Origin of the sequence: Anaeromyxobacter diazotrophicus (genome assembly GCF_013340205.1) — a bacterium.
Lineage (GTDB): Bacteria > Myxococcota > Myxococcia > Myxococcales > Anaeromyxobacteraceae > Anaeromyxobacter_A > Anaeromyxobacter_A diazotrophicus.
Genome location: NZ_BJTG01000004.1, coordinates 282,944 through 507,129 on the forward strand (window position 1 = coordinate 282,944; position 224,186 = coordinate 507,129).

The following is a 224,186-nucleotide window of genomic DNA, read 5'->3' on the forward strand; positions in this document are numbered from 1 at the left end:
CCGGAGGCTCTCGGCGGTGAGGGCGTCCACCTGGCTGAAGGGCTCGTCCATGAAGAGCAGCTCGGGGTCGAGCGAGAAGGCGCGCGCCATGCCCACCCGCTGCTTCATGCCGCCCGACAGCTCGCGGGGGAACGCCTCCTCGAAGCCCGAGAGGCCCACCATGCGGATGGCGCGCGCGGCGCGCTCCTTGACCGCCTCGCGCGGCAGGCGCTTGGCGACGAGGACCGCCTCCACGTTCTCGCTCACCGTCATCCACGGGTAGAGCGCGAAGCTCTGGAAGACGAAGCCCACCCCGGGGTTGAGGCCGCGGAGCGGCTCGCCGTGGTAGAGCGCGGTGCCGCGGGTGGGGGCGGTGAGGCCGGCCAGCACGCGCAGGATGGTGGACTTCCCGCAACCCGACGGCCCGAGCAGCGCCACCACCTCGCGCGGGCGGATCTGGAGGGAGATGTCCTGCAGCACCCGCAGCGCGGGCCCGTTCGCCTGCGGGAACTCCTTGTCCACGTGGCGGAGCTCGCACAGCACCTGCGGGTCGGGGGTCGGGTCGCTCATGGCTTCTTCTAGCGGGCGAGGGAGTAGCGCTCCTCGGCCAGGCGGTGGAGGCGGCGCCAGACGAGGCGGTTGAAGAGGACCACCACGAGCGCCATGACGGTGGAGGCCGCGGCGAGCGTGGAGAAGTCGCCGGCGGCGGCCGCCACGCTGATGCGTGCGCCGAGCCCGTGGGCGGTGAGCACGCTGCCCCGGAACGCCACGTACTCCGAGACGATGCTGGCGTTCCAGGCGCCCCCGGCGGCGGTGACCCAGCCCGTGACGAGGTAGGGGAAGACCGCGGGCAGGTAGAGCGCGCGGAAGCGCTGCCAGCGCGGCAGGCGGTAGAGGAGCGCCGCCTCCCGCAGGTCGGCCGGGATGGCGGTCGCGCCCGCCACCACGTTGAACAGGATGTACCACTGGGTCCCGAGCAGCATGAGCACGACGCTCCCGGTCCCGAGGCCGACCCCGGCCGCCGCCAGCGCCGCCACCACCGCCGGGAAGAGCATGGGGGCGGGGAACGAGGCCGCCACCTGCACCACCGGCTGGAGCACGCGCGAGAGCCGCGGCGAGAGCCCGATCGCGAGCCCGGCGGGGACGGCCCAGGCGGTGCCGAGCGCGGTCGCGACCAGCACGCGCGTGAGGGTGAAGAGCGCCGCCGTGGCGATGGAGAGCCAGGCCGCGGCCGTCACCGGGCGCAGGAGCCGCAGGAGCCCGAGCGCGCCGAGGAGGAGGAGCACCACCAGCGCGGCGAAGAGGGCGGCCGACACGCGCCCCGCCGCGCGCCCGCGCGGCCGGGCCGGGCGCGCCTCGGCCGCGAGCGCGCGCCGGCGCAGCCAGTCGCCCGGGGCCTCCCCGAGCGCGCGGGCGCGCGCCCCGAGCCAGGGCAGGATCCGCGAGCGGCGCAGCACGTCGAGGAACCACGACGCCATCGCCTCGGTCTGCCCGCTCTCCTCGACCCGGAACTTCTGCGCCCAGACCACCACCGGCCGCCAGAGGAGCTGGTCGAGCGCCACGATCATGAGCGTCATGGTCGCGACCGCCGCCGCCATGGCGCGGCCGTCGCCGCGCGCCACCGCGACGCTCATGTACGAGCCGAGCCCGGGCAGCCGGAAGTCCTGCTCGCCCAGCACGAACGCCTCGCTCACCATGAGGAAGAACCACCCGCCCGCCATGCTCATCATGCTGTTCCAGACGAGCCCGATGGCGCTGAACGGCAGCTCGACGCGGGTGAAGCGCTGCCACCAGCCGAAGCGGTTGAGCGTCGCCACCTCCGTGAGGTCGCGCGGGATGGAGCGCAGCGCGTGGTAGAAGCTGAAGGTCATGTTCCACGCCTGCCCGGTGAAGATCATGAGCACCGAGGCGAGCTCGAGGCCGGCGTTGGAGCGCGGGAAGAGCCCCACCAGCCCGAGGACGAGGCCGGGCATGAAGCTCAGGACCGGGATGCTCTGCAGGATGTCGAGCGCCGGGATGAGCACGCGCTCCGCCACGCGGTCCCTGGCCGCCCAGTAGCCGTAGACGAGCGTGAAGCCGAGCGAGAGCGCGTAGGCGGCGAGGCCGCGCGAGAGCGACAGCGCCGCGTAGCCGGGCAGCGCGCGGAGCGCGAGGTCGATCTCCACGCTCGGCCGCAGGGCGCCGGTCCACTGCTGCGCCAGCCGGACCATGCCGAAGATCGCGGCCGGGACCGCCGCGGCGAGGGCGAGGTCGGTGGCGCGGAAGCGCCGGGAGCGGGCGAGCGCCGCCTGGGCCGCCCCGAAGATCGGTGTCGACGCGCGCGCCATCGCGGCCGCGAGCCTAGCAGGCGCCCGGCGGCGCGGCGGAACTTCCGCCGCGCGCGCCCGGAATAGCGCGCCGGCTCCGGCGGGTTCCCTCCGGCGTGCCCATGCCCCGACTCCTCGCGCGGCCTGCCCGCGCCGCAGCCCTCACCCTGGCGCTCGTCGCGGCCGCGCCGCGGGTGGGCGTCGCGGCGGCCGCCAACCCCCGCGCGGCCACCGTCCAGAAGGTGTTCCCGAGCGCGGTCCGCATCCAGCTCTCGTCCGGCGGGGAGGTGGTGCGGAGCGCCTCCGGCGTGGCCTTCGCCCGCGAGGGCGACGAGACCTACGTGCTCACCAACGCGCACGTGGTCGAGCCCAGCGCGGCCTGGAAGCAGCCGGCCGAGATCCGGATCCTGGTCACCGGCGTGCGCGCCCCGCTGGCGGCCCGGGTGGTGGCGAGCGGCCACGTCCCCGAGCTCGACGTGGCGGTGATCGCGGTCCGGGGGGCGGCCATGCCGGTCACGCCCATCGCCGCCGCGGACGCGCTCGAGCTGGGCGACGACCTGGTGGTGATCGGCGCCCCGTTCGGCAAGGGGCTGTCCGTCGCCGCCGGCATCGTCTCGCAGGTGGAGTACGAGCTGGCCGAGACGGCGGCGGCGCCGCGGCGCCCCGCGGCGCTCAAGACCGACGCCGCCATCGGCTATGGCAGCTCCGGCGCCGGCGTGTTCGACGTGCCGGACGGGCGCCTGGTGGGGCTGGTCGAGGGCTACCGGACCGCCCGCGTGGCGTTCGGCAAGGACGAGGGCTACGCGCTCGACGTGCCGATGCCGGGCGAGACCTTCGTGGCCCCGGCGGCCAAGATCCGCCGCTTCCTCGCCGACCACGGCCTCTCGCGCCTCGCGCCGGGGGGTGCGGCCGCCGCGACCGCCGCGACGGCGCCGGCCCGCGCCGAGTCTGCGGCGAGCCGGATGTAGCGCCGGGCCGCGGCCCCTACCGCGGCGCCGCCGGCGGGAGCGGGCTCGGCCCGGCGGGCGCGGGCGGCGGCGGGCTCGCGCGGCTGCCGGGGTTGGGCTCCGGCTGGCCGGGGCCGGCGGGGACCTCGCCTCCTCCGGGCGGCGCCCCGCCGCCGGGCGCGGCCGCGGAGGAGGCCGCCGCGCCGGGCGGCGGCAGCACGAGGGGCGGCGCTGGCGCGGGGGCCGCCGCGGCCGGCGGCGCGGCCTCCTCGGCGCCGTGGACCTCCACCCAGTAGGCGCGCCCGTCCCCGCCGTGGGCGACGCGGATCACCTGGCCCGGGGCGAGGTCGCGCGGCGTGCCCATGCGGTGGGGCAGGTACACGGCGGTGTTGCGGTCGAAGCTGAGGGCCGCGGGCCCTTGCTCGGTGGCCACCGTGAAGCGGCGCTCCCCGTAGGAGAGCGCGGCGAGGGTGCCGGACACCGTGGTGAGCGCGGTGCGCGGGCCGGCGTCGGGCTTCGCGCTCGGGGCCTCCTCGGCGGCGAGGGCCGCCAGGGCGAGCGCGAGGGGGAGGGCGAGCGTCATGCGCCCTCTCTTACCGCGTCGCACCGGGCGGGGCACCCTTCGGCTAGACTCCTCCCGCATGGACCACCGAGCGAGCTGGGACGAGTACTTCATGAACATCGCGCGGGTGGTGGCGACCCGCGCCACCTGCGACCGCAAGCACGTCGGGGCGGTGCTGGTGCGCGACCGCACCATCCTGTCGACCGGCTACAACGGCTCCATCCGCGGCCTGCCCCACTGCAGCGAGGTGGGGCACATGATGGAGGACGGGCACTGCGTCGCGACGGTGCACGCCGAGGCCAACGCCATCATCCAGGCGGCGAAGAACGGGGTCGCCATCGACGGCGCGACCATCTACACCACCGCCTCCCCCTGCTGGCCGTGCTTCAAGCTCATCGGCAACTCGGGCTGTAAGCGCATCGTCTTCGGCGAGTTCTACCGGGACGCGCGCATCTTCGAGTTCGCCCAGCGGCTCGAGATCGAGCTCACCGAGCTCGAGGTGCCGGCCAGGCCCGACCTCGGCGCCGGCGACCTGGGGCCGCCCCGGCAGGTGGTGGGCGCGAAGGAGCCCTGAGAGGCCTCAGGGGGCCGGCGCCCGCGGGGGCGCCTCGCCCTCGAGGTCCTCGCCCACCACCGCCGCGATGGCGGCGCGCCTGGCGCGGTACAGCTCCTCGCGCTGCCGCAGCTTCACGTAGCGGGCCTGCTCGGCGGGCGGGACCGGGTCGGGGAGGGCGGCCAGCTCGCGCTGCACCGCCGCCAGCGCCCGGTCCACCGAGACCACCTGGATGGAGGGCCGGGCCCGGCGGGCGCGGCGCTCCGGGTCGTCGGTGTCGTTCTCGGTCCAGAGCGGGAGCCAGTCGGCGCCGCCGAGCTCGACCTGCGTCACCCCCCGCCCGTAGTCGCGGCGCACCAGCTCGACGCGCAGGAGCAGTCCGTCGCGGGTGGCGCCGACCGCGGGCGGGGTGACGCCGTGCACGTAGTGGCGCGACTGGTTGGAGACGAAGTTGCCGAGCGAGTAGGCGATGAGGGCCGTCCGCCCGTCGGCGCGCCGGTACAGCTCGAGCGGCTGCAGGACGTGGGGGTGGTGACCGAGCACCACCAGCGCGCCGGCCTCGGCCAGCCGGTGCGCGAGCTCCACCTCCGGCTCGCGCGGCTGGCCGGCGTACTCGACGCCCCAGTGGACGGAGACCACCACCGCGTCGGCCTGCCGGGCGGCGGCGGCGACGTCCGCGACCGCGCGGTCCGGATCGAGCAGCGAGGCCTTGAGGCAGGGCGGCGCGGGGCGCGCCGGGCAGGCGTTGCCCCCCTGGTTGAAGCCGTAGGCGTAGCCGAGGAAGGCCAGCCGGAGGCCGTTCAGCTCGACCGTGCGCGGGCCCGCCTCGTGGCCGGCGGCCCCCGCGCCGAGGTACGGGAGCCCGAGCGCGTCCAGCTCCTGGAGCGTCTCCTCGAAGCCGGGCCGACCCTGGTCGAAGAGGTGGTTGTTCGCGACGCTGACGAGGTCGACGCCGGCGCGCTTCAGGGCGCGCGCCGCCGACGGAGGGGCGTTGAAGACGAAGCTCCGCGAGCCCTGCCCGGCGCGCGGGGCGATGGGGGTCTCGAGGTTCGCGAAGGTGAGGTCGGCGCCGGCCAGCAGGTCGGCGACGGGCGCCCACAGGAACCCGTACCCGTCGTCGTTGTCGGCGGCTCGGTGGTCGGCGGCCGCGTCCTTCACGGCGCCGTGCATGAGGACGTCCCCCACCGCCGCCAGCGAGGCGCGGCCGAGCGTGCGGACGCCGGGGTCCGCCGCCGCGAGGGGCCGGATGGGCGGCAGCCGCGGGGAGCCCGCCGCCGGCTCCGGGCTCGCGGCCGGGGACGAGGCCGGCGTCGCAGCGGCTGCCGCGGCCGCCGTCGAATCGTGCGGCGCGGTCCCGGGAGGGGGGCTCGCCGCCGTCGAGCTCGCGCCGGGGGCCGGGGTCTCGGACCCTGGCCGTACCGTCGACGCGCACGCGAGCAGGAGGACGAGGGCCGCCGCGACGCTGGAACCGATGACAGTGCGGCCGAACCGCGCACCCAAGATTGCAGTGTGCCGAGGCATGGGCTGGAAGAAATGAGGGTCCATCGTCACCTCGGCGGTGGTTCCCGCTGTAAAAAAGTAACCGGCTGGTTCAACGTACTCCCATGATTGCCGACGGCTCGGCGTTCCTCGATCCCTCTGGGCGGGTCCTCGCGGCCGACCCGGCCTTCCTCGCGCTCCTGCGGCTCCCGCCCGGCAGCGCCACCGAGGCGCTGCGGGAGCGGGCCCTCTCGAGCTCCGAGCTGGCGGCCTTCCTGTCCGGCGCCGGCCCCGACGCGGTCCGGCTCGCGGCCGCGGACGGGGAGGACGGGCCGGGCTGCGAGCTCTCCCGCCTCGAGGGCGAGGCCGGCCTGCTCCTGCGCGCCCAGCCGCTCGAGAGGGGGCTGGGCGCGCCCGCCGCCGAGTATGCCATGCAAGCGGTCCTCCTCGCCCGCCTGGCCGGCAGCCTGGCGCACGAGGTCAAGAACCCGCTCAACGCGATGGCGCTGCAGCTGGCGCTGCTCGGCGACAAGATCGGCTCGGAGAGCGAGCCCCTCGCCGCGGCCTGCGCCGGGAACCTCGCCTCGCTGAAGAACCAGATCGGGCGCGTGAACGAGGTGGTGCGGCGCTACCTCGACGTGGCCGACCCGCCCGCCGCCGGGGGCTTCGACGCCGGCGGCCTCCTCTGCGACGTCACGCAGCTGCTCGCCCACGAGGCGCGGCGGCGCCGGGTGGCGCTCGCGTGCGAGGCCCAGCCGGGCGCGGCGCGGGCGGCCGGCGATCCGGCGCGCGCGGCGCGGCTCCTGCTCGGCCTCGTCTGGCGCGCGCTCACCGGGACGCCCGAGGGCGGCCGCTTGCTCACGCAGGCGGCGGCCAGCGGCGCCGAGGTGACGCTCGCGGTGGAGCACGGGCGCGGGCCCAACGAGCCCTCGCAGGCGTGGATGGACGAGGTCGGGGCGGCCGGGGCCAAGGAGATGGGGGGCCGGCTGGAGGTGACGTCGGACGAGGACTCGGTCCGGGTGGCGCTGAGGCTGCCCAAGGAGCGCCCGCTGTGAAGTACCGCCTGCTCATCGTCGACGACGAGACCGACAGCCGCGACGCGCTGGCCGAGCTGGCCGGCCGCTGGGGCTACGAGGTGCAGACCGCCGCGGACGGCACCGAGGCGCTCCGGCGCGCCATCGAGTGGCACCCCGACGTCATCCTCACCGACCTCGTCATGCCCAACATGGACGGGCTCTGGCTCCTGCGGGCGCTCCGGGCCGAGCTGCCGGACTGCCCGGTCGTGCTCCTCACCGGCCGCGGCACCGTCCAGACCGCGGTGCAGGCCATCAAGGAGGGGGCCTACGACTTCATCGAGAAGCCGCTCGAGATCTCGCGCCTGCGCGTGGTGCTCGACCGCGCGCTCGAGAAGAAGGAGACCATGCGCGAGGTGCAGCTGCTGCGGCGCCGGCTGGCCGCGCTCGCGCCCGGCACCGACATGATCGGCTCCGGCCCCGCCATGCAGCGGGTGTTCGAGCTGGTGAAGAAGGTGGCGCCCGCCAACGCGAGCGTGGTGCTCACCGGAGAGAGCGGCACCGGCAAGGAGGTGGTGGCGCGCGCCGTCCACTCGCTCTCCTTGCGCAAGGACAAGGCGTTCGTGGCCCTCAACTGCGGGGCCATCCCGGCCACCCTCATCGAGTCCGAGCTGTTCGGCTACGAGCGCGGCGCCTTCACCGGGGCCGACCAGCGCCGGCTCGGCAACTTCGAGCTGGCCCACGGCGGCACGCTCTTCCTGGACGAGATCGGGGAGCTGCCCATCGAGATGCAGGGGAAGTTCCTGCGGGTGCTGGAGGAGCGCAAGGTCCGGCGGCTGGGCGGCAAGAGCGAGGTCGAGGTGGACGTGCGCGTGCTGTGCGCCACGAACCGCGACCTCAAGGAGGAGATCAAGCGCGGGCGCTTCCGGGAGGACCTGTACTTCCGGCTGCACGTCTTCACCATCCACCTGCCGCCGCTCAAGGAGCGGCGCGAGGACGTGCCGCTGCTCGTGCAGCACTTCATCGAGAAGTTCAACGGCGAGACGGGCAAGCACGTCCAGGGGGTGACGCCCGGGGCCATGAACGTGCTCCAGGGGTACGCCTGGCCGGGCAACATCCGCGAGCTCCGCAACACCGTCGAGCGCGCCATGATCCTCACCGACGGCGACGTCATCGACGAGGAGCACCTGCCGCCCGACATGCGGCCCTCGCGGCCCGAGGCGGCCATGCTGCGCGTGCCGCTCGGGATCCAGCTCCGCGAGGTGGAGAAGGAGTACATCCTCTCCTCGCTGCAGAGGAACGGCGGCAACAAGGCGCGCACCGCCGAGCTCCTCGGCATCAGCGAGAAGACGCTCTACAACAAGCTCAACCGCTACGCCGCCATCGCCCGCGACCGCGTGGGGGAGGGGACGCCCGTCGCGGATGAGCCGCCCGCCGCCCCCGCCGGCGCCGTGGCCAAGAGCTGAGCCGGCGCCGGCCCGCCCGCGCGGTCAGGGCGCCGCGGCGTCGCCGTCGGGGTCGCCGGGGACGTGCGCCACCACCTGGCCGCGGCCGGCGCGCTTCGCGGCGTAGAGCGCCGTGTCGGCGCGCCGCACCAGCGCGTCGGCCGCCTGATCGAGCGGGCCTTCGTCGAGCGCGGCCACGCCGAAGGAGGCGGCCACCTTCACCAGGCTGCCCCGCACCTCCGGCGCCGCCTCGGTCAGCCGATCGCGCACCCGCTCGGTCAGCACGCGCGCCTCGGCCGCGCTGGTGTGGGGGAGCAGGACCACGAACTCGTCCCCGCCGTAGCGCGCGGCGAAGTCGGTCTCGCGCAGCTCGCGCCGGATGACCTCCCCCACCGCGCGGATGGCGGCGTCGCCGGCCGCGTGCCCGAGCTGGTCGTTGATGGGCTTCAGGTTGTCCATGTCGACCATGACGCAGGCGAGCGGCGTCCGGTAGCGGCGGGCGCGCTTCACCTCGTCGTGGAGCCGCGCGCGGAAGGCGCGCACGTTGGGGAGCCCGGTGAGCGCGTCGGTGCGCGCCAGCTCCTGCAGCAGCGTCTCGCGCCGGGTGAGGCGGAGGGTGCGCTCGATGCGCGCCTTGAGCTCGCGCCCGGAGAAGGGCTTCGAGAGGAAGTCGAGCGCGCCGAGGTCGAGGCTGCGCGAGCGCGTGAGGTCGTCCCCGCGCGCCGAGATGAGGATGACCGGCACGTCGGCGGTGGCCGGGTCGGCGCGGAGCGCCTCCAGCGCCGCCAGCCCGTCCATGCGCGGCATGTAGAGGTCCATGAGCACGAGGTCGGGGCGCGTCGCCTGCGCCGCCTCGAGCGCCTCCAGCCCATCGGCGGCGAGCAGCACGTCGTACTCGTCGCCGAGCATCATGGCGAGCGCCTCGCGCGCGTCCTCGTCGTCGTCCACCACCAGCAGGCGCGCCCGGACGGTGACGGAGGAGGACGCCGCGGGCTCGAGGACCTCGGTCGCGGCCAGCGGCAGCCGCAGCTCGATGGCGCGCCGGTCGCCGTGGACCGTCACCTCCAGGCCGCCGCCGTGGAGCTCGGCCAGGCTCCGGCAGACCGCGAGCCCCATGCCGATCTCGGCCAGCCGGGCCGGGGCGCGGCGGCGCGGGCGCGGGGGGCGGGTGGAGGCGGGGCGGCGATCCTCCACCACCAGCCGTGCCCCGCCGGGCGAGGCCTGGAGCGTGAGCCGGATGCGGTCGCCGCTGCGGCTGCGCGACAGGGCGCCGTCGACGAGCGCGCCCACCACCTCCTCCAGCCGCTCGGCGTCGGCCGCGAGCGTGATCCGGTAGGGCGGCACCTCGCGCGCGAGCTCGACGCCCCGCGCGCGCGCGCGCTCGGCGCGGGTGGAGGCGACGCGCTCGACGAGCTCGTGCAGGTCGGCCGGCCGGCGGCGGCGCAGGGGCACGCTGCCGCCCTCGACGCTGCGCAGCGCGACCAGGCCGTCGGCGACGAGCGCCACCCGCCGGGCTTCGGCGAGGAGCGCGTCGAGCTCCGGCCCGGCGCCGCCCGTGCGCCGCAGCCGCCGCAGGCCTCGCAGGAGCGACGCCGCCGGGCTGCGCAGGTCCTCGGCCGCCAGCGCGAGCAGGTCGTCGTGGCGCTGCGCCGACTCGCGCAGCTTCCGGTTGGCCTCGAGGAGCTGGGCCGGGTCGGCGCGGGCGCGCTCGGGCGCGGCCGCGGCGGGCGGATCGTCCGCCGCCGAACCATCGCTCGTCCCTGGTCGCTCGCCGACCGCCATGACCCCCCAGCGGGGTCGGACTCGCCGCCCCGGTTACGTCGCCTCGCCTGCCCGTTCCCCAGGAAGGCTGAGGTGGATCATGCCCGTCGGCAAGGTGTACACGGCAGCGCCCAGGTGGAGCGGGCGCGCCGGGCACGTCGAGGGATTGCGCGACGCGAGCACCAGAAAGGGCTGCCGCGCTGGCCGGCCGTGCGGCATCATCGTCGCGAGGAGGCACGATGAGCGCCAAGCGCGTGAGCATCTACGGTAAGGACACCTGACCCTACACCAATGCCGCCCGTGTGGACTTCGGCAAACGTGGATTCGAGGTGCAGTACTTCAACGTGAAGCGGAACCCGGAGGCGCTCGACCGGTTCCTGGATCTCTCGGGAGGCGATCGGCGCGTCCCCCTCATCGACGAGGAGGGGCGGATCTCGATCGGATTCAACGGCAGTTGAAGCGTCTGACGGCCCCGGTCGGGGCCTCGAGTCAGGGCGCCGGCGGAGGAGGTGCTCCTCCGCGCGGCGCCAGCTTCAGCGGTAGGTCGCGCGCCGGCCCGGGCGAAAGCCGGGCGGCATCATCTGCGGAGGCGCCTCGACGCCGAAGTTGTACCACTCGAGGTAGAGCTTCCCGATCTTCACCTTCTTGCCGTTCTGCACCGCCTGGAGCGCGGACTTGAGCTTCTCGTCGCTCGCGTTCGCCTCGACCCCGCGCGCGAGCACCCGCACCGCCTCTTCGTGGCGGTTCTCCTTGTCGAGGAGCCAGGCGTAGGCGCACCAGAGGAGCCCCTGCTTCCGGTTGCCGCGCCCCTTGAGCGTGTCCTCGAAGACCTTCTGCATGCCGGCGAGGTCGCGCTTCCTCCAGCGGGCGATGGCCAGCATCAGCCGCGCCGGCCACTGGCTGTTCGCGGCGCGCTCGAGGTAGGGCAGCGCCCCGTCCTGCTCGCCCTTCCACCACATGAACTGTCCGATGAGCGCGGCGACGGCCGCCTCGGACCCGAAGAGCCAGCGGCTCAAGGCGAACGCGCCCTTCGCCTGCTGGATGGCGCGGTCGAAGCGGCGCGCCTGGGCGTCCGCGACCGCCGCCTCCACCACGGCGGAGAGCCGCTTCTGCGCGCGCAGGTTGAGCGCGACGTAGGCGATGGCCGCGGCGAGCACGCCGGGGACGATGACCGCCACCCAGCCGAAGCCCGCCAGGCGAATCGCGAGCGCGACGGCGAACCCTGCGGCGAGGCTGAGGAGGAGATTGTACATGCGCGCACCCGCCCGGCGCTGCCGGCCGGAGGCGGCCGGACAGCGGTCGGGCGGGACAGATACACGGCGCCGGAACGCCGCCGCAAGCGAAAACGCGCCTGGGCGCGCCGGCGCAATGCTCGGATGGCCCTCCCCGGATTCGAACCGGGACGGGGGGTTGCCCCACTCGATTTTGAGTCGAGCGCGTTTACCATTTCGCCAGAGGGCCGCTTCGGCACGGAACCTAGCAGAAAATTAGATTGTGTGCACCGCGCCCATTCGATAGTAGGAGGGACAAAACGAGGCGCCGGATACCAATCCGAAATCAATCGCGCCGAGGAGGAACACATGGCCAGGCCCGCCGGGAACGGCTCCATCGACGACATCCTTCGGCGCGCGATGGGCCCCGTGCTGCGGCGCGCGAGCGCCAGCATCGCGAAGGCCATCGCCGAGATGGCGGCGGAGCGGCTCGACAGCGAGCTCCAGAGCGGCGTCGGCCGCGCCCGCGGCCGCCGCTCGGCGCGCGCCGCCGGGGGGCGCCCGGCGCGCAGGCGCGGCGAGATGACGCGGTGGGTGGCCGACCGCCGCGCGCGCCGCGTCCCCAAGTTCGTCATCGAGATGACCAACGGGCTCGACACCAAGAAGAAGATCGTGGCGCGCTTCGGCGCCGACGCGGCCTTCGAGAAGGGCAAGCCGCTGCCGAAGGCGAAGTAGACGTTCAGCGCGCGGGGGGCTTCCGCGGCGCGGGCCGGCCGGGACGAGGCCCGCCGCGCCCGGGCCGCCCCGGAGACCGGGCGCCCGAAGCGCGAGCCCCGACGCGGCCGGGCCGCCCGCCGCCGGCGGAGGGCCGGGCCGCCGGCGACCGCGAGCCGGACGGGCGCGGAGCGGCGGCCGAGCGCGGAGTCGCGCTCCAGGATCGCGGACTCCCGCCCCCGGAGCGCGAGGCGCCGGTGCCGGACCGTACGCCGGCGCGCCCCGGCCGCCCGGAGCCCGGACGCGGCGGCGGCGCGGGCCGGGCGCTCGCCGGACCCGAGCCGGCCAGGGTCTCCAGCGCCAGGCCGAGCCGAGCGGCGAGGCGCTCCGGATCGCTGGGCCCGAGGCCGAGGCTCTCCGCCAGCGCCGCCGCCAGCGGGCCGGCGCGCGAGGCGCGCAGCGCGCGGGCGTGCTCCGGCAGGCGCGCGCGCAGGTCCGCCTCGAACTCGGCCAGCAGGCCCAGGTCGACGAGGCGCACCTCCTCCGTCAACAGGAGGTGCGCGCGATCGGAGAGCAGCTCGCGCCGGCGCAGCTCCTCGCGGTGCGAGGCGCGGATCGACTCGGCGGCGGCGGCGGCGCCCAGGCGCTGCAGCGCCGCCTCGAGCTCCTCGGCGGTCAGGCCGACCGCGGCCGCGGCGGCGCGGCGCACGCCCCCGGCGGCGCGCAGCGCGTGCAGCAGCTCGTCGCGCTCCCGCCGCTCGAACCCGCGGGTGAGGCCGTGGACGTCGAGCAGCCGCGCCAGGTCTTCCGCGTCGGGCGGGGTGCCGTCGCCGCGCCGCCAGGCCGCGGCCAGCGCCGCGACCAGGGGGGCCCGCCGGGCGCCGTGCTCGCGCACCAGCCGCTCCAGCACGGCGCGGCCCTCGCTCGCGTGGAGGTCGTCGAGGCGCGGCCAGACCGGCGCCGCGGGCGCCGCCGGCGCGGCGCGGTCGCGCGCGCGGTGCACCACCGGGCCGGCGGCCTTGCGACCACGCCGGGTGCCGCCGGACGCGCGGCGCGGCGCGGCCTCGGCCTCGGGCGCGGGCCGCGGGACGCCGCCCTCGCCGAAGTCGCCGGCCTGCTCGCGAGCGGCCGCCTCGGCGGGGGAGGCGCCTCGCGCCAGCTCCGACAGCGCCCGGGGACCGAGCGGGCGGGCGGGGGGCGGATCGGCGAGCAGCGCGCGCGCCGCCAGCAGCTCGTCCCAGGAGAGCGGCGCCAGGGCGTCGCGGACGGCCTGGGGCGAGGAGGGGCGGCCGGCGTCGGCGCACCAGCGGAGCGCGCGCGCGATGAGCTCCTCGTCGATCTCCGGCATGGGGGCGCAACCTGAAGGACCGACGACCCCAAGTCAAGCGTCGCCACAGTGGCGGGGGCCCGCCGGGCGTGCTTTAAGGAGCGCATGGCCGTGTCGCCGACCGAGGGGTGGGCTGCCGCGCCCCGGCTGCTGCGCAAGGCGCGCCTCGCCCTGTACGTGCTCCTGCTGGCCGCCGCGGCGGTGACGCTCTTCGGCGCGCCGGCGCTGGAGCAGGCGGTGCGCGAGGGCCGGGCGCCCCGCGCCGCGCTCATCCTGGCCCCGGCGCTGCTGGCCGCCTTCATCGCCCTGTTCGCCGCCTACCGCTTCACGCTGGTGCGCGCCGGCCGCTACCTGGCGGGCAAGGCCTTCGTCCAGGTGGGGCTGATGGTGCTGGTGCTCACGCTGGCGCTGCCCGGGTCGCTCGAGCGCTGGCGCTCGGCCGGCACGGTGCGCGAGGTGGACCTCTCGCGCCACCTGCGCGCGCCCGACGCCGAGGCGCGCGCGCTCGCCGCGGAGCTGGCGCGGCACCGGGATCCCCCGGACGCGCTCCGCTATGTGCCGCGGCTCATCGAGCTGCTCGAGGACGGCTCGCCCGAGGTGCGGCGGCAGGCGCGCGCCTCGCTGGTGGCGCTGGCCGGCCAGGACGCGGGCGGGGAGGGCGCCGAGGCGGTGCCGAAGTGGCGCGCCTTCTGGCGGGCGCACGGGGTCTCCGAGCTCCGCTGACGCCGGACCCCGCCGGGTGCGCAGCGGTTGCGCGCGCCCGCCCCGCGCGCGCTCGCCGGCGCAGGCCCTGCGCCCCGCGAGCGCGGCCGCTTTCACGCTTGCCGCGCCGCTCCGATTCTGATACTGATAATCGTTATCAAGATGAGAGCCGCCCCCGAGACCTCCGCGCTGCCGCGCCGCCCCGACGAGCGGCCCCGCCGCGATCCGCTCGCGGCGCTCGGCGCGTTCCTGCAGCAGAAGGGCCTCAAGCACTCGCGCCAGCGCCAGGCCATCGCGCAGATCTTCTTCGACATGGGCGGCCACGTGCCGGTCGACGCGCTGGTGGCGCGCGTGCGCGAGCAGGATCCGCGGGTGTCGGTCGCCACCGTGTACCGCACCATGAAGCTGCTCGCCGAGTGCGGGCTGGCGGTGCCGCGGCGCTTCGGGGAGGGGCAGACCCGCTACGAGCCCGCCGACCACCACCACGGCGACGCCCACGACCACCTCATCTGCACCGCCTGCGGCGCCATCGTCGAGTTCGAGAGCGAGCGCATCACCGCGCTGCAGCGGCGCCTGGCGCGCCGCCACGGCTTCGAGGTGGAGCGGCGGCGCGTCGAGCTGTACGGGCGCTGCGCCGGCTGCCGCGGCGCGGCCGCCAAGGAGCCTGCGTGACCCCCCCGTCTTCCGCCCCCGCCCGCAGCACGCCGTTCGACCGCAAGGAGGTCGCGGCCGCGCCCCGGTCGGTGATCCTGGTCGGCAACCCGAACGTCGGCAAGAGCGTCCTCTTCGGCGCGCTCACCGGCAAGTACGTCACGGTCTCGAACTACCCCGGCACCACCGTCGAGGTGACGCGCGGCTCGGCGGTGCTCGACGGCCAGCCCTGGCACGTGATGGACACGCCGGGGACGAACAACCTCACCCCCATGTCGGAGGACGAGCAGGTCACGCGCGACATCCTGATGAAGGAGCGCGACTACGCCTGCCTGCAGGTCTGCGACGCGAAGAACCTGCGCCGCGGCCTGCTCCTCACCGCCCAGCTGGCGGAGGCCGGCGTCCCCTTCGTGCTCGCCCTCAACATGGCGGACGAGGCGAAGAGCCGCGGCTTCCACGTCGACGCCGCGCCGCTGGCCGAGGCGCTGGGGGTGGACGTGGTGCCGACCGTGGCGGTCGAGCGCAAGGGGCTGCCGCAGCTGGTGACGGCCCTCGGCCGCGCCCGGCGCTCGCGCTTCGCCCCGCGCTACGACGAGGCGATCGAGGCGGCCCTGGCCGAGCTGGAGCCGCTCATGCCGTCGCGGGGCGGGCTTTCGCGGCGGGCGCTGGCGGTGATGGCGCTCGCCGGCGACGCCTCGCTCGGCGAGCACCTCGCGGCGGAGCTGCCCGAGGCCGACCTGCAGCGGCTGGAGGAGATCCGCCGCCGGCTGGCGGCCCGCTACCCGGAGTCGCTGCGGTTCGTCGTCTCGCGCCAGCGGCTGGCGGCGGTGGACCGGCTGCATGACGCGGTGGTGACGCGCGGCGCGCGCACGGTCGGGAGCAGCTTCTCCCGGCGGCTCGGCGGCTGGTCCACGCACCCGCTGCTCGGGCTGCCCATCCTGCTCGGCGTCCTGTTCGCCTGCTACGAGTTCGTGGGCGTGTTCGGCGCCAAGACCGCGGTCGACTTCCTCGAGAACACCGTCTTCTACGAGCACCTCGTGCCGTGGATGGACCGGCTGGTGCGCTGGGCGGTCCCGGCGAAGGGCCTGCAGGAGTTCCTGGTCGGCCCGCCCGGCGTGCCGTTCCGCGATCACGGCGGCTTCCTGGTCGGGCGCTACGGCGTGTTCTCGATGGGCCTCAGCTACGGCATGGCCATCGTGCTGCCCATCGTCACCACCTTCTTCATCGCCTTCAGCGTGCTGGAGGACTCGGGGTACCTGCCGCGCCTGGCGGTGATGGTGAACAAGGTCTTCAAGCGGATGGGCCTCAACGGCAAGGCCGTCCTGCCCATGGTGCTCGGGCTCGGCTGCGACACCATGGCCACCATGACCGCCCGGATCATGGAGACGCGCAAGGAGCGCGTCATCGTCACGCTCCTGCTGGCGCTCGGGGTCCCCTGCAGCGCGCAGCTCGCCGTCATCTTCGCCATGCTGGCCGGGGTGGGGCCGGTCGCGGCGGCCTGGTTCGCCGGCGCGGTGCTGGCGGTGCTGTTCCTCGTCGGCTGGCTCGCCGCCAAGGTCATCCCGGGCCGCGGCTCGGACTTCATCCTCGAGCTGCCGCCGCTGCGGGTGCCGCAGGCGGGCAACATCGCGGTGAAGACGCTCGCCCGGATCGAGTGGTACCTGCGCGAGGCGCTGCCGCTCTTCGTCCTCGGCACGCTCATCCTGTGGGGCCTCGACCGCGTGCACGGGCTCCAGGTGCTGGAGCGCGCCGCCGCCCCGGTGGTGGTGGGCGTGCTGCAGCTGCCCAAGGAGGCCGCCAGCGCCTTCATCCTCGGCTTCCTCCGCCGCGACTACGCCGCGGCCGGGCTCTTCATGCACTACGAGCCGTTCATGAAGGCCGGCACCATGACCCGGGCGATGGAGGTCGAGGTGGTGACCGCGCTCGTCACCATCACGCTCTTCATCCCCTGCATCGCCAACTTCTTCATGATCCTGAAGGAGCGGGGCTGGAAGACCGGCGTCGCCATCGCCGGCTTCATCCTGCCCTTCTCGGTGGGCGTGGGCGCGCTGCTCAACGTGCTCATGCGCCGCTTCTACCTGTGAGGACGCCGTGCCTGCCCTGGTGAAGAGGAGCGAGACCTGCCCGCTGTGCGGGACCACCTTCGACGCCCAGGGCCAGGGCTGCCGCCCGAGCTGCCCGCTGGCGGCGGGGTGCAAGGTCATGTGCTGCCCGTCCTGCGGCTACAGCTTCCCCCAGGAGACCGGACTGGCCGGCCGCCTGAAGGCCCTCCTCGATCGCCGTCGCGCCCACCCTTGAACCCCACCATGAACGACACCGCCCTGCACGCCCACCACGTCGAGGAGCTCCTGGAGACCGTCTTCACCGAGCGCGAGCAGGGGCGCGACGCCCTCGACGGCGTCCTCGCCCACGCGGCCGCCTCGCACGCCGGCGCGCTCGATCGCGGCGCGCTGGCGGGCCTGGAGGCGGCCGGGCTCCTCCGCCTGGACGGCGAGCGCGTCGCGCTCACCGAGGCGGGCGAGCAGCGGGCGCGGGCGGTCGTCCGGCGCCACCGCCTCACCGAGCGGCTCTTCCGCGATCTGCTCCAGCTCTCGGAGGACGCCACCGAGAGCCAGGCGTGCGAGCTCGAGCACATCCTCTCGCCCGAGGCGACCGACTCGGTCTGCACGCTGCTCGGCCACCCGCCCACCTGCCCGCACGGGAAGGCCATCCCGCCGGGCCGCTGCTGCGGCGCCGCGCAGAAGACGGTCCGCTCTCTGGTGACGGGGCTGCCCTCGTTCGAGCTCGGCACCCCGGCGCGGATCGTGTTCATCGCCCCGCGCTTCCACGACCGGATGGACCGGCTCGCCTCGCTCGGGGTCATCCCGGGCAGCGAGATCCGGCTCCACCAGCGCTCGCCCTCGTACGTGATCGAGGTGGGCGAGACCACGCTCGCGCTCGACCCCGAGATCGCGCAGGAGATCTACGTGAAGCGGGTCGAGGCCTGATCTTTTCCCCCGCGGCCCTCGAGGCCGCTCCTTCCGAGAGAGGCCTCGCGCCCACCGCCGTGCCGTGAACGAGAAGCTCACCGTCGCCGCCGTCCTCGCAGCCGCAGCCGTCCTGCTCGCCCCCGCCGCCGCCCGCGCCGATCGGCGCTACTACGGCGAGACCTACAACGCCGTGACCGCCCCGCCGGGCGGGCTCGACGTCGAGCTGTGGTCCACCCTGACGCAGCCGAAGGCCGGCAGCGGCGACCGCCAGTTCTGGCGGCACCAGGTGGAGCTCGAGACCGGGATCACCCCGCGCTGGGACGTCGCGCTCTACAACGTCTTCGACCGCGTGCAGGGCGAGACGCTGCAGTACCAGGCCACCAAGATCGAGACGCGCTACCGGCTCTCCGACTACGGGGAGTGGTTCGTGGACCCGGTCCTGTACCTCGAGGTGAAGAAGGAGTGGACCGCCGACAAGCCGCTCGGCTTCGAGGGCAAGCTCATCCTGGGCAAGGACGTCGGTCCGCTCAACGTCTCGGTGAACGCGCTCTACGAGCTCGAGCTCATCCCGGGCGGCGGCCGCGAGCACGAGCTGGGCTACGCCACCGGCCTCTCCTACGAGCTCGCCCCCTGGGTGCGCGCGGGCGGTGAGGTCTTCGGCGCCTGGCACAAGGCGGACGACGCGGGCGACTGGGCGAGCGAGCACTACGCCGGCCCGGCCGTCTCCTTCGCCTGGGGCCGCACCTGGTTGGTGCTGGCGGGCGGCTTCGGGCTGACCGACACGAGCCAGAAGAACCAGCTCCGCGCCATCTTCGCGCTGCAGCTCTAGCCGGAGCTCTGGAGGCCTCGCCATGAAGAACGGGCTCCTCGCCGCCGCGTCCGCCACGCTCGCCCTGGCCGCCGTGCTCACCGCCTGCGCCAGCGGCCCCGCCCCACGCCCCGCCGTGGGCGCCGAGGACGCGGCCGGCGAGAAGCTCTACCGCGAGCACTGCGGCGCCTGCCACCGCCTGCGCAACCCCGCCGAGCAGACCCGGGCGCGCTGGGCCTGGGCCGTCGACCACTACGGCCCGCGGGCGCACCTCCGCGACGAGGACCGCCCGCTCGTCCTGCGCTACCTGCAGGCGAGGGCCAAGGACGCCGCCCCCGACGGCGCGGAGGCGCGGTGATCGTCTGCTCCTGCCGGGCCGTCTCCGAGCAGGCCCTGCGCGAGGCGGCGTGCGCGGGCCTCTCCCCCGCCGAGGTCGAGGCCCAGACGGGGGCGGGCGGCGATTGTGGCTGCTGCCGCGAGGAGGTCGCCTACATCCTCTCGCGGGCGGCGGGCCCGTGCCGCGCCGGCGGCGCGTGCCCGGGCTGCCCGCGCCGCCAGGCGGCGTGAACCCGAGCGCGAAGGAGCCTTCATGAAGGTCAGCCAGAAGGTGATCGACCTCCTCAACGAGGTCCTCACGAACGAGCTCACCGCCATCAACCAGTACTTCCTCCACGCGCGCATGTGCCAGAACTGGGGGTACGAGCGGCTCTGGCACCGGGTCCGCGACGAGTCGATCGACGAGATGAAGCACGCCGACCGCGTCATCGCGCGCGTGCTCTACCTCGAGGGCTTCCCCAACGTGCAGCGGCTGGGGAAGGTGACCATCGGGCAGACGGTGGACGAGCAGCTCAAGCTCGACCGCGCGCTCGAGCAGCACGCCATCCCGGTGCTGAACCAGGGCATCGAGACCTGCCGCCAGGAGGGCGACAACGGGACCGCCGACCTGCTGGAGGACATCCTGGAGGACGAGGAGGAGCACCTCGACTGGCTCGAGGCGCAGCTGACGCTGGTCGACCAGGTCGGGCTCCAGAACTACCTGGCGGAGCAGATCAAGCAAGAGGGGAAGTAGGCAGGATCCGCCCGTCTCGAGGTGTCGCATCTCCCTCGCCCCGCGAAGCGGGGAGAGGGGCCGCTCGAGCACGCTCGACTTCCCGGAGGCGTGTGGCAGCTGCCTCCGAGCGGGTGCGGCGGGGTAGCCCTCCGGCGGTGCTCGGCCAACGACCTGCCGGGCAAGATACGGCGGCCGGCTCAGAAACGCTCCGGGCCGAGCAACGCATCGTGCCACGCCGGCGAGGTGCGCGAGGTCCTCGCGTCGGCGTGGCACCGGCGTTGCTGGCGGCAGTGGGTCGATCGGCGGTCGCCCGCAGGTCGGCCTGCGCTCCGGCGGAGGGCCACCCCGCCGCCCCCTGGCGAGCGCCGCTGATCGGCGAACGGTAGGGCCATCCGCGCTCCCCCCTGCGGCGGCAAGACCACGCCGCCCCCGCGCCCCGCTTGACGCCCGTATTCAGGCGTCTTATCCATGTCTCCAGAAAATGAATCCGCATTCAGCATCCGAAAAGCCCGTTCGGCTGCGCGAGCGCCTGCGGGAGGCCACCGGCGAGGCCATCCTCGACGCCGCCGAGCGGGCGTTCGCCGAGGAGGGCGCCAGGGCGCGCATGGAGTCCATCGCGACCCGCGCCGGGATCGCCGTCGGGACGCTCTACAACCACTTCGCGGACCGGGACGCGCTCTGGGAGGCGCTGCGCAGCTCGCGGCGCGCGGCGCTGCTGGCGCGGCTCGACGCCGCGCTCGACGCCTCGCGGGGCGGGCCGTTCCCGGACTCCCTGCGCGCCTTCCTGGGCGCGCTCGAGGCGCACTGGGCCGAGCACCGCGGCTACCTCTCCCTGCTCGTCCACGCCGAGCCCACGGTGGCGCGGGCGGGCGACCGCGCCCGGCGCGATCGCACGCTGGCGGAGGAGATGGTGGCGCGCGCCGCCCGGCTGGTGCGGCGCGGGGTGGCGGAGGGCGCGCTGCGCGAGGAGGGGCACGAGCTCTTCCCGGTGCTGCTGGTGGGGATGGTCCGCGCGCTCATGGTGCGGGAGATCGCGCGCGGCCAGCCCTGCTCCGGCGCGACGCTCGACCAGGCGGTGGAGTTCTTCCTGGCCGGGGCGGGGCGGCGGCCGTGAGCGTCGCCGCCGCGCTGCCGGGGGCCGCCGCGCCGGCCCGCCCGCGCACCAACAAGTGGCTCGTCACGGTGGCGGTGAGCTTCGGGACGCTCATGGGCGCGATCGACACGTCCATCGTCAACGTGGCGCTGCCCCAGATCCGCGGCGCGGTCGGCGCCACCGTGCAGGAGATCACCTGGATCACCACCGGGTTCGTCATCGCGACGGTGGTGGTGATGCCGCTCACCGCCTTCCTCGGCCGCTTCTTCGGCCAGAAGCGCGTCTACCTGGCGAGCCTGGTGCTGTTCTTGGTCGGCTCGGCCCTGTGCGGCACCGCCGGCAGCCTCGGGACGCTCGTCTTCTACCGGGCGCTGCAGGGCTTCGGCGCCGGCGCGCTGCAGCCGACCGAGCAGGCCATCCTGCGCCAGACCTTCCCGCCCAAGGAGCAGGGGATGGCCATGGCCGTCTTCGCCATGGCGGTGATGGTCGGCCCGGCCATCGGCCCGACGCTGGGCGGGTGGATCGTCGACAACTATCACTGGTCGTGGATCTTCTTCATCAACCTCCCCATCGGGATCCTGGGCCTGTTCATGGTCTGGCGCTTCGTGGAGGAGCCGGACGACATCCGCGCCGCCAACCGCGCCGCCGCCGCCGAGCAGCGCAAGTACCTCGACTGGCAGGGCATCGCGCTCCTGTCGGTGGGCCTCGCCTGCCTGCAGTACGTGCTGGAGGAGGGGCAGCGCGACGACTGGTTCCAGTCGCGCACCATCGCCGCCTGCGCGGCGGTGGCCGCGCTCGGGCTCCTCGGCTTCGTCTGGCGCGAGCTCACCGCCCGCGCGCCGGCCGTCAACGTCCGCCTCTTCAAGGACCCGGTCTTCAGCTCCGGCACGCTCATCGGCGCGGTCATGTTCGCCATGCTCATGGCGAGCATGTTCCTCCTGCCGGTCTTCATGCAGGAGCTGCTCGGCTTCACCGCCACCCAGTCCGGCCTGGTGCTGGTGCCGCGGGTGGGGGTGATGATGCTCGCGACGCCGCTCGTCGGCCGCATCTACAACCGCGTCTCGCCGCGCCTGCTGGTCGGCATCGGGGTGGTGCTGGTGTCCTGGGGGTCGGTGAACCTCTCGCACGTCACGCTCCAGAGCAGCTCGGCCGAGATCGTGCGGCAGATCCTGGTGCAGGGGGTGGGCTTCAGCTTCCTGTTCGTCCCCCTCACCACCACCGCGCTCTCCAACGTGGAGCGGACGAAGCTCACCGACGCCACCGGCCTCAACTCGCTCCTCCGCCAGATCGGCGGGTCGATGGGCCTGGCGGTGTTCGCGACCCTCCTGTCGCGCTACCAGACCCACGCCCGGCACGCGCTGGCGGCCCACGTCACCGCGGAGAACCCGCAGGTGGTGGAGCGGCTCGGACAGCTCCAGGCCGGGCTCGCCGCGCGCGGCGGGCTCGACCCGGTGAGCGCCAAGGCCGGCGCCCTGGCGGCGCTGAATGGCCAGGTGACGCAGCAGGCGGCGGTGCTCGCCTTCGAGAAGACCTTCCTCGTGACGGGGCTCGTCTTCCTGTGCGTGCTGCCGCTCCTCCTCTTCCTCAAGGTGAATCGCCACGGCGCCGCGGGTGCGGCGCACGCGGCGCTGGAGTGACACGGACATGACGCCCCCCATGCAGGCCGGCCACGACTCGAGCGCCCGCGCGCTCCCCGCCGCCGTCCCCGACCCCGCGCCGGAGGCGCGCCCCGGCGGCCGCAAGCGCCTGCTCGTCCGCGCCGCCGCCGCGGCGCTGGCGGCCCTGGCGCTCCTCTTCGGGCTCCACCTCTTCCTCACCCGCGGCGAGGAGACCACCGACGACGCGCAGGTCGAGGCGGACGTGGTGCCGATCGCGCCGCGCGTCGCCGGGGCGGTCCTGCGGGTGGCGGTCCACGACGACCAGCTGGTGAAGAAGGGCGACCTCCTCTTCGAGCTCGACCCCGCCGATCACGCCGCCCGGGCGCAGCAGGCCGAGGCCGAGCTCGCCACCGCGCAGGCCCAGGCGGCCGCGGCCGACGCGCAGGTCCAGGTGGTGGAGGCGAGCGCCCGGGGCGGGTTCGCCGGCGCCCGCGCGGCGGTCAGCTCCAGCTCGGCGGCGCTGCAGCAGGCGGACGCCCAGATCGCGGCCGCCCAGGCGGCCCAGCGCCGCGCCGAGGCGGAGGCGGTGAAGGCGCGCGCCGATCTCACCCGGGCGCGGCAGCTGCGCGCGGGCGACGCCATCGCCCAGGCGCAGCTCGACGCGGTCGAGGCCGCGGCCGAGTCGGCCGAGGCGGGCGTGGCCTCCGCGCGCGCCAACCTGGCCGCGGCCGAGGAGGCCAAGCAGACGGCGCGCGGCCGGGTGGGGGAGGCGGAGGGGCGCCTCGGGCAGAGCACGCCCGTGGCGGCGCAGATCGCCTCCGCCCACGCCGGGGCGGAGCTGGCGCACGCCCGGGTGAAGAGCGCGCAGGCGGCGCTCGACCTGGCGCGCCTGCAGCTCCGCTACACGCAGGTGGTGGCGCCCGCCGACGGGCAGGTCTCGAAGCTCACGGTGCGCGAGGGGCAGCTCGTGGCGGTGGCGCAGCCGGTGGCCCAGCTCGTCCCGAGCGCCACCTACCTCGTGGCGAACTTCAAGGAGACGCAAGTCGGGGCCATGCGCCCCGGGCAGCGCGTCGACGTGGAGGTGGACGCCTACGGCGGCAAGACGCTGCAGGGGAAGGTGGAGAGCCTCTCCGGCGGCACCGGCGCGCGCTTCTCGCTCCTGCCGCCGGACAACGCCTCCGGGAACTTCGTGAAGGTGGTGGAGCGGGTGCCGGTCCGCATCGCCTGGGTCGATCCGCCGAAGGACCTCGCGCTGCGCGCCGGCCTGTCCGCCACCGTGACCGTGCACACGCGCTGAGCGCGGTCGGCGGGGCGCGGGGGTAGGCGCCCCTCCCACCCGTAACCGGCCGAAATCTTGCGCCATCGGGGGTGGCTGCTAGCGTCCGGGGCGAGCTCGGAGGAGCTCCGATGAAGCGCCTCTTCCGCCACCGCACCGCCCTCTACCTGGCCGCCCTCACGGCGCTGCTGGCCCTCTCGGCGGCCGATCCCGGCGGCCTGCGCAAGGCGCTCCTCCAGGAGCGCCAGGTGGCGCGCCTGGCCGAGGAGAACGCCGCGCTGGAGCAGAGCGTGCTGCGGCTCCGGCGCGAGGTGAAGGCGCTCTCCGGGGACCCGGCCGCCCTCGAGCGCGCCGCGCGCGAGGAGCTCGGGTACGTGAAGCCGGGCGAGATCGTCTACCGCCTCGACGAAGGCGAGGCGCGGTGAGCCCGCCCGCGGCCGCGGCGCCCCCGCGCGCGCCGGTGGGGAGCGCGCGAGAGATGCGCTCCCGGCTCCCGGCAGCCCGCTCGCGGCCGCTGCTCGTCCTGGCCTGGGCGGCGCTCCTCGGCGACGACGGCCTCCTGGGCGAGCCGGCCCGCCGCCGCGCCGGCCGCGCCGCGCTGCGGGCGCTCCCCGCGCTGGCGGCGGTGATGACGGCCGCGCTGCTCGTGGCGCGCCCGCTGGCGGCGGCGCCGCTCGGGCGCGCGCACGCCGCGGCGGGGCTCCTGCTGGCCGGCGCGCTGGCGGGCGTGCTCGTCCGGCGCCTGCGCCGGGGCAGGGCGGGGCGGCGGCTCGACGCGCGCGAGGCGCTCGAGCTCGGCGCCCTGGTGCTGCTCGCGGCGGCGGCGCTGACCCGCGCCGCCGAGGCCGGCGGCCTCCCCCGCGACGCCGCGCTCCAGCCGCTCGTCTACCTGGCGGTGGCGGCGCTGTCCGCCTCCCTCCCGCGCGGGCCGGGGCTGGCGCTCGTGGCCGGCGCGCTCGCGCTCGAGGCCGGCGGCTGGTGGGGGCAGGGGGGCGTGGCGGCGGACCTGCCGCGGCTGGCCGCGCGCGGCGGGTTCATCGCGCTCTTCGCGCTCCTCTACCACGGGGTCCTGGGCGCGCGGATCGCCGCCGGGCGGCGCGCGGAGGCGGCCGCCATGGAGCGGCGCCGGCGCGAGCTGGACGAGCGGGCGCGCCAGCTCCGGCTGCTGGCCGTCTCGGGCGAGGCGGCCGAGGGCGGCCGGGCCGAGCGGGCGGAGCGGCTGGGCGAGGCGGCGGTGCTGGAGACCGACGGCGCCGCCCGCGGGCTGCTCGACGTCGCGGGCGCGGCCCTCCGGGCCACCGCCGCCGGCGCCTACCTGCTGAGCGACGACGACCGCGAGCTGCGGCTGTGGGAGGGGCGCGCGGGCTCCCGCCTGGCGCGGGTGCTGGCCGCCGGCGAGGGGCCGCTGGGCGGGGTGGTGAAGCGCCGCGCCGCGGTCCGGATGCACGGCGAGCTGCGGGGGCTGCGCCACCGCGAGGGCGGCCCAGCGCCGCGCGCGCTCCTGGCGGTGCCGCTCCTCTCGCGGGTGGGTGGTCACCTGCGCGGGGTGGTGCTGGCCGATCGCGACGAGGCCGTCCCGTTCGACGAGGCGGACGAGCGGCTGCTGGAGGCGGTGGCGGCGGAGCTGGCGCGGGCGGCGGCGGCGGAGCGGCTCATCCGCGACGGCCGCGCCCGGCGCGAGGAGCAGGAGCGCTTCTACGGCGCCATCGAGCGGCTCAACCGCGTCACCACCCCGCGGCAGGTGCTCGACGCCGTGCTGGCGGCGGCGGCCGACATGGTGACGGTGGACTTCGGCGCGGTCACGCTGCAGGACGACGGGACGGGGTCCATCCGGCACAAGGTCGCGCGCGCGGTCCTCGCCGGGGGCGCCACCGCCGCCGAGCTGGAGGGGAAGGAGTTCGCGGACAACGGGGGCCTCGTCGCCTGCGCGGTGCGGCTGGGCTCGTCCTTGCCCGGCAAGGCGCTGCGCCTCTCCGAGGCGATCGTGTTCGACGAGGAGACCCGGCTGCGCGGCCTCTCCTCCCTCAAGATCCTGCCGCTGCGGACCGGCGACGCGGTGCTGGGCACGCTGGTCGTGGGGGCGCACCGCCCGCTCGCGTACGACGGGGACGCGGTGCGGCAGCTCGAGATCCTGGGCCTCCAGGCCGGAGACGCGCTGCAGCGCGCCCGCCTGTTCGAGGCCACCGAGCGGCTCGCCACCACCGACGGCCTCACCGGGCTCGTGAACCACCGCACCTTCCAGGCCCGGCTCGACGAGCACCTCGCCGCCGCCCAGCGCTACGGGAAGAAGCTCTCGCTGCTCCTCACCGACATCGACCACTTCAAGTCGGTGAACGACACCTGGGGTCATCCGGTGGGCGACCTGGTGCTGAAGGGCGTCGCGCGCATCCTGCAGAAGGAGGCGCGGGTGACCGACGTCGCGGCGCGGTACGGCGGCGAGGAGTTCGCGCTCGTCATGCCCGAGACCGACCAGGCGGGCGCGCTGCGCACGGCCGAGCGCATCCGCGAGAAGGTGGCCGGGGCACGGTTCCGGACCGAGCAGGGTGAACTCTCGGTGACGATCTCCATCGGCGTCGCGACCTTCCCCGGCGACGGGCGGCAGAAGGCGGAGCTGGTGGAGCTGGCGGACGGCGGCCTGTACCACGCGAAGCGGCACGGCCGGAACCAGACCGTCGCGCTGGGCCAGCTGCGCGCGGCGCGCCGCGCCTGAGGGCCGGCGGGCGCTGGCCCTCTCCCTCCCCGCCGCGGCCGCCGCCCCGCCGGCTGACGGAGGCGCGCGATAGGGTGCTCCGGGAGGGCGGCGCCTGCTAAGATCGCGGCCGGCCGGACACCCGCGCGCCCAGGGAGCGGAGCGACCTTGAAGAAGAACTTCATCCTCGACACGAACGTCCTGCTCCACGATCCGCGTTCCATCTTCGGCTTCGGCGACAACAACGTCGTCGTCCCGATCCACGTCATCGAGGAGATCGACAACTTCAAGCGGGACCTGTCGTCGCTCGGCCGCAACGCGCGCCAGGTGAGCCGCTACCTCGACGAGTTCCGGGTGCAGGGGAGCCTGGGAGACGGCGTGTCGCTGGGCCCCGACAAGGGGACCATCCGCGTGCTCATCGGCACGCACAAGCTCCCGCCCGAGATCGGCGAGGGGCACTCCGTCGACAACCACATCCTGGCCACCGCGCTCGACGTCCGCGACCGGGAGACGCTCCCGGCGGTCTTCGTCACCAAGGACACGAACCTCCGCATCCGCGCGGACGCGGTCGGGCTCCACGCCGAGGACTACGACGTCGAGGAGGTGAACCTCGACACGCTCTGGACCGGAGTGGCCGAGGTCGACGTCGGGCCCGAGGCGGTGAACGCCTTCTACACCGACGGCTCGGTGGCGGTGGAGCCCGCGCTCGACCCGCCGCCGCCGAACGAGTTCGTGGTGCTGCGGGACAAGTCGAACCCGCAGCACAGCGCGGTGGGCAAGTACAGCGCGGCGAAGCAGGCCTACGTCCCGCTCATCAAGATCCCGAAGGAGGGCGTGTGGGGCATCCGGCCCCGCAACAAGGAGCAGTCCTTCGCGCTCGACCTCCTGCTCAACGACGAGATCCGCCTCGTCACCATCGTCGGCAAGGCCGGCACCGGCAAGACGCTGCTCGCCATCGCGGCCGGCCTGCAGAAGGCGATGGAGGAGAGCGTCTACGGCAAGCTGCTCGTCTCGCGGCCCATCTTCCCGCTCGGCCGCGACATCGGCTACCTGCCCGGCGACGTGGAGGAGAAGCTCAACCCCTGGATGCAGCCCATCTTCGACAACGTCGAGTACCTCATGAACCTGTCGCGCTCCGAGAAGAAGCAGGGGCGCGGCTACCACGAGCTCATCGACCTCGGGATCATGGAGATCGAGCCGCTCACCTACATCCGCGGCCGCTCCATCCCGAACCAGTACATCATCGTGGACGAGGCGCAGAACCTCACGCCGCACGAGGTGAAGACCATCATCACCCGCTGCGGCGACGGGACGAAGATCGTCCTCACCGGCGACCCCTACCAGATCGACAACCCGTACGTGGACGCCACCAACAACGGCCTCATCCACGTCGCCAACCGCTTCAAGAACGAGCGGCTGGCCGGGCACGTCACCATGTCGAAGGGCGAGCGCAGCCCGCTGGCCGAGCTGGCGGCGAACCTGCTGTAGGGGCGGGGGCCTGTCCCCCGCACCTGCTGTAGGGGCGGGGGCTCGCCCCCCGCCGCCCTCGGCGACGCCGTTATGTTGATCTCATGACCGACGACCCGGGAGCGGCGAGCGGCGTGAAGCTCGACTACCCGCTCGAGTACGAGTTCAAGATCATGGGCCTGGCCGGCGACGACTTCGCCGAGCACGCCCGCCGCCTGGTCGAGCGGGTGGCTGGCGCCGCGCCGCCGGAGCGCGTGAGGGTCCGCGCCAGCGCGGCCGGGAAGTACCACGCGGTGTCGGTGGTGACGGTGCTCGCGAGCGAGGAGCAGCGGCGCGCCGTGTACCTGGCGCTGCACGAGGATGCGCGGGTCGTGTACTACCTGTGAACGGCGGCGGGGCCTCGGGCCCCGCGCCATCAGTTCACGAGGGTGGGGCGGGGCGGGGTGGGGGTGAAGTCGATCATCTCCACGCCCGGGGGCGCCAGCGCGAACGTGATCTCCTCGCGCCACCCCTCGGCGTCGCCGCCGATCTGCAGCGGCATGGGCCGGTCGAACTGTACCTTCACCCGCTCGGCGTGGAAGTCGAGCAGGCCCGGGTTCGTCCACTCGCCCGACCAGATCCGCGGCAGGTTCCACAGCACCGAGGGGACCGAGAGCCGGGTTGCCACGCGGAGCTGCAGCATGCCCGGGCGCGCCTCCGCGAACGGGAAGGCGCGCATGCCGAAGCCGTAGAACGGCACGGTGCTGGCGGCTGCCATCATGCAAGGGCCGGCGTAGAGCGGCTCGCCTTGGCCGACCGGGGCGCCGACCTGCCGGCCCTGGCCGTCGAGGCGGTAGGCGGGGCCGCCCAGGTTGGTGATCTCGCAGTAGGCGGCGCCGCGCTCCGCGAGGTAGCGCGGCGCGGTGCGCAGCGCGGCCGAGAGCGCGTAGCCCGGTACGCCGACGGAGAGGCGACGGAGCGCCGTTCCGGAGAGCCGTTGCTTGATCCAGCCGTAGTCGTTGATGACGGCGGCGTCGACGCCCACGCCGGCGAAGGGCGTCCGCTTGCCGTCGCAGGCGAGGAGCTGCACGCGCCGCACGCGCTGCGCCGCGCCGGTGGCGAAGGCGGCCAGCTCCTCCACGTGGGCCGACGGGCGGGCGCCGACCACGCCCGCGACCGCGTTCCCGGTCCCGAGCGCCAGCACGCCGAAGCGCGGCGCCTGGACGCCGCGGCGCTCGGCCCCATCGAGGATGTGGTTCACCCAGCCGACGAAGGTGCCGTCGCCGCCGCCGGTGAATACCGTCTTGTAGCCGCGCGTCACGACCGCCTCGGCGATGTCGTGCGCCTCGGTGGCCGAGCGGGAGAAGAAGAGGTCGTCCTCGGGGACGATGCGCTGCAGGGACGCCCGCAGGGCGGTGTCCACCTGCCTCGCGTTCGCGTTGAGGAGCACGGCGAAGCCCGGCCGGGTGGCCGGGGTGCTCCTCATCCGAAGTGCGGAGTACGTCATCATCGAGGCGTCTCCTGTCCCGTGGTGCCGGTATGACGACCGCGCCACGGTCCTGAGCAAGCCGGGTGCCACGGCGCGTCATCCGGGCTATCCCCTCGACATTCCGATTGATGGCCGGCAAGAAAGGTGCTCCCTTGTGGGTGCGGCATTGCGTCGGGAGGGTGCCAACTGCGTAGCGCGCTACGCGGCTCGGCCGTCCGCCAGGCGGCGAGCCGAGCGCGTTTGACACCCCGATCCGCGGACTTAGGTTGCCCCCGTCAGGAGGATTTCCCACATGGCGAAGATCATCGGCATCGACCTGGGCACCACGAACTCCGTGGTGGCCGTGATGGAGGGCAAGGAGCCCGTCGTCATCACGAACGAGGAGGGCTCGCGCCTCACCCCGTCGGTCGTCGCCTACACGAAGGACAGCGAGCGGCTGGTCGGGCAGGTGGCCAAGCGGCAGGCCATCACCAACCCCGAGAAGACCATCTACTCCATCAAGCGGTTCATGGGCCGGCGCTACTCGGAGGTCGGCGAGGAGGTGAAGCGCGTCCCCTACCACGTGGTGGAGGGGCCGAACGGCGACGCCCGCATCGCGATCGACGGCAAGCAATACTCGCCGCCCGAGATCAGCGCGCAGGTGCTGCTCAAGCTGAAGCGCGCCGCCGAGACCTACCTGGGCGAGAAGGTGACCGACGCCGTGATCACGGTGCCGGCCTACTTCAACGACGCCCAGCGCCAGGCCACCAAGGACGCCGGCGAGATCGCCGGCCTCAACGTGCGCCGGATCGTGAACGAGCCCACCGCGGCCGCGCTCGCGTACGGGCTCGACAAGAAGAAGAACGAGAAGATCGCCGTCTACGACTTCGGCGGCGGCACCTTCGACATCTCGATCCTGGAGGTCGGCGAGAACGTGGTGGAGGTGCTCGCCACCAACGGCGACACGCACCTCGGCGGCGACAACATCGACCAGCTCGTCATCGACTGGCTCATCGCCGAGTTCAAGAAGGACACCGGCATCGACGTCTCCAAGGACAAGATGGTGCTGCAGCGCCTCAAGGAGGCGGCCGAGAAGGCGAAGATCGAGCTGTCGTCGATGATGGAGACGGAGATCAACCTCCCGTTCCTCACCGCCGACCAGACCGGCCCGAAGCACCTCGCCATCAAGCTCTCCCGCGCCAAGCTGGAGCAGCTGGTGGAGCCCCTCATCACCCGCTCGCTCGAGCCGACCCGGAAGTGCCTGGCCGACGCCAAGCTCGAGCCGGCGCAGATCGACGAGGTGGTGATGGTGGGCGGGCAGACGCGCATGCCGGCCATCCTCGCCGCGGTGAAGAAGTTCTTCGGCAAGGAGCCGAACCGCACCGTCAACCCGGACGAGGTGGTGGCCATCGGCGCCGCGGTCCAGGCGGGCGTGCTCTCGGGCGAGGTGAAGGACATCCTCCTCCTCGACGTGACCCCGCTCTCGCTGGGCGTGGAGACGCTGGGCGGCGTGATGACGAAGCTCATCGACCGCAACACCACCATCCCCTGCAAGCGGTCGGAGACGTTCTCCACCGCCTCGGACGGCCAGACCTCGGTCGAGATCCACGTCCTGCAGGGCGAGCGCGAGATGGCGCGCGACAACCGCACGCTGGGGCGCTTCCACCTGGAGGGCCTGCCGCCCGCGCCGCGCGGCCTGCCGCAGATCGAGGTGACGTTCGACATCGACGCGAACGGCATCCTCAACGTCTCGGCCAAGGACAAGGGCACCGGCAAGGAGACGAAGATCACCATCACCCACTCCTCGGGCCTGGCCAAGGACGAGGTGGAGAAGATGGTGGCCGACGCGAGCGCCCACGAGGCGGAGGACAAGAAGCGCCGCGAGGAGGTGGAGCAGAAGAACCGCGCCGAGAACCTCGCCTACCAGATGGAGAAGCTCGTCAAGGACAACAAGGAGAAGCTGGCCGCGGCGACGGTGAGCGAGATCGAGGAGGCGGTGAAGAAGGTCCACGAGGTGCGCGAGAAGGGCTCCGCCGAGGAGGTCAAGGCGGCGGTCGAGCGCCTCGAGAAGGCGAGCCACAAGGCGGCCGAGGAGCTCTACAAGACGGCGGGCGCCGCCGCTGGGGGCGCCGACGGCGGGCCGCAGCAGCCGCCGCCGCCGGAGGGTGGGGCCGGCAAGAAGGACGACGTCGTCGACGCCGAGTACAAGCAGGTCTGACGCCCCCGCGGCGCCGGAGCGCTGGGAACGCCCGCGGTCCACCCGGATCGCGGGCGTTCCTGCGTCTGGTGCGTCGCGCGCGACGCACCGGGTGGGGTGAGGTGCGACGTGCACCCACTGAGTCCCGTTGTCGCGTGGCCCCGCGCCCTCCTTCACGGTGAGGCAAACCCGTCTATCATCGCGTCCGGGGAGATCGGGACATGACGCTCGCAGACGACGCGGTGGGCCGGGCCGCCGATGGCTTCGAGGGGGGGGTGGCGGGCCTCGGCCTGTCCGATCTGCTCCAGCTCAACGCGCAGAACCGCTTCTCGGGCTGCTTCCGCATCGAGCACGAGGGCGCGCTGGGCGTCATCTTCTTCCGCGACGGCGAGATCGTGCACGCCGAGCGCGGCGAGCTGGTCGGGGAGGAGGCCTTCCGCGAGATCCTGGCCTGGCCGCGCGGCCGGTTCAGCGTCGAGCCGAACGTGGTCGCCGCCCGGCGCACCCTCCACAAGAGCTGCGAGCACCTCCTCATCGACGCGCTGCGCGTGGTGGACGAGCGGCGCTCCGGGCGCGCCCCCGCGGCCGCGCCGCCGCCCGCGGCCGCAGGCGGGGCGAGCGCCGCCGTCGAGGCGGCGCGCCGGGTGCCCGGGGTGGCGGAGGCGGTGCTGGTCACGCGGGACGGCAAGCGCGCCAGCGAGGGCGGCTACGAGGCGGAGGTCGTGGCGGGTCAGGCCTGCTACGTCGCGATGATGGCCGCCGAGCTGGGCGCGCTGTTCCAGGCGGGCGAGCTCCGCTCGGTCGCCGTCCAGGGCGCGCGCCGGCACCTGCTCCTGCTGGCGGGCAAGGCGCAGTCGCTGGCGGTGGTGGTCCGGGCCGATCACGAGCTGGGCTCCGTCGAGGCCGGCGTGCGCGCCGCCCTCGTCAAGGGCCGCTGAACGGGGAGGGGTGGCCATGCACGAGCTCCTGGCGCAGCTCAACGCGGTCCCCGGGGTGGTGGGGAGCCTCCTCTGCGACGGGGAGGGGCAGCTCCTCGCCCAGGCCTTCCCACCGGCGGTGGACCCGGCGCAGGCCGAGCGCGCGGCCGCGGTCCTGGCGGCGCGCGCCCCCGGCCTGGAGGCGGCGGTGGGCAAGGCGGCGCTGGCCGACTTCCGCTTCGCCGGCGCGCGGGTGGTGGTGAAGGGGCTCGAGGGCGGCGGTCAGCTCCTCTTCCTGTGCGCGCCCAGCATCAACCTGCCGTTCCTCACCATGTCGGCCTCGAGCGTGGTCAAGAAGCTCGAGCGCGCCGTGCGCGAGCGCCCCGGCCGCCCCGGCGCGGGGGCGCTCCACCGCGCGGTCCAGCGCGTGGACGAGCTCATCCTGCGGAGCGGCGGCGACCGCTTCAAGCTGCGCGGACAGATCGCCCTCAAGGCGGGCTTCGCGCTCGACCTCGTCGACCCCGACAGCCCCGACGACCCCGACAAGCTGAAGAAGCTCGAGGCGGCCGCGACCGCCGTGCTGGGCCAGCCCTTCCGTGCCGGAGATCCCACCCCATGAAGAGCCTCTCCATCCGCGTGAAGCTGGTCGTGTCCGTGGTCCTCATCTTGAGCGCCTCCGGGCTGGCCAGCGCCGGGCTCGTGCGCGCGCTCTACGCGCGGGCCGTCCGGAGCGCCTCCGAGGACGCGCTCCGCTCCGCCTCCACCGCCTACGAGGACCTCGAGCGCAACGACGTCGAGAAGCTCTCGACCGTGCTCGACACCCTCGTCCTCAACCCGGCCATCCGGGAGGCGTTCGCGGCCAAGGACCGCGAGCGGCTCGCCGCCGTGACCGCGCCCATCCACCACGCGCTCAAGGCGGAGCACGGCATCGGGCACTGGAACTTCGTCGAGCCCGAGACCCGCAAGATGTTCTTCCGCCCTCACCTCCCGGCCAAGTTCGGGGACGTGATCGAGCGGCAGGGCCTCCTCCGCGCCATGGCGCGGCAGGAGACCTCGGCCGGCAAGGAGCTCGGCAAGAGCGAGTTCGCCCTCCGCGTGGGGCGGCCGTTCGTCGTCGACGGCAAGCTCATCGGGTACATGGAGCTCGGGGAGGGCATCCAGCACTTCCTCGGCAAGATGAAGGCGCAGACCGGGAACGACTTCGCCATGTTCATCGCGAAGCGCTTCATCGACCAGGGCGAGTGGGCGCGCACCCGCGGCGCGGAGCGCAACGGCTGGGACGACTGGCCGGAGGTGGTGGTGGTGAACAGCACGACCGCCGACCCCATCGTCGACGCGTCGGCCATCGCAGGCGGCGGCGGCGCCAGCCAGATCCTCAGCGAGGAGGGCCGGGGCGGCGCCGCCTTCGTCCGCGGCGTGGTGCCGGTGCGCGACGCCTCGGGCACGGTGGTGGGCGGGCTGGTGGTGCGGCACGACATCAGCGCCCTCAACGCGGGGATGCGCGCCAGCCTGGTGCAGGCGCTCGCCTTCGTGGTGGCCCTCGCCCTCGTCGCCTGCGGCCTCATCTTCCTGCTGGTGGAGCGCCTCATCTTCGGCCGCCTGCGCCGCATGACCGGGACCATGGAGGACCTGTCGGTGCGGCTCGCCGGCGGCGACTACGGCGTCGGGGCGGCGGTGGTGGCGACGAACGACGACGAGATCGGCCGGTTCGAGCGGTTCTTCGGCGAGTTCCTGGCCCTGGTGGGGAACACGCTGCGCGCGCTGGCCGACCGCAAGCAGGCGGCGCGGCAGGTGGGCCGCCCCCCCGCCGCCTGACGGAGCGCCCCGGCGCGGGACCCGCGGCCCGCGCCGGCGCCGCGAGCGCGCGCTGGCGCCGCCGCCCCGGCGGCCCTACCATCCGGCGGTGCACCTCACCATCCTCAGCCGCTCCAGCGCCATCTACACCACCCGGCGGCTCGTCGAGGCGGCGCGCGCGCGCGGTCACCGCGCGCGCGTGCTCGACCCGGTGCAGGTCGAGATGGGGCTCGGCGGCACGGCTCCGGCGCTGTACCACCGACGCGCGCCCTTCCCGCGCACCGACGTGGTCATCCCCCGCATCGCGCTCTCCGTGAACCAGTACGGGCTGGCGGTGGTGAACCAGCTGCAGCTGCTCGGGGTGACCGTCCTCAACTCGGCGCAGGGCATCTCCGCCTCCCGCAACAAGATGCGCTGCCTGCAGCTCCTCGCCGGGCGCGGCATCGGCGTGCCGCTCACGGTCATGGCGAGCGACGCCTCCGGCCTGAAGGACATGGTGAAGCACGTCGGGGGCCTGCCGGTGCTGGTGAAGCTGGTCGCGCAGAGCGAGAAGACCGGGCTCATGATCTGCGAGTCGTTGCCCTCGCTCGAGGCCGCGCTGGAGGCGATCCTGGGCCTCGGGCAGAACATCGTGGTGCAGCAGTACGTGAAGGGGGCGCGCGGCCGCGACCTGCGCGCCTTCGTGGTGGGCGGCCGGGTGGTGGCGGCGCTGCGGCGCCGGCCGCGCGCGGGCCGCTTCGCGCGCACGCTGGCCCGGGGCGCGCGCATCGAGGCGTGCCGGCTGCCGCTGGAGGACGCGCGGGTGGCCGTCGAGACGGCGCGGGTGGTGGGCCTCGAGGTGTGCGCCGTCGACATGCTCGAGGTGAAGGGCGGCCCGCTCGTGTTCGAGGTGAACAGCTCGCCCGGGCTGCGCGAGGCGGAGGAGGCGTGCGGCGTGGACGTCGCGGCCGCGATCGTGGCGCGGGCCGAGGAGCTCCGCGCGGCCCGCCCGGCGCCGCTGGGGCTCGCCCGCGGCCGGCGCGGCGCGGCGCCCCGGCGGGCCCAGCTGCCGTGAATAGTTGGGGTCCCCGGGCCGTCTCTGCTATGGAAGCGCAGATGGAGGTCCTGCCCATGCGTTCGCTCCGCCCGCTCGCCCTGGCCGCGCTCTGCGCGCTCGCCGCGCCCGCGCTGGCCGCCGACCCGGGCGCCGAGGCCGCCCGCGCCTACGCGCTCGACACGTCCGCCTCGACCGCCGCGGTGCAGGCGGGCCAGCCCGGCAAGCTCGTGGTGGTGATCCGCCCCACCGCGCCCGGCTGGCACGTCCACCCGCAGGCGCCGCTCAAGATCCGGTTCGAGGCGCCGCCGGTGCTGAAGCTCGAGAAGAGCGAGCTGGGGCGGCGCGACGCCGTCGACGCCAAGGCCGACGCGCCGCGCTTCGAGGCGCCCTTCGTGGCCTCGGCGGCGGGGGTGCAGGAGGCGAAGGCCAACGTCGACTTCTTCATCTGCAGCGACCAGGCCTGCGTGAAGCAGACGCGCACCGTGCCCATCCCGGTCACCGTGAGGTGAGGACCCTCTACGGGGTGAACCCCGTCCGCGAGCTCCTGCGGGCGGGCGGCGACGTGCCGGCCGAGCTGTGGCTGACCAGCGGCGAGCGGAGCCGCGCCCTGTCCGAGCTGGCCGAGGCCGCCCGCGCGCGGGGGGCGAAGGTGCGCGAGGCGCCGCGCGACAAGCTCGACCGCCTGGCCGGGACGGACCGCCACCAGGGCGTGGTGGCGGTGGTCTCGGACTACCGCTACCGCGAGCTCGACGAGCTGCTCGAGGCCGCCCGGGCGGCCGGCGCGCCCCCGCTGCTGGTGGTGCTGGACGGCATCGAGGACCCGCAGAACCTGGGCGCGGTCATCCGCTCGGCGCACGCGCTCGGCGCGCACGGGGTGGTCATCCCCAAGGACCGCGCCGCCGGGGTGACGCCCGCCGCCGCCAAGGCGTCGGCCGGCGCCGTCGAGCACTGCCCGGTGGCCCGCGTCACGAACCTCGCCCAGGCGCTGGAGCGGCTCAAGGAGGCGGGGGTGTGGACGGTGGCCACCGACGCCGCCGCCGAGGAGTCCATCGCCGAGGTGGACCTCACCGTGCCGACCGCGCTCGTCATCGGCTCGGAAGGGGGCGGAGTGAGGCCGCTGGTGCGGCGCACCTGCGACCGCGTGGCGCGCATCCCGATGCAGGGAAAGGTGGGCAGCCTCAACGCCTCGGCCTCCGCCGCCATCGCGCTCTACGAGGTCCTGCGGCAGCGCGGCCGCGCGAAAAATCCTGCGGCACCTCGCGCTTGACAAGGGCGGGCAGGGGGGCTAGAAACCGCCGCTCTACGTGGGTCGTAGGGCGGCACGGATCTGTTCTCGGCGGTGGTGGCGGCCGCGCCGCGCGGGTGCCGGGTTCGGGCTGGCGTAGCTCAGCTGGTAGAGCAGCTGCCTTGTAAGCAGCAGGTCGCGGGTTCGAGTCCCACCGCCAGCTCCAGTTCACGGGTGGCGGAGGGCAGGGCGAGAGTGAGAAGGAGTCGGAGGGGTTCCCGAGCGGCCAAAGGGAGCAGACTGTAAATCTGCCGGCTTACGCCTTCGGTGGTTCGAATCCACCCCCCTCCACCAGTGTCACCTTGAAGGAGTCGAGAAGCACGCGGGAATAGCTCAGTTGGTAGAGCGTCAGCCTTCCAAGCTGAATGTCGCGGGTTCGAATCCCGTTTCCCGCTCCAGTGAGAACGCAGCACGAGAAAGGAACAGGCCCTCTTAGCTCAGTTGGTAGAGCGCGTCCTTGGTAAGGACGAGGTCTCCAGTTCAATCCTGGAAGAGGGCTCCAGTTTTCAGCGAGCAGCGCCGCACACCGGGGAGCGCACATGGCCAAGGAAAAGTTCGAGCGCAACAAGCCGCACGTGAACGTGGGGACGATCGGGCACGTCGACCACGGGAAGACGACGCTCACGGCCGCCATCACGAAGGTGCTGGCGGCGAAGGGCATGGCGAGCTTCATGGCGTACGACCAGATCGACAAGGCCCCCGAGGAGCGGGAGCGCGGCATCACGATCGCGACGGCGCACGTGGAGTACCAGACGGAGAAGCGGCACTACGCGCACGTCGACTGCCCGGGCCACGCGGACTACGTGAAGAACATGATCACCGGCGCGGCGCAGATGGACGGCGCCATCCTGGTGGTCTCGGCGGCGGACGGCCCGATGCCGCAGACGCGGGAGCACATCCTGCTCGCCCGGCAGGTGGGCGTGCCGTACATCGTGGTCTACCTGAACAAGTGCGACATGGTGGACGACAAGGAGCTGCTCGACCTGGTGGAGCTGGAGGTCCGCGAGCTCCTGACGAAGTACGAGTTCCCGGGGAACGAGATCCCGATCGTGAAGGGGTCGGCGCTGAAGGCGCTCGAGGGCGACAAGGGCGACCTGGGCGAGCCGTCGATCATGCGGCTGATGGACGCGGTCGACTCCTACGTGCCGACGCCGAAGCGCGCGACGGACAAGCCGTTCCTGATGCCGGTCGAGGACGTGTTCTCGATCTCGGGGCGCGGGACGGTGGCGACGGGGCGCGTGGAGCGCGGCGTCATCAAGGTGGGCGAGGAGGTCGAGATCGTCGGCATCAAGCCCACGGCGAAGACGGTGGTGACGGGCGTGGAGATGTTCCGCAAGCTGCTCGACGAGGGGCAGGCGGGCGACAACATCGGGGCGCTCTTGCGCGGCCTGAAGCGCGAGGAGGTGGAGCGCGGTCAGGTGCTGGCGAAGCCGGGGTCGATCACGCCGCACACGAAGTTCAAGGGCGAGGTGTACGTCCTGACGAAGGAGGAGGGCGGTCGTCACACGCCGTTCTTCAACGGGTACCGGCCGCAGTTCTACTTCCGGACGACGGACGTGACCGGGACGATGACGCTACCGAAGGGCGTGGAGATGGTGATGCCGGGGGACAACGTGTCGGTGGAGGTGGAGCTCATCACCCCCGTCGCCATGGAGAAGGAGCTCCGGTTCGCCATCCGTGAAGGCGGCCGTACGGTCGGCGCGGGCGTCGTCGCCGAGGTCATTCAGTAAGGGCGCGGGGCCGAGCGGCCCCGCCAACCGCTGGTAGGGCGGGGGCTCGTCCCCCGCCGTCGCGAAACGAGAGACTCACATGGCCGGCAACCGCAGCATCATCACCCTCGAGTGCACCGTCTGCAAAGAGCGGAACTACTCGACCACCAAGAACAAGAAGAAGACGCAGGAGAAGCTCGCGCTCTCCAAGTACTGCCCGCGGTGCCGCAAGCACCAGGGTCACAAGGAGACGAAGTAACGGCGGCGCCGGCCCCTGGGCCGGCGCACCCTTCACAGGCCAGTAGCTCGAACGGCTAGAGCAGCGGTCTCCAAAACCGCGGGTTGGGGGTTCGAATCCCTCCTGGCCTGCCAACTCACCGGCAGCAAACCCCACCCGAAGCACCGAAGCGAGGCACCATGGCGGCGGAAGGCAAGGCAGGCGTCGATCCGAGGAGGATGGTGGTCATCTTCTTCGTGCTGGCCGCGCTCGCCGTGGGCGTGTTCCTGGAGAAGATCCTGGGGCTCGCCTTCTCCTACGCGCGCTGGAACGACCCCGCCCTGTTCGGCGAGGACTGGACGCTCACCACCGTCCTCGGCTACGGCATCGCGGTGGCGGCAGCGGTGGTGGCCTGGCGCGCCACCCGCGTGCGGACGGTCTCGCTCGAGGTCGCCAGCGAGCTCAAGAAGGTCACCTGGCCCACGCTGCGCGAGACCCGCGCCGCCACGGTCGCGGTGGTGGTCGCCACCTTCGTGGCCGCCATCGTCCTCGGCGTCTTCGACTACGTCTGGGCCAAGCTGAGCTCGCTCGTCTACTAGACGGCGGCCGCGCCGGTCCGGGGGCCGGGGCGCAGCGCGGGATCGAGTGGCGGGGCGTCGGCCCCGCCGCGGCGTTTAGAGGGGCGGCAGGCTGGGGCGGCTGAGCGGAACGGAGATTCGGGACATGGCGAAGAAGTGGTACGTCGTCCACACCTACTCGGGCTTCGAGAACAAGGTCAAGAAGTCGATCGAGGAGTACGTCCGCCAGCACGGCGAGGACAAGATCGAGTTCGACGACCTCGAGGACGGCAAGGCCGTCCGCAGGGCGGCGCCGCTCGCCGAGTGCTTCGGGGAGGTGCTCATCCCCATGGAGCAGGTCGTGGAGATGGTGAAGGGGGAGAAGAAGACCTCCAAGCGCAAGTTCTTCCCCGGCTACGTGCTCGTCCACATGCAGATGGCGGACGGCACCTGGCACATGGTGAAGTCGACGCCCAAGGTGACCGGCTTCGTCGGCAACGCGAAGAACCCGCGCGAGGTGCCGGCGGTCCGCGACGAGGAGGTGGCGCGCCTCACCAGCCAGATCTCGGAGGGCACCCTCAAGCCGAAGCCCCGGGTGCAGTTCGAGGACGGCGACCAGGTCCGCGTCATCGACGGGCCGTTCTCGAACTTCAACGGCACGGTGGAGGAGGTCAAGCCCGACAAGGGCAAGCTCCGCGTGCTGGTCTCGATCTTCGGCCGGGCGACCCCGGTCGAGCTCGACTTCATGCAGGTGGAGAAGACGTAGTCCGCAGGCGTGGGAGGGCGCGTCAACGCCCGTCACACCACGAGAGGAGCAGCCATGAAGAAGGTCACAGGTCAGGTCAAGCTGCAGATCCCGGCCGGCAAGGCCAACCCGGCGCCGCCGGTCGGCCCCGCGCTCGGCCAGCACGGCGTCAACATCATGGAGTTCTGCAAGCAGTTCAACGCGGCGACCCAGCAGCAGGCGAAGGACGGTCTCATCATCCCGGTGATCATCACCGTGTACCAGGACCGCTCGTTCACCTTCCTGCTCAAGACGCCGCCCGCCGCCGTCCTCCTCAAGAAGGCGGCCGGCCTGCACACCGAGAAGAAGAAGGGCTCGGGGGCGCACAAGCCCGGCAAGGAGAAGGTCGGGCAGGTGACGAAGAAGCAGGTCGAGCAGATCGCCAAGATGAAGATGCAGGACATGACCGCCGGCACGCTGGAAGCCGCCATGCGGACCGTCGAGGGCACGGCGCTCTCGATGGGGATCGACGTCGTCGGCTAGGCCGCGGACCGGGAGACACACGACATGGCTCACATCGCGAAGAAGTACAAGGCGGTCGCGGCGAAGGTCGACCGCGAGCGGCGCTACAAGCTCGACGAGGCGATGACCCTCGTGAAGCAGACCGCCTCGAAGAAGTTCGACGAGTCGGTGGACGCGTCCATCAACCTCGGCGTCGACCCCAAGCACGCCGACCAGGTGGTGCGCGGCGCGGTCGTGCTGCCGCACGGGATGGGCAAGGCGGTGCGGCTGGCCGTCTTCGCCAAGGGCGACAAGGCCCGCGACGCGCAGGAGGCCGGCGCCGACATCGTCGGGGCCGAGGACCTGGCCGAGAAGATCCAGGGCGGCTTCATGGACTTCGACAAGGTGCTCGCCACCCCCGACATGATGGGCGTGGTCGGCCGCCTCGGTAAGGTGCTCGGGCCCCGCGGCCTGATGCCGAACCCGAAGGTCGGCACGGTGTCGATGGACATCGCCAAGGCCGTCAAGGAGCAGAAGGCCGGCAAGGTGGAGTTCCGCGTCGAGAAGGCGGGCATCGTGCACGTCCCCTTCGGCAAGGCCTCCTTCGAGCCGGAGAAGCTCAAGGCGAACTTCAACGCCATCATGGAGATCATCTTCAAGGCGAAGCCGCAGACCGCCAAGGGCGTCTACGTGAAGAACGTGACCGTGAGCTGCACGATGGGGCCGGGCATCAAGCTCGACACCGCCGAGCTCACCGCCGCCCACGCGTAAGGCTTCGCGGCCGGCGGGGCGCGCTCCCCGCCGGCGATCGCTTCTCCCGGCGGCATGGGGCCGCCGGGGTTTCCTGGTCCAAGACAGCGGGCCCGCTCTCCCCGGGTGCGAGAAGGCGTAGGGGAGGGCGGTCAAACGGGCGAAGGCGTCCGACCCGCCGAGACTCAGGGACGTTCAGCGTCCCCTGCTTGGCCAGGGGGTCAGCGTACCGGCCGTCCGGCCTGTCCGAAGACCCAGTGCACCGTCGCCGCCCCGAGGGGCGGGGCGGTCGGAAAGGTGGTGAGGACAGTTGAACCGGACGGAAAAAGAAGAGGTCATCAACCAGCTTCACGAGCTGATGGCCAAGGCGAAGGCGGCCATCCTCGCCGAGCCGAAGGGGCTCGACGTCGCGACGGTCACCGGTCTCCGCAAGAAGTTCCGTGACGCGAAGATCGACTACAAGATCGTCAAGAACACCCTCGCCCAGCGTGCCGCCAAGGGCACGCCGGTGGAGCCGCTGGTCGAGAAGTTCGTCGGGCCCACCGCGCTCATCATGTCGTACGACGACGTGGTGTCGCCGGCGAAGATCCTGGTGGACTTCGCCAAGGACCGCGAGAACTTCGCGATCCGCACGGCGGTGGTCGAAGGTCAGGTCATCGACGTGAACGGCGTGAAGGCCCTGGCGAAGATGCCGGGTCTCCAGGAGCTGCGCGGGACGATCGCGATGATGATCGCCCAGCCGGCCACCAAGCTCGCGCGGATGATCGGGACCCCGGGCCAGCAGCTCGCCCAGGTCCTGAACGCTCGCAAGGACCAGCTCGGCAAGGCGTAGGAACCGGTACCTGAACCGCCCGCGCGCCGGGAGGCGCCTGGGCACGCTACGAACGGGCGGGGCTCGTCCCCGCCGCCACAGGAAACGAGACAGACATGGCAGACCTGAACACGATCGTCGACCAGCTCAGCACGCTCTCCGTCATGGAGGCGGCCGAGCTCGTCAAGAAGCTCGAGGAGAAGTGGGGCGTCTCCGCCGCCGCCGCGCCGGTGATGATGGCGGCCGGCGGTGGGGCCGCGGCGGCCCCGGCCGAGGAGAAGACGGAGTTCACCGTCGTCCTCGCCGACGCCGGCGCGAACAAGATCAACGTGATCAAGGAGGTCCGCGCGATCACGGGCCTCGGCCTCAAGGAGGCGAAGGACCTCGTCGAGGGCGCCCCCAAGGAGGTCAAGGCCGGCATCGCCAAGGCCGAGGCCGACGAGCTCAAGAAGAAGCTCGAGGCGGCTGGCGCGAAGGTCGAGATCAAGTAGCTCGGGCTCGACCGCCCGCGGCGGGGCAGGCTCGCGCCTGCTCCGCCGCACCCCTTTTCTGGAATCTTTGACAGGTAGGTAGGTTCCCGTTACAACCCGGAACCCCCTGAAATACCGACGCACAGCGACCCCGGCCCGAGGCCGGGTCGAGGCGGCTCGCCGGCCGGAGAGCCGGCTCGAGCCATTTCCGGCGGACGAACGCAGCAGGGGATAAAGAGGACCGATCGCGTATGGCGCTGACCGTGCAGAATAACTTTCGCGTTCGACGGAATTTCGGAAAGATCAACAAGATCGCGGAGATCCCCAACCTCATCGCGATCCAGAAGTCGAGCTACGACAAGTTCCTGCAGGCCGACGTCCCCCCCGAGAAGCGCGACGACACCGGGCTGCAGGGGGTCTTCAAGTCGGTCTTCCCGATCAAGGACTTCAACGAGACGAGCTCGCTCGAGTTCGTGAGCTACCACCTCGAGAAGCCCAAGTACGACGTCGACGAGTGCCACCAGCGCGGCATGACGTTCTCCGCGCCGATCAAGGTGGTCGTGCGCCTGGTCGTCTGGGACAAGGACGAGGAGACCGGCGCGCAGTCCATCCGCGACGTCAAGGAGCAGGAGGTCTACTTCGGCGAGATCCCGCTCATGACGGACAACGGGACCTTCATCATCAACGGGACCGAGCGCGTCGTGGTGAGCCAGCTGCACCGCTCCCCGGGCGCCTTCTTCGACCACGACAAGGGCAAGAGCCACTCGTCGGGCAAGATCCTGTTCAACGCCCGCATCATCCCGTACCGCGGCTCGTGGATCGACTTCGAGTTCGACCACAAGGACATCCTCTACGTGCGCATCGACCGGCGCCGCAAGCTGCCCGCGACGGTGCTGCTGCGCGCGCTCGGCGCGGTGCCCGACACGGCCAAGAAGGACCCGGTCGACTTCCGCGGCACGGCCGAGGAGATCCTCAAGTACTACTACGACACCGAGATCATCCGGATCGAGGGGAAGGGGAAGTACGAGAAGGACCTCAACCCCGAGCTGCTCAAGGGCCAGCGCGCCACGCGCGACATCAAGGACCCGAAGACCGGCGAGGTGATCGTCAAGAAGAACCGGAAGTACACCGAGGGCGCGATCAAGAAGCTGGTCGCCGCCAAGCTGAAGTCGCTGCCCATCGAGGCGGAGGAGGTCCACACCAAGATCTCCGCCGAGGACGTGGTCGACGAGGCGACCGGCGAGGTGCTGCTCGAGGTGAACGAGGAGGTCACCGAGGAGAAGGTCGAGGAGCTGCGCAAGCGCGACATCAAGGAGCTGCGCGTCCTCTTCATCGACAACCTCAACGTCCTCCCGTCGCTCCGCGACACGCTCATGCAGGACAAGATCTCCACGCCCGAGGAGGCGATCATGGAGATCTACAAGCGCCTCCGCCCGGGTGATCCGCCGACCCCGGAGACGGCGACGAACCTGTTCGTCAACCTGTTCTTCAACGCCGAGCGGTACGACCTGTCGAAGGTCGGCCGGCTCAAGCTCAACTACAAGTTCGGGATCGACGAGCCGCTCGACAACCAGGTGCTGACGAAGCGCGACGTGCTCGAGGTGGTGCGCTTCCTCATCGACCTCAAGAACGGCAAGCCCAACAAGGACATCGACGACATCGACCACCTCGGCAACCGCCGCGTCCGCGCGGTGGGCGAGCTGCTCGAGAACCAGTACCGCATCGGTCTCGTCCGCATGGAGCGCGCGATCAAGGAGCGCATGAGCCTCCAGGAGATCGAGACGCTCATGCCGCACGATCTCATCAACGCGAAGCCGGTGACGGCCGTCATCAAGGAGTTCTTCGGCTCGTCGCAGCTCTCGCAGTTCATGGATCAGACGAACCCGCTCTCCGAGGTCACGCACAAGCGGCGCCTCTCCGCCCTCGGGCCGGGCGGCCTCACCCGCGAGCGCGCCGGCTTCGAGGTGCGCGACGTCCACTCCACGCACTACGGCCGCATCTGCCCCATCGAGACGCCGGAAGGCCCGAACATCGGCCTCATCGCGTCGCTCTCGACCTACGCGCGCGTCAACGAGTACGGCTTCGTCGAGACCCCCTACCGGAAGGTGGAGAAGGGCCGCGTCACCGACGAGGTGAAGTTCTACTCGGCGCTGGAGGAGGAGCAGCACATCATCGCGCAGGCCAACGCTCCGGTGGACAAGAAGGGCAACTTCACCGGCGCCCAGGTCTCCTGCCGCAAGCACGGTGAGTACGTGCAGGCGAAGCCGGAGGACGTGGACCTGATGGACGTGTCGCCGAACCAGCTCGTCTCGGTGGCCGCCTCGCTGGTGCCGTTCCTCGAGAACGACGACGCCAACCGCGCCCTCATGGGCTCGAACATGCAGCGCCAGGCGGTGCCGCTGCTCCGCACCGACGCGCCGCTGGTCGGCACCGGCATCGAGGCCATCGTCGCCCGCGACTCGGGCGTGACGGTGGTGGCGAAGCGCGACGGCGTGGTGCAGTCCGTCGACGCGGCCCGCATCGTGGTGAAGGCGGACGTGGCGACCTCGACCACCGACGTGGCCAACGAGGTCGACATCTACAACCTCATCAAGTACCAGCGCTCGAACCAGAACACCTGCATCAACCAGAAGCCCATCGTGAAGCCGGGCGAGCGGGTGAAGAAGGGCGACGTCATCGGCGACGGGCCGGCCACCGAGATGGGCGAGCTCGCGCTCGGCCAGAACGTGGTCGTCGCCTTCATGCCGTGGCAGGGCTACAACTTCGAGGACTCGATCCTGCTCTCGGAGCGCCTGCTCAAGGAGGACGTCTACACCTCGATCCACATCGAGGAGTTCGAGTGCATCGCGCGCGACACCAAGCTCGGCAAGGAGGAGATCACGCGCGACATCCCGAACGTCGGTGAGGAGGCCCTCAAGGACCTCGACGAGTCGGGCATCATCCGCATCGGCGCCGAGGTGAAGCCGGGCGACATCCTGGTCGGCAAGATCACGCCCAAGGGCGAGACCCAGCTCTCCCCCGAGGAGAAGCTGCTCCGCGCCATCTTCGGCGAGAAGGCCGGCGACGTCCGCGACAGCTCGCTGCGCGTGCCGCCGGGCGTCTCCGGCACCGTCATCAACGCCAAGGTCTTCAGCCGCAAGGGCGTCGACAAGGACGAGCGCGCCAAGGCCATCGAGGAGATGGAGGAGGCGAAGCTCCTCAAGGACCAGAACGACGAGATCCGCATCATCCAGGACTCGGCGTACGGCAAGATCCGCCGGCTGCTGGTGGGCAAGGAGGTCTCAGCCCGCCTGGTCGACGACCAGGGCAACCAGCTCCTCAAGAAGGGCGACGTCCTCTCGGACGAGCTGCTCGACGCCATCCCGCAGCGCTACTGGGGCGAGATCGCGGCGCCGTCCGAGGTGCAGGACAAGGTCCGCAAGGTGGTCCAGAACTTCGAGGAGCAGCGCGAGCTCATCAAGCTGCTGTTCGGGGAGAAGATCGGCCGCCTCAAGAAGGGCGACGAGCTGCCGCCGGGCGTCATCAAGATGGTGAAGGTGTACGTCGCCATCAAGCGCAAGCTGGCCGTCGGCGACAAGATGGCCGGCCGCCACGGCAACAAGGGCGTCGTCTCCCGCGTGCTGCCCGAGGAGGACCTGCCGTACCTCGAGGACGGCACCCCGGTCGACATCGTCCTCAACCCGCTGGGCGTGCCGTCGCGCATGAACGTGGGCCAGATCCTGGAGACGCACCTGGGCTGGGCCGCGCTCAACGTCGGCAAGCGCATCCAGGAGATGATCGAGAAGAAGTTCGGCCCCGAGCAGATCCGGAAGGGCCTGAAGAAGGTCTTCCCCGGCGACGACGTCCGCACCGAGAAGATCGCCCAGCTCATCGACGAGGTGCCGGACAAGGAGCTGCCGCGCCTGGCCGAGAAGTTCATGCGGGGCGCGCACGTGGCGACGCCGGTGTTCGACGGCGCCCAGGAGGACGAGATCACCGGGCTGCTCTCCACCGGCGGGTGCACCATGCAGTCGGTGCTCTTCGACGGGCGCACCGGCGAGCCGTTCGACGCCGACGTCACGGTGGGCGTCATGTACATGCTGAAGCTGCACCACCTCGTGGACGAGAAGATCCACGCCCGGAGCATCGGGCCGTACTCGCTCGTCACCCAGCAGCCGCTGGGCGGCAAGGCGCAGTTCGGCGGTCAGCGGCTCGGCGAGATGGAGGTGTGGGCCATGGAGGCGTACGGCGCCGCCTACTCGCTGCAGGAGTTCCTGACCGTGAAGTCCGACGACGTGGTCGGCCGCACCCGGATGTACGAGGCCATCGTCAAGGGCGAGAACACGCTGGAGTCGGGCCTGCCCGAGTCCTTCAACGTGCTCATCAAGGAGATGCAGAGCCTCGCGCTCGACGTGGAGCTGCTCGAGTCGCCCGAGGCGCAGCGCGAGCGCGAGCTCCAGGAGGCCTCCGCCACGGCGGGCGATCCGCTCGCCCCTCGGCCGGAGAAGAAGACGGCGTAAAGGTTCGGGAGGGGGCCCCGCGCAGCGGGGGAGGGGCGTAGCCCCTCGAGCCGGGGCGCCTGAGGGGGTGCGGCGGAGCCGCTCCCGAAGGCGCACGGGACCCGGCGGGCAGGAGTGGGGCCCCGGCGAGCTTGGCTCGACGGGGCGAGGGCGCAGCCCTCGAAAGGATCAACGTGAAGGACATCTTCAATTTCTTCGAGAAGCCGAAGGACCCGCTCTCGTTCTCGGCCATGCGCATCTCGCTGGCCAGCCCGGACAAGATCCGGCAGTGGTCGCACGGCGAGGTCAAGAAGCCGGAGACGATCAACTACCGCACGTTCAAGCCGGAGCGGGACGGCCTCTTCTGCGCGAAGATCTTCGGCCCCGTGAAGGACTACGAGTGCAACTGCGGCAAGTACAAGCGCATGAAGCACCGCGGGGTGGTGTGCGAGAAGTGCGGCGTCGAGGTGATCCAGTCCAAGGTGCGCCGCGAGCGCCTCGGGCACATCACGCTCGCCACGCCGGTGGCGCACATCTGGTTCCTGAAGAGCCTGCCGAGCCGCATCGGCAACCTGCTCGACATCACGCTCAAGGACCTGGAGAAGGTCCTGTACTGTGAGTCGTACATCGTCATCGACCCCAAGGAGTCCACGCTCCAGCGGGGCGAGCTCCTCTCCGAGGACCGCTACGGCAAGCTCCTCGACGAGCTGGGCGAGGACGCCTTCCTGGCCGGCATGGGCGGCGAGGCCGTCCTGCAGCTCCTGCGCGCCATCGAGGTGAACTCGCTCTCCGAGCTGCTCCGCAAGGAGATGCGCGAGGCCACCAGCGACGCCAAGCGGAAGAAGATCGCGAAGCGCCTCAAGGTGGTCGAGGCCTTCGTCGAGTCGGGCAACAAGCCCGACTGGATGATGCTCGAGGTCATCCCGGTCATCCCGCCCGACCTGCGCCCGCTGGTGCCGCTCGACGGCGGCCGCTTCGCGACCTCGGACCTCAACGACCTCTACCGGCGCGTCATCAACCGCAACAACCGCCTGAAGCGGCTCCAGGAGCTGAACGCCCCCGACATCATCATCCGCAACGAGAAGCGGATGCTGCAGGAGGCGGTGGACGCGCTCTTCGACAACGGGCGCCGCGGCAAGACCATCACCGGCCCGAACAAGCGCCCGCTCAAGTCGCTCTCCGACATGCTGAAGGGCAAGCAGGGCCGGTTCCGCCAGAACCTGCTCGGCAAGCGCGTCGACTACTCGGGCCGCTCCGTCATCGTGGTCGGCCCCGAGCTCAAGCTGCACCAGTGCGGCCTGCCGAAGATCATGGCGCTCGAGCTGTTCAAGCCGTTCATCTACAACAAGCTCGAGGAGAAGGGGTACGTCACCACCATCAAGAGCGCGAAGAAGATGGTGGAGAAGGAGCGCCCCGAGGTCTGGGACATCCTCGACGACGTGATCCGCGAGCACCCGGTGCTCCTGAACCGCGCCCCGACCCTGCACCGCCTCGGCATCCAGGCGTTCGAGCCGGTCCTCATCGAGGGCAAGGCGATCCAGCTCCACCCGCTCGTCTGCACCGCCTTCAACGCCGACTTCGACGGCGACCAGATGGCGGTCCACGTGCCGCTCTCCATCGAGGCTCAGATGGAGGCGCGCGTGCTCATGATGAGCACGAACAACATCCTCTCGCCCGCGCACGGCAAGCCCATCATCGTGCCGAGCCAGGACATCGTGCTCGGCATCTACTACATGACGCGCGAGCGTGCCTTCGCCAAGGGCGAGGGCAAGACCTTCGCGTCGCCGCAGGAGGTCCGCGCCGCCTACGACCAGGGCGAGATCGAGCTGCAGGCGAAGATCACCGTCCGCATGGACGGCAAGCGCGTCGACACCACGACCGGGCGCGTGCTGCTCTTCGACATCATCCCGAAGCGGCTGACCTTCGACGCCATCAACAAGGTGATGGACAAGAAGCAGCTCCAGAACCTCATCGACCTCACCTACCGCCTGTGCGGGGAGAAGGAGACCGTCCTCCTCGCCGACCGCGTGCGGTCCATGGGCTACGGCAACGCGACCAAGGCCGGCATCTCGATCGCGCTGTCGAACATGCACATCCCTCGGAAGAAGGGCGCCCTGCTCGACCGCGCCAGCGCCGAGGTGGCGGACATCGAGAACCAGTACACCGAGGGTCTCATCACCAAGGGCGAGCGGTACAACAAGGTCATCGACATCTGGGCGCAGGTCACCGAGGAGGTGGCCCAGGAGATGATGACCGAGATCGGGACCGAGACCGCCGTCGGGATCGGCAAGGACGGGAAGCGCGAGGAGCGCCGCCAGCCGTCCTTCAACCCGATCTACATCATGGCCGACTCGGGAGCCCGCGGCTCCGCCCAGCAGATCCGCCAGCTGGCCGGCATGCGCGGCCTCATGGCCAAGCCCTCGGGCGAGATCATCGAGACGCCGATCACCGCCAACTTCCGCGAGGGCCTCAACGTCCTCCAGTACTTCATCTCGACGCACGGCGCCCGCAAGGGCCTCGCCGACACGGCGCTCAAGACGGCCAACTCCGGCTACCTGACCCGCCGCCTGGTCGACGTGGCGCAGGACGCCATCATCACCGAGTACGACTGCGGCGCGATGGACGGCATCACCCTCGGCTCCCTGGTGGAGGGCGGCGAGATCATCGAGCCCATGGGCGAGCGCATCCTCGGCCGCGTGGCGCTGGAGGACATCGTCGACCCGTTCTCGAGCGCGGTGCTGGTGAAGGCGAACGAGGAGATCGACGAGGCCAAGGTCAAGGCGATCGAGAACGCCGGCATCGACAAGGTGCGCATCCGCTCGGTGCTGACCTGCCAGGCGCGGCGCGGCATCTGCGTCGAGTGCTACGGGCGAGACCTCGCCCGCGGGCGGAAGGTGAACATCGGCGAGGCGGTCGGCGTCATCGCCGCCCAGTCGATCGGCGAGCCGGGCACCCAGCTCACCATGCGCACCTTCCACATCGGCGGCGCGGCCTCCCGGCGCGCCGAGCAGTCCACGGTGGAGAACCGCAACCCCGGCGTCGTGAAGTTCTCGAACGTGAACGTGGCCAAGAAGAAGGATGGCACGCTCATCGTCATGAACCGCAACGGCGAGATCATCGTCGCCGACGACCAGGGCCGCGAGCGCGAGCGCTACGGCGTGGTCTACGGCGCCAAGGTGCTGGTCCGCGAGGGGCAGAAGATCGAGGGCAACACGCTGCTCGCCGAGTGGGATCCCTACTCGATGCCGATCATCACCGAGGTGGCCGGCCGCGTGAAGTACGGCGACCTCGTCGACGGCGTCACCTACACCGAGCAGCTCGACGAGGTGACCGGCCTCGCCCGCAAGGTGGTCATCGCCTCGAAGGACCCCGACGCGCGCCCGCGCGTGTCGATCAAGGACGACAAGGGCCAGACGCGCAACCTGCCCAACTCCGAGGCGCAGGCGCGCTACATGCTGCCCGAGGGCGCCAACATCGTGGTGAACGACGGCGACGAGGTCGACGCCGGCGAGATCATCGCCAAGATGCCGCGCGAGACCATGAAGACGAAGGACATCACCGGCGGTCTGCCGCGGGTGGCCGAGCTCTTCGAGGCCCGCAAGCCCAAGGAGCACGCCGTCATCTCCGAGATCGACGGCGTGGTGAGCTTCGGCAAGGACACCAAGGGCAAGCGCAAGGTCGTCATCACGCCCGAGGTGGACGGCAAGCTCCGCGGCGACCTGGGCAAGGAGTACCTGATCGGCAAGGGCAAGCACATCAGCGTGCACCAGGGCGACCGCGTCCGCGCCGGCGAGGCGCTCATGGACGGCGCCGCCAACCCGCACGACATCCTGAAGGTGCTCGGGGAGAAGGAGCTCGCGCACTACATGGTGGACGAGGTGCAGGAGGTCTACCGGCTCCAGGGCGTGAAGATCAACGACAAGCACATCGAGACCATCGTGCGGCAGATGCTGCGCCGCGTGCGGATCTCCGACGTGGGCGACACGAGCTTCCTCTCCGACGAGCAGGTCGAGAAGTTCGTGTTCGAGGAGGAGAACGACAAGGTGATGGCGGCCGGCGGGAAGCCGGCGCAGGGCGAGCCGCTGCTGCTCGGCATCACCAAGGCCTCGCTCTCCACCGAGTCGTTCATCTCGGCGTCCTCGTTCCAGGAGACGACCAAGGTGCTCACCGAGGCCGCCATCAGCGGCAAGGTGGACCACCTCCGCGGCCTCAAGGAGAACGTCATCATGGGCCGGCTCATCCCCGCCGGCACCGGGCTCGGCGCCTACAAGCACCTCGACATCGAGGTCGAGACGCCGGTCGACGCGGTGGAGCAGGCCGAGGAAGCGCTGGCGGTCGCCGGCGAGGACTAGCGGAAACTACCGCGGTCGGGTCGCACTCGAGGTCCGGTCCCTGATGGGGGCCGGACCTCGTGCTTTTCAGGTTGGCGTGTTGAGGGCAGGAGGCGAGGGCCTGGCAGGACGGCCTCTCGGGTGCTGTGCGATCGAGCACGCCCCATCGGAGACCGCCACCTTGATGACAAACAACTTTCGATGCTTACCCTTCTCGAACCTAGAGGCTCCGTCTGGGAGGCTAGCCAGAGGCTCGGCACGCTCCATATTCGCGCGACACCCTTCCGTTCTGGCTGGTGTGCGCTCCAGATGGCAACTGCCGATAATGCCCAGTCTCAGCGGGGCTGGACGAAGATTGACTCGACAGGTCCAGTATCTTAAACTGACGTTACGTAACCTACCCCCTCGGTCTTCCCAAGGTCTCGTCGCGTCGGAAAAGGTGAGGAAATGAGGACTGCCACCCCCCAGCGCAGCAGCAGAGAGTTCGAGGAGCTCGCCCCGTACCTCAAGGCCGTGCGCGACTACCCGCCGTTGACGCGCGAGGACGAGCACGCGCTCGCGCTGCGCGCTCGCCGCGGCGAGGGCTCCGCGAAGCAGAAGCTGGTCCGCCACAACCTCGCGTTCGTGGTCGCCATCGCCCGCAAGCAGCGCCGCGGGACGGTCCGGCTCGACGACCTCATCCAGGAGGGCAACGTCGGGCTCATGCGCGCGGTCGAGAAGTTCGATCCGCACGCCGGGACCCGCTTCTCGACCTACGCGGTGTGGTGGATCCGCGCCTACATCGGGAAGTACCTCAAGGAGGCGCGCTCCACCGTGCGGCCGCAGAGCGGCACGGTCGCGCAGCCGGACCTCTCGCTCGACAGCGCCATCGACGAGGAGGGGGACGTCACCCACCTCGAGCGCATCGAGGACGACGGCCCCGGGCCGGAGGACACCTACCTCTCGGCCGAGGGCGACCGCGAGGTGCGCGACGCGCTCGGCAAGGTGCGCAAGCGGATCGGCGAGCTGGGCTGGGACATCGTCCACAACCGGCTGCAGCAGGACTCGCCCAAGACGCTGGAGGAGATCGGCAAGCGCTGGGGCGTGTCGCGCGAGCGCGTCCGCCAGGTCGAGCTCAAGACGAAGCAGTTCCTGAACCGGTACCTCGAGCCGGTCGGGCACGACTCCGACCTGGAGAGCGCCGCCTAGCGGCGGCCCTCGGCTACTCGGTCCTTCCCGGGCCCGCCACCGCGCAGGTGGCGGGCCCGGTCTCGTCTCGGGCTCCGGCGCGGCGGTCCGCGCCTCGGTCGCGCCGGTCCGCGGCGCGGCGCCCCGCGCGCGCGGCCGCGTCCGGGGCCGCGACGATCCATGTCCCGGCGCCGGGCACGGGGGCTGCACCGTGCGTCCGGCATGGTCGAGCAAGAGGCGGCGCGGGGGGAGCGGCGACCGCCCGGCAGCCGCCGCATCCCGGCGCAGCTCTGGGACGCGGCGGCGGAGGCGCGCCGCCTGCGCGAGGAGGCGGCCGCCGAGGCCGGGCGCCTGCTCCAGGCGGCGCGTGAGGAGACGGAGAGGCTGCGGGCCGCGGCCGCAGAGGCTGGGAGGGAGGAGGGCCTCGCGCGCGCCACCGAGCTCGTCGCCCGCGCCGCGCTCGCGCGCGAGCGGCTCCTGGCGGGCGCGCGGGCGGAGCTGGCGGACCTCGCGCTCGAGCTGGCCCGCCGGATCGTGACGCGCGCCGCGGCGCTCGACCCCGAGGTGGTGATCGAGCTGGCGGGCCGCGCGCTCGAGGTCGCGCGCGGCCACTCCGCCCTGACCGTGCGCGCTCACCCGGAGGACCTCGCCGCCCTCCGCGCGGCCGAGCCGCGGCTCGCCGGCGGCGCGGGCGGGGGGCGCGCCCTCGCCTGGGCCGCTGATCCGGCGCTCGCGCGCGGCGAGGTGCGGGTCGAGACCGAGGCGGGCGCGGTGGACGCCCGCCTCGCGCCGCAGCTCGAGGCGCTCGGCCGCGCGCTGCGGGCCGAGGAGGACGGCTGGTGAGCCCGCTCGGCCTGCGCGCCCGCCTGGCGCGGGCGCCCGAGCGGGCGCCGCTCGCCTGGAGCGGGCGGGTGGTGGAGCTGACCGGCCTCGCGGTGCGCGCCGCCCTCGGCCCGGTCCGGCGGGGGGAGCTGTGCCTGGTCGCCCGCGGCTGCGCCCCGCCGCTGCCGGCGGAGGTGGTGGGCTTCCGCGGCGAGGAGGCGGTGCTCCTGCCGCTGGGCGAGACGCGCGGGCTGGCCCTCGGCGCGGCGGTCACGCCCACCGGGCGGCCGCTCTCCTTCGGCGCCGGGCGCGCGCTGCTGGGGCGGGTCCTCGACGGCCTCGGCCGGCCGATCGACGGGGGCCCCGCGCCGGTCGGGCTCGTCCCGTGGGCGGTGGAGCGCCCGGCGCCGCCCCCGCTCGCGCGCCGGCGGGTGTCGGCGCCGCTCGGGCTCGGCGTGCGCGCGCTCGACGCGCTCCTCACCGCCGGCGAGGGGCAGCGGCTCGGGCTGTTCGCCGGCGCCGGGGTCGGCAAGTCGACGCTGCTCGGGCAGATCGCGCGCGGCACGGCCGCGGAGGCGGTGGTGGTGGGGCTCGTCGGGGAGCGCGGCCGCGAGGTGCGGGACTTCGTGGAGGGGGCGCTCGGGCCGGAGGGGCTGGCGCGGAGCGTGGTGGTGGCGGCCACCAGCGACGCGCCGGCGCTGGTGCGCCTGCAGGCGGCGCACGTGGCCACCGCGCTGGCGGAGTGGTTCGCCGAGGTGGAGGGGCGGCGCGTGCTGCTGCTCCTCGACAGCCTCACCCGCTACGCGCGCGCGCAGCGGGAGGTCGGGCTGGCCGCGGGGGAGCCGCCGGCGCGCCAGGGCTACCCGCCGTCCGTGTTCGCGGCGCTGCCGCGGCTGCTCGAGCGCGCCGGGCAGCGCGCGCGGGGGACGGTGACGGCCGTCTACACGGTGCTGGTGGCGGGCGGGGATCTGGAGGAGCCCATCGCGGACGAGGTGCGCGGCATCCTCGACGGCCACGTGGTGCTCGATCGCGGCCTGGCCGCGCGCGGCCGGTTCCCGGCGGTGGACGTGCTGCAGAGCGTGTCGCGGGTCATGCCGCAGGTGGTGAGCGCGCGCCACGGGGCGCTGGCCGCGCGCGCGCGGCGGCTCCTCGCCGCGCTGGACCGGCAGCAGGATCTGCTCGCGCTCGGCGCCTACCGGGCCGGGAGCGATCCCGAGGCGGACGAGGCGCTCCTCCGCCGCGGGGCCCTGGAGCACCTCCTGGCGCAGGAGGCGGCGGAGGTGACGACGCTGGCGGAGGCGATCGCGGCGCTCGAGGAGGCGCTCGCGTGAGGACCGGCGGCGCGCTGGCGGCCCTGGTCGCGGTGCGGCGGCGCGAGGAGGAGCGGGCCGGGGCGGCGCTCGCGGAGGCGCTCGGGCGGGAGGAGCGCGCCCGCGCGGGTGCGCGGGCGGCCGCGGCGGCGCTGGCGGCCGGCCCGGCGCCGGGCCCGGCGGCGGCCGCGGCGCTGCTGGGGGAGAGCCGCTTCCGGGCCAGGCTGCGCCACGCGCTGGCGCTCGCCCAAGCGACCGCGGCCGCGGCGAGCGCGGAGGCGGCCCGGGCGCTCGCGGCGCACGCCGGGGCGCGGGCGGCGCGGGAGCTCGCCGAGCGCTTCCGCGAGCGCCGGGAGGCCGCGCGGCGGGCGAGCCGGGCGCGCGCCGCCGAGCGCGAGCTGGAAGATCGCCCTGCGCCGCGGGGCGGCGCCGGCTGGCCTTGAGCACCGCGCCGGGGTCAGCGCAGGTCGAAGCGGCCCGAGCCCTGGCGGCAGGAGATGCGGAGCGCGCGCGGACGGTGGTCCCGGGGAGGCGCCTCGTCGCCCTTTCGGAACGACGACACGGACAGCACGACCAGGTCCTGCGGCCGCAGGGTGGGCTGCGCGTACCGCCAGCCGTCGTCGAGCGTCAGCACCACGTCCTCCCAGTTGCGGTCCGAGTCGTTCCGGACGAGCAGCTGGGTGCCCATGATGGAGTCGCGGTTCACCTGCACGTCGGCGCCGAGCGCGTTGTGCTGGCCGGGCGTGGCGCAGGAGCCCCACAAGGTGAGGAGCGAGAGCACCGCCCATGCGGCGACGATGCCGGCCCGCATCTTGAAGAACCGGTCGGAGCGGCGGAAGCCGTCGGCCAGGTCGGCCGCGCGCGCGCGCCAGCCGCCGAGGACCTCGGCCGCGGCGGAGAGCCGGCCGTCCTGCGCCGGAGGTTCGGTGCGCGTCGCCATGCGGCCGATCGTAGCTCTGCGGGGCGGAGGGCGACAAGCGCTCGTCCAGCGCTCAGCTCGAGCCCTCGACGCCCGGCGCGGCCACCGCGTCGTCGACGTCGCCGCCCGCGCCGCCCAGCTCCCGGTGCAGCGCGATGATGCGGCTCCGCACCTCCCGCAGGAGGGCGGACTTGTCGGGGAAGTCGGCCGGGGTGAGCGGGGCACCCACCGCGACCCGCACCCGGCCCGGGCGCACCGAGAGCCGGCCCTTGGGGTTCAGGGCCGCCGCCCCGGCGATGGCGATGGGGACCACCGGCACCCCGGCCTCCATCGCCACCACGAACGGCCCCTTCTTGAACGGCTGCACGCGGCCGTCGGGGCTGCGCGTGCCCTCGGGGAAGACGATGAGCGAGGTCCCCTCGCGCACGATCCGGCCCGCCTGCTGCAGCGCGGCGACGGCGCGGGCACGGTGGCGCCGGTCGACCGCCACGAAGCGGGCCATCCGCAGGTACCACCCGAAGACCGGGATCCGGAACAGCTCCTGCTTGGCGATGAACCGGAGTCCGTTCCGCGGCACGGTGCGGAAGAGCAGCCAGATGTCGAGGGCGCTCTCGTGGTTGCTGGCGTAGATGGCGGGCCCGTCGGGGAACCCCCGCGGCGCGAGCACCTCGACCGTGACCCCGCACAGCCAGAGCGCCGAGGGGGCCCACATCCGGCGGGCCAGCCAGACCGAGAAGTCGGCCGAGCCGGTGAAGAGCATCGGCGGCAGCTGGACCAGGAAGAAGAAGGCCATGGAGACGGCGGCGTACGCCGCGACCGCCACCCCGCGGAGGCGCGCGCTCATCGAGCTACCGCCGGCCGCGAGGCCGGCTCCGGGAGTGGTTCATGGCGCGGCAGTCATAGCACGCGCGCGGCGCCGATCCCCCGCCGGCCGGCCGGCGCGCTACACTGGGGAGGTGCACGTGCCCCCGCGCCTGCAGCCGGTCCTGGTGGCCGACGCCCCCGCGCTGGCCGAGCTCCTGCGCGCGCTCGCGGCCGAGCCGGTCGTTGCCCTCGACACCGAGTCGAACAGCTTCCACGTCCTGCGCGAGCGCGTCTGCCTCATCCAGCTCTCGACGCGGGGCGGCGACTTCGTGGTGGACCCCTTCGCGGTCGACGTCCGGCCGCTCGGGCCGGTGCTGGCGTCCGCCCAGGCCATCGTGCTCCACGGCGCCGACTACGACGTGCGCTGCCTCAAGCGCGAGTACGGCTTCGGGCTCCCCGCGCTCTTCGACACCATGGCGGCCGCGCGGCGGCTCGGCCGGCCCGGCCTCGGGCTCTCGGCGCTGGTCGAGCAGCACTTCGGGGTGAAGCTGGCGAAGGACTTCCAGCGCTCGGATTGGGGCCGCCGCCCGCTCTCGGCCGAGCAGGTCCGCTACGCCGCGCTCGACACCCACTTCCTGCTGCCGCTGTTCGACCTGCTCGCGGGGGAGCTCCGGGAGCGCGGGCTGTGGGAGCCGGCCCGCGAGGAGTTCGCCCGCATCGCCGCCGTCGAGCCCCGCCCGCGGGTGTTCGACCCGGAGGGCTGGCGCAGGCTCAAGGGGTCGCGCGACCTCGACGCCCCCGGCCGCGCCGTGCTGCGCGCCCTGTGGCTCCTGCGCGAGGAGCGGGCGGGCGCGCTCGACCGGCCGCCGTTCAAGGTCATGCCGGAGCAGGCCATGCTGGAGGTGGCGCGTCGCCGGCCGCGGACGGAGGCGGAGCTCCTGCGCATCCCGGGGCTCACCACGGTGGTGCTGCGGCGGATGGGCGAGGGGCTGCTCGCGGCCGCGGCGCAGGGCGGTCGCTGAGCGCCCACTCCGCGCGGCGCCTCGCGCGCCGGCCCGGCGTCGGCCGGCGCTAGAACGCCACGCCTTCGCGCGGCGGCGGCACCGGGATCGCGCCGTCGATGGCGAGCGGTCCGCCGGCCCACAGCGCGCGGTAGACGGCGGCGTCCGCCGCCACGGCCTTCACGTAGCGGCGGGTCTCGCGGAAGGCGATGTCCTCCACCCAGACGTCGAGCGGCTCGCCGGCGGCGGCCCGCCCCCAGGCGGCGGCGGCGGCCGGGCCGGCGTTGTAGGCCGCGAGGGCGGCGCAGCGCTCCTGGAACCGGTCCACGAGGAGGCTGAGGTACGCCGCCCCGAGCGGCACGCTCACCTCCGGCCGCTCGAGCTCCGCCACGGCGCTCGGCGGGAGCTCGTGGGCCAGCGCCAGGCGCTCGGCGGTGGGGGGGATGAGCTGGACGAGGCCGACCGCGCCGGCCGCGCTGCGCGCGTCGGGGCGGAAGGCGGACTCGCGCCGCATGACCGCCAGGTACAGATCCGGGTCGAGCCCCGCCTGCGCCGCCGCGGCGGGCAGCAGGCCGGGGAAGGCGCGCGGGTAGAGCCAGCGCAGCGCGCGCCGCGTCGGCGCCAGGTGGTCGCGCGCCATGCGGAAGGGGAGCTCGGCGTCCCCGGCGGCCTCCGCCAGCTGGGCCACCGCGGCGGCGCGGTCCCGCGCCTCGCGCGTGGCGGCCAGCGCGCGCAGCTCGGCCACCGCCTGGGCGGGCAGCCCGGCCCCCAGGAGCCGCGCCGCCCGTGACAGCAGCTCGCCGCCGCGGCCATGGCCGGGCCCGTCGGGGAGGGCGCCCGGCGCCGGGGAGGCGAGCGCGGCCGGGCGCTCGCCCAGCGCCGCGAGCCGGCCCGCGGCGAGCAGCGCGTACCAGCTCCCGGGCGCGGCCTCGCGCAGCGCCGCGCGGTAGAGCGCCGGGGCGCGCGCCTTCGGGGCGAGGCGCGCCTGCCAGTAGAGCGCGCCGGCGGCGAGCGGACCGGGCGCGAGGCGCGAGAGCGCGCGGGCGGCGGCGTCGCGCCGGCCGAGGCGGTAGAGCGACCACGCCTCGAACCAGCGCGCGTCGTCGGCGCGGCGGGCCTTGGGGTGCTCGCGGGCGAAGGCGCGCAGGAGCCCGGCCGCCTTCGCGTAGGCGCCCGCGTCGTAGTAGAGCCAGGCCGAGAGGAAGGCCGCCTCGTCCGGCAGCTCGCGCGCCTGGGCCGCGGGCACGCCCGGGATGTCGCCGCGGACGCGGGCGAGGAGCCGGTAGCGGCGGGCGGCGTCGTCCACCTGCCCGGAGCGGGCGGCGGCGCGCGCCAGGACGAGCTCGGCGCCGGCGCGCGTCCCGGGCGCCGCGGCGGGGTCGCGCTGGAGCTCCTCCGCGAGCGCGCGCGCCTGCTCGCGGCGGCCGAGCTGCAGGAGCGCCAGCGCGCGCAGGAGGACCCCGCGGCTGCGCGGCTCGGGCGGCGGCGCGCTGGCGGCGAGGCGGTCGAGCGTCTCGACGGCGCGGCGCGGGAGCGAGAGCTCGAGGAAGCGGGCGGCGCGGGCGAGCCGCTCCTCGGCGGTGGGTGGGGGGACCGCGCCCCCCGCCGCGCGCCAGGCGAGCAGCGCGCGCCCGGCGTCCCGGCCGGCGGGGTCCGCCGGCTGCTCGACCCACAGCGCCCGGTAGACCGTCACCGCGCGCGCCGGCTCGCCGGCATCGCGCAGCGCGGCCGCGAGCGAGAGCCGGAGGCCGTACGCGGCGGGCCCCGCCGGCTCGGCCGAGAGGAGCGCCTCGTAGGCGCGGGCCGCGCGGGCCGCGCTGCCGGCGGCGAGCAGGGCGTCCGCCTCGCGCAGCCGCGCGCGGCGCGCCAGCGTCCCCTGGCCGAGCGCCGCCACCTCGGCGAAGCGCGCCGCCGCGGCGCCGGGGTGGCCGGCGTAGAAGAGCGCCTCGGCCGACTCCAGGCGCGCCACCGCGGCGAGGGCCGGATCCGCGAGGCGCGGCGCGGCGCGGTCGAGCGCCTGGAACGCCTCCCCGAACCGCGAGGCCTCGCGAAGCGCGAGCCCGAGCGCCAGCTCCGCGCGCGCGCCGGGCGCCCCGCCGGGCACCGCCGCGAGGGCGGTGCGCGCCGCGATCTCGGCGCCCGCCGCGTCCCCCTCCGCCAGGGCCTGTGCGCTGGTGCTCACCCCCTCCAGCCAGACGGCGAGCCGAGGGGTCGCGCTGGGCGTCGCGCCCCCGGCCGGGGTGGACGTGATCAGGATCAGGCCCGCCGCGATGACCCGGGTCACGCTAACCGCGCGCGAAGCAAGCGGTCGGTCCGGGGTGCCGAAAAGGCGCGTACCGCGCCAATGCCAGCGCGGGCGCGGGGGATTGACACCAGGTGATGCGAGGCAGCATATAGCCCGCACGCTCCAACACCGATGGGCGGGCCTGGGGCCCGTAGGTTGGTCGGTCATGGCGTCCCCACGTCGAGGCTGCACGAGGGGAGTCTCGGTGCGCACACCGGGCAGGAAGCGTCCTGCTCCTCGCCGCACCGGACACTTTTCGAGGAGGTCGACGTGCTGGCCAAACCTTGCCCGAGCGAGCTCACCGCGCCCATCAATCCGGATCGCGGCGTGGAAGGCCACCGCAACCTCTTCTGCAACTATTACGACGGCTGCCTCGACGAGGCAGTGAAAAAGGGCTGGAACAGCTGGTCGTGCACCCGCTGTGAGCTGTTTGCCCTCGAGGCCGAGGTCGGCGAGGGCCTCGAGAGCTACGCCACCCAGCGCCGCCTGGGCTGATCAGTCGGTGTAGACGACCGCGATGTAGAGCAGCCCGGCGCCGTACCGTCCGCGCTCGCCCATCGCGACGCCCACCCCCGCCCGCCCGAAGCGCCGGTCGCCCACGTTCTTCGAGCGCGCGGCGCCGTCCGCCCGCGCCCCCAGGAACGCGTCGACCGCCGCCACCTTGCGGCCGAGCGCCAGGGCGCGGTCCGCCAGGTCCCCGGGCGCCGGGTCGCCCCGGCGCGCCATCGCGCGTGCCCCCTCGCGGGCGAGCTCGTCGAGGCGCGGGTCGGACGCCAGCGCCCCCCCGCCCAGGCGGGCGCGCTCGCGCCAGAGCGCCTCGCGGACCCGCGCCTCCGGGGTCAGCCGATCGTCGGTGCCGTCCTCCACCGGCGCCAGGAAGATCTCGGTCAGGTAGACGACGCGCTCGCCCCCCGGGAGCTTGCCGCGGGCGATGCCGCAGCCCACCCGCGTCACCTCGCGCGACAGGATGTTCTGGCGGTGCGCCGGGCTCTCCTCCGCCGCGCGGTGGGCGGAGAGGGCGCTCGGGCCCATGGCGACGTTCTCGAGCGCCAGCGCGAACGCGATGCGCGCCCGGTGCAGGCGGTCCGCGGGCGTCCCGGAGCCCGGCAGCACGTGCGCGAGGACCCCGGCCGCGAGCATCGCCTCGCTGTGGCGGCGCGCCGCCGCGGTGAGCTCCGCGCTCGCCTCGAGCGGCGGCAGGCCGGCGCCGGCGCGGGTGGCGTTCACCGCGGCGACCACCCGCGCCTCCGCCGCCGCGCGATCGGCCGGATCGCTCTCGTCGCCCTCGCCGGGTCGCCCCAGGGGCGCGCCGCCGCACGAGACGGTGAGCAGCGCCGCCACCTGCGGCCCGCGCGGGCCGTCGCCGACCACCTCGACCAGCCAGCGCCCCCGCGCGTCGAAGCGGAGGGAGGCGCTGAACGACCGCCCGGCGCCGCTGGCCGGCACGGTGCGGCTCGCGCCGGAGGGCGCGGTGACGTGGACGGTCGGCCGCTCGAGCCCCTCGAGCTCGCCGCGCAGGACCGCGGTCGCCCCGAGCGCCACCTCGCGCGGGAAGGGCTCCAGCGCGACCGGGCGCCGCGACAGGAGCAGCACGAGGTACGCCCGGCGGCCGCGGATCACCGCCCCGGCCCCGGCGTGGGTGAAGGCCGGCCCCGCCTCGCGGAGCTCTCCGGCGAGGGCCTCCGCGGCGCTCGCCGGATCCGCCTCCACCAGGTGGACCACCGGGGCGGGGTCGTAGGAGAGGGCGCCCGCGAGCGCGAGCCGGACGCGCTCGCGCGAGAGCGGCTCGCGCGCGCCGTCGGCCGCGCCCGAGGCCAGCGCCCGCGCCGCCACCGCCAGCGCGGCGGAGGGGCGGGGGCGGGGCGCGAGCCGCGCCAGCGCGGCCTCGAGCGCGGCGCGCTCGAGCGCGCTCGGGGCGTCGGACGGCTCGGGACCGTAGCGGCCGCGCGCGGAGAGCGCCGGGGCGGCGGGGGAGGACGGGGGCGCGCCGGGCGGGGGCGCGCCGGGCGGGGGCGCCGGGGCCGGGGCGGGCGGGGCGTGGCCGCACGCCAGCGCCAGGGCGAGGAGCGCCAGCGCGCCCGGGCGGCGGCGGCCGGTCACCGCTCGACCGGTCCCACGCGCACGTCGAGCCCGCTCGCGACGGGCCGCCCGAGCCGGGCGTTCACCCGCGCGCAGAGGGCGGGCGCGAGCCGCTCGACCTCGTCGGCCCAGCCGCGGCTGGAGGCGACGGCGAGCAGCCGCCCGTCGCGGGCGACCGCTCGCACCGACACCTCCCGGGCGAGCGGCCAGCCGCACGCCTCGGAGAAGGCGGCCGCCACGGCGGTCAGGCGCGCCTCGCGCCGCCCGGCGAGCGCATCGGTGAGGACGGTGGCGATCGGTCGGCCGCGGCCGCGCATGGAGCGCGAAGCTAGGGCGAGCGGTGCGGCGGGGTCAAGGCGAGCGGGTGGGCCCCGCGCAGCCGTCCCTTGGGGCCGTGCGTCAACGTGCCGCGCGAGCGGCGGCCGCCCCGGGCCCCCCACAGGTGCGACATTCCTGCTAGATTCGCCGCCATGAGCACGCCGGCCGGGAGCCTGGAGGCCGCCGCCCCGAGCGCGGCGCGCGAGCCAGTCTGGCCGCACGTCCGGGGCGGGCAGCCGGACCGGATCAAGCTCTCCTGGCTCATCAAGCTGCACTGGGGCGGGATCGTCGGCCAGTCGCTCGCCATCGTCTCGGCCCGCTGGGTGGTCGGCATCGACGTCCCGCTCCTGGCGCTGTTCGGGATCCTCGGCTTCGAGGTGGTGGAGAACGTCGGCCTCGAGCTGTGGCTGCGGCGGGGAGGGCAGGTCGGCGAGCGCTTCATCGCCACGGCGATGTTCACCGACGCCTTCATCCTGACCGCGCTCCTGGCGCTCTCCGGCGGCTACTCGAACCCGTTCTCGACGATGTACCTCGTGAACGTGGCGCTCGCGACGGTGCTGCTCGACGCGGCCTGGGCCTGGGCCATGCTCGGCACCAGCCTGGCGCTGTTCGGCTCGCTCTTCGGGCTGCACCACCTCGGCGTGCTGCAGGTGCTCTCGTCCCTGGACCACGCCGAGATCATGTCGCTCCACATGCAGGGCATGTGGGTCTCCTTCGCGGTGGCGGCGGCCTTCATCGTGTACGTGGTGGCGCGGGTCCAGCTCGCCCTGACGCAGGTGGAGGAGGCGCTGGCGGCCGAGCGCAGCCTCTCGGCGCGGAAGGACAAGGTGGCGTCGCTCGCGACGCTCGCCGCGGGGGCGGCGCACGAGCTCTCCACGCCGCTCTCCACCATCGCGGTGGTGGTGAAGGAGCTCATGCGGTCCGCCGAGAAGAGCGGCGCGTCCTCCTCGTCGCTGGAGGACCTGGCGCTCATCCGCGAGCAGGTGAAGCGCTGCCGCGACATCCTCCACCACATGTCGGCCCAGGCGGGCGAGAACGCCGGCGAGCCCATCGTGGAGCTGCCGCTCGCGAGCTGGGTGGACGAGGCGATGGCGTTCCTGCCCGACCCGACGCGGGTCGAGCTGCGGACCGACGCCGACCTCGCGGCCCACGCCGTCGCCGGGCCGCCGCGCGGGCTGGCCCGGGCGCTGCGCAGCCTGCTCAAGAACGCGGTGCAGGCCTCCGCGCCGGGCAAGCGCGTGCTGCTGCGCGTCGAGGTCGAGGGCGGCGCCGTCCGGGCGCAGGTCATCGACCAGGGCTGCGGCATGCCGCAGGAGATCCTGTCGCGCGCCGGCGAGCCCTTCTTCACGACCAAGGTCCCCGGCGAAGGCATGGGCCTCGGCCTCTTCCTCACCCACACCCTCGCGGAGCAGCTCGGGGGGAACCTCGAGCTCAAGTCGATGCCCGGCTCGGGCACCACGGCCACTCTCAAGCTGCCGGTGACGTTCCGCGTTCCGGCCGCGCCACAACGCAGGAGCGAAGCCCCATGACCACCACGCCCCCTCCCCAGACCCCCGAGCCCTCCAAGGACGCCTCGCCCAGCATCCTCCTCGTCGACGACGACGTGACGCTGCGCGAGCGGCTCGCCCGCGCGCTGCGCGAGCGCGGCTTCGACGTCCGCACCGCCGGCAGCGCCGACGAGGCGATGGAGCAGGTGCGCGCCGACTCGCCCGAGATGGCGGTGATCGACCTCCGCATGCCCGGCCGCAGCGGCCTCGACCTGCTGCGCGACATGCGCGAGCACGACCCGGCCACCCGCGTCCTCGTCCTCACCGGGTACGGCAGCATCGCCACCGCGGTCGAGGCCACCAAGCTCGGTGCCGAGGGCTACCTGCCGAAGCCGGTGGACGCGGACGAGCTCCTGGCCGCCTTCGCCAAGAACGGGCCGCAGCCGGCGCCGGACCACTTCGCCACCCCGTCGCTGGCCCGGGCGGAGTGGGAGCACATCCAGCGCGTGCTGGTGGACTGCGGCGGCAACATCAGCGAGGCGGCCCGCCGCCTCGGCATCCACCGCCGCTCCCTGCAGCGCAAGCTGCAGAAGTACCCGCCCGCGCGGTAGGCGGCGCGCGAGCCGGGCGCGGGCGCGCGGCGAGCCTTAGGCTCTCCGCCATGGTCCTCGCCGCCGTCCGCGACCTGCTCTTCCGATCCAAGATCGACGCCGCCGCCCGCCGGCTCGGGGTGGAGGTCGCGTTCGCCCCGCGCGGCGTGCCGCTCGCGGCCGCCGCCCGGGAGCGCGCGCCGGCGCTGGTGCTCGCCGACCTGGGGGAGCCGGGCGCGCTGCAGGAGCTGCGCACCCTCCTGGCCGAGCGGCCCGGGGCGCGGGTGGTGGGCTTCCTCGGCCACCTCCGCACCGACCTGCGCGACGAGGCGCGCGGCGCCGGGGTGGAGGAGGTCCTCACCCGCGGGCAGCTGGCGTCGAGCCTCGACGAGGTGCTCTCCAGCGCCGCGCCCTGACGCATCGAACCCTTTGCGCGGCCGGCGCCTCTCACGGCCAGGGCGCGGCTCCGCGCGCCACGAGGAGGTCCCGCATGGGCGACAGCCCGGTCGTCGAGATCACCGAGCAGAACTTCAAGCCGACGGTGGACCGGGACGGCATCGTCCTCGTCGACTGGTGGGCGCCCTGGTGCGGGCCGTGCCGGGCGTTCGGGCCCATCTTCGAGCAGGTGGCGGCGCGGCACCCCGACCTCACCTTCGGCAAGGTGAACACCGAGGTGGAGCAGCAGCTGGCGGCCGCCTTCGAGATCCGCTCCATCCCGACGCTCATGATCCTGCGCGACCGCGTGCTGCTCTTCTCGCAGCCGGGCGCGCTGCCGGGGCAGGCGCTGGAGGAGCTCATCGGCAAGGTGCGCGCGCTCGACATGGAGCAGGTGAAGGCCGAGATCGCGGCGCAGCAGAAGAGCGCCGCCGCTCCCGAAGCCTGAACGGCGCGAGGCGGCGACCCGTGCCGGGTCCGCCGCCTCGGTGCCGCCGAATCGCGCTACGGGAAGCCGTCAGTAGCTCTTCCCGCCGGAGCTGCCGGTCGAGGTGTCGCCGGAGTTGCCGGACGGCGCGTTGCCGCCGGACGTCGAGCTGGACGAGCTGTCGCCCGAGTTGCCCGAGGGCGCGTTGGCCGCGCCGTGCGGGGAGTGGTGCATCTTCTTCGAGTGCTTCTTGGTGGTGGTGGTCGAGGAGCTGCTCTCGTCGCTCGAGCCCGTCGAGCCGGTCGACCCGGCGGTGTCGCTGCTGCCGGTGCCGGTGCCGGTCGCGGTGCCGGTGCCGGTCGAGGTCGTGTCGCTCGTGCTGCCGGTGCCGCTCGAGGACGACGATGAGCCGCGGTCGAGCGAGCCGGAGGAGCTGGACGAGCCGGAGCCGCCCATCGCGCCCGAGGACGTGATGTCGAGGCTCTTCACCTGCAGCGTGTCGCCGGACCCGGAGTAGCTGGCCCGGACCTGGTCGCCCTCCTTGATGTCGTCCATCGAGGCGCGGGAGCCGTCGCGCATCACCTTGGTGCTGGAGTCGAGCTTCAGCTTGCGATCGCTGCCGGAGAGCGTGAGCTCGTTGTTGCTGCGATCGAACCGTTGCACCTTGCCCGCGAGCGCGTCGAAGTGGCCGCTCGTGCTGGAGGTGGACGGGTCGGTGGACGCGCTCGCGCCCGAGGTGGTCGACCCGGAGCCGGTGCTCATCGAGCCCGCGCCGGTGCCCATCGAGCCCGTGCCCATCGAGCCCGCGCTGTTGTCGGTGGTGTTGCCGGGCGAAGCGGTGGAGCTGCCGCTGCCGGTGGTGCCCGTCGCGCTGCCGCTCGTGTCCGTGTTGCCGGTCGTGCCGGTGGAGCCGCTCTGGGCCTTCGCCTGACCCGAGAGGAGCGCCAGCGCGGCGGCGAGGCCGAAGCCCCAAGCCATCTTCTTCATGCGTTTCCCCCTTCGTGGTGGGTGCTGCGTCCTTTCACGGTAAGAACGGGAATCCCCAGGGGACAGAGGCGTTTGCGGTCCACGGCCGCCCCGGCGAGCGCCTGGCGAACGGGGGGCGCTGCTGTCAGACCGCCTTGCTACCTGAACATGCGAGCAGTTATCGTGCTGGAGGGTGACGGGCATGGCCGGGAACGCGCGCGACATCATCGAAGGGCTGCGCGAGCAGATCCGGCGCCTCGAGCGCCGGGCGCCGGCGCGGGCTGGCCACGCGCCGAGCGGCCGGGCGGAGGTGGACGCCCTCCTCCCGGGCGGCGGGTTTCCCCGCGGCGCGCTCTCCGAGCTCGCGGGCGGCCCCGCCAGCGGGAAGACGGCGGTCGCGCTCTCGGCGCTCGCCGCGGCGATGGGCGAGGGGGGGCTCGGCGCCTGGGTGGACGGGCGGGGCGAGCTCTACCCGCCCGCCGCCGCGGCGCTCGGGCTCGACCTCCAGCGGCTGCTCGTGGTGCGGCCGGCCGGCGCCACGGCCGATCCCTGGAGCGCGCTGTGGGCGGCCGAGGCGCTCCTGGGGAGCGGGGCCTTCGAGGCGGTGGTGCTCGACGTGCCGGCGGCTGGCCAGGCGCGCGCGCCGGGCGGGGCGGCGATCGAGGCGCTGCTGCAGCGGCTGCGCGCGGCGGCGGAGAAGGGCGGGGCGGTCGCGCTCTGGCTCGGGGTGCCCGGCGGCCCGCGCGTCCCGGCGGCGCTCCGGCTCGACCTCTCCGCCGGGCCTCGCGGGACGGAGGTGCGGCGCGCCTTCGCCCGCGGCGCGGCGGAGGGGCCGCCGCGCGCGGCGCCCCCCGGGGCGAGCCATGCAGCTTGAGCTCGGCGTGCTCGCCGCGCCGGCGCCGGCGGCGAGCGGCCCGCGCGTCCTCGCGCTGTGGGCGCCCGACCTCCCGCTGCAGCGGCTCCTCCGCGCCCGCGAGGCGGCGGGGTCCGGCCGGGGCGGGCCGCGCCCGCCGCTGGCGGTGGAGCGGGAGGGGCGGGTGGTCGCGTGCGAGGCCGAGGCGCGCGCCCGCGGGGTCCGGCCGGGCGACGCGCTGGTGCAGGCGCGGGCCGCCTGCGCCGGGCTGGAGGTGGTCCCCGCCGACGAGGCGGCCGACCGCGCCGCGCTGGAGGGGCTCGCCGAGGCGCTCCTCGCCCTCGCTCCGGCGGTCGAGGTGGCGCTCCCGGACGCCCTCCTCCTCGACGCCAGCGGCGCGCACCTACTCGGCGCCGGCGCGGCGGGCGAGCGGGCGCTCCTCGAGCGCGCGGTGGCCGTCGCCGACGAGCTCGGGCTGCGGGTGAGGGCGGCCCTCGCCCGGGGGCGCGGGCCGGCGCGCGCGCTCGCCCGCCACGGGCGCGGCGCGCCCATCGCGGCGGCGGGCGACGCCACGGGCGCGCTGGGGCCGCTCCCGCTGGCCGCGCTCGAGCTCCCGGCCGCCATGGCCGAGCGGCTGGCCGCGCTGGGCCTGCGGCAGGTGCAGGACCTGGCGCGCCTGCCGGTCGAGGCGCTGGCGCACCGCTTCGGCGCGGCCGGGCTCGCCGCCTGGCGCCTCGCGCACGGCGACGACCCGTCGCCGCTCGTGCCCCACGTCCCGGCGCGCCTCCCCGAGGAGCGGCTCGAGCTGGAGGCGCCGCTCGAGAGCGCGGAGCCGCTCCTGTTCGCGCTGAAGCGCCTCGCCGATCGGCTGGCAGCGCGGCTGGCGGGGCGCGGGCTGGGGGCGACGCGGCTCGCGCTCGCGCTCCGCCTCGATCCCGCCGGCGAGGAGCGGCTCGAGCTGGCGCTGGCGCTCCCCTCCGCCGCCGCCGCGCGGTGGCTCCTCGTGCTGCGCGAGCGGCTCGGCGCGCTGCGGCTGCCCGGCGCGGTGAGCGCCGTGACGCTGGCGGTGGCCGAGGCGGCGCCCGCCGCGCGCGAGCAGCTCGCCCTCGGCGATCGCCCCGAGCAGCTCGCGGCGCTCGAGACGGTGCTGACCCGGCTCGCGGCGCGGCTCGGCGACGAGGCGCTCTTCGCGGCCCGGCTGGCCGATCGCCACCGGCCGGAGGCCGCCTACGCGCCGGCCGCGTTCACCGGGAAGCCGCCCGCGGCGCGGGGCGGCCGGCCCCCGCCCCCGGCGGAGCCGGCCGAGGGCTGCGCGGCCCCGGCCGAGCGCCCGACCCGGCTCCTCGCCCACCCCGAGCCGCTCGTCGCGCTGGGCGAGGGCGGGCGGCTCGCGGCGGTGCGCGCCTTCGGCCGGACGCTGCGCGTGCTGGCGCTCTCCCCCGCCGAGCGCCTCGCCGGCGAGTGGTGGACGGAGCCGTTCGACCGCGACTACCACCGGGCGCGGCTGGAGGGGCTGGGGGACTGCTGGATCTTCCGCGACGCCGGCGACGGCCGGCTCTGGCTGCACGGCTTCTTCGACTGAGAGCGCCCCGATGGCCCCCCTGCGCTACGCCGAGCTGCGCTCCAAGTCCTGCTTCTCCTTCCTCCGCGGGGCGAGCCAGCCCGAGGAGCTCGTCGGCTGCGCCGCCGAGCTGGGCCTCTCCGCGCTCGGCCTCGCCGACGTGAACGGGCTCTACGGCGCCGTCCGGGCCCACGCCGAGGCCGCGCGCCGGGGGCTCCCGCTCGTGGTCGGGGCCGAGCTCTCCTGCCTGGGCCTCTCGCCCGGCCCGTTCCCGACGGCCCCGCTCGTGCTCCTGGCGATGGACCGCGAGGGCTACGCCGGGCTGTGCCGCCTCCTCTCCGAGGCGCACTGCGGCGCGCCGCCGGGCGGGGAGGGCGAGGCGCCGGCTCGGCGCCCGGCGGTCGATCTCCCGTTCGCGAAGGTGGCCGAGCGGGCGCGCGGCCTGTTCGCGCTCTACCCGGGGACGGACCCGGCCGCCGCAGAGCGGCTGCGCGACGCCTTCGGGCGCCGGCTGGCGCTCGCGGTGGAGCGGCACCACGTGGCGGGCGAGGAGGCGCGCATCGCGGCCGCGCGCAGCCTCGCGGCCCGGCTCGGCCTCGCGGTGGCGGTGACGAACGACGCGCACACCCACGACCGGGGCCGGCAGCCGCTCCAGGACGTCCTCACCTGCATCCGCCTCGGGACGACGCTCGACCGGGCTGGGCGGCGGCTCTTCCCGAACGCCGAGCGGACGCTCAAGGGGCCGGAGGAGATGGCGCAGCTGTGGCCCGACTTCCCCGAGGGGCTCGAGGCGGCCGCCGCCATCGCCGAGGCCTGCCGCTTCCGGCTCGACGAGATCCGGGGGGAGCACCCGTTGCCGCCGGTGCTGGCAAGCCCGGGGGAGGCTCGTAGGGCGGGGGCTTGCCCCCCGCCGGCGTGGCGGGCAAACCCGACCTCGACCTCGACCTCGACCACGACCGCGACCACGACCACGACCGCGACCACGACCGCGACCGCGACCACGACCACGACCTCGACCGCGACCGCGACCGCGACCGCGACGGGACTCCTCACCGGCATGCCGCTCCTCCGCGCCCTGGTCGAGGACGGCGCCCGCTGGCGCTGGAAGGGCGAGCCTCCCGAGGATGTCCGGCGGCAGATCGCGAAGGAGCTCGCGCTGGTCGAGCAGCTCGGGTACGCGAGCTACTTCCTCACGGTCTGGGACATCGTCCGGTTCGCGCGCGAGCGCGGCATCCTGTGCCAGGGCCGGGGCAGCGCCGCCAACTCGGTCCTCTGCTACTGCCTCGGGATCACCTCCATCGACCCGGTGCGGATGGGGCTCCTCTTCGAGCGCTTCATCTCGGTCGAGCGCGGCGAGCCGCCCGACATCGACGTCGACTTCGAGCACGAGCGGCGCGAGGAGGTGCTCCAGTACGTCTACCAGCGCTACGGCCGCGACCACGCCGGCATGGTCTGCGAGGTCATCGGCTACCGCGGCAAGTCGGCGCTGCGCGACGTGGGCAAGGCGCTCGGGCTCGCGCCCGGGCAGCTCGACCGGCTCGCCAAGCTCCTCGGATCCTACGAGGACCTCGCGCAGGTGACGCCGGAGCTGCTCGCCCAGGCGGGCCTCGACGCGAAGGGCTCGCCCGCGGTCCGGCAGACGCTGCGGCTCGCCGGCGAGCTGCAGGGGTTCCCGCGCCACCTCTCCATCCACGTGGGCGGCTTCGTCGTCACCCGCCGGCCGCTCTGCGAGACGGCGCCGCTCGAGCCGGCGGCGATGGCGGGGCGCACCATCCTGCAGTGGGACAAGGACGACATCGCCGAGCTCGGGCTGCTCAAGGTCGACCTGCTCGGCCTCGGCATGCTGACCGCGCTCTCGCGCTGCCTGAAGCTCCTCGCCGCCCACCGGCCCGCGCCCGCCCTGCCCACGGACACCCCGTGGCCGGAGACCCTGGCCGAGATCCCGGCCGAGGACCCCGCCGTCTACGAGATGGTCTCGCGCGCCGACACCGTCGGCGTGTTCCAGGTCGAGTCGCGGGCGCAGATGTCGCTCCTGCCGCGGCTCAAGCCGCGCTGCTTCTACGACCTCGTCATCTCGGTGGCCATCATCCGGCCGGGGCCGATCCAGGGCGGCATGGTCCACCCGTTCCTGCGCCGCCGCGACGGCCTCGAGCCGGTGCGGTACCCGTACCCGCCGCTCGAGCCGGTGCTGGCGCGGACGCTCGGGGTGCCGCTCTTCCAGGAGCAGGCGATGCGGCTGGCGGTGGTGGCGGCGGGGTTCACGCCGGGCGAGGCGGACGAGCTGCGGCGCGTGATGACCCACAAGCGCTCGCAGGAGCGGATGGAGGCCATGCGGGCGCGCCTGGTGGCCGGGATGGCCGAGCGGCACATCCCCCGCCCGGACGCCGAGGCCATCTACCAGCAGCTGCTCGGCTTCGCCGGCTACGGCTTCCCCGAGTCGCACGCCGCCTCGTTCGCGCTCCTCGTCTACGCCTCGGCCTGGCTGAAGCGGTACCACCCGGCCGCCTTCGCCTGCGCGCTGCTGGACAGCCAGCCGATGGGCTTCTACGCCCCGCACACGCTCGTCGAGGACGCCAAGCGCGCCGGGGTGGAGGTGCGCGGGGTGGACGTGGTCCGGTCCGGCTGGGAGTGCACGCTGGAGGGGGCCGAGGCGGGCGCCGCCGCGCGGGAGGGGGAGCGGCCGGCGCTGCGGCTCGGGCTCGCGACGGTCCAGGGGCTGCCCCGGGCGGTGGGCGAGGGCGTCCTCGCCGCGCGCCGCGCTCGCCCCTTCGGCTCCATGGCGGACCTCGCCCGCCGCGGCGGGCTCTCGCCGGCCTGGCTCGAGCGGCTCGCCCAGGCCGGCGCGCTGCGCGGCTTCGAGGTGCAGCGGCGCCGGGCGCTGTGGAGCGCGCTCGCGGTCGGCCCCGCGGCGCGCGAGGGCGATCTCCTCGCCGGCGCGCCGGTCGAGGAGCCCCCGGCCGGCCTCCCGCCCGCGAGCGCCTCCGAGGAGGTGGCGGCCGACTACGCCTCGCTCGGCCTCTCCGAGCGCGCGCACCCCATGGCGATGCTCCGGCCGCGCCTCGCCGCCCGGCGGGTGCGGACGGCCCGCGAGCTCCCCCGCCTCGCCGATCGCGCCGCCGTCGAGGTGGCCGGCCTCGTCATCGTGCGCCAGCGGCCGGCCACCGCCTCGGGCCTCGTCTTCGTGAGCCTGGAGGACGAGACGGGCATCGCCAACCTCGTCCTCATGCCCGACGTCTACGAGCGGTTCCGCGCGCTGGTGCGCGGCTCGGCCTTCCTGGTGGCGCAGGGCAGGGTGGAGCGCAACGGCCAGGTGGTGAACGTCCGCGTGCGCTCGGTGTCCCCGCTGCCGCTCGCCCCCGAGATCGCGCCCCAGGCGCGCGACTTCCACTAGCCCGTGAATGGCCCGCCCGCCTCGCGCGTCCGCTATGATCCCCACGCCCGGCAGGCTCGCCGGGCGTCCCTCCAGCCGCTGCACCCGGAGTCAACCATGCGCCCTCTCGCCCTCGCCGCCGCCGTCCTCCTCGCCGCCCCGGCCCTCGCCGCGGACACCGTGCAGATCCAGGTGACCGGCCGCGGGTTCGAGCCGCAGCAGGTGAAGGCGAAGAAGGGGCAGCCGACCACGCTCGTCTTCACCCGCACCTCCGACCGAACCTGCATCACGGCCGTGGACATCCCCGCCGAGAACGTGAAGCAGCTCGAGCTCCCGCTCGGCAAGCCGGTGAGCGTCACCATCACCCCCAAGCAGAAGGGCATCGAGAAGTTCCACTGCTCTGCCATGGGGATGGGGGGAGGGAAGATCGTCGTCGAGGACTGACGGACAGCCGCCGGCGCGCCCGCTCGGCCTGCTCGCCCGGCGACCCACCCGTGATATCGCTCGCAAGCCCGCGAAACTACAGCCCGTCGTGTGTGACCATACGGTGCGACACAATATGTTGTGGTGCATGGCTTGACGCTCCCGAACGGCCTGCGTAAGGTTGCCGTACTCAGGTCGGTGTGGTTGCGGAGCGGCGCCTCGGACGAGCGGGGCGCGGGTGGGCGGGTCGGGCGGGAAGGGGCGAGCGATGCGGGGCGCGGGGTCGGTCAGGGCGCAACCAGCCGAGATCACGGCAGACGGGGAAGGGCCTCGGCAGGTGGAGTCACGCCTGTCAGCCCTGCGTGGCAAGGTCGTGTCCACGGGCGACGAGCGCGTGCGGAGGAATCCCGGGGGCGCGCTGCCCCCGGGCACGAGTTCCTGAGCTTTCCGAGAGCTTTCGAGCAGCGATTCTCCGGCCTCTTCGCGAGGGCCGGCCGGGGACTTTTTTGGCCGAGGGGCGCCCAGAGGGCGCTCGCAGTTCATCCAAGCGGTGGGGCCGGGCAGACGTCCCGGCCGGAGGAAGAGCGAGATGATGGAGCGCGAGGTCGTCGGGCAGCGGCGGAACGGGAAGCGGCGCACCGCGAAGAAGGGCGTGGCCGTGCCGCGCTACTTCTCCACGCCCGGGGTGGATCCGGCCGAGGAGCTGGCGTGGGAGCTCCGGACCGCCGCCATCAGCGGCGAGGGCGGCCACGTCATCTTCGAGCAGAAGGACGTCGAGGTGCCGAAGAGCTGGTCGGCGCTCGCCACCCAGGTGGTGGCCTCGAAGTACTTCCGCGGCGCGCTGGGCTCGCCCGAGCGGGAGCGCTCGGTCCGGCAGCTGGTCGGCCGGGTCGTCAGCACCATCGGCCGCTGGGGCCGCCAGGACGGCTACTTCGCCTCCGAGGAGGACGCGGTCTCCTTCGAGGCCGAGCTGGGCCACCTCCTCTACCGGCAGAAGATGTCGTTCAACTCCCCGGTGTGGTTCAACGTCGGGGTGGAGGAGCACCCGCAGTGCAGCGCGTGCTTCATCAACGCCGTGTCCGACTCGATGGACTCGATCCTGAAGCTCGCCCACACCGAGGGCATGCTCTTCAAGTACGGGTCCGGCACCGGCTCGAACCTCTCCAAGATCCGCTCGGGCAAGGAGAAGCTCTCCGGCGGCGGCGAGGCCTCCGGCCCGGTCAGCTTCATGCGCGGGTTCGACGCCTTCGCCGGCGTCATCAAGTCGGGCGGGAAGACCCGGCGCGCGGCCAAGATGGTCATCCTGGACGCCGACCACCCGGACATCGAGGAGTTCGTCGAGTCGAAGGCGAGCGAGGAGCGGAAGGCCTGGGCGCTCATCGAGGCGGGCTACGACGGCGGCTTCAACGTGCGCGGCGGCGCCTACGACTCCGTCTTCTTCCAGAACGCCAACCACTCGGTGCGCGTCACCGACGCCTTCATGCGCGCGGTCCAGGCGGACGGCGCCTGGGCGCTCACCGCCCGCGTCGACGGCGGCGTGGTGGAGACCATCCAGGCGCGCCAGCTCATGAAGAAGATCACCGAGGCGGCCTGGCTCTGCGGCGACCCCGGCATCCAGTTCGACACCACCGTCAACGCCTGGCACACCTGCCCCAACACTGACCGCATCAACGCCTCGAACCCGTGCTCGGAGTACATGTTCCTCGATGACTCCGCGTGCAACCTGGCCTCGCTCAACCTGATGCACTTCAGGTCGATCGACGGCGGGTTCGACGCCGAGGGCTTCAAGCGCGCGGTCGACCTCACCATCCTGGCGCAGGAGATCCTGGTCTCGAACGCGCGCTACCCCACCGAGGGCATCGGCAAGAACAGCGAGGCGTACCGGCCGCTCGGCCTCGGCTACGCCAACCTGGGCGCGCTGCTCATGGCGAGCGGCCTCCCGTACGACTCCGACGCCGGCCGCGCCACCGCCGCCGCCATCACCGCGCTCATGACCGGCGAGGCCTACGCCATGAGCGCCCGCATCGCCGGCCACAAGGGGCCGTTCGCGGGCTTCGCCCAGAACCGCGAGCCGTGCCTGGCCGTCCTCGCCAAGCACGCCGCGGCGGTCGAGCGCATCGACGCGCGGCTCGCCCCGGCGGATCTGGTCGAGGCCGCCCGCGGCGCCTGGGCCGACGCGCGCCGGCTGGGCGCCGAGCACGGTGTGCGCAACGCCCAGGTGACGGTGCTCGCCCCCACCGGCACCATCGGCTTCATGATGGACTGCGACACGACCGGCATCGAGCCCGACATCGCGCTCGTGAAGTACAAGAAGCTGGTCGGCGGCGGCGTGCTCAAGATCGTGAACAACACGGTCCCGCTCGCGCTGCAGAAGCTCGGCTACGCCCCCGAGACCATCCACTCCATCCTCGCCTTCATCGACGAGGCCGAGACGATCGAGGGCGCCACCGGGCTCCGGGCCGAGCACCTGCCGGTGTTCGACTGCGCCTTCAAGCCCTCCCACGGCTCGCGGACCATCCACTACATGGGCCACATCCGGATGATGGGCGCGGTGCAGCCCTTCCTCTCCGGCGCCATCTCGAAGACGGTCAACATGCCCACCTCCGCCACCCCGGCGGACATCGAGCAGGCCTACGTCGAGTCGTGGCGGCTCGGGCTCAAGGCGGTCGCCATCTACCGCGACGGCTGCAAGCGCAGCCAGCCGCTCAACACCGCCAAGGACAAGAAGCAGGAGGAGGCGGTGGCGGCCCCGGTGGAGCGCCTCGCCCGCCGGCGGCTGCCCGACGAGCGCCGCGCCGTGACGCACAAGTTCTCCATCGGCGGCCACGAGGGCTACATGACCGTCGGCATGTACGACGACGGCGCGCCGGGCGAGCTCTTCGTCACCATGGCCAAGGAGGGCTCGGTGGTCTCGGGCCTCATGGACGGGTTCGCCACCTCCATCTCGATGGCGCTGCAGTACGGGGTGCCGCTGCAGGTGCTGTGCGACAAGTTCAGCCACATGCGGTTCGAGCCGTCGGGCTTCACCGGGAACCCGGACATCCCGATCGCGAAGTCCATCACCGACTACATCTTCCGGTGGCTGTCCCTGAAGTTCCTGCCGAGCGAGGACGCCCAGCAGGTCGAGGAGGCGAAGAAGGACCTCGCGCCCGGGGCGGCGCCCCAGGCGCCCCGGCTCGCGGCCGGCGCCTCGGTGGTGGCCTTGCCGCCGGTGGCCCGGCCGCCAGCTCCTGGCGAGAGCACGATGGTGCTCCAGCAGGACGCGCCGCCGTGCCCGACCTGCGGCAGCATCACCGTCCGCAACGGCGCCTGCTACAAGTGCATGAACTGCGGCACCACCACGGGCTGCAGCTAGCGCCGGGCTCCCCCCGGCGGCGGGGGACGAGCCCCCGCCCTACAGCTTCCCACCTGGCCGGCGGCGCTCGGACCCTCCTCCGCGCGCGCGCCGGCCGGGCGTGTTAAAAGCCCCTCCTCCGATGCCCGCCGAGAACCAGCACATCCGCAACTTCTCCATCATCGCGCACATCGATCACGGCAAGTCCACGCTCGCCGATCGGCTGCTGGAGAAGACCGGGACCGTCACCGCCCGCGAGGCGCAGGCGCAGTTCCTCGACAACATGGAGCTGGAGCGCGAGCGGGGCATCACCATCAAGGCCCAGACCATCCGGATGGCCTACCGGGCCCTGGACGGCAAGGACTACGAGCTCAACCTCATCGACACCCCCGGGCACGTCGACTTCGCCTACGAGGTCTCGCGCTCGCTGGCCGCGTGCGAGGGGGCGGTGCTGGTGGTCGACGCCAGCCAGGGCGTCGAGGCGCAGACGCTCGCCAACGTCTACCAGGCGCTCGACCACGACCTCGAGATCATCCCGGTCATCAACAAGATCGACCTCCCCAGCGCCGACGTCGAGGGCGTCCGGCGCGAGATCGAGGAGGTGATCGGCCTCGACGCGAAGGAGGCGGTGCCCACCTCGGCCAAGGAGGGCGTCGGGATCCAGGAGATCCTGGAGCAGATCGTGAAGAAGGTGCCGCCGCCGGACGGCGACCCGGCGGCCCCGCTCAAGGCCATCATCTTTGACTCGTGGTACGACTCGTACCGCGGCGTGGTCATGCTGGTGCGCGTGTTCGAGGGCACCCTCGCGCCGAAGCAGAAGATCCAGCTCTGGTCCAACAAGCGCGAGTTCGAGGTCCAGGAGCTGGGCGTCTTCGCCCCCTTCTCGCGCCCGGTGGCGCGCCTCATCGCCGGCGAGGTGGGCGTCGTCGTCGCGAACGTGAAGGACGTCCACGACGCCAAGGTGGGCGACACCATCACCGAGGTGGGCAAGCCCACCGCCGAGCCGTTCCCCGGCTTCAAGGTGATGAAGCCGATGGTCTTCTCGGGCGTCTTCCCCATCGACGCCGCCGACTACGACAACCTCCGGGACGCGCTCACGAAGCTGCGCCTCAACGACTCGGCCTTCACCTTCGAGCCGGAGACCTCCCAGGCGCTCGGGTTCGGCTTCCGCTGCGGGTACCTCGGCCTCCTCCACATGGAGATCGTCCAGGAGCGGCTCGAGCGCGAGTACGAGCTCGCCCTCATCACCACCGCCCCCTCGGTCGTCTACCGGGTCACCGACACGCAGGGCGAGGTGACCGAGATCGACAGCCCGGCCAAGCTGCCGCCGGTGCAGAAGATCGCGAAGCTCGAGGAGCCCATCCTCACCTGCCACATCCACGGCCGCACCGACGACGTGGGCGCCATCCTGAAGCTCTGCCAGGACCGGCGCGGCGTGCAGAAGGACCTGCGCTACATCGCGGCCACCCGCGTCCAGATCACCTACGACATCCCGCTCGCCGAGGTGGTGTTCGACTTCTTCGACAAGCTGAAGAGCGTCTCGCGCGGCTACGCCAGCCTCGACTACGAGCTCAAGGGCTACGAGGAGGCGGACCTCGTCAAGCTCGACTTCCTCCTCAACGGCGAGCCGGTCGACGCGCTCAGCGTCATCGTGCACCGGGAGAACTCCTACCAGCGCGGCCGCGAGCTGTGCGGCCGGCTCAAGGAGGTCATCCCGAAGCAGATGTACGAGGTGGCCATCCAGGCGGCCATCGGCGCCAAGATCATCGCCCGCGAGACGGTGAAGGCCTACCGGAAGAACGTCATCGCGAAGTGCTACGGGGGCGACATCAGCAGAAAGCGCAAGCTGCTCGAGAAGCAGAAGGAGGGCAAGAAGCGCATGAAGCAGGTGGGCTCGGTCGAGATCCCGCAGGAGGCCTTCCTGGCCGTGCTGAAGGTGGAGGATTGAGCCGCTCCGCGCCGGCGCCCGCGGCGGGGCCGGCCGTCGAGCGCGGCGAGGCGGAGCGCTTCGCCGTGGCCACCCGGCGCTTCCTGGAGCGGCGCGGCAAGCGGGTGCCGGAGCGCGCGCGGGCCGACGCGCTCGCCGCCGCCGACGCGCTGGAGGCCGCGGCCGCCTCCGGCGACCCCGAGCTGCTGGCCGAGGCGAGCGCCCGGCTCGACCTCGTCTGGCGCGACCAGCTCTCCCTGGCGGCGCGGAAGGGCGCGGTGCGCGAGCTCTTCGAGTCGGCGCTGCTGGCGCTGGTGGTGGCGCTCTGCGCCCGGACCTTCGTGGTGGAGGCGTTCAAGATCCCCTCCTCCTCGATGGTGCCGACGGTGGAGGTGGGCGACCACCTCCTCGTCTCGAAGCTCGCCTACGGGCTGCGCCTCCCGTTCGTGAACCGCTTCCTCCTCCGCTGGAGCGAGCCGCGGCGCGGCGACGTGGTGGTGTTCGCGAACCCGCGCGAGCCGGGCAAGGACTACATCAAGCGGGTGATCGGGCTCCCCGGCGACGTGGTGGAGCTGCGCGACCAGGTGGTCTACGTGAACGGCGTGCCGCAGCCGCGCGTCCCCGTCGCCGACCTCACCTACGACGAGCAGGCCGAAGGGGGCGGGCGGTGGTGGACCGAGACCTGCCCCGCCTGGAAGGAGACGCTCGCCCGCGGCCGCGTCGATTCGCCGCGCAGCGCGGTGGCGCAGGCGCTCGCCGACGCCTACGCGGGCGCCGCCCGGAGCGGCGAGGTGACGCACGTCGTGGCGCAGTGCCGCCCCGCCCGGCTGGGGGAGCGGGAGGGCCCGTTCGAGCGGGTGGCCCCCGGGCACGTCTTCGTGCTGGGCGACAACCGCGACCGGTCCGCCGACAGCCGCGCGGGCGGGGGCTGGCAGGTGCCGCTCGCGAACGTCAAGGGCCGCGCGACGGTCATCTTCTGGAGCTGGGGACGCTCGGGCTGGGCGCCCCGGGGCGGCCCCGCCGGCCTGCGGGTCGAGCGGCTTTTCAAACGGATCGAGTAGCGCTAGAAACGCCTGATCCCCATGGCCGGCCAAGGAAGGTTTGCGTCATGAACGCCGACGGCATCGAGCGCGCGCTGGCGCGCATGGCGCGCGAGGTGGTGGACCGCGCGCGGGAGCGGGGCGGTGAGCTGGCCGTGGTGGGCATCCGCCGCGGCGGCGTCCACCTCGCGAAGCGGCTCCGCAAGCACGTGGCCGCCGTCACCGGGGCCGAGCCGCCCATGGGCACGCTCGACATCGCGCTCTACCGCGACGACCTGTCGGAGCTGGCGGTGGCGCCGGTGGTCGGCCCGACCGACATCCGCTTCCCGGTCACCGGCAAGACCATCGTGCTCGTGGACGACGTCCTCTACACCGGCCGCACGGTGCGGGCGGCGCTCGACGAGCTCACCGACTTCGGCCGGCCACGGCGCGTGCTGCTGGCGGTGCTGGTCGACCGGGGCGGCCGCGAGCTCCCCATCGCCGCCGACGTGGTGGGGGTGCAGCTGGAGGTGCCGGACCGCGAGCAGGTCGAGGTGCGGCTCGTGGAGGGTGGGGCGCAACAGGACGAGGTGCTGGTCAAGCCGAGGGGGCACGCGTGATCGGGAAGCACCGCCATCTCACCGGGCTCGAGCCGCTCACCCGGGAGGAGATCCTGTCCGTGCTGGAGCTCGCTACCTCCATGAAGGAGGTGCTGCGCCGGCCGCTCAAGAAGGTCCCGACGCTGCGCGGGAAGGCGGTGGTGAACCTCTTCTTCGAGGCCTCCACCCGCACCCGCACCTCGTTCGAGACCGCCGCCAAGATCCTCTCGGCGGACGCGATCAACTGGACCTCGTCGAGCTCGTCGGTCACGAAGGGCGAGACGCTCGTCGACACCGCCCTCAACATCGAGGCGATGCACCCGGACATCCTGGTCATCCGGCACCCCGCCGGCGGCGCGCCCGAGCTGGTGGCCCAGCACGTCTCCTGCGCGGTGGTCTCGGCCGGCGACGGGGCGCACGAGCACCCGACCCAGGGGCTGCTCGACCTCTACACGCTCTCCGAGCACTTCTGCGCCGCCGGCGGCGCGCCCGCCGGCGCGGCCCCGGACTTCGGGGTGCTGGCGGGCAAGACCATCGCCATCGTGGGCGACGTCTCGCACTCGCGGGTGGCGCGCTCCGACCTGCACGGCCTCACCAAGCTCGGCGCGAAGGTCCGCGTCTGCGGCCCGCCCACCATGATCCCCCAGGGCATCGAGGCCATGGGGGCCGAGGTGCACCACCAGCTCCGGCCGGCGGTCGAGGGGGCGGACGCGGTGGTCATGCTGCGCATCCAGCACGAGCGCATCGGCGACCCGCTCATCCCCGGCACCCGCGAGTACTCCAAGTTCTGGGGCCTCAACGAGCGGAAGGCGGCGGAGTGGCTCACGCCCTCCTGCGCCATCCTCCACCCCGGCCCCATCAACCGCGGCGTCGAGCTCGCCCCCGAGGTGGCCGACGGCGCGCGCTCGGTCATCCTCGACCAGGTGGAGAACGGCGTGGCGGTGCGGATGGCGGTCCTGTACCTCCTCGCCGGCGGCGCGCACGAGGCGGCGGAAGGAGGCGCGCGCGCATGACGGACACGGTCTTCATCGAGGGCGGCCGCGTCATCGACCCGGCGAGCGGCGTCGACGGCGTCCGCACGGTGGTGGTCCGCGACGGCAAGGTGGCCGAGGTGGCGGAGCGGCTGGAGCGCCCGCGCGACGTGCGCGCGGTGGACGCCCGCGGCCGCTGGGTCACGCCCGGCTTCCTCGATCTCCACGTGCACCTGCGCGAACCGGGGCAGGAGTACAAGGAGACGGTCGCGACCGGCGCCCGGGCGGCGGCGGCCGGCGGCTTCACCGCCGTCTGCGCCATGCCGAACACCGTCCCGCCCAACGACAACACCAGCGTCACCGAGCTCATCCTGGCCCGGGCGCGGGCGGCCGGGCTGGCGCGCGTGTACCCGGTCGGCTGCATCTCCAAGGGCATGAAGGGCGAGGAGCTGGCCGAGTACGGCGAGCTCCAGGCGGCCGGCTGTGTGGCGCTCTCCGACGACGGCCGGCCGGTCGCGTCGTCGGCGCTCATGCGGCGCGCGCTCGAGTACGCCCGCGCCTTCGACCTGCCGCTCACCGTCCACGAGGAGGACCTCGCCCTGGTGGGCAAGGGCGTCATGCACGAGGGCCCGGCCGCGACCCGGCTCGGCCTGAAGGGCATCCCGGCCGCCTCCGAGGAGGTCATGGTCGCCCGCGACCTGGCGCTGCTCGAGCTCACCGGCGGGCGCCTCCACATCGCGCACCTCTCCACCGCCGGCAGCGTGCGCGCGGTGCGCGAGGCGAAGCGGCGCGGGCTCTCGGTGACGGCCGAGGTGACGCCGCACCACCTCGCGCTCACCGACGAGGACGTCGCGCGCTCGCGCTACGCCACCGCCTTCAAGATGGCGCCGCCGCTCCGCTCGGCCGCCGACCGCGCCGCCGTGCGCGAGGCGCTGGCGGACGGCACCATCGACTGCATCGCCACCGACCACGCGCCGCACTCGCCGGTCGAGAAGGACCTCGAGTTCGACGCCGCCGCGAACGGCGTGGTGGGGCTCGAGACCGCCTTCCCGGTCGGCCTGGCGCTGGTCCGGGAGGGCGTCCTCTCCGAGCGCCGCCTGGTCGAGGCGCTCACGGCCGGTCCCGCGCGCGCCTTCCGCCTCCCCGGCGGCTCGCTCGCCCGCGGCGCCCCCGCCGATCTCGCCGTGCTCGACCCCGCGCGTGAATGGCGCTGCGAGCCGGCGCTGTTCCACTCGAAGAGCAAGAACTCGCCCTGGATGGGCGCGACGCTCGTCGGCCGCTGCACCCTCACGCTGGTGGGGGGGCGGATCGTCCACGAGCTCGCCGAAGGAGGCAGATGAAGCGCGCGATCCTGGCGCTCGCCGATGGCACCGTGTTCGAGGGCACCGCGTTCGGCGCCCCTGGCGAGGCCGTGGGCGAGGTGGTCTTCAACACCTCGATGACCGGGTACCAGGAGATCCTGACCGACCCGTCGTACGTCGGGCAGATGGTCTGCATGACCTACCCGGAGCAGGGGAACTACGGCGTCAACGCAGCCGACGCCGAGTCGGTGCATCCCCACGCCACCGGCTTCATCGTCCGCAACTGGTCGGAGCAGCCGAGCTCCTGGCGCGCCGACGAAGGCATCGACGCCTACCTCAAGCAGCACCGCATCCCGGGCATCTCCGGCCTCGACACCCGCCGGCTCGCGAAGCACCTGCGCACCGCCGGCGCGCAGATGGGCGTCCTCTCCTCGGACGGCACCAGCGCCGAGGCGCTGGTGGCGCGCGCGCGCGCCCTGCCGGGCATGGAGGGGCAGGACCTCGCCACCCGCATCTCCACGAAGGAGCCGTACGTGTGGAGCGAGGTGGGCGCCGACGCCTACCAGGACGCGGAGCGCGCGCCGGCCGTGAAGCCGCGCTTCCACGTGGTGGCGTACGACTGGGGGCTGAAGCGCGCCATGCTGCGGCTGCTGGCCGAGCAGGGGTGCAAGGTCACCGTCGTCCCGAGCCTCACCCCGGGCGACGAGGTCCTGAAGCTCCGCCCGGACGGCGTCTTCCTGACCAACGGCCCGGGCGATCCGGACGCGGTGAAGGGTGCCCGCGAGAGCGTGGCGGCGCTGCTCGGCAAGGTGCCGGTCTTCGGCATCTGCCTCGGCCACCAGATCCTGGCGCTGGCGCTCGGCGGCAAGACCTACAAGCTCAAGTTCGGCCACCGCGGCGCGAACCAGCCGGTGAAGGATCTCGCCACCGGCAAGGTGGACATCACCTGCCAGAACCACGGCTTCGCCGTCGACGACCGGAGCCTGGGGAAGCGCGCCCGCGTCACGCACGTGAACCTGAACGACGGCACGGTGGAGGGGCTCGAGGTCCTCGACGCCCCCGCCTTCAGCGTCCAGTATCACCCGGAGTCCTCGCCCGGGCCGCACGACGCGCGGCAGCTGTTCGGGCGGTTCGCCACCATGATGGAGCAGCGCCGATGAGCAGCCTGTCGGAGCTCCAGGAAAAGCTCCTCTCCTGGGCCACCAGCGACACGCGCAAGGAGGAGCTGCTCGCCGCGCGGCGCGACTGGTTCGACCGCCACGGCGAGCCGCACGAGGAGGACAAGAGCTTCGAGACCCGCATGAACGGGATGCTCGACTACTACCTCTACGACTTCCGGCCGACCGGCTCGAACGAGACCACCGTCGAGCTCTTCATGCGGGAGGTCGGGCCGCAGCTCACCACCGACGACCTCGCCATCTACCGGGTGCTGGCGAAGAGCGTCCACGGGCTCTTCGAGGTGAAGAAGATCAAGAAGGGCGAGGTGCGGCTGCGAGACGTCTTCACCGACGTGGTGTACGACGTCACCGAGCGGCGGCAGATGCTGGGCCTGGAGAAGGGCGACATCCTCGAGGCGCGGCTGCTCCCGCACGAGGGCCGGCTCTTCTTCTCCGGCGCCTTCCTGTATCACCCGCAGGAGGTGCGCAAGCTCATCCTCAACGAGGTGAAGCGGCAGAAGAAGGAGGCGGGGAAGGGCGGCCCGCCCATCGACGTGCCGGGCTTCGTGGCCAGCCTCTCCCGGATGGCGCTCAAGCTGGAGCGCTACCGCAACGTGAAGGTCGAGTCGCTCTACGACTTCCGCCCCGAGGCGCGGCCGCTCTCCACCCCGCCGCCGCGCTCCCGGGGCGAGGGGTAGAGCGCCGTGAGCGGCCCGCCCGGCGAGCTGCCGCCGCCGCTGCCGCCGCCCCCCGCCGGCGCGCCCGGGCCTACCCGGGCGCCGGGCGAGGACAAGATCCTGCTCGTCCTCTGCTACCTCGGGCTGCTCGCGCTGGTGCCTTACCTCGTCGCGCGGGAGGCGCCGCTGGTGCGCTTCCACGCGCGCCAGGGGCTGGCGCTCGGGCTGCTGGGCGTCGGCTGCGCCGGGCTCGCGCTCGTGCCGTACCTCGGGTTCATCGGCCACCTGGGGCTGGCGGGCGTGCTGGTCCTTTCCATCGTCGGCATCGTGAAGGCGCTCGACGGCGTGAGCTGGCGCGCCCCGGTGGCGGCGGACGTGGCGGACCGGCTGCAGCTCTGAACCGGACGTCCCCGTCCGCCTCGGCCGGGCGCCTCAAAAAGCCAGCTTGGGACCGGCGCCCGCCTCGGCGGCGGAGGGCGGGTCGCGGCGCCGCTGCCGGGCCAGGTCCTCGCGGGTCAGGCCCGCCTCGGCGAGGACCTGCCGGCTCGCGAAGATGGGGGCCCGCGCCGCGACCGCCAGCGCGATCGAGTCGGAGGGGCGCGCCTCGAGCTCGAGCCGGCGGTCGCCCTGCTGCAGCACGACGCGGCCCCGGAACAGCGCCGCCTGCTCGCCCTCGATGGCGACGCGCGCGACGCGCCCGCCCAGCGCCGCGATGGCGTGCTCCAGCAGGTCGGCGCTGCCTGGACGGCCGGGGGGCCCTCGCCTGAGCCGCCGGTCGAGGGCCGCGCCCTCGGTCTGGCCCACGAAGATGGGCAGCATCGTCCCGGAGGGCTTCGCGCGCAGGACGAGCAGGCTGCCCGACTCCGCCTCGAGCGGGAGCACGCCCGCGACCTCCACCTCGACCAGCTCCGCGCGCCCGCCGGGAGGCGCGGCCCCGAGCGAGGTCGCCCCGGCGAGCAGCGACGCGAGGAGCGTTCCGGACCAGGCCTGCATGGCGTCCCCCTCCGCCCGCGGGCGCCGGGCGGCTCGGGAGGAAGATGGGCACGCCGCGGGGCAGGCGCCGCGCCTACTCGTCGTCGACGTCGCGCTCCGGCTCGTCCTCCTCGAGCTCCTCGTCGTCGTCGCCCGCGCCCTCGTCGTCGTCCTCGCCCGCCTCGCCGGCCGCGCGCCCCGGGCGTTCGCGGTCGAAGGGCGGCGGCAGGTCGTCGCTCTCCACCTCGGCGATGAGCTGGAACTTGGGCCGGAGCCGGGCGACGTGCCCGAACAGCTCCTCGAGCGCGCCGGAGAGCGCCTCGGCGGTGGCGCGCGGCACGCGCGCGTCGCAGCCGGGGCACTGCAGCCGCGGCTCGTCGAGCAGCTCCGCCACGTCCAGCTCGAAGCTCGTGTCGCAGGCCTGGCAGGTGAGATCGAGGGTCATCGTGAGCGGCTCCTCGCGGGCACGGCGGGTGGAGGATGTGCGGCGCCGCGGCCGGCGTCAACGCGGGGGACGCAGCCTTTGCGCAGCGCGCGGCCTATTTCGCGGAGCGTGCGCCGCCGCACGGGCAGGCAGGCGTGCGCCATCTCAGGGAAATACCGGGAATTGCGGCATCTTGCCGCGCCCGTGCGGCTCGGCGGTCCGTGTGGGGAAGCTGGCCCGCTTCGTGAAAGGTGCGCGGACGCGTTTTCCCCCCGTCCCCAGAGGTCCGCACCGCATGGAACTCCTGAAGCAGTCCTTCGAGCTGCTCGAGAAGCGGGAGCTCGCGCCGAAGGTGAACCTGTACAAGGTCCGCGCGCCGCAGGTGGCGCGCGCGCGCAAGGCCGGGCAGTTCGTCATCATCCGCGTCTGCGAGGGCAGCGAGCGCATCCCGCTCACCATCGCCGACGCCGACCCGGTGGCGGGCACCGTCACCCTGGTCGTGCAGGAGGTGGGCTCCACCACGGCGCGCATGGCGCAGGTGAAGGTGGGCGAGCGCTTCGCCGACCTGCTCGGCCCGCTCGGCGCCCCCACCCACGTCGCCAAGATCGGCACGGTCGTCTGCGTGGGCGGCGGCATCGGCATCGCGCCGGTCCACCCCATCGCGCAGGCGCTCAAGGCGGCCGGGAACCGCGTCATCGGCGTGCTCGCCGCGCGGAACACCGGGCTGCTCTTCTTCCGGGACGAGATGCGGAAGGCGTGCGACGAGGTCCGCGTGTGGACCGACGACGGCAGCGAGGGGAAGAAGGGCCTCGCCACCGACGCCATCAAGGAGATCCAGGCCGAGGTGGGCCAGATCGCCGAGGTGGTCGCCATCGGGCCGGTGCCGATGATGAAGTTCGTCTCGAAGCTCACCAAGGAGCTCGGGATCAAGACGCAGGTGTCGCTCAACCCGGTCATGGTGGACGGCACCGGGATGTGCGGCGGCTGCCGCGTCTCGGTGGACGGCAAGAGCAAGTTCGTGTGCGTGGACGGGCCGGAGTTCGACGGCCACCAGGTCGACTTCGACGAGCTGTCCCGCCGGCAGGCCATCTACAAGGAAGACGAGCGCCGCGCCATGGAGCGGCTGGTGAAGGAGGTGCGGTGATGGCGCCCACGATCGCCCCGGTCCCGAAGGACCTCAAGAAGCGCTTCCAGACCCCGCGCCAGGAGATGCCGGCGCAGGATCCGATCGCCCGCGGCAAGAACTTCCAGGAGGTGACGCTCGGCCTCGAGGCGGAGGCCGCGAAGCTCGAGGCCTACCGCTGCATCTACTGCAAGGAGCCGGAGTGCGTGCAGGGCTGCCCGGTCGGCATCGACATCCCGGGCTTCCTGCACGAGGTGGAGAAGGGCAACTTCGCCGAGGCGCTCGGCATCCTCAAGTCGACGAACCTGCTCCCCGCCATCTGCGGCCGCGTCTGCCCGCAGGAGGAGCAGTGCGAGTCGCTGTGCAAGACCGGCAAGTCCAAGGGTAACCGCCCGGTCGCGATCGGCCGCGTCGAGCGGTTCCTCGCCGACTGGGAGCGCGCCGGCGGCATCGCGAAGCCGGTCGAGGTCGCCCCGCCGACGGGGAAGAAGGTGGCGGTGGTGGGCTCCGGCCCCGCCGGCCTGGCCTGCGCCGCGGACCTCGCCAAGCTCGGCCACAAGGTGATCGTGTTCGAGGCCTTCCACAAGCCGGGCGGCGTGCTCGTCTACGGCATCCCCGAGTTCCGCCTCCCCAAGGCCATCGTGGCGAAGGAGATCGCGAACCTCGAGAAGATGGGCGTCGACATCGTCTGCGACTTCGCGGTCGGCCTCACCGCAACCATCGAGGACCTGCAGAAGGCCTTCGACGCCATCTTCGTCGCCACCGGCGCCGGCCTCCCGTACTTCATGGACCTCCCGGGCGAGAACCTGGGCGGCATCTACTCCGCCAACGAGTACCTGACGCGCGTGAACCTCATGGGCGCGTTCGACCCGGAGCACAACGACACCCCGGTCGTGCGCGGCAAGAACGTGGTGGTGGTGGGCGGCGGCAACGTCGCCATGGACGCCGCCCGCACCGCGCTCCGCCTGGGGGCGGAGAAGGTGCGGCTCGTCTACCGCCGCTCGCACGACGAGATGCCGGCCCGCGAGGAGGAGATCGAGCACGCCGAGGAGGAGGGGATCGACTTCACGCTCCTCACCACCCCGGTGCGGTACCTCGGCGACGACAAGGGCCGCGTGGTGGCGGTCGAGTGCCGCAAGATGGAGCTGGGCGAGCCCGGCCCGGACGGCCGCCGCAAGCCGGTCGAGGTCGCGGGCAGCGAGCACCAGTTCCCCGCCGACGTGGTGGTGGTCTCCATCGGCAACGGCCCGAACCCGCTCGTGCCCCGCACGACGCCGGGCCTGGAGACGAAGAAGGGCAAGATCGTCGCCCGCGACGGCTCCGGCCGCACCTCGATGAAGGGCGTCTTCGCCGGCGGCGACATCGTGCTCGGCGCGGCGACCGTCATCCTCGCCATGGGCGCCGGCCGCCAGGCGGCCGCCTCGATCCACGAGTACCTGCAGACGGGCACCTGGTAGCGAGCCGCCCTCGGACGCCTCCGGCGGCCCGGCGCGCACCCCGCGCGCCGGGCCGTTCCATTTCCGGGCGGGCGTGACAGAGTGGGGCGCATGCCGCGCGCCCTGCTCCTCGTCAACGCCGACGACCTCGGCTACGACCCCGCCATCGACCGCGGGATCCTGGAGGCGCACGCCCGCGGGCTCGTCACCTCGGCCACCGCCATGGTCGAGACGCCCTTCGCCGAGCGCGCGCTGGCGGAGGCGCCCCCCTCGCTCGACCTCGGGCTCCACGCCGTCGTCCCGGCCGCCGCCGGGGCGGCCGAGGTGGAGGACCTGCTCGCGGCGCAGCTGGCGCGCTTCCGGACGCTGCGCGGCGCGCCGCCGACGCACCTCGACAGCCACAAGCACGCCCACCTCGCGCCCGGCGCGCTGCCGGCCTTCGCCCGGGCGGCGCGGCGCGAGGGGATCCCGCTGCGCGCCCTCGACGGCGCGCAGCGCGCGCGGCTCGCGGCCGAGGGGGTCCTCGTCGCGGACGCGTTCCTGGGCGACGCGGCGCTCCGCCCGTGCTGGACCGAGGCGCGGCTCCTCGCCGCCCTGGCGGCGCTGCCGGCGGGGAGGGTGGAGCTCATGTGCCACCCCGGCCACGCGCCGACCCACGCCCGCACGAGCTTCGCCGCCGAGCGGGAGGTGGAGCTCGGCGCGCTCTGTTCGGGGGCGGCCCGCCGCGCGCTCGAGGCGGCCGGCGCGGCGCTGGCCGGGTTCGCCGAGGCGTTTCGCGGAGGTCCGTGAGCGCCGCCCGGCCGGGTCGGGCGGAGGGTGCGTCAGGTGGCGCAACCCCGCGTGGGATCTGGGACAAACAGCGGCCGCAGCGGCTTTACACCGCAGGGGTCGCGGTGTATTGAACGCTCTCACCCCCTTCAGCGATCCGAGGAGCCCCTGCGATGGCCGACGCGAAGCCGGTAGTCCCGAAGGACGGCGCCAAGATCACCCTCACGAACGGCAAGCTCTCCGTGCCGGACCGGCCGATCATGCCCTTCATCGAGGGCGACGGCACCGGCCGCGACATCTGGCGGGCGAGCGTCCGGGTGCTCGACGCCGCGGTCGAGAAGGCCTACGGCGGCAAGCGCCAGATCCGGTGGATGGAGGTGTACGCCGGCGAGAAGGCGTTCACCAAGTTCAACAACTGGCTGCCCGACGAGACCATCGCCGCCTTCCGCGAGTACCTCATCGGCATCAAGGGCCCGCTCACCACGCCCATCGGCGGCGGCATCCGCTCGCTCAACGTCGCGCTGCGCCAGCTGCTCGACCTGTACGTCTGCCTGCGGCCGGTGCGCTGGTTCAAGGGCGTGCCCTCGCCGGTGAAGAACCCGCAGAAGGTCGACATGGTGATCTTCCGCGAGAACACCGAGGACATCTACGCCGGCATCGAGTGGGAGGCCGGCAGCGAGCAGGTGAAGAAGATCCTCGGCTTCATCGAGAAGGAGTTCCCGAAGGAGTTCAAGAAGATCCGGTTCCCGGGCTCCGCCGGCCTCGGCATCAAGGCCGTCTCCCGCGAAGGCACCGAGCGGCTCGTCCGCGCGGCCATCGAGTTCGCGCTGAAGAACAAGAGGAAGAGCGTCACCCTCGTCCACAAGGGCAACATCATGAAGTTCACGGAGGGTGCGTTCCGGAACTGGGGGTACGCGCTGGCCGAGAAGGAGTTCGCCGACAAGGTCTACACCTGGGATCAGTGGGAGCGGACCAAGGCGCAGCAGGGCGAGGACGCCGCCAACGCCGAGCAGAAGGCGGCGCTCCAGTCCGGCAAGGTGCTGGTCAAGGACGCCATCGCCGACATCACGCTGCAGCAGGTCCTGACGCGGCCCGACGAGTTCGACGTCATCGCCACCCTCAACCTGAACGGCGACTACCTGTCCGACGCGCTGGCGGCGCAGGTGGGCGGCATCGGCATCGCCCCGGGCGGCAACGCCAACTACGTCACCGGGCACGCCATCTTCGAGGCGACCCACGGCACCGCCCCCAAGTACGCCGACCTCGACAAGGTGAACCCCGGCTCGGTCATCCTCTCCGGCGAGATGATGTTCCGGCACATGGGCTGGGTCGAGGCGGCGGATCGCATCATCAAGGGCATGGACGGCGCGATCGGCGCCCACCACGTCACCTACGACTTCGCCCGCCTCATGAAGCAGGAGGGCGTCTCCGACACGGTCGAGGTGAAGTGCTCGCAGTTCGGCGACGAGATCATCAAGCACATGTAGGGCGCGGCCTTCGCGCCGGGAGGGACCCCGTGGCTTCACGCAAGAAGATCGCGCTCATCGGCGCCGGGCAGATCGGCGGCACGCTGGCGCTGCTGGCCGGGCAGAAGGAGCTCGGCGACGTGGTGCTGGTCGACATCATGGAGGGCGTCGCGAAGGGCAAGGCGCTCGACCTCCAGGAGACGCGCGGCGTCACGAAGTTCGACGTGAACGTCACCGGCGGCGGGACGGGCGACTACGCGATCATCAAGGACGCCGACGTCTGCATCGTCACCGCCGGCGTGCCGCGCAAGCCGGGCATGAGCCGGGACGATCTGCTCAAGGTGAACCTCGACGCCATCGCCAAGGTGGCCGAGGGCATCAAGCACCACGCCCCGAACGCCTTCGTGATCGTGATCACGAACCCGCTCGATTCGATGGTCTACGCCATGTACAAGATCACCGGGTTCCCCAAGAACCGGGTGGTGGGCATGGCGGGCGTGCTCGACACGGCGCGCTTCCAGTACTTCGTGGGAGAGGCGGCCGGGGTCTCGCCGCAGGACGTCAACGCCATGGTGCTGGGCGGCCACGGCGACGACATGGTCCCGCTGCTGCGCTACTCCTCGGTGAACGGTGTCCCGCTCACCAAGCTGGTGGAGAAGGCGAAGCTCGACGCCATCGTCGACCGCACGCGCAAGGGCGGCGGCGAGATCGTGGCGCTCCTCGGCACCGGCTCGGCCTTCTACGCGCCGGCCGCCTCCGCCATCGCCATGGCGGAGAGCTACCTCAAGGACAAGAAGCGGGTGCTGCCCTGCTCCGCCTACCTGGACGGTCAGTACGGCGTGAAGGGGGTCTTCGTCGGCGTGCCGGTGGTGATCGGCGCCGGCGGCGTCGAGCGGGTGCTCGAGGTCGACCTCAACGAGGAGGAGCGGGCGATGCTCACGAAGAGCTTGGAATCGGTGAAGAAGAGCGTCGCCGAGACCAAGCTCTAGCCTCCCTTGACCCGCAGGGGGGGAAGGGCCGGCGAGCGCGACACTCGCCGGCTCTCTCGTTTTGGGTTAATGAATCGGGCCTCGCGGCGTGCCGGCCGCGGGGAAGGGGATACGGCGCCTTGAAGATCCACGAGTACCAGGCGAAAGAGATCCTGCGGAAGTTCGGGGTGGCGGTGCCGCGCGGTTACCTCGCGGTCACGCCGCTCGAGGCCGAGGGCGCGGCGCGGCAGCTCGGCGGCGGGATCGCGGCGGTGAAGGCCCAGATCCACGCCGGCGGCCGCGGCAAGGGCGGCGGCGTGAAGCTGGCCCGCTCGCCGGACGAGGCGCGCCAGCACGCCGAGGCGATGCTGGGCATGAAGCTCAAGACCCCGCAGACCGGCCCCGACGGCCAGCTCGTGCGCAAGGTCTACATCGAGGAGGGCTGCCGCATCGCGCGCGAGCTCTACCTCGGCATGACGCTCGACCGCGAGACCGGCCGCGTCACGGTGATGGCCTCGATCGAGGGCGGGGTCGACATCGAGGAGGTGGCGCAGAAGACCCCCGAGAAGATCCTGAAGGAGGCGGTGGACCCGCTCACCGGGCTCCTGCCGTTCCAGGCGCGCCGGCTCGCCTTCGGGCTCGGCCTCACCGGCGACACCGTGCACGCGTTCGTGCGGTTCGCGACCGGCCTCTACAACGCCTACGTCGCGACCGACGCCTCGCTGGCCGAGATCAACCCGCTCGTCATCACCGTGCAGGGCGACGTGCTGGCGCTCGACGCGAAGCTCAACTTCGACGACAACGCGCTCTACCGCCACCCGGACATCGCGGCCATGCGCGATCCGGACGAGGAGGACCCGAAGGAGAACCAGGCCAAGGAGTACGACCTCTCCTACATCGCGCTCGACGGGGACATCGGCTGCATGGTGAACGGCGCCGGGCTGGCGATGGCCACCATGGACATCATCAAGCTCTCCGGCGGGCGCCCGGCCAACTTCCTCGACGTGGGCGGCGGGGCCGACGAGGACCGCGTCACCGCGGCCTTCAAGATCCTGCTCTCCGACCCGCACGTGAAGGCGGTGCTGGTCAACATCTTCGGCGGCATCATGAAGTGCGACGTCATCGCCAACGGCATCGTGGCGGCGGCGAAGCAGGTCGGGCTCTCCATCCCGCTCGTGGTCCGGCTCGAGGGGACGAACGTCGAGCTGGGCAAGGAGATCCTCGCCCACTCCGACCTCAAGATCGTGCCGGCCGACGACCTGGGCGACGCGGCGCGCAAGGCCGTGGCCGCTTCCCGCGCCGCCTAGGCGCTCGAGGAGACACCGTGAGCATCCTCGTCGACAGGAACACGCGCGTCCTCGTGCAAGGGATCACCGGCTCCGCCGGCAGCTTCCACGCCGAGCAGATGCTGGCCTACGGGACGAAGCTGGTGGCCGGCGTCACGCCCGGCCGCGGCGGGACCCGCTTCCAGGGCGAGGTGCCCATCTTCCACACCGTGCAGCAGGCGGTGAGGGAGACGGGCGCCAACGCGTGTTGCATCTTCGTGCCGCCCCCCTACGCGGCCGACGCCATCATCGAGGCCGCCGACGCCGGCATCGAGCTCATCGTCGCCATCACCGAGGGCATCCCGGTGCTCGACATGGTGAAGGTGCGCCGGGACCTGAAGGACCGCGCCGCGGCGCGCCTCATCGGCCCGAACTGCCCCGGCCTCATCACCCCCGGGCAGTGCAAGATCGGCATCATGCCGGGCCACATCCACCGGCCCGGCCGCGTCGGGGTGGTGTCGCGCTCGGGCACGCTCACCTACGAGGCGGTGCACCAGCTCACCCAGCTCGGCCTGGGCCAGTCGACGGCGGTCGGGATCGGCGGCGATCCGGTGCACGGCACGGACTTCGTGGACGTGCTCTCGCGCTTCGAGCAGGACCCCGAGACCGACGCCGTCATCATGATCGGCGAGATCGGCGGCACCGAGGAGGAGCGCGGCGCCGAGTTCGTGAAGACCAGCATGTCGAAGCCGGTGGTGGGGTTCATCGCCGGCCGGACCGCCCCGCCCGGCAAGCGGATGGGCCACGCCGGCGCGGTCATCTCGGGCGGCAGCGGCACCGCCGAGGCGAAGCTCGAGGCGATGCGCGCGGCCGGGATCACCGTCTGCGACGGCCCGCACCTGCTCGGCAAGACGATGAAGGACGTGCTGGACCGGCGGGGCGCGCGGCCGCGCGCGGCGCCGGTCCGGACCAAGACGCGGACGCCGGCCCCATCGCGGGCGGCCGCGCGCAGCGCCGCCCCCTCGCAGCGCGGAGGGAAGGCCGCCAAGAAGGCGGCCAAGGGCGAGCGCGAGTAGCCCGGCCCGCGCGCCCGGGAGCGGGCGCCGCGGCCGGTTCACCCATCGAGCGGCGCGCCCGGCGGGCGGCCCGAGGAAGGAAGCACCATGTCGAAGGAACGCACGCTGTCCATCATCAAGCCCGACGGCGTCGAGAAGGGCGTCATCGGAAAGGTCATCGGCCGCTTCGAGGAGGAGGGCCTGAAGCCGGTCGCCATCCGGATGGCGCGGCTCTCCCAGGCGGAGGCCGAGGGCTTCTACGCGGTCCACAAGGCGCGTCCGTTCTTCAAGGACCTGGTCTCGTTCATGACGAGCGGCCCGGTGGTGCTGATGGTGCTCGAGGGCGAGAACGCGGTGGCGAAGAACCGCGAGGTCATGGGCGCGACCGACCCCGCCAAGGCGGCCCCCAACACGCTCCGCAAGCTGCACGCCTCCAACATCGAGAAGAACACCGTCCACGGCTCGGACAGCGCCGACAACGCCAAGGTCGAGATCGCCTACTTCTTCCCCGAGACGGCCATCAGCGCGTACGAGTGGAAGCGGTAGCCTCCTCGCCGCGCGGCGGGCGCCTCCCCCATTCCGGGGGGCGCCGGTCCCGGCACCCCCGGCAGCAGCGGCTCGTAATGCGGCGGTTTTCCTGGCCTTTGCGGGTCTGGAAAGCCGCCGTCCCGTCCGCCGGTTAAGATCTTCGTTCCCGTCCGGCTCGCGGACGGGCTTTTTCGCCGGGCGGAAGGGAAGGAGACCTTGGAAGGGATGTCGTCATGGGAGCCGGTCGTGGGGCTCCTCCTCATCCTCGCCTCGGCCTTCTGCTCCGGCTCCGAGACCGCCCTCACCGCGCTCGGGGAGCCGCGCGCGCGCCAGCTGGCCGAGTCGGCCGGCCGGCGCGGCCGCCGGCTGGGGCTGTGGCTCGCGCGCCCGGAGGGCGTGCTCTCGACGCTCCTCGTCGGCAACACGCTCGTCAACATCGGCGCCGGCGCCATGGCCGGCGACCTGGCGCACCGCCTGGCGGCCTCGCACGCCTGGCCGGACGGCTCGGTGCTGGCGATCGCCACCGCGCTCACCACCTGCGCCATCCTCTTCGCCGGCGAGATCATCCCCAAGACGCTCGCGAAGCGTCACCCCACGCGCTGGGCGCTCGCCGCCATGCCGGCGGTCCAGCTCCTCTACTGGGCCCTCTGGCCGGTGACGACCGGCCTCGTCCGGGCCACCAACCGCATCGTGGCGGCCCTCGGCGGGGCCCGCGCGCCGACGCCCGCCGTGACGAGCGCCGAGATCGAGTACCTCATCGAGATGGGCACGCGCGAGGGCGTGCTCGACGAGGTGAAGGAGGAGCTGCTCAACAGCGTCCTCGAGTTCGCCGACCGGGTGGTGAAGGAGGTCATGGTGCCGCGCACGCGCATGGCCGCCATCGACCGCGACGCGCCGCCGGAGGAGATCCTGCGCATCGTCACCGAGAACCCGTACAGCAGGATGCCGGTCTACCGCGACTCGATCGACGACGTGCGGGGGGTGCTGCTCGTGCGCGAGATGGTGCCGGAGCTGGCGAAGAGCCCCAAGAGCGCGGTGGCGGCGCTCGACCGGCTCATGAAGCCGCCCTTCTTCGTGCCCGAGCAGATGAAGATCTCGCGCCTGCTGAAGGAGATGCAGAAGCGCAAGACGCACCTCGCCATCGTGGTGGACGAGTTCGGGGGCACGAGCGGGCTCGCCACCCTGGAGGACGTCCTGGAGGAGATCGTCGGCGAGATCCAGGACGAGGGGGACGTCGAGGCGGCGCCGGTGCGCGAGGCCGCGCCCGGCGTGTACCTGGCGGACGCCGGCGTGCCGCTCCGGGAGCTGGAGGAGTTCCTCAACGAGCACGCGGAGGGCGAGGGCGACGACCCGGACCACGCCGTGAAGTTCCCCGAGGAGGGCGACTACGAGACGCTGGGCGGGTTCGTCACCGCCACCGCCGGCCGCGTGCCGCACGTGGGCGCGCTGGTGGCCTGGGACGGGCTCACCTTCACCGTGCGCGGCGGCGACGAGCGGCGCGTCACCAAGGTCGAGATCGCGCGGCGCCGGGCCCCGGCGGCGGGCGAGCCGGCGCCGGAGCTGCCCGAGCCGGCGCGCCAGGCCGCGGGCGGGCGCCGGGCGTGACGGAGCGCCTCCCCGACCTGCGCGCCTTCCCGCTGCCCCGCCTGGCGGCGGCGCTGGAGGCGCTCGGCGAGAAGCCGTACCGGGCGCGCCAGCTCTTCCGCTGGCTGCACCAGAAGGGCGCCGCCTCGTTCGACGAGATGACCGACCTCCCGCGCGAGCTGCGCGCGCGGCTGGCCGAGCGCTTCGCGCTCCTCACCCTCGAGCGCGCGGAGGAGCACCGCTCCTCCGACGGCACCATCAAGTGGAAGTGGCGCACGGTCGACGGGCGCTTCATCGAGTCGGTCTACATGCCGCACACGGGGAACGACGACGAGGAGGGCGAGGGGCCGAAGAACCGCGAGCGCCGCACGCTGTGCGTGTCGACGCAGGTGGGCTGCGCGGTCGGCTGCGTCTTCTGCATGACCGGCACCATGGGGCTGTCGCGGAACCTCGGGCCGGGCGAGATCGCCGATCAGGTCCACCGCGCCAACCGGCGCCTCCTCGAGCTGGGGGAGGGGGAGGGGCCCCGCCCGCTCACGAACCTCGTCTTCATGGGGATGGGCGAGCCGCTCCACAACTTCGAGAGCCTCAAGCTCGCGCTCGAGCTGCTCCTCTGCGAGGACGGCCCGAACTTCTCCCACCGCCACGTCACCGTCTCCACCTCGGGCCTCGTCCCGCAGCTGCGGCGGCTCGGGGAGGAGACCTCGGTGAAGCTGGCGGTGAGCCTCAACGCCACCACCGACGCGCAGCGCGACGCGCTCATGCCGGTGAACCGGCGCTACCCCATCGCCGAGCTGCTCGCGGCCTGCCGCGCCTTCCCCATGAAGCAGGGGCGGCGCATCACCTTCGAGTACGTGCTGCTCGGCGGCGTGAACGACGGCGACGACGACGCCGAGCGGCTGGCGCACCTCCTGCGCGGCCTCCCGGCCAAGGTGAACCTCATCCCCTACAACGCCAACCCGGGCCTCGGCTTCGCCGCGCCCGCGCCGGCGCGGGTCGAGGCCTTCCGGGACGTGCTCCTGGCGCGCCAGGTGACGGCGGTGGTGCGGAAGAACCGCGGCCAGGACATCGCGGCGGCCTGCGGCCAGCTGGCCGCCGAGGGCGGCCCCGGCGACCCCCGCCGCCGGCGCGGCCCGGCCGCCTCGCCGTAGCGGCCGCCGGGCGGCGCTCGGAGGCCCGGCGCCCGGGAGGTGACGGGGGGCGGCCGGCCCTGCTACAACCCGCGGCGCCCTTCCCAGGAGCCCCCTCGCCATGTCCCTGCTCGTCGTCGGCTCGATCGCACTCGACTCGGTGGAGACGCCCTTCGGGCGCCGCGAGGACGTGCTGGGCGGCTCGGCCACCTACTTCTCCACCGCGGCCAGCTTCTTCGGCCCGGTGCGCCTCGTGGCCACCGTCGGCGAGGACTTCCCCGCCGAGCACGTGCGCTTCCTGGAGGAGCGCGGGGTGGACCTGGCGGGCCTGGAGCGGCGCGCCGGCCGGACCTTCCGCTGGAAGGGGCGGTACGCCTTCGACCTCAACACCGCCCACACCCTCGAGACGCAGCTCAACGTCTTCGGCGACTTCCAGCCCGAGCTGCCGGCGGCCTACCGCGACTCGCGGTACGTCTTCCTGGGCAACATCGACCCGGACCTCCAGCGGCGCGTGCTCGACCAGGTGAAGGCGCCCCGGTTCGTCGCCTGCGACACGATGAACTTCTGGATCGACTCCAAGCGCGAGAGCCTGCTCAAGACGCTGCGCCGGGTCGACATGCTGTTCGTGAACGACGCCGAGGCGCGGCAGCTCGCCGGCGAGCACAACGTGGTCAAGGCGGCGCGGCGCATCCTGGGCTTCGGGCCGCGCGCGGTGGTCATCAAGCGCGGCGAGTACGGCGCGCTCTTCTTCGCCGGCGACCACGTGTTCTCCGCCTGCGCCTACCCGCTCGCCTCGCTCTTCGACCCCACCGGGGCCGGCGACAGCTTCGCCGGCGGGTTCATGGGATACCTGGCGCGCAGCGGCCGCGAGGCGCCGGACGTCCTGCGGCGCGCCATCGTGACCGGGAGCGTGCTCGCCAGCTTCGCCGTCGAGCAGTTCTCGCTCGACCGGCTGGCCACGCTGGCGCACGACGAGATCCGCGGCCGGTACCGCGAGCTGCTCCAGCTCGCGCACTTCGACGAGCTCGAGGCCGACCTGTTCGACGGACTCCGGCGTTGACCGGCCCGGCCGCGCCCGGCTACGATCGCCCGTCCGGCCCGTACCCGCCGCACCCCCGGCCCGGCGGCCGCCGATGCGCATCGCGATCCTGAGCGACATCCACGCCAACCTCGAGGCGCTGGTCGAGGTGGAGGCGGCGCTCGGGCGGCTGGCGGTGGACCGCGTCGTCTGCACCGGCGACGTGGTCGGCTACGGCGCCAGCCCGAACGCCTGCTGCGAGCGGATCCGCGACCTCGCCTCGATCACCCTGCTCGGCAACCACGACGCGGCCGTGGCCGGGCGGATGGAGTACGCCTACTACTACGACGCCGCCCGGCAGGCCCTCGACTGGACGGCGCAGCAGCTCGACCCCGACCACCTCGCCTGGCTGCGCTCGCTGCCCTACACGCACCGGGTGGACGACGTCGCCTTCAGCCACGGCTCGCCGGTGCTCCCCGGCGAGTTCGAGTACGTCTTCGCGCTGGAGCAGGCGCAGGAGCTGGTGGCCCACCAGGCGCGGCTCGCCCCGGTCACGTTCATCGGCCACTCACACCTGTGCAAGGCGTTCGCGCTCGACCGGCACGGCCAGGTGGCGGAGGTGTCGGCGCCCGCGCTCGTGCTCGACCCCGACCGCCAGTACATCGTGTCGGTGGGCTCGGTCGGCCAGCCCCGCGACTACGACAGCCGCGCCTGCTTCGTCACCTACGACACCGAGGCGCGCCGGGTCGAGTACCACCGCGTCTCGTACGACATCGCCACCGCCGCCCGGCGCATCTTCGACGCCGCGCTGGCGGAGAACTTCGGGAAGCGGCTCTTCCTCGGGGTGTAGCGCCCCGCGCCGCCGCCCGCGCCTAGTCGATCACGCTGAGGTGCGACGCCAGGCGCGCGGCGAAGAGCGCCCCCTCGGCGTCGAGCGCCCACAGGTCGAGCTCGGCGCTGGCGGCGAGGCGCGCCGGTGCGCCGAGGCGGGCGTGTCCGAGCGGGCGGCCGGTGGCGAGCTCCAGCGCCGCGACGCCGTCCCCGGGCACGAGCGCCACCCCGCGCGCCGCGAGCGGCGGGACGTTGACCTCCGGCGGGGCCGCCGGCTCCTCCGCCCTCGACCAGAGCGCGGCGCCGGCGCGGTCGAGGGCGAGGCACGCCCCCGCGCCGGTCTTGACGAGGAGCCCGCCCGCGGTGGGCGCCAGCGCCACCGGGCCCGGCCCGAGCGGCGGCGCGTCCTCCCAGGCCAGGGCGCCGGCCGGGTCCACCGCCGCCACCACCGGATCGCCCGCCACGAGGCCGGGGACCCCCAGCAGCCCCGCGAACGGCACCAGCGGGCCGGTTGGGGTCGCGTCGAGCGGCACCTCGAAGCGGCGCCGCCCCGTCGCCGGGTCCAGGGCGAGGAGCGTGCCCCCGAGGTCGGTGACGCAGAGCGCGAGCAGCGCGCCGGCGTGGAGCCCGGGCGCGGCCGCCAGCGGCCCGGGGAGGCGCACCCGCCAGGTGGCGCGGCCGCTCGCCGCGTCCAGGGCGTAGAGGAACCCCGCCGCGCTCCCCACCACCGCCAGTGGCCCGGCGGCGGTCGCGCGCAGCGCCCGGGCGGCGGGCGGCGCGGCGGTCCAGAGGACGCGCCCGGTGCCGGGCTCGAGCGCGGCGACCGACTCGCGCCCCACCCACAGCGCGACGCCGCCGGCGAGGCGGACCACCGCGGTCCCGCCCTCCGGTAGCTCCGCCACCGCCCGGGTCCACCGCTCGCGTCCGCTGCCGGCGTCCACCTGCGCCAGGCGCGCGCCGTCCTCGAGGTGTAGGACGCCCTCCTCGAGCCACGCCTGGCGCGCCCCGGGCCCGGTCCACCGCTCCGCGCCCGTGCGCGGGTCGAGCGCCAGCACCGCCGAGGCGCCGGCCGCGAGGACCAGGCCTCCCTCGAGCGCGAGGCCGAACCCCGCCGGCGCGCCGACGTCGCCGCGGAAGAGCTGACGGAACGAGAGCCGCCGGACCTGCCCCGGCCCGAGCGGCGCGCGCGGGAGCCGGCGCGCGCGCCGCGAGCGCACCCGGCCGCCGGCGGCCGCGGCGGCGAGGCGGTCGCCCTCGAGGAGCTCCTGCACGTGCGCCAGGCGCTCGGCGGCGAGGGCGCGGAGCTCCGCCACCCAGCCGTTCTGCGCCTGCCAGGGGTTCCGGCCCGCCGCGACGCCGCAGAAGTCCACCGCCGCCTCGAGCAGCGCGCGGGCCAGGAGGAGCGGCGGCGCCGGGTGAGCGGGTCCGCCGGCGCGGGCGAGGGTCCCTGCGGCGAGGTCGCAGCGCAGGGCGACCGTCCCGTGCCGGCCGCGCCCGGCGAGCGAGAGCGGCGCGGAGCGCTCGCTCCGGCGCACCGCGTCGGCGAGCCGGCCGGCGAAGGCGGCCAGGTCGCGGAGCACCAGGAAAGGCGGCCCGTCGAGGGTCGCGACCTCGCGGCCGTCCGAGCCGCGCAGGACGACGCGGCCGGGGGCGAGCAGCGAGCCGAGGTCCGGCCCCGGGCCGCGGTAGGTCGCGAGGAGCCCCTCGTCGTCGCGCAGCTCGAAGGCGCAGGTCGGCGCGCCTCGCCGGCGCCGGGCGCGCGGCCCCGCGGAGGCGCTCCCCGCCGCGGGCGAGGGCTCGGGGGCCGGCCGCGCGGCGTCGAGGCGGGCCGCGAGCTGGCGGAGGTCCCCGCCCAGGCCGGCGCCGCCCGGCCCGCCGAGCGCGCCGAGCTCGTCGCCGAGCGCGCGGGCGGCGTCACGCGCGGCGCGCGCCAGCTCCGGGAGCTCCACCTCGACGTCGCGCGCCAGCACCCGGGCCGGGCGATCGAGCGCCACCACGGTGAGGAGCGCGTCCGCCCCGCGGCGGGCGAGGACCAGCTCCACGCTGCCCTCGCTGAAGTGCACCTCGGCCCGCGGCGCCCCGGCCAGCAGCCGCAGCACCGCCTGGCCGAGGGCGGCGACGCCGGCCAGGAGCGTCCCCTCGGCGCGCCCGGCCGCGATGTCCACCCCGTCCACCTCGAGCGCCAGCGCGTCGACCGCCTCCGCGGCCGCGAGCCGCGCCGCCGCGCGGCCGCGCGCGAAGGCAGCGCGCAGCGAAGGGTCCTCTTTCCAGGAGCTTCCGAGCCGGATGCGGAACACGGGGCCCAGCGTCATGCCCGCGGGAGGCCGCGGTTTCAACGTTGACAGCCGAGCAGTCGGGCTCCACACTGTCGAGCTCACCTAAGGCCCGAAAGGGCCAAGAGATTTCACCTGGGCACGACACGCATAGGGAAGACATGACTTTCACCGAAGCCGCCATCGAGGTGCTACGGCGCGAGGGAAAGCCGCTCCACTTCAGGAAGATCGCCGAGATCGCGGTGCGTGAGAACCTGCTCGACCACGTCGGGAAGATCCCCGAGGAGGTCATGGGCGGGCAGCTCACGACGCACTGCAAGCTCCCGCACGCCGACCGCAAGGTCCTGGCGGTGCAGGCCGGCACCTTCGCCCTGGTGGAGTGGGGCCTCGACGAGGATCCCGCCGGCCTCGACAACATGATCGAGGCGCCGCCCGAGGCGGAGCTGCCGTACCGGCCGCGCGAGCGGCACCCGACGCCCTCCCGCGAGATCGCCCGCAGCACGGGCCGCGGGGAGGGCCGCGCCCGCCGCCGCGAGGAGGGCGAGGAGCGGCGCGGCCGCCGCTATCCGCCGCCGGCGGAGGTGGCCTACGAGATCCTGGCCGGCGCCGACCGGCCGCTCACGCTGTCCGAGGTCGCCTCGCAGGGGGCCGAGCGGCTCCTCATGCCCGACGCGTTCGTGCGCGACACGGCGGCGCTCGCCGCGGCGCTGGCGGAGGACAACCGCCGCCGCGACGCGGCCGGGCGGCGCCCGCTCTTCGCCGTCGACGGGGAGCAGGTGTCCTTGGCCGCGCAGCCCGAGCCGGGCGAGCGCGCGGCGCAGCCCATGGCGGCGGCCGCCGCCCGGCCCGCCTCGGCGACCGAGCTGCGCAAGGCGGCGCTGGGCGCGCTGCGCCGGCGGCTCCGCGAGTGCGACGCGCCGACGCTGGAGCACGTGGTGGCTGCGCTCCTCGAGCGCATGGGCCTCCGCGAGCTCAAGGTCGCGAAGCGCGGCCGCGATCACGTGGTCTACACCGGCCGGCGCAAGCTCGGGCTGCTCGAGGTGCGCCACTGCGTGCGCATCCTGCGCAGCGGCGACCCCGGCCGCCGCGAGGTGACCGAGGTCCGCCGCGACGTCGGCAACTACGGCGCGCAGGTCGGGGTGGTGGTGTCGGCCGGCGAGCCGGCGCGCGAGGCGCGCGGCGAGGCCACGGCGGCGGGGCAGCTGCCGGTGCTGCTCCTGTGCGGCGAGGCGCTGGCCGAGGCGCTCTCCGAGCACGAGGTCGGGTGCCGGCCGATCGTGGTCCCCGAGGTGGACGAGGCGTTCTTCCGGACCGCCGCGGAGGCGGCGCAGACGGAGGAGGCCGCCCGGCGCGCGCGCCGCGAGGAGCGCGACCGCAGGGAGGGCCGCGAGGGGCGGGAAGGCCGGGAGGAGCGCGACCGCCGCGACGGGCGCGAAGGCCGCGAGGAGCGCGGGGAGCGCGAGGAGCGCGAGCCGCCCGCCGCCGCCGAGCCCGCCGAGCGCGAGGTCTCCGCCGAGCGCGAGGTGCCGGCCACCCGAGCGCCGGCCGCGGCGCGGGGAGAGGCCCCCGCCACCCCGGCGCTGGAGGTCTCCATCGAGCGCGCCCCGGCCGCCGCGAGCGCCCTCGGCGAGCCCGAGGGCGACGAGGAGGAGGAGGGGGACGAGGAGGGCGCCGAGGAGGCGGCCGCTCCGGCCGGCGCGGCGAGCCCCGAGGGCGAGCGCACCGGCGAGGGGCGGCGCCGCCGCCGCCGGCGCCGCCGGCGTGGGGGACGCGGCCGCAACCGCGAGGCGGGCGCCGCGGCGTCCGGCCCCGGCGGCGCTCCCGCCGCCGCCTCGAACGAGCCGACCGCGGGGAGCGCCGAGCCGCCGCCCGAGGTGGGCGCGGCCCCGGCCATGCCGGCCCCGGCGGCCGCCGAGCCCTCCGCGCCCGCGCCGTCGGCCGCGCCGCCTCCGGACGCGCCGGAGGGAGGCGAAGGCTGAAGGTCCAAGCCCCGCTCGCTCTGCTGACCCTGGCGCTGGCCGCTTGCCACGCTCCGCCGCGGTACGCGGTGGAGCGGGTGGTGGTCTCGGGGTCCGAGGCGGCGCAGCTGCTCGAGTCGGCGGGCGTGGCGCCGGACCGGCTGGCCGAGGCGGCCCGGCGCGGCCTGGCCGCGGCGCCCGGCTTCGCCGTGGGCCCCGCCCGCGACGGCGACCGGCGGCTGCTGGTCCAGCTCACGGTGGAGCGCGCCGAGGCGTTCGGCGGCGGGCCGGGCGCGGGGGCGGTGGCGCAGGTCGCCGTGTCCCTCGAGCTGACCTCGGCCGACGGCGAGCCGTCCCGGCGCGAGGCGGGCGCCGCCGCCGAGCCGCTGTCCGACGGCCCCGCGGCCCTGCGGGTGGCGCTGGAGCGCGCCGCGACGGCCGCGGTCGACAAGGCGGTGGCGGGGGTGGCGCTCCAGCTCGGCGCCGAGCGCAAGAGCTCGCCGGAGCTGGTGCGCGACCTCACCTCGCCGGACGCCCCGGTGCGCGATCGGGCGGTGCGGACGCTGGCGGACCGCGGCGCGCGCGAAGCGGTCCCCGCCCTCATCGAGCGCCTGCACGACTCCGACCCGGCGGTGGTCGAGCGCGCCATCGGCGCGCTGGCCCAGCTCCACGACCCCCGGGCCGCCGCGCCGCTCATCGCGCTGGCGCGCCACCGGGACGGCGCCTACGTCGCGCAGCTGGCGCGCCTGCTCGGCGACGTGGGCGGGCCGGACGCGCGCGCCTGGCTCCTCACCATGTCCTCCGGCCACCCGGACGACGCCGTCCGCGGCGCGGCGCGCGCGGCCCTCGCCGAGCTGTCGGAGCGCGAGCGACAGGCGCGGGCCGATCCCAGGTAAGATGCGCCCGTGAACCGCTCGCTCGCCATCCTCGCGCTCGCTGCCGGCCTCGCCTGCGCGCACGCCCCGGCCGGCCCCCAGGCGCCCGCGCCCGGGCCGGGGCCCGCCGACTACTTCCCGCTCGCGGTGGGCAACGCCTGGACCTACCGCGACCGCTCGCCCCAGCAGCCGGACGCCGTGCAGCGCACCGTCCGCATCGTCCAGCGCGATCGCGACGGCTACTTCGTGGACGATCAGCGCGGCGCCCTGCGCGCCGACGCCGACTGCCTCCACGACCGGGCGCGGCGGCTCCTCTGCAAGCCGTTCGCGCCGGGGGCGACCTGGTCCTCCGTGGTCGGCCCCTCCACCACCGAGCGGTACGAGATCGCCGGCGTGAACGAGACGGTGGCGGTCCCGGCGGGCACGTTCCAGGGGTGCGTGCGGGTCCGCGCCCGGGTGCGCGGCGGCGGGGTGGAGCAGGTGGCCGAGCAGAGCTACGCGCCTGGCGTGGGGCTGGTCCGGCTGGAGACGTTCGTGGTGGTGAACGGGGTGGCGCGCCCCCAGGTGCGCGGCGAGCTCGAGTCCTATCGGCTGACGGGGAGGTAGCGGTCCATGCGTGAGGTGGGCATCGGGGTGGCGGGCTTCGGCACGGTGGGGGGCGGGGTGCTCTCCATCCTGAGGCGCCACCAGCGCGAGATCGAGGCGCGCCTCGGGGCGCGCATCGCCGTGCGCAAGGTGGCGCTGCGGGATCTGGAGAAGGATCGCCCGATCGAGGTCGACCCGGCGGTGCTGACCACCCGCACCCAGGACCTCCTCGACGACCCGCGCATCGAGGTGGTGGTGGAGCTCATCGGCGGCACCGGCGAGGCCTTCGAGCTGGTGAAGGGCGCGCTCGAGCGCGGCAAGCACGTCGTCACCGCCAACAAGGCGCTGCTCGCCACGCGCGGCGAGGAGCTGTTCCGGATCGCCGCCGACAAGGGCGTGGACGTCTACTACGAGGGGGCGGTCTGCGGCGGCGTGCCGGTGATCCGCACGCTGCGCGAGGCGCTCGCCTCCGACCGCATCACCTCCCTGCACGGCATCGTGAACGGCACGACCAACTACATCCTCTCCGCCATGGCCGAGCAGGGCGAGCCGCTCGCCAAGGCGCTCGCCGAGGCGCAGCGGCTCGGGTTCGCCGAGGCCGACCCGACGCTCGACGTCTCGGGCGGAGACGCGGCGCAGAAGCTCTGCGTCCTGGCGCAGCTCGCCTTCGGGGTGCGGGTGCGGCCCGAGGAGGTCCTCACCGAGGGCATCCTCGGGCTCGAGCCGGAGGACTTCGCCTGGGGGCAGAAGTTCGGGTACGCGCTCAAGCTGCTGGCCGTGGCGCGCCGGGTCGAGACCGACGGCGGCGGCGAGGACCTCGTCGAGGCGCGCGTCCACCCGGCCTTCATCCCGGCCGGCTCGCTGCTGGCGCGGGTCCGCGGCGCGTTCAACGCCGTGCTGCTCCGCTCCGACGCGCTCGGCCCCTCGCTCCTCTTCGGGCAGGGGGCCGGGGCCATGCCCACCGGCAGCGCGGTCGTCTCGGACATCATCGACCTCTCGCGCAACATCCTGGCCGGCAGCCCGGGCCGCGTCCCGCTGCCGCCCGCCGAGTCGCCCGTGCAGCTGCGGCCGCACGCCGAGATCCGGTGCGGCTACTACCTGCGCTTCACGGTGAAGGACGTGCCGGGCGTGCTGGCCCGCATCGCCACCACCCTGGCGCGGCGCCACATCTCCATCGCCGCCGTGCAGCAGCACGAGCAGAGCGAGGAGGGCGGCGCGGTGCCGCTCGTCATCGTCTCGCACCGCGCGCGCGAGGCGGACGTCCAGGCGGCCATCGCCGAGGTGGACGCCTACGACACCACCGAGGCCAAGACGCGCCTCATCCGCATCGAGTCGGTGTAGCGGGGGCCTCCCTTGGTCGCGATGCAGCTGCGCGTCATCTACGGCGACACCGACCAGATGGGCGTCGTCTACTACGCGAACTACCTCCGCTTCTTCGAGGCCTCGCGCAACGAGTTCATCCGCGCCAAGGGGCTGCGCTACCGCGACTTCGAGGAGCGCTACGGCCTCATGCTGCCGGTGGTGGAGGCGTCGGTGCAGTACCGCCAGCCCGCCCGCTACGACGACCTCCTCACGATCGAGGCCACGCTCTCCGAGGCGCGGCGCGCCTCGGCGCGGTTCGACTACCGGGTGCTGCGCGAGGGCGAGCTGCTCGCCACCGGGCACACGGTCCACGCCTGCGTGGACCCCGGCGGCAAGGTCCGCCGCATGCCGCCCGAGCTCCTGGCGCGCCTCGGCGCCGGCGAGCCGGCCGGCGCGGCTTAGCTTCGAGAGGAGAGGATTCCATGGCCGGCACCACCCAGGAGATCGTCATCGCGGCCCCCCCGGAGCGGGTCTTCGACGTCATCGCGGACTACCAGCGCTACCCCGAGTTCGTCCCGGCCGTCAGGTCCTGCCGCCCGCGGCGGCAGGGGAGCGTGGTCGAGGTCGACTTCGAGGTCGACCTGGGCGTGAAGCGCATCCACTACACGCTGCGGCACGTGGAGGAGCGGCCGCGCACCGTGAGCTGGTCGCTCGTCGCGAGCGACTGGATGAAGCTCTCGAACGGGGCCTGGCGGCTCGAGGCCCAGCCCGGCGACCGGACGCGCGCGCTCTACACGGTCGAGGTCCAGATCGCGAAGCCGCCGCTCATCCCCCAGAAGCTGGTGGACCGCGTCACCGACGAGCTCACCCGCGTGCAGCTCCCGCGGACGCTCGCGGCGTTCAAGCAGCGCGCCGAGCAGGCGTGAGCGTTCCTTACACGGACCGCTGGCCCCCGCCTGTCCCGCCGTTGCCAAACGGGTAGGGCCGAGGGAGACTCCCGCCCAGGTCGCGCGCGCTGGCGCCGCAGCGGAGCGCGATTTAAGTGGAAAGGGAACGACGCCGGCGCGGAGCCGGCCCGGCGAGGACGCGGGGAACTCGAGCACCATGCTGGACGCCTTCATCATCGAGGAGATCAAGCGGCAGGAGCGCGAACGCGCCGCCGACGATCGCCCGGTCGTCCAGCTCCCGGTCCCGGAGCCGCCCGCTCCTGCGCACCACGACGACGACCGGCCCGGAGACGGCGGGGGCGGCGGCGTGGTGATCATCGACTACGCGGGTTGAAGCCTCCCCGGTGGGCTCGCCCCGCCTCGGCTCCCTCGTCGCGGGCGCCCGCTCGTGCGGCGCCGCGCGGCCGGCGGTGAAATCCGTTGACGCGCGGTGGCCCCTTCGCCACAGTCGGCACGCACCGCACCCACACCCCCCGACCACCGAGAGGAGCCTGAACGGCCATGACCGAGATCATCAACGTCACCGCGCGCGAGATCCTGGATTCGCGCGGCAATCCCACCGTCGAGGTCGAGGTGGCGATCGCCTCGGGGGACGTCGGTCGCGCCGCCGTGCCGTCGGGCGCCTCCACCGGCGAGCACGAGGCGATCGAGCTGCGGGACGGCGACAAGGCGCGCTACGGGGGCAAGGGCGTGCGCAAGGCGGTGGCGCACGTGCTGGACGTCATCGCCCCGGCGGTGATCGGGCTCGACGCCTCGGAGCAGGCGGCGCTCGACCGGCGGATGATCGAGCTCGACGGGACGGCCAACAAGGGCAAGCTCGGCGCCAACGCCATCCTCGGCGTCTCGCTGGCGGCCGCCCACGCCGCCGCCGCCGCGCACGAGCTGCCGCTCTACCGGTACGTCGGCGGCGCCGGCGCGCGCACCCTGCCCGTGCCGCTCATGAACATCCTGAACGGCGGCGCGCACGCCGACTCGAACGTCGACATCCAGGAGTTCATGGTGGTGCCGCTCGGCGCCCCCAGCTTCGCCGAGGCGCTCCGCTACGGGGCCGAGATCTTCCACGCGCTCAAGAAGGTGCTGAAGGCGCGGGGCGCCTCCACCGGCGTCGGCGACGAGGGCGGCTACGCGCCGAGCCTCCCGTCGAACGAGGACGCGCTCAAGGTCATCCTCGAGGCCATCGGGCAGGCGGGCCTCAAGCTCGGCGAGCAGGTGGCGCTGGCGCTCGACGTGGCCGCCTCGGAGTTCTTCGACAAGGCGAGCGGCAAGTACCGGCTGAAGGGGGAGGGCAAGGAGTTCGACCGGCAGGGGCTGGTCGACTACTACGCCCAGCTCGCGAGCCGCTACCCGATCGTCTCCATCGAGGACGGCTTCGCCGAGGACGACTGGGAGGGCTGGAAGCTCATGACCCAGAAGATGGGCGGCAAGCTCCAGCTCGTCGGCGACGACGTCTTCGTCACCAACGTCGAGCGGCTCGGCCAGGGCATCGCGCAGGGCGTCGCCAACTCGCTGCTCGTCAAGGTGAACCAGATCGGCTCGCTCACGGAGACGCTCGAGGCCGTCCGCATGGCGCACCGCGCCGGCTACACGACCGTCATGAGCCACCGCTCCGGCGAGACCGAGGACACCACCATCGCCGACCTGGCGGTGGCCTGCGACTGCGGGCAGATCAAGACCGGCTCCGCCTCCCGCACCGACCGGGTGGCGAAGTACAACCAGCTCCTGCGCATCGAGCAGGAGCTCGGCACCAGCGCCCGCTACGCCGGTCGCTCCGCCTTCCGGGCGCTGCGCTGAGATCGCGGGAGCGGGAACCGGGCCGGAGCGCGGTGGCCGACCCCGCGCCCCGCCTCACCCGTGAGGATGCGGCGCATTGACACGTGCGGGGGCCCGCCGCTAGGTTCCGGCTCATCTCGAACATCGAAGGAGCAGGCATGCGCGCCGAGTGGATCGCGAAGCGCCGGGGTCACGCGAACGTCTCCCAGATGCACTACGCCCGTCAGGGGGTGGTGACCGAGGAGATGGCGCACGTGGCGGCGCGCGAGCGGCTGCCGCAGGAGAAGGTCCGCGAGGAGGTGGCGCGCGGCCGGATGATCATCCCGGCCAACGTCCGCCACCCCGAGCTCGAGCCCCTCGCCATCGGCTTCGCGGCCACCTGCAAGATCAACGCGAACATCGGCAACTCGGCGGTGGTCGGCGACATCGACGAGGAGCTCGAGAAGCTGCGGGTCTGCGTGAAGTACGGCGCCGACACCGTGATGGACCTCTCGACCGGCGGCGACATCCCGCAGATCCGCGAGGCCATCCTGCGCCACTCGCCGCTGCCGGTGGGCACGGTGCCCATCTACGAGTGCCTGGCGCACGTGAAGGAGGTCCAGGACCTCACCCCCGCCATGCTGCTCGAGATCATCGAGGCCCAGGCGGCGCAGGGCGTGGACTACATGACCATCCACGCCGGCCTGCTCAAGGACTTCATCCCGCTCGCGGCGCACCGCGTGACCGGCATCGTCAGCCGCGGCGGCGCGCTCATGGCGCAGTGGATGATCTCGAACAAGGCGGAGAACCCGCTCTACACGCACTTCGACGCGCTGTGCGAGATCTTCAAGAAGTACGACGTCGCCTTCTCGCTCGGCGACGGCCTGCGGCCCGGGTGCCTCGCCGACGCCTCCGACGCGGCGCAGTTCGCCGAGCTGAAGGTCCTGGGCGAGCTCACGCGCAAGGCGTGGAAGCACGACGTGCAGGTCATGGTGGAGGGGCCGGGGCACGTGCCGCTCGACCAGATCCCGATGAACATGCAGAAGGAGCGCGAGCTCTGCGACGACGCGCCCTTCTACGTGCTCGGGCCGCTCGTCACCGACATCGCCCCCGGCTACGACCACATCACGAGCGCTATCGGCGCCACCGTCGCCGCCCAGCACGGCGCCGCCATGCTCTGCTACGTGACGCCGAAGGAGCACCTCGGGCTGCCCGACGCCGAGGACGTCCGGCAGGGGATCATCGCCTACAAGATCGCCGCCCACGCCGCCGACGTGGCGCTCCACCGGCCGGGGGCGCGCGACCGCGACGACGCGCTGTCGCGGGCGCGCTACGCGTTCGACTGGAACGAGCAGTTCCGGCTCTCGCTCGACCCCGAGACCGCCCGCGCCATGCACGACGAGACGCTCCCGCACGAGGCGTTCAAGAGCGCCGAGTTCTGCTCGATGTGCGGCCCGAAGTTCTGCTCGATGAAGATCCACGGCCACCTCGAGGAGGTGGCCGCGAAGGAGCAGGCGAAGGCGGAGGCCGGGGCGAAGAAGCCGCTGCAGGTGATGCCGTAGCGGGCGAGGGGCGCCCCTCACTCCGACGGTCGATCGTCGCAGAGCTGCCCCGCCCGGCCTCGCGAAACGCTGCCAGCGGTTCCGAGCGGGCGGCGGGGTGGCCCTCCGGCGTCGCTCCGGACGACCTACCGGGTTCGTACGGCGGCCGGGCCAGAAACGCGCGGAGGCCGGGCAACGCATCGTGCCGCGCCGACACGGCGCCCGAGGTCCGCGCGCCGGCGCGGCACCGGCGTTGCTGACGGCAGTACGGCGGGCGGGAGTCTCACGCAGGTCGACCTCCGCTCCTTCGGAGGGCCGCCCCGCCGCCCGCTGGCGGGCGTTGCCGTCCGCAGGTCGGGGTCGCTCTCGTCACTGTTGCGGTCGAGGTCGCCAGGGGCCCTGCTCACCTCGACGCCCACGTTCTCCGTGGCGTACCGCAGGGCGGGGAGCCACTCCCGGCACGCTGCATCTCGCCTCACACGAGCGCCCCCCCCCGCTCGCGCGGACGGCCCCGTCCGCCGCGGGGCGGCAGGGTGGCCCTCCGCCGGAGCGCAGGCCGACCTGCGTGAGGATCCGCTCGATCGACGGGCGCTGCACCGCCGGTGCCGCGCCGGCGCGCGTTCCCCGAGCGCCTCGGCGGCGCGGCACGATGCGGTGCAAGCCGTCGAGCGTTTCTCGAACGGTGGCCGGATCTGATCGGCAGGTCGTTGCCGAGCACCGCCGGAGGGCCACCAGGACGCCCTGCTCGGAACCGCCCCGCGTGCGGAGCCAGCGTACGCAGCCCGCGTACGAACCGCGAATCGACGGCGGGCCCCGCCGTCGGTCAGGCGCCGCCCTTCACCACCGGCCTGCCCTGCTTCACCCAGCCGGTGATCCCGTCGGTCATGACGAACAGGCGCGTGTAGCCGAGCTTCGCCGCCTCACGGGCGGCGCCATGGCTCGCCATTCACTTGGGGCCGGAGCAGTAGAAGACGAGCCGCGTCGCCTTGTCCGTGGGCAGGAGGGTGTCGAGCGGGCGGTTGCCGACGTGCACGGCGCCCGGGAGGTGGTACCGCTCCCACAGCTCGTCGATGTTGACGTCGTAGACCTTCACGTCCTTCGCCTTCATCATCCGCTCCACCTGCGCGGCGCTCACGAGCTGGAACGGCTCGCTGGCGCGGGGCAGGGAGGGGAGGGCGAGGGCCGCCAGCGCGAGCGCGGCGGCGAGGCGGAAGCGGATCATGCGTCTTCTCCTGTGCAGCACGGCTCGAAGGTCCTGGCCCGCCAGGGCGTCAGCCGCCCGTCCCGATCATGGGGAGGAGCCGGCCGCGCCCGGCGGCCATGTCGTGGCGGTCGCCCTTCGCGAGCAGCGCCTCGCGGATGCGCTCCGCCACCTGGGCGTCGTCGCCCTGCGCGAGGAGCGGCAGGAGCTCCACCCGGTCGCGGCCGCCCAGGCAGGCGCGGAGCGCACCGTCGGCCCCGACCCGCACGCGGTTGCAGTCCTCGCAGAAGCTCTCGGTCATGGCCCCGATGAAGCCGACGAGCCCCTCGAGGCGCCCGGCGCCCTCGCCCGACTCGCCACGCATGTGGCGGGCCGGCCCCCAGCCGCGCGTCGCGTCGGGGGTGAGCCGGACGCCCTGCGCCCCGAGCAGCGCCTTCACCTCGGCCATGGGCACCGGCTCGCCCTCGCCGAACGGCATGAGCTCGATGAAGCGGGCGATGGCGCCCTGCCGCCAGGCGAAGCGCGCCAGGTCGCCCAGCTCGTCCTCGTTGAAGCCGCGCACGACCACCGCGTTCGTCTTCACCGAGGCGTAGCCGGCCCGGCCGGCGGCGGCCAGGCCCTCCAGGATCCGCGGGAGGGAGGCGGCGCGGCCGGAGAGGTGGGTGAGCCGCTCGGGCCGGAGCGTGTCGAGGGAGACGTTGAGCCGGAGCACCCCCGCCGCGCGGAGCGGCCCCGCCAGCCGGTCGAGGAGCTGGCCGTTGGTGGTGAGCGCGATCTCCCGGATGCCCGGGACGGCCGCGATGTCCGCCACCACCTCCAGCAGGTCGGGGCGCAGGGTCGGCTCGCCGCCGGTGAGCCGCACCCGCTCGACGCCGAGCCCGGCGAAGATGCGCACCAGCCGGGCGACGGCCTCGCGCGGGAGCCCGTCCCCGGCGCGGTGCGGGTGGGGCGAGCAGTAGCTGCACGCGAAGTTGCACGCCTCGGTGAGCGACAGGCGCAGGTAGCGGATGCGCCGGCCCTGCCGATCGGCGAGCGGCGCGCCGGAGGCGGGCGCGGTCACGGGCTGCCCCCGGCCGCCGCGGCGAGCGCGTCCGGCCGGCGGAGCGCCTCGAGCACCCCCCCGTCGAGCGAGAGGAAGGCCTCGGCGCAGCGCGGGTCGAACTGCGTCCCGGCGTAGCGCCGCACCTCCTCGCGCGCTTTCTCGAGCGGCCCCCCGCGCCGGTAGGGCCGGTCGCTGGTGATGGCGTCGAGCGTGTCGGCGATGGCGAAGATGCGGGCGCCGAGCGGGATCGCCTCGCCGGCGAGGCCGTGCGGGTAGCCGCGGCCGTCCCAGCGCTCCTGGTGCGCCAGCACGATGCGGGAGGGCACCTCGAGGAACGGGATGGAGCGGAGGATGGTGTGGCCGATCTCGGGGTGCCGCCGCATCTCCTCCCACTCCTGCGGCAGGAGCTTCCCGGGCTTGAGGAGGATGGCGTCCGGGACGCCGATCTTGCCGATGTCGTGGAGCAGCGCGCCGCGGGCGATGTCCGGCAGGTCGGCGGCGGGGAGGCCCATCCGCTCGGCGATGGCGAGCGTGTAGCGCACCACCCGCTGCGAGTGGTCGGAGGTCTCGTGCTCGCGGGCGTCGAGCGCCGCCACCAGGGCGTAGAGCGTGCTCGCGTAGGCCGACTCGATCTCGCGCAGCGCCTTCGAGAGCTCGGCCGTCTTCTCGCGGACGCGCCGCTCCAGGCTGGTGCGGTAGCGGTGGCGCGCCAGCTCCAGGCGGCGCTTGGCGAGCGCGCGCTCGATGGCGCGCACGAGGTCGAGCAGCTGCGGCGGCTTCGCCAGGCAGTCCGACGCGCCGCGTCGCAGCCCCTCGACCACCGCCTCGGTGTCGCCTCGCCCGGTGAGGAGGATGACCGCCGTGGAGGGCTGGTCCGCGCGCAGCCGGTCGAGGAGCTGGAGCCCCTCTTGCCGCGGCGTGTCGACGTCGCACAGCACGAGGTGAAACTCGCCCGCCTGGGCCAGCGCGAGCGCCTGCTCGGACGTGCGGGCGCACGCACAGACGTAGCCCTCCTGGACCAGCACCGCTGCGACGGCGTCGCGGGCGGCGGCGTCCTCGTCGACGAGCAGGATCCGGGTGGGCGCGGCGGGCGCGTCGCTCCCGGCCAGGACCTCGCGCGGAGATCCCGGGCGCTGGGCGATGGAGGGGCTCACGCGGCGCGACCATACCACAACCCCTGGGAACCCGAGGGAAGGGGGGCGGCGGCGCGCGCGCCGGCTATATCTTCTCCCACGCGCTGGGCCCGCGCCGGGCGAGGGACAATCCCCGCCACGCGTGCTACATCGCCGGGACCCATGGACCGAACGCCTCACAGGAGCCTCAGCTTGCCCGTGGTCCCGGCCGAGGGAGAGGTGCGCGATCGCCGCGAGCTCGCCGCCCGGATGCGGGACGGCGGGCTCGCGATCGACGCGCGCAAGCCGCCCTGGCTGCGCGTGGGCGTCCCCGGCGGTGAGCGGTACCAGCGCGTGCGCGAGACCCTGCGCGGGCTGCGCCTCCACACGGTCTGCCAGGAGGCGCACTGCCCCAACGTGGCGGAGTGCTGGGGTGGCGGCACCGCCACCGTCATGCTCATGGGCGACGTCTGCACCCGCGGCTGCCGCTTCTGCAACGTGAAGACGGCGGCGCACCCGCCGCCGCTCGACCCCGACGAGCCGCGGCACCTGGCCGAGGCGATCCGCCAGCTCCAGCTCGACTACATCGTCGTGACGAGCGTCGACCGCGACGATCTCCCCGACGGCGGGGCGGGCCACTTCGCGGACGCCATCCGCCGCCTGAAGGAGATCCCCCGGCTGCTGGTCGAGGTGCTGACGCCCGACTTCCGCGGCGACCCGGAGGCGGTCCGGACGGTGGGGCGGGCCGCGCCCGACGTCTTCGCGAACAACCTCGAGACCGTGCGCCGGCTCACGCCGGTGGTGCGCGACCAGAAGGCCGGATACGACCAGACGCTCGCGGTGCTGGCGCGCATGAAGCGCGAGTTCCCCGCGCTCGTCACCAAGTCCTCGCTCATGGTGGGGCTGGGCGAGACCGAGGCCGAGATCGAGGAGGCGCTGCGGGACCTGCGCGGCGCGGGCGTCGAGATCGTGACCTTCGGGCAGTACCTGCGCCCCTCCGCCTGGCACCTGCCGGTGCAGGAGTGGGTGACCCCGGAGCGGTTCGAGGCGTACCGGCGCATGGGCGAGCGGCACGGGTTCCGCTACGTGGCGAGCGGCCCGCTCGTGCGCTCCAGCTACCGGGCGGCGGAGCTGTTCCTGCGGGGCGAGCTGGCGGCGCGGCAGGCGCGCGGCGGCGGCGGAGGCGAGTCATGCGGCGTGAGCCCCGAGACGTGAGCCCCCTGGCGCGCCGGCGGGGCGCGAACGGCAGCGCCGCGCCCACCGCGCCCCCGGCGGCGGTCCCCGAGGCGGAGGCGTACCCGCTCGCGCGCGTGCTGCGCGACGACGCCACCGCCGACCCGGCCGAGGTGACGCTCTCCGACGCCGAGCTGGTCGCGCTCTACCGCTGGATGGTGCTGAACCGGCAGCTCGACGAGCGCATGGTCGGCCTGCAGCGGCAGGGGCGCATCGGCTTCTACATCGGGTCGATCGGCGAGGAGGCGGCGGTCTTCGGCACCGCCAGCGCCATGGCGGAGCAGGACTGGATCTTCCCCTGCTACCGCGAGCACGGGGCGGCGCTGCTGCGCGGCCTCCCGCTCGCGACCTTCGTCTGCGACCTGCTCGGCAACGCCGGCGACGCCATGCTCGGGCACCAGATGCCCTGCCACGAGGCGTGGCGGCCGGGGCGGTTCGCCTCCATCAGCTCCCCCATCGGCACCCAGATCCCGCAGGCGGTGGGCGCGGCCTGGGCGGCGCGCATCCGGCGCGAGGAGATGGTCTCGCTCGTCTACTTCGGCGAGGGGGCCACCAGCTCGAACGACTTCCACACCGGCCTCAACATCGCCGGGGTGCACAAGGTGCCGGTCGTCTTCGCCTGCCGGAACAACGGCTGGGCGATCAGCGTGCCGCGCGAGCGGCAGACGGCGGCGGCCACCATCGCCCAGAAGGCGGTCGCCTACGGGCTCCACGGCGAGCGCGTGGACGGGAACGACGTCCTGGCGGTGCACGCCGCCACCCGCCGCGCCCGCGAGCGCGCGCTGCGCGGGGAGGGGCCGAGCCTGCTCGAGCTCGTCACCTACCGGCTCGAGGGCCACTCCACCTCGGACGACCCGCGCGCCTACCGGCCGCCCGAGGAGGTCGAGCCGTGGCGGAAGAAGGACCCGCTCCTGCGCCTCGAGGCCTTCCTCGTGAAGCGCGGCGCGCTCGACGCGGCGGCCGGGGCCCGGCTCGCCGCCGAGGCGCGCGAGCAGGTGCAGCGCGCGGTCCAGGAGGCGGAGGCGCACCCCGCGAAGCCCCCGCTCGAGACGATGTTCGAGGGCGTCTACGCCGAGCCGCTCCGGCCGCAGCGCGAGCAGCTGGAGGAGCTGCGGCGGGCGCTCGCCGACGACCCGCGCGTCGCCGGCGGGCGGGGGACGTGAGGCCGCCCATGCCCACCTACAACATCATCCAGGCGGTGAACGACGCGCTCAAGCTGGAGATGCGGCGCGACGCGAACGTGGTGGTGCTGGGCGAGGACGTCGGCAAGTTCGGCGGCGTCTTCCGCGCGACCCAGGGGCTCTACGAGGAGTTCGGCTCCGACCGCGTCATCGACACGCCCCTCGCCGAGAGCGGCATCATCGGCACCGCGCTGGGGATGGCGCTCTACGGGCTGCGGCCGGTCCCGGAGATCCAGTTCGCCGACTTCATCTTCCCGGCCATGGACCAGATCGTGAGCGAGGTGGCGAAGTACCGCTACCGCTCGGGCGGCCAGTTCTCGTGCCCGCTCGTCATCCGCTCCCCGTACGGCGGCGGCATCCGCGGCGGCCACTACCACTCGCAGTCGCCCGAGGCGTACTTCCTGCACACCCCCGGCCTGAAGGTGGTGGTGCCGGCCACGCCCGAGGACGCGAAGGGGCTGCTGGTCTCGGCCATCCGCGATCCCGACCCGGTGCTCTTCTTCGAGCCGAAGCGCATCTACCGCGCGGCCAAGGGCGAGGTCCCGGAGGGCGAGTACGCCATCCCGCTCGGCCAGGCGCGCGTGACCCGCGCCGGGCACCAGGTGACGGTGCTGGCCTGGGGCGCCATGTGGCACGAGGCGGACCAGGCGGCGCGCGAGGCGGAGCAGGAGGGGATCGACTGCGAGGTGGTGGACCTCCGCTCGCTCGCGCCGCTCGATCTCGACACCATCCTCGGCTCGGTGAGGAAGACGGGGCGGGCGGTGATCGTGCACGAGGCGCCGCGCACCTGCGGCTTCGGCGCCGAGCTGTCGGCCACCATCCAGGAGCGGTGCTTCCTCTCGCTCGAGGCCCCCATCGCCCGCGTCACCGGCTTCGACACCCCCTTCCCGTACACGCTCGAGCACGAGTACCTGCCGCGCGCGCCGCGCATCCTGCGCGCCATCCGCGAGACCGTCCGCTTCTGACGGCCGCCGAGGTCCCTCGCATGACCTTCAAGTTCATCCTGCCGGACATCGGCGAAGGGGTGGTGGAGGCGGAGGTCCAGCAGTGGTTCGTCAAGCCCGGCGACCACGTGGTCGAGGACCAGCCGCTCGTCGAGGTGATGACCGACAAGGCCACCGTGACGCTCCCGTCCCCGCGCCGCGGCACGGTGACGAAGCTCCTCCACCAGCCGGGTCAGGTCGCGAAGGTGCACGAGCCGCTGCTCGAGCTGGTCGAGGACGTGAAGCCGTCGCAGGAGCCGTCGGTGATGGCCCCGGCGCAGGAGGAGGCCGCGCCGGCGCAGGAGGCCGGGGCGGCGCCGCCGGCGGCCCCGGCGGAGCGGTCGGGGCGCAAGGTCCTGGCCGCCCCGGCGGTCCGCGCCATGGCGCGTCAGCTGGGGGTCGACCTGGGCCTCGTCCACGGCAGCGGGCCGGGCGGCCGCGTCCTCAAGGACGACGTGCACGGCGCCCGCAACGGCCACGCCCACCCGCCGCCCGAGCTCACCGCCCCCGCGGCGGTGCCGCAGCGGCCGGCGCCCTTCGCCGAGCAGCTCCCGGAGCAGGCGCCGGTGAAGCAGGTCTCGCACGGCGACGAGGTGGTGCCGGTGCGCGGCATCCGCCGGCGCATCGCCGAGCGGATGGCGCAGTCGAAGCGCACCGCGGCCCACTTCACGTTCGTGGAGCAGGTCGACGTGAGCGACCTCGTGAAGGTGAAGGACCGGATCGCCGCCAAGGCGCGCGAGGAGGGGGTGAAGGTCACCTTCCTCCCCTTCATCGTGAAGGCGGTGGTGGCGGCGCTGAAGAAGCACCCCTGGCTCAACGCCGTGCTCGACGAGGCGCGCGGCGAGATCCGGCTCCGGCGCGAGTACCACATCGGCATCGCCTCGGCGACCGAGCACGGGCTCACCGTGCCGGTGGTGCGCCACGCGGACAAGCTCTCGCTCATGGCGCTGGCGCGCGAGATCGAGCGGCTGGCGGCGGAGACCAAGGCGGGCAAGGTCCGGCCGGAGGACCTCTCCGGCTCCACCTTCACCATCACCAGCCTGGGCGCGCAGGGCGGCCTGTTCGCCACCCCCATCATCAACTTCCCCGAGGTCGGCATCCTCGGCGTGCACCGGATCCGCCCGACGCCGGTGGTGAAGGACGGCCAGATCGTCGCGCGCGACATCATGAACGTGTCGCTGTCGTTCGACCACCGGGTGGTGGACGGCCACGTCGGCGCGGCCTTCGCCTACACGGTCATCGGCTACCTCGAGGAGCCCGACCTCCTCTTCATGGACATGGTGTAGCGCTGGTGTCCCCCCGGCGCGGCGGCGGCGCCCGGGCCGCGCTCCTCGGGCTGGCGCTCGCCGGCGCCTGTGCCCGGAGCGGCTCGCCCGCGGCGGGCGCGAGCGCGGCGGACGCGGGCTCCGGCGACGGCGGCAAGGGCCCGGGGGCGCCGGCGGAGCTCGGGCCGGGCGGCGACACGGTGTGGCTCGCCACCCTGGCGGGCCCCTACGCGGACCTGGCCCAGACGGTCGCGGCCGACCCCGGCGGCGGGACGGTGGTCGCGGCCGCGCAGGGCACGGCCTCGGGGAGCGACGCGCTCACCGTGCTCCGGCTGGGGCCGGACGGCGCCGTCGCGGAGCGCCGGACCTTCGGGCCGGCCGCGTGCAGCCTGGCGGCCTCCGTGCTCGGCGTCGCGCCGGACGGCACCGCCTTCCTCCTCGCCGCCACCGCCTGCTCGGCCACCGTGCCGGGCCTCGGGACGGGCGCGCTCATGCCGTCGGGCACGCTCCTCGCGCTCGCCCCCGGCGGCGGCGCCGGCGCGGCGGTGCCGGTCGCGGGCGGTCCGGCGCGCGGGGGCGCGACGGACGCGCAGGGCCGGCTGGCCGTGCTCACCGGGGCGGCCGCGGGGGTCGCGGTGCTGGCGGCGGACGGCGTCCCCGCCTGGCAGGTGGCCGTGCCCGGCGCCCTCGCCCTGGCCGCGCTGCCCGGCGGCGGCGTCGTGGTGGGAGCGGCGCCGGCGGGCGCCTCTCCCGCGCTGGTCGCCCTCGACGCGGCCGGCGCCGAGCGGTGGCGCCGGGAGCTGCCGGCCGGCTTCGACCTGCGCCACCTCGCGGCGCTGACCGACGGCGCGGCGGCGGCGACCGGCGTCCTCTCCGGCGCCGCGACGTTCGGCGCCGGGCAGGGCGGCGCCGCGGGCGAGCGGCGGCAGGTGGTGCTGGCGGTGGAGCCCGACGGCACCCCGCGCACGCTGGCCGAGCTCGCCGACGCGAGCGCGAACGACCCGGTGGTGCAGGTCGCCGCGCTGCCGCACGGCCGGGCCGTGCTCTTCGGCTTCCCCGGCTGCGACCGCCTGCGCGGGCTCACCCCGCAGCTCGAGCCGGTGTGGGCGCGGACGCTCGACGCGGGCTGCGGCGCGGCGGCGCTCGGGGCGGCGCTCACCCCCGCCGGGCAGCTCGTGGTGGTGGGCGCCTTCCGCGGGCAGGCCGACTTCGGCGGGGGGCACGGGGCGGCGGCGCAGGGCGCGCTGCAGGACGGGTTCGTGCTCGGCCTCGCGCCCTGACGGCCGGGCGGGGTGGCCGCGCGGTTTCCCTTCCCGGGCCGGCCGCGGCCGTTATATTCGGCGCGACCCTGATCTCTCTCTCCCGGAGGGGAGCGCACATGGCGACGAAGACCTACGACGCGGTCGTGATCGGCTCGGGCCCCGGCGGCTACGTGGCCGCGATCCGCCTCGGCCAGCTGGGCAAGAAGACCGCGCTCGTCGAGAAGGAGGCGCTGGGCGGCGTCTGTATCAACTGGGGGTGCATCCCGTCCAAGGCGCTCATCGCCGCCGCCAACCTGGTCGAGGACCTGCGCGGGGCGGCGGAGCGGGGGATCACCTCCGAGCCGAAGCTCGACATCGCGAAGCTGCGCGAGTTCAAGGACGGGGTCGTCAAGAAGATGGTCGGCGGTATCCAGGTCCTCGAGAAGGGGAACAAGGTCGACGTCATCCAGGGCACCGCCACCTTCGTCGGGCCGAACGCGGTGGAGGTGGACGGCGGCGGCGAGAAGACGCGCCTCGAGGCGGCGGCGTTCATCGTCGCGACCGGCGCCCGCCCGGTGCAGATCCCGGGCTTCGAGTTCGACGGCAAGGACGTCTGGAGCGCCAAGGAGGCGGTGGATCTCCCCGAGGTCCCGAAGCGCCTGGTGGTCATCGGCGGCGGCATCATCGGCCTCGAGCTCGGGACCGTGTACGCGAAGCTGGGCTCGAAGGTCACCGTGGTGGAGGCCTTGCCGACCATCCTCACCGGCGTCGACCCGGAGGCGGTGCGGCTCGTCCAGAAGAGCCTGAAGCAGCGCGAGGTCGCCATCCACGTGAACGCCAAGGCGAAGGGGCTCGAGCGCAAGGGCGGTGAGCTCGTGGTGAAGGTCGAGGTGGACGGGAAGGAGCAGGCGATCCCGTGCGACAAGGTGCTGGTCGCGGTCGGCTTCCGGCCCAACAGCGAGGGGATCGGCCTCGACAAGGCGGGCGTGAAGGTGGGCCCGAAGGGCTTCGTCGAGGTGAACGACCGCATGCAGACGAGCGCGCCGTCCGTCTACTGCATCGGAGACCTGTGCGGCCCTCCGCTGCTCGCCCACAAGGCGTCGAAGGAGGGTGAGATCGCGGCCGAGGTCATCGCCGGGCACAAGTCGGTGCGCGACTGGGTGTCGATGCCGGCGGCGATCTTCACCGATCCCGAGGTCGCGACGGTCGGGCTCTCGGAGGAGCAGGCCAAGGCGCAAGGGTACGACCCCATCGTCGGAAAGTTCTTCTTCAGCGCGCTCGGGCGCGCCGTGGCCATCGCGCACACCGACGGCTTCGTGAAGGTGGTGGGCGATCGCGAGTCGAAGCTCCTGCTCGGCGCCACCATCGTCGGCCCGGAGGCGTCGGACCTCATCGCCGAGGCCGCGCTGGCGCTGGAGATGGGCGCCTACCTCGAGGACGTGGGGCTCACCGTCCACGCCCACCCGACCTTGCCGGAGGCCTTCATGGAGGCGTGCAAGGGCGCGCTCGGCGAGGCCATCCACCGGGTCAACGCGCCGGAGCGGCCGCGGAAGGAGCGCTCCGGGGCGGCGGCGCAGGCGTGAGGACCCTCGCCGTCCACAAGCTCGGCCGCGTCGAGTACGAGGACGGGCTGCGGCTCATGGCGCTCGCCGGCGAGGCGGTCCGCGCCGGCCAGCCGGCCGCGACCGACCACCTCTTCCTGGTCGAGCACCCGCCCGTCCTCACCCTGGGCCGCAGCGCCGAGCAGAAGAACGTCCTCGCCTCGCCGGCGTGGCTCGAGCAGCAGGGGTTCGAGCTGCACCCGACCGACCGCGGCGGCGACGTCACCTACCACGGACCGGGCCAGGTGGTGGCCTACCCGGTGGTCGACCTCTCCGACCGCCCCGACGTGCGCAAGTACGTCGGCGCGCTCGAGGAGGCGATGATCCGCACCTGCGCCGACCACGGGATCGCGGCGGGGCGGCACGAGGAGCACCGCGGCGCCTGGGTGGGCCGGAAGAAGATCGGCGCCGTCGGCGTGCACCTCGCCCGCTGGATCACCTCGCACGGGCTCGCCTTCAACGTCGCGCCGGACCTGATGCACTTCCAGGTGATCGTCCCCTGCGGCATCTCCGATCCGCGGCTCGGGGTGACGAGCCTCGCCGCGGAGCTCGCGGGGCAGGGCCGCGCGGCGCCGCCGCTCGCCGAGGTGGAGGAGCAGCTCGCCGCGCACCTCGCGGTGCTCCTCGGCCGCCGCCGCGAGGACCGGGCGCCGGATCTGCGCACCGCGTCGGTGGTCCCGCTGGGCGCGGACGGCCGGGTGCTGCTCCTGCGCCGGTCCGAGGCGCGCGGCGGCTTCTGGCAGCCCGTCACCGGCCGGCTCGAGCCCGGCGAGTCGCCGGAGGCCGCGGCCAGGCGCGAGCTGCTCGAGGAGACCGGGGCCGACGCGCCGGTCGAGCCGCTCGGCTATCGCCACGGCTTCGCGATCGAGCCCGGGCTGTGGCGCGGGGCGCCGCCCGGCCTGGCGGTGGCGGAGGAGACCGCCTTCGCCGCCCGCCTCCCGCCCGGCTTCACCTGCCAGCTCTCCGACGAGCACGCGGAGCACGGCTGGTTCACGCCCGCCGAGGCGCTGGCGCGGCTGCGCTACGCCGGCCTGCGCCAGGCCGTGCGGCGCGCCACCCGCCGGGGCAGCGCGGGCGAGCGGGTGCCCTGATCGCCCCGAGCGCGCCGACGACGGGCCTCGACGCTCCGCCCGCGGTCGGCTAGCGTTCCCGCTCGTGAAGATCGCGATCTACGACGCCACCCTCACGGAGGGGACGCGGCAGGCCGGGGTGCAGCTGTCGGTCCGCGACAAGCTCCGGGTGGCCCTGCGGCTCGCCGAGCTGGGGGTCGCCTTCGTCGAGGGCGGCTGGCCGGGCGCGCGCGGAGACGCCGAGATCTTCCGGGAGGCGCGGCAGCTCGAGCTGGGCGGCGCGCGGCTGTGCGCCTGCGCCACCCTCCAGCCCGGCGGCCGGGGGGGTAGCGAGCTGCGGGCGGCGCTGCGCTCCGGCGCCCCCGCGATCACGCTGCGCGTCCCGCTGGCCTCCGGCCGCCGCGCCGCGGCGGGCTGGCGCGGCGCCCTCGCGGCGGCGGTGAAGGCGGTGCGGCGCGACGGGCGCGCCGCGATCGTGGACCTCGACGGGTTCTTCGACGCCCAGCGCCAGGGCGGCGCGGCGGCGCTCGGCGCGGTGGAGGCGGCCGCGCGGGCCGGGGCGGAGGTGATCCTCCTCGGCGACGTCCGGGGCGGCGCGCTCCCGTCCGAGATCGAGGCGGGGGTGGCGGCGGCGCGCCGCGCGGCGGGCGCGGCGGCGATCGGGATCCGGGCCCGCGACGACGCCGGCCTGGCGGTCGCGAACAGCCTGGTGGCGGTGGGGAAGGGCGCGTCGGTCGTCGCCGCCACCGTGAACGGGTACGGCGAGCGGTGCGGCGCGGCCGACCTGGTGGCCGTCGCCGCGGCGCTGGAGCTCAAGCTCGGGCACCAGGCGCTCGCGGCCGGACAGCTCCGGCGGCTCACCTCGCTGGCGCACTTCGTGGCGGAGCTGGTCGATCGCGAGCCGTCGCGCGACCAGCCCTACGTCGGCCAGGACGCCTTCGCCGGCGGCGCGGACGAGCTCGCGCCGCACGTCGACCCCGAGGCGGTGGGCAACCGTGCCGGGCCGGCCATGGCCGACGAGCGGGGACACCCGGGGGCGCTGCGGGTGGCGCGCGCGCTCGGGCTGCCCGCGCGCGGCGAGCGCGACGCGCGCCAGGTGCTGGAGCGCCTCGCCGCCTGGGAGCGGCGCGGCTTCCGGTACGAGGGCGCCGAGGCGAGCTTCGACCTCGTGCTGCGGGCCCTGGCCGGCCGGCGCCGCGAGTACTTCCGGGTGCTGGCGTACCGCGTGCTCGACGTGCACCGGGAGAAGCGCGGGTTCACCGAGGCGACCGTGGAGCTCGCGGTGAGCGGCGAGCACGTCCACGCGGCGGCGCTCGGCGTCGGCCCCGTGAACGCCCTCGACCAGGCGCTCCGCAAGGCGCTCGAGCTGCACTACCCCGAGCTCTCCAGCATGAAGCTCGTGCAGTCGCGCTCGAAGAGCCTCGCCACCGACGTGGGGACGGCCGGGGACGTGCGGGTGCTGGTGGACAGCGCCGACGCTCGCGACCACTGGGGCACGGCCGGGGTCTCGGACAACCTGCTCGACGCCTGCCGGCAGGCGCTGGTGGACGCCATCGAGTACAAGCTCGCCAAGGACGACGTCGCGCCGCATCCCCGGCGCGCGCGCCCGCGGTCGCGGTGACGGCGGAGCGGACCTTGCATCGCGCGGCGGGATGGCCCGCCGGCTCGCCCTCGCCGCCCTCTGCCTCCTGTCCCTCGCGCCCAGCGTGTGGCGGCTCTTGCAGGCGCGCCAGGCGCCTCCGCCCGCGTGCGCGCCGGTGGGGCGCGGCGTCGCGCCGCGCCACTGGGTAGGCTGCCCGGCGGACGAGGGTCCGCCCCGCGAGCTGACCGGCCGCGAGCGGCTCCTCTCGGGCCTGCCGGTCCCCCTGAACGACGCGACGCCGGAGGACCTGGCGCCGGTGCCGGGCTTCACGGCGCGCCTCGCCGCCGAGGCCGTGGCGGACCGCGCCCGGCGCGGGCCGTTCACCAGCCTGGACGACCTCACCCGGGTGCGGGGGATAGGCCCGGGCAGGCTGGCCAAGGCCCGGCCCTTCCTCGCGCTGGGAGGGCGGTAGGCGGGGGCCGCCAGCCGAGCTATCCTCCCGGCCCTGGAGAGGATTCGTGCTCATCCGCTGTGAGAAGTGCTCCACCGTCTACGAGCTCGACGACGCGCTGCTGCCGCCGGAGGGCGCTCCGGTCCAGTGCAGCCGGTGTCAGTACGTGTTCACGGCCCGGCCGGAGCGGCCGCAGCCGGCCGGGGGGGAGGGGAAGGCGCCGGGCGGGGGGGGGAGCCCGGGCACGACGGCGAAGCCGGAGGCGACCGCGAAGCCGGACGCGACCGCGAAGCCGGACGCGACCGCGAAGCCGGACGCGACCGCGAAGCCGGCTGCGACTGCGAGACCGACCGCGACCGCGACGGCGAGTGAGACCGCTCAACCGACCTCGACCTCGACCTCGAGCCGGACTGCGACCGCGAGCCCGAGCCAGAGCCCGAGCCCGGAACCTGGGTCGGCCGCAGGCGCGAGCGAGGCCGGGGAGCTCGGGGGGAAGTCGATCCCGCCGGACGAGAGGGCTGGAGAGCCGGCCTCGGCGCCCCCGCCCGCTCCGCGGTCGGCCGCAGCTCCCGAGGTCCGGTCCGCCCCCGCGCCGCCCGCCGCGGAGCCCGCGCCGGTCGAGGCGCCGCGCTTCACGGCCGACGGCCGCCCCATCCGCAAGGTCCCGTTCCCGGAGGAGGACGTCACCGCCAGCGGCCCGCGCCCGGTCATCGCCCGCGCGCCGGGGGGCGTCCTGCCGCGGCGCGGCCCGCGGGCCGGCGGCCTCCCGCTCGTGCCGATCGCGGGTGTGCTCGTCGCCGTGGCCGTGCTGCTCCTCGCCTGGCGCCTCTACCCACGGCGGCCCGATCCGGACGCAGCGGGCCGGCTCGCGGAGGGGCTGCAGCTCCTCCTCCGCGACGACCGCGGCAGCCTCACCCGCGCCATCCTGGCGTTCGACGACGCGGCGCGGGCCGACGAGCGCCAGGTGGACGCGAGGGCGGACCGGGTGCTGGCGCGGGCGCTCCTGCTCGGGCTGGTGCAGGGCGAGGCCGCGCGCCTCGAGGTGCGCCTCGCCGCGCGCCGGGCCGAGCGCGCCCGCACCGAGGCGCCGGTGGGCCCGCCGGTGCCGGAGCTGGCGGAGCAGATCGACGCGCTCGAGGCGCAGCGCGAGGTCGTCCGGGGGCGGCTGCGGGAGCTGGAGGGCGTGGCGGCGACGGACCTCGCCTCCCTGCAGCGGGGAGACGCGGCGCGCCCCTCGGTGCAGCGGGCCAGGGCGGTGCTCGAGGCGTACGCCACCGATCCCGCGCGCGCCGCCGAGGCGGTGCTGCGCGATCGCCCGGCGCGCGGCAAGGACCCCTGGCTCGACCTCGCCGTCGGCGCGGGCGAGACGCGCGCGGTGAGCCCGGAGCTGCGCGCCGAGGGGGTGGCGCGTCTCGAGAAGCTGGTGAAGGCGCACCCGGAGCTCTTGCGCGCGCGGCTCGCGCTGGCCGAGGCGCTGGCGCGCGCCGGGAAGGTCGAGGCGGCCGTGGCCTCGCTCGACGCCCTGCTCGCCGCCAACCGCGACCACGAGGACGCCCGGGCGCTGCGCGCCGAGCTCACCAGCGGGGACGCCCGCGGAGGCGCGGCGGCGCCGGTGCCGGGCGCGCGGGTGCCCGCCGGCTCGCCGCCTCCGGAGGCGGCGGCGCCTCACCCGCGGAACGAAAGTTCTCAGGCCTCTCCTCCCTGACGGGGCTCGCGGCGCCCGGAAGGGCGCCCGCGCGCGCCGCGGCGCGGTGGCCCGCCGCTTGCTGTCCTTCGGGCGCATGGAGCTGCTGGTCCTCGCCTGCCTGGGCCTCGTCGCCTACAGCTACCTCGGGTATCCGCTGGTGCTCGTCGTCTGGACGGGGCTCCGGGAGGCGGTGAGCGGCGCCCGGTTCCTCGCCGGCGGGCCCGACCGGCGGTCGCGGCGGCGCGACGACCGCTGGCCCTCGATGACCGTGGTGGTGGCGGCGCACGACGAGGAGACCTGCATCCGGCAGAAGGTCGAGAACTGCCTCGCGCTCGACTACCCACCGGAGCTCCTCGACGTGGTGGTCGGGTGCGACGGCTGCAGCGATCGGACCGCGGAGCTGGCGCGGGCGGCCGGCGGCGCCCGCGTCACGGTGGTCGAGGCGCCGCGCGCCGGGAAGGCGGCCGTGCTGTCGCGCCTCGTGCCGAGGGCGCGGGGCGACGTGGTGCTCCTCACCGACGCCAACACCCTGCTCGAGCGCGGTGCGGCCAAGGCCCTGGCGCGCCACTTCCAGGATCGCTCGGTGGGCGCGGTGGTCGGCCGGCTGCGCCTCTACAACCGGGTGAAGCGCGACTACCAGGAGAGCCTGTACTGGAAGTACGAGACGGTCCTCAAGTACCACGAGGGCAAGCTCGGCTGCGTGCTGGGCGCGAACGGCGGGCTGTACGCGGTGCGCCGGCTGCTCTTCCGGCCGCTGCGCGAGACCACCATCATCGACGACTTCGTGGTGCCGATCCGCATCGCGGCGCGCGGCTGGCGGATCCCCTACGACCCGGAGGCGGTCGCGTACGAGGAGACCACCGAGGAGGTCGCGGCCGACTTCGCGCGGCGGGCGCGGATCGGGGCCGGGGACTGGCAGGCGCTGGCGCTGGTGCCGGAGGCGCTCGACCCTCGGCTCGGGTTCCTGCCCTTCGCCTTCGTCTCGCACAAGCTCCTGCGGTGGCTCGCGCCCTTCCTGCTCGCGGCGGCGCTGGCCGGCTCGCTCGCGCTGGCCGTCACCGGAGGCCTCGCGGCCAGGGCGCTGCTCCTCGCCCAGCTCGCGTTCTACGGGCTGGCGCTGGCGGGCCGGCGTCGCCCGTCCGGCCCGTGGCGCCGGCCTGCCGCCCTGGCCTGGTACTTCGTCTCCATGAACGCGGCGCTGGCGGTGGGGCTGTGGCGGTTCGTGAGCGGCACCCAGCGCGCCGCCTGGAGCCGCACGCGCCGGGCGGCGCCCGACGTGCCGGGGGTGCCGACGGCCTGACCCGCCGGGCCCGAGGCGCGGTACGCTGCGCCCATGACCCCCGATCTCCTCGTCCTCGGGACCATCCACACGCTCGATCCGGCGCGCCCGCGCGCCGAGGCGCTGCTCGCCAGGCACGGCCGCGTCCTGGAGCTGGGGAGCGCCGCCGCCTGCCGCGCGGCCGCCGCGCCGGGCGCGCGCGTGCTCGACCTGGCGGGGGGCTCGGCCGTCCCGGGCCTCGCCGACGCCCACGGCCACGTGCTGCTCCACGCCCGCTCCCTGGAGGAGGTGAAGCTCTCCGGCGCGCGCGACGAGGCCGCCTGCGCGGCCCTCGCGGCGGAGCGGGCGCGCGCGCTCCCGCCGGGGAGCTGGGTGCGCGGCCGCGGCTGGGATCAGAACCGCTGGCCCGGCGGCGCCTTCCCGGGCCTCGCCGCGCTCGACGCCGCGGTGCCCGACCACCCGGTGCTCCTCGAGCGGGTGGACGGCCACATGGCGTGGGTGAACGGGCGGGCGCTCGCCCTGGCCGGGATCGGGCCCGGCACGGCCGACCCTCCGGGCGGCCGGATCGCGCGGGACGAGCGAGGCCGCCCCACCGGCCTGCTCGTGGACGCGGCGCAGGACCTCGTCCACGGGCGCATCCCGCACCCCTCGGCGCGCGAGGTGGAGCGCCTGCTCCGCCTGGGCCTCGCCGACCTGGTCCGGCTGGGGCTCACCGCCGTCCACGACGCCGGCTGCACCTCCTCGGTGCTGCGCTGCTACGCCGGCCTGGCCGACGGCGACGCGCTGCCGCTCCGGGTGTACGCCATGATCGACGGCGGCCAGCCGGAGGGGGCGCTGCGCGCCGAGCTGGCGCGCTGGTCCGCCACGCCGGCCATCGGCCGCCTCGACGTCCGGGCCGTGAAGCTGTTCGCCGACGGCGCGCTCGGCAGCCGCGGCGCGGCGCTCCTCGACGGCTACGCCGACGACCCCGGGAACCGCGGGCTGTTCCTCACGCCGCCGCAGGCGCTGCGCGCGCGGCTCGAGCTGGTGGCGGGCGGCGGCTTCCAGCCCGCCGTCCACGCCATCGGGGACGCCGCCTGCCGCGAGGTCATCGCCGCGCTCGTCGAGCTGGGCCGCGAGCACGACCTGTCCCGGCTCCGGCCGCGGGTGGAGCACCTGCAGCTCGCGCGCGCGGAGGACCTCGACCACATGCGCGAGGCGTGCGCCGTCGCCTCCATGCAGCCGCTCCACGCGGTGAGCGACGCCCCCTGGGTCGCCGCGCGGCTGGGCGGGAGCTCGCCCGCGCTCGCCGGCGCCTACGCCTGGCGGCAGGTGCTGGCGCGCGGCATCCCGCTCGCGCTCGGCTCCGACTTCCCGGTGGAGAGCCCGGACCCGCGGCTCGGGCTCCGCGCCGCCGAGCTGCGCCGGCCGGCCGGGGCCGCGGAGCCCTGGCACCCGGCCGAGCGGCTCACGCGCCTCGAGGCGCTGCACGGGTTCACCTGGGGCCCCGCCTTCGCCTCCTTCGCGGAGGGGCGGCGCGGCGTGCTGCAGCCGGGCGCCGACGCCGACCTGACCGCCTTCGGCGGCGACGTCCTCGAGGTCCCGGCCGAACGGCTCGGCCAGCTCCCCGTCGTCGCCACCGTGGTGGGCGGGCGGGTGGAGCACGGCCGCGTGTCCTAGGGACGCGCCGGCAGGCGAGGGGCCCGGTCCATCACCAGCATGACAGGTGGATGGACTTCGCGCTCTTCACGCTCCTCGGCCTCGCCGTCGCGTTCGGGCACCTCTGGCTGCCGGGCGAGCACCGCGTCGGACCCGCGTCGGCCTTCACGCTGGGGGTGACCGGCGCCTGGGGCGGCGCGACGGTCGCCGGCGCCTTCGTCCCTGGGATGCTCTCGTCGCTCTCGTCCGGCCTCGCGACCGCGGGCAGCCTCGCCGGCGCGGTGGGTGCGATCGCGTTCATGGAGGTGGTGACCGACCGCTACCTGCGGCACCACCCGGACGAGGCGACGCGCGCGCCTTGGTGAGGCTCAGCGCCGCCGGAGCAGATCCGAGACGCTCACGACCAGGCTGCCGGCGGGGACGGCGCGTGCGCCGACGCGCAGCGCGTCGTTGATGTGCTTGCCGGTGGCGGGGTCGTCGCTCCGGGACGGGTAGGCGAGGTTGAGCCGCACCGGCAGCACCCCGCGCGCGACCCGGTGGAGGACGACGGCCGTGCCGTCCGCCTCCGCGCGCTCGACGACGCCGACGTGGACGGGCGGCCCACCCGGGCGATCGGCGAGGAAGACCAGATCGCCGGCGGAGGGGGTGCGGGTGGGGAGGAGGGCGCCGCGCGCCTGGGCGAGCGCGTGCAGCGCCGCCGCGTCGCGCGCCTCGGCGGGGAGCGGCCGCCCGGCGCGCGCGAAGGCCGCGCGCGCCAGCGCCGCGCACCCGGGCCCGTAGTCGACGCCCGCGAGCACCACCTGCCGCTGCCCGACGAGCGACGAGACCGCCTTGACCGCCGCCGCCACGTCCGGCGCGGTCGCGGTCGCCGTAGCGGTCCCAGTCGAGGTCGAGGTCGAGCTCGCAGTCGAGGTCGCAGTCGAAGTCGACGTCGCAGTCGAGGTCGAGGATCCCATCTGCCTCGCCCCGCGGACCGTGGAGAGGGGCCGCGCCTCCGCCTTCGCCGGTGCGAAACCGGAGTCCGGGCCGGTGCTCCTTGCGAGAGCACCGGCCCGGTTCTCCTGGGCGGGCGGGGGCAGGCTGTGACGGCGCGTCCAGGTCGGCGTCCCCGCGCACGCCTGGAGGAGGAGCGCGAGGCCGACGGCGACGCTGGAGCGAGAGGCCGTCATGCCGCGATGCTACCCAGCCGCGCGCGCGCGTCCATTTTTGTGTCGCGAAACGTGCGGGCGCTTGGTTTCCGCGGCGAGGTGCGGCTACATGGCGAAGCTTGGCCTCCCTGCGCCAGACCGCGCGCGCGGCGATCCTCGGCCTCCCTGGCCTGTTCTGGGTGCTCTGGGGAGGCCTCCTCGTCAACCGCGCGGCGTCGTTCGTGGCGGCGCTGCTCGGGATCTACCTCGTGCGCGAGCGCGGGTTCGGCGCCGCCGAGGCCGGGCAGGTCGTGTCGCTGTGGGGCGCCGGGTTCATCGTGGCGGGCCCGCTCGGGGGCCTCCTCGCCGATCGCATCGGGCGCCGCCCCGTCATGCTCGCAGGGCTCCTCTGCGGGGCGGCCGCCGTCGGCGCGCTGGTGGTGGCGCGCTCGCCGGCGCTGCTCGCGCTGCTCGCGTTCCTCTCCTCGGCGGCCGGAGAGCTCTACCGCCCCGCCGCCCACGCGGCCCTCACCGACGTCGTGCCGGTCGCGGAGCGCGCCCGCGCATGGGGCCTCGTCTACTGGGCCGTGAACTTCGGCATGGCGGTGGGGCTGCTCCTGGCGGCGATCGTGGCCGAGCGGAGCCTCGGCGCGCTCTTCCTGGCCGACGCCGGCACCACGCTGCTCTTCGCCGGGCTCGTCGCGGCGCGGGTCCCGGAGACCCGGCCGGCGGCGGTCCGGCACGAGCCGGCGCTGGCCGGGCTCGCGCGCGTCCTGCGCGACCGCGCCTTCGTCGTGTTCCTCGGGCTCTACCTCGCCTCGCTGGTCGTGTTCACCCAGTGGCAGCTCGGGCTGCCGCTCGACATGGCCGCGCACGGGCTCGGGCCGAGCGCGTTCAGCGTGCTCCTCGGCCTCAACTGCGCCGGGGTGGTGCTGCTCCAGCCGCTGCTGGGCGCGCGGCTGCGCGGGCACGACCCGAGCCGGCTCCTCGCCGCCTCGGCGCTCCTCTTCGGCGCCGGCTTCGGGGTGAACGCGCTCGGAGGCGGCCTGCCCGTGTACGCGCTCGGGACCGCCTGCTGGACCGTCGGCGAGGTGGTGGGCTTCCCGGCGGCGGCGGCGCTCGTCGCCGACCTCGCGCCGGTGGAGCTGCGCGGCCGGTACCAGGGCGCGTTCTCGATGAGCTGGGGCGTGGCCTTCACCCTCTCGCCGGTGCTGGCCGGCCAGGTCGTGAGCCGGCTGGGCGGGCGGGCGCTGTGGCTCGCCTGCCTCGCCATCGCGGTCGCGGTCGCGCTCGGCTACCTCGCCACCGGCGAGGAGCGGCGGCGGCGGGTGGCCGAGGCGCGGCGGAGCGCCGATCCGGCTGTCAGCCCGGGCGGTTAGGGTGGTGCTCGCCCGCCATGTCCCGCCGCTATGAGCTGAAGCCCGCCGCCCGGCCGAAGGGTGCGCTCCACTACGCCGGGCTCCTCAACGAGGAGCAGCAGGCGGTCGTCGAGGCCGGCGGCGGCCCCATCCTCGTCATCGCCGGCGCCGGCTCCGGGAAGACCCGCACCCTCACCTGGCGGGTGGCGCGGCTGCTCCACGAGGGCGCCGCGCCCGAGTCGATCCTCCTGCTAACCTTCACCAACAAGGCGGCGCGCGAGATGCTGCGCCGGGTGGAGGAGGTGGCGCGCACCGACACCCGGCAGCTGTGGGGCGGCACCTTCCACCACGTCGCCCACCGGGTCCTGCGCGAGCACGCCCCCGCGCTCGGCTACGCGAAGGGCTACTCCATCCTCGACCGCGAGGACGCGAAGGACGTCATGAGCGCCGCCATCGCCGACTGCGGCCTGGCCGTCGGCGCACGGCGCTTCCCCAAGGCGGACGTGGTCGTCGACCTCGTCTCGATGGCGGTGAACACCCAGACCCCGCTCGCCGAGGTGCTCGCCGACCAGCGCCCGCAGTTCCTGCCGCTCGCCGACGACGTCCTGCGGGTGGCGCGCCGCTACGCCGAGCGCAAGCAGGCCATCAACGCGATGGACTTCGACGACCTGCTCATGAACTGGAAGGTGCTGCTGGTCGAGCACGAGCCGGTGCGGCGGCTCCTCGCCGAACGCTTCCAGCACGTGCTGGTGGACGAGTACCAGGACACGAACAAGCTGCAGGGGGACGTGGTGGACCTCCTCGCCGGCGCCAACCGCAACCTGTGCGTGGTGGGCGACGACGCCCAGTGCATCTACGGCTTCCGCGGCGCGCACTTCCAGAACATCCTCGGCTTCGAGGAGCGCTACCCGGACGCCCGGCGCTTCGACCTCACCGTCAACTACCGGTCCACGCCGCAGATCCTCGAGCTCGCCAACGCCTCCATCGCCTACAACGTGAAGCAGTTCGAGAAGGCGCTCACCAGCGTCCGGCCCGACGGCGCGCTGCCGGCGCTGGTGCCGTGCCGGGACGTGCAGCAGCAGGCGGAGTTCGTGGCGCAGCGCATCCTCGAGCTGCGCGACGAGGGGGTGCCGCTGCCGGAGATGTGCGTCCTCTACCGCGCCCACCACCACGCGATGGAGATCCAGTTCGAGCTGGCGCGGCGGGGCATCCCGTTCGTCGTCCGCTCCGGGGTGCGCTTCTTCGAGGCGGCGCACATCAAGGACGTCCTCGCGCACCTGCGCTTCGCGCAGAACCCGGGCGACGAGCTGGCGCTGAAGCGCGCGCTCCGGCTCGCGCCCGGCATCGGCAGCGCCACCGCCGACGCGGTGTGGAGCGCGCTCGCCGCCCGGCGCCGGGGCGGGGAGGGGGGCGTCGACGAGCTGCTCTCGCCCGACGTGGCCGGGCACGTCCCGCCCAAGGGGCGCGCCGGCTACCGGCGCCTGTGCGACCTGTTGCGGAAGCTCGCCCGCGCCCCCACCTCCGACCTGCCCGGCGAGGCCATCGAGCTCGTGCTCGCGGAGGGGTACGAGGAGCGGCTCAAGGCCGAGTTCGTGAACGCCGACTCGCGCCTCGAGGACCTCCGGCAGCTCGCCGAGTACGCCCGCGGCTACGAGGGCACCGAGGCGTTCCTCTCCGAGATCGCGCTCCTCAGCGAGCTCTCCGCCGAGACCGTCTCCGAGGGGGTTGAGCCGGACGAGAAGCTGGTGCTCTCGAGCGTGCACCAGGCGAAGGGGCTGGAGTGGCGGGCGGTGTTCCTGGTGTGGCTCGCCGACGGCCGCTTCCCGAGCGCGCAGGCGCTCCGCGACCGCGACGGCGAGGAGGAGGAGCGGCGCCTCTTCTACGTCGCCTGCACCCGCGCCAAGGACGAGCTCTACCTCTGCTTCCCCATCATGGCCGCGCCCCGCGACCGGGAGCGGGTGGTGCTGAAGGCCTCCCGCTTCGTGGAGGAGCTGCCCGGCGAGCCGCCGGTGTACGAGCGCTGGCAGCTCGACGAGCCCGCCGCGGTGCCCGCCCTGCCGGCCGCGAACGACCCGGCCGCGCTGCCCTCCGGCGTGGCCGGCACCGAAGGCGCGCGCGTCATCCCGCTCCTGTTCGGGAAGGCGCCCGAGCCCCGGCCGCCCGCAGGCGGGGAGGGGCCGGGGCCGGACGACCCGGAGGGCGGCGACGACGTGCCGTTCTGACGGCGCGCCGGCGCCAGCAGCGCCCTCCCGGGCCGCGGTCACTCACCGCGCGCGCTTCGCATTCTGGCGCTCGCGCTGCTCGATCTGGAGCCGCACCTGCTTCACCCACTCGAGCGAGGCGCGCTCCTCGGCGGTGATCCCCGCCGCGCTCGCCTCGCCCACCGCGGCCGCCTGCCCGCCGTGCCGCGCCCGCTCTTGGTAGCGGAGGAAGTTCGGGATGGCGATCGCCGCCAGGATGCCGATCATGGCGACCGCGAAGAGCGGCGCCGCCGCGGGCCCGCCCGCGAGCCCGCCCACCACCGGCGACACGAGCCACGCGAGCGGGTGGCGCCGCACGCCCGCGCTCGCCTGCGCCTGGGAGACCTGCTGCAGCGCGACGACCCGCTTGCACAGGTAGGGGTGGGTCGCGGAGAGCTCCAGCGCCGCCATCCAGAAGCCGCCGGTCTCGCTGTGCTGGGCGGTGAAGGCGCCCAGGTCGGCGCGGCTCGCCACGCGGCCACCGGCGGCCAGCACCAGCAGCGCGCGGGCGGCCTGCTCGAGGTCGCCCGCCACCCTGAGCCCGCACCGGTCGGCGGTGTACTCGCGCGCGCGGCTGTAGGCTGCGCCGAGCCAGGGGACGAGGTGGAACGGGAGCAGGAAGGTGCTCCAGCGGAGGTGGCCGGCCGCGAGGTGCCCGACCTCGTGCCCGACGAGGAAGTCGAGCTGCCGCGGGTCCTGGCACTGGTCGAGGAGGTCCGAGAGCAGGATGACGAAGCGGCGCGAGAAGAGCCGGGTGGCGAAGGCGTTGAGCGCGCCGCCGCCCTGGACGACGTAGACCTCGGGCGCCCCGTCCAGCCCGAGCCGCTCGGCGGCCGCCTTCACGCTCGCGTGCACCTCCGGCAGCTGGCGCTCGGAGACACGCACCCCGTTGCCGCGCACGTGGGCGAGGAACAGCGCCCGCGCCGCCAGCACGAAGAGGCCGATGAGCGCTCCGTAGAGGAGGCCGACGATCGACACCACGAGCGCGGTCCACGCGAGGCCCGAGAACACCGCGCCCAGCTTGAACAGGGTGCGCTCGCGAGGCAGCTGCAGGCTCGAATCGAAGGCCATGGTCGTCCCCTCCCAGGGAGAGCTCGTGGGTGTGACGGCGGGTCCTATCACGGAGCGTGACGAGGCCGGCGGCCTTTCGCGCGGGCGGCGGTGTGGAGACAGGCCCCGAGGTGGTTGCCGTCGCTGCACGGGCCCACAGGCGCGCCGGCCCCGGGGCCGAGCGCGGGGCCCGGGGGTTCGTGCTACACCTGGCGCATGGCCGGCGCGCCCCCTCGCGAGAAGCCCATCCTCGGCATCGACCTCGGCACCACCAACACCTGCGTGGCGCACGTGCGGAACCGCATCCCGCGCGTCGTGCCCACCGACAAGGGCAGCCTGGTCCTGCCGAGCGTGGTGGCGCTCTCCGACCGGGGCGAGTTCCTGGTGGGCGGCGTCGCCAAGGACCAGATGGTCACGAACCCCAAGAAGACGATCTACGGGGCGAAGCGGCTCATCGGGCGCAAGTTCAACTCGGTGGTGGTGCAGGAGCTGCGCAGCTACTACTCGTACGACATCGTCGAGGGGCCGAACGGCGAGGCGGCGGTGGCGCTGGGCGACGAGGTCCGGACGCTGCCGCAGGTCTCCGCGCTCGTGCTGGAGCACGTGAAGAAGATCGCCGAGGCGTTCCTCGGCCGGCCCATGGGCGAGGCGGTCATCTCGGTGCCCGCCTACTACAACGACAACCAGCGCCAGGCGGTGAAGGAGGCGGGGCGGCTGGCGGGCTTCGAGGTGAAGCGGATCGTGAACGAGCCGACCGCCGCCGCGCTCGCCTACGGCTTCAACCGCGGGCTCGACCAGAAGATCCTGGTCTACGACCTGGGCGGCGGCACCTTCGACGTCTCGGTGCTGCAGCTCAACGGCAACGTCTTCGAGGTGCTCGCCACCGGCGGCGACACCTTCCTCGGCGGCGCAGACTTCGACAACCGCATCATCGACTACGCGCTGGAGGCGTTCTGGCGCGACCACAAGATCGACCTGGCCGGCTCGCCCATCGCCATGCAGCGCATCAAGGGCGCGGCCGAGGCCGCCAAGATCGACCTCACCCTCATCCCGCACGCGTCGCTCGAGCTGCCCTTCATCGAGGAGAAGAAGGGCCGGCCGCTCGACCTGCGCCTGCCGCTCTCGCGCTCGCAGCTCGACGAGCTCACCGTCGACCTCGTCGACCGCACCTTCCAGATCTGCGACCAGGTGCTGGCCGAGAAGGGCCTGCAGCCGTCGCAGATCGACGAGATCATCCTGGTGGGCGGCCAGTCGCGGATGCCGCTCGTGCAGGAGAAGATCCGCCAGCACTTCGGGAAGCCGCCGCGCAAGGGCGTCCACCCCGACGAGTGTGTCGCGCTGGGCGCGGCGCTGCTCGGCGACTCGCTCGACCAGATCGACTCGGTGACGCTGGTGGACGTGCTCTCCATGCCCATCGGGGTGGGCACGCCCCAGAACCGCTTCCGCCGCCTGCTCGAGAAGAACAACGCCATCCCGTGCTCGCGCTCCTTCCGGCTGCCGCCGCCGCGCGAGCCGGGGCAGCCCATCGAGCTCGACATCTACCAGGGCGACTCGGACGACATCGTCGACGACGAGTTCCTCGGCTCGATCCGGCTCCCCGCCGCCGCCACCGGCCGCCGCGTGGACTTCAAGCTCGACGAGGAGTGCCTGCTCAAGGTGGTCTTCGACGACCCCGAGCAGGGCATGCGGCAGGTGGACTTCGCGACCCGCGACACCCCCGAGGCGCTGCGGCGCGCGCTGGCGGAGCGGGCCGCGCGCCACGGCGCCGAGCCGAGCGACCCCGAGGTGCGGCGCGGCGGCGGGCTCTTCGGCTGGCTGCGGCGCGGCGCCTGAGGCGGTGCGGCGTGCTCTTCCCCTCGCGGCCCTGGGTCGAGGCGGTGGTCGAGGCGGCGAACCGTCAGCCCGCGCTGGCGCAGGCGCTCGCGGGGCTGGGCGCCGACCTGGCGGCGGTGGTGGAGCCGGAGCCGCCGCACCTGCCGCGCGCCTTCGCCGTGTACGGGCGGCAGGAGCGCGGCCGGATCGCCGTGGTGCGCGTGCTCGCCGACGAGGACGAGCTGTGGGAGCTCGCGCCCGCCTACGTGGTGCGCGCGAGCTACCGCGTCTGGAAGGCGCTCCTGCGCGGCGAGGACCCCGTGCGGGCGGCGCTCAGCGGCCGCGTCCGGGTGGAGGGCGACCTGCAGGCGCTGGTGCGGCGGGCCGGTTATCGTCCTCTCGTCGACGCCGCGCTGGCGAGCGTCGCCACCGAGTTCGTCGACGAGGGGAGGACGCCTTGAGCAAGGGGATCGCGGGAGGGCTCCTGGAGCAGGGCGCGCGGGCGGTGAGCCGGGCCGCGGGCGCGGTCCTGTCCGACCCGCGCGGGCAGGAGGCGGTGGCGCGCGCGGTCGGCCTCGCCCAGCGCGGGCTGCGGACGTTCGAGGCCGTCCAGGAGCGGGCGCTGCACGCCGCCGGCCTGGCCGCGCGCCCCGACTACCACGAGCTCCGCAAGCAGGTGGCGCGCCTCAAGCGCAAGGCGCGGGAGCTCTCCGAGAAGCTCGAGGCGGGCGGCGGCGCCGGTCCTGACGACGGCGACGGTTCACGTTGACACCCCGGGGCCCTCGTCGGCATACTCCGCCCCCGTTTTCTCAGTCAGGGCGCTTAGCTCAGCGGTAGAGCACAGCCTTCACACGGCTGGGGTCGCAGGTTCGAAACCTGCAGCGCCCACTCTGAAGGGCCGGTGGTTCCGGAGCGATCCGGGGCGGCCGGCCCTTCGTGTTCCTGGCGAGGCGCGCCGCCCGCCCGCTACGCCTCGAGGAGGAGCTCGAACCAGGTCCCGTCGGCGGCCGAGGTGGTGAAGCGCACCCTCCCGCCGAGGAGGCGCTCGCCGAAGAGCTTCATGGAGTAGGTCCCGTGGCCGCGTCCCTCGCCGCGCTTGGTGGTGAAGTGACGCTGGAAGATGCGCGGCACGACGGCGGCCGGGATCGCGCCGGGGTTCCAGACGCGAAACGCGACGGCGTCCTGCAGCCGGTCGACCACCAGGCGGACCGTCCCGCCGCGCGGCGTCGCCTCGAGCGCGTTCACGACCATGTTCACGAGGACGTGCTGCAGCGGCGCGGGGTCGGTGACGACCGCCAGCCCCTCCGGCGCCGCGCCGAGCGCGAGGCGCCGGCCCTCGTGCGCCGGGTGGCCGGTGACGGTGCGCCGGACGAGGTCGAGCGCCGCGGCCACCGGCACCGGGCGCCGGCTGGCGGCGTACGCGCCGGGCTCGCCGCGGGTCATGGCGCGCTGCAGGTGGACCTCGCGCACCAGGTGCTCGCTCAGGACCACGACGTCGTCGGCCGCCTCGACGGCCTCGCCGGGGTCGAGCGGATCGCGGAGCACCTCGCCCGCCGACTTGAGCCCGATGGCCAGGTTCGCGAGGTCGTGCAGGAAGACGCGCTCGAGCTGCGCCCGCTGGCTGGCCCGGGTCACGTCGACGAGCGAGACCACCGTGAACCGCGCCCCCTCCAGCTCGAGCGGCGCGGCGCGCGCCCGCAGCTCGAGGTGTTCCTCCGCGCCGGCCCAGCGCCGGGCCAGGTGGCAGGTGCGCTCCTCGGCGCGGCCGGCCCGCCCCGCGATGAGGAGGGCGACGGCCTGGCCGCACGAGGCGCAGGCGCGCCCCGTGCCGCAGCCGTCGGGGCCGTCGTCCGCGTGCGCGCAGGCGAGCGCCTCGCCCGGGCGCAGCCCCAGCACGTCCTCCGGCCGCTCCACGCCGGCGAGGCCGAGGTAGGCGGCGTTGACGGCGACGATCTGGCGATGCCCGTCGAGCACCACCGCCGCCGCGCCGCTGGCCTGGAGGAGCGCGGTCAGGAGGGGCGTCCGGGCCGCCTGGGCCAGCTCCGCCGCCAGCGCCGCGGGGTCGGTGCGCCCCGCGGGCAGGTAGCGGGTCGGAGCACCGCCGGAGCCGTCGCGTCCCGCCGCGTCGTCCATGGGTGAAGATGATAGCGGGTCCTGCGGCGCGCGGATGCCCCCTGCTCGCGGGCGCCGCGGGCGGGCGCGCACCGCGCGCAGGGGACGCCGGCGGCGCGGGGCGATCGACCCCACAGCGCCGCACAGCGCCCCACGGCGACCGCGCTCGCCTTCCTCAGCGCGCCGCGCGCGTCACGACCAGCGCGCGGTCTCCGGCGCCGCCGTCCTCCAGCGCCTCGATCTCGCGCTCGGCCGGCGACGCCAGCGCGAGCTCCCGGACGGTGGCGTCCGACAGCCGCAGGCGGTAGACGCCCGGGCGGACGCCCTCGAACGCGTACCAGCCGTCGTACGAGGTGCGGGCGCGCCCGGCGACCTCGCCGGCGGCGTCGAGGAGCAGGACCTCGGCGCCCTCGAGCGGCCGCTGCGCGCGCCGCTCGCGCAGGGACACCGTGCCCTCCACCACCGCGGTCGGGATCACCGGGAGGTCGGCCAGCTGGCTCTTGCCGGGCCGGGCGAGCACCGTCAGCCCGCCCGCGCCCGCCTTCCACTGCGGATCCTCGAGCGCCGCCTCGTCCACGGCGACCTCGACCGGCTGGTAGGCCGGGAGCTGGCGGAGGAAGGCGACGCCGCGCGCGTCGGTCGCGGGGCCCGCCGCCGAGCCGTTCACGAGCAGGCGCGCGCCGGGGATGACCGGCTCGCCCGGGTCCAGCCGCCCGTTGCCGTTCCGGTCGAGGAACACCCGCGCCGAGAGCGCCCCCGCGCCGGCGGCGGGCTGCGCGTCGGCCACGAGCCCGCCCTCGCGGGGCTCGCGGGTGAGCGAGAAGAAGAGCTGCGTGCCCACCACGACCTCGCCGGTGGTCGAGAGCGAGGCCGCGACCTGCAGCCCGAACGCCCCGAGCGCCTTCACCGCCGCGAGCACGAGCCGCTCGTCGCGGCTCTGCGGGAGGGAGACGACGCCGCCCTGGAGCAGCACCTCGCCGAGCTGCCGCTCCACGCGCAGGTCGAGCAGCTCGAGCCGGCGGGCGGGGTGGAGCTCCCACAGCGCCTGGCCGCTCACCGCGAGCGCGCCGAACCGCCGGCTGAAGCGGGTCACCGCCTCGGTCAGCTCGAAGCCCTGGAGCGACACCCAGCGCAGCGTCTGGCTGAAGGCGGTGCGCCCCACGGTGGCCGAGACGCGCCCGTTCACGGTGTCCTCGCTGGCGCCCGACCGGAGCGTGTCGCGCTGCAGGTCGAGCGCGAGCGCGAGCGGCACCGCCGCGGGGGCCACCGCGTCGAGGCGCGCGGTCGCGCGCCGCACGAGCGGGTCTGCCCGGGCCGGGAGCAGCTCGCTCGTGAACGAGCTCGCGAGCAGCTCCGACAGCCGGACGTTCACGCCCCCGAGGCGCGTCAGGAGCGCCAGCTCCGCCAGCCGCCCGGCGTCGGAGGCCACGTCCAGGTCGGCCTGCAGGAAGAGGCCGCCCAGGGCGGCGCGCAGCCCCGCGAAGGCGAAGCCCTTGCTGGCGAGCCGGTACGGCACCACCGCCGCGCCGCCGGCCAGGGAGAGGTGCCGGCCGAGGCCGGCGTCGAGGAGGGCGCTCGCGCGCAAGCAGCCCGCCCCGTCCCGCTGCGCCGACACGCGGTAGCGGACCTCGCCCGGGCTCGTCATCGTGGGCCCGAAGAACAGGCTGCGCGCCTCCTCGCGGCGCTCGCCGAACGGGCCGTGGAAGACCAGCCGGTACTCGTTCTGCCCGAGCAGGAGCGGCAGCTCGTCGAAGGCGTACGTCCCGTCGGGACGCGCCGCCTGGTACGCCACCAGCGCGCCGTTCTGGTACAGCTCCACGTCCCAGCCCGGCCGCAGCGCGCCGCTCAGGCTGTAGCGGTCGAACGCCCCGGGGAGGCCGAGCGGGTAGTTGGTCACCGTCGCGCCGAGCCAGCGCGGGTCCGCGGAGGAGACGTTGCGCAGCCCGGGCACCAGCACCGCGCCCACGCCGGCGTAGCGCGCCGCGAGCGGCCCGAGCAGCCGCCCGTCCGGATCCGAGCGCGCCAGCGTGGGGCGGAGGTCCACCGCGTCGCGCCCGTTCGACAGGCCGGCGTAGAGCGACGCCTCGGCGCCGGCCAGGTCGCCGGCCGCGAAGGTGGTGGAGCGGAGCGACGTCCGGGCGCCGGGGCGGTCGTGGCGGACCTCGGCCGAGAGCGTCTGGTCGACCGACGGAAAGGCGACGAGCGCGCGCTCGTCCTCGAGCCGCGCCGCCCCGGGCTCGCGCGGCCCGCGCCGGGCGAGCTGGGCCGCCAGCGCCTCGCGCTCGAGGCGCGCCTGCACCGGCAGCGGCTCGAGCGCGGTCACCTCCAGGATCTGCAGCTCCGGCTTCACCTCGAGCTTCACCGACAGCCACCGCTCCAGCAGCGGGAGCGCGACGTAGACGTCGTCGTCGCGCGCCTCGAGGAGCGCCGGGTCGGTGGGCTCGACGCGGTCGCCGAGCGTCACCCGCCCGGGCGCGAGCCGGAAGGTCCGGCGCTCGTCGAGCACGAACCCCTCCGCCAGGTCGGGGAAGGGCAGCGCGTGGATGTCCAGGGAGAGCGCCTGCGCGAGCTGCAGGAGCGGCAGGCGGACGCCCTGAGCCGTCGCGTAGGCAGGGAGCCCGTCGCACACGACGAGCCCGCCGAGGTGCACCTCGAGCAGCAGCGCCTCCTCCCGCGGCGGCCGGGGGGCGCCCCGCGCCGGCGCCGCGGCGGCGAGCGCCAGGGCCGCGCCGAGCGCCCACGCCCCGCTGCGCAGCCTGGCGGGGAGGTGGGGCACGCGTCCTCAGCGCAGCTCGAGGGTGGCCTCCGCGAGCGGCTTCGCCCGGGTGGGCTCCTCGCGGAAGGTGACGCGCAGCGGACCGGGGCCCGGGGCGGCCTCGAGCGGCACGCGGGCGCGGCGCGAGCGGTTCGGGACGTAGACGGCGACGCCGCGCAGCTTCCCGACGCTCCGCTCGAGGCCGCCGGGGGCGGGGGCGAACACCTCGAGGTCGCCGTAGACCGAGCGCTCCCCGTCGCGCCGCAGGGTCACGGCCAGCGCGGGGGCGCCTCCGGCCGGCCGCTCCACCTGGAGCTCCTCGATCGCCAGCGTGGCGGCGAGCGGCCCCTGGCGCACGATGACCGGGATCGAGGCCCCGACCAGCGCCTCGAGCTGGACCGAGAACCCGCCGGCCCGCGGCTGGGCCCGCGCCTCGGCCACCCGCTTGAGCAGGAGGTGCGACCGGTACTCGCCGCGCTCGAGGTCGGCCGGCCGGCGCACCTGCACCCGGATCACCTGCTCCGCCCCGGGGGCGATCGTGAACTGGTGGGGCGAGAAGCGGAGCAGCGGCGTCGCGAAGCGCTCGCCGGGCGCCGGCTCCGGGGCGGGCACGAGCTGGCCCACCTCGTCCATGCGCCGCTCCACCAGCGCCACCTGGAACGTCGCCGGCTTCGCGGCCCGGTTCACCACCGTGAGCTGGGCGGCGCGCTGGCCCGCCGCGAGCACGAGGCGCGTCGGGAAGAGCATGAGCTCCTGGTCGGCGCGGGCGCCGCCGGGCAGGAGGGCCGCCAGCGCCGCGGCCGCGAGGAGCCCGCGCGCCCTCGCCCTCGCCCACTCCGTCGCTCGCGCCTGCGCCATCGTCCGTTCCTCACTGGTAGTTGACGGTCACGTCGAACGTGCCCGCGTAGCTGCCGGGGGCCTGCTGCGCGCCCACGGCGAGCGTCGCCCCGATCGACACCACCTGCGACCCGGCCCCGAGGCTCAGCGTGGCCGGCAGGTAGGTGAACCCGCTCAGCGCCATGGCGTGCGCGCCGCTCGTCAGCGCCACCGCCCCGTCCGCCGGCAGGGTGAGCCCGAAGCTCAGCCCGGGATCTCCGGTGACCGTGAAGGTCGCCGCCGCCCCGGGCCTGGCCGACAGGAGCACCACGCCCCCCGTCGCGGCGCGGCTGCCGGTGGGCGAGACCGTGACCGCGCCGCCGCTCCCCGCCGCGAACGCGCCGAAGGAGAGCCCCTGCCCCGGAGCCACCGCGATGCCGAGCGCGGCGCCGAGGCAGGGGACGACCACCGCCGCCGCGGCGGCGAGCCAGCGGCGGCGGGCGGTCACTGGTAATCCACGCTCACCGGGAAGGTGCCGGTGTACGCGCCCTGGGCCTGCCCGTTCCCGACCGTGAGCGTCGCGCCCACGGTGAGCGTCACGCTGCCGCCCGTGATCGTGCCGGTGGTGTCGCTCGTGAAGCTGTCGACGGCCATGGTGTGCAAGGCGCCGTCGGAGAGGGTGACGCTCCCGTCGGCGGGCAGGGTGACCGTGTACGCCGCGCCCGAGTCGCCGGTGACCGTGAAGGTCGCGGCGCGCGGCGCCGGGGAGGCGAGCGCGATCACGCCGCCCGACGGGGTGCGGGCGCCGGCCACCGACACGGCGACCGTGCCGCCGGTGCCCGCGACCAGCTTGCCGAACTCGAGGGTCTGGACGGCGGCGATGGCGATGGGCTGCACCACCTCCGCGTTCGCCGTGCCGCTGGCGGTGTTGGACGCCGCGGCGGGCAGCGCCAGCAGCGCCGCCCCCGCCGCGATCACCGCGCGGAGCGCCCGGCGCCGGGCGGGACTCGCAACTCGAAACGTGCTCATGTTGCCTCCTCTCCCCGTTCGCGGGAGTGTGCGTGCGCCTGCGTGCGGGAGGTCCCGGCACGGCGAGGCCTGGCGCGTGGTCGACACGGCCTCACCTCGACCCTCAGTGCAATGAGCGGACCGGCCCCGATTTCGCCCTGCGTCGAGGGCGAAAGGAGGCGCGGGGGCCCACGAAACGCAGGGTCCGTGCCGGCGGAGGGCCGCGGGTCCTCCGGCACCTGGGTGGCGGATCGACGCAGGCCTCGCCACCCACCGCCAAGGGAGCCTCGGCCGGGCGCGCAGGGGTCTCGGCGCTGGGGCGCTGGGTCGGCGCCGCGCGGCGACGATGGCGCCGGTTGCGGCGGACCTGAGGGAGGGCTTAGGGTCGGCGCCGTGGCCAGCGCCAGCTCCACGCCCTCGTGGCGGCTCATCTCCGTGCTGCTCAGCACCATCCCGCTCACCCCGGCGCTGGCCGGCACGCTGCACCAGGCCGCGCTCGAGCTGCTGCGCCGCAACGCCGGCGTGACGCCGGTCGCGGGCGATCTCGTCCAGGGCCGGGTCGTGAACCTCAAGAAGGACCTGCTGCTCGGCACCATCGGCGGCCCGGCCTTCGAGGCGGAGCTCGAGACGGAGCGCGGCTCGGGCAAGGTGCGCTTCCTCCTCACGCGCGAGGGGCTGGAGGCGGAGCAGCTCCCCGCGCCGCCCTCGCCGCGCCGACGGCCGCTCCTCAACTGACCGCGCGCCCCGGCGATCGTCCGGCCCCGGTGGCCCCGAAGGGTGCTGCTGTCAGATCTCGCCCCGCCTCCCGTCCTCTCTCCCGAAGGCGCCGCGCTGGCGCCGGTCGAGGAGAGGGCCACCATGACGAACACCGCCGCCGTCCCCGCCGCCGAGGTCCCCGCGTTCCACGTCCACGGGCGGATGCCCGCCCTGGTCAAGGGGCTCTGGATCGCCGCGCTGTGCGCCGCGCTCTCGGCTGGATTCCTGTCCCAGGTGTGGCACGCGCCGAGCGACGCCCAGCTCCACGCGGAGGCCTGCGCGGCGGCGATGCAGGGGCACGCCTGCTGAGCGAGGCCAGGGTGGCGATCGCCCACGCCGGTCCGGTACGCTCGGCCCATGCCGGCCATCGAGCTCGAGGCGCGGGTGAAGGCGCTCGCCGCCCAGGACCCCGCGGCCGCCGCCACCGAGGCGCTGCGCGGGATCGGCCCGCAGGTGCTCCGCTACCTGCGATCGATCCTCCGCGACGAGGCGCTCGCCGGCGACGCGTTCTCCGAGTTCGCGGAGGACCTGTGGCGCGGCCTGCCGGACTTCCGCGGCGAGGCCTCGCTGCGCGGGTGGGCCTACCGGATCGCCCACCACGCCGCGCTCGACGTCCGCGGCGAGGCGTGGCGCAAGCGGGGCCGCCGGCTCGCCACGGGCGAGGCCTCGCGCATCGCGGGCGAGGTGCGCACGCGGACCGCCGTGCGGGTCGAGCAGCGGCGTCAGGCCCTCGAGAAGCTGCGCGAGGCGCTCTCGGTGGAGGAGCAGTCGCTCCTGGCGCTGCGGGTGGATCAGGAGCTCGCGTGGAGCGAGATCGCGGAGGTGCTCTCCGCGGACGGTGCGCCCGTCGCGGCGGCGGCCCTCATGAAGCGCTTCGAGCGGCTCAAGGAGCGGCTCGCGACGATGGCGAAGGAGCAGGGGCTCGTCGAGTAGCCGCGGGGCTGGCGCCGGCCGGGCGGGTGGCGAGGAACGAGCCCCCCAGGATGAGCACGAACCCGGCCAGCGTGGCCGCCGTGAAGGGCTCGCCGAGGAGCAGCACGCCGAGCGCCACCGCCACCGCCGGGTTCACGTACGCCACCACCGTCGCGCGTACCGGGCCGATCTCGGCGATGAGCTCGAAGAAGATGACGAAGGCGAGCGCGGTGCAGATCGCCCCCAGCACCAGCACCGACAGGATCACCGCCGGGCCGGGCAGGGTGGCGGGCAGCTGGGCGATCCCGGGCGGCGCGTAGCCGGCGGCCGCCAGCACGAGCGACCCCGCCACCACCCCGAGCGCGGGCGCGTCCTGCAGCCGCCGGGCGACGATCATGGGGCCCACGGCGTAGCCCAGCACCACGAGCACCATCTCGGAGATGGTGCGCAGGTCGGCGCCGGCCGGGTCGAACCCGAGCAGGACCACCAGGCCTACGAGCCCGAGGGCGAAGCCCACCCCGCGGCGCCCGTCGAAGCGCTCCCGGCCGCCCGTCAGCGTGGACAGGACCGCCCCGACGATGGGCACCGCCGCGACGATGAGGCCCGAGAGCGAGCTCGAGAGCCGCCGCTCGGCGTCGGAGAGGAAGATCCAGGGGATGGCGATCTCGGCCACCGTGTAGGCGAGGAGCGCGCGCCAGTGCGGGAGGAGCGCCCGGGCCTGCCCGCGCCGGACCGCCAGCGGCACCAGGATGAGCGCGCCGAGCGCGGTGCGCAGGAAGACGAGGGTGGCGGGCGAGAGGTCGCGCACCGCCACCTTGATGAGGAGGTAAGGGATCCCCCAGATCACGCACAGCGCCGCGAAGAGCAGCCCGCCCCGCCTCGTCACCGTCGACCTCCGCTCCCGGCGCCGCGCGGCGCGGGGTCCGTCCGTTTACCGCGCCGCGGCCTCGTCCGCCACCCTCGCGCGCCGCTGGCGCGCCGCCCGCGGTCGCCGTACGCTCGGCGCATGATCTCGCCCCGGCTCCTCGGCTTCCTCGCCGCGTCGCTCGCCCCGCTCTCCGCCGCCGCCGCGGGCGCGGAGGCGGCGCCGCCCGGCGTGACGCCGCTCCGGCTGCGGCGCGGCGAGGCGGTGGAGCTGTGCCAGACCGGGACCGTGATCTGCCCGGCGGTGGCGCCCATCTGCGACGACCCGGCGCTGGTCACGTTCGAGCTGACCGGCGCCGGCCTGCGCTTCCGCGGCGCGAAGGCCGGCGAGACGCTCTGCTCCGTGCGCAGCTCGGGCGGGCAGGGGACGCGCTGGGTCTACCGCGTCACCGTGGTCGAGCCGTAGCGCGCCGAGCCGCGCCCGTCACGGCGCGCGCCCCTCCTCCTCCTCGGGCGCCGGCTCCCGCTCCGCCTGGGCGGAGCGGGGCGGTCCGGCGGCGATCTCCGGAGGGTGGCGCCGCGCGTCGGCGCGCAGCCTGAAGGCCTGGAGCAGGAGCGCCGCCCCGAGCCAGAGGCCGAGCACGATGGCCGGCGCGAGCACGACGCGCGGGAAGAGCAGCGCCGCCACCGCCAGCAGCACCAGCGCGGCCCCGGCCGCCAGCACCAGCGTCGCCTCCGCCGGCCCGAGCACGCGGTAGCCGCCCAGGGCGGCGCCGACGGTGTTGCCGATGCGGATGGCGCCCGCCGTCTTCACCGCCGAGCCCTCGCGCCGCTGCCGCCGCGGGCGCTCCGGGGGGCGGGCGGGCCGCGGGTGCAGCGGCCGCAGGCGCGGGCCGAGCACCACCTCGGTGGCGTGCGTCAGGTCCTCCTCGAAGGTGTCCTCCATCTCGCGCGCGAAGCCCTCGTCCTCCACCGCCACGTCGAGCTCCCAGTTGCCGAGCCAGCTCGCCACGTTGAGGTTCGAGGAGCCGACGCGCGCCCAGCGGCTGTCCGCCACCGCCGTCTTCGCGTGGAGCATGGGGCCGTTCCACTCGAACACCCGCACCCCCGCCTCGAGCAGCGGGCGGTAGCCGGCGGTGCCGAGCCGCTTCACCAGGCCGAGGTCGCTCGAGCCCGGCACCAGGAAGCGCACGTCGACCCCGTCGAGCGCCGCGGCCCGCAGGCTCTGCACGTACACCGGCGAGCCCACGAAGTAGGCGTCGGTGATCCAGAGCGTCTGGCGCGCGGTGGCCGCGATCAGCTGGTCGAGGCGGAGGAGCCCGGCGGTGGCCGGCTCGGTGCCGATGACCCGCAGCGCCACCCCGCCCGCCGGCGCCAGCGCCTCCTGGTCCACGAGCTCGCCCGGCGGGAGGGCCGGACCGGCCTCGGCCCAGACGCGGGCGAAGGCGCGGGCCAGGCCAGCGACCGCCGGACCCTCCACCCGCACGCCGGTGTCGCGCCACGGCGCGAGGCCGCGGGCCGGATCGCCGGCCCAGCGCTCGGCGAGGCAGAGGCCGGTCACGAAGCCGACGCACCCGTCCACCAGCAGGCTCTTGCGGTGGTTGCGCCGGAGCCAGCCCAGGGGGCGGTCCACGCGGAACGGGTTGAAGCAGCGGACCTCGACCCCGCCCGCCTCGAGCCGCCGCCAGAAGCGCCGGCCGGCCTCGCCGCGCGCGCCGAGCCAGTCGTAGAGGACGCGGGTCCGCACCCCGCGCTGCGCGGCCGCCACCAGCGCGTCCGCGAAGCGGTTCCCCAGCGCGTCGTCGGCGAGGATGTAGGCCTCGAGGCAGATGGATCGCTGGGCCCCCCCGATCGCCTCCAGCCAGGCGGGGAAGTTCTCGGCCGCGTCGAGGAGCAGCTCGAGGCGGTTGTCCGGCACGAGCGGGGCCCCGGCCGCGCGCGAGAACGCTTGCTCGCCGGCCGCCCGCAGGTGGTCGCGCGAGTCCCACGGGGCGCGCCCGGCCGCCCAGCTCGCCTGGAGAGGCATCCCCCGAGTTGTAACCCGGCCGCTCGCTGCCGGCGCGGAGTCCATCGAAGGAACGTCCCCGCACCCGGCGGCCCCGACGGGGGCCACTGCCCGTCAAGTCGCGCACCGGACGGCGGGGAGGCGCATCTTGCACGCCGTGCCACGCCCGAACGACGCCCCGGCCCCCCGCGGCGGCCTGCCCGCGAGCTGGAAGGCGCTCGCCATTCGCCACTACCACGAGCGCGCGGTGCGGTACGAGGAGCGGGTCTCGCGCGGGCTGCTGGCGAGCCTGCGCTGGCGGGAGCGCGAGGCGGTGCTGCGGCTCGCCGACCTGGCCTCGCCGGCGCGGCGCACCGTCGTCGACGTCGGCTGCGGGGGAGGGTTCTTCGCCCGCGCCGCCAAGCGGGCGGGGATGTGGGTGCACGCCGTCGACGCCGCCGCCGGCATGGTGGAGCTCGTCCGGCCGGACGTGGACCTGGCCGAGGTCGCGGACCTCGAGACGTTCGACCCCCCGCGGCGCTATGACCTCGTCATCTGCTGCGGCGCGCTCGAGTTCGTGGCGAGTCCGGGGGAAGCCGTCGCGCGCCTGTGCCGCCTCTGCGCGCCCGGCGGCCGGCTCGTGCTGCAGGTGCCGCGCGAGAGCGCCGGCGGGCGCTGCTACCGCCTGCAGAAGCGCTTCGAGGGCCTCCGGACGGTCCTCTACCGGCGCGACGCGCTGGTGGCGGAGGTGGCGGCGCACGGTCTCGCCCCCGCTGGCGAGGCCTTCCCGCTGCCGTACAACATGGTGGTCGCGTTCGACGCGCCTGGGTGCTGAGCGACATGGGGCGGTCCGCGCGCCACCCATAGGAGGCTGGCGCGACGCCCCTTCCCGCTGGCGGCGTAGCGATTCCGTGGCTTCCAGCCCGGCACGGGGTTCGCAAAGAGGCACCGCTGTCGTCGGTCCAGACGACACAGCTGCGGCTGAGCGGGCGTGGCGGCGTCGAGCTCGACGCAGCGCGCGCCGGCAGCCGGACGAAGGCGGAGCGAGATGCGCACGACTGGAAAGATCATCGTCCTCGGGGTCGGGGCCGCGGTCCTGGTGGGAGCCGGCCTCGGCCTCTACATGGTGAAGCTCAGCGCCGACGACACCGACGTCCGGATCGCGGAGCTGGACCGGACGCTGCGCGAGAACTTCGACCGCAACGCGCGCCTGCAGGTCGAGCAGGCGGTCTCGATGCTCCAGCAGATCGTGGACCGCGCCAATCGCGGGGAGCTGTCGCAGGAGCAGGCGAAGCTCATGGGCGCCGACTTCCTGCGCAAGCTCCGGTACGACAAGGACGGCTACTTCTGGGCCGACGACTACGACGGCGTGAACGTCGTCCTGCTCGGCAGGGCGGACGAGGGGAAGAGCCGGATCGACAAGCCGGACGCGAAGGGCAAGCGGTGGGTCCGGGACTTCCTCTCCAACGGGCGGTCCGGCGGCGGGTACACGGACTACTACATGGTGCGGCAGGAGGGCGGCCCGCAGCTGCCGAAGCGCGCCTACACGCTGGCCTTCGCCCCATTCGGCTGGGTCGTCGGGACGGGGAACTACGTCGACGACATCGAGGTGGCGGTGAGCGCCAAGCGGGAGGCGGCGCTCGCGGCGCGGAGGACCCAGCTCGTGGCCATCGCGCTCATGGTGCTCCTCACCACGGCGCTGGTCGCGGGCGTGGCCGTCGTCCTCGCCCGCTCCGTCGCGCGCCCGCTGACGCGGGTGGCGGACGAGGCGCGGCGGGTGCAGCGGGCCTTCGCCGAGGGCCGGCTCTCGACGCGGGCCGACGCCGCGGCGATCCACCCGGAGTTCCGCCCCATCCTCGAGGGGATGAACCACGCCCTCGACACCGTCTTCGTGCCGTTCTCGACCATGACGGAGTACGTCGAGCGGATCTCGCACGGCGACATCCCGGAGCGCCGGACGGCCGAGGTGCACGGCGACGTGGTCGCCATGCAGGCGTCGCTCAACCGCTGCATCGACTCGGTCCGGGCGCTGGTCGCGGACGCGAACGCGCTCGCGCGGGCGGGCGTCGCGGGGCAGCTCGAGACCCGCGCCGACGCCGCGCGCCACGAGGGCGAGTTCCGCAAGGTGGTCGAGGGCGTGAACGCCACGCTCGACGCGGTGGTGGGGCCGATGCGGGAGTCCTCGCGGGTGCTGGAGCAGCTCGCGGGCCGGGACCTGCGCGCGCGCGTGAAGGGCGAGTACCAGGGCGAGCTGGCGCGCATGAAGGAGGCGGTGAACGGGACGGCGGAGGCGCTGCACCAGGCGCTGGCGCAGGTCGCCCACGCCGTCGACCAGGTGTCGTCGGCGGCGGGGCAGATCGCGGCCTCCAGCCAGACCGTGGCGTCGGGCGCCTCCGAGCAGGCGAGCTCCCTGGAGGAGACCTCCTCCAGCCTGGAGTCGATGGCGATGATCACGAAGCAGGCCGCCGACAGCGCCCAGCAGGCGAACGGCCTCGCGGAGCTCGCCAAGGCGGCGGCGACGGAGGGCGGCGCCGCCATCGAGCAGATGTCGGGCGCGATGGCGAAGATCAAGGCCTCGGCCTCGGGCACCTCGCAGATCATCAAGGACATCAACGAGATCGCGTTCCAGACCAACCTCCTCGCGCTCAACGCCGCGGTGGAGGCGGCGCGCGCCGGCGAGGCCGGGCGCGGCTTCGCGGTGGTGGCGGAGGAGGTCCGGTCGCTGGCGCTGCGCTCGAAGGAGGCCGCCAACAAGACCGAGGACCTGATCCGCGACTCGGTGAGGCAGGCGGGCGAGGGCGAGCTGACCGCGAAGCACGTGGCCGAGGTCCTGGCCGGGATCTCGACCTCCGTGTCGAAGGTGACGGACATCGTGGCCGAGATCGCCGCCTCCGGGAAGGAGCAGGCCGCCGGCATCGACCAGGTGACGAGGGCGGTGGAGCAGGTGAACCAGGTCACGCAGCAGAACGCGGCCAACTCCGAGGAGTCGTCCTCGGCCGCGGCGGAGCTCTCCGGTCAGGCCCAGGAGCTGGCGGCGATGGTGGGGATGTTCCAGCTCGAGCGCGCGGCCGCGGCGGCGCCGCGCCGGCGCGCGCCGGCGACGGAGGCCCGCGCGTAAGGCTGGGTGGCGGTAGAGCAGGGGAATCGAACCCCCCGACAGCGCCGTTCAGCACCATCCACCGGTTTTGAAGACCGGGCCCGGCACCAGCCCAGGACGCTCTACCGCGGTCGGGTTTACGCGGTGCGCCGGGCACGGTCAAGCATCCGCCCTTATCTGAAGGGGCGGGGCGGCCGGTGCCGACGACCAACTACATCGCGCTCGCGATCCCCTTCTTCCTCCTCCTCATCGGGGTCGAGCTGCTCGCGGCGCGGGCCCGCCGGCGCGCGGTCTACCGCCTCGCGGACGCGCTGGCGGACCTCGGCTGCGGGGTCGGACAGCAGGTGGTGCTCGTCTTCGCGGGCGCGGCGCTGCTCGCCGCCTACGCCTGGCTCTATCAGCACGCGCGGCTCGTCACCTTCCGGCCCGGGAGCGGCTGGCCCTGGCTCGTCGCCTTCGTCGCCGTGGACGTCGCCTATTACTGGTGGCACCGTCTCTCGCACGAGGTGAACCTGCTCTGGGCCGCCCACGCCGTGCACCACCAGTCCGAGGACTACAACCTCGCGGTCGCGCTCCGGCAGTCCGTCCTGACGAGCTTCACCTCGCTCCCGTTCTACCTGCCGATGGCGTTCCTGGGCGTGCCGACGGCGGTCTACGCCACCAGCGTGGCGGTGAGCACGCTCTACCAGTTCTGGATCCACACCGAGCTGGTGGGGAAGCTCGGGCCGCTGGAGCGGGTCCTCAACACGCCCTCGCACCACCGCGTCCACCACGCGGTGAACCCGCAGTACCTCGACAAGAACTACGGGGCGATCCTCATCGTGTGGGACCGGCTCTTCGGCACCTTCCGCGAGGAGCGCGCGCCGGCGGTCTACGGCACGACCAAGCCGCTCGCGAGCTTCAACCCGGCCTGGGCGCAGGTGCAGACGTGGTTCGAGATCGCCGAGAAGGCGCGGGCGCTGCCGCGCCGCCGCGACCGCCTGCGCCTGTGGCTCGCCTCGCCCGCGGTGGACCCGCTCGGACGCCCGGCGCCCACCGAGGAGGCGCTGCGGGCGCGGCCGCGCCACGACGTCCTGCTCGCCCCGGCGCTGCAGGGCTACGCCCTCGTCCAGTTCGCGCCGCTGGTGGCGGCCACCTTCGTCATGCTCCTCGCGCAGGACACCGCGCCGAGGGGCGCGCTGGCCGCCGCGGGCGCGCTCGCGCTGTGGACGCTCGCCTCGCTGGGCGGCCTCCTCGATCGGAGGGGCTGGGCGTGGCCGGTGGAGGGGGCGCGCCTGCTGGCGGTGGGCGCCGCGCTCGCGGCGGCGCGGCCGCTCGGGACCGCGGCCAGCGTCGCGGCCGGCGCGGCCTGGGCGGCGGGGAGCGCCCTGTGGCTCGCCCGGGCGGCGCGCGCTCAGCCCGGCGGGACCGACTCGTCGGCGCCGGTGCCGCGCGTCTTGGACGGGCGGGCGCCGGCGGCCGGCGGGGCGTGCTCCTCGCCGTAGGGCGCCATCCGCAGCATGAGCCGCTCGTGCGGCATGGCGGCCCGGAGCGCGCGCAGGTACTGCATGGGCGAGTAGAAGACGAAGTTCGAGACGCGGCTCGTGTAGATGCAGGCGTAGTCCTCGATCTGCTCCCCGAAGCGCGAGTTCTCGTTCCCCTCCTTGAAGGTGAGGCCCCAGTACTTGTTGAAGCCGAGCTCGACCGCGCGCTCCAGCTCCCGGACGCGCGCGTCGGCGTCGCGCACCGCGCGCCGCAGCTGCTCCAGCTCGTGCTTCATCTCGCGCCGCTCCGCCTCGACCTGCGTCCGGGTCGCCGGGTCGCGCGCGTCGCGCTCCAGCCGGCGGTCGAGCGCGTTGAGGCCTGCCTTGCGGACCGAGATCTCGTCGTCGAGCCGCGCCCGCAGCTCCTCCAGCCGCGCCATCTCCTCCAGCGAGGGCGAGCTCTTCTCGAGCCAGGCGAGCTCCGCCTCCAGCTCCGGCACGATCATGCAGGTGCGCCAGAGCGAGCTCTTCCGGGAGCGGAGGATGTCGCCGTAGATGTGGTCGCCCACGTAGAGGACCCGGTCGCCGCCGATCCCGCCCAGCCGCTCGAACGCGTGCAGGCTGCCGCCCTGGTAGACCACCCCGCGCTCGAGGGCCGCCGCCGGGCCCAGCACCTCGCCGCGCGCCGAGAGCTGCAGCACCGGCCGCTCCTCCGAGAACCACCCCGGCTTCTGCGCGCCGGTGAGGATGACGTCGAAGTAGTTCTTCCAGCTCGGGTACTCGGGCAGGACGCCGTCGAGGATGAAGCTCATCACCGCCTCGGTGTAGTCCGCGAACGAGTTGGTGAGGAGGAACAGCTTCTTGCCGCCCGAGCGCAGCTTGTGCAGCGCCGGGCCGAGCTCCAGGTCCTTCACCAGGAACCGCGGCAGGTCGGCCTTCACGATCTGCTTCAGCGTGTCGTCGCGGTGGACGGTGTCGATCGAGTTGCGGATGTCGTCGTACAGCTTGGCGTAGGGCACGCGCTCGCCGCGCCCCTCCAGGCACTCGATGATCTCGGCGAAGAGGCACGCCTCCGGCAGCGCGAACAGCGTGTCGATCCAGGCGAAGCGCGGCAGCGAGAGGTGGATCTTCTCCTCGCGGTAGAGGCGCTTCACCTCCTCGTAGGGGAGGACGCGCTTGCCGTGGTAGGCCCGGCCGCAGTGGTTGTGCCGGTCCATCTTGAAGATGTTCCCGGCCTGCTTGTCGACCACCAGGCCGCGGATGACGAAGTCCGGATCGTAGGCGAGCCCGGCCAGGACCTCCGGGTAGCCGAGGTGGTCGATCATCCTCCGCGTGGTCATGCGGAAGGCGAGCTCCTCGAGCTGCCGCAGGTGGTACATCGCGAGCGTGTAGTCCATGTCGAAGCCGACCACGTCGATCTTGTCGAGCCGCAGGTTGCGGTTGACGAAGATCTGGCGGGCGAACGGCACCTCGCGGACGGGCAGGCGATGCCGCTCGAGCAGGGCGGTCACCTCCGCGTCGCGGTAGCTGTCGCCCGCGGGCTCGTCGGCTTCCTGGCGGGAGCTTCGATCGAGTCGTCGCATCCCACCGGACATTAACCCTCCGCGGGCCGGGCCACCATTCCACCGCGGCGGGGGCCACCTTTCTTTACAGGCCCCCGGCGCTCGGGCAGGCTCCCGCCATGCCGCGCCGGGCCGTGACGACCGGGGAGCTCCTGGCGCGGATCGCGGCGCTGGAGGAGCGCGTCGCCCGCCTGGAGGCGAAGCGCGCGCCGCCGGGCGACGGACGGGCCTCGTCGCCGCCGCGGCGGACGGGCCTGCGCTGCCCGGGCTGCGGGCTGCCGTTGAAGAAGCGGCGCGGCCGCTGTGCCGAATGCGGCCGGCCGCTCGAGCCGTGAAGCAGGTCGCTGCGGGGTCGCTACTCCGCGCACAGGTCGCGCGTGGAGACGCCGAGCGCCCGTGCGATCGCGACCACGGTGGTGAACGGAGGGTTGCGCCCGCCGCGCTCGATGAGGCTGACGTAAGCCACGGAGAGCGCCAGGGAATTCGCGAGCATCTCCTGGGTGAGACCGCGCTGGTGACGGATGGAGCGGACCTTCTCGCCGAGCTTGCGGAGCACCTCGCGGCGCGGATCGCGCGGGGGCTTCGCCTTGCTCGTCCTTCTGGGAATCCTCGTCTTGAGAGCCGTTTGCATGACCTCGGGGGTCCCGCGAAAGGACGCGGGGTGCGTCCCCTATAACTGATTTTTTACATCCTCGCAGCAAGCGGGCGCGCGTTGGACGGCGTCGCGGCCGGCCACTATCTTCCAGCCCGCGAAAGGAGCCCCGTGCCGCGCACGCCAGCAGGCCCCATCCTCGACCTCGATCGCATCGTCGCCCGCCAGCTCCCGAACGGCCTGCGGGTCCGGCTCCTCGCCGACCCGACCGTGCCGACGGTGAGCTACTACACGTTCTTCCAGGTCGGCTCGCGCAACGAGCGGCTCGGCACGACCGGGATCAGCCACCTGTTCGAGCACATGATGTTCAACGGCGCCGCGCGCTACGGGCCGAAGGAGTTCGACCGCGTGCTCGAGTCGCGGGGCGGCAGCTCCAACGCCTACACCTCGAACGACGTCACCGCCTACTACGAGGACTTCGCCTCCGACGCGCTCGAGACGGTGGTGGACCTCGAGAGCGACCGCATGCGCTCGCTCGCGCTCACCCCCGAGACGCTGGAGCAGGAGCGGGAGGTGGTGAAGGAGGAGCGGCGCCTGCGCACCGAGAACTCGGTATTCGGGCTCATGGAGGAGCAGCTCGAGGCGCTGGTCTTCCTGGCACACCCCTACCGCTGGCCCGTCATCGGCTGGATGGAGGACATCGAGCGGATCACGCGCGAGGATTGCCAGGAGTTCTTCCGCACCTACTACGCGCCCGACAACGCCGCGGTCTACGCGGTGGGCGACCTCGATCCGGACGACACCTACCGCCTCGTGGAGCGCGCCTACGGCGACATCCCGGTCGGCCCGCGGCCGCGCCCGGTCCCGCAGGGCGAGCCCCCGCAGCGCGGCGAGCGCCGGGCGGTGGTGCGCTACCCGGCCCAGGCCGCGGCGGTGCTGGTGGGCTGGCGCGGCCCGGCGGCGAAGAGCGCCGACTCGGCGGCGCTGGACGTGCTGCAGGCGGTGCTGGCGGTGGGCGAGTCCTCCCGGCTGCGGCGCCGCCTGGTCGAGCAGGCGGAGGTGGCGGTGTCGGTCCAGGTCTCCTGGGGCTGGCGCGTCGATCCCGGCGTCTTCCTCGTCTTCGCGGAGCTCGCGCCCGGCGTGCCGGCCGAGCGCGCCGAGCGGCTCCTCTGGGAGGAGCTCGCGAAGGTGGCGGCGCGCGGCGTCGGCCGGGCCGAGCTCGTCCGGGCGCAGCGTCTCCTGCGCAGCTCGGTCCTGCACGAGCTCGCCACCCACAACGGCGTGGCGCACGCGCTCGGCCAGGCCGAGGCGCTGCTCGGCGACTGGCGGGAGGCGGGCCGCGCGCTCGAGCAGTACGCGGCGGTCGGGACGAAGGACGTGCGGCGCGTCGCCGCCAGCTGGCTCGACCCCGCGCGCCGGTGCGTGGTGACGCTCGAGCCGGAGGGCCGGTCGTGAGGGCCCCGGGCGCCGGGCCCATCCCGCTCCCGCCGCTGCACGAGGAGCGGCTCCCCAACGGCGCGACGGTGGTGGTGGCGGAGCGGCCGGGGGTGCCGCTGGTGGCGGTCCGGCTCGTCGTCGGCGCGGGCGCCGCGCTCGATCCGCCGCGCGGCCACGGCCTCGCCCACCTGGTGGCGCAGGTGGCGCGCCGGGGCACCGCCCGGCGCACGGGCGAGCAGATCGACGACACCGTCGAGTCGCTCGGCACCGAGCTCGGCGCCGGCGCCGACGAGGACGCCACCTACTTCGGTCTCTCGGCCCCGGCCGAGTTCCTGCCGCAGCTGCTCGACGTGGTGGTGGACCTCGCCACCCGGCCCACCTTCCCGGCGCGGGAGTGGGAGCGCATCCGCCGGCGGGAGGTGGCGGGGCTCGCCCACGTGCTCGACGAGCCAGGGGCGGTGGCCGACCGCGCCATGGTCGAGGCGGTCTACCCCGGCCACCCCTACGGCCACCCCACCGACGGCCGCTCGGCCCACCTGGCCGCGCTCCGCCGCGGCGACGCGGTGGCCTTCCACCGCCGCTGGTTCAACCCGGCCGCCGCCACGCTGGTGGTGGTGGGCGCGGTCCCGGCCGAGGAGGCGCTGCGCGTCTGCCGGCGCAAGCTCGCCGGCTGGAAGGGCGCCGGGCCGCCCCCGCCGCCGGTGCCGCCGGCGGCGCCGGTGCCGCGCAGCGTGCTCGTCGTGGACAAGCCGGACCTCACGCAGGCGCAGGTGCGGATCGCCGGCCCGGCCATGGCGCGCGCGACGCCGGACTACTTCCCGGCCCTGGTGGCGAGCTCGATCTTCGGCGGCGGCTTCACCTCGCGGCTCATGGAGGCCATCCGCGTCAACCGCGGCCTCTCCTACGGGGTGCGGAGCCGCTTCGCCATGAGCCGCGCCGCCGGGATCTTCTTCATCTCCTCCTTCACCAAGGTCGAGACCACCGGCGAGCTGCTCCAGGTGGCCTTCGACGAGGCGGAGCGCTTCTGCGACGGCGGCCCCACCGAGGAGGAGCTGGGGCGCGCCCAGAGCTACCTCGCGGGCCTGTACCCGCTCTCGCTCGAGACGCACGACCAGGTGGCGGAGCGCCTCGCCGACGTGCGGCTCTACGGCGTGCCGCTCGCGGAGGTGACCGACTACCGCGAGCGCGTGCGCGCCGTCCGCGCCGAGGCGTGCCAGGCGCTGGCGCGGCGGTACTTCCCGCTCCGCGACGGCGCCGTGGTGGTGGTGGGGCCGGCGCGGAAGCTCGCGGCCTCGCTCGAGCGGTTCGGGCCGGTGAAGGTCGTGCCGGCGCGCCGGGTCCTGTGACGCTCGCGGTCCTGTACCAGGACGAGCACCTCGCCGCGGTCGACAAGCCCGCCGGCCGGCTCGTCATCCCGGGGCGCGGCGCGCCCGAGCGCACCGTCCAGGCCGAGGCGGAGGAGGCCCTCGGGCGCCTGTGGGTGGTGCACCGGCTCGACCGCGGCACGAGCGGCGTGCTCCTCTTCGCGCGGAGCGCCGCCGCGCACCGCGCGCTCAACCTCGCCTTCGACCGGCACGAGGTGGAGAAGCGGTACCTGGCGCTCGTGCGCGGCGCGCCGCCGACCGAGGCGCGGCTCGACGCGGCCATCGCCCCGGCCCGGCGCGGGCGCATGCGGCCGGCGCGGCCCGGCGAGGAGCGCGGCAAGGCGGCGGTGACCCGGGTGCGGCTGCTCGAGGCGTTCCCGGCCCGGCCGCCGCTCCCGGCGCTCGCGCTCGTCGAGGCGCGCCCGGAGACCGGCCGCACGCACCAGATCCGCGTGCACCTGGCCTGGGCGGGCACCCCGCTGGCGGTGGACCCGGACTACGGCGACGCGGGGCCGCTCACCGGCGAGGGCGGGGCGGTCCTGCTCGCGCGCACGCCGCTCCACGCCGCCGGGCTGGCGCTCCGCCACCCGATCTCCGGCGCGCCGCTCGCGATCGAGGCCCCGCTGCCCGAGGACCTGGCGCGGACGCTGGCGGCGGCGGGAGCGACGACGCCCTAGGGTGCGACGACGCTGCGGTGCGACGGCGCCGCGGGGTGCGATCCGTAGGGCGGGGGCTCGTCCCCCGCCCTAGGTTCGACGGGCCCGCGACGCGGCTACGCCCGGCCCTGCACGAGCACCTTCACCTCGGCCCGGAAGGTGACCTCCACCTTGCCCGCGTCGCGGACCGCGGAGACCCAGCCGAGGCCGAAGGTGGGATGCTCGATCACCTGGTCGAGCTGGTAGCTCGCGCGCGGCGAGTAGCGCTGCGCCATGGCGAGGTTCTTTCCGCGCAGCACCTCGTCGAACGAGATGATGGCGGCGCGCTCCTTCACCGGGCGCGGGGCGGCGCCGGGGCGGCGGGCCGCCGTCCCGTTCGACGCCGCGGGCGGCGCGTCACCGCGGAAGCGGTGGACGCCGTGGCAAGTGTTGCACTCCACCTTCACCGGCCGGCCTTCGACCATGGCGATGATGGTGTGGGCGAGCGACATCCCGCACTTGGTACAGAAGCTATCGACCTCTCCGCCGACCTTGAGCATGGGCGGCGCAGTATTACCCCGGTCGCCCGGGCGCGCGCCAGCCCGCCTCCACCGAGCGGCGGCTCCCCCGCTTGAAAGCGCGTCCCATCCCTGCCACCTTGCGCGCCATGTCCATCCGACCTACCGAGGCGGTGGTCGACCTCGCCGCCGTCGCCGCCAACTACCGGCTCGCCGTGGAGATCGGCGGCCGCCCCGCCGTCGGCGTCGTCAAGGCCGACGCCTACGGGCACGGGGCGGTGCCGGTGGCCCGGGCGCTCCGCCAGGCGGGCGCGCCCATGCTCGCGGTGGCGCTGGTGGAGGAGGGGATCGAGCTGCGCGAGGCCGGGATCGACGGGCCGGTGCTGGTGCTCGGCGCGGCCTACGGCGAGCGCTACGACCTGCTCGTGAAGCACCAGCTCACGCCGCTCGTCTTCACCCCCGCCCACGTGCAGGCGCTCGCCGCCGCGGCGCGCGCCGCGGGCACGCGCGCCAGGGCGCACCTCAAGGTGGACACGGGCATGGGGCGCATCGGCGTCACCCCGGCCGGCCTGCCGGCGGTGGTGGAGGCGCTCCGCGCCGCCCCAGAGGTCGAGCTGGAGGGGGTGTGCACGCACTTCGCGAGCGCCGATCTGGAGCCGCGCGCCACCACCGAGCGGCAGGTCGCGCTCTTCGGCGAGGTGTCGCAGGCTTTGGCGCGCGCCGGGCTGCCGCCGCGCTACCACCACCTCGCCAACTCGGCGGGTACGCTCGACTTCCCGGGCGCGCGCCAGGACCTCACCCGGCCCGGCATCATGCTCTACGGCTACCTGCCGTTCGACCCGGCCGCGCGCATCTCGGAGGTGGCGCGCGCCGCGGCGGCGCGGCTCAGGCCGGCGCTCACCTGGCGCACCGCCATCACCCACGTGAAGCAGGTCGAGGCCGGGACCGCCATCTCCTACGGCGGCCGCTGGGTGGCGGAGCGCCCGTCGCGCATCGCGACCTTGCCCCTCGGCTACGCCGACGGCTACGACCGCCGGCTCTCGGGTCGCCCCGGCTTCGGCCGCGCCGAGGTCCTGGTCCGCGGACGGCGCGCGCCCATCGCCGGCACCATCTGCATGGACATGTGCATGATCGACGTCACCGACGTGCCGGGCGCCGGCGTCGGCGACGAGGTGGTGCTCCTCGGCGAGCAGGGCGGCGCGCGGGTCGACGCGGACGAGCTGGCCGCCAAGGCGGGCACCATCTCGTACGAGATCCTGTGCGGCGTGGGGCGCCGCGTCCCCCGCAGGTACGTGTGAGCCGGGTGCCGAAAAGGCGCCTCCACCCCCCGACTCCCCCTAGAATGCGCCCGTGAATCGGCTACGCGCCTGGGTCGAGGACTTCGGCCGGATGATCCTGTTCGGCGGCGAGACCCTGGCCTGGGTCTTCCGGCCGCCGTTCCGCCCGGAGCTCATCCTGGCGCAGATGGCGGCCATCGGCGTCGGCTCCGTCTTCATCGTCGGCACCACCGGGTTCTTCACCGGCATGGTGTTCGCGCTGCAGGTCACCTACGCCATGGGCCAGTTCGGGGCCGAGGGGTACGTCGGCGGCTCGGTGGGGCTGGCGCTCTCGCGCGAGCTGGCGCCGGTGCTCACCGCGCTCATGGTGATCGGCCGCTCCGGCAGCGCCATCACCACCGAGCTCGGCACGATGCGCGTCACCGAGCAGATCGACGCCATGGAGACGATGGCGGTGAACCCGGTGCAGTACCTGGCGGTGCCGCGCCTCCTCGCCGCGCTCTTCATGTTCCCGGCGCTCACCATGCTCTTCAACTCGCTCGGCTACCTGGGCGGCTACCTCATGGGCGTGTTCGTCTCGAACATCCCGCCCGGCCCCTTCATCGAGCACACCCGCACCATGGTCGAGACGCAGGACATCACCCACGGCCTGTTCAAGGCGTTCATCTTCGGCGGGGTGGTGGCGGTCATCACCACCTACCGCGGCTACGCCGCCGAGCCCGCCGCCGGCTCGCGCGGCGTCGGCGAGGGCACCACCCGCGCGGTGGTGATGAGCTCCATCGCCACCCTGGTCTTCGACTACGTCCTGACGCTCGGGTCGGTGGGGAAGTGACCCGGTGATCGCGATCCGAGACCTCCACAAGTCGTTCGGCGATCACAAGGTGCTCGACGGGATCACCATCGACGTCGAGCGCGGGACCACCTTCGTGGTGCTGGGCGGGTCCGGCTCCGGCAAGACGGTGCTCATGAAGCACGTCATCGGGCTGCTCAAGCCCGACTCCGGGACGGTGCTCGTCGACGGGATCGAGATCCCGAAGCTCGAGGGCCGTGAGCTCACCGAGGCGCGCCGCATGTTCGGGATGGTCTTCCAGGGAGCGGCGCTGTTCGACTCGATGACCGTGTACGACAACGTCGCCTTCCCGCTGCACGAGCGCCAGCGGGGGATCAAGCCGAGCGAGCTGCGCGAGCGGGTGATCGAGAAGCTCAAGGTCGTCGACCTCGACGAGGACGTGCTCACGAAGTTCCCGGCGGAGCTGTCGGGCGGCATGCGCAAGCGCGTGGCGCTGGCCCGGGCGGTGGTCCACGAGCCCAAGGTCGTGCTCTACGACGAGCCCACCACCGGCCTCGATCCCATCACCACCGCCTACGTCGACGACATGATCCTCTCGGCCAAGCAGCGGCTCGGGGTGACGAGCATGGTCATCTCCCACGACATCGCGAGCGCCTTCAAGGTGGCCGACAGGATGGCGGTGCTCTACGATGGCCACCTCGCCGCGCAGGGCACCCCGGAGGAGGTGCGCCGGAGCGATCACCCCTACGTGCAGCACTACCTCTCCATGTGGTTCGAGAAGCAGTAGGCCCCCAACCGAATGACCCGCCCGCTCCTCAACAAGGCCTTCGCCGTAGGGCTCCTCGTCGCCGTGTGCGGGGTCGCCTTCCTGGTCGCGTTCACCTTCTTCCGGAAGGGCGGCTACTCGGACAAGGACACCTACCGCGTCTTCGCCTTCTACGAGGACGCCACCGGCCTCACCTGGAAGAGCCGCGTCCAGATCGCCGGCATCCAGGTGGGCGAGGTGGAGCGGATCACGCTCGACCAGAGCCGGGCGCGGCTCGACATCCGCATCCGCAAGGACATCGACGTCCACGCGGACGCGTGCCTCACGAAGCGGTTCCCCTCCACGCTGCTCCCCGACGCGCTGCTCGACCTCGTGCCGGGCACGCCGCGCACCCCGTCGCTCCGGGAGCTCCCCGAGGACCAGCGCGAGATCCGCTGCGCGCTCGAGTCGACGAGCGTCGCGAAGCTCCTCGACTCGATGGCGAAGATCGCGACCGACGTCCAGTCGGTCACGCGCGAGCTGAACCAGATGGTGGCGGGCTCGCAGGGCTCGATCCGCAACATCATCGCCAACCTGGAGAAGGCGAGCGCCAGCCTCGACGACAGCCTGGCGCAGGGGCACGACAAGATCGCGGCCATCCTCGACAACGCCGAGAGCTTCACCGGCACGCTGGCCGACGTGGCGCAGGCGGACCAGCAGCGCTACCGCGACATCGCGAAGAACATCGACCAGGCCTCGAAGCGGCTCGACGGGATCCTGGCCAGCGTCCAGCAGATGGTCGGCAGCGGCGACGAGTCGGGGGACCTGCGCAAGACGGTGGCCGACGCGCGCGAGTCGCTCCAGCACCTCAACAACTCGCTCAAGCAGGTGGAGAAGGTCGCCACCAACATCGGCGAGGGGAAGGGCGTCGCCGGCAAGCTCCTCAACGACGAGCGGCTGGGGGAGAAGCTGGGCGGGACCATCGAGCAGGTCTCGGACTACGTCGACAAGCTCGCCAAGCTGCAGATCAAGGTCGACCTGCGCTCGGAGTGGCTGCTCACCCAGAGCGGCGCCAAGACCTACGCCGGCTTCGCGCTCGTCCCGCGGCCGGACAAGTACTACCTGTTCCAGGTGGTGAGCGACCCCCGCGGCGTCAACACGCAGACCGTGGAGACGGTGGTCAGCCAGACGCCGGCCGGCACGGCCAGCACCCAGACCACCCGCACCCTCAACCAGCAGACGGTGAGCTTCACGCTCGAGTTCGTGAAGCGCTTCGGGCCGGCCGCCTTCCGCATCGGGCTCATCGAGAGCTCGGGCGGCGCCGGCGCCGACCTCTACCTGCTCGACGACCGGCTCAAGCTCTCGGTCGAGGTCTACCAGTTCGCCCGCCCCGATCGCCCCACCTTCCCGCGCGCCAAGCTCTGGGCCGACTACACCTTCTTCAAGTACCTCTACGCCACGGTCGGCTCGGACGACTTCCTCAACGCCTGGCGCGCCGGGCGCTACCCCGGCGGCCCGAAGTTCGCCATCGGCCAGGACGTCTTCTTCGGGGGCGGCATCATGTTCACCGACGACGACCTGAAGACGCTCTTCGGCGTGGCGGGCAGCAGCCTCTCGAGCGCGGGCACGAGCGCGAAGTAGCGCGCGCCCCGGCGCGGCTACTCGCCGACCGCCCGCACGAGCTTCGCGCGGGCGGTGGCGAGGTCGTAGCCGGCGCGCACCTGCTGCGAGCGCGCCGAGGTGAGCGCGGCCTCGGCGTCGGCGAGGTCGACGATGCTGCCGACGCCCGCCTGGTAACGCCCCTCGGCCAGCTCCAGGTTCTCCTGGGCCTGCGTGACGAGCACCCCGGCCGCGTCGCGGCGCGCGCGCGCCTCGCCCACCGCCAGCGCCGCCTGCTCGACCTCGGAGCGGACCTGGAGGGCCTCCAGCTCGCGCGCGGCACGCGCCTGCTCGACCGCCCCCCGCTGCTCGTCCACGGCGGCGGCGTCCGAGAACCCGTTGAAGAGGTTCCAGGAGAGCGCCGCGCCCACCTGCCAGTTGTGGACGAGCGGGAAGTCGGCCCCGCGCCACCCGTACTGACCGGAGGCGGAGAGGACCGGGAACCAGGCGGAGCGCGCCGCGGCCAGCGACTGCTCGGCGGCGCCGACGCGCAGGTCGAGCGCGCGCAGCTCCGGGCGCTGGCGGAGCGCGCGCTCCACCTCGTCGGCCGGGCGCGGATCGGGACCGCCGGGGTCCTCCGGGGCGACCAGGCGGACCGGCCCGAGCGGCTCGCCCACCGCCGCCTCCAGCGCGGCGCGCGCGGACGCCACCCCGTTGTCGGCCTGGAGCTTGGTGATGCGGGCGTTCGTCAGGTCCACCTGCGCCCGCGTCACGTCGAAGCGGGTGCGCCGGCCCACCTCCAGCGAGGCCTGCGCGAAGTCGAGGTGCTTCTGCATCTGGCCGATGGTGTCGTCCGCCACCTGCACCAGCGCCTGCGCCGCCAGGGCGGCGAACCAGCTCGTGCGCACCTGCAGCTCGACGTCCTGCCGCGCCGCCGCGAGATCGGAGCGCGCCGCCGCCTCGGACGCCCGCGCCGAGCGCACCTGGCCGAGGGTGCGCCCGAAGTCCCACAGCGGCGCCTGCACGCTGAGCGCGGCGGCGTAGTACGGGCTCGTGGCGTCGGTCTCGGGCAGGGCCACCCGGAACCCGCCGCCGGACTGCGTGCCGGGGGAGGGGGCGAAGTTGCTCGTCGCCCGCGAGTAGCTGGCGGTCGCGTTCACGTCCGGCAGGAAGCTCCCGAAGACCTCTCTCGCTCGCGCCTCGGCCTGCGCCGCGACCGCCAGCGCCTGCGCGCTGCGCGGGTGGCTCCGGGCGCGGGCGAGCGCCTCCTCGAGCGTGAGCGTCCCCGGGGCCGAGGCGGGGAGGGGAGCGGCGGCGGCCGCGCCGAGCGCGGCGGAGAGGAGGAGGGCGAGCGTCATTCGTACCTGAGCGCGTCGATGGGATCGAGCCGGGAGGCGCGCAGGGCGGGGTAGAAGCCCGCCACCACGCCCGCCAGGCCGGCGAGGAGCACGGTCCCCGCCATGACCGCCGGGGAGAGGAGCGTCGGCCACTCGGCCTTCACCGCCATGAGCCAGGAGACGCCGGCGCCGAGGGCGAGGCCGACCAGGCCGCCGATGGCCGCCAGCACCACCGCCTCGATGAGGAACTGGAAGAGCACGTCGCGCCCGCGCGCCCCGACCGCCATGCGGATCCCGATCTCGCGCGTCCGCTCGGTGACCGACACCAGCATGACGTTCGCGATGCCGATGGCGCCGACGAGCAGCGAGATGAGCGCGATGGAGCCGAGCAGCAGGGAGAGGGTGGCGGTCTGCTGGTTGGCGGAGTTCTGGATCTCGGTGAGGTTCCGGATCTGGAAGTCGGGCTCGGCCGCTTCCGCCAGGCGGTGGCGCTGCTTGAGGAGCGAGGTGACCTCGCGCTGCGCGTCGGCGACGAGCTGCGGGCCGCGGGCCTCGACCATGAGCATCCCGACCGCGTCCGACTGCGTCCCCTGGATGCGCCGCACCAGCGTGCTCCAGGGCATGACCACCACGTCGTCCTGATCCTGGCCCCAGCTGCCCTGGCCCTTCGCCGCCAGGACCCCGACCACCTTGCAGGGCACGTGCTTCACCCGGATCTGCTCGCCCACCGCGTTCGCCTCGCCGAATAGCTTCTCCTTCACGGTCTGGCCGAGGAGGCACACCTTCGCGCCGGCCGCCTCCTCCTCCCGCCCGAACGGCTCGCCCTGCGCGAGCGGCCACTGGCGCACCGTGAGGTAGGCGGAGGTGGAGCCCATGATCTGGGTGAACCAGTTCGCGTCGCCGTAGACGACCTGCGCGCCGCTGCGGTTCACCGGGGCCACCGCCGCCACCGCCTGCGGCAGCTCGCGCTCGATGGCGCGGGCGTCGTCGAGGGTGAGGTTCTGGGTGGCGCCGGCGCCGGTGGCCGCGCCGTGGGTGTTCATCGAGCCCGGGACCACCATGAGCAGGTTCGACCCGAGGGAGGCCATCTGCTGGGCCACCTTGGCGCGCGCGCCCTGGCCCAGCGAGACGGTCGAGACCACCGCCGCCACCGCGATGACGATGCCGAGCATGGCCAGCGCGGAGCGGAGCTTGTTCTTGCGCAGCGCGCGGAGCGCGGTGCGCAGGGCGGGGAGGAGGATCACGGCCCGGTCCCCTCCCGCGCCGCCAGCCGCCGGCTGGCCACCGGCTCGTCCGAGAGGACGCGCCCGTCGCGGAAGACGACGGTCCGGCGGGCGTGCTGGGCGATGTCGGGCTCGTGGGTGACGAGGAGCACGGTGAGCCCCTCGTCGTTCAACTCCTGGAAGAGCCGCATCACCTCGAGGCTGGTGGCCGAGTCGAGGTTCCCGGTCGGCTCGTCGGCGAGGAGCAGCCGGGGCCGGTTGACGAGCGCCCGGGCGATGGCGACGCGCTGCTGCTGGCCGCCGGAGAGCTGGGCCGGCGCGTGGTCGAGCCGGCCAGCCAGCCCCACCCGCTCGAGCGCCTCGACGGCGCGGCGGCGGCGCTCGGCGGCGGAGGTGCCCTGGTAGACCATGGGCAGCTCGACGTTCTCGAGCGCGCTCGTGCGCGGGAGGAGGTTGAAGCCCTGGAACACGAAGCCGAGCGCGCGGCCCCGCGCCCGCGCCAGCGCGTCGCGCGAGAGGCGGCTCACCTCCTCGCCGTCGAGCTGGTAGCTGCCGGCGGTGGGCCGGTCGAGGCAGCCGACCACGTTCATGAAGGTGCTCTTGCCCGAGCCGGAGGCCCCCATGATGGCCACGAACTCGCCCGGGAACAGGTCGAGCGAGACGCCCTTCAGCGCCTGCACGCTCACGTCGCCCATGCGGTAGGTCTTCTCGATCTCGCGGGCGCGCACCACCGGGGCCGCCGCCGGGGCGCGGAGCCGCTCCGGGCTAGAAGAGGCCACGGCGCGGCCCCCCCTGCGGCGGCCCACCGGCGCCGCTCCCGTCGCCCGTCACCACCTCGTCTCCTTCCTCGAGGCCGGAGAGGAGCTCGGTCTGGCGGCCGTCGGAGATGCCGAGCTCGACCTCGGCCGGGGCGAGCTGGCCGCCGCGCAGCTGGTAGACCCGGCCGCGCCGCACCCCCTTCCGCGGGGCGCCGTCGGCGCTCGCGGTGCGCTCCACGCGGCCCGCCCCGGCGCCGGCGCCCGGCCGGCCCTCGCCGCCGGGCCGGGCGGAGCCGGGGTCGCCGGCTGGACGGAAGCGCAGCGCGGCGTTCGGGACGCGCAGCGCCTCCGGCACCTGCTTCGTCACGATGGTCACCGAGGCGGTCATCCCCTGGCGCAGCTTCCGCTCCGGGTTCGGCGCGTCGATGACCGCGGCGTAGGTGACGACGTTCTGGATGGTGCTGGGGGCCTGGCGCACCTCGCGGATCTTCCCCTCGAACTGCTCGCCCGGGAACGCGTCCACGGTGAACCGGGCGGCGAGCCCCTCCTTCACCTTCCCCACGTCCGCCTCGTCGACGTTGGCCAGGATCTGCATCCGCGTCAGGTCGTTCGCGATGAGGAAGAGGGTGGGAGCCTGCAGGCTCGCGGCCACCGTCTGGCCCACGTCGACGCTGCGCGAGATGACGATGCCGTCGATCGGGCTGCGGATGCGGCAGAGCTGGACGTTGGTGAGCGCCGTGTCGCGGTCGGCGCGTGCCTGGAGCACCCGCGCCGCCGCGCCCTGCAGCGCCGCCTCGGCGCCCTCGCGCGCCGCCAGCGCCGCGTCCACGTCCGCCGCCGCGATGAGGTTGCGCTTCTGCAGCTCGAGGCTGCGGCGCTCGGTCCGCTGCGCGTCGGCGAGCGCCGCCTTCGCCTTGGCCACGTCCGCCTCGGCCGCGGCCAGCCCCGCCACCGCCCGCTCCAGCGCGGCCTGGAACAGGCGCGGGTCGATCTCCGCCACCACCTGGTCCTTCTTCACCGGGGTGTTGAAGTCGGCGTACAGCTTCGAGATGGTCCCGGACACCTGCGAGCCGACGTTGACGGTCACCACCGCCGAGACGTCGCCGGTGGCCGAGACCACCTCGGCGACGCCCCCGCGGGTGACGCGGTCGGTGCGGTAGGCGGGGTGGGGGCGGCTGCCGCAGGCGGCCAGGGCGAGGGGGAGGGCGTAGGCGGCGAGGTGGAGTGCGCGCATGGGAGCGGCGCCATCCTAGCGCCGCGCCCCGGGGAGGGGCCCGCCGGTAACAGTTCTTCACACGCGGCGCCCCCGGCGAATCCTCCCGGCCCGGATATACTCCAACGCACATGAACCGCTGGCTGAAGCTCGTCCTCCTCGCCCTCGCCGTCGTCCTCGCGTTCGAGCTCGTCGTGCACCGCGCCCGCCGCCTGCGCGGGGTGCCCTCCGGCGTCGCCGCCCCGGGCTTCACGCTGCCCGCCGCCGACGGCGCCCAGGTCTCGCTGGAGGGGCTGCGCGGCAAGGTGGTGGCGCTGAACTTCTGGGCCACCTGGTGCGGCCCGTGCCGGGAGGAGATCCCGGAGCTGGCGCGCGTCTACACCGCGCGGCAGGGCCGCTGCTTCGAGATGCTGGGGGTGGCGGAGGAGTCGGGCGCGCACGGCGAGGTGACGGCCACCGCCCGGAAGCTCGGCATCAACTACCCGGTGCTGTTCGACGACGACGCCAAGGTGGGCGACGCCTTCCACATCCCCGGCTACCCGCGCACGTACCTCATCGACGTGGACGGGCGCATCCGCAAGGTGTTCGAGGGCCAGCTCGCGGAGGGGGAGCTCGACCGCGCCCTCGCCCCGCTGCTCGCCGAGTGCCCGCGAGCCTGAGGCGCGCGTGACCGCGACGAAGACCTGCGCCATCTGCGGCAAGCCGGTCCCTCCGCGGCCGGAGAACCGCTCCTATCCGTTCTGCTCCGACCGCTGCCGGCTCATCGACCTCTCGAAGTGGCTCGGCGAGGAGTACCGCATCCCCGGCCCGCGCGCCGGCGACGGCGCGGACCAGCCGCCCGCGCCCGGCGCCGAGGAGGACGAGCCCTCGTGACCGCGCCCGCCCGCCCGCTCCTCTACCTCGTGCGCGCCTTGCCCGGGGCCGAGCTGGCGCCGCTGCGCGCGAGCTTCGAGGTGCGGGGAGGCGAGCCGCACCCGCCCGCCCGCGACCGGCTCCTCGCGGAGGCGCGCGAGGCGGCCGCGCTGGTGGTCACCTACCTCGACCGCGTCGACGCGGCGCTCCTCGAGGCGCTGCCCCGGCTGCGGCACGTCGCCTCTTACGGCGTCGGCCTGAACCACGTGGACCTCGCCGCCTGCCGCGCCCGCGGCGTGGTGGTCACGAACACGCCCGACGTCGTGACCGACGCGACCGCCGACCTGACGCTCGCCCTCCTGCTGGCCGCCGCGCGCCGCGTGGCCGAGGGCGACCGGGTGGTCCGCGCCGGCGGCTGGACCACGGTCGACCCGGGCTGGATGCTCGGCACCGAGGTCACCGGCAAGACGCTCGGGATCGTGGGGTTCGGGCGCATCGGGCAGGCGGTCGCCCGCCGCGCGGCCGGGTTCTCCCTGCGGATCCTGTACGCGGCGCCGCGCGAGGTGGCGTTCCCCGGCGCGGAGCGCGTCGAGCTCGACGCGCTGCTGGCGCGGAGCGACTTCGTCTCCCTGAACGTGCCGCTCACCCCGGGCACCGAGAACCTCCTCTCGCGCGAGCGCCTCTTCGCCATGAAGCGAGGGGCGATCCTCGTGAACACCGCCCGCGGCGCGGTGGTCGACGAGGCCGCGCTGGCGGAGGCGCTGGCGAGCGGGCACCTCGCCGCCGCCGGCCTCGACGTCTTCCGAGACGAGCCGCGCGTCCCCCAGGCCCTGCTCGCCCGCGAGAACGCCGTGCTCACGCCGCACCTCGGCTCCGGCACCCGCGAGACGCGCGCCGCCATGACGCGGATGGTGCTCGCCGACGTCCTCCGGGTCGGGCGCGGCGAGGCGCCGCTCCACCCGGTCCCCTGACGGCCGGGCGGCGCCCCGGCGCGGAACCCGGGCGGGCTTCCGTGGTATACGTGCGCGCCGCCGCTCCGCCGCCATGGGCCTCGTCGACCTTCACTGCCACCTGCTCTGGGACCTCGACGACGGCTGCCGCACGGCCGAGGAGACGCTGGAGGCGGCCCGCGCGCTCTCGGCCGTCGGCTACGCCGAGATCGCGGCCACGCCGCACGTCCAGGCGCGCTACAGCGGCGGCGACGAGCGGCTCGTGGCGGCGCGGCTGGCCGAGGCGCGCGCGCTGCTGCTCCGGGAGGGGGTCGAGATCGCGCTTCACGGCGGGGGCGAGAACGTGCTCGACGAGGCATACCTGGAGCGCGCCGGCCGGGGCGAGGGGCGCCCGCTCGGCGGTCACCCGCGCTGGGCGCTGGTCGAGGTGCCGTTCCAGGCCGACGTCCCGGACCTGGCGGCGCTCGTGGCCCGCGCCCTCGCCACGGGGACGGCGCCCATCCTGGCGCACCCGGAGCGCTGCGTCGCCTTCATGCAGCCCGGGCGCGCGGCGGAGGTGGTCCGGCTCGGCGGGGCGCTGCAGCTCAACCTGGGCGCCCTGACCGGGCGCCACGGCCGCGTGGCGCAGGCGTTCGCCGAGCGGTTCCTGGGCGAGGGCCTCTACGCCGTGGCGGGCACCGACCTGCACGCGCCGGAGGCCGCCGACGAGTGGGTGGGCGAGGCGCTCGAGGCGCTCGCGGTCCGCGCCGGCGCGCGCGAGCTGCGGCGGTTGTGCGAACTGAACCCGCGGCGGGTGCTGGCGGGCGAGGAGCTCACATGAAGCGACTCCTGCAGACGCTGGGCGGGCTGGCCATCTCGGCGGCCGCGCTGGGGCTCACGCTCCGCGGCAAGCACCTCGACCGGATCTGGGCCGAGATGCTGCACGCCGACTACCGCTGGCTCTGGCCGTACCTCGCCATCCTCCTGCTCATCCACCTCGTCCGGACGGTGCGCTGGGGCATCCTGCTCGAGCCGGTCGCGAAGGTGCCGTTCTCGAAGCTCAACGCGACCGCGGCGGTCGGCTTCATGGCGCTCGTGATCCTGCCGTTCCGGCTGGGCGAGTTCGCGCGGCCCTACCTGGTGGCGGAGCGGCCGCGCATCCGCGTCTCGGCGGCGCTCTCCTCGGTGGTGGTGGAGCGGGTGGCGGACGGCCTCTTCACCGCCGCCCTGCTCGTGCTGACGCTCCTGGCGGTGCCCGAGGGCACCCCCGGCCTGCACGCCTTCCGCCTGGCGGGGGTGGTGGTCTTCGGTGCCTTCGGGGCGCTGCTCGCGTTCCTCGTCCTCGCCTACCGGAACCGCCCGCGCGCGGTGCGGCTCACCCACCGCCTCATCGACCCGGTGTCGCCGCGCGCGGCGGAGCGCGTCTCGGGGATGATGGACGCCTTCATCCACGGGCTCAGGCTCGTGCCGTCGCGCCGGAAGGTGGCGCTCTTCTTCCTGCTCACGTTCGTCTACTGGGCGGTGAACGGCTGGGGCATCCAGCTCTTCGCGCGGAGCTTCGGCTTCGACCTGCGCCTGCTCGACGCCTACACCGTGCTGGGGGTGCTGGTGGTCGGCATCATGATCCCGGCCGGCCCGGGCATGGTGGGGACGTTCCAGGCGGCGGTGGCGGGCGGGCTGTCGCTCTTCGCCCCCGGAGCGGGTGAGCGCGCCTTCGCCTTCGCGAACGTGCTGTGGCTCGTGCAGCTCGCGCAGCAGGTGGCGCTGGGGGTGGCCTTCCTCTTCTCGCGCCACATCCAGCTCGCGCGCATCCTGCAGGCGCCGCGCGAGGTCGAGGACGAGCTCGAGGCGGAGGAGGGCGACTACCAGCGGGAGGAGGACGCCCGGACGTCGCGCGCCGCGCCCTAGGTGCGCTAGGCGGCCTCGCGCTCGGCGGCGGCGCGCGCCGCCTCGTCGAGCGCCGGCTGCACCTCGCCCAGGAACCAGGCGTCGAGCAGCTCGTCCAGCTCCTTCACCAGGTCGTCGAGCTCGAGCTCGTCGGTGAGGTCGGGGATCGCGGGCGTCGTCATCACAGCTCCTCCTCGAACCACCGCCGGAGCGCCTCGCGGATGCGGCGCGACGCGGGGTTCAGGACGTGCGGCGTGGGGCGGGGCAGCTCGGCGTGGTCCTGGAGGGGCAGCTCCCGCGGCGTGAACTCCGCGGTGCGCGTCGAGACCGACGGCCTCGATTGCTCGGCGACCTGCGTGCCACCCATCCCGCCACCCTCCTGCCCGATATCGCGTGCGATATCGGAGCCGGTGTAGCACGGGTCCCTGACGCGTCAAGAAATCGGCCGGCCGCCCTCGCCGCCGGGGCGGGGCGAGGGCGGCCGGGAAGAGGCCGGGGCTGGCGCCGGCGGTCAGCGCCGCGCCGGGCTTCACTCGGCGGACGCCAGGCGCCGCGCGCTCACCGATTGCCGCCCGCGACCTGGAGCGTCTCGCCCGTGATCCACCCGGAGTCGTCCGACGCCAGGAAGACCGCGACCGGGCCCATGTCCTTGGGCTGCCCGATCCGTCCGAGCGGGGTCTCGGCCTCGACCTTCTTCCGGAACTCGCCCTGGTCGAAGCCCGCGGCGCGGACGCCCTCCGTCTCGACCATGCCAGGGTTGAGCGCGTTCACGCGGATCTTCCGCGGCCCGAGCTCCGTCGCGAGCACCCGCGTGACCGCGTCGACCGCCGCCTTGGTCGCGCTGTACACGGACGTGTTGGCCAGGGCCGTGCTGCCGGCGACCGAGCCGATGTTGATGACGCTGCCGCCTTCCGGAGAGAAGTGCTTCACCGCCTCCCGCGTGCTGAGGAGGAGGCCGAGGACGTTCACGTCGAAGTGCTTGTGAAAGTGCTCGGTCGTCACGTCCTCGAGCCCCGCGAACTCGTAGACGCCGGCGTTGTTGACGAGGACGTCGACGCGGCCGAACGCGCGCTTCGCCTCCGCGAAGAGCCGCTGGATGTCCTCGAGCTTCGCCACGTTCGCCTGCACCGCGAGGCCCTGGCCCCCGTTGCGGACGATCTCGGCGACGACCCGCTCGGCGCCGGCCCGATCGGTGGCGTAGTCGACGACGACGGCGGCGCCCTCGGCCGCGAGGTGCCCGGCGATGGCCGCACCGATCCCCTTGGACGCTCCGGTGACGACCGCGACCTTCCCCTTCAGCTTCTGCGACATGTCGTGCTCCTTGGTGATGTTGTGTACCGCCCGGTACACGTAAGGAGCGGGCTCCCCGCGGCGCAAGCGAATTGCTGTACCCTTAGGTATATAATCCCCGGAGGAGGACCGCCGGATGGCACGCCCGCGCATGTTCGACGTGGATGAGGCCCTGGATCGCGCGCTGCGCGTGTTCTGGCGGAAGGGCTACGAGGGGACCTCGCTCGCGGACCTCACGAAGGTCATGCGGATCAACCGGCCGAGCCTGTACGCGGCGTTCGGCAACAAGGAAGGGCTCTTCCGCAGGGCGCTCGACCGCTACGCCGAGGGCCCGGCGGCCTTCGCGCGCGAAGCGCTCGCCGCGCCGACGGCCCGCGCCGTGGTGGAGCGCCTCTGGAGCGGGACCATCGATCAGCTGACCGATCCTCGCACGCCGCGCGGCTGCCTCCTGGTGCAGGGGGCGCTGGCCTGCGGGGACGCGGCCGAGTCCATCCGGCGGGAGCTCGCGGCCCGCCGGTCGGCGGGCGTGGCGGCGCTGCGCGAGCGGTTCGAGCGCGCCGTGGCCGAGGGGGATCTGCCCGCCGGCGCGGATCCCGAAGACCTCGCCCGCTTCGTCGCCGCGGTCACCCACGGCATGTCGGTCCAGGCCGCCGGCGGCGCGGGCCGCGACGAGCTCGAGCGCGTGGTGCGGATGGCGCTCCGAGCGTGGCCGGCGCCGGGGTGAAGCCGAAACGGACAAGCCGGCCGGCCAGTTCCTGTCGGTGTACGATGACGTGACCTGAAGTCATATCCCGCAGAAGAGGCGGACGATGAGAGCACTCCTCACTTCGCTACTCTTGACCAGCCCTGGCGTCGTCCTTGCGGCACACCCGGACTGCACTGGAGTGGAGCGTTGGCCAGCCAGCATGGCCTTCGTTCACCTGAAGAACGCGGGGATGACGGACAACGAACGTCTCGATGTCAGCAAGACACGCGTCGCTCGCGTCGCTTCCGAGAAGATCGGGAAGGACCTGTACCGACAGGTTCACAAGGTGCGCTTCACCGAGAAGTCCGGCTCGACCATCGATGTCATCACGGCGAGCGATGGTTCGAGCCAAGAGTGCTCGATCGGCGGCGTCGAGGTCTACGTGATCGCTCGCCAGCTTGGCCCGAACTGAACGCGCAACCCGTCGGTGCTCGGGCGGTACGGCAAGACTCGTCGAAACCGAGCAAGCCTCGGTCCCCTCGAGGCTCATCCGAGGCAGATCGTCAGGGATTTCGGAGGCGTTACAGCGGAAGTGTTGGTGGTGAGGGGGAGAATCGAACTCCCGACCTAGGGATTATGAGACCCTCGCTCTAGCCGACTGAGCTACCTCACCGGGACCGCCGGAGCGGCGGTTTATAGGTCGCCGCGCCGGGGCTGTCAACGCAGGGAGTGACCGCAGCCTGCGCTCCCCGGCGCGTTCGCCTACACTACCCGGGCTCGCTTCGAGCAGGAGGTGACGCGTGGCGCCGAATGCACTGAAGGACCTGCCGTCAGGCCACGAGGCGCCGCGGGCCGAGACCCCGGCGGCGCCGACGCGCGCCGAGCACCCCAGCTACACGCCGGAAGAGATCGCCCGGGTGGTCGCCGCCCGCGAGCGCTGGACGGCGGAGGAGCTGGGCGAGGTGCTCGCGAAGCTGCCCCGGCGGAGGGCGGCGTTCCAGACCGACTCCGGGATCCCCATCCCCGACGTGCTCGACCCCGGCCACCGCCGCGAGGCGGACTACCTGCGCGACGTCGGCTACCCGGGCCGCTACCCCTTCACCCGCGGCCCGCAGCCCACCATGTACCGCGGGCGGCTCTGGACCATGCGCCAGTTCGCCGGCTTCGGCTCGCCGGAGGACACGAACCGGCGGTTCCACTTCCTCCTCAAGGCGGGCATGCACGGGCTCTCGACCGCCTTCGACATGCCGGCGCTCATGGGCTACGACCCGGACCACCCGCTGAGCCGCGGCGAGGTGGGGAAGGAGGGCGTCTCGGTCGCGACGCTGCGCGACTTCGAGGTCCTCTTCGACGGCATCCCGCTCGGCGACGTCACCACCTCCATGACCATCAACGCGAGCGCGGTGGTCGCGCTCGCCATGTACGTGGCGGTCGGCGAGCAGCAGGGCGTCCCGCGCGCCAAGCTCGGCGGCACGCTGCAGGCCGACATGCTGAAGGAGTACATCGCGCAGAAGGAGTGGATCGTCCCGCCGCGGCCGGCGGTGAAGATCGTCTGCGACATGATCGCCTTCTGCGCCGAGGAGATGCCGCGCTGGAACCCGGTCTCCATCAGCGGCTACCACATCCGCGAGGCGGGGGCGACCGCGGTCCAGGAGCTCGCCTTCACGCTCGCCGACGGGCTCGAGTACGTCCAGCAGTGCGTCGACCGCGGCCTCGACGTGGACGCCTTCGCCCCGCGCCTCAGCTTCTTCTGGGACGTCCACAACGACCTGTTCGAGGAGGTGGCGAAGTTCCGCGCGGCGCGCCGCATCTGGGCGCGGACGCTGAAGGAGCGCTTCGGGGCGAAGAAGAAGGAGTCGCTGCTGCTGCGCACCCACGCGCAGACCGCCGGCGTCTCGCTCACCGCCCAGCAGCCCTACAACAACGTGGTCCGCACCGCCCTGCAGGCGTTCGCGGCGGTGTTGGGCGGGACGCAGTCGCTCCACACGAACTCGCTCGACGAGACCTACGCGCTCCCCACCGAGGAGGCGGTGACGATCGCGCTGCGGACCCAGCAGATCATCGCCTTCGAGTCCGGCGCCGACCGCGTGGTCGATCCGCTCGCCGGCAGCTACTACGTCGAGTACCTCACCGACGAGATGGAGCGGCGCGCCCTGGAGCACCTCCGCCACATCGACGCCATGGGCGGGATGATCCGGGCGGTGGAGGACGGCTACCCGCAGCGGGAGATCGCGGAGAGCGCCTTCCGGTACCAGCGCGAGATCGAGACCGGCGACCGCACCATCGTCGGGGTGAACGCCTTCCGCACCGAGGAGGAGGAGCCCATCCCCATCCTCAAGATCGACGAGTCGGTGGCGCGCGCGCAGGTGGAGCGGCTGCGGGCGGTGAAGGCGTCGCGGAGCGGGGAGCGGGTGAAGGAGGCGCTCGCTGGCGTGGAGCGCGCCGCCAAGGAGGGCGTCAACGTCGTCCCGCCGGTCATCGCGGCGGTGAAGGCCTACGCCAGCCTGGGCGAGATCTGCGACGTCTTCCGGAAGGTGTACGGCGTCTACCGGGAGGACGGCCGGTTCTGAGTCAGCCGCCCGCCCGCCCGTCCGCGTGGCCTCGACGGGTTGCGGCGCGGCGCCGCGCTCGCCATCTCTTCCGAGCCCGGCTCCGCCCGGGCACACCGAAGGAAGGGAGCTCCACCATGACCCAGCTGTTCCGCGCCCTCTCGGCGCTCGCGCTGCTCGCCGTCGCGGCGCCGGCGCTGCCGTGCGGCGACAAGCAGACGAGCGCGTCCAACGAGCCGAGCGCCTCGGCGCAGAAGAAGCAGGCGGTCGCGAAGTCGGACGCCGCGAAGAAGGCCTCCGCCAAGGAGAAGGCGGCGCAGGCGAAGACCGCGACGAACTAGGACCCAGCGCGGGGCTCAGCGCGGCGGCGCGCCGCGCTGGCCCCCGGCGGGCTCGTCGTCGCCGCTCTCGTCGACGAGCCCGAGGTGCTGCAGGAGCTCGAGCTGTTGCAGCTCGTCGAGGTGATCGATCACCTCCTGGTCGGGATCCGGCGCCTGGCCGCCGTCCTGCCCGCCGCCGTCTGCGGCGCCGGGGCCGCCGTCCCGAGCGCCGCCGGGCTCTCCGGGCGCGGCCCGCGCCAGGGCGGTCAGCGCCGAGAGCGCGGCCGCCACCAGCGCCGCGCGGCCCCGCATCAGAACGCCACCACGTCGCACCCGACCACCACCTTGGTGATGGTCGCGCGGCCGGCGAAGAAGTCGCCCGGGAAGAGCGCGTCCGCCTCGGCCAGGAGCGTCAGCCAGCCGGCCGGCGACCAGGTGAGCTCCAGGTCCGCCTCCGGCCCGTACACGCGGCCGCCGAAGGGCCCCGCCACCGGGGCAACGAGGTAAGCCGCGCGCGCGTCGACCCCGAAGGCCGGCGCGGGCTCCCAGGACGCGTTGAGCCCGGGGGCGATCACCCCGCGCGCGTTGACCCCGGGCGCCGTCGCCTGGCGCGCGGCGAAGGTCTCCGCCACGCCGCCGTTGAAGAAGATGTTGGTGTCGGTGATGAACGGCGCGACGCCCAGGAACCCGCCGTACCGCGCCGGCTCGCCGAGGCGCGCCTTCTCGGCGGGCGGCGCGTCGCCGGAGAGGTAGAGGAAGAAGCCGCCGAAGCGCCAGGCGTCGCCGACCGGCGCGGCGACGCGCAGGTGCGCCAGCTGGCCGAAGAGCGCGTTCGTCCGGTACCGGGTGGCGGTCCGCACCAGGGTCGGCGAGAGCTCGGTGAGCGTGACGTCGGGGATGGTGAGCTGCCCGAAGGCGAGCGCCGCCGTCCAGTCGAGCTTGACGCGCCCGAGCGACAGGCTCCCGCTCGTCCCGGCCCACCCCACGTCGGCGTCGCCGGTGAAGGGACGGTCGAGCTGCAGCGCCACGAGCCGGCTCTCGTACGCGAACGCCGGCGTGCCGGGCGCGAGGCCGGCGAGCCGCACCGCGCCCGGCTCGGAGAGGCTGCCCCGGAACAGCTCCACGAGCTCGCTCGAGCGGTCCCGGAAGAAGGCGGCGAAGAGGCCGGCGTGCTCGAAGAGCGACGGCAGGTAGTCGGCGCGCACCGCGAGGAGGGCCGAGCTCCAGCCGGCGCCGGACGGGAGGTCGCGCGAGGGGTAGAAGAGCGACGCCCCGAGCTCCCACGACGGCCCGAGCGCGCCGAGGTCGAAGGTGGCCTCGGCGCCGGTGCCCCAGTCGTCGTGGACGAACCCGTCGGCGACGGTGAAGCGCTTGCGGCCCACGCGGACGAGCGCGAAGTCGTTCCGGCCCAGGACCGCGCCCACCCAGGCCTGCCGCAGGAGGAGCGTCCCCCGGAGCTCGTCCTCGAACGGTCGGCCGTTCGAGGCGAGCTGCGCCGGCATGAGCCGCACCTCGTCGAGGGCGAACGCCGGCAGCCGGCCGTTCACGAAAACGTTGCACTTGCCGCTGCCGCGCTGGGCGAGGCCGGTGGGGGAGGAGGCGAGGGTGGCGAAGCACACCTCGGCGCGGGCCGGGAACGCCTGCCCGCGCAGCTCGCCGGTGTCGGCCTGGAGGGCCCAGCGGAGCGCGCCCTGGCGCCCCTCGGCGCCGGCCGAGACGAGCGCGGAGGGGTAGGCGTCCGAGCCCTGCGGCCGCAGGTAGGGGCCGGCGGCGAAGGCCTGCCGCGCGGGGTCGAAGAGGAGCGACGGGCTCGGCAGGTTCTCGCGGTCGGTGTAGCGGCCGTGCAGGACGAGCGAGAAGCGCAGGTCGCCGTCGTCGGCGCGGGCGCCGGCGGCCGAGACGAGCAGCGACAGGACCGCGACGGCGGTGGCGCGCACGCGCAGGATTGTAGCCCGGGCACGGCTTCAGCGGCGGAGGCGCTCGCGCCGCTCCTGCCGCCACCGCTCGCGGGCGGTCTCGCGCTCCGCCGGCGACATGTCGCGCCACCGGCGCAGGTTGTCGAGGTAGCGCGCCCGCTCCTGGGGCGGCGCCCGCAGGATCTCCTGGAAGGCGGCGCGCAGTTGCGCGCGCCGCTCGGGCGGCAGCTCGCGCCAGCGCGCGAAGCGCTGCAGGATGGCCTGGCGCTCCTGCGGCGGCAGCGCCTGGAAGGCGCGCCAGCGGCGCTCGACCTCGGCCCGCCGCTCCGGCGGCAGCGCGCGGAGCCGCTCGAGCCGCAGCTCGAGCCGGGCCTTCTCGTCGTCGGGCAGCCCCTTCCACTGCTCGTACCGCTCGCGCAGCGCCTGCTTCTCCGCCGGCGAGAGCTGCTCCCAGCGGGCGCGGGCGTCCCCGCCCGCGGAGGGGGCCGCCTGCGCCAGCGTGCGCGCCGGGCCGGCGAGGCTCGCGGCCAGCGCGAGCGCCGCGAGGAGGCGCGCGCTCACGGCCGGCCCTCCAGCTCGTCGAGGTGCGCCACCACCTCGGCGTCCTCGCTCGTCTCGACCGCGCCGACGCTCGCCACCACCTCGTAGCTCTCGAGGAGGTCGAGGTGCTCGGCCAGCGCGCGCTCGTGGCTGCGCTGCCGGCTGGTCGTGACCACGAGCAGGGTCGCCGCGGCCGCGGTGGCGAGCGCGGGCGCCGCCCAGCGCCAGGTGAGCCAGTCGCGCAGGCCGGGGCGCGCGCCGCGGGCGCCGCGCTCGGCGGCGAGCCGCGCGTAGAAGCGCTGCTCGAAGGCGGCGGAGGGAGCCGGGGCGGCGGGCAGGCGCGCCAGCGCGGCGAGCGCGCCCGCGAGCCGGTCGCGCGCGGCCCGGCACTCGCCGCACGCGGCGAGGTGCGCCTCGACCGCCGCGCGCTCCGCCGGCGCGAGGGCGCCGTCGAGGTAGGCGGTGAGCTCGTCCAGGGCGTGCTTCACGGCGCGACCTCCTCGGCCGAGGTGTAGGGCGCCAGCGCCGCGGCGGCGGCCACCGTGGCGCGGTGCACCAGGGACTTCACGGCCGGGACGGTGGTCTCGAGCACCGCCGCGACCTCCTCGTACGGCATCCCTTCGAGCCGCCCCAGCACGAAGGCGGCGCGCTGCTTCTCCGGCAGGCGGGCCAGGAGCAGGTCGACGGCGCGGCCCAGCGCCCGCCCGGCGGCGTCCTCCTCGGGGGTCGCGGCGACGCCCGGCAGCGCGTCGGGATCGACCGGCTCCAGCGCCCCCTCCCCGCCGTCCTGCACCGCGCGCCGCCCCGCGTACTCGCCCCGGCGGAGCTCGTTCAGGCAGTGGTTCGAGGCGATCCGGTAGAGGAACGTCTTGAAGCGCGCCGTCGGCTGGTAGCGCGCCGCGTTGCGGTGGACCTTGAGGAAGACGTCCTGCGCCAGCTCCTCGGCGCGGGCCTGGTCACGGACGAAGTGGTGGCAGAAGGAGACCATGGGGCGCGCGTACTTCTCGAAGAGGCTCCGGAAGGCCCGCTCGTCGCCGCCCTGGAACGCCACCATGAGCGCGGCGTCGGGGTCCGAGGCCATTCGGATCCTCTAACACGGCCGCGGCCCGCAGGTTGCGCCGAACCCCCCGCGCCGGCGCGGGGGCGCCAAAGACGCGCGCGCCCCCGGGGAGACCCCGGGGGCGCGCGGTGCCGCGGGAGCTCGGCTCGGCTACGGGTGGAGCGGGTAGGGGACGCCGTCGGAGTAAGAGGCCGGCCAGTCCTTGAAGTCGTTCGCCGCGTCGGCGAGGTCGGGGACTGCGCCGAAGAGGGGATCGCACGGCTGCGCGCCCGCCGCGGCCGACCAGCTCTTCACCGTCGTGCCGTCCGCCGCCTCCGCCTTCATGAGCCACAGGCCCTCGGCCTCGGTCTGCCCCTCGACCGCGCCCAGGTGGCAGGTGACGGCCACCACGCGGTCGACCGGCAGGGCGAGCTGACCGCCCGTCATGAGCGCGTCGGAGCGGCCGTGGACCGAGCCGTCGGACGCCTTGAACCAGCGCGTCACGAGCTGGGCGTCGGCGGCCACGAGGCTCGGGTTGGCGGGGCAGGCGAAGACCATCTGATCCTGGAGCTTGAGGCTGCCGCCGGTGCCCGGCTGGCGGAAGAAGACGTACGAGCCGCTGCGCGGGGCGGAGAGCGCCGCCATGAGCGTCGTCGAGTTGTCGAGCCAGGCGGGATCGAGCTCCCACTTCACGTCCTTCGCGACCACCGTCAGGGTGCGCGCGGTGGCTTCCGTGTCGAACTGCACGTCGAGGGTACCCTGCGCGACCTGCTCGGCCGGGAAGCCGGCGTGGAGCGCGGCGAAGTCGAGGTGGAAGGTGCCCTTGCCCTGGTGCGGGCCGGTGGTGCCGCTGCGGTCGATCTGGCCGGTCATGGCCACCGGCAAGGGGCTCGTCCCGGCGGCGCCGACGTCGAGCTCCCAGGTGTAGACGCTGCCCGAGACGAAGGTCACCGTGAACTTGCGGTCGATGCCGTTCGCGACCGTCTCCCAGGTGGCGGAGGTGTTGGTCTGGTTCACCTGGCCGGTGGCCAGCACCGCCTCGACGTGCCGCAGGACCTTGTAGATGTGCCGGTTCACCCGCTCCACCACCTCGCGCTGGCGCATGAAGAGGTGCGGGTGGCAGGTGCCGTCCTCGACGACCGGCGTGGTCGTCATGAGGGCGGTGGGGCTCGCCGTCGCGAGGGCCGTGCCGGTGGTGTCGCCCGAGACCTGGTCCAGGGAGAGCGCGGCGTAGGTCGGCGCGGCCGCGGTGAGCGCGGCCTGGCTGCCGCCGGTGGTCGGGTTGTCGTTGGCGCCGCCGCAAGCCAGGGCGGCGGCGAGCGGGGCGGCGAGGAGTGCGTGGCGCAGCTGCATGGTGACCTCCGGTCGGATGGTGTCGGTTCGGCAGCGAGCGCTTGTCGTGCTCGCTGCCACCCGTCGAACCCGGGAGGCCGGCGGAGGTTGCGGTGAACCGCTGGGGGCGGCTCCGGCCGCCGCCCCATCACGAGGCGGGACGCGGCTCCAGCGCCGCCCTCGCGTAGCTCCGGGTGGCCGCGCCGCAGTCGCGGAGGAGGTCCGCCAGCACCGCCTCGAGCGCCGCGCGCCGGGCCGGCGGCGCGCCCGGCGCGAGCGCCGCCTCCAGCGCCGCGGCGGTGCGGGCCGCCTTGCCGTTCGCCACCGCCGAGAGGCGCGCCCGCGGCGCGGCGTCGTCGTAGGGCCCGAGCGCCGCGTCGCGCGAGCGGTCGCGGAGGGCGGCCAGCAGCGGGTCGGCGCCGTCGCCGGCCGCGAGCGCGCGCCAGACCCCCTCGCCCTGCTCCGCCTCGAGCGCCAGGTGGAGGTCGCTCAGCCGCTCCAGCCGGCGCTGCCGGGGGCCGTGCACGCCCGCCGCGTCGAGCGCGCTCACCGCCGCGAGCTCCAGCGCGCTCGTCCCGGGCGAGACGGTCGCGTGGTAGGGCTGCGTCAGGTCCTGCGCGTAGTGGAGCCCGAAGCCCAGGAAGCGCCACCCCCAGTAGGCGTGGCCGCGCGCGAAGGCGAACCGCGCCAGCGACGCGAAGGCGTGGAGCCGCACCTCCGGGAAGGTGCGGGCCAGCGCGGGCGCGAGCAGGGTGAGGAGCCGCGCCTCGTGGAAGAAGCCCATGTGGAAGGGCGCCTGGGTGGCGAAGGGGAGGCGGGGATCGCCGAAGGGCGCCTTGCCGTAGCCGTAGCGCGCGCCGAAGGGCGTGCCGCTGTCCTCGAACAGGCCCACGTCGAGGCCGTGGTCGGGCTCGTCGCTGGCGCTCGCGACCACCTCCAGCGGGGGGACGGGCTCGCCCGCGCGGAGGGCGCGAAACACGAGGCGCCCGGGATGGGGCGGGGTGGGCAGGGTCCCGACGCTCGGCCAGGCGAGCTCCGGGCGGCCGCCTCCCGCCTGGCCGGGGAGCTCCTGCACGTGGGGGGTGAGCGGCAGGGCGGGGTTCACGCGCAGCGCCTCGAGGAAGCGCACCCGCGCCGTGGCCGGGTCGCCGCGCGGGTCGAAGCGGAGCGCCTCCGGGCGCGGCGGGTACCGCGGCACGTGGGCGCGCGCCCAGGCCTCCTCCGCCTCGAGCAGCGCCGCCAGCCCCTCGCCCTCGGCGGCCAGGAACGCCTCCACCGGCTCCGCGACCGTCGGTGCGGCCGCCGCGACGGCCGGCTCGCCGGAGAGGGCGGCCCAGGTCAGGGCGGCGTGCCCGTCCCAGGCGCGGGCCAGGGCGGGGAGGGCGAGGAGCAGGGCGAGGGCGAAGGGCATGGGCGGCCGGGGGCGCTCGGTTTCGCGAGGCGGGCGGGCGGCATGTAGTACAATCGCGTTCGCCCCCTCGCGCAACGGAGAACCCCATGGCCACCCCGCAGCGGAAGCTCCGCATCATCGTCGCCAAGCCCGGGCTCGACGGCCACGATCGCGGTGCCAAGATCATCGCCCGCGCCCTCCGCGATGCCGGCTTCGAGGTCATCTACACCGGCCTGCACCAGACGCCCGAGATGATCGTCGCGACCGCGCTGCAGGAGGACGTCGACGCCGTCGGCATGTCCATCATGTCGGGCGCCCACATGACGCTCTTCCCGGCGGTGGTGGACCTCCTGCGCGAGAAGGGCGCGGGCGAGGTGGTGGTCTTCGGGGGCGGGATCATCCCGCAGGACGACGTGCCCCGGCTGAAGGAGAAGGGCGTCTCCGAGGTGTTCCTGCCCGGCGCCTCCACCCAGGTCATCATCGACTGGATCCGCGAGCACATCCGGCCCCGCGCCGAGGCGGCCTGACCGCGCCGGACCTCTCGCCCCGCGCGGCGGGCGGCGCGCCGCGGGCTTAAGGGAGTGAGCATGCCGACGCGCGTCACCGTCTACGAGGTCGGCCCGCGCGACGGGCTGCAGAACGAGGCGCGGGTCGTCCCCACGCCGGAGAAGCTCCGCCTGCTGCGGCTCCTGGCCGACGCCGGGCTGCCGCGGATCGAGGCGACGAGCTTCGTCTCCCCGAAGTGGATCCCGGCGCTGGCGGACGCCGGCGACGTGGTCGCCGCGCTGCCCCCCCGCGGCGGGCTCCGCTACCTCGTGCTGGTGCCGAACGCGAAGGGCCTCGAGCGGCTCCTCGCGGCGCGCGCCGCGGCCGGGCCGGGCGCCGCGCCGGTGGACGCGGCGGTGTTCATGTCCGCCTCCGAGTCGCACAACCAGAAGAACATCCACAAGAGCCTCGCCGAGACCTACGCCGCCTTCGAGGAGGTGGTGCCGCCCGCGCTCGCGAAGGGACTGCGGGTGCGGGGCTACGTCTCGACGGCGTTCGGCTGCCCGTACGAGGGCGCGGTGGCGCCGGAGCGCGTGGTGGAGGTGACCGAGCGCCTGCTCGCGCTCGGGTGCTACCAGGTGTCGCTCGGCGACACGATCGGGGTCGGCACGCCCAACCAGGCGCGGCGCCTGCTCGAGCTCGCCCTCGCCCGCGCCCGACCGGAGCAGCTCGCGCTCCACATGCACGATACCCGCGGCACCGCGCTCGCGAACGTGCTCGTCGGCCTCGAGGCCGGGCTCACCACCTTCGACGCCTCGGTGGGCGGGCTCGGCGGGTGCCCGTACGCGCCGGGCGCGGCCGGCAACCTCGCCACCGAGGACCTCGTCTACATGCTGCACGGCATGGGCTACGAGACCGGCGTCGACTGGCCGCTCCTCATCGCCGCGGGGGAGCTGGCGCAGCGGCTGGTGGGGCGGCCGCTGCCCGGGAAGGCGCTGCAGGCGGAGCTGGCGTCGCGCACCCTCCTCGCTGGAAAGGAAGGCTGAGATGGCCGAGTGGCTCGTCGAGGACCGCGGCGCGATCGAGGTCTGGACCATCGACGGCGCCGCGCGGCGGAACTCCATCACGCGCGCCATGCTCCAGGGGCTCCACGCCGAGCTGGCGCGCGTCGCGGCCCGCCGCGAGGTGCGGTGCGTCGTCGTGACCGGGGGAGGGGACCGCGCCTTCTGCGCCGGCGCGGACCTGAAGGAGCGGGCGCGCATGAGCGAGGAGGAGGTGCACGCCTTCCACCGCGAGCTGCGCGAGGGCCTCCTCGGCTTCGAGGCGTCACCCAAGGTGTTCCTGGCGGCGTTGAACGGCTTCGCGCTCGGCGGCGGGTTCGAGCTCGCGCTCGCCTGCGACCTGCGCGTCATGTCCAGCTCGGCCGAGCTGGGTCTGCCAGAGGTGGGGCTCGGCATCATCCCCGGCGGCGGCGGCACGCAGCGGCTCGCGCGCGCGGTGGGCGTGGCGCGGGCGAAGGACCTCGTCCTGACCGCGCGCCGGCTGGGCGCGGCCGAGGCGCTCGCGTACGGCGTCGTCACCCGGGTCGCGCCGCCGGAGCGGCTGCGCGAGGCGGCGCTGGAGATGGCGGCCGAGGTGGCGCGCAACGCGCCGGTCTCGCTGCGGCAGGCGAAGCGCGCCATCGACGGCGGCCTGCACCTGCCGCTCGCGGACGCGCTCGACCTGGAGCACCAGCTGTACCAGGACTGCCTCGGCACGAAGGACCGGCTGGAGGCGCTGGCGGCGTTCGCCGAGAAGCGGCGGCCGGTGTTCACGGGGGAGTGAGCGCTTCGGGGGGCGCGAGCTTCGGCCGACGGCGGTGAGGGTGGCGCGGGTGCCGGGCGCGGGTGCCGGACATGGGCGCGGCGCGGGGCGCGGGGGGCGCGGGTGCCGGACATCGTAGGGCGCGGGTGCCGGACATCGTCAGCCCATCGTCAGCCCCGACCTGGCGCGCCGCTTGCTCTCGCTGGCTCGCAGTGTCCCGGATCCCACGCCGCCTCCTGGTCGAGGAGAACTCCACCAACCACTGCACGTGGCGGAGCCACGGCTTCAGTCTCGTGCTCGATTGCGACGAGGCCTGCGAGAAGTTCCTCGCACTCGTCCGGAAGTACAAAGAGAAGTTCGGAATCCAGATCCTCTCTTACTGCCTCATGGGTACCCACCCGCACGTCATGTGCACGGCCACCCGCGGGCAGCGCGCCTTCAGCGACTTCTGGAAGCTCGTCAACTGGGGGTTCGCCCGCTGGTACAATCGGCGGACCAAGGGCCGCGGGCAGGTCGTCATGGAGCGCCTACGTTCCCCGCTCATCCAGGACGGCCGCCATCAGCTCGAGGTCATGCGCTACGGCGACCTCAACCCGGTGCGGGCCAAGCTGACCCGCTCGGCCGCTGCCTGGAAGTGGTCCAGCCACCGGCACTATGCCTACGGCGAGCCGAACGATCTCATCACCGACGCGCCGGAGTACCTGGCGCTCGGCGCGACCGGGCCGCAGCGCCGCAAGAACTACCTGCACCTCTTCGCGCAGCGCTTTCTGAAGCCGCTGCTGGTTCGCCGCTCCGACCTGGTCGAGGCGCCGTTCGTCGGCGAGGCCTCGTGGCTCGCCCGGCGGCTCCTCGCCTGCGGGCTCTCGCCGCCAGGCTGACGAGCTCGACGTCCGCCTGAGCGGTGCGGTGCAGCGTCGGGCTGGCTGCTGCTGGCCTGGCTTTGTCCGAGCGTCGTCCTAGCCTTCGCGCGCCACTCCTTCTGCGCGCGCCCTCGGCCGGACGAGCCTCTCTCTCCGCTTTCTGACGGCTGGTCGCTAGCCGTTCGCCCGGACATCGGCTCTCCGCGAGTTCCGGGGCCACTGGCGTTCCCCAATCCCCCTGTTTCATTGAAAGGTTCTCGTCCGGCACCGAAGCCCGAAGCAAAGGTTCTCGTCCGGCACCGAAGCCCGCCCGCCCCAGCCGCGCACCCTCGCTCGCCCGTGTGTTGCATACCGTGTAGGCGCTGTTACACGGGCCGGATGCAACGAGTTCTCGTCGTGGACGACGACGCGGCCATCCGCGAGTGCATCGCGGAGCTGCTGTCGACGGAGGGGTTCGACGTCCGGGAGGCGCGCGACGGCCGCGAGGGGCTTCGCGCCCTCGACGCGGCACAGCCCGGCGTCGTGGTGCTGGACCTCATGATGCCCGTCATGAGCGGGTGGGAGTTCCTGGAGGCGAAGAAGCAGCGCCGACCGGCGGTCGCGAACATCCCGGTGATCGTGGTAACCGCGAGCGACAGGCCGGGCGTCGAGACGGAGCGCGTCCTGCGCAAGCCGTTCGACCTGGAGGCGCTCCTCGCCGCCGTGGAGGAGCTCACCGGCCGGGCCCCACCGCCGCCGCCGGGCGGCGCCGCCGCCGCGTGAGCACGCCTCCAGCCCTCGCCTGGCGCGGCGCAGCCGGCCCCGGCCAGCCGCCGCCGCGGGACGGACCCGCGCAGCAGAGGGTGATCGCGCGCGAGGTCCTGGGGTAGGCTGCGCCTCAGCCCCCATGACCTCCATCGCCGACCGCGTCCTCCAGGGAGACGTCCGCGCCGCCGCGCGGCTCATGCGCGACCTCGACGACGCCGTGCCGTCGGCGCGCGCCGCGCTGCAGGAGCTCTTCCCGCGCACCGGCCGCGCCTTCGTGGTGGGCCTCACCGGCGCCCCCGGGGCCGGCAAGTCCTCGCTCACCGACCGGCTGGTCGCTCACCACCGCGCCGCCGGCAAGACGGTGGGGGTGGTGGCGGTCGACCCGACCAGCCCGTACACCGGCGGCGCCATCCTGGGCGACCGCATCCGAATGCAGGACCACGCGCTCGACCCGGGCGTCTTCATCCGCTCCATGGCCACCCGCGGCAACCTGGGCGGCCTCTCGCGCGCCACCGCCGGCGTGGTGGCCGTGATGGACGCCATGGGCAAGGACGTGGTGGTGGTCGAGACGGTCGGCGTGGGCCAGGACGAGATCGAGGTCGCGGCGCTGGCGCACACGGTGGTGGTGGTGGCGGTGCCGGGGCTCGGCGACGACGTGCAGGCCATCAAGGCGGGCGTGCTCGAGATCGCCGACGTCTTCGCGGTCAACAAGGCCGACCGGGAGGGCGCCGACCGCACCGTGCGCGACCTGCAGCAGATGCTCGAGCTGCGCCGGCAGACCGCGACCCGCCCCGGCCTGGAGCACGACGCCGCGCACGAGCTGCGCGGGTCGCCCGCCTGGAGCCCAGACGATCCCGCCTTCTGGGAGCCGCCGATCGTGAAGACGGTGGCGGTCCGGGACGAGGGGGTGGGGGACCTCCTCGCCGCCATCGAGCGCCACCGCCAGCACCTCGAGGCCACCGGCCAGCGCCGGGCGCGCGAGGTGGCCCGGGCCCGCGCCGCGTTCCTGGCCCTGCTCCGCGACCGGCTTCTCGCCGGCGCGCTCGAGCGGCTGGCGGCCGAGGAGGGTCACCTCGACGCCCTCGCCGCCCGCATCGCCGACCACGTCGAGGACCCGTTCCGCCTCGCGGACGAGCTTGCCGCGCGCCTGGGCGCGTGAAAGAGATGCCGCACGCCATGGAGCCTCCCTCGCCGACCCCACCCGGCCACCCCGCCCGCGATCCCGCCGTCGAGGCGCTCGAAGCGCGCCTGGGTCAGACCTTCCAGCGGCCGGACGTCGCCCTCGCCGCCATCACCCACAAGTCGTTCGTGAACGAGCACCGCGGCGACGGGCTGGCCGACAACGAGCGGCTGGAGTTCCTGGGCGACGCCGTCCTCGATCTCGCCGTCTCGCACCGGCTCATGGAGCGCTTCCCCGCCGCGCGCGAGGGCGAGCTCTCCAAGATCCGCGCGGCGGTGGTGGACGAGGCGGGGCTCGCGCGCATCGCGCGGGCGCTCGACCTCGGGCCGCTGCTGCGCCTCGGCCGCGGCGAGGAGCTGACCGGAGGCCGCGAGAAGAGCTCGCTCCTCGCCGACGCCATGGAGGCGGTGGTCGCCGCCCTCTACCTGGGGGGCGGGCTCGAGCCGGTGCTGGCCCTGCTCGACCGCTTCCTCGGCGAGGCCTTCGCCCGCGCCGCCGCCGGCACGCTCGACCGCGACTACAAGACGCAGCTGCAGGAGCTCGCCCAGAGCCGCGTCCGCGCCTCGCCCCGCTACCGGGTGGTGGCCGAGCACGGCCCCGATCACTCGAAGGTGTTCGACGTGGAGGCCGAGCTCAAGGGCGAGGTCGTCGGCCGCGGCACCGGCCGCTCCAAGAAGGACGCGGAGCAGGCGGCCGCGAAGCTGGCCCTCGAGGCGCTCAGCGCGCGCGCCGCGGAGGTGCCGGCGGCGATGCCAGCTGCGGAGCCCGCCCCCCTGGAGAGCTCTCCCCCCGCGACGCCGAGCGAGGGAGCACGTGCGCCGGGCGAGCCCGCGCCGCTCGCCGCCGCGCCCGCCGAACGCGACGAATCCCCGGCCGCGGCCACCCTCCCGCTCCCCCCGCCGGCGGCCGAGACCAAAGTTCCGGAGGCCGCGCCCCCGCTCGCCCCGCCCGGCCGCGCGGAGAAGCGGACCACCGCGCCCCGCAAGCCGCGGCCCAAGAAGGCGGCGCCCGCGCGCGCAGCGGGGCGCAAGCCGGCCGCGACCGTGCGTAAAGCGGCGCGCAAGGCGGCGCCGCCGCGCAAGGCCCGCAGCTGACGAGCATTTCGTTGCGACCGCGCCGCCCGGTCGCTAGCATGCCGCGCATGACGAGACCCGCCCTGCTCGCGCTCGCCCTGTGCCTCGCGCCCGCTCTCGCGCCCGCGCAGACGCCGCCCGAGGCGCCCAAGCCCGCGCCCGCCAAGAAGGCGGCCCCCAAGGCCGCCGCGCCCAAGGAGCTCTACGCCACCTTCGTCACCAGCCAGGGCAAGATCGGCGTCCGGCTCTTCCCGGAGCAGAAGCCCAACGCGGTGAAGAACTTCGTCGACCTGGCCGAGGGCAAGAAGGCCTGGACCGACCCGCGCACCGGCCAGCGGGTGCAGAAGCCGCTCTACGACGGGACCGTGTTCCACCGCGTCATCCCCGGGTTCATGATCCAGGGCGGCGACCCGCTCGGCCTCGGCGTCGGCGGCCCCGGCTACGCCATCCCCGACGAGCTCGAGGCGAGCGAGCACTTCTTCGACCAGCCGTGCCAGCTCGCCTACGCGAACTCCGGCCCGAACTCCAACGGCTCGCAGTTCTTCATCACCGAGGTGCCGACGCTGCACCTCAACCCCGTCAAGTGCGACCGCAGCCCCTCCGGCCTGTGCGGCTACGTCCGCTTCGGCGAGGGCGTGTGCGGCTGCGACCTGGTGGGCAAGATCGCCCGCCTCGGCAACAGCAAGACGACGCTCGAGAAGGTCGTCATCTCGAAGACGAAGCCCACCTGCCAGTGACCCCGGAGCCGCCCATGGCCGATCCCATCTACGCGACGTTCAAGACCTCCGCCGGTGACCTGGTGGTGAAGCTCCTGCCCGAGAAGGCGCCCCAGACCGTGGAGAACTTCCTCGGCCTGGTCGAGGGCACGAAGGAGTGGACCGACCCCACCTCGAACCAGAAGGTGAAGCGGCCGCTCTACGACGGCACCGTGTTCCACCGCGTCATCCCGGACTTCATGATCCAGGGCGGCGACCCGCTCGGCACCGGCTACGGCGGCCCCGGCTTCCGCTTCGGGGACGAGATCGGCCCCGACAACAAGTTCGACAAGCCGGGCCTGCTCGCCATGGCGAACGCCGGGCCGAACACGAACGGCTCGCAGTTCTTCATCACGGAGGTCCCGACCCCGCACCTCAACCGCGGCCACACCATCTTCGGCGAGGTGGTGAAGGGCTTCGAGCTCGTCCCCAAGATCGCGCGCGGCGGCAACGGCAAGACGAAGCTCGAGAAGATCACGATCACGCGCGGCGCGCAGCCTTAAGTGGGACCTCCCACCCCGACCGCCGCGGCCTTCCGCGCCGGCTTCGTCGCGATCCTCGGCCGCCCCAACGTCGGGAAGTCGACGCTGCTCAACCGCGTGCTGCGCGAGAAGATCGCGATCGTCTCGCCGCGGCCGCAGACCACCCGCACCCGCATCCTCGGGGTGTGGAACGGCCCCGGCGCGCAGCTCGCCTTCTTCGACACGCCCGGGCTCCACCGCGCCGAGGGGCCCCTCAACCGCCGCATGGTCGAGGTGGGGCTCAGCACCCTCTCCGAGGTGGACGTCGCGCTCCTGCTGGTCGAGGCGGGCACCGGGCCGGAGGGCCGGGTGGAGGTGGGCGAGGCGACCCGCTGGATCATCGAGGAGGTGAAGCGCAGCGGGAAGCCGGCCGTGCTCGGCATCTCCAAGATCGACCGCGCCCCCAAGGAGGCGATCCTCCCGGTCATCGCCGCCTATCGCGAGCTGCACGCCTGGACCGAGGTGGTGCCCTTCTCGGCGCTGCGCGACGAGAACGTCGACGACCTCCTCCGCACGCTGGCGCGCCTCGTCCCCGAGGCCGAGCAGCCGCTCTTCCCGCCGGACGTGCTGACCGACCAGGCGGAGCGCCAGCTCGCGGCGGAGTACGTGCGCGAGCAGGTCATGCTGCAGACGCGGCAGGAGATCCCGTACGCGGCCGCGGTGGCGGTGGAGGCGTTCGACGAGACCGAGCGGGAGAAGGGGCGCCACGGCCTGGTCCGCGTCGCCGCCACCATCTACGTCGAGCGCGAGAGCCAGAAGGGCATCGTCATCGGCAAGCGCGGCGCCCTGCTGAAGGAGATCGGCACCGCCGCCCGCACCGGGCTGGAGCGCCTGCTCGGCTGCAAGGTCTTCCTCGAGCTGCACGTGAAGGTGGACGAGCGCTGGAGCGAGCGCGAGGACGCGCTGCGGAAGCACGGGCTTTAGCGTCCGTGTTACAAGCCCTCCGTGCCCCGTCCTCTCGTCGCCCTCGTCGGGCGCCCCAACGTCGGCAAGTCGACGCTCTTCAACCGCCTCGCGGGCCGGCGGCTCGCCATCGTGGAGGACGTCCCCGGCGTCACCCGCGACCGCAACTACGCCGACGCGGAGTGGGACGGGCGCGAGTTCTCGGTGGTCGACACCGGCGGCTTCGAGCCGGACGCGGGCGGCGGCGAGCCCCTCAACGCGCTCGTGCAGCGCCAGGCACAGCTCGCGGTCGAGGAGGCCGCGGCGGTGGTGCTGGTCGTGGACGGGCGCGAGGGGCTGACCAGCGTCGACCAGGCGGTGGCGGACCTGCTCCGCCGCTCCGGCAAGCCGCTGTTCGTCGCCGTGAACAAGGTCGACGCCGCCCGGCACGAGGGCGACCTCCCCATCGCCGAGTTCCACCGGCTCGGGCTGGGCGAGGTCTTCCCGGTCTCCGCCGAGCACGCGCGCGGCGTCTCGGAGCTGGCCGAGGCCGTCCTCCAGCGCCTCGCCGTCCCGCGCGCCCCGCCGCCGCCCGAGGCGGCCGAGGAGCTGCCCGAGGAGGGCGCGGACGCGCCGAGGGGCCCCATCCGCCTGGCGATCGTCGGCCGGCCCAACGTCGGCAAGAGCACCTTCGTGAACGCGCTCCTCGGCCAGGAGCGGTTCGTCGTCTCCGACGTGCCCGGCACCACCCGGGACGCCATCGACTCGGCGGTCGAGCACAAGGGCCAGCAGTTCATCGTCACCGACACCGCCGGCATCCGGCGCAAGAGCGGGGTGGCCCAGAAGGTCGAGGCCTACTCGGTGCTGCGCGCCATGCGCTGCATCGACGAGTCGGAGGTGGTGGCCTGCCTGCTCGACGCCGGCGAGGCGGGCGTGGAGCAGGACGCGCGCCTGCTGGGGATGGTGGCGGAGAAGGGCCGGGCGCTGGTGGTGGTGGTGAACAAGTGGGACCTGGGCGAGCAGGGCGGGGCGACCCAGGCCTGGTACCGCGACGAGCTCGCGAAGCGGCTGCCCTTCGTCGCCTGGGCGCCGATGATCTTCACCTCCGGCCGCACCGGGAAGGGCGTCGCGAAGGTGCTCGACACCGCGGCGCGCCTCATGGAGCAGTACCGCGCCCGTTTCCCCACCCACGCCATGAACGAGCTCCTGGAGCGCATCCAGGTCAGCCACCCCGCGCCGCTGGTGCGCGGGCGCCGGGTGAAGCTCTACTACGTCGCCCAGGTCGCCTACGCGCCGCCGACGTTCGTCATCCAGTGCAACCGGCCCGAGTCGGTGAACGAGCACTACCAGCGCTACGTCGAGAACCGGTTCCGCGAGGCGTTCGGGCTCGAGGTCCCGCTGCGGCTCGTCTACAAGGAGCGCCAGCGGCGCAGCCGGCCACCGCCCGGGGCGAAGAAGGCTTGACCGGGCGCGCCGGCGCCGCCTACATTGCGCCGGATTTCCAAGCATTTCCTGCCGAGAGGCCCCATGTCCAAGACCGCCCACCACGAGCTCACCCGCAAGGAGATGAAGGGCCCGGACAAGTTCCAGGTGGCCGCCACCGAGGCGACGCGCTGGGCGTCGCAGCGGCGCCGCCAGATCCTCCTCGCGGGCGTCGCGGCCTTCGCCGTGCTCGCTCTGGTGATCGCCTTCTCCGCCTACCTCGACAGCCAGCGCACCGCCGCCGGCAGCCTGCTCTACCGCGCCATCGACGTGGCGAGCGGCGAGGTCTCCTCCATCCCGCTGCCCGGCGTCGCCCGCACGTACAAGACGAACGAGGAGAAGCAGCGGGCGGTGCTGGAGGCGGCCGGCCAGGTGCGGGCGCGCCACGGCGCGAGCCGCGCCGCCGCCACCGCCGCGCTGCTCGAGGGCGACGCCCAGCTCGCGCTCGGCGCGTGGGACCCGGCGATCGCCGCGTACCAGACCTTCCTCGACAAGGCGCCCGCCGACGACGCCCTGCGCTTCGGCGGGCTCGACGGGCTGGCGCGCGCGCAGGAGGGCAAGGGGGACCTCGCCGCGGCCGCCGCCACCTACGAGAAGGCGACCCAGATCGACTTCTTCAAGGACCGCGCGACGCTGGAGCGCGCCCGGGTGCTCGTGAAGGCCGGCAAGAAGGACGAGGCGCAGAAGGCGCTCGAGGCCCTCCCCAAGGACTCCCCGCTCGCGGTCGAGGCGCAGGAGCGCCTGGCGCGGCTGGGCCGCTGATGAGCCTCCTCGCGCTGGTCCTGGCGGCGCAGGCGAGCGTCGCGACCCAGCTGCCGCCTGCGCCGGTCCGCCTGTGGACCGTGCGCTGGCAGAAGCAGCTCGTCGAGCCGGTGTCGCTCGAGTGGAAGGCCCGCGAGAGCGGCGGCCCCGCGGTCGACGCCACCACCGGGCGGCTCGTGGTCGGGACCCGCGACGGCTGGCTGCGCGCCTACTCGGCCGAGGGCGAGCTCGCCTGGGAGCTGCGGGCCGGCGGCCGGTTCGAGGCGCCGCCGCGCATCGAGGGCGACGCGGTCTACGCCGGCTCGAGCGACGGCTTCCTCTACGCGGTCGACCTCGGCTCGGGACAGCTCCGCTGGAAGTACGACGCGCAGGAGGAGGTGGGGACGACGCCGGCGGTCGCGGCCGGGCTCGTCGTCGCCATGACCCTGCAGGACACGCTCGTCGCGGTGGACGCGAAGACCGGCGCCTGGCGCTGGCATCACCGCCGGGAGCAGCGCGAGGGCTTCACCATCCACGGCGCCGCCGCGCCGGTGGTGGCGGGCCCGGTCGTGTACGGCGCCTGGTCCGACGGCCACGTCGCCGCGCTCGACCTCCTCACCGGGACGGTGCAGTGGGAGCGCCTCGTCGCGCCGAAGGGCGACTTCACCGACGTGGACGCGCTGCGGGTGCAGGGCGGCCGGCTCTTCGCCGCCGCCTACTCGGGCGCGGTCTACGCCCTCGACGCCAAGACCGGCCAGCAGGCGTGGGAGGTGAAGACGCCCGCCCCGAGCCGGCTGGCGCTCGGCGCGGGGCTGCTCGTCGCGGTCACGAACACCCAGGTGCTGGGCATCGCGCCGGCGGACGGCGCGGTCCGCTGGACGCTGCCGCTCGACGGCGCCCCGGCGGGCGAGCCGGTGGTGCTGAACGGGCGCGCCGCGGTGCCGAACGGCGGCGGGCTGCTCTGGATCGACACGCGGCAGGGGCGCGTGCTGCGCGTGTTCGACCCGGGGACGGGCGTCTCGGCCTCGCCGGGGTGGGTGGGCTCGCGCCTGTACGTGCTCTCCAACGGCGGCGATCTCCTGGCGCTGGACCTGTCGTGAGCCTGCGGCGCGTGCGGGTGGTGGCGGCGGTCATCCGCCGCGGCCGCGAGCTCCTCGTCTCGCGCAGGCTCGAGGGCGCGGAGCGCGGGGGCCTGTGGGAGTTCCCGGGCGGCAAGGTGGAGCCGGGCGAGTCGGAGCCGGACGCGCTCCGGCGGGAGATCGCGGAGGAGCTCGGCTGCGAGCTCGAGGTCGGCGAGCTCGTGCTGCGCCACCACCACCGCTACCCCGATCTCGAGGTGGAGCTCGCCTTCTATGCCTGCGCGCTCCCGGCCGGCGTCGAGCCGCGCCCGCTGGGGGTAGCCGCGATCGAGTGGGCCGAGGAGGGCACCCTCGCGACCCGCCCGTTCTGCGAGGCGGACGTGCCCGTCCTGCCGCTCCTGGAGCGGGCATGAGCCGCCGGACGCTCCGCGGGGCCGGCGCGGCGCTCCTCCTCGGGGCCTGCCTCAGCCCGCTGCGCGTGCCCTCGCCGCCGGGCGATCCGGCCGAGCGCCGCCGGGCCGAGGTCGACGCCTGCCGGCGCGGCGCGCTGCCGGCCTGGCTCGACGACGCGGCGCTCTCCGCCGCCGCCCAGGTCGACCGGGGCGAGGCGCAGGCGGGCGCGCTCAACGACAGCTTCCTCGGCGACAGCGCCGCGGTCATGGCGCGGCCGCCGCCCGCCTCCTTCGCCGGCGCCGGCTCGCGCGCCGCCGCCGTCCTGGAAGGCCGGCGCGCGTTCGAGGAGCAGTGCCTGGCGCTGCGGTCGGCCGGGCGCGAGCTCGTGCCGCGGCGCTGACGAGCGGCCGCGCCGCCCGGCTAGCGCCGCGAGCCGCGCTTCTTCCGCGGCGGAGGGGCGGGCCGCTCGCCGCTCGTCTTGAGCTGGAGCGCCAGCGGCGCGAAGGCGTGGCCGTCCGCACCGTGCAGCTCGCGCGTCACCGCGCCGTCGAGGTGGAGCGTGTAGCGCGAGCCCGGCCGCAGCGGCTCGTCCGGCGCGAGCCGATACCGGCTCGTGCCCTCGCCGAGCTCGGTGGTGCCGGTCGACGCCACCATCGCGTCCACCTCGTCGCGCAGCGAGAGCCGGCCGTCCGCGAGGTGCACCGCCACCTCGAGCTCGAAGGTCGCGCCCGGGTCGAGGAGCGTTGCGCCCTCCCGCGCGAGCGGCGTCACCTGGCTCCCCACGTGCGCCAGCGCGGCCGTGACCGGCAGCGCGGCCGGGGCGGCCGGAGCCGCAGGTGCGGGTGCGGGTGCGGGTGCGGAGTCGGCCGGGCTCCCGGCGTCGGCCGCGAACTCGGCCGACTCCCCCGGAGGTGGAGGCGCCGCGCCGCCGCCGTCCGCGCCCTCGGCGGCGGGCGGCGAGGCGTCGGGCAGCGGGGGAGGAGTCGCCGGACGGGTACAGGCGAGGGCGAGCGCGACCCCCGCCGCGAAGGCGGCGTTCTTGTTCACGGAATGCAAGCTAGCACGGCCGCGCCTCCAGCTCGTCCGGCACCGGGGCCCAGCTCGTCCGGCACCGGGGCGCAGCTCGCCCCGCACCGCGGTCGGCCTGCGGCAGATCGACGCGCCAGCGAGCGCTTTGTTGTACCCAAAGTGTATGACCCCCTAACATGGCTACCGCCGGGTCAGGCCCGACCGGGATCAACGTCCTTTACACAGGAGCTTTCCACGTGAACCAGAACGACCGCCGTGAAATCCAGAAGCCGGCCGTCACCCGGCGCGATTTCTTCAAGACCGCCGCGGTGAGCGCCGGAGCGATGGCGGTGGCTGGCCTCGCGGTCAAGGTCGAGGCCGCCGAGGCCGCCGGGCCGGCCGCGGCCCCCGCCGCCGCCGCGGGCGCGCCCGCCGCCGCGGCGCCCGGCGGCAAGACGCTGCCGGAGGTCATGAAGGCCGCCCGCGAGAAGCTCTACCCGAAGTGCCGCGTCTGCCCGGAGTGCGACGGCCAGGCCTGCTCGGGCGAGGTCCCGGGCATGGGGGGCATCGGGACCGGCAAGGCCTTCCGGAACAACCTCGAGGCGCTGGCGTCGTACGGCCTCGCCATGAAGACCTTCCACGACGTCAAGAAGCCCGACACCTCGATCACGCTCTTCGGCGAGAAGCTGTCGATGCCCATCCTCTCCGCCATCACGGGCGGCGTGACCTACAACATGGGCCTCAAGGGCAAGGTCACCGAGGAGGAGTACATGGAGGGCGTCATCGGCGGCTGCATCGCCGCCGGCACCCTCGGGTTCGCGGCCGACGGCATCGAGGACCCGGTCACGACCTACGCCACCCGGCTCGCGGTCATCAAGAAGTTCGGCGGCAAGGGCCTCGCCCAGGTGAAGCCGCGCGCGCAGGTGGACATCATCGAGCGCATGCACATGGTGGAGGCCTCCGGGGCGAAGGCGATCTTCATCGACATCGACTCGGCCGGCCGGGCCGCTCGCTGCAAGCCGCCGCAGATCGTCGAGCCGAAGACCCCGGCGCAGCTGCGCGAGCTCGTCAAGGCGACGAAGCTCCCGTTCGTCATCAAGGGCGTCATGACCCCGGAGGAGGCGCAGCTCGCCGTCGACGTCGGCGCGGCCGGCATCGTGGTGTCGAACCACGGCGGGCGCGTGCTCGACCACACCCCCGGCACGGCCAAGGTGCTGCCGGCCATCGCCAAGGCGGTGAAGGGGCGCACGCTCGTCTTCGCCGACGGCGGCGTCCGCTACGGCTCCGACGTGCTGAAGCTGCTCGCGCTGGGCGCGAACGCGGTGCTGGTGGGCCGGCCGGTGCTGCGCGGCTCGGTCGGCGGCGGCGCCGAGGGCGTGAAGCTGGTGCTCGAGAAGATGCGCTCCGAGCTCGTGGACGCCATGGTGCTGACCGGCACGGCGAGCGTGAAGAAGGTCAGCCGCAGCATCCTGGCGTGAGGGAGCCCTCGCCCATGAAGAAGCTCATGCTGGGCCTGGCCGCGCTGGCGGCCGCGCTGGCGGGCCCCGCCGGCGCCACGCCGGATGGCAAGGCGCTCCTGTACGGCGGGGCGGGCCAGGGGAAGGTCATCTTCGACGGGCGGCTGCACGCGTCGAGGGGGTACGCGTGCAAGAGCTGCCACGCCGACCTGTTCCCGGCCCGGAAGCAGGCGCTCATCTCGATGGATGATCACGGCAACGGCACGAAGTGCTTCGCCTGCCATGACGGCCGGACCGCCTCCTTCGACTGCCAGTCGTGCCACCGCGATCCGGCCGCGGCGGCGAAGCAGCCGCCGGTCCGCATCCACGGCGCCGCCAGCGTCTTCGACAGCGTGGTGAGCCCGTACCGCTCGGCCGTCGAGAAGGCGACCGGGATCAGCCTGGCGGTCGACAAGAACAACGCCGGGAAAGGGATGAAGGAGCTGGCCGAGGGCAAGTGCGACCTCGCCATGGTGTCCGCCTCGCTGGAGGCGAGCCTCGCGGCCGCCAGGTCCGCCGGGCTGCAGCAGGCGCCCGCCGACCTGCGCATGCACCTCATCGCCACCTCCGAGGTGGTGTTCGTGGTGCACCCGTCCAACCCGGTGAAGACCCTGAGCTGGGAGCAGCTGAAGGACATCCACACCGGCAAGGTCGCGAGCTGGAAGGAGCTCGGCGGCAAGGATCAGCCCATCGCCGTCTACACCGACGCCGCGGCCAGCGCGACGCGCGGGCTGGTGAAGCAGGTGGTGATGGGGAACGCCGACTACGCCCCGGCGGCCAGGGCGGTCGGGTTCGTGAAGGAGGTCAACGACCGCGTGGCCCAGGACGAGGCCGGCGTCGGCGCGCTCGGGCTCGAGTTCGCGGACCCGAAGCAGGTCGCGATCGTGCAGACGAAGAAGGTGGAGCGGCCGCTCGCCTTCGTGACGATCGGCGCTCCGAGCGAGCAGGTGCAGCGGGTCATCGACGCCTTCCGCGCCGAGGCGAAGGCCCGGGCCAAATAGCCGTCGGGCTGGGCCGGGCGCGATTCCCGATCGCGCCCGGCCCAGCGCCGCCTCGAGCGCCGGGCGCGGTAGGGAATCCACCTACCCCTCGAGCTGAATACGGGCCGGCCCGGCGCGTCTGCCGGGCATGACCGCCACGACCCCGAGAGCGCTCCTCCTCCACGGCGACCGCCGTACCCGCCAGCTGCTGCGCCGCGGCCTCGCCTGCCACGGCTTCGAGGTCCTGACGGCCGCCGACGGCGAGCGCGGCCTGACCGTGCTCCTCGACGAGCTCCTCGACCTCGACGTGCTGGTGCTCGACGCCGACCTGCCGCGCCGCGACGGGTGGTCGCTCCTGCGCCTCATCCGCTCGGCGGGCGGGGAGCGCGACCTGCGGGTGGTGGTGGTCGGGCGCGGCCTCGACCCGGCGCGCTGCGCCCAGCTGCGCTGGCTGGGCGCGGACGCCGCGCTCGACCTGGCGCAGGGCGCCGAGCGGATCGCCGACGCCGCGGAGGGCACGGCGGTCCCGAGCTGGCCGGCGCTCGCCTGCGCCTGAGGCGGGGCGCGGCTACCGGCGCCGGGGGCTCCAGGAGCCGATGCGCCGCGGCTTCGCGCCCTCGCCGCTGCCGGCCGCCGCCGAGTGGTGGGCGCTGGCGCCGGGGCGGGCGCCCTGCCCGCGGCCGCCGCTGCTCCGCCGCGCCGCCTGGGCCTGGCGCCCGGCGCGCGGCGCGCCGGAGGGGAGGGGACCCTCCCGCGCGGTCCGGGCGAGCTCGGCCTGGAAGGTGGCCTCCTCGCGCGGCACCTCCGCGCGCGGGATGGGCGCGCGGGTGAGCCGCTCGATGGCGCGCAGCAGGTCCTGCTCCTCGGGGGAGGTGAAGCTCGAGGCGCGGCCGCTCGCCTGGTTCCGCGCGGTCCGGCCGATGCGGTGGACGTAGTCCTCCGGCACGTGCGGCAGGTCGAAGTTCACGACGTGCCCGATCTCCGCGACGTCGATGCCACGGGCGGCGATGTCGGTCGCGACGAGGACGCGGTAGGTGCCGTCCTTGAAGCCGTCGAGCGCCGAGCGGCGCTGCGCCTGCGAGCGATCGGCGTGGATGCGCGCCACCTTGTGGCCGGCGCGGTCGAGCCCCTTCGCGACGCGGTCGGCGCGCCGCTTGGTGCGGGTGAAGACGAGCGTGGAGACGTCGTCGCGCTCCAGCAGCGCCAGGAGCAGCGCCAGCTTCTCCGTCTGCGGGGCGAGGAACACCTGCTGCTCGGCGCGCGCCGCGGTGGTGCCGCTGCGGGCCACCTCGACCCGCACGGGCTCGCGGAGGTGCGCCCGCGCGAAGTCGGCCACCTCGCCGGCCATGGTCGCCGAGAAGAGCAGCGTCTGCCGCTTCTTCGGGAGCCTCGCCAGGATGCGATCGAGCTGCGGCTTGAACCCCATGTCGAGCATGCGGTCGGCCTCGTCGAGGACCAGCACCTCGATGCCGTCGAGCCGCGCGTGGCCCTGCTGCAGGTGGTCCACCAGCCGGCCCGGGGTGGCGATGACGACGCTCCGGCCCTCCTGGAGCGCCGCCTTCTGCCCGCCGAGGCCCACGCCGCCGATGACGACCGTGCCGCCGACGCGGCGGTTGCGCCCGAAGCGCTCCAGCTCCTCGCCGATCTGGAGCGCCAGCTCGCGGGTCGGCGCGAGCACCAGGGCGCGGGTCCCGGGCTTTCCCGCCAGCCGCTCGATGATGGGCAGGAGGAAGGCCGCGGTCTTGCCGGTGCCGGTGGCGGCGGTGCCGATGACGTCGCGGCCCTCCAGCGCCGGCGGGATGGCGCCCGCCTGGATGGGCGTCGGGTGCTCGAAGCCGGCGCGGTCGAGGGCCTGGAGGGACTGCGGGGAGAGCTTCAGTGCTGCGAACGACGTGGGATTCAACTCGAGGGACTCCTGCGGCGCCGGGCGCGCGGCGAGCCGGCGCGGGGGCGATGCTGTGGGGGCGGGGGCCGTCTCCCGCCAGCGGGGGCGCGTTCGCGCCGGAGGCCGGGGGGAGCTGTAGCCTGCGCCGCCGCTGCCGGCGCGGGCCTGCGCGTCCCGGAGCGGGACGGCCGCGCAGGTATAGCGGCTCGCGCCGAGCGATGCAAGGCGCGCGCCGGGCGCCCGCCCGCCCGCGCCATCGCGCGAGCGCCGATCAGGCCTCGCCGGCGGGACCCGCCGGCGCGCCGGCCTGCCGCGCGCCCGGCGGCGCGGGCGGCGGGAGCGCGGCGATCTCCTCGTCGAGCTTCCGGATGAGCTCGCGCGAGTAGGGGCCGAGGTGCAGGTAGAGGGCGGCGAAGGAGAGGACGATCTTGAGCGCGGCCGGGTTGTGGGTGAGGGCGTCGGCGACCGTCCGCCACCACTCGCCGCGGACCGCCCGGTCGCGCACCCCCTGCAGCCAGAGCATCCCGAAGAAGCCGCGCAGGTCCCGCAGCACGTTGCGCACGGAGGGGCGCACCGACTGGGCCGACCGGTCGAGCTCGCGTCCGACGCGCCGCGCGCGGGCGAAGAACGCCGCCGGCGCGTAGACGCGCGCGAGGACCTCGCGGTAGTCCCGCAGCACCTCGCGGCGCGGGCGCAGCGTGGTGAAGTTGAGGCCCGAGGTGCACTGATCGGCGTCCTCGGCCTCGTAGACCACCTCCGCGCCGAGCCGGCCCTCCGCCGCCAGCCGCCGGGCGAGCTGGGTGCCGCGGAGCGCGAAGAGCAGGCCCACCATGCAGACGGGGATGCCGGCCGCCTCGATGCAGCCGACCATGGCGTCCGCCACGCCCGCGCCCTCCGCGTCGAAGCCGACGATGAACCCGGCGTTCACGAACAGCCCGGCGCCGTGGATGGCGCGCACGCTGGCGGCGATGTCGCGGCGGAGGTTCTGGCGCTTGTTCGAGGCGAGCAGCGCCGCCGGGTCGGGGGTCTCGATCCCGACGAAGACCGCGAAGAAGTTGGCGTCGCGCAGGAGCGCGAGCAGCTCCGGGTCGCTGCCGAGGTCGAGGCTCGCCTCGGTGGTGAACTCGAAGGGGCGCCGCCGCGCGCGGGTCCAGGCGGCGAGCTCCTTCAGGAACGGCTTCACCGCCTTGCGCTGCCCGATGAGGTTGTCGTCCACGAAGTCGACGTGGCCGCGGTAGCCGAGCGCGCGCAGCGCGTCGAGCTCGCGGAGGAGCTGGGCGGTGCCCTTGGTGCGCGGCGCGCGCCCGTTCAGCTCGATGACGTTGCAGAACTCGCAGCCGAAGGGGCAGCCGCGCGAGAACTGGACGCCGACGTGCAGGTAGTGCTCGAGCTTGAGCAGGTCGAAGCGCGGGACCGGCGAGCGCGCGAGGTCGGGGAAGCGCGTGGCGGTGAACGTCCCCGAGGTCGCGCCCGCGCGCCAGGCGGCGACGAAGTCGGCCAGGATCTCCTCGGCCTCGCCGAGCACGCGGAAGTCCGCCGCGCCGTAGGCGTCGGGGACGCAGGTCGGGTCGGGGCCGCCCACCACCACCGGCTTCCCGTGCGCGTGCGCGCGCTCGACGAGCGCGAGCACGTCCTTCCGCTGGGGCAGCATGCCGCCCGTCAGGACCACGTCCGCCCAGCGCAGGTCCTCGTCGCGGAGCTCCTCGACGTTGCGGTCGACGAGGCGGAGCTCCCACTCGGCCGGCAGCAGCGCGGCCACGGTGATGATCCCGAGCGGCGCGGCCGAGTACCGCGCGCCGAGGAGCTCGCAGGTGCGCCGGTAGTTCCAGAAGGAGGTCCCGGCGAAGCGGGGAGAGACGAGGAGGGCCCTGCACCCCGGTGGCCGGATCATGACCGAAGGTACCGCTACGGCGCCGAGAGCGCGAGGCCCCCGTGCTCACGGCGGCGCGGGCAGGGCGACGCACGTACCGGTCAGGGACGAACTCCTCAGACCCAGCCGAGGGCGCCGGCCAGCGCGCCGAGGGCCATGAGCCACAGGATGTGGAGGCGGGTGCGCCAGACGGCGAGCGCCGCCGCGGCCGCGAGGGCGATGGGGCGCCAGCCCGGCAGCTCCGACGCGATGATCCAGCTCGTGGCCGCCAGGAGCGCGATGGTGACGGGGGCCATGCCCGCCTTGAACGCGAGCACCGCGCGGTGATGCTGGCGGGCGTGCCCCCAGCGCCCGACCGCGACGGCGAGCATCGACGAGGGCGCCAGCACCGCCAGTTGCGCGCAGACCGCGCCGGCGAGCCCCGCGGCCTGGAACCCCAGCAGCGCGACGTACAGCGTGTTCGGACCCGGCGCGGCCTGGGCGATGGCGATGGACGAGGCGAACTGCGCGTCGTCGAGGAGCGCCAGCCGGCCGACGACCAGCCGGTGCAGATCGGGCGCGATGGCGAGCGCGCCGCCCACCTGCAGCAGCGAGAGCAGGAGGACCTGGCCCAGCAAGACCGCCCAGCCCAGGGTGCTCATCGGCCGCCGCCGACGCGTCGCCAGGCCAGCCCGAACGCCGCTGGCGCGACCGCGAGCAGGGTCCAGCCGAGCGGCAAGCGCAGGAGCCCCACCAGCGCGAACGACCCGGCGCCGAAGGCGACGCACGCCGGGAGCCCGAGCGGATTGCCGCGGAGCGACGCCCCGAGCTTCAGCGCGGTCCCGGCGATGAGGCCCGCCGACACCGCGCCCATCCCGCGGAGCGCGCCCGCGACCTCGGGGACCGACGCCCAGCGCGCGTACACGGCCACCAGCGAGAGCACGATCGCGAAGGGCACCGCGAGGAGGCCGCCGAGCGCCGCCAGCGCGCCGCGCCAGCCGAAGAACCGATCGCCCAGCATGAGCGCGACGTTGCAGACGTTCGGGCCCGGGAGCACCTGGCCGATCGACAAGAGCTCGACGAACTCCGCGCGGCTCAGCCAGCGCTTGTCCTCGCAGAGCACGCGCTGCGCCACCACGATCACGCCGCCGAAGCCCTGCAGGGCGAGGATCGTGAAGGCGACGAACAGCGCGCGCGGCGAGCCGGGGGCCTGCGCGGCCGGGGGGCGGTGACCGTCGCTCGTCATCCCGGCCAGGCTATCCGCCTGCGGTCCGGCGCGGAACCGCGAATCGTGGCGCCGCCGGGCGCGGCCGCGCCCAGCGCAAGGCTCCTGCACCTGCCCACCGTGAGTCTGATAATGGAGATTATGTCAACTAGGCCCGGGACCGGGGGCGCCCGGGTTCTCACCGTTCCGGCGCGTCCTTCGCGCGGCCGGCAGGTCCCGCGGCGGCGGCCGCCGGGTCGTCCACGCCCGGGGTCGTCTCCTGCTCCGCCGCCTCGTGCCGGCACAGCCCGTTGCGCGCCAGCACCTTCACGATCCGCATCGAGCCGAGGCTGTCTCCGACCGCGCACGGGCACCGCTCGGTGTCCTGGCACGTGAGCCGGGTCTGGATGGCGTTGAGCGCCTCGGTCAGCTCGCGCTTCACGCGCCGGAGCCGGTCGAGCCGCCGCTGCGCTTGCTCGATGTGCGAGACGAGCACGTGCTCGAAGCGCGCGGCGAACTCGGCGGCGGTCGCGCAGCCCGCGCGCAGGTCCAGCACCGCGCGGATCTCGGACAGCGGCAGTCCGAGCTCGCGCAGGTCGGCGATGAGGCGCAGCTTCTCCAGGTCCTGGGCCGTGTACCGGCGGTGACCGCCCTCGCTCACCTCGGCGGGCCGGAGCAGCCCTTGCTCCTCGTAGAAGCGGATGGTCCGGACGGTGTTACCCGTCGCCCGCGCCAGATCGCCCGACGAAAACTCCGCCGTATCCACGAGCCGTCCCGCCCTTTCCGCTCACGGACCTAACGAGTCGACGTCAGGCTGTCAACGCGACGGGCGCCACGGCTGCGGGCGCTAGGCCCCCTTGAACGCGGCGGGCCGCTTCTCCAGGAAGGCGCGCATCCCCTCGCGCGCGTCCTCCGTGGCGAACGTCCCCGAGAACGCCTGCCGCTCCAGCTCGTTCGCGACCGGCAGCGCCACGTCGGCACCCGCCACCACCGCCCGCTTCGCCTGGGCCACCGCCAGCGGGCCGCGGCTCGCGATCTTCCGCGCCTGCTCCTTCACGAACGGGAGGAGCCGGTCGGCGGGCAGGACGTCCAGCACGAGGCCCATCTCCTTCGCCCGCGCCGCGTCGTAGTGGTCGCCGGTCATGATCATCTCGAGCGCGCGCATGGCGCCCACCCGCCGGGCCAGCCGCTGCGTGCCGCCGAACCCCGGGATGATGCCCAGGTTCACCTCCGGCTGCCCGAAGCGCGCCCGCTCGCCGGCGTAGACGAGGTCGCAGGCGAGCGCCACCTCGCAGCCGCCGCCGAGCGCGAAGCCGTTCACGGCGGCCAGCACCGGCACCGGGAGCGCCTCGAGGCGCGCCAGCACGCCGTGCGCGCGCTCCGCGAAGCGCCGCGCGGCGGCGGGCGTCATCTGCGCCATGGCGGCGATGTCGGCCCCGGCCACGAACGCCTTCTCGCCGGCGCCGGTGAGCACGAGCGCCCGCGCCGCCCCGGCCTCCACCTCGGCCACGACCTGCCCCAGCTCCTCGATGGTCTGCGCGTCGAGCGCGTTCAGCACCTTGGGCCGGTTGAAGGTGGCGAGCCCGACCCCGTCCTCGACCTGCCACAGGAGGTTCTGCAGCGCCATGGCGTTGCCTTTCCGCCGCCCGCGGCGGCGCTAGTCGTAACGGTAGAAGCCGCGTCCGGACTTCTTCCCCAGCCAGCCCGCCGCCACGTACTGGCGCAGGACCGGCGCCGGCCGGTACTTGTCGTCGCCGAGCTCGCGGTGCAGCACCTCGGCGATGAAGAGGCAGGTGTCGAGGCCGATGAAGTCGGCCAGCGTGAGCGGGCCCATCGGGTGGTTGAGGCCCAGCCGCACGCCGGTGTCGATGTCCTCGGGGCTGGCGAGCCCCTCCTCCAGCGCGAAGCACGCCTCGTTGAGGAGCGGGATGAGCACGCGGTTCACCACGAACCCGGGGCGGTCCTTCGAGGTGATGGTGGTCTTCCCGAAGCGCTTCGCGAGCTCCATGACCGCCTGGTAGGTGGCGTCGCTCGTCTGCAGCCCGCGGACGATCTCGATGAGCTGCATCACCGGCGGCGGGTTCATGAAGTGCATCCCGACGAACCGCTCGGGCCGCCGCGTGGCCGCCGCCAGCGCCGTGATGGAGACGCTCGAGGTGTTCGAGGCGAGGATCGCCTCGGGCGGCAGCAGCGCGTCCGCGCGGCGGAAGAGCTCCTTCTTCGCGCCCTCGTTCTCGACGATTGCCTCGACGAGGAGCTGGGCCCGCCCGCAGTCCTCGAGCCGCTCGGCCGCGCGCAGCCGGGCGAGCAGCGCCGTCCGGTCGCCCGCGCCGAGCTTGCCCTTCTCGACCAGCTTCTGGAGGGAGCCGCCGATCCGCGCCAGGCCCTTCTGCGCCAGCTCGGGCGTCGCGTCCGCGAGCACCACCTCGATGCCGGCCTGCGCCGCGACCTGGGCGATGCCGGAGCCCATCTGGCCCGCGCCCACGACGGCCATCCGCTCGATCACCATGCGTGCGCCTCCCGTCCCGCCAGGTGTAGGAGAGCCCCGCAGCCTTGTCAACGCGCCCCGCGGAGGGGGCGCGGCCCCTCCCCCGCCGGCTCAGGAGGCGGGGATGACGACGGTTCCGCTCTCGCTGACGGTGAAGCTGCGCTCGAGCTCCCGCGGCGCCCCCGGACCGAGCAGGCGGAGCCGGGCCCGGTACGCGCCGTCCGGCAGGCGCACGCGGTGGCTGGCCTGGCCGTCCGGGCCCACCCGCAGCTCGGCCCGGCGGACCACCTCGGCCTCCCCGCGCACGAGCTCCACCTCGAGCCCCGTCGCGCCGCTCCCGGCCACGCCGTAGACCAGCGTCACCTCCCGGGGGTTGGCCCGGAAGAGGAACAGGCCCAGCGCCACCGCGCCGCCGAGCAGGACGAGCCGCGCGGCGGCCTTCACTCCTCGCCCTGCTCCCCGCCGTGCTCCTCGCCGCGGCGTCGCGGCGCGACGCGCGGCTTCACGCTCGCGACCTTCACGTGGGGCTCAACCTTGCCGTGGCGATCCGGCTTGAGGCGGATCTCGGCGTGCACCTCGATCGACATCGAGGTGACGAGGCGCAGGAACTCGCGCCGCAGCGCCTCGGACTCGAAGAACTTCCGGACCTCCTCGCTCACCACCCGGACGATCTCGTCCTTGGCGCTGCCCGCCTGGCCGGCGATGTAGCCGACGATCTCCTTCGGCAGCTTCCAGTCCCGGGCGACCTTGCGCGCGCCCTCCTCGGTGAGGAAGACGGCTCCGAGGCCGGTCAGCACCGCCTTGCGCACCGTGTCGGTGAAGGCGCGGCGCGAGCCGCCGTCGCCCGCCTCTCCGGCCGCGGCGGCGTCGGGCGCCTCGGGCAGGTCCTCGTCGTCTTCGGGGCCGGGCGCCATGGTCGCGAGACCTCTCTCAGGCGCGCGGCTGCGCGCCCAGCACGGGGAGCTTGGGCGCCTTCAGGTTCTGCACCGAGATGGCGCCCGCCACCTGCTGCGCCGCCGCGAAGAACGCCTTCGCCTGCGGCCCGTCGGGCTGGCCGGCGGCGATGGGCACGCCCTGGTCGCCGCCCTCGCGCACCGCCAGGTCGAGCGGGATCTCGCCCAGGAAGCGCATGCCCAGCTTGTCCGCCGCGGCGCGGACCCCGCCGTGGTCGAAGATGGCGGTCTCCTGCCGGCAGTGCGGGCAGACGAAGGTGGACATGTTCTCGACGATGCCGAGGACCGGGATGCTCACCTTGTCGAACATGAGCTTGGCGCGGATGACGTCGGCGAGCGCCACGTCCTGCGGGGTGGAGACCAGCACCACGCCCGCCGCGCGGACGTTCTGCGCGAGCGTGAGCGGCACGTCGCCCGTGCCGGGCGGCAGGTCGAGCACGAGGTAGTCGAGCTCGCCCCAGTTCACGTCCCGGAGCAGCTGCAGGAGGGCGCCGGTCACCATCGGCCCGCGCCACACCAGCGCCTGGTCCGGGTCGATGAGGTAGCCGATCGACATGGTCTTGAGGCCGTGCGCGACGATGGGCTCGAGCCGCTTGCCGTCCTTCGAGTTGGGGCGCGAGGTGGTGCCGGTCATGACGGGCAGCGAGGGCCCGTAGATGTCCGCGTCGAGGATGCCGACCTGGGCCCCCATGCGCGCCAGCGAGACCGCCAGGTTGAGCGCCACCGTGCTCTTCCCGACGCCGCCCTTGCCGGCGCCCACGAGCACGATGTTCTTCACTCCGGGGGTGAGCGCCGCCTCGGCGACGCCGGGCGCCGAGCGCACCCGCGCGCCCCAGGAGAGCTCGACGCGCGTCGCGCCGACCTGGCGCAGCGCCGCCTCGACGTCCTTCGCGATGGTGTCCTTCAGCGGGCAGGCCGGGGTGGTGAGCTCCACCTGGAGCGACACCGCCGTCCCCTCGATCTTCAGGTCCTTCACCATCCCCAGGGTCACCAGGTCGCGGCGGAGCTCGGGGTCTTGCACCTTCTTCAGCGCTTCCAGGGCGGTCTTCGGGTCGAGGGCCATGTGGGGACGCTTATAGCGGGAGCCCCCTCCCCTTTCCACCTCCCGGCGCGGCGGCGGCTCAGCTCGCGGGCGAGAGCGGCAGCACCTCGACGCCGCCGCCGGGCGGCTCGATGCGGACCTCGCCCTCCTCGCCCTCCCGGCCGAACACCGCGGCCTCCACCTCGAGGAACCGCCTCACGACCTCCACGGTGGTGAGCAGGTGCTGGGTGACCTCGGAGACCGTGTAGCGGGTGGCGGGGACGATCCCGGGCGGCGGCGGGACGAGCCCGGCCGCGACCAGCGCCGCCGGCAGCACGAGCTGGTCGCCGAGGTGCGGGTCCACCGCCGCGCCCGCCTCGAGGAAGCGCGCGCAGGCCGCCACCACCTCGTCGGCGGCGCGGTCGGGGGTGTCGCCGCGGTCGCCGAGCGCGCCGAAGCCGGCCCGCGCGCGCTCGAAGTGCGCCACGAGCAGGAGGTGGCTCCCCGCCGAGCGGCGCGCCGGCACCGGGACCCGCGTCGCGTCCGCCGCCACGCCGATGTCGCGCAGCCGCCGCAAGGCGCGCTCGGCGAGGCGCTCGGCGGTCGCGAAGGGCTGCCCCGCCACCATCGCCACCACCTCGACCTCGTCGAGGGTGCCGCGGTGGCGGAGGTCGAGCGGCGGCATGGGGTGGGCGGGCTCGACCACCGCCGCCATCTCGCCCTCCCCCTCCGGATAAAAGCCGGCCGCCTGCAGCGACAGGTCGAAGCGGAAGCCGAGCCGCGCCACCGCCGGCGCCCACACCAGCGCCAGGTCGTGGAAGGTGGGGCTGTGCTGCTGGTGGGTGCCGCCGCGCAGCGTGAGGTGCGACCTGCCGCCGGCGAGCGCGAGCGGCCAGCAGACGGTCTGGAAGAGGAGCGGCGCCGAGCCGGCGGTCCCGAGGTCGAGCACGTGCTCGCCGGGGGCGGCGCGGGCGGTGGGCCGGAAGGCGATGCGCGCCGAGCCGACCTCCGCCCCCTCCACCTCGGCGCCGCACAGCTGCGCCGTCGCCAGCGCGGCCGCCCGGTGCTGCGGGCGCAGGCCGGGCTTGAGCCGGTTCGCCCGCACCCGCTCGATCGAGAACGGCCTGCCGGTGATGGCGGAGAGCGCGAGGGCGGTGCGGAGGATCTGTCCGCCGCCCTCCCCGGCGCTCCCGTCGAGCACGATGTGGGGCTCGGGCATCGGGCGGAGCGTGCTATATCGCGCCCGCCGGCTCAACCTCCGTGTGTAGCCCATCGGGGCCTGTCCAAATGACCGCCGCCCTCGTCGTGTTCGGCGCGACCTACCTGGCCATCGCCGCCGGGCGCGTCCCGTACCTATCGCTCGACCGGCCGTCCGCGGCGCTCCTCGGCGCGGTGCTCATGGTGGCGGCCGGCGTGCTCACCCCGGCGCAGGCGGGCGCGGCCGTGAACGGCGACACGCTCGGCCTGCTCCTCGGGATGATGATGCTCGCCGCCTACCTGACCGAGGCGGGCTTCTTCCGATGGGCGAGCTGGAAGGTCGTCACCTCGGTCCGGACGCCGCGGGCGCTGCTGTGGGGCCTCGTCCTGGCCGCGGGCGGCCTCTCCGCCTTCCTCGTCAACGACACGGTGTGCCTGATGATGACGCCGCTCGTCCTGCGCATCGTCGACGACGCGGAGCTGCCACCCATCCCGTTCCTGCTGGCGGTCGCCTTCGGCTCCAATGCCGGGTCCGTCGCCACCCTGACCGGCAACCCGCAGAACATGATCGTCGGGACGCTCTCCGGGATCTCCTACGCGCGCTTCGCGGCGGCGCTGGCGCTGCCGGCCGCGGCCTCGCTCGTCGCCGTCGCCCTGCTCCTCGAGCGGATGTTCCGCGCCGAGCTCCCGCGCCGCCCGCTGGCCGCCGCCGGGCGCCTCGCGCGGCCCGCGCTCGACGGACCCTTGCTCGCGAAGGCGCTCGGCGCCACCGCGCTCGTGCTGGCGGGGTTCCTCGCCGGGCTGCCGCTCGCGTGGACGGCGCTGGCGGGCGCCGCGCTCTGCACCGCGGTGGGGGGCCGGGCGCCGCGTGAGGCGCTCATGCGCGTCGACTGGCCCCTGCTCGTCTTCTTCGCCGGCCTGTTCGTGGTGGTCGCCGGCGTCGGGCGCTCCGGCGCCGCCGACCGGATGCACGAGGGCATCGCGCCCCTCCTCGGCGCCGGCGCGGCGCGGCAGACGGTCGTCTTCTCGCTCTTCTCGGTGGCCGCCTCGCAGGTGGTCTCCAACGTGCCCTTCGTGCTCCTCGCCGGGCACTGGATCCCTCGCATGGCCGAGCCCGCGCTCCTGTGGCTCGCGACGGCGCTCGCCTCCACCCTGGCCGGAAACCTGACGGTGGTCGGCTCGGTCGCGAACCTCATCGTGCTCGAGCTGGCGGGCGACCGCGGCCGGATCGGGTTCTGGCGGTTCCTGCGCTACGGCTCGGCCGTCACCGCGGTCACCCTCGCGATTTCTCTCGGGATTCTGCTCGGCGAGCGCGCGCTCGGCTGGACGGGGTGATCCCCGCGGCGAAATACGGGGGGAAAGCGGCCGTACGACCTTGCATGATCGGCGTGATGGCGCTCGGCACGTGCGACGGGGCCATCCCCGCGGAGGGGTGGCGGACGGTGAGGGAGGAGCCGGTCGAGCTGACCTTGGTCCGGCAGGCCGTGCGCGGCGACCGCGCGGCCTTCGCGCGCCTCGTCGACCTCTACCAGCGCGCGGTGTTCGGGCTGTGCTGCCGCCTGGTGCAGGACCGGGAGGAGGCGCGCGACGCCGCGCAGGAGACCTTCGTGCGCGCCTACGCGGCCCTCGCCACCTACGACGCCGCGAACCCCTTCGGCCCCTGGCTCCTCCGCATCGCCCGGAATCACTGCATCGACCTCGTCCGCCGCCGGCTCCCGCCGGCGCGCCGGCTGGAGCTCGACGCGCCCGTCGGCGGTGGGCGCGAGGACGGGTCCGAGCTCCCCGACGCCGCCGTCCGGCCCGCCGACGAGCAGCTGGTGGAGGCGCAGCAGGCGAGCGCGGTGGGGGCGGCGGTGGCGGCGCTGCCCCACAACTACCGCGAGGTGATCCACCTCTTCCACGTCGAGCACATGAGCTACAAGGAGATCGCGGCCACGCTGGAGGTGCCCATCGGCACCGTCATGACCTGGCTGCACCGGGCCCGCGCCAGGCTGCGGGAGCGGATGGCGGAGGAGGAGCGGGAGCCATGACGAGCCACCTCACCGACGAGCTGGCGCAGGCCTACGTGGACCGCGCGCTCCCGGACGCCGAGCGTGCGCGCTGCGCCGAGCACCTCGCGGCCTGCCAGGACTGCGGCCTCGTGGTCGAGTCGTACCGCGCGCTCGCGGCGGCGCTCGACGGGCTCGACGCGCCGGCGCCGCCGGCCGGCTTCACCGCCGGCGTGATGGCCCGCATCGACCTCACGCAGCGCGAGCGCGCCTTCGACCGGCGGCTGGCGCTCGGCATCCTCGGCGTCGCCACCTGCCTCGCGCTGGCCCTGTTCGCGCTGGCGGGGAGCGCCGGCTGGGCGCCGGTCCTGTCGGGCGCCACCGAAGCGTTCGCCCGCGCCGCCCGCGCTGCCGCGGTGACCGCCGACGTGGCGGCGCCGCTCCTGCGGGCGCTCCGGCTGCAGATCGCGCTCGGCTGCGCCGCGCTGGCCCTGCCGCTCCTCCTCGCCCTGTCGCGCCTCGTGCCGCGCACCGCCGCGGCGCCCGCCTGAGCGGCGCCCGAGAATCCCATGCTCCTCCCGACGCTGCTCGCCCTCCTCCTCGCCGCCCCGCCCCCGCCCCGGCCGCCGGCGCCACCGCCCGCGCCGCGCGAGGCGCCCGCGCAGGCCGGCGCCAGGCGGCTCGGCGCGTGGCCCGCGCACCCGAGCGGGAAGACCGTCACGCTCGAGGACGAGAGCGTCACGCTCGACGACGCGCTGGCGAAGATCGCGGAGGCAGCCGGCTGGAGCCTCGTCGCCCACACCGGCAGCCTGGGCGAGCGCGAGCTGCGGCTCACCCTGCGCCGGGTCCCGGTGGAGGAGGCGCTCGACGCCGTGCTGGAGGGGACGCCGCTCGCCGCCACCCGCCGCGGCGAGGTCGTCACGGTCGCGCCCGGCCGCGCCGGGCCGGCCGACGTGCCGGTCCTCTCCGGGTTCGAGAAGCCCACCGGGAAGCGCTTCACCGGCGACTTCGCCGAGGCGCCGGTGGGCGAGGCGCTCACCAAGGTCGCGGACGCCGGCGGGCTCTCGCTGGTGCTGCCGCCCGGGCTCCGCGGCGCGGTGAACGGCCACTTCCGCGAGGCGCCCGTCGAGGACGCGCTGCGGGCGCTGCTCGCCCAGGCCGGCCTCACCGCCCGCCGCGAGGGGGGCATCCTCACCGTCGCGCGCCAGAGCGGGCCGAGCCTCGTCATCCAGGGCGGGAAGCGCGGCTTCACGTTCCACTACGACACGGACGAGGCCGACCCGGGGGCCGACGCGCAGCGCTCCCTGCGCGACGCCCAGCGCGCCGAGCGGGACGCCCGGCGCGAGGCCAAGCGCGCCCAGCGCGAGGCCCGCCGGGCCGCGGGCAAGGGCGGCAACGCGCAGGTGACGCGCGGAGACAAGGTGGTCGGCGCCGGCGAGCGCGCGGGGCAGGTGGTGGTGCTCACCGGCAACGTGCGCCTCGACGAGGGCGCGAGCGCCGAGCAGGTGGTGGCGGTGCTCGGCTCGGTGGAGCTCGCCCCGGGCGCCAGCGTGGACGGCGAGGTGGTGGCGGTCGGCGGCGACATCCACGTGTCCCCGGGCGCGCGCATCGCCGGCGAGGCGGTCTCGGTCGGCGGCCGGATCGTGATCGACCCCTCCGGCGCCGTCGAGGGGGAGCAGGTGAGCCTCGACGTGCCGGGGCTGGGCGGCGCGCTGGCGCTCCTGGGCGCCCGCACGCCGGGGTTCGGACCGCGGACCCCGCTGCTCGGCCTCGCGCACGCGCTGGTCCAGTTCGCCGTCTTCTTCGGGCTCGGGCTCCTCCTGCTGGTGGTGTTCCCGCGGCGGGTCGAGGCGCTGACCGGCTCGGTGTCGCAGGCGCCGCTGAAGGCGGTGCTGACCGGCATCCTCGGCACGCTGGCGCTGCCGGTGGTCGCGCTCCTCCTCGTCGCCACCATCGTCGGGATCCCGCTCGTGGCGGTGCTGGTGCTGGGCGTGCTGGTGGCGGCGGTGATGGGCTACACCGCGCTCGCGCTCCACCTCGGCCGGCTGGTGCCGTTCCACTTCGAGCGCGGCGCGCCCATCCTGCAGCTCGCCATCGGCACGGCGGTGCTGGTGGCGATCGGGCAGCTCCCGGTCCTGGGCGCCCTGGCGTGGCTCGCGGCCTGGCTGCTCGTCTTCGGGATCGTGCTCCGCACGCGCTTCGGGCGGCCGCCCACGGCGGCCCCGCCGCCTGTCTACGGCACCACCGCCCCGCCCCCGCCCTCTCCTCCCCCCGCGCCGCCTCCGGCGACCGGGACCGAGGGCCGCTGAGCCGCTAGCGCGGACGGCGGCGGGGCGGCGGGCGGGCGGCGCCCTTCGGCGCCTGGCCCTTCGCCTGACCCTTCGGCGCCTGACCCTTCGGCGCCGGCGCCGCGGCCCCGGGCGCCGGCGGCGGTCCGTGGCCGTGGCGGCGCGCGGCCCGCGGGAGCGGCCGGCGCTGCACCTGGGACGGCTCTCCGGCGACGCCGCCGTCGAGGCCGACCGACCGCCGCATGGCCGACAGCTCCTCCGCCTCGAGCGGGCGGAAGCGGCCGGGCCGGAGCCCCTGCACCGAGACGCCGCCGAACTCCGGGCGGAAGAGGCGCAACACTTGAAGTCCGACCGCCTCGCACAGCCGCTTCACGAGGTGGTAGCGCCCCTCCCCCACCACGATGCGGATCCAGGTGTTCTTCTCGGCCTGCTCGTGGACGCCGACCTCGAGCGCCTTGGCCGGGCCGTCCTCCAGCCTGAGCCCCGCCTTCATGCGCTCGAGCTGCTCCGGCGCGGGCTCGCCCTTCACCTTGGCCAGGTAGACGCGCTGGTGGCCGTAGCGCGGGTGCGCCAGCCGGTTCGCCAGCTCGCCGTCGGTGGTGAAGAGCACCGCCCCCTCGGCGTCGTAGTCGAGCCGGCCCACCGGGAAGACGCGCGCCTTCACGCCCGCGAGGTAGGAGGCGGCGGTCGGGCGCCCCTCCGGATCGGAGAGCGTCGTCACGCAGCCGGAGGGCTTGTAGAGGAGCAGGTACTGGTGCTCCTCGGGCGCGGAGACGAGCTTGCCGTCGACGGCGACCAGGTCCTTCGCCGGGTCGACCTTGGTGCCGAGCTCGGTCACGCGCTGCGAGTTCACCGTGACCCGCCCGGCCGAGATGATCTCCTCCGCCTTGCGCCGCGAGGCGACCCCGGCGGAGGCGAGGAACTTCTGCAGGCGCTCGGTCATGAGATCTCGCCCTTCGACTCCGCATCATCCGCGGTCGGGGTCGCGGTCGGGGGCTCCGTCGAGGTCGACGTCGACGTTTCGTTCGCGGTCGGGGTCGCGGTCGCCGTCGCGGTTTCGATCGCGGTCGCTGTCGCTGTCGAGGTCGCTGTCGGGGTCGAGGTCGAGGTCACGGCCTCCGACACCTCCGCCTGCGGCTGCTTCGGCTCGAGCGCCTCCTGCGCCGCGCGCGTCTTCTCGTCCGCCGTCTCGATGGCGCGCTCCAGCTCCGCCAGGGCCGCCTCGCCCTCGGCCTGCTTCGCCTCCATCGCGGCGCGCAGGTTGGGGTCGGCGAGCTCGGCCACGAGCCCCTCCAGCTTCGGGCCCTCCTCCGGCGGCGCCTCCTTCTCCACGATGTCGCGGTGCTCCTCGGACAGCTCGTGGAACTCGCGCAGCGTCGGCAGCGAGGCGAGGTCCTTGAGGGCGAAGAACTCGAGGAACTCGCGGGTGGTGCCGTACAGCATGGGCCGCCCCGGCTCCTCCTTCTTGCCCAGGATCTTGATGAGCTTGCGCTCGAGCAGCGCCTTCACCACCGCGCCGCAGTCCACGCCGCGGATCTCCTCGATCTCGGGGCGGGTCACCGGCTGGCGGTAGGCGATGATGGCGAGCGTCTCGAGCGCGGCGCGGGTGAGGCGCTGCGGCTTCACGCGCAGGAAGCGGCGGGCGAAGTCGGAGAGGTCGGGCGCGCTGCGGAACTGCCAGCCCCCCGCCACCTCGTGCAGCACGATCCCGCACACGCCGTCGCGGTAGTGCCCGGCGAGCTTGTCGAGCGCCTTCTGCACCACCGGCACCTCGAGGCCGCTCGCGGCGCGTACCTCCTCCGGGGTGAGCGGCTTCTCGGCCAGGAAGAGCAGCGCCTCCACCACGGCGCGGACGCGCTCGGCGGGGAGCTTCTTGGCCTTGGCCGCCAGCTTGTCGAAGGGCTCCTCCTTCTCCCCCTCGTGCACCTCGATGTCGGCCGGCTCCACCTCGTCGAGCGCGGGATCGCCCTTGGCGTCCTCGGCCGCCTGGAGCGCGTCGAGCTCCGCCGTGGAGACCGTGGCGGCGGGATCCTTCGTCTCTTCGGTCACCGGTAATCCTCCGTGGCCGCGACCGGTCCCTCGCCGAGGGTCGCCTTGGCCTCGACCACGATCTCCGCGCCCGCGCCCGCCTCGTCGGCCGACGCCTGGTAGATGCGGATGAGCTTCAGCTTCGCCATCTCGAGCAGCGCCAGGAAGGTGGCGAGCACCGTCCCCCGCGTCGGCCGCTCCTCCCCGCCCCCGAGCAGCTCCTCGAACGACACCCGCCGCCGCAGGCGCAGCACCTCGGCCACGCGCGAGATGGCGTCGGTGATGGAGAGCCGGTCGGTCACCACCTCGTGGCCGAAGCCGGGCTTGGCGTGCGCGAGCGCGCGGTCGAGCGCCTCGATGAGCTTGAACACCGAGACGTCGGCCAGGCCCTCCGGCCCCTCCGGCGCCTGCACCGGCGGCGCGCGCACCTGGCGCGCGAAGACGTCGCGGTCGAGCAGGTCGTGCTGGGCGAGGTCCTCCGCCGCCGCCTTGTACTTCTGGTACTCGAGCAGCCGCCGCACCAGCTCCGCCCGCGGATCGACCCCGGCCGCCTCGTCCGCCGGCGCGTCCTCGGCCACCTCGGTGCGCGGCAGGAGCAGCTTGCTCTTCATGAGGATGAGCTGCGCCGCCATGTGCAGGAACTCGCCCGCGATGTCGATGTCGAGCTGCCGCATCGCCTCGAGCGTCGCCAGGTAACCCTCGGTGATGCGGGCGATGGGGATGTCGAACAGATCGAGCTGGTGCTCCTTCACCAGGTGGAGGAGCAGGTCGAGCGGGCCCTCGAACGGGGGCTGCCCGTCCTTCACCGAGGGCAGCGTGACGCGGAAGGCGTCGAGCGCGGCGCGGCCGGGCGCGCCCTCGCCCTCGCCCTCGGCGGCGTGATCGCCCGGGGCGACCGCCTGCTGTGCCGGCGCCTTCGACATCCCGCTCCCGCGCGCCGCCCGCCTACAGCTTCATCGCGGCGCGGACCTCTTCCATGGTGCGCGCCGCGGCCGCCCGCGCCTTGCGGGTCCCGAGCTGCACCAGCTCCTCGACCTCCTGCGGGCGGGCCAGCAGCGCCTCGCGCCGCTCGCGCAGCGCGTCCTGCGCCGGCCCCAGCGTCTCGAGCAGCCGCTTCTTGCAGTCGACGCAGCCGATCCCGGCCGAGCGGCAGCCCGCGTACATCCAGGCGATGGTCTCGGGGGTCGAGTAGACCTTGTGCAGGAAGCCGATGCCGCAGACGTCGGGCTCGCCCGGGTCGGTGCGGCGCTTGCGGGCCGGGTCGGTCGCCATCGGCATGATCTTCTTCGCCGTCTCCTCGGCCGACTCGCCGAGGTGGATGGCGTTGCCGTAGCTCTTCGACATCTTCCGGCCGTCGGTGCCCAGGATCTTGGGCGCGCTGGTGAGCAGCGGCGCCGGCTCGGGGAACACCTGCCCGTAGTGGAAGTTGAAGCGCCGCGCGATCTCGCGCGCGAGCTCGAGGTGCGTCACCTGGTCGGCGCCCACCGGGACGCGGGTGGCCTTGTACAGGATGATGTCGGCCGTCATCAGCACCGGGTAGCCGAGGAAGCCGTAGAGGGCGAGGTCGCGGTCGGTGATGTTCTCCCGCATCTCCTTGTAGGTGGGCGAGCGCTCGAGCCACCCCAGCGGCGTGATCATGCCGAGCAGGAGGAAGAGCTCCGCGTGCTCCTTCACCTGGCTCTGGACGAAGAGCGTGGCCTTCTGGGGGTCGATGCCGGCGGCGAGGAAGTCGACGAACATCTCGCGCTCGGCCTGCTTGATCGACTCGGTCTGGTGGTAGCTCGTGGTGAGCGCGTGCCAGTCGGCGCTGAAGAAGAAGCAGGTGGCCTCGTCCTGCAGCCGCACCCAGTTCGCGAGCGCGCCGTGGAGGTGGCCGAGGTGGAGGCGCCCGGTGGGGCGCATGCCTGAGACGACGATGGGCTTGGTCATGGTGGGATGAGCCCTCGCTACGCGCCCGCGACCGCGCCGAGCAGCCGGTTGAGGAGCCCGTACACGGCCCCCATCGGCCCGGCCATGATGTACCGGGCGCCGATGAAGACGGCGATGAGCACGAACGGGGCGAAGCGCGTGAAGCTCTCCCACGCGCCGCGGAACCGCAGCGGCAGCATGCCCTCCAGCACGCGGCTGCCGTCGAGCGGCGGGACGGGGATCATGTTGAAGATGGCCAGCGCGACGTTCAGCTGGATCATCATCCCGAGGAGCTCGCCGGTGCCGGAGCCGCGCGAGATGGCCTCCGGGTAGTACCGGTAGCCGAGCCCCATCACGACGGTGCAGAGGACGGCCAGCGCGACGTTCGAGAGCGGCCCGGCGGCGGCGGTGAGCATGGTGCCGGTGCTCATCCGGATGCTCCGGCGGAACCGCGCCGGGTTGATGGGGACGGGCTTCGCCCAGCCGAACGGGATCCCGAGCAGCGGCAGGAGCAGCGTGCCGATGGGGTCGATGTGCGCCAGGGGGTTGAGCGTGAGGCGGCCCGACCGCTCGGCCGTGTCGTCGCCGAGCTTCCAGGCCGACCAGGCGTGCGCGAACTCGTGCACGGACAAGGAGAGGATGAGCGGGATGAGGATCTTCACCCCGGACAGCAGATCGAAGCCCAAGAAAAACCCCTGAAAAGAACGGTTGTTTAGCAGCGCAGGCCGGATCGGTCAACGCTCGCGGGGCCGCGCCTCTTCCGCTCACGCCCGCGGGTGCGCCTTCGCGTACACCCGCTGCACGTGGCTCGTCTCGACGTGCGTGTAGATCTGGGTGGTGGCGATGTCGGCGTGCCCCAGCATGGCCTGGACGGCGCGGAGGTCGGCGCCGCCGGCGAGCAGGTGCGTGGCGAAGGAGTGGCGCAGCTTGTGCGGCGAGATGCGCCGGGCGATGCCGGCCGCCCGCGCGTAGCGGTTGAGGAGCTTCCAGAACCCCTGGCGCGTCATGCGCGCCGCGCGCGGGGTGACGAACAGGTCCTTCGAGATCCGCCCGCGCAGGAGCCGCGGCCGCGCGGACTCGACGTAGGCGCGGACCGCCTCGGCGGCGGGCGCGCCCACCGGGACGATGCGCTCCTTCGACCCCTTGCCGCGGGCGAGCAGCATGCGCGTCTCGAGGTGGAGGTCGTTCACCGAGAGGGCGACCAGCTCCGAGACGCGGAGCCCGGTGGCGTAGAGCAGCTCGAGCATGGCCCGGTCGCGCAGGCCGGCCGGGGTGGTGGGCCGGGGGGCGGCGAGCAGGCGGTCCACCTCGTCGCGGGAGAGGAGCTGGGGGAGCTTGTGCGCCGGGCGCGGCCCGTCGACGTCCTCGGTGGGGTCGACCTCGGCCAAGCGCTCCGCCTGCAGCAGGCGATGCAGCGAGCGGATGGCCGAGAGCGCCCGGGCCTGGCTGCGGGCGCCCAGGCCGGCCCGGAGCAGGTGGTCGAGGTGCGCGAGCAGGTGCTCGCGCCGGACGTCGGCCCAGCCGCCGACGCCCTGCCGCTGGAGGTCGTCGAGGTACCGCCGCAGGTCGCGCGCGTAGGCGTCGACGCTGTTCGGCGACAGCCCCTTCTCCACCCGCACGTGGACGAGGAAGAGATCGAGCGCGGGATCGAGCGGGTTCGCCACCGCGGAGACGATACCGCCGCGCGGGCGGGGGTCCAGTTCGCGGCCCGCGCGCCGCTCAGAGCAGCAGGTCGCTCGTGTCGCCCTTCCCCTGCCGCACCACCACCGGCTCCGGGCCGGTGAGGTCGATCACCGAGGAGGCCTCGTTGGGCTTGAAGCCGCCGTCGAGGATGAGGTCGAGCCCGTGGCCGAGCCGCTCCTTGATGTCGTGGGCGTCGATGAGGACCTCGCCGTCCGGCGCGGCGGCCGAGGTGCTGATGACGGGGTGGGCGAGCGCGCGCACCAGCGCCAGCGCGATGGGGCTGTCCGGCAGCCGGACGCCGACCGTCTTCTGGCGGCGCAGCACGAGGTCCGGCACGAGCCGCGTGGCCGGCAGGACGAAGGTGAAGGGCCCCGGCGTCTTGCGGCGCAGCACCCGGTAGGCGGCGTTGTCCACGATGGCGTAGCGCGACACCTCCGCCAGGTCGGGGCAGATGAACGACAGCTCGTGCGACCGGGGCAGCTGCTTCAGCTGGTAGATGCGCTCGATGGCGCGCTTGTCGAACAGGTCGCAGCCGATGGCGTAATAGGTGTCGGTGGGGAAGGCGATGAGGCCGCCGGAGGAGAGCGTCTGCACCGCGCGCTCGATGAGGCGCGGCTGCGGGTGCTGCGGGTCGATCTCGACGATGGGGGCGGCCGCCATCGCGCGGTTCTAGCACGGTCCGCGCGCCCCGGCACGCGCGCGCACGCGCGCCACCGACGCCCGCCGGGGGTGAGCCCGGCAGGCGTCGACGCGCGCGCGGTCGCGGGTGGCGCCCGGGCGCCTCGAGCGTCAGGTGCGGGTCTTCCCGCGCTCGATGAGCTCCCGGACCTTCTGGCCGCCCTTGCGGCCGATCTCCTCGTAGAACGCGTGGCCGCGCTCGTCACGGACCGTGATGCCGCCCTTCCGGCCCGCCTCCGACACCGTCATGGCGCGGCGCGGCGTCGCCGCCGACTCCTCGTCGTCCTTCCGCGGAGCCCCAGCCGCCCCCGTCCCCTTCTCCTCGTACTCCATGCACCCCCCCTTCGCCGGTTCCCCGGACTCGTGGACTACCGCTCGACCCCTCAATGGTGCTCGCGATCCGTCGCCGCGCCCTCGCCGTGCGGCGCCTCCGCCTTGCCCTTCTCGATGAGCTCGCGGACCTTGTGGCCGCCCTTGCGCCCGATCTCCTCGTAGAAGGGCGTGCCGCGCTCGGCCTTGATGGTCTCGCCGCCCTTCTTCCCGATCTCCTCGTAGAAGCGCGGCCCGCGCTCGGCCTTGACCGTGTCCCCGCCCTTCTTCCCGATCTCCTCGTAGAACTTGCGGCCGCGCTCGGCCTTCACCGTCTCGCCGCCCTTCTTGCCGATCTCCTCGTAGAACTTGCGGCCGCGCGTCTCGCGCACCCGCACGCCGCCCTTGCGGCCGGCCTCCGAGACCGTCATCGCGCCCTTGCTGCCGCCCTTCTTCTCTTCAGCCATGGTTCGCTCCCGCCTGCTCCGGTGTGGGTCTCGTCCGCTCCAGCCGCTGCCGCGCGCGAGCCCACACGTGCTCCGCGATCGGCTCCGCCATGTCCTCGCCCGTCGCCTCCAGGATCCCGACCCAGCTCGGATTCCCGTTCACCTCGAGCACCGTCGGTCCCTCCGGGCCCGTCACCACGTCCACCCCGGCCCAGTCGAGGCCGAGCGCGCGCGCCGCCGCCACCGCCAGCGCGCCCAGCGGCCCGCCCGCGGGCAGGGGGCGCACGCGCGCCCCGCGCTCCACGTTCGTCCGCCACTCGCCGGGAGGCGCCCTCCGCTCCATCGCGCCGGCCACGCGCTCTCCCACCACGAACAGGCGCGCGTCGCGCCCCGGGTGCTCGACCCACGCCTGCAGGTAGACGGCGCCGTCGCGGCCGACGCGGTCGAGCACCGCCCGCCGGCCGGCCCGATCGTCGCGCACCCGCTCCAGCCCGTCGCCGAGCGAGCCGGCGATGGGCTTCGCCACCGCCTCGCCCAGCCAGGCCAGCGCCGCCACCGCCTGGCGCGGCGCCTGCGCCACCGCCGCGCGCGGCGTGGCCACGCCCGCGCGCCGCAGGAGCCAGGAGGTGCGCAGCTTGTCCTGGGCCGAGAGCAGCGCGTCGATCTTGTTCACCACCAGCGAACCGGTCCCCTCCAGCGCGCGGTAGACCTCGAACTGGACGTCCGGGTCGCCGCTCCGCCCGAGCCCGCGGGCGAGCACCCACGCGTCGAAGCGCGCGGCGGGCCGCTGGCTCGCCCGCACCTCCAGCGCCGCCTCGCCGACGAACGCGGCCAGGGCCGCCGGGTCCACCGCCGCGGCCTCCCCGCGCCGGCCGAAGCTCGCCAGCAGCCGGCGGCTGTGCCAGTCCTCCGCCGGCCAGGCGGTGACGACCCCGAAACGCACGTGCGCTGCTCGCCTGGCCAAGGGCCCGCTCCCCTCCCCCTCCACCGACTGCCGCGCTTAACGCTGGACACGCGCGCCCGGCCGGACAAGGGAGCGGCGATCCGTATGCTTTTTGCCTCCCGTCCGAGGCGGCGAGCGCGGCCCGGACCGGGGGCTCGGCGGCTACGGGACGGGGCGCGCCAGGACGGCCCGGAGGGACTCGAGCACCCGCTCGGCGCGCTCGCCCTCGAGGCGCGCGCCCTCCGCGGTGCGCACGTAGAAGGCGTCCGCGGCGCGGTGGCCCTCGGTGGTGATGCGGGCCAGGTCGACGGTGAGCCCGAGGTCGAAAGCCTTGCGCGCCAGCGTGTGCAGGAGCCCGACCCGGTCGGCGGTGAACACGTCGATGACGCTGTGGTCGCGCGAGGCGTCGTTGTCGAGCACGACCTTCGTGGCGACGCCGGGGAGCGGCTTCGGGGGGAGCCCCGATTTCAGGCGGCGCTCGAGGAGGGCGTCCAGCGACTCCTCGCCGCACAGCACCCGCAGGAGGTCGCGCCGCGCCGCGCGCCAGCGCCGCGCGTCGAGGGCCCCCTCCTCGGGGCCGCGCACCTGGAAGAGGTCGAGCGCGCGCCCGCCCAGCCACCCCAGGGTGCGCTCGTCGGGCGGCGTCGAGAAGACCTCCGCGCGCTGGATGTCGATGCGGTGCGCGGCGAGCACGCCGGCGAGGAGCGCCAGCAGCCCGGGCCGGTCGGGCGCGGTGAGCGCCAGCTCGGAGTAGCCGAGGTCGCGCCGGTGCCGCACCGCCGAGGCGAACCGGAGCGACTTCGCCAGCCGGAGCAGCCGGAGGTGCCGCGGCGCCTGCGCCGGCTCCACGGTGAGGAAGTACCGGGCCGGCATGGCGGCCAGGAAGCGCTGCACCGGCCGCTCCGGCGCCCGCGCCCCGAAGGCCGCCGCCACCCGCGCCCGCGCCGCGGCCTCGGCGGTGCCGGGCTCGGGGCGACTGCCCACGCCCGCCTCCATGACCTGGCGCGTCTTGGTGTAGAGCTCGCGCAGGAGCCGCGCCTTCCAGTCGGTCCAGGTGCGCGGCCCCACCGTCGCCATGTCCGCGTAGGTGAGGAGGTACAGCTCGTCGAGCCGGTCGAGCGTCCCGCACTCCTCGGCGAAGGCCTGGATGAGGTGCGGGTCGGAGAGGTCGCGCCGCTGGGCGATGGCGCTCATGCGCAGGTGCTTCGCCACCAGCCACTCCACGTCGGCGGCGTCGGCCGGGTCGATGCCGAGCCGCACGCAGGCCTGGGCCGCGATCTCGGCGCCCTTGGCCGAGTGGTCGCCCCCGAGCCCCTTGCCGATGTCGTGGAACAGCGTGCCGAGGTAGAGCCCGAGCGGGCGCTGCAGGCGCTGCATGAGCGGGCCGAGGACCTCCTCCTGCACGTCGCCGTTGCGCAGCGCGAACAGCCGGCGCACCGCGAACAGCGAGTGAACGTCGACCGTGTACACGTGGTAGACGTCGATCTGGCGGCGCGCGGCCACCCGGGCGAACTCCGGGATGAGGCGCGGCAGCACGCCGAGCTGGTGCATGAGGTCGAGGAAGCGCCCGCGCGTCCCCGGCCGCAGGAAGCAGGCGAGCAGCTCCTGGCTCACCTCCGGCTGGTCGGCGGCGCCCGGCGGCAGCTCGGCGGCGGCGGCGCTCGCCTGGTCGCGCGCGTAAGGGTAGAGGTCGAGGTTCTCCCGGTCGGCGGCGGCGAAGAGGCGCACCAGCGCCGCCGGCGAGCGGCGGAGCACGTCCTTGTCCGCGATGGTGAGGCGCCCGCGGAACACCTTGAGCTCCCCGCCGGGGAGCGCCCACTCGGACCGCCGCGGGCCGCCGTTCCGCTCGGCGCCGGTCATGGCCGCCGGCGGCGGGACCTGGCGCCACCCGGTCGCGTTCTGCGGCTCGAGCGCGCGGTCGACGATGGCGTCGCAGGCGTTCAGCACGGTGCGCGCCGCCAGGTAGTAGTGGCGCATGAACTGCTCGACCGCGCTGCCCTCCTCGCCGTCGCGGTAGCCCATGAACTCCGCCACCTGCGGCTGCACGTCGAAGGTGAGCTGGTCCCACTTGCGCCCGGCCAGGTAGTGCATCTCGTTGCGCACCCGCCACAGGAAGTCGCGCGCGCGGCGCAGCTCCCCGATCTCGCTCTCCGGCAGGATGGCGCGGGCGAGGAGCTCGGTCACCCCGGCCACCTTCCAGCGGGCGCGGGCGATCCAGAGCGCCGACTGCAGGTCGCGCAGGCCGCCCTGCGACTCCTTCACGTTGGGCTCGAGCAGGTAGAGCGAGTCGCCGAACTTCTCGCGCCGGCTGCGCACCTCCGCGATCTTGTCGGTGATGAACTCGTCGAGCCGCGCCTGCGTGGGCCCGTGCAGCTGCTCGCGCTCGAGGGCGCGGTAGAGCAGGCGGTCCCCGGCGAGCTGGCGCAGGTCGAGCAGCGCGGTGCGGGCGGTGTGATCCTCGGCCGCGGTCGCCTCGCAGGCGGCGAGGTCGCGCACGCTGTAGCCGACCTCGAGCCGGAGGTCCCACAGCGCGTAGACGAGCCGCTCGCTGGCGAGCTTCACGAACGGCGCCGGCTCGCCGGCGGCGTGCAGGAAGAGCAGGTCGAGGTCGCTGAAGGGCGCCAGCTCCCGGCGGCCGTACCCGCCGATCGCGACCAGCGCCAGCGGGGCCTCGGGGTGGCGCTCCGCCGCCTCGGCGCAGGCGCGGGCCCACAGCGCCCCGACGATGCGGTCCAGGGCCGCGCTCTGCAGGCGCACCACGGTGTGCCCGCTGGCGCCGCCGCGGTGCAGGTCCTCCAGGAAGCGGCGGGCGGCGGCGAGATCGGCCCGCGCGTCGCCGCCGAGCGGCGGCAGGTCGGGCAGCCGGGAGTCGTACTCGTAGGGCGCGGGCTGCGGCAGGCGGACCATGGGGGCGTCGGGGAGGCGCATCGCCCAGGGAGTATAGCGGCCCGGCGCCCGGCGTCAGCGCGCCGCCACCCGCGGGCCGCGCGCGGCGAAGCGCTCCACCGCCCGCGTCACCCCCGCCGCCACCTCGTCCTGGAAGCGCGCGCTGGCGAGCCGGCGCTCCTCCACGCGGTTCGAGATGAACGACGTCTCCACCAGCACGGCCGGCATCCGCGCGCCGAGCAGCACGTAGAAGAGCGCGCTCTTCACGCCCAGGTCCCGCACGTCGCCCACCCGCGACCGGACGCCCTGGCCCACCTCGCGCTGCACCGTCTCGGCGAGCCGGCGCGACGCCGCCGCGCTCGACTGTGCGTCGAGATCGGTCAGGATGCGCCGGACCTCCTGGCCCTCTTCGGCGCCGTCGTCGAGCGCGCCGTTCTCGCGGGCCGCCAGCCGCCGGGCGTAGCGGTCGTCGGCGACGTCGAGGACGTACGTCTCGAGGCCCCGCCGATCCCGGCGCGGGTGGGCGTTGGCGTGGAGGGACACGAACAGGTCGCCGTGGTGGGCGTTGGCGATGGCGGTCCGCTCCTCGAGCGGCACGAACCGGTCGGCGTCGCGGGTCAGGACCACCTCGAAGCCGCGCGCCCGGAGCCGGGCCGCCAGCCTCCGCGCCATGGCGAGCGTCACGTCCTTCTCGCGCACGCCGGAGGGGCCGATGGCGCCGGTGTCGTGGCCGCCGTGCCCGGCGTCCACCACCACGCGCCGCACCGGCCGCGCCGCCGCCTGCTCCGGCTCGGCATGGGCGGTGCGCGCCTCGGGTGCCGCCTCGGCCGCGGGCGCCGCCTCGGCCGGCGCGGACGCGTCGGCGCGGCGGGCGGCCGCCTGCGCGTCGCGACGCGCCTCGCGGACCCCGACGTCCACGATGAGCCGGGGCGGGTCGTCGAGCTGGAAGATGGCGAGGTCGTCGCGCCCCGCCAGGTCGAGCACCACGCGCACCGTGTCCTCGCCCCGCTGCGCGGCCCGCACCCGCTGCACGAGGGCGTCGCCTACCGGGTGGGCGAGCCCGCCCGCCAGCGACGCCGGCTTCAGGTCGAGCGCGAGCCGGCGCGGCAGCGCGCCCTCGGCCGGGATCTCCTCCTTCGTGAACGGGACCTGGCGCGAGAGGTAGACGGCGATGCGCGTGTAATCGCCGTTCGACCAGGACTTCACCTCGGAGACGCGGGCCGGTCCGGCGGCCTCGCCGCCCTCCGCGCCGCGCAGCGCCTCGCGCAGGGCCGGATCGGTGGACGGCTCCTCGTCGCTCTCCTCGGCCGCGCCCCGCCCACCCGCGCCGCCCGCCGCGGTCGCGGCCGGCGCGGCCGCGGTCGCGGTCGCGGTCGGCCCCGCGGTCGCGGTCGAAGTCGTGGTCGAGCTCGCCGCACTCGCGGTCGCGGTCGCGCCCTGCCCCCGCGCCGCCCCCCGCCCCCGCTTCGCCTTCGGCGCTGGCTCCTCCTCGCCCATCTCCTCCTTCACCGCCGCCGCGAACGCCCCCGCCTCCCGCGCGCCCGCCTTCCGGGCGCGCTGCGCGAGCCGCAGCGCCGCCTCGCGGTCCGCCTCCACCTGCGAGTACCGGTAGAGCGCGTACCGGGCGCGCGCCGCCTCCAGCAGCGCCGGCCCTGCGTCGCGCCCGCGCGCGGCGCGCTCGAGGGCGGCGATGGCGCGCTCCCACTGGTGGCGATATCGGCGCTTGGCGGGATCGCGCTTCACCTGCGCCAGGAGGACGCGGGCCCGCTCGAGCGCGCTGCCTGGGGCGGGCCTGGCCGCGCTGGCGCGCGCCGCGACCGCGGCTCGAGCCTGGCGCGGCGCCGGACGTCCGTGGACGGCGGCCGAGATCACCAGGAGGAGGGAGAGGGCGGCAGGAGCGGCGACCATCGCGCCCCCACTGTAGGCCACGCGATATCACGGTCCATTTTTCTGTCGGTGCCCACGCACCGGACGTGACAGTGCGGCACACTGTCGCAGGTCCGTCTTTTTTTTGAATGGCTCCTGGGCTGGGCCGTACAGTCCGCCGACCACGCGCGGCGCCTCACGCTCCGCGCGCATCAACCGAGGGGAAAATCTCATGATCCGCATGCTTACCGTCGCTCTCGCCGTCAGCCTCTTCGCCGCGCCGGTGCTCGCCGCCGAGCCGCCGAAGGAGCCCATCACCCTGAAGTCGGCCAAGCAGGGCGACATCACCTTCAAGCACGAGCAGCACAAGGCCGTGAAGTGCGAGGAGTGCCACGGCGCCGGCGAGCCGGGCAAGATGGCGATGGACATGAAGAAGGGCCACGCCGTGTGCCAGGCCTGCCACAAGAAGCAGGAGAACAAGGCGCTCGGGAAGTGCGACACCTGCCACAAGAAGGCGAAGTAAGACCTTTCGGCAGCCGAGCAGCTACGGGGGGCTGGCCTGCGGGCCGGCCCCCTTCGCTTTATAGGCGGGGCGTGAGCCCGCTGGCCGAGGCCCTCCGCAACCGCCGCAACGAGATCGTCCGCAGGTGGGCCGAGCGCGTCCGGGAGCGCCTCGGCGAGGCGGGCCCCGCCCCCGCCCTCCTCGACTCGCTCCCGCAGTACGTCGACGCGCTGGCGGCGGCGCTGGAGGCGCGCGGGGGACCGGACGCGGGGGAGGCGGCGCGCATCGCCGCGGAGCACGGCGCGCAGCGGAGCGTGCTCGGGATCGAGGTGGATCAGCTCGTCCTGGAGTACCGCCTCCTCCGCCAGGTGGTGGTGGAGGTGGCCCGCGAGAGCACCGGGGTCGGCGCCGACGACGTGCTGGCGCTCTCCGACCTCCTCATCGAGGGCGCCGCC

At 74.5% G+C, this 224,186-nt stretch carries 219 protein-coding genes, 9 tRNA genes and 1 pseudogene (2 of these 229 running past the window's edge); 155 read left to right on the forward strand and 74 right to left on the reverse strand.

From position 1 onward, the window contains the following. Both HWY08_RS09890 and HWY08_RS09895 read right to left on the reverse strand, forming a co-directional pair. On the reverse strand, positions 1-549 hold the beginning of the coding sequence (locus HWY08_RS09890; RefSeq protein WP_176064703.1) for an ABC transporter ATP-binding protein. It extends 738 nt beyond the left edge of the window; 549 of the gene's 1,287 nt are visible here — the first part of the coding sequence; its start codon is at positions 547-549; its stop codon lies beyond the left edge, outside the window. A gap of 8 nt (positions 550-557) precedes the next feature. Then, a complete protein-coding gene (locus HWY08_RS09895; RefSeq protein WP_176064704.1) occupies positions 558-2,306 on the reverse strand; it encodes an ABC transporter permease in 1,749 nt (582 codons plus the stop codon). A gap of 101 nt (positions 2,307-2,407) precedes the next feature. On the opposite strand from HWY08_RS09895, the gene HWY08_RS09900 reads away from it, so the two are divergent. Next, a complete protein-coding gene (locus HWY08_RS09900) occupies positions 2,408-3,253 on the forward strand; it encodes a S1C family serine protease (protein ID WP_176064705.1) in 846 nt (281 codons plus the stop codon). Between the two features lie 16 nt (positions 3,254-3,269). On the opposite strand, the gene HWY08_RS09905 is transcribed toward HWY08_RS09900, so the two are convergent. Continuing rightward, positions 3,270-3,815: a hypothetical protein gene (locus HWY08_RS09905; protein WP_176064706.1), complete on the reverse strand. Its 546-nt coding sequence runs from the start codon at positions 3,813-3,815 to the stop codon at positions 3,270-3,272. Positions 3,816-3,873: 58 nt separating this feature from the next. Here HWY08_RS09905 and HWY08_RS09910 point away from each other — a divergent pair, with 58 nt between their 5' ends. Further along, positions 3,874-4,368: a deoxycytidylate deaminase gene (locus HWY08_RS09910; RefSeq protein ID WP_176064707.1), complete on the forward strand. Its 495-nt coding sequence runs from the start codon at positions 3,874-3,876 to the stop codon at positions 4,366-4,368. 6 nt (positions 4,369-4,374) lie between these two features. Here the strand turns inward: HWY08_RS09910 and HWY08_RS09915 are convergent, their stop codons facing one another. Continuing rightward, a complete protein-coding gene (locus HWY08_RS09915; protein WP_235969552.1) occupies positions 4,375-5,532 on the reverse strand; it encodes a CapA family protein in 1,158 nt (385 codons plus the stop codon). Between the two features lie 419 nt (positions 5,533-5,951). Between HWY08_RS09915 and HWY08_RS09920 the strand changes: the two genes are divergently transcribed. Beyond that, positions 5,952-6,881 carry a sensor histidine kinase family protein gene (locus tag HWY08_RS09920; RefSeq protein ID WP_176064709.1) on the forward strand — a complete coding sequence of 310 codons (930 nt, stop codon included), beginning with the start codon at positions 5,952-5,954 and terminating at the stop codon, positions 6,879-6,881. After that, positions 6,878-8,305, forward strand: coding sequence for a sigma-54-dependent transcriptional regulator (locus HWY08_RS09925; RefSeq protein ID WP_176064710.1), 1,428 nt, complete (start codon positions 6,878-6,880; stop codon positions 8,303-8,305). Before HWY08_RS09920 ends, HWY08_RS09925 begins: the two co-directional genes overlap by 4 nt. A gap of 24 nt (positions 8,306-8,329) precedes the next feature. Here the strand turns inward: HWY08_RS09925 and HWY08_RS21865 are convergent, their stop codons facing one another. After that, on the reverse strand, positions 8,330-10,066 hold the full coding sequence (locus HWY08_RS21865) for a diguanylate cyclase (RefSeq protein WP_235969553.1): 1,737 nt from the start codon (positions 10,064-10,066) through the stop codon (positions 8,330-8,332). A gap of 218 nt (positions 10,067-10,284) precedes the next feature. Here HWY08_RS21865 and uxx1 point away from each other — a divergent pair, with 218 nt between their 5' ends. Then, the gene (gene uxx1, locus HWY08_RS09935; RefSeq protein ID WP_176064711.1) at positions 10,285-10,503 is read left to right on the forward strand and encodes a UXX-star selenoprotein family 1; all 219 of its coding nucleotides are present in this window, start codon (positions 10,285-10,287) and stop codon (positions 10,501-10,503) included. Positions 10,504-10,578: 75 nt separating this feature from the next. Here the strand turns inward: uxx1 and HWY08_RS09940 are convergent, their stop codons facing one another. Together HWY08_RS09940 and HWY08_RS09945 are read right to left on the reverse strand one after the other, a co-directional pair. Then, positions 10,579-11,298, reverse strand: coding sequence for a hypothetical protein (locus tag HWY08_RS09940; RefSeq protein WP_176064712.1), 720 nt, complete (start codon positions 11,296-11,298; stop codon positions 10,579-10,581). 124 nt (positions 11,299-11,422) lie between these two features. Continuing rightward, positions 11,423-11,506, reverse strand: a tRNA-Leu gene (locus tag HWY08_RS09945). Between the two features lie 119 nt (positions 11,507-11,625). On the opposite strand from HWY08_RS09945, the gene HWY08_RS09950 reads away from it, so the two are divergent. Beyond that, positions 11,626-11,991 carry a hypothetical protein gene (locus HWY08_RS09950; protein WP_176064713.1) on the forward strand — a complete coding sequence of 122 codons (366 nt, stop codon included), beginning with the start codon at positions 11,626-11,628 and terminating at the stop codon, positions 11,989-11,991. A gap of 4 nt (positions 11,992-11,995) precedes the next feature. Here HWY08_RS09950 and HWY08_RS09955 read toward each other — a convergent pair whose 3' ends face one another. Next, entirely contained in the window at positions 11,996-13,318 is a 1,323-nt protein-coding gene (locus HWY08_RS09955; protein WP_176064714.1) for a Fis family transcriptional regulator, read from the reverse strand. Between the two features lie 84 nt (positions 13,319-13,402). On the opposite strand from HWY08_RS09955, the gene HWY08_RS09960 reads away from it, so the two are divergent. The 16 genes from HWY08_RS09960 (at position 13,403) to HWY08_RS10035 (ending at position 27,987) form a co-directional block, all read left to right on the forward strand. Next, positions 13,403-14,020, forward strand: a complete 618-nt coding sequence (locus tag HWY08_RS09960; RefSeq protein WP_371869317.1) for a HEAT repeat domain-containing protein — start codon at positions 13,403-13,405, stop codon at positions 14,018-14,020. Positions 14,021-14,161: 141 nt separating this feature from the next. Continuing rightward, a complete protein-coding gene (locus HWY08_RS09965) occupies positions 14,162-14,671 on the forward strand; it encodes a Fur family transcriptional regulator (protein ID WP_176064716.1) in 510 nt (169 codons plus the stop codon). Beyond that, the gene (gene feoB, locus HWY08_RS09970) at positions 14,668-16,734 is read left to right on the forward strand and encodes a ferrous iron transport protein B (protein WP_176064717.1); all 2,067 of its coding nucleotides are present in this window, start codon (positions 14,668-14,670) and stop codon (positions 16,732-16,734) included. Before HWY08_RS09965 ends, feoB begins: the two co-directional genes overlap by 4 nt. 7 nt (positions 16,735-16,741) lie before the next feature. Beyond that, positions 16,742-16,948 (forward strand): hypothetical protein, encoded by a 207-nt coding sequence (locus HWY08_RS09975; protein ID WP_176064718.1) that lies wholly within the window; start codon positions 16,742-16,744, stop codon positions 16,946-16,948. A gap of 8 nt (positions 16,949-16,956) precedes the next feature. Beyond that, complete coding sequence (locus tag HWY08_RS09980; RefSeq protein ID WP_176064719.1) at positions 16,957-17,637, forward strand: metal-dependent transcriptional regulator; 681 nt, start codon at positions 16,957-16,959, stop codon at positions 17,635-17,637. Positions 17,638-17,701: 64 nt separating this feature from the next. Further along, positions 17,702-18,448 (forward strand): hypothetical protein, encoded by a 747-nt coding sequence (locus HWY08_RS09985; RefSeq protein ID WP_176064720.1) that lies wholly within the window; start codon positions 17,702-17,704, stop codon positions 18,446-18,448. 22 nt (positions 18,449-18,470) lie between these two features. Further along, complete coding sequence (locus tag HWY08_RS09990) at positions 18,471-18,785, forward strand: hypothetical protein (RefSeq protein ID WP_176064721.1); 315 nt, start codon at positions 18,471-18,473, stop codon at positions 18,783-18,785. Next, a complete protein-coding gene (locus HWY08_RS09995; RefSeq protein WP_176064722.1) occupies positions 18,782-18,994 on the forward strand; it encodes a (2Fe-2S)-binding protein in 213 nt (70 codons plus the stop codon). Before HWY08_RS09990 ends, HWY08_RS09995 begins: the two co-directional genes overlap by 4 nt. Positions 18,995-19,016: 22 nt before the next feature. Beyond that, the gene (bfr, locus tag HWY08_RS10000) at positions 19,017-19,496 is read left to right on the forward strand and encodes a bacterioferritin (RefSeq protein ID WP_176064723.1); all 480 of its coding nucleotides are present in this window, start codon (positions 19,017-19,019) and stop codon (positions 19,494-19,496) included. Positions 19,497-19,959: 463 nt separating this feature from the next. Then, complete coding sequence (locus tag HWY08_RS10005; RefSeq protein WP_176064724.1) at positions 19,960-20,592, forward strand: TetR/AcrR family transcriptional regulator; 633 nt, start codon at positions 19,960-19,962, stop codon at positions 20,590-20,592. Continuing rightward, a complete protein-coding gene (locus HWY08_RS10010; RefSeq protein ID WP_235969555.1) occupies positions 20,589-22,208 on the forward strand; it encodes a DHA2 family efflux MFS transporter permease subunit in 1,620 nt (539 codons plus the stop codon). The genes HWY08_RS10005 and HWY08_RS10010 overlap by 4 nt, the downstream gene beginning before the upstream one ends. A 7-nt stretch (positions 22,209-22,215) precedes the next feature. Further along, entirely contained in the window at positions 22,216-23,466 is a 1,251-nt protein-coding gene (locus tag HWY08_RS10015; RefSeq protein ID WP_235969556.1) for an HlyD family secretion protein, read from the forward strand. A gap of 110 nt (positions 23,467-23,576) precedes the next feature. Then, the gene (locus HWY08_RS10020) at positions 23,577-23,870 is read left to right on the forward strand and encodes an FtsB family cell division protein (RefSeq protein WP_176064725.1); all 294 of its coding nucleotides are present in this window, start codon (positions 23,577-23,579) and stop codon (positions 23,868-23,870) included. 53 nt (positions 23,871-23,923) lie between these two features. Next, positions 23,924-26,155, forward strand: a complete 2,232-nt coding sequence (locus HWY08_RS10025; RefSeq protein WP_235969557.1) for a sensor domain-containing diguanylate cyclase — start codon at positions 23,924-23,926, stop codon at positions 26,153-26,155. 147 nt (positions 26,156-26,302) lie between these two features. After that, positions 26,303-27,622, forward strand: coding sequence for a PhoH family protein (locus HWY08_RS10030; protein ID WP_176064727.1), 1,320 nt, complete (start codon positions 26,303-26,305; stop codon positions 27,620-27,622). An 83-nt stretch (positions 27,623-27,705) separates the two neighbouring features. Continuing rightward, positions 27,706-27,987, forward strand: a complete 282-nt coding sequence (locus tag HWY08_RS10035) for a DUF493 domain-containing protein (protein WP_176064728.1) — start codon at positions 27,706-27,708, stop codon at positions 27,985-27,987. Between the two features lie 29 nt (positions 27,988-28,016). On the opposite strand, the gene HWY08_RS10040 is transcribed toward HWY08_RS10035, so the two are convergent. Next, the gene (locus HWY08_RS10040) at positions 28,017-29,090 is read right to left on the reverse strand and encodes a diacylglycerol/lipid kinase family protein (RefSeq protein WP_235969558.1); all 1,074 of its coding nucleotides are present in this window, start codon (positions 29,088-29,090) and stop codon (positions 28,017-28,019) included. Positions 29,091-29,361: 271 nt separating this feature from the next. Between HWY08_RS10040 and dnaK the strand changes: the two genes are divergently transcribed. The 26 genes from dnaK (at position 29,362) to HWY08_RS10170 (ending at position 54,567) form a co-directional block, all read left to right on the forward strand. Next, a complete protein-coding gene (gene dnaK / locus HWY08_RS10045; protein ID WP_176064729.1) occupies positions 29,362-31,266 on the forward strand; it encodes a molecular chaperone DnaK in 1,905 nt (634 codons plus the stop codon). Between the two features lie 200 nt (positions 31,267-31,466). Beyond that, positions 31,467-32,183 (forward strand): DUF4388 domain-containing protein, encoded by a 717-nt coding sequence (locus HWY08_RS10050; protein WP_176064730.1) that lies wholly within the window; start codon positions 31,467-31,469, stop codon positions 32,181-32,183. A gap of 16 nt (positions 32,184-32,199) precedes the next feature. Then, the gene (locus HWY08_RS10055; RefSeq protein ID WP_176064731.1) at positions 32,200-32,781 is read left to right on the forward strand and encodes a roadblock/LC7 domain-containing protein; all 582 of its coding nucleotides are present in this window, start codon (positions 32,200-32,202) and stop codon (positions 32,779-32,781) included. Next, on the forward strand, positions 32,778-33,977 hold the full coding sequence (locus tag HWY08_RS10060; RefSeq protein ID WP_176064732.1) for a cache domain-containing protein: 1,200 nt from the start codon (positions 32,778-32,780) through the stop codon (positions 33,975-33,977). Before HWY08_RS10055 ends, HWY08_RS10060 begins: the two co-directional genes overlap by 4 nt. An 88-nt stretch (positions 33,978-34,065) precedes the next feature. Beyond that, positions 34,066-35,010 (forward strand): ATP-grasp domain-containing protein, encoded by a 945-nt coding sequence (locus tag HWY08_RS10065; RefSeq protein ID WP_176064733.1) that lies wholly within the window; start codon positions 34,066-34,068, stop codon positions 35,008-35,010. 56 nt (positions 35,011-35,066) lie between these two features. Next, positions 35,067-35,501, forward strand: coding sequence for a hypothetical protein (locus HWY08_RS10070; protein ID WP_176064734.1), 435 nt, complete (start codon positions 35,067-35,069; stop codon positions 35,499-35,501). After that, positions 35,498-36,259 carry a 23S rRNA (guanosine(2251)-2'-O)-methyltransferase RlmB gene (rlmB, locus tag HWY08_RS10075; protein WP_176064735.1) on the forward strand — a complete coding sequence of 254 codons (762 nt, stop codon included), beginning with the start codon at positions 35,498-35,500 and terminating at the stop codon, positions 36,257-36,259. The genes HWY08_RS10070 and rlmB overlap by 4 nt, the downstream gene beginning before the upstream one ends. Positions 36,260-36,367: 108 nt before the next feature. After that, positions 36,368-36,443 (forward strand) — tRNA-Thr (locus tag HWY08_RS10080). A gap of 42 nt (positions 36,444-36,485) precedes the next feature. Continuing rightward, positions 36,486-36,571, forward strand: a tRNA-Tyr gene (locus tag HWY08_RS10085). A gap of 28 nt (positions 36,572-36,599) precedes the next feature. Beyond that, positions 36,600-36,675: transfer RNA gene (locus HWY08_RS10090), tRNA-Gly, on the forward strand. Between the two features lie 28 nt (positions 36,676-36,703). Next, positions 36,704-36,779, forward strand: a tRNA-Thr gene (locus tag HWY08_RS10095). A 37-nt stretch (positions 36,780-36,816) separates the two neighbouring features. Then, complete coding sequence (gene tuf, locus HWY08_RS10100) at positions 36,817-38,007, forward strand: elongation factor Tu (RefSeq protein ID WP_176064736.1); 1,191 nt, start codon at positions 36,817-36,819, stop codon at positions 38,005-38,007. Between the two features lie 79 nt (positions 38,008-38,086). Then, positions 38,087-38,245, forward strand: coding sequence for a 50S ribosomal protein L33 (gene rpmG / locus HWY08_RS10105; protein ID WP_176064737.1), 159 nt, complete (start codon positions 38,087-38,089; stop codon positions 38,243-38,245). Positions 38,246-38,281: 36 nt separating this feature from the next. After that, positions 38,282-38,358, forward strand: a tRNA-Trp gene (locus tag HWY08_RS10110). A 45-nt stretch (positions 38,359-38,403) separates the two neighbouring features. Further along, positions 38,404-38,802, forward strand: a complete 399-nt coding sequence (gene secE / locus HWY08_RS10115; RefSeq protein WP_176064738.1) for a preprotein translocase subunit SecE — start codon at positions 38,404-38,406, stop codon at positions 38,800-38,802. A gap of 124 nt (positions 38,803-38,926) precedes the next feature. After that, positions 38,927-39,526 carry a transcription termination/antitermination protein NusG gene (gene nusG, locus HWY08_RS10120; RefSeq protein ID WP_176064739.1) on the forward strand — a complete coding sequence of 200 codons (600 nt, stop codon included), beginning with the start codon at positions 38,927-38,929 and terminating at the stop codon, positions 39,524-39,526. Between the two features lie 54 nt (positions 39,527-39,580). Next, the gene (gene rplK, locus HWY08_RS10125) at positions 39,581-40,027 is read left to right on the forward strand and encodes a 50S ribosomal protein L11 (protein WP_176064740.1); all 447 of its coding nucleotides are present in this window, start codon (positions 39,581-39,583) and stop codon (positions 40,025-40,027) included. Positions 40,028-40,051: 24 nt separating this feature from the next. After that, positions 40,052-40,756 (forward strand): 50S ribosomal protein L1, encoded by a 705-nt coding sequence (gene rplA / locus HWY08_RS10130; protein WP_176064741.1) that lies wholly within the window; start codon positions 40,052-40,054, stop codon positions 40,754-40,756. A 289-nt stretch (positions 40,757-41,045) separates the two neighbouring features. Continuing rightward, positions 41,046-41,567 (forward strand): 50S ribosomal protein L10, encoded by a 522-nt coding sequence (gene rplJ, locus HWY08_RS10135; RefSeq protein ID WP_176064742.1) that lies wholly within the window; start codon positions 41,046-41,048, stop codon positions 41,565-41,567. Between the two features lie 95 nt (positions 41,568-41,662). Further along, positions 41,663-42,037, forward strand: coding sequence for a 50S ribosomal protein L7/L12 (gene rplL, locus HWY08_RS10140; RefSeq protein WP_176064743.1), 375 nt, complete (start codon positions 41,663-41,665; stop codon positions 42,035-42,037). A 230-nt stretch (positions 42,038-42,267) separates the two neighbouring features. After that, a complete protein-coding gene (rpoB, locus tag HWY08_RS10145) occupies positions 42,268-46,515 on the forward strand; it encodes a DNA-directed RNA polymerase subunit beta (RefSeq protein WP_235969559.1) in 4,248 nt (1,415 codons plus the stop codon). A 173-nt stretch (positions 46,516-46,688) separates the two neighbouring features. Then, entirely contained in the window at positions 46,689-50,846 is a 4,158-nt protein-coding gene (gene rpoC, locus HWY08_RS10150) for a DNA-directed RNA polymerase subunit beta' (protein WP_176064744.1), read from the forward strand. Between the two features lie 426 nt (positions 50,847-51,272). Then, positions 51,273-52,013 carry a sigma-70 family RNA polymerase sigma factor gene (locus tag HWY08_RS10155; RefSeq protein ID WP_176064745.1) on the forward strand — a complete coding sequence of 247 codons (741 nt, stop codon included), beginning with the start codon at positions 51,273-51,275 and terminating at the stop codon, positions 52,011-52,013. Between the two features lie 201 nt (positions 52,014-52,214). Next, positions 52,215-52,835 carry a FliH/SctL family protein gene (locus tag HWY08_RS10160; protein ID WP_176064746.1) on the forward strand — a complete coding sequence of 207 codons (621 nt, stop codon included), beginning with the start codon at positions 52,215-52,217 and terminating at the stop codon, positions 52,833-52,835. Continuing rightward, a complete protein-coding gene (locus HWY08_RS10165) occupies positions 52,832-54,145 on the forward strand; it encodes a FliI/YscN family ATPase (RefSeq protein ID WP_235969560.1) in 1,314 nt (437 codons plus the stop codon). Before HWY08_RS10160 ends, HWY08_RS10165 begins: the two co-directional genes overlap by 4 nt. Further along, positions 54,142-54,567 (forward strand): hypothetical protein, encoded by a 426-nt coding sequence (locus tag HWY08_RS10170; protein WP_176064747.1) that lies wholly within the window; start codon positions 54,142-54,144, stop codon positions 54,565-54,567. Before HWY08_RS10165 ends, HWY08_RS10170 begins: the two co-directional genes overlap by 4 nt. Before the next feature lie 14 nt (positions 54,568-54,581). On the opposite strand, the gene HWY08_RS10175 is transcribed toward HWY08_RS10170, so the two are convergent. Beyond that, entirely contained in the window at positions 54,582-55,064 is a 483-nt protein-coding gene (locus tag HWY08_RS10175) for a hypothetical protein (protein ID WP_176064748.1), read from the reverse strand. 52 nt (positions 55,065-55,116) lie between these two features. Continuing rightward, positions 55,117-55,887 (reverse strand): lysophospholipid acyltransferase family protein, encoded by a 771-nt coding sequence (locus HWY08_RS10180; protein ID WP_176064749.1) that lies wholly within the window; start codon positions 55,885-55,887, stop codon positions 55,117-55,119. Between the two features lie 112 nt (positions 55,888-55,999). On the opposite strand from HWY08_RS10180, the gene HWY08_RS10185 reads away from it, so the two are divergent. Then, on the forward strand, positions 56,000-56,869 hold the full coding sequence (locus HWY08_RS10185) for a ribonuclease D (RefSeq protein ID WP_176064750.1): 870 nt from the start codon (positions 56,000-56,002) through the stop codon (positions 56,867-56,869). 49 nt (positions 56,870-56,918) lie between these two features. On the opposite strand, the gene HWY08_RS10190 is transcribed toward HWY08_RS10185, so the two are convergent. Beyond that, on the reverse strand, positions 56,919-59,132 hold the full coding sequence (locus HWY08_RS10190; RefSeq protein ID WP_176064751.1) for a transglycosylase SLT domain-containing protein: 2,214 nt from the start codon (positions 59,130-59,132) through the stop codon (positions 56,919-56,921). A 270-nt stretch (positions 59,133-59,402) separates the two neighbouring features. Between HWY08_RS10190 and HWY08_RS10195 the strand changes: the two genes are divergently transcribed. After that, positions 59,403-59,627, forward strand: a complete 225-nt coding sequence (locus HWY08_RS10195; RefSeq protein ID WP_176064752.1) for a hypothetical protein — start codon at positions 59,403-59,405, stop codon at positions 59,625-59,627. Here HWY08_RS10195 and HWY08_RS10200 read toward each other — a convergent pair whose 3' ends face one another. Beyond that, the gene (locus tag HWY08_RS10200) at positions 59,628-61,232 is read right to left on the reverse strand and encodes a CAP domain-containing protein (protein ID WP_235969561.1); all 1,605 of its coding nucleotides are present in this window, start codon (positions 61,230-61,232) and stop codon (positions 59,628-59,630) included. It abuts the gene before it with no gap. Continuing rightward, positions 61,229-61,528: a DciA family protein gene (locus tag HWY08_RS10205; RefSeq protein WP_176064753.1), complete on the reverse strand. Its 300-nt coding sequence runs from the start codon at positions 61,526-61,528 to the stop codon at positions 61,229-61,231. The genes HWY08_RS10200 and HWY08_RS10205 overlap by 4 nt, the downstream gene beginning before the upstream one ends. A 153-nt stretch (positions 61,529-61,681) precedes the next feature. On the opposite strand from HWY08_RS10205, the gene HWY08_RS10210 reads away from it, so the two are divergent. The 4 genes from HWY08_RS10210 (at position 61,682) to HWY08_RS10225 (ending at position 64,489) form a co-directional block, all read left to right on the forward strand. Then, a complete protein-coding gene (locus tag HWY08_RS10210) occupies positions 61,682-63,058 on the forward strand; it encodes an ATP-binding protein (protein WP_176064754.1) in 1,377 nt (458 codons plus the stop codon). Beyond that, entirely contained in the window at positions 63,055-63,627 is a 573-nt protein-coding gene (locus HWY08_RS10215; RefSeq protein ID WP_176064755.1) for a response regulator transcription factor, read from the forward strand. Before HWY08_RS10210 ends, HWY08_RS10215 begins: the two co-directional genes overlap by 4 nt. A gap of 50 nt (positions 63,628-63,677) precedes the next feature. Then, entirely contained in the window at positions 63,678-64,022 is a 345-nt protein-coding gene (locus HWY08_RS10220) for a hypothetical protein (protein WP_176064756.1), read from the forward strand. Between the two features lie 74 nt (positions 64,023-64,096). Beyond that, the gene (locus HWY08_RS10225) at positions 64,097-64,489 is read left to right on the forward strand and encodes a thioredoxin family protein (protein WP_176064757.1); all 393 of its coding nucleotides are present in this window, start codon (positions 64,097-64,099) and stop codon (positions 64,487-64,489) included. A gap of 69 nt (positions 64,490-64,558) precedes the next feature. On the opposite strand, the gene HWY08_RS10230 is transcribed toward HWY08_RS10225, so the two are convergent. Further along, positions 64,559-65,455, reverse strand: a complete 897-nt coding sequence (locus tag HWY08_RS10230; protein WP_176064758.1) for a hypothetical protein — start codon at positions 65,453-65,455, stop codon at positions 64,559-64,561. Between the two features lie 181 nt (positions 65,456-65,636). Between HWY08_RS10230 and HWY08_RS10235 the strand changes: the two genes are divergently transcribed. The 13 genes from HWY08_RS10235 to HWY08_RS10295 all read left to right on the forward strand — a co-directional run bounded on the left by HWY08_RS10235 (position 65,637) and on the right by HWY08_RS10295 (position 83,025). Further along, positions 65,637-66,308 carry a hypothetical protein gene (locus tag HWY08_RS10235; RefSeq protein WP_176064759.1) on the forward strand — a complete coding sequence of 224 codons (672 nt, stop codon included), beginning with the start codon at positions 65,637-65,639 and terminating at the stop codon, positions 66,306-66,308. Continuing rightward, positions 66,298-67,869, forward strand: coding sequence for a Y-family DNA polymerase (locus HWY08_RS10240; protein WP_176064760.1), 1,572 nt, complete (start codon positions 66,298-66,300; stop codon positions 67,867-67,869). Before HWY08_RS10235 ends, HWY08_RS10240 begins: the two co-directional genes overlap by 11 nt. A gap of 10 nt (positions 67,870-67,879) precedes the next feature. Beyond that, a complete protein-coding gene (locus HWY08_RS10245) occupies positions 67,880-71,239 on the forward strand; it encodes an error-prone DNA polymerase (protein ID WP_176064761.1) in 3,360 nt (1,119 codons plus the stop codon). 96 nt (positions 71,240-71,335) lie between these two features. Continuing rightward, entirely contained in the window at positions 71,336-71,662 is a 327-nt protein-coding gene (locus tag HWY08_RS10250) for a cupredoxin domain-containing protein (RefSeq protein WP_176064762.1), read from the forward strand. Positions 71,663-72,230: 568 nt separating this feature from the next. Then, the gene (locus HWY08_RS10255; RefSeq protein WP_176064763.1) at positions 72,231-74,996 is read left to right on the forward strand and encodes a vitamin B12-dependent ribonucleotide reductase; all 2,766 of its coding nucleotides are present in this window, start codon (positions 72,231-72,233) and stop codon (positions 74,994-74,996) included. 121 nt (positions 74,997-75,117) lie between these two features. After that, positions 75,118-76,923, forward strand: coding sequence for a translation elongation factor 4 (lepA, locus tag HWY08_RS10260; RefSeq protein ID WP_176064764.1), 1,806 nt, complete (start codon positions 75,118-75,120; stop codon positions 76,921-76,923). Beyond that, on the forward strand, positions 76,920-77,963 hold the full coding sequence (lepB, locus tag HWY08_RS10265) for a signal peptidase I (protein WP_176064765.1): 1,044 nt from the start codon (positions 76,920-76,922) through the stop codon (positions 77,961-77,963). The genes lepA and lepB overlap by 4 nt, the downstream gene beginning before the upstream one ends. After that, positions 77,900-78,541, forward strand: a complete 642-nt coding sequence (gene pyrR / locus HWY08_RS10270) for a bifunctional pyr operon transcriptional regulator/uracil phosphoribosyltransferase PyrR (RefSeq protein WP_263858068.1) — start codon at positions 77,900-77,902, stop codon at positions 78,539-78,541. Before lepB ends, pyrR begins: the two co-directional genes overlap by 64 nt. Next, on the forward strand, positions 78,538-79,533 hold the full coding sequence (locus HWY08_RS10275; RefSeq protein ID WP_176064767.1) for an aspartate carbamoyltransferase catalytic subunit: 996 nt from the start codon (positions 78,538-78,540) through the stop codon (positions 79,531-79,533). Before pyrR ends, HWY08_RS10275 begins: the two co-directional genes overlap by 4 nt. Continuing rightward, positions 79,530-80,831, forward strand: a complete 1,302-nt coding sequence (locus HWY08_RS10280) for a dihydroorotase (protein ID WP_176064768.1) — start codon at positions 79,530-79,532, stop codon at positions 80,829-80,831. The genes HWY08_RS10275 and HWY08_RS10280 overlap by 4 nt, the downstream gene beginning before the upstream one ends. After that, the gene (gene carA, locus HWY08_RS10285) at positions 80,828-81,952 is read left to right on the forward strand and encodes a glutamine-hydrolyzing carbamoyl-phosphate synthase small subunit (protein WP_176064769.1); all 1,125 of its coding nucleotides are present in this window, start codon (positions 80,828-80,830) and stop codon (positions 81,950-81,952) included. The genes HWY08_RS10280 and carA overlap by 4 nt, the downstream gene beginning before the upstream one ends. Then, positions 81,949-82,647, forward strand: a complete 699-nt coding sequence (locus HWY08_RS10290; protein WP_176064770.1) for a DUF7986 domain-containing protein — start codon at positions 81,949-81,951, stop codon at positions 82,645-82,647. Before carA ends, HWY08_RS10290 begins: the two co-directional genes overlap by 4 nt. A gap of 6 nt (positions 82,648-82,653) precedes the next feature. Continuing rightward, a complete protein-coding gene (locus tag HWY08_RS10295; RefSeq protein WP_176064771.1) occupies positions 82,654-83,025 on the forward strand; it encodes a magnetosome magnetite crystal formation protein family in 372 nt (123 codons plus the stop codon). Positions 83,026-83,058: 33 nt separating this feature from the next. On the opposite strand, the gene HWY08_RS10300 is transcribed toward HWY08_RS10295, so the two are convergent. Together HWY08_RS10300 and HWY08_RS10305 are read right to left on the reverse strand one after the other, a co-directional pair. Beyond that, the gene (locus HWY08_RS10300) at positions 83,059-83,619 is read right to left on the reverse strand and encodes a bifunctional nuclease family protein (RefSeq protein ID WP_176064772.1); all 561 of its coding nucleotides are present in this window, start codon (positions 83,617-83,619) and stop codon (positions 83,059-83,061) included. Positions 83,620-83,692: 73 nt separating this feature from the next. Then, the gene (locus HWY08_RS10305) at positions 83,693-84,043 is read right to left on the reverse strand and encodes a hypothetical protein (RefSeq protein WP_176064773.1); all 351 of its coding nucleotides are present in this window, start codon (positions 84,041-84,043) and stop codon (positions 83,693-83,695) included. A gap of 274 nt (positions 84,044-84,317) precedes the next feature. On the opposite strand from HWY08_RS10305, the gene HWY08_RS10310 reads away from it, so the two are divergent. The 12 genes from HWY08_RS10310 (at position 84,318) to HWY08_RS10365 (ending at position 97,213) form a co-directional block, all read left to right on the forward strand. Next, positions 84,318-85,166, forward strand: a complete 849-nt coding sequence (locus HWY08_RS10310) for a sulfide/dihydroorotate dehydrogenase-like FAD/NAD-binding protein (protein WP_176064774.1) — start codon at positions 84,318-84,320, stop codon at positions 85,164-85,166. After that, entirely contained in the window at positions 85,166-86,602 is a 1,437-nt protein-coding gene (gene gltA, locus HWY08_RS10315) for an NADPH-dependent glutamate synthase (RefSeq protein ID WP_176064775.1), read from the forward strand. Before HWY08_RS10310 ends, gltA begins: the two co-directional genes overlap by 1 nt. 90 nt (positions 86,603-86,692) lie before the next feature. Further along, positions 86,693-87,370, forward strand: coding sequence for a ChbG/HpnK family deacetylase (locus HWY08_RS10320; protein ID WP_176064776.1), 678 nt, complete (start codon positions 86,693-86,695; stop codon positions 87,368-87,370). Between the two features lie 152 nt (positions 87,371-87,522). Beyond that, positions 87,523-88,836: an NADP-dependent isocitrate dehydrogenase gene (icd, locus tag HWY08_RS10325; RefSeq protein ID WP_176064777.1), complete on the forward strand. Its 1,314-nt coding sequence runs from the start codon at positions 87,523-87,525 to the stop codon at positions 88,834-88,836. Between the two features lie 29 nt (positions 88,837-88,865). Further along, a complete protein-coding gene (gene mdh / locus HWY08_RS10330; protein ID WP_176064778.1) occupies positions 88,866-89,804 on the forward strand; it encodes a malate dehydrogenase in 939 nt (312 codons plus the stop codon). 119 nt (positions 89,805-89,923) lie between these two features. After that, positions 89,924-91,090: an ADP-forming succinate--CoA ligase subunit beta gene (sucC, locus tag HWY08_RS10335; RefSeq protein WP_176064779.1), complete on the forward strand. Its 1,167-nt coding sequence runs from the start codon at positions 89,924-89,926 to the stop codon at positions 91,088-91,090. 17 nt (positions 91,091-91,107) lie between these two features. After that, positions 91,108-92,124: a succinate--CoA ligase subunit alpha gene (sucD, locus tag HWY08_RS10340; RefSeq protein WP_176064780.1), complete on the forward strand. Its 1,017-nt coding sequence runs from the start codon at positions 91,108-91,110 to the stop codon at positions 92,122-92,124. Positions 92,125-92,211: 87 nt separating this feature from the next. Beyond that, the gene (gene ndk, locus HWY08_RS10345; RefSeq protein ID WP_176064781.1) at positions 92,212-92,649 is read left to right on the forward strand and encodes a nucleoside-diphosphate kinase; all 438 of its coding nucleotides are present in this window, start codon (positions 92,212-92,214) and stop codon (positions 92,647-92,649) included. A 207-nt stretch (positions 92,650-92,856) separates the two neighbouring features. Next, on the forward strand, positions 92,857-94,236 hold the full coding sequence (locus HWY08_RS10350; RefSeq protein WP_235969562.1) for a hemolysin family protein: 1,380 nt from the start codon (positions 92,857-92,859) through the stop codon (positions 94,234-94,236). Further along, positions 94,233-95,366: a dual-specificity RNA methyltransferase RlmN gene (gene rlmN, locus HWY08_RS10355; RefSeq protein ID WP_176064783.1), complete on the forward strand. Its 1,134-nt coding sequence runs from the start codon at positions 94,233-94,235 to the stop codon at positions 95,364-95,366. Before HWY08_RS10350 ends, rlmN begins: the two co-directional genes overlap by 4 nt. Positions 95,367-95,466: 100 nt before the next feature. Then, positions 95,467-96,405 (forward strand): PfkB family carbohydrate kinase, encoded by a 939-nt coding sequence (locus HWY08_RS10360; RefSeq protein WP_176064784.1) that lies wholly within the window; start codon positions 95,467-95,469, stop codon positions 96,403-96,405. A 73-nt stretch (positions 96,406-96,478) separates the two neighbouring features. After that, positions 96,479-97,213 (forward strand): metallophosphoesterase family protein, encoded by a 735-nt coding sequence (locus tag HWY08_RS10365; RefSeq protein WP_176064785.1) that lies wholly within the window; start codon positions 96,479-96,481, stop codon positions 97,211-97,213. Positions 97,214-97,235: 22 nt separating this feature from the next. Here the strand turns inward: HWY08_RS10365 and HWY08_RS10370 are convergent, their stop codons facing one another. After that, the gene (locus tag HWY08_RS10370; protein ID WP_235969563.1) at positions 97,236-99,506 is read right to left on the reverse strand and encodes an outer membrane protein assembly factor BamB family protein; all 2,271 of its coding nucleotides are present in this window, start codon (positions 99,504-99,506) and stop codon (positions 97,236-97,238) included. Positions 99,507-99,628: 122 nt separating this feature from the next. Between HWY08_RS10370 and HWY08_RS10375 the strand changes: the two genes are divergently transcribed. From HWY08_RS10375 to thiC, 9 genes are all read left to right on the forward strand, one after another. Continuing rightward, positions 99,629-101,446, forward strand: coding sequence for an HTH domain-containing protein (locus HWY08_RS10375; RefSeq protein WP_176064786.1), 1,818 nt, complete (start codon positions 99,629-99,631; stop codon positions 101,444-101,446). Between the two features lie 80 nt (positions 101,447-101,526). Further along, complete coding sequence (locus HWY08_RS10380; protein WP_176064787.1) at positions 101,527-102,321, forward strand: HEAT repeat domain-containing protein; 795 nt, start codon at positions 101,527-101,529, stop codon at positions 102,319-102,321. Between the two features lie 9 nt (positions 102,322-102,330). Then, on the forward strand, positions 102,331-102,906 hold the full coding sequence (locus HWY08_RS10385; protein ID WP_176064788.1) for a hypothetical protein: 576 nt from the start codon (positions 102,331-102,333) through the stop codon (positions 102,904-102,906). A 6-nt stretch (positions 102,907-102,912) separates the two neighbouring features. Then, positions 102,913-104,226 carry a homoserine dehydrogenase gene (locus tag HWY08_RS10390; RefSeq protein WP_176064789.1) on the forward strand — a complete coding sequence of 438 codons (1,314 nt, stop codon included), beginning with the start codon at positions 102,913-102,915 and terminating at the stop codon, positions 104,224-104,226. 12 nt (positions 104,227-104,238) lie between these two features. After that, on the forward strand, positions 104,239-104,649 hold the full coding sequence (locus tag HWY08_RS10395) for an acyl-CoA thioesterase (RefSeq protein ID WP_176064790.1): 411 nt from the start codon (positions 104,239-104,241) through the stop codon (positions 104,647-104,649). A gap of 20 nt (positions 104,650-104,669) precedes the next feature. Then, the gene (locus HWY08_RS10400; protein ID WP_176064791.1) at positions 104,670-105,113 is read left to right on the forward strand and encodes a type II toxin-antitoxin system RatA family toxin; all 444 of its coding nucleotides are present in this window, start codon (positions 104,670-104,672) and stop codon (positions 105,111-105,113) included. 178 nt (positions 105,114-105,291) lie between these two features. Then, complete coding sequence (locus HWY08_RS10405; RefSeq protein ID WP_176064792.1) at positions 105,292-105,468, forward strand: hypothetical protein; 177 nt, start codon at positions 105,292-105,294, stop codon at positions 105,466-105,468. Between the two features lie 167 nt (positions 105,469-105,635). After that, on the forward strand, positions 105,636-106,925 hold the full coding sequence (gene eno, locus HWY08_RS10410; RefSeq protein WP_176064793.1) for a phosphopyruvate hydratase: 1,290 nt from the start codon (positions 105,636-105,638) through the stop codon (positions 106,923-106,925). Between the two features lie 137 nt (positions 106,926-107,062). Continuing rightward, a complete protein-coding gene (gene thiC, locus HWY08_RS10415) occupies positions 107,063-108,445 on the forward strand; it encodes a phosphomethylpyrimidine synthase ThiC (protein WP_176064794.1) in 1,383 nt (460 codons plus the stop codon). 802 nt (positions 108,446-109,247) lie between these two features. Here thiC and HWY08_RS22030 read toward each other — a convergent pair. From HWY08_RS22030 to HWY08_RS10430, 4 genes are read right to left on the reverse strand one after another with little or no spacing between them, the layout of a single operon-like run. Beyond that, a complete protein-coding gene (locus HWY08_RS22030; RefSeq protein ID WP_255499650.1) occupies positions 109,248-109,370 on the reverse strand; it encodes a rhodanese-like domain-containing protein in 123 nt (40 codons plus the stop codon). Beyond that, complete coding sequence (locus HWY08_RS10420) at positions 109,371-109,646, reverse strand: rhodanese-like domain-containing protein (protein ID WP_176064795.1); 276 nt, start codon at positions 109,644-109,646, stop codon at positions 109,371-109,373. A gap of 49 nt (positions 109,647-109,695) precedes the next feature. Continuing rightward, the gene (gene moaA, locus HWY08_RS10425; RefSeq protein ID WP_176064796.1) at positions 109,696-110,685 is read right to left on the reverse strand and encodes a GTP 3',8-cyclase MoaA; all 990 of its coding nucleotides are present in this window, start codon (positions 110,683-110,685) and stop codon (positions 109,696-109,698) included. Next, entirely contained in the window at positions 110,682-111,776 is a 1,095-nt protein-coding gene (locus tag HWY08_RS10430; RefSeq protein ID WP_176065074.1) for an HD-GYP domain-containing protein, read from the reverse strand. Before HWY08_RS10430 ends, moaA begins: the two co-directional genes overlap by 4 nt. 273 nt (positions 111,777-112,049) lie before the next feature. Here HWY08_RS10430 and lipA point away from each other — a divergent pair, with 273 nt between their 5' ends. The 13 genes from lipA (at position 112,050) to HWY08_RS10495 (ending at position 127,355) form a co-directional block, all read left to right on the forward strand. After that, the gene (lipA, locus tag HWY08_RS10435; RefSeq protein WP_235969582.1) at positions 112,050-112,994 is read left to right on the forward strand and encodes a lipoyl synthase; all 945 of its coding nucleotides are present in this window, start codon (positions 112,050-112,052) and stop codon (positions 112,992-112,994) included. After that, positions 112,991-114,175 carry a thiamine pyrophosphate-dependent dehydrogenase E1 component subunit alpha gene (locus tag HWY08_RS10440; RefSeq protein WP_235969564.1) on the forward strand — a complete coding sequence of 395 codons (1,185 nt, stop codon included), beginning with the start codon at positions 112,991-112,993 and terminating at the stop codon, positions 114,173-114,175. Before lipA ends, HWY08_RS10440 begins: the two co-directional genes overlap by 4 nt. Before the next feature lie 8 nt (positions 114,176-114,183). Then, positions 114,184-115,158: an alpha-ketoacid dehydrogenase subunit beta gene (locus HWY08_RS10445; protein ID WP_176064799.1), complete on the forward strand. Its 975-nt coding sequence runs from the start codon at positions 114,184-114,186 to the stop codon at positions 115,156-115,158. 20 nt (positions 115,159-115,178) lie between these two features. Further along, a complete protein-coding gene (locus HWY08_RS10450) occupies positions 115,179-116,462 on the forward strand; it encodes a dihydrolipoamide acetyltransferase family protein (protein ID WP_176064800.1) in 1,284 nt (427 codons plus the stop codon). A 5-nt stretch (positions 116,463-116,467) separates the two neighbouring features. Further along, entirely contained in the window at positions 116,468-117,721 is a 1,254-nt protein-coding gene (locus HWY08_RS10455) for a hypothetical protein (protein WP_176064801.1), read from the forward strand. A gap of 98 nt (positions 117,722-117,819) precedes the next feature. Beyond that, entirely contained in the window at positions 117,820-119,265 is a 1,446-nt protein-coding gene (lpdA, locus tag HWY08_RS10460; protein ID WP_176064802.1) for a dihydrolipoyl dehydrogenase, read from the forward strand. Beyond that, a complete protein-coding gene (gene lipB / locus HWY08_RS10465; RefSeq protein WP_176064803.1) occupies positions 119,262-120,374 on the forward strand; it encodes a lipoyl(octanoyl) transferase LipB in 1,113 nt (370 codons plus the stop codon). Before lpdA ends, lipB begins: the two co-directional genes overlap by 4 nt. A gap of 64 nt (positions 120,375-120,438) precedes the next feature. Beyond that, positions 120,439-121,974: a hydroxymethylglutaryl-CoA lyase-like TIM-barrel protein gene (locus tag HWY08_RS10470; RefSeq protein WP_176064804.1), complete on the forward strand. Its 1,536-nt coding sequence runs from the start codon at positions 120,439-120,441 to the stop codon at positions 121,972-121,974. Between the two features lie 31 nt (positions 121,975-122,005). After that, the gene (locus HWY08_RS10475) at positions 122,006-122,407 is read left to right on the forward strand and encodes a ComEA family DNA-binding protein (protein WP_176064805.1); all 402 of its coding nucleotides are present in this window, start codon (positions 122,006-122,008) and stop codon (positions 122,405-122,407) included. Between the two features lie 46 nt (positions 122,408-122,453). Further along, complete coding sequence (locus HWY08_RS10480) at positions 122,454-124,091, forward strand: zinc-ribbon domain-containing protein (RefSeq protein WP_176064806.1); 1,638 nt, start codon at positions 122,454-122,456, stop codon at positions 124,089-124,091. 76 nt (positions 124,092-124,167) lie between these two features. Next, the gene (locus HWY08_RS10485; protein ID WP_176064807.1) at positions 124,168-125,373 is read left to right on the forward strand and encodes a glycosyltransferase family 2 protein; all 1,206 of its coding nucleotides are present in this window, start codon (positions 124,168-124,170) and stop codon (positions 125,371-125,373) included. 33 nt (positions 125,374-125,406) lie between these two features. Beyond that, positions 125,407-127,011 carry an amidohydrolase gene (locus HWY08_RS10490; protein ID WP_176064808.1) on the forward strand — a complete coding sequence of 535 codons (1,605 nt, stop codon included), beginning with the start codon at positions 125,407-125,409 and terminating at the stop codon, positions 127,009-127,011. A 50-nt stretch (positions 127,012-127,061) separates the two neighbouring features. Continuing rightward, the gene (locus HWY08_RS10495; RefSeq protein WP_176064809.1) at positions 127,062-127,355 is read left to right on the forward strand and encodes a hypothetical protein; all 294 of its coding nucleotides are present in this window, start codon (positions 127,062-127,064) and stop codon (positions 127,353-127,355) included. 3 nt (positions 127,356-127,358) lie between these two features. Here HWY08_RS10495 and HWY08_RS10500 read toward each other — a convergent pair whose 3' ends face one another. Then, complete coding sequence (locus HWY08_RS10500; RefSeq protein ID WP_176064810.1) at positions 127,359-127,838, reverse strand: CHAP domain-containing protein; 480 nt, start codon at positions 127,836-127,838, stop codon at positions 127,359-127,361. A 419-nt stretch (positions 127,839-128,257) separates the two neighbouring features. Here HWY08_RS10500 and HWY08_RS10505 point away from each other — a divergent pair, with 419 nt between their 5' ends. Then, positions 128,258-129,496, forward strand: coding sequence for an MFS transporter (locus tag HWY08_RS10505; RefSeq protein WP_176064811.1), 1,239 nt, complete (start codon positions 128,258-128,260; stop codon positions 129,494-129,496). Positions 129,497-129,513: 17 nt separating this feature from the next. Continuing rightward, entirely contained in the window at positions 129,514-131,697 is a 2,184-nt protein-coding gene (locus HWY08_RS10510; protein ID WP_176064812.1) for an ATP-dependent helicase, read from the forward strand. 42 nt (positions 131,698-131,739) lie between these two features. Here the strand turns inward: HWY08_RS10510 and HWY08_RS10515 are convergent, their stop codons facing one another. After that, entirely contained in the window at positions 131,740-132,786 is a 1,047-nt protein-coding gene (locus HWY08_RS10515) for a M48 family metallopeptidase (protein WP_176064813.1), read from the reverse strand. Positions 132,787-132,981: 195 nt separating this feature from the next. Here HWY08_RS10515 and HWY08_RS10520 point away from each other — a divergent pair, with 195 nt between their 5' ends. The 4 genes from HWY08_RS10520 to HWY08_RS10535 all read left to right on the forward strand — a co-directional run bounded on the left by HWY08_RS10520 (position 132,982) and on the right by HWY08_RS10535 (position 135,465). Further along, entirely contained in the window at positions 132,982-134,598 is a 1,617-nt protein-coding gene (locus tag HWY08_RS10520; RefSeq protein ID WP_176064814.1) for an Hsp70 family protein, read from the forward strand. An 11-nt stretch (positions 134,599-134,609) separates the two neighbouring features. Beyond that, entirely contained in the window at positions 134,610-135,038 is a 429-nt protein-coding gene (locus tag HWY08_RS10525; RefSeq protein WP_176064815.1) for an SCP2 sterol-binding domain-containing protein, read from the forward strand. Then, positions 135,035-135,346 carry a hypothetical protein gene (locus tag HWY08_RS10530; RefSeq protein ID WP_176064816.1) on the forward strand — a complete coding sequence of 104 codons (312 nt, stop codon included), beginning with the start codon at positions 135,035-135,037 and terminating at the stop codon, positions 135,344-135,346. Before HWY08_RS10525 ends, HWY08_RS10530 begins: the two co-directional genes overlap by 4 nt. Before the next feature lie 47 nt (positions 135,347-135,393). Beyond that, a tRNA-Val gene (locus tag HWY08_RS10535) sits at positions 135,394-135,465 on the forward strand. Positions 135,466-135,543: 78 nt separating this feature from the next. Here HWY08_RS10535 and HWY08_RS10540 read toward each other — a convergent pair. The 5 genes from HWY08_RS10540 to HWY08_RS10560 form a co-directional block, all read right to left on the reverse strand. Then, on the reverse strand, positions 135,544-136,710 hold the full coding sequence (locus HWY08_RS10540; RefSeq protein WP_176064817.1) for a sensor histidine kinase: 1,167 nt from the start codon (positions 136,708-136,710) through the stop codon (positions 135,544-135,546). 154 nt (positions 136,711-136,864) lie between these two features. Then, the gene (locus tag HWY08_RS10545; protein ID WP_176064818.1) at positions 136,865-139,465 is read right to left on the reverse strand and encodes a carboxypeptidase-like regulatory domain-containing protein; all 2,601 of its coding nucleotides are present in this window, start codon (positions 139,463-139,465) and stop codon (positions 136,865-136,867) included. A 6-nt stretch (positions 139,466-139,471) separates the two neighbouring features. Continuing rightward, the gene (locus tag HWY08_RS10550) at positions 139,472-140,302 is read right to left on the reverse strand and encodes a fimbria/pilus periplasmic chaperone (protein WP_176064819.1); all 831 of its coding nucleotides are present in this window, start codon (positions 140,300-140,302) and stop codon (positions 139,472-139,474) included. Positions 140,303-140,312: 10 nt separating this feature from the next. Further along, a complete protein-coding gene (locus tag HWY08_RS10555) occupies positions 140,313-140,768 on the reverse strand; it encodes a DUF4402 domain-containing protein (RefSeq protein WP_176064820.1) in 456 nt (151 codons plus the stop codon). Further along, positions 140,765-141,289, reverse strand: a complete 525-nt coding sequence (locus HWY08_RS10560) for a DUF4402 domain-containing protein (RefSeq protein WP_176064821.1) — start codon at positions 141,287-141,289, stop codon at positions 140,765-140,767. Before HWY08_RS10560 ends, HWY08_RS10555 begins: the two co-directional genes overlap by 4 nt. A gap of 372 nt (positions 141,290-141,661) precedes the next feature. On the opposite strand from HWY08_RS10560, the gene HWY08_RS10565 reads away from it, so the two are divergent. The 3 genes from HWY08_RS10565 (at position 141,662) to HWY08_RS10575 (ending at position 142,957) form a co-directional block, all read left to right on the forward strand. Further along, on the forward strand, positions 141,662-142,003 hold the full coding sequence (locus HWY08_RS10565) for a hypothetical protein (protein WP_176064822.1): 342 nt from the start codon (positions 141,662-141,664) through the stop codon (positions 142,001-142,003). Positions 142,004-142,126: 123 nt separating this feature from the next. Beyond that, the gene (locus HWY08_RS10570) at positions 142,127-142,333 is read left to right on the forward strand and encodes a hypothetical protein (protein WP_176064823.1); all 207 of its coding nucleotides are present in this window, start codon (positions 142,127-142,129) and stop codon (positions 142,331-142,333) included. Between the two features lie 48 nt (positions 142,334-142,381). Next, a complete protein-coding gene (locus HWY08_RS10575) occupies positions 142,382-142,957 on the forward strand; it encodes an RNA polymerase sigma factor (RefSeq protein WP_308469069.1) in 576 nt (191 codons plus the stop codon). Here HWY08_RS10575 and HWY08_RS10580 read toward each other — a convergent pair. Continuing rightward, the gene (locus tag HWY08_RS10580) at positions 142,908-143,822 is read right to left on the reverse strand and encodes a DMT family transporter (protein WP_176064824.1); all 915 of its coding nucleotides are present in this window, start codon (positions 143,820-143,822) and stop codon (positions 142,908-142,910) included. The genes HWY08_RS10575 and HWY08_RS10580 overlap by 50 nt on opposite strands. 120 nt (positions 143,823-143,942) lie before the next feature. Here HWY08_RS10580 and HWY08_RS10585 point away from each other — a divergent pair, with 120 nt between their 5' ends. After that, the gene (locus HWY08_RS10585; protein WP_176064825.1) at positions 143,943-144,266 is read left to right on the forward strand and encodes a hypothetical protein; all 324 of its coding nucleotides are present in this window, start codon (positions 143,943-143,945) and stop codon (positions 144,264-144,266) included. 18 nt (positions 144,267-144,284) lie between these two features. Here HWY08_RS10585 and HWY08_RS10590 read toward each other — a convergent pair whose 3' ends face one another. After that, positions 144,285-145,826, reverse strand: a complete 1,542-nt coding sequence (locus HWY08_RS10590; protein ID WP_176064826.1) for a phospholipase D-like domain-containing protein — start codon at positions 145,824-145,826, stop codon at positions 144,285-144,287. A gap of 136 nt (positions 145,827-145,962) precedes the next feature. On the opposite strand from HWY08_RS10590, the gene HWY08_RS10595 reads away from it, so the two are divergent. After that, positions 145,963-146,619, forward strand: coding sequence for a class I SAM-dependent methyltransferase (locus HWY08_RS10595; protein ID WP_176064827.1), 657 nt, complete (start codon positions 145,963-145,965; stop codon positions 146,617-146,619). A 213-nt stretch (positions 146,620-146,832) separates the two neighbouring features. Further along, complete coding sequence (locus HWY08_RS10600) at positions 146,833-148,902, forward strand: methyl-accepting chemotaxis protein (RefSeq protein WP_176064828.1); 2,070 nt, start codon at positions 146,833-146,835, stop codon at positions 148,900-148,902. 7 nt (positions 148,903-148,909) lie between these two features. On the opposite strand, the gene HWY08_RS10605 is transcribed toward HWY08_RS10600, so the two are convergent. Then, positions 148,910-149,008, reverse strand: a tRNA-Sec gene (locus HWY08_RS10605). A gap of 70 nt (positions 149,009-149,078) precedes the next feature. Between HWY08_RS10605 and HWY08_RS10610 the strand changes: the two genes are divergently transcribed. Continuing rightward, complete coding sequence (locus HWY08_RS10610; protein WP_176064829.1) at positions 149,079-150,365, forward strand: sterol desaturase family protein; 1,287 nt, start codon at positions 149,079-149,081, stop codon at positions 150,363-150,365. Here the strand turns inward: HWY08_RS10610 and HWY08_RS10615 are convergent. After that, positions 150,275-151,927, reverse strand: a complete 1,653-nt coding sequence (locus HWY08_RS10615; protein ID WP_235969565.1) for an HAD-IG family 5'-nucleotidase — start codon at positions 151,925-151,927, stop codon at positions 150,275-150,277. The genes HWY08_RS10610 and HWY08_RS10615 overlap by 91 nt on opposite strands. Before the next feature lie 98 nt (positions 151,928-152,025). Here HWY08_RS10615 and HWY08_RS10620 point away from each other — a divergent pair, with 98 nt between their 5' ends. After that, complete coding sequence (locus tag HWY08_RS10620) at positions 152,026-152,241, forward strand: hypothetical protein (RefSeq protein ID WP_176064831.1); 216 nt, start codon at positions 152,026-152,028, stop codon at positions 152,239-152,241. Positions 152,242-152,261: 20 nt separating this feature from the next. On the opposite strand, the gene HWY08_RS10625 is transcribed toward HWY08_RS10620, so the two are convergent. Then, on the reverse strand, positions 152,262-152,537 hold the full coding sequence (locus tag HWY08_RS10625; RefSeq protein WP_176064832.1) for a helix-turn-helix domain-containing protein: 276 nt from the start codon (positions 152,535-152,537) through the stop codon (positions 152,262-152,264). A 132-nt stretch (positions 152,538-152,669) separates the two neighbouring features. Here HWY08_RS10625 and HWY08_RS10630 point away from each other — a divergent pair, with 132 nt between their 5' ends. Genes HWY08_RS10630 through HWY08_RS10640 form a run of 3 tightly spaced genes read left to right on the forward strand, consistent with a single transcriptional unit; the run spans position 152,670 to position 155,976 of the window. Next, positions 152,670-153,953, forward strand: coding sequence for a M16 family metallopeptidase (locus tag HWY08_RS10630; RefSeq protein ID WP_235969566.1), 1,284 nt, complete (start codon positions 152,670-152,672; stop codon positions 153,951-153,953). Further along, on the forward strand, positions 153,950-155,281 hold the full coding sequence (locus tag HWY08_RS10635) for a M16 family metallopeptidase (RefSeq protein WP_176064834.1): 1,332 nt from the start codon (positions 153,950-153,952) through the stop codon (positions 155,279-155,281). The genes HWY08_RS10630 and HWY08_RS10635 overlap by 4 nt, the downstream gene beginning before the upstream one ends. Further along, positions 155,278-155,976 carry an RluA family pseudouridine synthase gene (locus HWY08_RS10640; protein WP_176064835.1) on the forward strand — a complete coding sequence of 233 codons (699 nt, stop codon included), beginning with the start codon at positions 155,278-155,280 and terminating at the stop codon, positions 155,974-155,976. The genes HWY08_RS10635 and HWY08_RS10640 overlap by 4 nt, the downstream gene beginning before the upstream one ends. Before the next feature lie 95 nt (positions 155,977-156,071). On the opposite strand, the gene HWY08_RS10645 is transcribed toward HWY08_RS10640, so the two are convergent. Next, complete coding sequence (locus HWY08_RS10645; RefSeq protein ID WP_176064836.1) at positions 156,072-156,494, reverse strand: hypothetical protein; 423 nt, start codon at positions 156,492-156,494, stop codon at positions 156,072-156,074. A 107-nt stretch (positions 156,495-156,601) separates the two neighbouring features. On the opposite strand from HWY08_RS10645, the gene alr reads away from it, so the two are divergent. The 4 genes from alr to HWY08_RS10665 are packed head-to-tail and all read left to right on the forward strand — an operon-like array spanning position 156,602 to position 160,905. Next, entirely contained in the window at positions 156,602-157,750 is a 1,149-nt protein-coding gene (gene alr / locus HWY08_RS10650; RefSeq protein ID WP_176064837.1) for an alanine racemase, read from the forward strand. Between the two features lie 52 nt (positions 157,751-157,802). Then, a complete protein-coding gene (locus HWY08_RS10655) occupies positions 157,803-158,561 on the forward strand; it encodes an MlaE family ABC transporter permease (RefSeq protein ID WP_176064838.1) in 759 nt (252 codons plus the stop codon). Between the two features lie 4 nt (positions 158,562-158,565). Continuing rightward, entirely contained in the window at positions 158,566-159,306 is a 741-nt protein-coding gene (locus HWY08_RS10660; RefSeq protein ID WP_176064839.1) for an ABC transporter ATP-binding protein, read from the forward strand. A gap of 12 nt (positions 159,307-159,318) precedes the next feature. After that, positions 159,319-160,905 carry an MlaD family protein gene (locus HWY08_RS10665; RefSeq protein WP_176064840.1) on the forward strand — a complete coding sequence of 529 codons (1,587 nt, stop codon included), beginning with the start codon at positions 159,319-159,321 and terminating at the stop codon, positions 160,903-160,905. Between the two features lie 17 nt (positions 160,906-160,922). On the opposite strand, the gene HWY08_RS10670 is transcribed toward HWY08_RS10665, so the two are convergent. From HWY08_RS10670 to HWY08_RS10685, 4 genes are all read right to left on the reverse strand, one after another. Further along, entirely contained in the window at positions 160,923-162,221 is a 1,299-nt protein-coding gene (locus HWY08_RS10670; RefSeq protein ID WP_176064842.1) for a TolC family protein, read from the reverse strand. Further along, positions 162,218-163,444, reverse strand: a complete 1,227-nt coding sequence (locus HWY08_RS10675; protein ID WP_176064844.1) for an ABC transporter permease — start codon at positions 163,442-163,444, stop codon at positions 162,218-162,220. The genes HWY08_RS10670 and HWY08_RS10675 overlap by 4 nt, the downstream gene beginning before the upstream one ends. Continuing rightward, on the reverse strand, positions 163,441-164,118 hold the full coding sequence (locus HWY08_RS10680) for an ABC transporter ATP-binding protein (protein WP_308469070.1): 678 nt from the start codon (positions 164,116-164,118) through the stop codon (positions 163,441-163,443). The genes HWY08_RS10675 and HWY08_RS10680 overlap by 4 nt, the downstream gene beginning before the upstream one ends. Before the next feature lie 70 nt (positions 164,119-164,188). Beyond that, entirely contained in the window at positions 164,189-165,415 is a 1,227-nt protein-coding gene (locus HWY08_RS10685) for an efflux RND transporter periplasmic adaptor subunit (RefSeq protein WP_176064846.1), read from the reverse strand. A 110-nt stretch (positions 165,416-165,525) separates the two neighbouring features. Here HWY08_RS10685 and HWY08_RS10690 point away from each other — a divergent pair, with 110 nt between their 5' ends. The 5 genes from HWY08_RS10690 (at position 165,526) to HWY08_RS10710 (ending at position 169,083) form a co-directional block, all read left to right on the forward strand. Continuing rightward, positions 165,526-166,053 carry a TlpA family protein disulfide reductase gene (locus HWY08_RS10690; RefSeq protein WP_176064848.1) on the forward strand — a complete coding sequence of 176 codons (528 nt, stop codon included), beginning with the start codon at positions 165,526-165,528 and terminating at the stop codon, positions 166,051-166,053. Between the two features lie 7 nt (positions 166,054-166,060). Beyond that, complete coding sequence (locus HWY08_RS10695; RefSeq protein ID WP_176064850.1) at positions 166,061-166,267, forward strand: DNA gyrase inhibitor YacG; 207 nt, start codon at positions 166,061-166,063, stop codon at positions 166,265-166,267. Then, positions 166,264-167,217, forward strand: a complete 954-nt coding sequence (locus tag HWY08_RS10700; RefSeq protein WP_176064852.1) for an NAD(P)-dependent oxidoreductase — start codon at positions 166,264-166,266, stop codon at positions 167,215-167,217. Before HWY08_RS10695 ends, HWY08_RS10700 begins: the two co-directional genes overlap by 4 nt. Positions 167,218-167,290: 73 nt before the next feature. Next, the gene (locus HWY08_RS10705; RefSeq protein WP_176064854.1) at positions 167,291-168,016 is read left to right on the forward strand and encodes a tyrosine-protein phosphatase; all 726 of its coding nucleotides are present in this window, start codon (positions 167,291-167,293) and stop codon (positions 168,014-168,016) included. Beyond that, positions 168,013-169,083: a lysylphosphatidylglycerol synthase transmembrane domain-containing protein gene (locus tag HWY08_RS10710; RefSeq protein ID WP_176064856.1), complete on the forward strand. Its 1,071-nt coding sequence runs from the start codon at positions 168,013-168,015 to the stop codon at positions 169,081-169,083. Before HWY08_RS10705 ends, HWY08_RS10710 begins: the two co-directional genes overlap by 4 nt. Before the next feature lie 5 nt (positions 169,084-169,088). Here the strand turns inward: HWY08_RS10710 and HWY08_RS10715 are convergent, their stop codons facing one another. The 3 genes from HWY08_RS10715 to HWY08_RS10725 form a co-directional block, all read right to left on the reverse strand. Then, complete coding sequence (locus HWY08_RS10715) at positions 169,089-169,244, reverse strand: hypothetical protein (protein ID WP_176064857.1); 156 nt, start codon at positions 169,242-169,244, stop codon at positions 169,089-169,091. Continuing rightward, positions 169,244-169,429, reverse strand: a complete 186-nt coding sequence (locus HWY08_RS10720; RefSeq protein ID WP_176064859.1) for a hypothetical protein — start codon at positions 169,427-169,429, stop codon at positions 169,244-169,246. The genes HWY08_RS10715 and HWY08_RS10720 overlap by 1 nt, the downstream gene beginning before the upstream one ends. Positions 169,430-169,620: 191 nt before the next feature. After that, positions 169,621-170,439, reverse strand: a complete 819-nt coding sequence (locus tag HWY08_RS10725) for an SDR family NAD(P)-dependent oxidoreductase (protein WP_235969567.1) — start codon at positions 170,437-170,439, stop codon at positions 169,621-169,623. 49 nt (positions 170,440-170,488) lie between these two features. Between HWY08_RS10725 and HWY08_RS10730 the strand changes: the two genes are divergently transcribed. Both HWY08_RS10730 and HWY08_RS10735 read left to right on the forward strand, forming a co-directional pair. Further along, positions 170,489-171,076 (forward strand): TetR/AcrR family transcriptional regulator, encoded by a 588-nt coding sequence (locus tag HWY08_RS10730; RefSeq protein ID WP_176064861.1) that lies wholly within the window; start codon positions 170,489-170,491, stop codon positions 171,074-171,076. Between the two features lie 181 nt (positions 171,077-171,257). Further along, positions 171,258-171,509 carry a hypothetical protein gene (locus HWY08_RS10735; RefSeq protein ID WP_209005145.1) on the forward strand — a complete coding sequence of 84 codons (252 nt, stop codon included), beginning with the start codon at positions 171,258-171,260 and terminating at the stop codon, positions 171,507-171,509. A 124-nt stretch (positions 171,510-171,633) separates the two neighbouring features. Here the strand turns inward: HWY08_RS10735 and HWY08_RS10740 are convergent. After that, positions 171,634-171,710 (reverse strand) — tRNA-Met (locus tag HWY08_RS10740). Between the two features lie 127 nt (positions 171,711-171,837). On the opposite strand from HWY08_RS10740, the gene HWY08_RS10745 reads away from it, so the two are divergent. Together HWY08_RS10745 and HWY08_RS10750 are read left to right on the forward strand one after the other, a co-directional pair. Continuing rightward, entirely contained in the window at positions 171,838-173,607 is a 1,770-nt protein-coding gene (locus HWY08_RS10745; protein ID WP_235969568.1) for an acyl-CoA mutase large subunit family protein, read from the forward strand. 116 nt (positions 173,608-173,723) lie between these two features. Next, positions 173,724-173,927, forward strand: a complete 204-nt coding sequence (locus HWY08_RS10750; RefSeq protein ID WP_176064865.1) for a hypothetical protein — start codon at positions 173,724-173,726, stop codon at positions 173,925-173,927. A gap of 15 nt (positions 173,928-173,942) precedes the next feature. On the opposite strand, the gene HWY08_RS10755 is transcribed toward HWY08_RS10750, so the two are convergent. From HWY08_RS10755 to HWY08_RS10785, 7 genes are all read right to left on the reverse strand, one after another. Continuing rightward, complete coding sequence (locus HWY08_RS10755) at positions 173,943-174,218, reverse strand: hypothetical protein (protein ID WP_176064868.1); 276 nt, start codon at positions 174,216-174,218, stop codon at positions 173,943-173,945. Beyond that, complete coding sequence (locus tag HWY08_RS10760) at positions 174,218-175,843, reverse strand: hypothetical protein (RefSeq protein ID WP_176064870.1); 1,626 nt, start codon at positions 175,841-175,843, stop codon at positions 174,218-174,220. The genes HWY08_RS10755 and HWY08_RS10760 overlap by 1 nt, the downstream gene beginning before the upstream one ends. A 27-nt stretch (positions 175,844-175,870) precedes the next feature. Continuing rightward, complete coding sequence (locus HWY08_RS10765; protein ID WP_176064872.1) at positions 175,871-176,383, reverse strand: DUF3106 domain-containing protein; 513 nt, start codon at positions 176,381-176,383, stop codon at positions 175,871-175,873. Further along, a complete protein-coding gene (locus tag HWY08_RS10770; RefSeq protein WP_176064874.1) occupies positions 176,380-176,850 on the reverse strand; it encodes a zf-HC2 domain-containing protein in 471 nt (156 codons plus the stop codon). The genes HWY08_RS10765 and HWY08_RS10770 overlap by 4 nt, the downstream gene beginning before the upstream one ends. Further along, positions 176,847-177,443: an RNA polymerase sigma factor gene (locus tag HWY08_RS10775; protein WP_176064876.1), complete on the reverse strand. Its 597-nt coding sequence runs from the start codon at positions 177,441-177,443 to the stop codon at positions 176,847-176,849. The genes HWY08_RS10770 and HWY08_RS10775 overlap by 4 nt, the downstream gene beginning before the upstream one ends. 129 nt (positions 177,444-177,572) lie before the next feature. Then, on the reverse strand, positions 177,573-178,754 hold the full coding sequence (locus HWY08_RS10780; protein ID WP_176064879.1) for a hypothetical protein: 1,182 nt from the start codon (positions 178,752-178,754) through the stop codon (positions 177,573-177,575). A 127-nt stretch (positions 178,755-178,881) separates the two neighbouring features. Next, a complete protein-coding gene (locus tag HWY08_RS10785; protein ID WP_176064881.1) occupies positions 178,882-180,144 on the reverse strand; it encodes a phospholipase in 1,263 nt (420 codons plus the stop codon). Positions 180,145-180,230: 86 nt separating this feature from the next. Here HWY08_RS10785 and HWY08_RS10790 point away from each other — a divergent pair, with 86 nt between their 5' ends. From HWY08_RS10790 to HWY08_RS10860, 15 genes and pseudogenes are all read left to right on the forward strand, one after another. Further along, positions 180,231-180,650, forward strand: a complete 420-nt coding sequence (locus HWY08_RS10790) for a cobalamin B12-binding domain-containing protein (RefSeq protein WP_176064883.1) — start codon at positions 180,231-180,233, stop codon at positions 180,648-180,650. A 60-nt stretch (positions 180,651-180,710) separates the two neighbouring features. Further along, the gene (locus tag HWY08_RS10795) at positions 180,711-181,655 is read left to right on the forward strand and encodes a hydroxymethylglutaryl-CoA lyase (RefSeq protein WP_176064885.1); all 945 of its coding nucleotides are present in this window, start codon (positions 180,711-180,713) and stop codon (positions 181,653-181,655) included. A 1-nt stretch (position 181,656) separates the two neighbouring features. Then, positions 181,657-182,433 (forward strand): enoyl-CoA hydratase-related protein, encoded by a 777-nt coding sequence (locus HWY08_RS10800; RefSeq protein WP_176064887.1) that lies wholly within the window; start codon positions 181,657-181,659, stop codon positions 182,431-182,433. A gap of 191 nt (positions 182,434-182,624) precedes the next feature. Next, positions 182,625-183,290 carry a transposase gene (locus HWY08_RS10805; RefSeq protein ID WP_176064889.1) on the forward strand — a complete coding sequence of 222 codons (666 nt, stop codon included), beginning with the start codon at positions 182,625-182,627 and terminating at the stop codon, positions 183,288-183,290. Positions 183,291-183,650: 360 nt separating this feature from the next. Next, entirely contained in the window at positions 183,651-184,034 is a 384-nt protein-coding gene (locus tag HWY08_RS10810) for a response regulator (protein ID WP_176064892.1), read from the forward strand. 124 nt (positions 184,035-184,158) lie between these two features. Continuing rightward, positions 184,159-185,178 (forward strand): methylmalonyl Co-A mutase-associated GTPase MeaB, encoded by a 1,020-nt coding sequence (gene meaB, locus HWY08_RS10815; RefSeq protein ID WP_176064894.1) that lies wholly within the window; start codon positions 184,159-184,161, stop codon positions 185,176-185,178. 17 nt (positions 185,179-185,195) lie between these two features. Further along, positions 185,196-185,966, forward strand: a pseudogene (rnc, locus tag HWY08_RS10820) (ribonuclease III); the annotation flags it as partial. 374 nt (positions 185,967-186,340) lie between these two features. Continuing rightward, entirely contained in the window at positions 186,341-187,009 is a 669-nt protein-coding gene (locus tag HWY08_RS10825) for a peptidylprolyl isomerase (protein ID WP_176064896.1), read from the forward strand. Next, complete coding sequence (locus HWY08_RS10830; RefSeq protein WP_371869325.1) at positions 187,000-187,530, forward strand: peptidylprolyl isomerase; 531 nt, start codon at positions 187,000-187,002, stop codon at positions 187,528-187,530. The genes HWY08_RS10825 and HWY08_RS10830 overlap by 10 nt, the downstream gene beginning before the upstream one ends. Continuing rightward, a complete protein-coding gene (era, locus tag HWY08_RS10835) occupies positions 187,531-188,472 on the forward strand; it encodes a GTPase Era (protein ID WP_176064899.1) in 942 nt (313 codons plus the stop codon). It begins immediately after the preceding gene. 21 nt (positions 188,473-188,493) lie between these two features. Continuing rightward, positions 188,494-189,894 (forward strand): ribosome biogenesis GTPase Der, encoded by a 1,401-nt coding sequence (der, locus tag HWY08_RS10840; protein ID WP_176064902.1) that lies wholly within the window; start codon positions 188,494-188,496, stop codon positions 189,892-189,894. Positions 189,895-189,957: 63 nt separating this feature from the next. After that, complete coding sequence (locus HWY08_RS10845) at positions 189,958-190,674, forward strand: tetratricopeptide repeat protein (protein ID WP_176064904.1); 717 nt, start codon at positions 189,958-189,960, stop codon at positions 190,672-190,674. After that, complete coding sequence (locus tag HWY08_RS10850) at positions 190,674-191,753, forward strand: outer membrane protein assembly factor BamB family protein (RefSeq protein WP_235969570.1); 1,080 nt, start codon at positions 190,674-190,676, stop codon at positions 191,751-191,753. The genes HWY08_RS10845 and HWY08_RS10850 overlap by 1 nt, the downstream gene beginning before the upstream one ends. Before the next feature lie 2 nt (positions 191,754-191,755). Beyond that, positions 191,756-192,145: a (deoxy)nucleoside triphosphate pyrophosphohydrolase gene (locus HWY08_RS10855; RefSeq protein WP_176065088.1), complete on the forward strand. Its 390-nt coding sequence runs from the start codon at positions 191,756-191,758 to the stop codon at positions 192,143-192,145. After that, positions 192,142-192,525, forward strand: coding sequence for a hypothetical protein (locus HWY08_RS10860; protein WP_176064906.1), 384 nt, complete (start codon positions 192,142-192,144; stop codon positions 192,523-192,525). Before HWY08_RS10855 ends, HWY08_RS10860 begins: the two co-directional genes overlap by 4 nt. A 20-nt stretch (positions 192,526-192,545) precedes the next feature. On the opposite strand, the gene HWY08_RS10865 is transcribed toward HWY08_RS10860, so the two are convergent. Further along, positions 192,546-193,172 carry a hypothetical protein gene (locus tag HWY08_RS10865; RefSeq protein ID WP_176064908.1) on the reverse strand — a complete coding sequence of 209 codons (627 nt, stop codon included), beginning with the start codon at positions 193,170-193,172 and terminating at the stop codon, positions 192,546-192,548. 218 nt (positions 193,173-193,390) lie between these two features. Between HWY08_RS10865 and HWY08_RS10870 the strand changes: the two genes are divergently transcribed. The 3 genes from HWY08_RS10870 (at position 193,391) to HWY08_RS10880 (ending at position 196,165) form a co-directional block, all read left to right on the forward strand. After that, entirely contained in the window at positions 193,391-194,611 is a 1,221-nt protein-coding gene (locus tag HWY08_RS10870) for an alpha-hydroxy-acid oxidizing protein (protein WP_209005146.1), read from the forward strand. A gap of 14 nt (positions 194,612-194,625) precedes the next feature. After that, positions 194,626-195,630 (forward strand): substrate-binding domain-containing protein, encoded by a 1,005-nt coding sequence (locus HWY08_RS10875; protein ID WP_176064911.1) that lies wholly within the window; start codon positions 194,626-194,628, stop codon positions 195,628-195,630. Between the two features lie 127 nt (positions 195,631-195,757). Then, on the forward strand, positions 195,758-196,165 hold the full coding sequence (locus tag HWY08_RS10880; protein WP_176064913.1) for a response regulator: 408 nt from the start codon (positions 195,758-195,760) through the stop codon (positions 196,163-196,165). Between the two features lie 12 nt (positions 196,166-196,177). Here the strand turns inward: HWY08_RS10880 and HWY08_RS10885 are convergent, their stop codons facing one another. From HWY08_RS10885 to rtcA, 11 genes are all read right to left on the reverse strand, one after another. After that, positions 196,178-197,512, reverse strand: a complete 1,335-nt coding sequence (locus HWY08_RS10885; RefSeq protein WP_176064915.1) for a DEAD/DEAH box helicase — start codon at positions 197,510-197,512, stop codon at positions 196,178-196,180. A gap of 253 nt (positions 197,513-197,765) precedes the next feature. Further along, positions 197,766-199,385, reverse strand: a complete 1,620-nt coding sequence (locus HWY08_RS10890; protein ID WP_176064917.1) for a B12-binding domain-containing radical SAM protein — start codon at positions 199,383-199,385, stop codon at positions 197,766-197,768. Positions 199,386-199,480: 95 nt separating this feature from the next. After that, positions 199,481-200,005, reverse strand: coding sequence for a chromate transporter (locus HWY08_RS10895; protein ID WP_176064919.1), 525 nt, complete (start codon positions 200,003-200,005; stop codon positions 199,481-199,483). Further along, on the reverse strand, positions 200,002-200,589 hold the full coding sequence (locus tag HWY08_RS10900; RefSeq protein ID WP_176064921.1) for a chromate transporter: 588 nt from the start codon (positions 200,587-200,589) through the stop codon (positions 200,002-200,004). The genes HWY08_RS10895 and HWY08_RS10900 overlap by 4 nt, the downstream gene beginning before the upstream one ends. A 157-nt stretch (positions 200,590-200,746) precedes the next feature. Further along, complete coding sequence (locus HWY08_RS10905) at positions 200,747-201,313, reverse strand: MerR family transcriptional regulator (protein WP_176064923.1); 567 nt, start codon at positions 201,311-201,313, stop codon at positions 200,747-200,749. 81 nt (positions 201,314-201,394) lie between these two features. Continuing rightward, a complete protein-coding gene (locus HWY08_RS10910; RefSeq protein WP_176064925.1) occupies positions 201,395-202,174 on the reverse strand; it encodes an enoyl-CoA hydratase/isomerase family protein in 780 nt (259 codons plus the stop codon). 30 nt (positions 202,175-202,204) lie between these two features. Then, positions 202,205-203,056: a 3-hydroxybutyryl-CoA dehydrogenase gene (locus HWY08_RS10915; RefSeq protein WP_176064928.1), complete on the reverse strand. Its 852-nt coding sequence runs from the start codon at positions 203,054-203,056 to the stop codon at positions 202,205-202,207. A 90-nt stretch (positions 203,057-203,146) separates the two neighbouring features. Next, a complete protein-coding gene (locus tag HWY08_RS10920; protein ID WP_176064929.1) occupies positions 203,147-203,479 on the reverse strand; it encodes a hypothetical protein in 333 nt (110 codons plus the stop codon). After that, on the reverse strand, positions 203,476-203,949 hold the full coding sequence (locus HWY08_RS10925) for a hypothetical protein (protein ID WP_176064930.1): 474 nt from the start codon (positions 203,947-203,949) through the stop codon (positions 203,476-203,478). The genes HWY08_RS10920 and HWY08_RS10925 overlap by 4 nt, the downstream gene beginning before the upstream one ends. Positions 203,950-203,965: 16 nt before the next feature. Continuing rightward, positions 203,966-205,051 carry an Mrp/NBP35 family ATP-binding protein gene (locus HWY08_RS10930; protein WP_176064931.1) on the reverse strand — a complete coding sequence of 362 codons (1,086 nt, stop codon included), beginning with the start codon at positions 205,049-205,051 and terminating at the stop codon, positions 203,966-203,968. A 58-nt stretch (positions 205,052-205,109) separates the two neighbouring features. Continuing rightward, positions 205,110-206,228: an RNA 3'-terminal phosphate cyclase gene (gene rtcA, locus HWY08_RS10935; protein ID WP_176064932.1), complete on the reverse strand. Its 1,119-nt coding sequence runs from the start codon at positions 206,226-206,228 to the stop codon at positions 205,110-205,112. A 68-nt stretch (positions 206,229-206,296) separates the two neighbouring features. Here rtcA and HWY08_RS10940 point away from each other — a divergent pair, with 68 nt between their 5' ends. From HWY08_RS10940 to HWY08_RS10955, 4 genes are read left to right on the forward strand one after another with little or no spacing between them, the layout of a single operon-like run. Beyond that, positions 206,297-207,541 carry an ArsB/NhaD family transporter gene (locus HWY08_RS10940; protein WP_176064933.1) on the forward strand — a complete coding sequence of 415 codons (1,245 nt, stop codon included), beginning with the start codon at positions 206,297-206,299 and terminating at the stop codon, positions 207,539-207,541. Positions 207,542-207,597: 56 nt separating this feature from the next. Continuing rightward, complete coding sequence (locus HWY08_RS10945; protein WP_176064934.1) at positions 207,598-208,236, forward strand: sigma-70 family RNA polymerase sigma factor; 639 nt, start codon at positions 207,598-207,600, stop codon at positions 208,234-208,236. Further along, a complete protein-coding gene (locus tag HWY08_RS10950) occupies positions 208,233-208,745 on the forward strand; it encodes an anti-sigma factor family protein (protein WP_176064936.1) in 513 nt (170 codons plus the stop codon). Before HWY08_RS10945 ends, HWY08_RS10950 begins: the two co-directional genes overlap by 4 nt. Positions 208,746-208,763: 18 nt before the next feature. Continuing rightward, positions 208,764-210,503, forward strand: coding sequence for an STN domain-containing protein (locus tag HWY08_RS10955; protein ID WP_176064938.1), 1,740 nt, complete (start codon positions 208,764-208,766; stop codon positions 210,501-210,503). Positions 210,504-210,507: 4 nt separating this feature from the next. On the opposite strand, the gene HWY08_RS10960 is transcribed toward HWY08_RS10955, so the two are convergent. The 12 genes from HWY08_RS10960 to HWY08_RS11015 all read right to left on the reverse strand — a co-directional run bounded on the left by HWY08_RS10960 (position 210,508) and on the right by HWY08_RS11015 (position 223,271). After that, positions 210,508-211,425: a pseudouridine synthase gene (locus HWY08_RS10960; RefSeq protein ID WP_176064939.1), complete on the reverse strand. Its 918-nt coding sequence runs from the start codon at positions 211,423-211,425 to the stop codon at positions 210,508-210,510. After that, positions 211,422-212,531, reverse strand: a complete 1,110-nt coding sequence (gene scpB / locus HWY08_RS10965; protein WP_176064940.1) for an SMC-Scp complex subunit ScpB — start codon at positions 212,529-212,531, stop codon at positions 211,422-211,424. The genes HWY08_RS10960 and scpB overlap by 4 nt, the downstream gene beginning before the upstream one ends. After that, entirely contained in the window at positions 212,528-213,433 is a 906-nt protein-coding gene (locus HWY08_RS10970; RefSeq protein WP_176064941.1) for a segregation and condensation protein A, read from the reverse strand. The genes scpB and HWY08_RS10970 overlap by 4 nt, the downstream gene beginning before the upstream one ends. A 22-nt stretch (positions 213,434-213,455) precedes the next feature. Then, positions 213,456-214,439, reverse strand: a complete 984-nt coding sequence (gene trpS / locus HWY08_RS10975; protein ID WP_176064942.1) for a tryptophan--tRNA ligase — start codon at positions 214,437-214,439, stop codon at positions 213,456-213,458. Positions 214,440-214,456: 17 nt separating this feature from the next. Beyond that, positions 214,457-215,080, reverse strand: a complete 624-nt coding sequence (locus tag HWY08_RS10980) for a site-2 protease family protein (protein WP_235969571.1) — start codon at positions 215,078-215,080, stop codon at positions 214,457-214,459. Positions 215,081-215,182: 102 nt separating this feature from the next. Then, entirely contained in the window at positions 215,183-216,082 is a 900-nt protein-coding gene (xerD, locus tag HWY08_RS10985) for a site-specific tyrosine recombinase XerD (RefSeq protein ID WP_176064944.1), read from the reverse strand. 55 nt (positions 216,083-216,137) lie between these two features. After that, a complete protein-coding gene (locus HWY08_RS10990) occupies positions 216,138-216,761 on the reverse strand; it encodes an L-threonylcarbamoyladenylate synthase (RefSeq protein ID WP_176064946.1) in 624 nt (207 codons plus the stop codon). A 129-nt stretch (positions 216,762-216,890) separates the two neighbouring features. Beyond that, the gene (locus tag HWY08_RS10995; protein WP_176064484.1) at positions 216,891-217,112 is read right to left on the reverse strand and encodes a hypothetical protein; all 222 of its coding nucleotides are present in this window, start codon (positions 217,110-217,112) and stop codon (positions 216,891-216,893) included. 50 nt (positions 217,113-217,162) lie between these two features. Then, a complete protein-coding gene (locus HWY08_RS11000; protein ID WP_176064948.1) occupies positions 217,163-217,555 on the reverse strand; it encodes a general stress protein B in 393 nt (130 codons plus the stop codon). Further along, the gene (locus HWY08_RS11005) at positions 217,548-218,477 is read right to left on the reverse strand and encodes a RimK family alpha-L-glutamate ligase (protein WP_176064949.1); all 930 of its coding nucleotides are present in this window, start codon (positions 218,475-218,477) and stop codon (positions 217,548-217,550) included. Before HWY08_RS11005 ends, HWY08_RS11000 begins: the two co-directional genes overlap by 8 nt. Before the next feature lie 162 nt (positions 218,478-218,639). Further along, entirely contained in the window at positions 218,640-221,405 is a 2,766-nt protein-coding gene (gene glnD / locus HWY08_RS11010; protein WP_176064952.1) for a [protein-PII] uridylyltransferase, read from the reverse strand. 33 nt (positions 221,406-221,438) lie between these two features. Continuing rightward, positions 221,439-223,271 (reverse strand): N-acetylmuramoyl-L-alanine amidase, encoded by a 1,833-nt coding sequence (locus tag HWY08_RS11015; RefSeq protein WP_176064954.1) that lies wholly within the window; start codon positions 223,269-223,271, stop codon positions 221,439-221,441. A 199-nt stretch (positions 223,272-223,470) separates the two neighbouring features. On the opposite strand from HWY08_RS11015, the gene HWY08_RS11020 reads away from it, so the two are divergent. Then, positions 223,471-223,752: a cytochrome c3 family protein gene (locus HWY08_RS11020; RefSeq protein WP_235969572.1), complete on the forward strand. Its 282-nt coding sequence runs from the start codon at positions 223,471-223,473 to the stop codon at positions 223,750-223,752. Between the two features lie 71 nt (positions 223,753-223,823). Next, positions 223,824-224,186, forward strand: partial view of a PAS domain-containing protein gene (locus tag HWY08_RS11025; protein ID WP_176064958.1) — the 5' portion only. The gene runs 1,458 nt beyond the window's last position; the window shows 363 of its 1,821 coding nt (coding positions 1-363); it begins with the start codon at positions 223,824-223,826; its stop codon lies off the right edge, out of view.

Coding starts and splice junctions, on each gene's coding strand:
- HWY08_RS10945 (WP_176064934.1), top strand. CDS start 207,598: ATGGCGCTCGGCACGTGCGACGGGGCCATCCCCGCGGAGGGGTGGCGG.
- HWY08_RS10785 (WP_176064881.1), bottom strand. CDS start 180,144: ATGCCCTTCGCCCTCGCCCTGCTCCTCGCCCTCCCCGCCCTGGCCCGC.
- HWY08_RS10970 (WP_176064941.1), bottom strand. CDS start 213,433: ATGTCGAAGGCGCCGGCACAGCAGGCGGTCGCCCCGGGCGATCACGCC.
- HWY08_RS09950 (WP_176064713.1), top strand. CDS start 11,626: ATGGCCAGGCCCGCCGGGAACGGCTCCATCGACGACATCCTTCGGCGC.
- HWY08_RS10015 (WP_235969556.1), top strand. CDS start 22,216: ATGACGCCCCCCATGCAGGCCGGCCACGACTCGAGCGCCCGCGCGCTC.
- icd (WP_176064777.1), top strand. CDS start 87,523: ATGGCCGACGCGAAGCCGGTAGTCCCGAAGGACGGCGCCAAGATCACC.
- HWY08_RS10800 (WP_176064887.1), top strand. CDS start 181,657: ATGGCCGAGTGGCTCGTCGAGGACCGCGGCGCGATCGAGGTCTGGACC.
- HWY08_RS10495 (WP_176064809.1), top strand. CDS start 127,062: ATGGACTTCGCGCTCTTCACGCTCCTCGGCCTCGCCGTCGCGTTCGGG.
- HWY08_RS10585 (WP_176064825.1), top strand. CDS start 143,943: ATGATCTCGCCCCGGCTCCTCGGCTTCCTCGCCGCGTCGCTCGCCCCG.
- HWY08_RS10850 (WP_235969570.1), top strand. CDS start 190,674: ATGAGCCTCCTCGCGCTGGTCCTGGCGGCGCAGGCGAGCGTCGCGACC.
- HWY08_RS10245 (WP_176064761.1), top strand. CDS start 67,880: ATGGCCCCCCTGCGCTACGCCGAGCTGCGCTCCAAGTCCTGCTTCTCC.
- rplA (WP_176064741.1), top strand. CDS start 40,052: ATGGCTCACATCGCGAAGAAGTACAAGGCGGTCGCGGCGAAGGTCGAC.
- HWY08_RS10810 (WP_176064892.1), top strand. CDS start 183,651: ATGCAACGAGTTCTCGTCGTGGACGACGACGCGGCCATCCGCGAGTGC.
- HWY08_RS10055 (WP_176064731.1), top strand. CDS start 32,200: ATGCACGAGCTCCTGGCGCAGCTCAACGCGGTCCCCGGGGTGGTGGGG.
- HWY08_RS09955 (WP_176064714.1), bottom strand. CDS start 13,318: ATGCCGGAGATCGACGAGGAGCTCATCGCGCGCGCGCTCCGCTGGTGC.
- HWY08_RS10180 (WP_176064749.1), bottom strand. CDS start 55,887: ATGAGCGCGCGCCTCCGCGGGGTGGCGGTCGCGGCGTACGCCGCCGTC.
- HWY08_RS10715 (WP_176064857.1), bottom strand. CDS start 169,244: ATGACGACGCCCGCGATCCCCGACCTCACCGACGAGCTCGAGCTCGAC.
- ndk (WP_176064781.1), top strand. CDS start 92,212: ATGTCGAAGGAACGCACGCTGTCCATCATCAAGCCCGACGGCGTCGAG.
- HWY08_RS10210 (WP_176064754.1), top strand. CDS start 61,682: ATGAGCACGCCGGCCGGGAGCCTGGAGGCCGCCGCCCCGAGCGCGGCG.
- HWY08_RS09990 (WP_176064721.1), top strand. CDS start 18,471: ATGAAGAACGGGCTCCTCGCCGCCGCGTCCGCCACGCTCGCCCTGGCC.
- HWY08_RS10445 (WP_176064799.1), top strand. CDS start 114,184: ATGCCCACCTACAACATCATCCAGGCGGTGAACGACGCGCTCAAGCTG.
- HWY08_RS10420 (WP_176064795.1), bottom strand. CDS start 109,646: ATGATCCGCTTCCGCCTCGCCGCCGCGCTCGCGCTGGCGGCCCTCGCC.
- HWY08_RS22030 (WP_255499650.1), bottom strand. CDS start 109,370: ATGGCGAGCCATGGCGCCGCCCGTGAGGCGGCGAAGCTCGGCTACACG.
- HWY08_RS10790 (WP_176064883.1), top strand. CDS start 180,231: ATGGCCACCCCGCAGCGGAAGCTCCGCATCATCGTCGCCAAGCCCGGG.
- HWY08_RS10370 (WP_235969563.1), bottom strand. CDS start 99,506: ATGACGCTGGGCCCCGTGTTCCGCATCCGGCTCGGAAGCTCCTGGAAA.
- HWY08_RS10875 (WP_176064911.1), top strand. CDS start 194,626: ATGAAGAAGCTCATGCTGGGCCTGGCCGCGCTGGCGGCCGCGCTGGCG.
- HWY08_RS10280 (WP_176064768.1), top strand. CDS start 79,530: ATGACGGACACGGTCTTCATCGAGGGCGGCCGCGTCATCGACCCGGCG.
- HWY08_RS11020 (WP_235969572.1), top strand. CDS start 223,471: ATGCTTACCGTCGCTCTCGCCGTCAGCCTCTTCGCCGCGCCGGTGCTC.
- HWY08_RS10860 (WP_176064906.1), top strand. CDS start 192,142: ATGAGCCGCCGGACGCTCCGCGGGGCCGGCGCGGCGCTCCTCCTCGGG.
- HWY08_RS10390 (WP_176064789.1), top strand. CDS start 102,913: ATGCGTGAGGTGGGCATCGGGGTGGCGGGCTTCGGCACGGTGGGGGGC.
- HWY08_RS09980 (WP_176064719.1), top strand. CDS start 16,957: ATGAACGACACCGCCCTGCACGCCCACCACGTCGAGGAGCTCCTGGAG.
- HWY08_RS10575 (WP_308469069.1), top strand. CDS start 142,382: ATGCCGGCCATCGAGCTCGAGGCGCGGGTGAAGGCGCTCGCCGCCCAG.
- HWY08_RS10235 (WP_176064759.1), top strand. CDS start 65,637: ATGGCCGGGAACGCGCGCGACATCATCGAAGGGCTGCGCGAGCAGATC.
- gltA (WP_176064775.1), top strand. CDS start 85,166: ATGGCGCCCACGATCGCCCCGGTCCCGAAGGACCTCAAGAAGCGCTTC.
- rpoB (WP_235969559.1), top strand. CDS start 42,268: ATGGCGCTGACCGTGCAGAATAACTTTCGCGTTCGACGGAATTTCGGA.
- HWY08_RS10155 (WP_176064745.1), top strand. CDS start 51,273: ATGAGGACTGCCACCCCCCAGCGCAGCAGCAGAGAGTTCGAGGAGCTC.
- HWY08_RS10400 (WP_176064791.1), top strand. CDS start 104,670: ATGGCCGGCACCACCCAGGAGATCGTCATCGCGGCCCCCCCGGAGCGG.
- meaB (WP_176064894.1), top strand. CDS start 184,159: ATGACCTCCATCGCCGACCGCGTCCTCCAGGGAGACGTCCGCGCCGCC.
- HWY08_RS10670 (WP_176064842.1), bottom strand. CDS start 162,221: ATGACGCTCGCCCTCCTCCTCTCCGCCGCGCTCGGCGCGGCCGCCGCC.
- HWY08_RS10025 (WP_235969557.1), top strand. CDS start 23,924: ATGCGCTCCCGGCTCCCGGCAGCCCGCTCGCGGCCGCTGCTCGTCCTG.
- tuf (WP_176064736.1), top strand. CDS start 36,817: ATGGCCAAGGAAAAGTTCGAGCGCAACAAGCCGCACGTGAACGTGGGG.
- HWY08_RS10960 (WP_176064939.1), bottom strand. CDS start 211,425: ATGACCGAGCGCCTGCAGAAGTTCCTCGCCTCCGCCGGGGTCGCCTCG.
- bfr (WP_176064723.1), top strand. CDS start 19,017: ATGAAGGTCAGCCAGAAGGTGATCGACCTCCTCAACGAGGTCCTCACG.
- HWY08_RS10250 (WP_176064762.1), top strand. CDS start 71,336: ATGCGCCCTCTCGCCCTCGCCGCCGCCGTCCTCCTCGCCGCCCCGGCC.
- HWY08_RS10755 (WP_176064868.1), bottom strand. CDS start 174,218: ATGCGGGGCCGCGCGGCGCTGGTGGCGGCCGCGCTCTCGGCGCTGACC.
- HWY08_RS10925 (WP_176064930.1), bottom strand. CDS start 203,949: ATGGCGCCCGGCCCCGAAGACGACGAGGACCTGCCCGAGGCGCCCGAC.
- HWY08_RS10005 (WP_176064724.1), top strand. CDS start 19,960: ATGAATCCGCATTCAGCATCCGAAAAGCCCGTTCGGCTGCGCGAGCGC.
- trpS (WP_176064942.1), bottom strand. CDS start 214,439: ATGACCAAGCCCATCGTCGTCTCAGGCATGCGCCCCACCGGGCGCCTC.
- HWY08_RS10020 (WP_176064725.1), top strand. CDS start 23,577: ATGAAGCGCCTCTTCCGCCACCGCACCGCCCTCTACCTGGCCGCCCTC.
- HWY08_RS10895 (WP_176064919.1), bottom strand. CDS start 200,005: ATGAGCACCCTGGGCTGGGCGGTCTTGCTGGGCCAGGTCCTCCTGCTC.
- HWY08_RS21865 (WP_235969553.1), bottom strand. CDS start 10,066: ATGGCGGTCGGCGAGCGACCAGGGACGAGCGATGGTTCGGCGGCGGAC.
- HWY08_RS10255 (WP_176064763.1), top strand. CDS start 72,231: ATGATGGAGCGCGAGGTCGTCGGGCAGCGGCGGAACGGGAAGCGGCGC.
- nusG (WP_176064739.1), top strand. CDS start 38,927: ATGGCGAAGAAGTGGTACGTCGTCCACACCTACTCGGGCTTCGAGAAC.
- HWY08_RS10930 (WP_176064931.1), bottom strand. CDS start 205,051: ATGGCCCTCGACCCGAAGACCGCCCTGGAAGCGCTGAAGAAGGTGCAA.
- alr (WP_176064837.1), top strand. CDS start 156,602: ATGTCCATCCGACCTACCGAGGCGGTGGTCGACCTCGCCGCCGTCGCC.
- HWY08_RS10730 (WP_176064861.1), top strand. CDS start 170,489: ATGGCACGCCCGCGCATGTTCGACGTGGATGAGGCCCTGGATCGCGCG.
- HWY08_RS10225 (WP_176064757.1), top strand. CDS start 64,097: ATGGGCGACAGCCCGGTCGTCGAGATCACCGAGCAGAACTTCAAGCCG.
- HWY08_RS10320 (WP_176064776.1), top strand. CDS start 86,693: ATGCCGCGCGCCCTGCTCCTCGTCAACGCCGACGACCTCGGCTACGAC.
- rplK (WP_176064740.1), top strand. CDS start 39,581: ATGAAGAAGGTCACAGGTCAGGTCAAGCTGCAGATCCCGGCCGGCAAG.
- HWY08_RS10955 (WP_176064938.1), top strand. CDS start 208,764: ATGCTCCTCCCGACGCTGCTCGCCCTCCTCCTCGCCGCCCCGCCCCCG.
- HWY08_RS10615 (WP_235969565.1), bottom strand. CDS start 151,927: ATGCGACGACTCGATCGAAGCTCCCGCCAGGAAGCCGACGAGCCCGCG.
- HWY08_RS10590 (WP_176064826.1), bottom strand. CDS start 145,826: ATGCCTCTCCAGGCGAGCTGGGCGGCCGGGCGCGCCCCGTGGGACTCG.
- HWY08_RS09900 (WP_176064705.1), top strand. CDS start 2,408: ATGCCCCGACTCCTCGCGCGGCCTGCCCGCGCCGCAGCCCTCACCCTG.
- HWY08_RS10780 (WP_176064879.1), bottom strand. CDS start 178,754: ATGCAGCTGCGCCACGCACTCCTCGCCGCCCCGCTCGCCGCCGCCCTG.
- HWY08_RS10620 (WP_176064831.1), top strand. CDS start 152,026: ATGCCGCGCCGGGCCGTGACGACCGGGGAGCTCCTGGCGCGGATCGCG.
- HWY08_RS10720 (WP_176064859.1), bottom strand. CDS start 169,429: ATGGGTGGCACGCAGGTCGCCGAGCAATCGAGGCCGTCGGTCTCGACG.
- eno (WP_176064793.1), top strand. CDS start 105,636: ATGACCGAGATCATCAACGTCACCGCGCGCGAGATCCTGGATTCGCGC.
- HWY08_RS10710 (WP_176064856.1), top strand. CDS start 168,013: ATGAAGCGACTCCTGCAGACGCTGGGCGGGCTGGCCATCTCGGCGGCC.
- HWY08_RS09920 (WP_176064709.1), top strand. CDS start 5,952: ATGATTGCCGACGGCTCGGCGTTCCTCGATCCCTCTGGGCGGGTCCTC.
- HWY08_RS10040 (WP_235969558.1), bottom strand. CDS start 29,090: ATGATGACGTACTCCGCACTTCGGATGAGGAGCACCCCGGCCACCCGG.
- carA (WP_176064769.1), top strand. CDS start 80,828: ATGAAGCGCGCGATCCTGGCGCTCGCCGATGGCACCGTGTTCGAGGGC.
- HWY08_RS10915 (WP_176064928.1), bottom strand. CDS start 203,056: ATGGTGATCGAGCGGATGGCCGTCGTGGGCGCGGGCCAGATGGGCTCC.
- HWY08_RS10490 (WP_176064808.1), top strand. CDS start 125,407: ATGACCCCCGATCTCCTCGTCCTCGGGACCATCCACACGCTCGATCCG.
- HWY08_RS10825 (WP_176064896.1), top strand. CDS start 186,341: ATGACGAGACCCGCCCTGCTCGCGCTCGCCCTGTGCCTCGCGCCCGCT.
- HWY08_RS10520 (WP_176064814.1), top strand. CDS start 132,982: ATGGCCGGCGCGCCCCCTCGCGAGAAGCCCATCCTCGGCATCGACCTC.
- HWY08_RS10735 (WP_209005145.1), top strand. CDS start 171,258: ATGGCCTTCGTTCACCTGAAGAACGCGGGGATGACGGACAACGAACGT.
- HWY08_RS10560 (WP_176064821.1), bottom strand. CDS start 141,289: ATGAGCACGTTTCGAGTTGCGAGTCCCGCCCGGCGCCGGGCGCTCCGC.
- HWY08_RS10360 (WP_176064784.1), top strand. CDS start 95,467: ATGTCCCTGCTCGTCGTCGGCTCGATCGCACTCGACTCGGTGGAGACG.
- HWY08_RS10405 (WP_176064792.1), top strand. CDS start 105,292: ATGCTGGACGCCTTCATCATCGAGGAGATCAAGCGGCAGGAGCGCGAA.
- HWY08_RS10515 (WP_176064813.1), bottom strand. CDS start 132,786: ATGGCCTTCGATTCGAGCCTGCAGCTGCCTCGCGAGCGCACCCTGTTC.
- HWY08_RS10550 (WP_176064819.1), bottom strand. CDS start 140,302: ATGGCGCAGGCGCGAGCGACGGAGTGGGCGAGGGCGAGGGCGCGCGGG.
- HWY08_RS10290 (WP_176064770.1), top strand. CDS start 81,949: ATGAGCAGCCTGTCGGAGCTCCAGGAAAAGCTCCTCTCCTGGGCCACC.
- HWY08_RS10160 (WP_176064746.1), top strand. CDS start 52,215: ATGGTCGAGCAAGAGGCGGCGCGGGGGGAGCGGCGACCGCCCGGCAGC.
- HWY08_RS10350 (WP_235969562.1), top strand. CDS start 92,857: ATGTCGTCATGGGAGCCGGTCGTGGGGCTCCTCCTCATCCTCGCCTCG.
- HWY08_RS09940 (WP_176064712.1), bottom strand. CDS start 11,298: ATGTACAATCTCCTCCTCAGCCTCGCCGCAGGGTTCGCCGTCGCGCTC.
- HWY08_RS10775 (WP_176064876.1), bottom strand. CDS start 177,443: ATGGCCTCGGACCCCGACGCCGCGCTCATGGTGGCGTTCCAGGGCGGC.
- HWY08_RS10940 (WP_176064933.1), top strand. CDS start 206,297: ATGACCGCCGCCCTCGTCGTGTTCGGCGCGACCTACCTGGCCATCGCC.
- HWY08_RS10240 (WP_176064760.1), top strand. CDS start 66,298: ATGCAGCTTGAGCTCGGCGTGCTCGCCGCGCCGGCGCCGGCGGCGAGC.
- HWY08_RS10900 (WP_176064921.1), bottom strand. CDS start 200,589: ATGACGAGCGACGGTCACCGCCCCCCGGCCGCGCAGGCCCCCGGCTCG.
- HWY08_RS10625 (WP_176064832.1), bottom strand. CDS start 152,537: ATGCAAACGGCTCTCAAGACGAGGATTCCCAGAAGGACGAGCAAGGCG.
- HWY08_RS09910 (WP_176064707.1), top strand. CDS start 3,874: ATGGACCACCGAGCGAGCTGGGACGAGTACTTCATGAACATCGCGCGG.
- HWY08_RS10705 (WP_176064854.1), top strand. CDS start 167,291: ATGGGCCTCGTCGACCTTCACTGCCACCTGCTCTGGGACCTCGACGAC.
- dnaK (WP_176064729.1), top strand. CDS start 29,362: ATGGCGAAGATCATCGGCATCGACCTGGGCACCACGAACTCCGTGGTG.
- lpdA (WP_176064802.1), top strand. CDS start 117,820: ATGGCGACGAAGACCTACGACGCGGTCGTGATCGGCTCGGGCCCCGGC.
- HWY08_RS09965 (WP_176064716.1), top strand. CDS start 14,162: ATGAGAGCCGCCCCCGAGACCTCCGCGCTGCCGCGCCGCCCCGACGAG.
- thiC (WP_176064794.1), top strand. CDS start 107,063: ATGCGCGCCGAGTGGATCGCGAAGCGCCGGGGTCACGCGAACGTCTCC.
- HWY08_RS10310 (WP_176064774.1), top strand. CDS start 84,318: ATGGAACTCCTGAAGCAGTCCTTCGAGCTGCTCGAGAAGCGGGAGCTC.
- HWY08_RS10990 (WP_176064946.1), bottom strand. CDS start 216,761: ATGGCGGCCGCCCCCATCGTCGAGATCGACCCGCAGCACCCGCAGCCG.
- HWY08_RS10680 (WP_308469070.1), bottom strand. CDS start 164,118: ATGGGCGACGTGAGCGTGCAGGCGCTGAAGGGCGTCTCGCTCGACCTG.
- HWY08_RS10220 (WP_176064756.1), top strand. CDS start 63,678: ATGGTCCTCGCCGCCGTCCGCGACCTGCTCTTCCGATCCAAGATCGAC.
- HWY08_RS10305 (WP_176064773.1), bottom strand. CDS start 84,043: ATGACCCTCGATCTCACCTGCCAGGCCTGCGACACGAGCTTCGAGCTG.
- HWY08_RS09895 (WP_176064704.1), bottom strand. CDS start 2,306: ATGGCGCGCGCGTCGACACCGATCTTCGGGGCGGCCCAGGCGGCGCTC.
- HWY08_RS10750 (WP_176064865.1), top strand. CDS start 173,724: ATGACCCAGCTGTTCCGCGCCCTCTCGGCGCTCGCGCTGCTCGCCGTC.
- HWY08_RS10050 (WP_176064730.1), top strand. CDS start 31,467: ATGACGCTCGCAGACGACGCGGTGGGCCGGGCCGCCGATGGCTTCGAG.
- lepA (WP_176064764.1), top strand. CDS start 75,118: ATGCCCGCCGAGAACCAGCACATCCGCAACTTCTCCATCATCGCGCAC.
- HWY08_RS10600 (WP_176064828.1), top strand. CDS start 146,833: ATGCGCACGACTGGAAAGATCATCGTCCTCGGGGTCGGGGCCGCGGTC.
- HWY08_RS10215 (WP_176064755.1), top strand. CDS start 63,055: ATGACCACCACGCCCCCTCCCCAGACCCCCGAGCCCTCCAAGGACGCC.
- HWY08_RS10485 (WP_176064807.1), top strand. CDS start 124,168: ATGGAGCTGCTGGTCCTCGCCTGCCTGGGCCTCGTCGCCTACAGCTAC.
- HWY08_RS10060 (WP_176064732.1), top strand. CDS start 32,778: ATGAAGAGCCTCTCCATCCGCGTGAAGCTGGTCGTGTCCGTGGTCCTC.
- HWY08_RS10910 (WP_176064925.1), bottom strand. CDS start 202,174: ATGGCGCTGCAGAACCTCCTGTGGCAGGTCGAGGACGGGGTCGGGCTC.
- HWY08_RS10880 (WP_176064913.1), top strand. CDS start 195,758: ATGACCGCCACGACCCCGAGAGCGCTCCTCCTCCACGGCGACCGCCGT.
- HWY08_RS10230 (WP_176064758.1), bottom strand. CDS start 65,455: ATGAAGAAGATGGCTTGGGGCTTCGGCCTCGCCGCCGCGCTGGCGCTC.
- secE (WP_176064738.1), top strand. CDS start 38,404: ATGGCGGCGGAAGGCAAGGCAGGCGTCGATCCGAGGAGGATGGTGGTC.
- HWY08_RS11015 (WP_176064954.1), bottom strand. CDS start 223,271: ATGGTCGCCGCTCCTGCCGCCCTCTCCCTCCTCCTGGTGATCTCGGCC.
- rplL (WP_176064743.1), top strand. CDS start 41,663: ATGGCAGACCTGAACACGATCGTCGACCAGCTCAGCACGCTCTCCGTC.
- HWY08_RS11000 (WP_176064948.1), bottom strand. CDS start 217,555: ATGGCTGAAGAGAAGAAGGGCGGCAGCAAGGGCGCGATGACGGTCTCG.
- HWY08_RS10035 (WP_176064728.1), top strand. CDS start 27,706: ATGACCGACGACCCGGGAGCGGCGAGCGGCGTGAAGCTCGACTACCCG.
- HWY08_RS10570 (WP_176064823.1), top strand. CDS start 142,127: ATGACGAACACCGCCGCCGTCCCCGCCGCCGAGGTCCCCGCGTTCCAC.
- HWY08_RS10540 (WP_176064817.1), bottom strand. CDS start 136,710: ATGGACGACGCGGCGGGACGCGACGGCTCCGGCGGTGCTCCGACCCGC.
- HWY08_RS10300 (WP_176064772.1), bottom strand. CDS start 83,619: ATGCAGGCCTGGTCCGGAACGCTCCTCGCGTCGCTGCTCGCCGGGGCG.
- HWY08_RS10890 (WP_176064917.1), bottom strand. CDS start 199,385: ATGATCCGGCCACCGGGGTGCAGGGCCCTCCTCGTCTCTCCCCGCTTC.
- HWY08_RS10510 (WP_176064812.1), top strand. CDS start 129,514: ATGTCCCGCCGCTATGAGCTGAAGCCCGCCGCCCGGCCGAAGGGTGCG.
- HWY08_RS10685 (WP_176064846.1), bottom strand. CDS start 165,415: ATGCGCGCACTCCACCTCGCCGCCTACGCCCTCCCCCTCGCCCTGGCC.
- HWY08_RS10375 (WP_176064786.1), top strand. CDS start 99,629: ATGACTTTCACCGAAGCCGCCATCGAGGTGCTACGGCGCGAGGGAAAG.
- HWY08_RS10205 (WP_176064753.1), bottom strand. CDS start 61,528: ATGCGCGGCCGCGGCCGACCGATCGCCACCGTCCTCACCGATGCGCTC.
- HWY08_RS10070 (WP_176064734.1), top strand. CDS start 35,067: ATGCGTTCGCTCCGCCCGCTCGCCCTGGCCGCGCTCTGCGCGCTCGCC.
- HWY08_RS10690 (WP_176064848.1), top strand. CDS start 165,526: ATGAACCGCTGGCTGAAGCTCGTCCTCCTCGCCCTCGCCGTCGTCCTC.
- lipA (WP_235969582.1), top strand. CDS start 112,050: ATGCGGGACGGCGGGCTCGCGATCGACGCGCGCAAGCCGCCCTGGCTG.
- HWY08_RS09960 (WP_371869317.1), top strand. CDS start 13,403: ATGGCCGTGTCGCCGACCGAGGGGTGGGCTGCCGCGCCCCGGCTGCTG.
- HWY08_RS10665 (WP_176064840.1), top strand. CDS start 159,319: ATGACCCGCCCGCTCCTCAACAAGGCCTTCGCCGTAGGGCTCCTCGTC.
- HWY08_RS10795 (WP_176064885.1), top strand. CDS start 180,711: ATGCCGACGCGCGTCACCGTCTACGAGGTCGGCCCGCGCGACGGGCTG.
- HWY08_RS10450 (WP_176064800.1), top strand. CDS start 115,179: ATGACCTTCAAGTTCATCCTGCCGGACATCGGCGAAGGGGTGGTGGAG.
- HWY08_RS10845 (WP_176064904.1), top strand. CDS start 189,958: ATGTCCAAGACCGCCCACCACGAGCTCACCCGCAAGGAGATGAAGGGC.
- HWY08_RS10365 (WP_176064785.1), top strand. CDS start 96,479: ATGCGCATCGCGATCCTGAGCGACATCCACGCCAACCTCGAGGCGCTG.
- HWY08_RS09905 (WP_176064706.1), bottom strand. CDS start 3,815: ATGACGCTCGCCCTCCCCCTCGCGCTCGCCCTGGCGGCCCTCGCCGCC.
- HWY08_RS10995 (WP_176064484.1), bottom strand. CDS start 217,112: ATGGAGTACGAGGAGAAGGGGACGGGGGCGGCTGGGGCTCCGCGGAAG.
- rtcA (WP_176064932.1), bottom strand. CDS start 206,228: ATGCCCGAGCCCCACATCGTGCTCGACGGGAGCGCCGGGGAGGGCGGC.
- HWY08_RS10645 (WP_176064836.1), bottom strand. CDS start 156,494: ATGCTCAAGGTCGGCGGAGAGGTCGATAGCTTCTGTACCAAGTGCGGG.
- HWY08_RS10475 (WP_176064805.1), top strand. CDS start 122,006: ATGGCCCGCCGGCTCGCCCTCGCCGCCCTCTGCCTCCTGTCCCTCGCG.
- HWY08_RS10175 (WP_176064748.1), bottom strand. CDS start 55,064: ATGGCGACGCGCACCGAACCTCCGGCGCAGGACGGCCGGCTCTCCGCC.
- HWY08_RS10950 (WP_176064936.1), top strand. CDS start 208,233: ATGACGAGCCACCTCACCGACGAGCTGGCGCAGGCCTACGTGGACCGC.
- glnD (WP_176064952.1), bottom strand. CDS start 221,405: ATGCGCCTCCCCGACGCCCCCATGGTCCGCCTGCCGCAGCCCGCGCCC.
- rpmG (WP_176064737.1), top strand. CDS start 38,087: ATGGCCGGCAACCGCAGCATCATCACCCTCGAGTGCACCGTCTGCAAA.